This window comes from Sediminibacillus terrae (assembly GCF_009602435.1).
Lineage (GTDB): Bacteria > Bacillota > Bacilli > Bacillales > Amphibacillaceae > Sediminibacillus > Sediminibacillus terrae.
The window spans coordinates 401029-631714 of record NZ_VZDQ01000011.1; the positions used below are offsets into that span (position 1 = coordinate 401029).

The 230686-nt window shown below is 43.6% G+C and carries 227 protein-coding genes, 1 tRNA gene, 2 pseudogenes and 1 other annotated feature (2 of these 231 running past the window's edge); of the genes and pseudogenes, 86 read left to right on the plus strand and 144 right to left on the minus strand.

All coding sequences use genetic code 11. The features are described 5' to 3' along the window. Together F6X55_RS04605 and F6X55_RS04610 are read left to right on the plus strand one after the other, a co-directional pair. Positions 1-133, plus strand: partial view of a TetR/AcrR family transcriptional regulator gene (locus F6X55_RS04605; RefSeq protein WP_153462148.1) — the 3' end only. The gene continues 473 nt to the left of window position 1, outside the view; only the last 133 of its 606 coding nucleotides appear in the window; its start codon lies off the left edge, out of view; its stop codon occupies positions 131-133. A gap of 56 nt (positions 134-189) precedes the next feature. Next, complete coding sequence (locus F6X55_RS04610; RefSeq protein ID WP_153462150.1) at positions 190-1470, plus strand: MFS transporter; 1281 nt, start codon at positions 190-192, stop codon at positions 1468-1470. Between the two features lie 129 nt (positions 1471-1599). On the opposite strand, the gene F6X55_RS04615 is transcribed toward F6X55_RS04610, so the two are convergent. Next, entirely contained in the window at positions 1600-1983 is a 384-nt protein-coding gene (locus F6X55_RS04615) for a hypothetical protein (protein ID WP_035427398.1), read from the minus strand. Positions 1984-2154: 171 nt separating this feature from the next. Here F6X55_RS04615 and F6X55_RS04620 point away from each other — a divergent pair, with 171 nt between their 5' ends. Next, positions 2155-2307 (plus strand): aspartyl-phosphate phosphatase Spo0E family protein, encoded by a 153-nt coding sequence (locus tag F6X55_RS04620; protein WP_074597971.1) that lies wholly within the window; start codon positions 2155-2157, stop codon positions 2305-2307. Between the two features lie 398 nt (positions 2308-2705). Continuing rightward, the gene (locus F6X55_RS04625) at positions 2706-2930 is read left to right on the plus strand and encodes a hypothetical protein (protein WP_026771658.1); all 225 of its coding nucleotides are present in this window, start codon (positions 2706-2708) and stop codon (positions 2928-2930) included. A gap of 244 nt (positions 2931-3174) precedes the next feature. Here F6X55_RS04625 and F6X55_RS04630 read toward each other — a convergent pair whose 3' ends face one another. The 10 genes from F6X55_RS04630 to F6X55_RS04675 all read right to left on the minus strand — a co-directional run bounded on the left by F6X55_RS04630 (position 3175) and on the right by F6X55_RS04675 (position 13583). Beyond that, positions 3175-4650 (minus strand): MDR family MFS transporter, encoded by a 1476-nt coding sequence (locus tag F6X55_RS04630; protein ID WP_037329090.1) that lies wholly within the window; start codon positions 4648-4650, stop codon positions 3175-3177. Further along, the gene (locus F6X55_RS04635) at positions 4647-5558 is read right to left on the minus strand and encodes a TetR/AcrR family transcriptional regulator (RefSeq protein WP_337189821.1); all 912 of its coding nucleotides are present in this window, start codon (positions 5556-5558) and stop codon (positions 4647-4649) included. Before F6X55_RS04635 ends, F6X55_RS04630 begins: the two co-directional genes overlap by 4 nt. Before the next feature lie 119 nt (positions 5559-5677). Then, positions 5678-6367: an HAD family hydrolase gene (locus F6X55_RS04640; protein WP_153462154.1), complete on the minus strand. Its 690-nt coding sequence runs from the start codon at positions 6365-6367 to the stop codon at positions 5678-5680. Between the two features lie 13 nt (positions 6368-6380). Next, positions 6381-6548, minus strand: a complete 168-nt coding sequence (locus F6X55_RS04645) for a hypothetical protein (protein ID WP_153462156.1) — start codon at positions 6546-6548, stop codon at positions 6381-6383. A gap of 129 nt (positions 6549-6677) precedes the next feature. Then, the gene (gene opp4A / locus F6X55_RS04650; RefSeq protein ID WP_153462158.1) at positions 6678-8504 is read right to left on the minus strand and encodes an oligopeptide ABC transporter substrate-binding protein; all 1827 of its coding nucleotides are present in this window, start codon (positions 8502-8504) and stop codon (positions 6678-6680) included. 106 nt (positions 8505-8610) lie between these two features. Next, the gene (locus tag F6X55_RS04655; RefSeq protein ID WP_051382083.1) at positions 8611-9510 is read right to left on the minus strand and encodes an ABC transporter permease; all 900 of its coding nucleotides are present in this window, start codon (positions 9508-9510) and stop codon (positions 8611-8613) included. Positions 9511-9530: 20 nt separating this feature from the next. Next, positions 9531-10493, minus strand: a complete 963-nt coding sequence (gene opp4B / locus F6X55_RS04660; RefSeq protein ID WP_153462160.1) for an oligopeptide ABC transporter permease — start codon at positions 10491-10493, stop codon at positions 9531-9533. 7 nt (positions 10494-10500) lie between these two features. Continuing rightward, on the minus strand, positions 10501-11424 hold the full coding sequence (locus F6X55_RS04665; RefSeq protein WP_026771664.1) for an ABC transporter ATP-binding protein: 924 nt from the start codon (positions 11422-11424) through the stop codon (positions 10501-10503). After that, entirely contained in the window at positions 11411-12418 is a 1008-nt protein-coding gene (locus tag F6X55_RS04670) for an ABC transporter ATP-binding protein (protein WP_153462162.1), read from the minus strand. Before F6X55_RS04670 ends, F6X55_RS04665 begins: the two co-directional genes overlap by 14 nt. 376 nt (positions 12419-12794) lie before the next feature. After that, a complete protein-coding gene (locus F6X55_RS04675; RefSeq protein WP_153462164.1) occupies positions 12795-13583 on the minus strand; it encodes an alpha/beta hydrolase in 789 nt (262 codons plus the stop codon). Between the two features lie 263 nt (positions 13584-13846). Here F6X55_RS04675 and dacB point away from each other — a divergent pair, with 263 nt between their 5' ends. After that, entirely contained in the window at positions 13847-15343 is a 1497-nt protein-coding gene (gene dacB, locus F6X55_RS04680) for a D-alanyl-D-alanine carboxypeptidase/D-alanyl-D-alanine endopeptidase (RefSeq protein WP_153462402.1), read from the plus strand. A 295-nt stretch (positions 15344-15638) separates the two neighbouring features. Here the strand turns inward: dacB and F6X55_RS04685 are convergent, their stop codons facing one another. Both F6X55_RS04685 and F6X55_RS04690 read right to left on the minus strand, forming a co-directional pair. After that, positions 15639-16010, minus strand: coding sequence for a hypothetical protein (locus F6X55_RS04685; RefSeq protein WP_026571645.1), 372 nt, complete (start codon positions 16008-16010; stop codon positions 15639-15641). Continuing rightward, on the minus strand, positions 15991-16542 hold the full coding sequence (locus F6X55_RS04690; RefSeq protein WP_026571644.1) for an acyl-CoA thioesterase: 552 nt from the start codon (positions 16540-16542) through the stop codon (positions 15991-15993). The genes F6X55_RS04685 and F6X55_RS04690 overlap by 20 nt, the downstream gene beginning before the upstream one ends. Before the next feature lie 283 nt (positions 16543-16825). Here F6X55_RS04690 and F6X55_RS20170 point away from each other — a divergent pair. Next, a pseudogene (locus tag F6X55_RS20170) lies at positions 16826-17153 on the plus strand (transposase); the annotation flags it as partial. A gap of 96 nt (positions 17154-17249) precedes the next feature. Here the strand turns inward: F6X55_RS20170 and cidR are convergent. From cidR to F6X55_RS04750, 11 genes are all read right to left on the minus strand, one after another. Then, the gene (cidR, locus tag F6X55_RS04695; protein WP_153462404.1) at positions 17250-18146 is read right to left on the minus strand and encodes a cidABC operon transcriptional activator CidR; all 897 of its coding nucleotides are present in this window, start codon (positions 18144-18146) and stop codon (positions 17250-17252) included. 23 nt (positions 18147-18169) lie between these two features. Beyond that, on the minus strand, positions 18170-18715 hold the full coding sequence (locus F6X55_RS04700; RefSeq protein ID WP_153462166.1) for a Rossmann-fold NAD(P)-binding domain-containing protein: 546 nt from the start codon (positions 18713-18715) through the stop codon (positions 18170-18172). A gap of 19 nt (positions 18716-18734) precedes the next feature. After that, the gene (locus tag F6X55_RS04705; RefSeq protein WP_153462168.1) at positions 18735-19970 is read right to left on the minus strand and encodes an MFS transporter; all 1236 of its coding nucleotides are present in this window, start codon (positions 19968-19970) and stop codon (positions 18735-18737) included. Between the two features lie 30 nt (positions 19971-20000). After that, positions 20001-20813 carry an alpha/beta fold hydrolase gene (locus tag F6X55_RS04710; protein WP_153462170.1) on the minus strand — a complete coding sequence of 271 codons (813 nt, stop codon included), beginning with the start codon at positions 20811-20813 and terminating at the stop codon, positions 20001-20003. 27 nt (positions 20814-20840) lie between these two features. Continuing rightward, a complete protein-coding gene (locus F6X55_RS04715) occupies positions 20841-21392 on the minus strand; it encodes a GNAT family N-acetyltransferase (protein WP_153462172.1) in 552 nt (183 codons plus the stop codon). Between the two features lie 189 nt (positions 21393-21581). After that, positions 21582-21821 carry a hypothetical protein gene (locus tag F6X55_RS04720; RefSeq protein WP_026771674.1) on the minus strand — a complete coding sequence of 80 codons (240 nt, stop codon included), beginning with the start codon at positions 21819-21821 and terminating at the stop codon, positions 21582-21584. A gap of 2 nt (positions 21822-21823) precedes the next feature. After that, positions 21824-22003: a hypothetical protein gene (locus F6X55_RS04725; protein ID WP_026571637.1), complete on the minus strand. Its 180-nt coding sequence runs from the start codon at positions 22001-22003 to the stop codon at positions 21824-21826. Then, complete coding sequence (locus F6X55_RS04730; RefSeq protein WP_153462174.1) at positions 21990-22802, minus strand: hypothetical protein; 813 nt, start codon at positions 22800-22802, stop codon at positions 21990-21992. The genes F6X55_RS04725 and F6X55_RS04730 overlap by 14 nt, the downstream gene beginning before the upstream one ends. A 156-nt stretch (positions 22803-22958) precedes the next feature. After that, positions 22959-23093 carry an ROK family protein gene (locus tag F6X55_RS20395; protein ID WP_153462406.1) on the minus strand — a complete coding sequence of 45 codons (135 nt, stop codon included), beginning with the start codon at positions 23091-23093 and terminating at the stop codon, positions 22959-22961. A 472-nt stretch (positions 23094-23565) separates the two neighbouring features. Continuing rightward, the gene (locus F6X55_RS04745) at positions 23566-23964 is read right to left on the minus strand and encodes a VOC family protein (RefSeq protein WP_026571636.1); all 399 of its coding nucleotides are present in this window, start codon (positions 23962-23964) and stop codon (positions 23566-23568) included. Positions 23965-24674: 710 nt separating this feature from the next. Beyond that, positions 24675-25436 carry a phosphosulfolactate synthase gene (locus tag F6X55_RS04750; protein WP_026571557.1) on the minus strand — a complete coding sequence of 254 codons (762 nt, stop codon included), beginning with the start codon at positions 25434-25436 and terminating at the stop codon, positions 24675-24677. 290 nt (positions 25437-25726) lie between these two features. On the opposite strand from F6X55_RS04750, the gene F6X55_RS04755 reads away from it, so the two are divergent. Genes F6X55_RS04755 through cysC form a run of 4 tightly spaced genes read left to right on the plus strand, consistent with a single transcriptional unit; the run spans position 25727 to position 29307 of the window. Continuing rightward, the gene (locus F6X55_RS04755) at positions 25727-26440 is read left to right on the plus strand and encodes a phosphoadenylyl-sulfate reductase (RefSeq protein ID WP_026571558.1); all 714 of its coding nucleotides are present in this window, start codon (positions 25727-25729) and stop codon (positions 26438-26440) included. Positions 26441-26456: 16 nt separating this feature from the next. Next, positions 26457-27554 (plus strand): inorganic phosphate transporter, encoded by a 1098-nt coding sequence (locus tag F6X55_RS04760; protein WP_153462178.1) that lies wholly within the window; start codon positions 26457-26459, stop codon positions 27552-27554. Further along, positions 27551-28708, plus strand: coding sequence for a sulfate adenylyltransferase (gene sat / locus F6X55_RS04765; RefSeq protein WP_026571559.1), 1158 nt, complete (start codon positions 27551-27553; stop codon positions 28706-28708). Before F6X55_RS04760 ends, sat begins: the two co-directional genes overlap by 4 nt. After that, the gene (gene cysC / locus F6X55_RS04770; RefSeq protein WP_026771679.1) at positions 28705-29307 is read left to right on the plus strand and encodes an adenylyl-sulfate kinase; all 603 of its coding nucleotides are present in this window, start codon (positions 28705-28707) and stop codon (positions 29305-29307) included. The genes sat and cysC overlap by 4 nt, the downstream gene beginning before the upstream one ends. Positions 29308-29374: 67 nt before the next feature. On the opposite strand, the gene F6X55_RS04775 is transcribed toward cysC, so the two are convergent. From F6X55_RS04775 to F6X55_RS04790, 4 genes and pseudogenes are all read right to left on the minus strand, one after another. Further along, on the minus strand, positions 29375-30349 hold the full coding sequence (locus F6X55_RS04775) for a TIGR03943 family putative permease subunit (RefSeq protein ID WP_153462180.1): 975 nt from the start codon (positions 30347-30349) through the stop codon (positions 29375-29377). A gap of 15 nt (positions 30350-30364) precedes the next feature. After that, positions 30365-31361, minus strand: a pseudogene (locus F6X55_RS04780) (permease). A 195-nt stretch (positions 31362-31556) separates the two neighbouring features. Continuing rightward, positions 31557-33092 carry a PAS domain S-box protein gene (locus F6X55_RS04785; protein ID WP_153462182.1) on the minus strand — a complete coding sequence of 512 codons (1536 nt, stop codon included), beginning with the start codon at positions 33090-33092 and terminating at the stop codon, positions 31557-31559. 735 nt (positions 33093-33827) lie between these two features. After that, the gene (locus F6X55_RS04790) at positions 33828-35897 is read right to left on the minus strand and encodes a methyl-accepting chemotaxis protein (protein WP_153462184.1); all 2070 of its coding nucleotides are present in this window, start codon (positions 35895-35897) and stop codon (positions 33828-33830) included. A gap of 335 nt (positions 35898-36232) precedes the next feature. Between F6X55_RS04790 and F6X55_RS04795 the strand changes: the two genes are divergently transcribed. The 3 genes from F6X55_RS04795 to F6X55_RS04805 are packed head-to-tail and all read left to right on the plus strand — an operon-like array spanning position 36233 to position 39988. Beyond that, the gene (locus F6X55_RS04795; protein ID WP_153462186.1) at positions 36233-37765 is read left to right on the plus strand and encodes a spore germination protein; all 1533 of its coding nucleotides are present in this window, start codon (positions 36233-36235) and stop codon (positions 37763-37765) included. Beyond that, entirely contained in the window at positions 37762-38856 is a 1095-nt protein-coding gene (locus F6X55_RS04800; protein WP_153462188.1) for a GerAB/ArcD/ProY family transporter, read from the plus strand. The genes F6X55_RS04795 and F6X55_RS04800 overlap by 4 nt, the downstream gene beginning before the upstream one ends. Then, a complete protein-coding gene (locus tag F6X55_RS04805) occupies positions 38843-39988 on the plus strand; it encodes a Ger(x)C family spore germination protein (RefSeq protein WP_153462190.1) in 1146 nt (381 codons plus the stop codon). The genes F6X55_RS04800 and F6X55_RS04805 overlap by 14 nt, the downstream gene beginning before the upstream one ends. A gap of 13 nt (positions 39989-40001) precedes the next feature. Here the strand turns inward: F6X55_RS04805 and F6X55_RS04810 are convergent, their stop codons facing one another. Then, positions 40002-41249, minus strand: a complete 1248-nt coding sequence (locus F6X55_RS04810) for a sugar efflux transporter (RefSeq protein WP_153462192.1) — start codon at positions 41247-41249, stop codon at positions 40002-40004. 258 nt (positions 41250-41507) lie between these two features. On the opposite strand from F6X55_RS04810, the gene F6X55_RS04815 reads away from it, so the two are divergent. After that, complete coding sequence (locus tag F6X55_RS04815) at positions 41508-42125, plus strand: HD domain-containing protein (RefSeq protein ID WP_026571567.1); 618 nt, start codon at positions 41508-41510, stop codon at positions 42123-42125. Positions 42126-42353: 228 nt separating this feature from the next. Here F6X55_RS04815 and F6X55_RS04820 read toward each other — a convergent pair whose 3' ends face one another. Continuing rightward, positions 42354-43040 carry a methyltransferase family protein gene (locus F6X55_RS04820; protein WP_237648597.1) on the minus strand — a complete coding sequence of 229 codons (687 nt, stop codon included), beginning with the start codon at positions 43038-43040 and terminating at the stop codon, positions 42354-42356. A 323-nt stretch (positions 43041-43363) separates the two neighbouring features. Here F6X55_RS04820 and qoxA point away from each other — a divergent pair, with 323 nt between their 5' ends. The 4 genes from qoxA to qoxD all read left to right on the plus strand — a co-directional run bounded on the left by qoxA (position 43364) and on the right by qoxD (position 47190). Beyond that, positions 43364-44290 carry a cytochrome aa3 quinol oxidase subunit II gene (gene qoxA / locus F6X55_RS04825; protein WP_026571568.1) on the plus strand — a complete coding sequence of 309 codons (927 nt, stop codon included), beginning with the start codon at positions 43364-43366 and terminating at the stop codon, positions 44288-44290. Positions 44291-44361: 71 nt separating this feature from the next. Further along, positions 44362-46311, plus strand: a complete 1950-nt coding sequence (gene qoxB, locus F6X55_RS04830; protein WP_153462196.1) for a cytochrome aa3 quinol oxidase subunit I — start codon at positions 44362-44364, stop codon at positions 46309-46311. Beyond that, a complete protein-coding gene (qoxC, locus tag F6X55_RS04835) occupies positions 46308-46904 on the plus strand; it encodes a cytochrome aa3 quinol oxidase subunit III (RefSeq protein ID WP_153462198.1) in 597 nt (198 codons plus the stop codon). Before qoxB ends, qoxC begins: the two co-directional genes overlap by 4 nt. Before the next feature lies 1 nt (position 46905). Next, positions 46906-47190 carry a cytochrome aa3 quinol oxidase subunit IV gene (gene qoxD / locus F6X55_RS04840; RefSeq protein ID WP_026571571.1) on the plus strand — a complete coding sequence of 95 codons (285 nt, stop codon included), beginning with the start codon at positions 46906-46908 and terminating at the stop codon, positions 47188-47190. Positions 47191-47235: 45 nt separating this feature from the next. Here the strand turns inward: qoxD and F6X55_RS04845 are convergent, their stop codons facing one another. Beyond that, positions 47236-47478, minus strand: a complete 243-nt coding sequence (locus F6X55_RS04845) for a hypothetical protein (protein WP_026771686.1) — start codon at positions 47476-47478, stop codon at positions 47236-47238. 203 nt (positions 47479-47681) lie between these two features. On the opposite strand from F6X55_RS04845, the gene F6X55_RS04850 reads away from it, so the two are divergent. The 3 genes from F6X55_RS04850 to F6X55_RS04860 all read left to right on the plus strand — a co-directional run bounded on the left by F6X55_RS04850 (position 47682) and on the right by F6X55_RS04860 (position 49127). Continuing rightward, on the plus strand, positions 47682-48410 hold the full coding sequence (locus F6X55_RS04850) for a DUF421 domain-containing protein (RefSeq protein ID WP_026571573.1): 729 nt from the start codon (positions 47682-47684) through the stop codon (positions 48408-48410). An 18-nt stretch (positions 48411-48428) separates the two neighbouring features. Further along, positions 48429-48794, plus strand: coding sequence for a DUF4363 family protein (locus F6X55_RS04855; RefSeq protein WP_026571574.1), 366 nt, complete (start codon positions 48429-48431; stop codon positions 48792-48794). A gap of 147 nt (positions 48795-48941) precedes the next feature. After that, complete coding sequence (locus F6X55_RS04860) at positions 48942-49127, plus strand: type Z 30S ribosomal protein S14 (RefSeq protein WP_026571575.1); 186 nt, start codon at positions 48942-48944, stop codon at positions 49125-49127. 52 nt (positions 49128-49179) lie between these two features. On the opposite strand, the gene F6X55_RS04865 is transcribed toward F6X55_RS04860, so the two are convergent. The 6 genes from F6X55_RS04865 to F6X55_RS04890 all read right to left on the minus strand — a co-directional run bounded on the left by F6X55_RS04865 (position 49180) and on the right by F6X55_RS04890 (position 60173). Further along, the gene (locus tag F6X55_RS04865; protein ID WP_153462200.1) at positions 49180-50676 is read right to left on the minus strand and encodes an esterase/lipase family protein; all 1497 of its coding nucleotides are present in this window, start codon (positions 50674-50676) and stop codon (positions 49180-49182) included. Positions 50677-51000: 324 nt separating this feature from the next. After that, the gene (locus F6X55_RS04870) at positions 51001-52302 is read right to left on the minus strand and encodes a globin-coupled sensor protein (protein ID WP_081718208.1); all 1302 of its coding nucleotides are present in this window, start codon (positions 52300-52302) and stop codon (positions 51001-51003) included. 106 nt (positions 52303-52408) lie between these two features. Further along, the gene (locus F6X55_RS04875) at positions 52409-54031 is read right to left on the minus strand and encodes a BCCT family transporter (RefSeq protein ID WP_153462202.1); all 1623 of its coding nucleotides are present in this window, start codon (positions 54029-54031) and stop codon (positions 52409-52411) included. Positions 54032-54837: 806 nt separating this feature from the next. Beyond that, the gene (locus F6X55_RS04880) at positions 54838-55980 is read right to left on the minus strand and encodes a mannitol-1-phosphate 5-dehydrogenase (RefSeq protein WP_153462204.1); all 1143 of its coding nucleotides are present in this window, start codon (positions 55978-55980) and stop codon (positions 54838-54840) included. Between the two features lie 5 nt (positions 55981-55985). After that, entirely contained in the window at positions 55986-58073 is a 2088-nt protein-coding gene (locus F6X55_RS04885; protein ID WP_026571579.1) for a BglG family transcription antiterminator, read from the minus strand. A gap of 165 nt (positions 58074-58238) precedes the next feature. Continuing rightward, positions 58239-60173, minus strand: a complete 1935-nt coding sequence (locus F6X55_RS04890) for a PTS mannitol transporter subunit IICBA (RefSeq protein ID WP_153462205.1) — start codon at positions 60171-60173, stop codon at positions 58239-58241. A gap of 303 nt (positions 60174-60476) precedes the next feature. Here F6X55_RS04890 and F6X55_RS04895 point away from each other — a divergent pair, with 303 nt between their 5' ends. Then, positions 60477-60803, plus strand: coding sequence for a four-helix bundle copper-binding protein (locus tag F6X55_RS04895; protein WP_026771693.1), 327 nt, complete (start codon positions 60477-60479; stop codon positions 60801-60803). A gap of 882 nt (positions 60804-61685) precedes the next feature. Here F6X55_RS04895 and F6X55_RS04900 read toward each other — a convergent pair. Then, positions 61686-63917: an MMPL family transporter gene (locus F6X55_RS04900; protein ID WP_153462206.1), complete on the minus strand. Its 2232-nt coding sequence runs from the start codon at positions 63915-63917 to the stop codon at positions 61686-61688. Between the two features lie 143 nt (positions 63918-64060). Here F6X55_RS04900 and F6X55_RS04905 point away from each other — a divergent pair, with 143 nt between their 5' ends. Further along, complete coding sequence (locus F6X55_RS04905; protein WP_237648598.1) at positions 64061-64690, plus strand: TetR/AcrR family transcriptional regulator; 630 nt, start codon at positions 64061-64063, stop codon at positions 64688-64690. 196 nt (positions 64691-64886) lie between these two features. Here the strand turns inward: F6X55_RS04905 and F6X55_RS04910 are convergent, their stop codons facing one another. After that, a complete protein-coding gene (locus F6X55_RS04910; RefSeq protein ID WP_153462208.1) occupies positions 64887-66311 on the minus strand; it encodes a DHA2 family efflux MFS transporter permease subunit in 1425 nt (474 codons plus the stop codon). Between the two features lie 250 nt (positions 66312-66561). Here F6X55_RS04910 and F6X55_RS04915 point away from each other — a divergent pair, with 250 nt between their 5' ends. After that, complete coding sequence (locus F6X55_RS04915) at positions 66562-67461, plus strand: TetR/AcrR family transcriptional regulator (protein ID WP_026571590.1); 900 nt, start codon at positions 66562-66564, stop codon at positions 67459-67461. 120 nt (positions 67462-67581) lie between these two features. Here the strand turns inward: F6X55_RS04915 and F6X55_RS04920 are convergent, their stop codons facing one another. The 8 genes from F6X55_RS04920 to F6X55_RS04955 form a co-directional block, all read right to left on the minus strand. Continuing rightward, positions 67582-68814 (minus strand): FtsW/RodA/SpoVE family cell cycle protein, encoded by a 1233-nt coding sequence (locus tag F6X55_RS04920; protein ID WP_153462209.1) that lies wholly within the window; start codon positions 68812-68814, stop codon positions 67582-67584. Further along, positions 68807-69223 (minus strand): PadR family transcriptional regulator, encoded by a 417-nt coding sequence (locus F6X55_RS04925; RefSeq protein WP_026771700.1) that lies wholly within the window; start codon positions 69221-69223, stop codon positions 68807-68809. Before F6X55_RS04925 ends, F6X55_RS04920 begins: the two co-directional genes overlap by 8 nt. 5 nt (positions 69224-69228) lie before the next feature. Next, positions 69229-69759, minus strand: a complete 531-nt coding sequence (locus F6X55_RS04930; RefSeq protein ID WP_026771701.1) for a sigma-70 family RNA polymerase sigma factor — start codon at positions 69757-69759, stop codon at positions 69229-69231. A 126-nt stretch (positions 69760-69885) separates the two neighbouring features. Next, on the minus strand, positions 69886-70380 hold the full coding sequence (locus tag F6X55_RS04935; RefSeq protein ID WP_153462211.1) for a GNAT family N-acetyltransferase: 495 nt from the start codon (positions 70378-70380) through the stop codon (positions 69886-69888). A 442-nt stretch (positions 70381-70822) separates the two neighbouring features. After that, a complete protein-coding gene (locus F6X55_RS04940) occupies positions 70823-71197 on the minus strand; it encodes a hypothetical protein (protein ID WP_153462213.1) in 375 nt (124 codons plus the stop codon). A 150-nt stretch (positions 71198-71347) separates the two neighbouring features. Next, entirely contained in the window at positions 71348-72412 is a 1065-nt protein-coding gene (locus tag F6X55_RS04945) for a DUF4030 domain-containing protein (protein ID WP_153462215.1), read from the minus strand. 6 nt (positions 72413-72418) lie between these two features. Continuing rightward, the gene (locus tag F6X55_RS04950) at positions 72419-72988 is read right to left on the minus strand and encodes a sigma-70 family RNA polymerase sigma factor (RefSeq protein ID WP_161993056.1); all 570 of its coding nucleotides are present in this window, start codon (positions 72986-72988) and stop codon (positions 72419-72421) included. Between the two features lie 203 nt (positions 72989-73191). Further along, on the minus strand, positions 73192-74028 hold the full coding sequence (locus F6X55_RS04955; protein ID WP_153462219.1) for an SDR family NAD(P)-dependent oxidoreductase: 837 nt from the start codon (positions 74026-74028) through the stop codon (positions 73192-73194). Positions 74029-74137: 109 nt separating this feature from the next. Between F6X55_RS04955 and F6X55_RS04960 the strand changes: the two genes are divergently transcribed. Continuing rightward, positions 74138-75106, plus strand: a complete 969-nt coding sequence (locus tag F6X55_RS04960; protein ID WP_153462408.1) for a helix-turn-helix transcriptional regulator — start codon at positions 74138-74140, stop codon at positions 75104-75106. A 146-nt stretch (positions 75107-75252) separates the two neighbouring features. On the opposite strand, the gene F6X55_RS04965 is transcribed toward F6X55_RS04960, so the two are convergent. Together F6X55_RS04965 and F6X55_RS04970 are read right to left on the minus strand one after the other, a co-directional pair. Further along, entirely contained in the window at positions 75253-75486 is a 234-nt protein-coding gene (locus F6X55_RS04965; RefSeq protein ID WP_153462221.1) for a hypothetical protein, read from the minus strand. Between the two features lie 36 nt (positions 75487-75522). Further along, complete coding sequence (locus F6X55_RS04970; RefSeq protein ID WP_153462223.1) at positions 75523-76056, minus strand: NADPH-dependent FMN reductase; 534 nt, start codon at positions 76054-76056, stop codon at positions 75523-75525. A 315-nt stretch (positions 76057-76371) separates the two neighbouring features. Between F6X55_RS04970 and ymzB the strand changes: the two genes are divergently transcribed. Further along, a complete protein-coding gene (ymzB, locus tag F6X55_RS04975) occupies positions 76372-76725 on the plus strand; it encodes a protein YmzB (RefSeq protein ID WP_153462225.1) in 354 nt (117 codons plus the stop codon). Positions 76726-76780: 55 nt separating this feature from the next. Here ymzB and F6X55_RS04980 read toward each other — a convergent pair whose 3' ends face one another. After that, a complete protein-coding gene (locus tag F6X55_RS04980; RefSeq protein ID WP_161993057.1) occupies positions 76781-77611 on the minus strand; it encodes an alpha/beta hydrolase in 831 nt (276 codons plus the stop codon). An 84-nt stretch (positions 77612-77695) separates the two neighbouring features. Then, on the minus strand, positions 77696-78109 hold the full coding sequence (locus F6X55_RS04985) for a carboxymuconolactone decarboxylase family protein (protein ID WP_153462229.1): 414 nt from the start codon (positions 78107-78109) through the stop codon (positions 77696-77698). Between the two features lie 120 nt (positions 78110-78229). On the opposite strand from F6X55_RS04985, the gene F6X55_RS04990 reads away from it, so the two are divergent. Next, on the plus strand, positions 78230-78664 hold the full coding sequence (locus tag F6X55_RS04990; RefSeq protein ID WP_026571601.1) for an Lrp/AsnC family transcriptional regulator: 435 nt from the start codon (positions 78230-78232) through the stop codon (positions 78662-78664). A 54-nt stretch (positions 78665-78718) separates the two neighbouring features. Here the strand turns inward: F6X55_RS04990 and F6X55_RS04995 are convergent, their stop codons facing one another. Beyond that, positions 78719-80074: an alkaline phosphatase gene (locus tag F6X55_RS04995; RefSeq protein ID WP_153462231.1), complete on the minus strand. Its 1356-nt coding sequence runs from the start codon at positions 80072-80074 to the stop codon at positions 78719-78721. A 329-nt stretch (positions 80075-80403) separates the two neighbouring features. Here F6X55_RS04995 and F6X55_RS05000 point away from each other — a divergent pair, with 329 nt between their 5' ends. Beyond that, on the plus strand, positions 80404-81555 hold the full coding sequence (locus F6X55_RS05000) for an MFS transporter (protein WP_026771709.1): 1152 nt from the start codon (positions 80404-80406) through the stop codon (positions 81553-81555). A 372-nt stretch (positions 81556-81927) separates the two neighbouring features. Here the strand turns inward: F6X55_RS05000 and F6X55_RS05005 are convergent, their stop codons facing one another. The 3 genes from F6X55_RS05005 to F6X55_RS05015 all read right to left on the minus strand — a co-directional run bounded on the left by F6X55_RS05005 (position 81928) and on the right by F6X55_RS05015 (position 85022). Then, positions 81928-82704, minus strand: coding sequence for a MerR family transcriptional regulator (locus F6X55_RS05005; RefSeq protein WP_153462233.1), 777 nt, complete (start codon positions 82702-82704; stop codon positions 81928-81930). 119 nt (positions 82705-82823) lie between these two features. Beyond that, on the minus strand, positions 82824-84323 hold the full coding sequence (locus F6X55_RS05010) for a right-handed parallel beta-helix repeat-containing protein (RefSeq protein WP_161993058.1): 1500 nt from the start codon (positions 84321-84323) through the stop codon (positions 82824-82826). Positions 84324-84575: 252 nt separating this feature from the next. Further along, a complete protein-coding gene (locus F6X55_RS05015; protein ID WP_026571605.1) occupies positions 84576-85022 on the minus strand; it encodes a DUF305 domain-containing protein in 447 nt (148 codons plus the stop codon). A 188-nt stretch (positions 85023-85210) separates the two neighbouring features. Between F6X55_RS05015 and F6X55_RS05020 the strand changes: the two genes are divergently transcribed. Continuing rightward, positions 85211-86035 (plus strand): hypothetical protein, encoded by an 825-nt coding sequence (locus F6X55_RS05020; protein ID WP_153462237.1) that lies wholly within the window; start codon positions 85211-85213, stop codon positions 86033-86035. Between the two features lie 121 nt (positions 86036-86156). On the opposite strand, the gene F6X55_RS05025 is transcribed toward F6X55_RS05020, so the two are convergent. The 4 genes from F6X55_RS05025 to F6X55_RS05040 form a co-directional block, all read right to left on the minus strand. Next, positions 86157-87077: an ROK family protein gene (locus tag F6X55_RS05025; RefSeq protein ID WP_153462239.1), complete on the minus strand. Its 921-nt coding sequence runs from the start codon at positions 87075-87077 to the stop codon at positions 86157-86159. Between the two features lie 123 nt (positions 87078-87200). Next, the gene (locus F6X55_RS05030; RefSeq protein WP_153462241.1) at positions 87201-87743 is read right to left on the minus strand and encodes a nucleotide exchange factor GrpE; all 543 of its coding nucleotides are present in this window, start codon (positions 87741-87743) and stop codon (positions 87201-87203) included. 165 nt (positions 87744-87908) lie between these two features. Further along, positions 87909-88106, minus strand: a complete 198-nt coding sequence (locus tag F6X55_RS05035; RefSeq protein WP_026571608.1) for a hypothetical protein — start codon at positions 88104-88106, stop codon at positions 87909-87911. Between the two features lie 4 nt (positions 88107-88110). Continuing rightward, positions 88111-88725: a sigma-70 family RNA polymerase sigma factor gene (locus F6X55_RS05040; protein ID WP_026571609.1), complete on the minus strand. Its 615-nt coding sequence runs from the start codon at positions 88723-88725 to the stop codon at positions 88111-88113. Positions 88726-88935: 210 nt separating this feature from the next. Here F6X55_RS05040 and F6X55_RS05045 point away from each other — a divergent pair, with 210 nt between their 5' ends. The 5 genes from F6X55_RS05045 (at position 88936) to map (ending at position 91558) form a co-directional block, all read left to right on the plus strand. Then, the gene (locus F6X55_RS05045) at positions 88936-89094 is read left to right on the plus strand and encodes a YvrJ family protein (protein ID WP_081704568.1); all 159 of its coding nucleotides are present in this window, start codon (positions 88936-88938) and stop codon (positions 89092-89094) included. Positions 89095-89200: 106 nt separating this feature from the next. Then, a complete protein-coding gene (locus tag F6X55_RS05050) occupies positions 89201-89464 on the plus strand; it encodes a hypothetical protein (protein WP_237648600.1) in 264 nt (87 codons plus the stop codon). Positions 89465-89676: 212 nt separating this feature from the next. Further along, positions 89677-90135 (plus strand): LytTR family DNA-binding domain-containing protein, encoded by a 459-nt coding sequence (locus tag F6X55_RS05055; protein ID WP_153462243.1) that lies wholly within the window; start codon positions 89677-89679, stop codon positions 90133-90135. Continuing rightward, on the plus strand, positions 90132-90545 hold the full coding sequence (locus F6X55_RS05060; protein WP_026771713.1) for a DUF3021 domain-containing protein: 414 nt from the start codon (positions 90132-90134) through the stop codon (positions 90543-90545). The genes F6X55_RS05055 and F6X55_RS05060 overlap by 4 nt, the downstream gene beginning before the upstream one ends. A 272-nt stretch (positions 90546-90817) precedes the next feature. After that, complete coding sequence (map, locus tag F6X55_RS05065; protein WP_153462245.1) at positions 90818-91558, plus strand: type I methionyl aminopeptidase; 741 nt, start codon at positions 90818-90820, stop codon at positions 91556-91558. Positions 91559-91666: 108 nt separating this feature from the next. On the opposite strand, the gene F6X55_RS05070 is transcribed toward map, so the two are convergent. Beyond that, positions 91667-93007, minus strand: a complete 1341-nt coding sequence (locus F6X55_RS05070) for a C1 family peptidase (RefSeq protein WP_153462246.1) — start codon at positions 93005-93007, stop codon at positions 91667-91669. Between the two features lie 281 nt (positions 93008-93288). Between F6X55_RS05070 and F6X55_RS05075 the strand changes: the two genes are divergently transcribed. Then, on the plus strand, positions 93289-94686 hold the full coding sequence (locus F6X55_RS05075; protein WP_026571615.1) for an L-cystine transporter: 1398 nt from the start codon (positions 93289-93291) through the stop codon (positions 94684-94686). 60 nt (positions 94687-94746) lie between these two features. On the opposite strand, the gene F6X55_RS05080 is transcribed toward F6X55_RS05075, so the two are convergent. Beyond that, positions 94747-95523 (minus strand): N-acetylmuramoyl-L-alanine amidase, encoded by a 777-nt coding sequence (locus tag F6X55_RS05080; protein ID WP_026571616.1) that lies wholly within the window; start codon positions 95521-95523, stop codon positions 94747-94749. A gap of 80 nt (positions 95524-95603) precedes the next feature. After that, the gene (locus F6X55_RS05085; RefSeq protein ID WP_153462248.1) at positions 95604-95960 is read right to left on the minus strand and encodes a CotD family spore coat protein; all 357 of its coding nucleotides are present in this window, start codon (positions 95958-95960) and stop codon (positions 95604-95606) included. 482 nt (positions 95961-96442) lie between these two features. Between F6X55_RS05085 and F6X55_RS05090 the strand changes: the two genes are divergently transcribed. Then, the gene (locus F6X55_RS05090) at positions 96443-97084 is read left to right on the plus strand and encodes an O-methyltransferase (RefSeq protein ID WP_153462412.1); all 642 of its coding nucleotides are present in this window, start codon (positions 96443-96445) and stop codon (positions 97082-97084) included. Between the two features lie 171 nt (positions 97085-97255). Continuing rightward, positions 97256-97636, plus strand: a complete 381-nt coding sequence (locus tag F6X55_RS05095) for a hypothetical protein (protein WP_153462250.1) — start codon at positions 97256-97258, stop codon at positions 97634-97636. Positions 97637-97776: 140 nt separating this feature from the next. Here F6X55_RS05095 and F6X55_RS05100 read toward each other — a convergent pair whose 3' ends face one another. The 10 genes from F6X55_RS05100 to F6X55_RS05145 all read right to left on the minus strand — a co-directional run bounded on the left by F6X55_RS05100 (position 97777) and on the right by F6X55_RS05145 (position 111842). Further along, positions 97777-98034 (minus strand): hypothetical protein, encoded by a 258-nt coding sequence (locus F6X55_RS05100; protein WP_153462251.1) that lies wholly within the window; start codon positions 98032-98034, stop codon positions 97777-97779. A gap of 544 nt (positions 98035-98578) precedes the next feature. After that, positions 98579-100009 (minus strand): glycoside hydrolase family 1 protein, encoded by a 1431-nt coding sequence (locus F6X55_RS05105; RefSeq protein ID WP_153462253.1) that lies wholly within the window; start codon positions 100007-100009, stop codon positions 98579-98581. Between the two features lie 120 nt (positions 100010-100129). Then, the gene (locus tag F6X55_RS05110; protein WP_026771720.1) at positions 100130-102076 is read right to left on the minus strand and encodes a beta-glucoside-specific PTS transporter subunit IIABC; all 1947 of its coding nucleotides are present in this window, start codon (positions 102074-102076) and stop codon (positions 100130-100132) included. 340 nt (positions 102077-102416) lie between these two features. Further along, positions 102417-105011 carry a phosphoenolpyruvate synthase gene (gene ppsA / locus F6X55_RS05115; RefSeq protein WP_153462255.1) on the minus strand — a complete coding sequence of 865 codons (2595 nt, stop codon included), beginning with the start codon at positions 105009-105011 and terminating at the stop codon, positions 102417-102419. 54 nt (positions 105012-105065) lie between these two features. Beyond that, complete coding sequence (gene helD / locus F6X55_RS05120) at positions 105066-107438, minus strand: RNA polymerase recycling motor HelD (protein ID WP_153462256.1); 2373 nt, start codon at positions 107436-107438, stop codon at positions 105066-105068. 347 nt (positions 107439-107785) lie between these two features. Then, positions 107786-108541, minus strand: a complete 756-nt coding sequence (locus F6X55_RS05125; protein ID WP_153462259.1) for a hypothetical protein — start codon at positions 108539-108541, stop codon at positions 107786-107788. Positions 108542-108615: 74 nt separating this feature from the next. Then, entirely contained in the window at positions 108616-109245 is a 630-nt protein-coding gene (locus F6X55_RS05130) for a hypothetical protein (protein ID WP_153462261.1), read from the minus strand. A gap of 462 nt (positions 109246-109707) precedes the next feature. After that, positions 109708-110130 (minus strand): hypothetical protein, encoded by a 423-nt coding sequence (locus tag F6X55_RS05135; protein WP_026571625.1) that lies wholly within the window; start codon positions 110128-110130, stop codon positions 109708-109710. Between the two features lie 733 nt (positions 110131-110863). After that, a tRNA-Val gene (locus F6X55_RS05140) sits at positions 110864-110936 on the minus strand. Between the two features lie 138 nt (positions 110937-111074). After that, positions 111075-111842, minus strand: coding sequence for an HAD-IIB family hydrolase (locus F6X55_RS05145; protein ID WP_153462263.1), 768 nt, complete (start codon positions 111840-111842; stop codon positions 111075-111077). A gap of 135 nt (positions 111843-111977) precedes the next feature. Here F6X55_RS05145 and F6X55_RS05150 point away from each other — a divergent pair, with 135 nt between their 5' ends. Further along, the gene (locus F6X55_RS05150; RefSeq protein ID WP_026571076.1) at positions 111978-112298 is read left to right on the plus strand and encodes a hypothetical protein; all 321 of its coding nucleotides are present in this window, start codon (positions 111978-111980) and stop codon (positions 112296-112298) included. Positions 112299-112304: 6 nt separating this feature from the next. On the opposite strand, the gene F6X55_RS05155 is transcribed toward F6X55_RS05150, so the two are convergent. Then, positions 112305-113261, minus strand: a complete 957-nt coding sequence (locus F6X55_RS05155) for a VanW family protein (RefSeq protein WP_153462265.1) — start codon at positions 113259-113261, stop codon at positions 112305-112307. 187 nt (positions 113262-113448) lie between these two features. Here F6X55_RS05155 and F6X55_RS05160 point away from each other — a divergent pair, with 187 nt between their 5' ends. Next, a complete protein-coding gene (locus F6X55_RS05160) occupies positions 113449-114543 on the plus strand; it encodes an NAD(P)-dependent alcohol dehydrogenase (RefSeq protein ID WP_153462267.1) in 1095 nt (364 codons plus the stop codon). 73 nt (positions 114544-114616) lie between these two features. Here the strand turns inward: F6X55_RS05160 and F6X55_RS05165 are convergent, their stop codons facing one another. Continuing rightward, a complete protein-coding gene (locus F6X55_RS05165; protein ID WP_153462269.1) occupies positions 114617-115192 on the minus strand; it encodes a general stress protein in 576 nt (191 codons plus the stop codon). Between the two features lie 272 nt (positions 115193-115464). On the opposite strand from F6X55_RS05165, the gene F6X55_RS05170 reads away from it, so the two are divergent. The 4 genes from F6X55_RS05170 (at position 115465) to F6X55_RS05185 (ending at position 118192) form a co-directional block, all read left to right on the plus strand. Beyond that, entirely contained in the window at positions 115465-116190 is a 726-nt protein-coding gene (locus tag F6X55_RS05170; RefSeq protein WP_026571080.1) for an alpha/beta hydrolase, read from the plus strand. 225 nt (positions 116191-116415) lie between these two features. After that, positions 116416-116934 (plus strand): YjcG family protein, encoded by a 519-nt coding sequence (locus F6X55_RS05175; protein ID WP_026571081.1) that lies wholly within the window; start codon positions 116416-116418, stop codon positions 116932-116934. 3 nt (positions 116935-116937) lie between these two features. Continuing rightward, positions 116938-117360: a GNAT family N-acetyltransferase gene (locus tag F6X55_RS05180; RefSeq protein WP_026571082.1), complete on the plus strand. Its 423-nt coding sequence runs from the start codon at positions 116938-116940 to the stop codon at positions 117358-117360. 154 nt (positions 117361-117514) lie between these two features. After that, positions 117515-118192, plus strand: coding sequence for a DUF421 domain-containing protein (locus F6X55_RS05185; protein WP_026571083.1), 678 nt, complete (start codon positions 117515-117517; stop codon positions 118190-118192). 241 nt (positions 118193-118433) lie between these two features. Here F6X55_RS05185 and F6X55_RS05190 read toward each other — a convergent pair whose 3' ends face one another. From F6X55_RS05190 to F6X55_RS20035, 4 genes are all read right to left on the minus strand, one after another. After that, positions 118434-119336: an MBL fold metallo-hydrolase gene (locus tag F6X55_RS05190; RefSeq protein ID WP_026771728.1), complete on the minus strand. Its 903-nt coding sequence runs from the start codon at positions 119334-119336 to the stop codon at positions 118434-118436. A 79-nt stretch (positions 119337-119415) separates the two neighbouring features. Beyond that, a complete protein-coding gene (locus F6X55_RS05195) occupies positions 119416-119703 on the minus strand; it encodes a hypothetical protein (protein ID WP_026771729.1) in 288 nt (95 codons plus the stop codon). Between the two features lie 70 nt (positions 119704-119773). Beyond that, positions 119774-120094 carry a hypothetical protein gene (locus tag F6X55_RS05200; RefSeq protein ID WP_235162459.1) on the minus strand — a complete coding sequence of 107 codons (321 nt, stop codon included), beginning with the start codon at positions 120092-120094 and terminating at the stop codon, positions 119774-119776. Next, complete coding sequence (locus F6X55_RS20035; protein WP_026571087.1) at positions 120057-120293, minus strand: hypothetical protein; 237 nt, start codon at positions 120291-120293, stop codon at positions 120057-120059. The genes F6X55_RS05200 and F6X55_RS20035 overlap by 38 nt, the downstream gene beginning before the upstream one ends. A gap of 336 nt (positions 120294-120629) precedes the next feature. Here F6X55_RS20035 and F6X55_RS05210 point away from each other — a divergent pair, with 336 nt between their 5' ends. After that, entirely contained in the window at positions 120630-121085 is a 456-nt protein-coding gene (locus F6X55_RS05210) for a CotY/CotZ family spore coat protein (RefSeq protein WP_026571088.1), read from the plus strand. Between the two features lie 64 nt (positions 121086-121149). On the opposite strand, the gene F6X55_RS05215 is transcribed toward F6X55_RS05210, so the two are convergent. The 5 genes from F6X55_RS05215 to mgtE form a co-directional block, all read right to left on the minus strand. Continuing rightward, the gene (locus F6X55_RS05215) at positions 121150-121719 is read right to left on the minus strand and encodes a CotO family spore coat protein (RefSeq protein WP_026771730.1); all 570 of its coding nucleotides are present in this window, start codon (positions 121717-121719) and stop codon (positions 121150-121152) included. An 882-nt stretch (positions 121720-122601) separates the two neighbouring features. Then, positions 122602-123378 (minus strand): enoyl-ACP reductase FabI, encoded by a 777-nt coding sequence (gene fabI, locus F6X55_RS05220; protein WP_026571090.1) that lies wholly within the window; start codon positions 123376-123378, stop codon positions 122602-122604. A 117-nt stretch (positions 123379-123495) separates the two neighbouring features. Continuing rightward, complete coding sequence (locus F6X55_RS05225) at positions 123496-123894, minus strand: VOC family protein (protein ID WP_026771731.1); 399 nt, start codon at positions 123892-123894, stop codon at positions 123496-123498. A gap of 95 nt (positions 123895-123989) precedes the next feature. Further along, the gene (locus F6X55_RS05230) at positions 123990-125846 is read right to left on the minus strand and encodes a monovalent cation:proton antiporter family protein (RefSeq protein ID WP_026771732.1); all 1857 of its coding nucleotides are present in this window, start codon (positions 125844-125846) and stop codon (positions 123990-123992) included. A gap of 13 nt (positions 125847-125859) precedes the next feature. Further along, on the minus strand, positions 125860-127230 hold the full coding sequence (gene mgtE, locus F6X55_RS05235; protein ID WP_026571093.1) for a magnesium transporter: 1371 nt from the start codon (positions 127228-127230) through the stop codon (positions 125860-125862). Between the two features lie 399 nt (positions 127231-127629). Between mgtE and F6X55_RS05240 the strand changes: the two genes are divergently transcribed. Both F6X55_RS05240 and prpE read left to right on the plus strand, forming a co-directional pair. Then, entirely contained in the window at positions 127630-128799 is a 1170-nt protein-coding gene (locus F6X55_RS05240) for an FtsW/RodA/SpoVE family cell cycle protein (protein WP_026571094.1), read from the plus strand. A 78-nt stretch (positions 128800-128877) separates the two neighbouring features. Next, entirely contained in the window at positions 128878-129618 is a 741-nt protein-coding gene (gene prpE, locus F6X55_RS05245) for a bis(5'-nucleosyl)-tetraphosphatase PrpE (RefSeq protein WP_153462271.1), read from the plus strand. A 709-nt stretch (positions 129619-130327) separates the two neighbouring features. On the opposite strand, the gene F6X55_RS05250 is transcribed toward prpE, so the two are convergent. Genes F6X55_RS05250 through yjbM form a run of 3 tightly spaced genes read right to left on the minus strand, consistent with a single transcriptional unit; the run spans position 130328 to position 132672 of the window. Beyond that, complete coding sequence (locus F6X55_RS05250) at positions 130328-131260, minus strand: RluA family pseudouridine synthase (RefSeq protein ID WP_237648601.1); 933 nt, start codon at positions 131258-131260, stop codon at positions 130328-130330. Next, positions 131232-132032 carry an NAD kinase gene (locus F6X55_RS05255; RefSeq protein WP_026571097.1) on the minus strand — a complete coding sequence of 267 codons (801 nt, stop codon included), beginning with the start codon at positions 132030-132032 and terminating at the stop codon, positions 131232-131234. Before F6X55_RS05255 ends, F6X55_RS05250 begins: the two co-directional genes overlap by 29 nt. A gap of 19 nt (positions 132033-132051) precedes the next feature. After that, positions 132052-132672, minus strand: a complete 621-nt coding sequence (yjbM, locus tag F6X55_RS05260) for a GTP diphosphokinase (protein ID WP_026571098.1) — start codon at positions 132670-132672, stop codon at positions 132052-132054. Positions 132673-132868: 196 nt separating this feature from the next. Here yjbM and F6X55_RS05265 point away from each other — a divergent pair, with 196 nt between their 5' ends. From F6X55_RS05265 to F6X55_RS05275, 3 genes are all read left to right on the plus strand, one after another. After that, positions 132869-133447: a CYTH domain-containing protein gene (locus F6X55_RS05265; RefSeq protein ID WP_153462273.1), complete on the plus strand. Its 579-nt coding sequence runs from the start codon at positions 132869-132871 to the stop codon at positions 133445-133447. Positions 133448-133585: 138 nt separating this feature from the next. Next, positions 133586-133987 (plus strand): globin domain-containing protein, encoded by a 402-nt coding sequence (locus F6X55_RS05270; RefSeq protein WP_026571100.1) that lies wholly within the window; start codon positions 133586-133588, stop codon positions 133985-133987. Continuing rightward, positions 133984-134880: a ClpXP adapter SpxH family protein gene (locus tag F6X55_RS05275; protein WP_026571101.1), complete on the plus strand. Its 897-nt coding sequence runs from the start codon at positions 133984-133986 to the stop codon at positions 134878-134880. Before F6X55_RS05270 ends, F6X55_RS05275 begins: the two co-directional genes overlap by 4 nt. Before the next feature lie 1179 nt (positions 134881-136059). Here the strand turns inward: F6X55_RS05275 and pepF are convergent. From pepF to F6X55_RS05330, 11 genes are all read right to left on the minus strand, one after another. Continuing rightward, complete coding sequence (pepF, locus tag F6X55_RS05280; protein ID WP_153462275.1) at positions 136060-137877, minus strand: oligoendopeptidase F; 1818 nt, start codon at positions 137875-137877, stop codon at positions 136060-136062. 111 nt (positions 137878-137988) lie between these two features. Beyond that, positions 137989-139212, minus strand: coding sequence for a competence protein CoiA (locus tag F6X55_RS05285; RefSeq protein WP_161993059.1), 1224 nt, complete (start codon positions 139210-139212; stop codon positions 137989-137991). A 180-nt stretch (positions 139213-139392) separates the two neighbouring features. Next, complete coding sequence (gene mecA, locus F6X55_RS05290; protein WP_153462279.1) at positions 139393-140091, minus strand: adaptor protein MecA; 699 nt, start codon at positions 140089-140091, stop codon at positions 139393-139395. 496 nt (positions 140092-140587) lie between these two features. Beyond that, the gene (gene spxA, locus F6X55_RS05295; RefSeq protein ID WP_026571105.1) at positions 140588-140983 is read right to left on the minus strand and encodes a transcriptional regulator SpxA; all 396 of its coding nucleotides are present in this window, start codon (positions 140981-140983) and stop codon (positions 140588-140590) included. Positions 140984-141329: 346 nt separating this feature from the next. Next, positions 141330-141923, minus strand: a complete 594-nt coding sequence (locus F6X55_RS05300; protein WP_026771739.1) for a GNAT family N-acetyltransferase — start codon at positions 141921-141923, stop codon at positions 141330-141332. A 174-nt stretch (positions 141924-142097) separates the two neighbouring features. After that, entirely contained in the window at positions 142098-143312 is a 1215-nt protein-coding gene (locus F6X55_RS05305; protein WP_153462281.1) for a putative glycoside hydrolase, read from the minus strand. A 363-nt stretch (positions 143313-143675) separates the two neighbouring features. After that, positions 143676-144611: an ABC transporter ATP-binding protein gene (locus F6X55_RS05310; RefSeq protein WP_026571107.1), complete on the minus strand. Its 936-nt coding sequence runs from the start codon at positions 144609-144611 to the stop codon at positions 143676-143678. Between the two features lie 2 nt (positions 144612-144613). After that, on the minus strand, positions 144614-145678 hold the full coding sequence (locus F6X55_RS05315) for an ABC transporter ATP-binding protein (RefSeq protein ID WP_026571108.1): 1065 nt from the start codon (positions 145676-145678) through the stop codon (positions 144614-144616). A 15-nt stretch (positions 145679-145693) separates the two neighbouring features. Then, positions 145694-146842, minus strand: coding sequence for an oligopeptide ABC transporter permease (opp3C, locus tag F6X55_RS05320; RefSeq protein WP_026771741.1), 1149 nt, complete (start codon positions 146840-146842; stop codon positions 145694-145696). Continuing rightward, complete coding sequence (gene opp3b, locus F6X55_RS05325) at positions 146842-147771, minus strand: oligopeptide ABC transporter permease (protein WP_026571110.1); 930 nt, start codon at positions 147769-147771, stop codon at positions 146842-146844. Before opp3b ends, opp3C begins: the two co-directional genes overlap by 1 nt. Positions 147772-147927: 156 nt before the next feature. Continuing rightward, the gene (locus F6X55_RS05330; RefSeq protein WP_153462283.1) at positions 147928-149637 is read right to left on the minus strand and encodes a peptide ABC transporter substrate-binding protein; all 1710 of its coding nucleotides are present in this window, start codon (positions 149635-149637) and stop codon (positions 147928-147930) included. Positions 149638-149966: 329 nt separating this feature from the next. Here F6X55_RS05330 and F6X55_RS05335 point away from each other — a divergent pair, with 329 nt between their 5' ends. Both F6X55_RS05335 and trpS read left to right on the plus strand, forming a co-directional pair. Continuing rightward, complete coding sequence (locus tag F6X55_RS05335; RefSeq protein WP_153462284.1) at positions 149967-150332, plus strand: DUF3899 domain-containing protein; 366 nt, start codon at positions 149967-149969, stop codon at positions 150330-150332. A gap of 429 nt (positions 150333-150761) precedes the next feature. Then, positions 150762-150941 (plus strand) — a binding site (T-box leader). Between the two features lie 88 nt (positions 150942-151029). Continuing rightward, positions 151030-152031 carry a tryptophan--tRNA ligase gene (trpS, locus tag F6X55_RS05340; protein ID WP_026771744.1) on the plus strand — a complete coding sequence of 334 codons (1002 nt, stop codon included), beginning with the start codon at positions 151030-151032 and terminating at the stop codon, positions 152029-152031. 122 nt (positions 152032-152153) lie between these two features. Here trpS and F6X55_RS05345 read toward each other — a convergent pair whose 3' ends face one another. The 4 genes from F6X55_RS05345 to F6X55_RS05360 form a co-directional block, all read right to left on the minus strand. Continuing rightward, entirely contained in the window at positions 152154-152921 is a 768-nt protein-coding gene (locus F6X55_RS05345; RefSeq protein ID WP_026571113.1) for a YjbA family protein, read from the minus strand. Between the two features lie 215 nt (positions 152922-153136). After that, entirely contained in the window at positions 153137-153337 is a 201-nt protein-coding gene (locus F6X55_RS05350) for a YuzI family membrane protein (RefSeq protein ID WP_026571114.1), read from the minus strand. A gap of 301 nt (positions 153338-153638) precedes the next feature. Continuing rightward, positions 153639-154883, minus strand: coding sequence for a beta-ketoacyl-ACP synthase II (fabF, locus tag F6X55_RS05355; protein WP_153462286.1), 1245 nt, complete (start codon positions 154881-154883; stop codon positions 153639-153641). Positions 154884-154914: 31 nt separating this feature from the next. Further along, the gene (locus tag F6X55_RS05360; RefSeq protein ID WP_026771746.1) at positions 154915-155850 is read right to left on the minus strand and encodes a beta-ketoacyl-ACP synthase III; all 936 of its coding nucleotides are present in this window, start codon (positions 155848-155850) and stop codon (positions 154915-154917) included. Between the two features lie 173 nt (positions 155851-156023). Here F6X55_RS05360 and F6X55_RS05365 point away from each other — a divergent pair, with 173 nt between their 5' ends. Further along, positions 156024-156266, plus strand: a complete 243-nt coding sequence (locus F6X55_RS05365) for a hypothetical protein (protein ID WP_153462288.1) — start codon at positions 156024-156026, stop codon at positions 156264-156266. A 310-nt stretch (positions 156267-156576) separates the two neighbouring features. On the opposite strand, the gene F6X55_RS05370 is transcribed toward F6X55_RS05365, so the two are convergent. Together F6X55_RS05370 and F6X55_RS05375 are read right to left on the minus strand one after the other, a co-directional pair. Further along, the gene (locus tag F6X55_RS05370) at positions 156577-157545 is read right to left on the minus strand and encodes a BMP family ABC transporter substrate-binding protein (RefSeq protein ID WP_035427099.1); all 969 of its coding nucleotides are present in this window, start codon (positions 157543-157545) and stop codon (positions 156577-156579) included. Positions 157546-157639: 94 nt separating this feature from the next. Next, complete coding sequence (locus tag F6X55_RS05375; protein WP_153462290.1) at positions 157640-158287, minus strand: hypothetical protein; 648 nt, start codon at positions 158285-158287, stop codon at positions 157640-157642. A 130-nt stretch (positions 158288-158417) separates the two neighbouring features. Here F6X55_RS05375 and F6X55_RS05380 point away from each other — a divergent pair, with 130 nt between their 5' ends. Further along, on the plus strand, positions 158418-158591 hold the full coding sequence (locus F6X55_RS05380) for a YjzD family protein (protein WP_081704571.1): 174 nt from the start codon (positions 158418-158420) through the stop codon (positions 158589-158591). 75 nt (positions 158592-158666) lie between these two features. Here F6X55_RS05380 and F6X55_RS05385 read toward each other — a convergent pair whose 3' ends face one another. After that, positions 158667-159002, minus strand: coding sequence for a hypothetical protein (locus F6X55_RS05385; protein ID WP_026571119.1), 336 nt, complete (start codon positions 159000-159002; stop codon positions 158667-158669). Between the two features lie 129 nt (positions 159003-159131). On the opposite strand from F6X55_RS05385, the gene F6X55_RS05390 reads away from it, so the two are divergent. Further along, complete coding sequence (locus F6X55_RS05390) at positions 159132-159953, plus strand: undecaprenyl-diphosphate phosphatase (RefSeq protein WP_026571120.1); 822 nt, start codon at positions 159132-159134, stop codon at positions 159951-159953. A 270-nt stretch (positions 159954-160223) separates the two neighbouring features. Here the strand turns inward: F6X55_RS05390 and F6X55_RS05395 are convergent, their stop codons facing one another. Further along, positions 160224-160535 (minus strand): metal-sulfur cluster assembly factor, encoded by a 312-nt coding sequence (locus F6X55_RS05395; protein WP_026571121.1) that lies wholly within the window; start codon positions 160533-160535, stop codon positions 160224-160226. A 78-nt stretch (positions 160536-160613) separates the two neighbouring features. After that, entirely contained in the window at positions 160614-161378 is a 765-nt protein-coding gene (locus tag F6X55_RS05400) for an alpha/beta fold hydrolase (RefSeq protein ID WP_026571122.1), read from the minus strand. Between the two features lie 150 nt (positions 161379-161528). Here F6X55_RS05400 and F6X55_RS05405 point away from each other — a divergent pair, with 150 nt between their 5' ends. The 4 genes from F6X55_RS05405 to F6X55_RS05415 all read left to right on the plus strand — a co-directional run bounded on the left by F6X55_RS05405 (position 161529) and on the right by F6X55_RS05415 (position 163450). Further along, entirely contained in the window at positions 161529-162368 is an 840-nt protein-coding gene (locus F6X55_RS05405) for a Cof-type HAD-IIB family hydrolase (RefSeq protein WP_026571123.1), read from the plus strand. Positions 162369-162554: 186 nt separating this feature from the next. Next, a complete protein-coding gene (locus tag F6X55_RS20040) occupies positions 162555-162704 on the plus strand; it encodes a hypothetical protein (RefSeq protein ID WP_162832887.1) in 150 nt (49 codons plus the stop codon). Positions 162705-162706: 2 nt separating this feature from the next. Next, complete coding sequence (locus F6X55_RS05410) at positions 162707-162910, plus strand: DUF3813 family protein (RefSeq protein ID WP_026571124.1); 204 nt, start codon at positions 162707-162709, stop codon at positions 162908-162910. 276 nt (positions 162911-163186) lie between these two features. Continuing rightward, positions 163187-163450: a NifU N-terminal domain-containing protein gene (locus tag F6X55_RS05415; protein WP_026571125.1), complete on the plus strand. Its 264-nt coding sequence runs from the start codon at positions 163187-163189 to the stop codon at positions 163448-163450. Positions 163451-163623: 173 nt separating this feature from the next. Here F6X55_RS05415 and F6X55_RS05420 read toward each other — a convergent pair whose 3' ends face one another. Continuing rightward, positions 163624-164472 (minus strand): YitT family protein, encoded by an 849-nt coding sequence (locus F6X55_RS05420; protein WP_026571126.1) that lies wholly within the window; start codon positions 164470-164472, stop codon positions 163624-163626. 393 nt (positions 164473-164865) lie between these two features. On the opposite strand from F6X55_RS05420, the gene F6X55_RS05425 reads away from it, so the two are divergent. Further along, the gene (locus tag F6X55_RS05425; protein WP_153462292.1) at positions 164866-165726 is read left to right on the plus strand and encodes a DegV family protein; all 861 of its coding nucleotides are present in this window, start codon (positions 164866-164868) and stop codon (positions 165724-165726) included. Positions 165727-165999: 273 nt separating this feature from the next. Here the strand turns inward: F6X55_RS05425 and F6X55_RS05430 are convergent, their stop codons facing one another. Further along, positions 166000-167502 (minus strand): alpha-amylase family glycosyl hydrolase, encoded by a 1503-nt coding sequence (locus F6X55_RS05430; protein ID WP_026771751.1) that lies wholly within the window; start codon positions 167500-167502, stop codon positions 166000-166002. Between the two features lie 235 nt (positions 167503-167737). On the opposite strand from F6X55_RS05430, the gene F6X55_RS05435 reads away from it, so the two are divergent. Further along, positions 167738-169096 (plus strand): MATE family efflux transporter, encoded by a 1359-nt coding sequence (locus tag F6X55_RS05435; protein WP_153462294.1) that lies wholly within the window; start codon positions 167738-167740, stop codon positions 169094-169096. A 180-nt stretch (positions 169097-169276) separates the two neighbouring features. On the opposite strand, the gene asnB is transcribed toward F6X55_RS05435, so the two are convergent. Both asnB and F6X55_RS05445 read right to left on the minus strand, forming a co-directional pair. After that, the gene (gene asnB / locus F6X55_RS05440) at positions 169277-171124 is read right to left on the minus strand and encodes an asparagine synthase (glutamine-hydrolyzing) (protein WP_153462296.1); all 1848 of its coding nucleotides are present in this window, start codon (positions 171122-171124) and stop codon (positions 169277-169279) included. Between the two features lie 223 nt (positions 171125-171347). Beyond that, on the minus strand, positions 171348-171722 hold the full coding sequence (locus F6X55_RS05445) for a YisL family protein (protein ID WP_026771754.1): 375 nt from the start codon (positions 171720-171722) through the stop codon (positions 171348-171350). 540 nt (positions 171723-172262) lie between these two features. On the opposite strand from F6X55_RS05445, the gene F6X55_RS05450 reads away from it, so the two are divergent. Beyond that, positions 172263-173459, plus strand: coding sequence for an ornithine--oxo-acid transaminase (locus tag F6X55_RS05450; protein WP_026571132.1), 1197 nt, complete (start codon positions 172263-172265; stop codon positions 173457-173459). 271 nt (positions 173460-173730) lie between these two features. On the opposite strand, the gene F6X55_RS05455 is transcribed toward F6X55_RS05450, so the two are convergent. Then, positions 173731-174927 carry a DUF418 domain-containing protein gene (locus tag F6X55_RS05455; RefSeq protein ID WP_153462298.1) on the minus strand — a complete coding sequence of 399 codons (1197 nt, stop codon included), beginning with the start codon at positions 174925-174927 and terminating at the stop codon, positions 173731-173733. Positions 174928-175065: 138 nt separating this feature from the next. On the opposite strand from F6X55_RS05455, the gene F6X55_RS05460 reads away from it, so the two are divergent. The 6 genes from F6X55_RS05460 to F6X55_RS05485 all read left to right on the plus strand — a co-directional run bounded on the left by F6X55_RS05460 (position 175066) and on the right by F6X55_RS05485 (position 176969). After that, on the plus strand, positions 175066-175284 hold the full coding sequence (locus F6X55_RS05460; protein WP_026571134.1) for a spore germination protein: 219 nt from the start codon (positions 175066-175068) through the stop codon (positions 175282-175284). A gap of 12 nt (positions 175285-175296) precedes the next feature. Further along, positions 175297-175503 carry a spore germination protein GerPB gene (locus F6X55_RS05465; RefSeq protein WP_026771757.1) on the plus strand — a complete coding sequence of 69 codons (207 nt, stop codon included), beginning with the start codon at positions 175297-175299 and terminating at the stop codon, positions 175501-175503. Between the two features lie 66 nt (positions 175504-175569). After that, positions 175570-176133 carry a spore germination protein GerPC gene (gene gerPC / locus F6X55_RS05470; RefSeq protein ID WP_051382094.1) on the plus strand — a complete coding sequence of 188 codons (564 nt, stop codon included), beginning with the start codon at positions 175570-175572 and terminating at the stop codon, positions 176131-176133. Then, positions 176130-176318, plus strand: coding sequence for a spore gernimation protein GerPD (locus F6X55_RS05475; RefSeq protein WP_153462300.1), 189 nt, complete (start codon positions 176130-176132; stop codon positions 176316-176318). The genes gerPC and F6X55_RS05475 overlap by 4 nt, the downstream gene beginning before the upstream one ends. 2 nt (positions 176319-176320) lie before the next feature. Further along, positions 176321-176719: a spore germination protein GerPE gene (locus F6X55_RS05480; protein WP_153462302.1), complete on the plus strand. Its 399-nt coding sequence runs from the start codon at positions 176321-176323 to the stop codon at positions 176717-176719. 31 nt (positions 176720-176750) lie between these two features. After that, entirely contained in the window at positions 176751-176969 is a 219-nt protein-coding gene (locus F6X55_RS05485) for a spore germination protein (protein ID WP_026571138.1), read from the plus strand. Positions 176970-177124: 155 nt separating this feature from the next. Here F6X55_RS05485 and addA read toward each other — a convergent pair whose 3' ends face one another. Then, positions 177125-180850, minus strand: a complete 3726-nt coding sequence (addA, locus tag F6X55_RS05490; RefSeq protein ID WP_153462304.1) for a helicase-exonuclease AddAB subunit AddA — start codon at positions 180848-180850, stop codon at positions 177125-177127. Beyond that, complete coding sequence (gene addB / locus F6X55_RS05495) at positions 180850-184341, minus strand: helicase-exonuclease AddAB subunit AddB (RefSeq protein ID WP_153462306.1); 3492 nt, start codon at positions 184339-184341, stop codon at positions 180850-180852. Before addB ends, addA begins: the two co-directional genes overlap by 1 nt. A 76-nt stretch (positions 184342-184417) precedes the next feature. On the opposite strand from addB, the gene F6X55_RS05500 reads away from it, so the two are divergent. Next, on the plus strand, positions 184418-185548 hold the full coding sequence (locus tag F6X55_RS05500; RefSeq protein ID WP_153462307.1) for an MFS transporter: 1131 nt from the start codon (positions 184418-184420) through the stop codon (positions 185546-185548). 169 nt (positions 185549-185717) lie between these two features. Continuing rightward, entirely contained in the window at positions 185718-186449 is a 732-nt protein-coding gene (locus tag F6X55_RS05505) for a hypothetical protein (protein WP_153462309.1), read from the plus strand. A gap of 180 nt (positions 186450-186629) precedes the next feature. Here the strand turns inward: F6X55_RS05505 and lepB are convergent, their stop codons facing one another. Next, a complete protein-coding gene (lepB, locus tag F6X55_RS05510) occupies positions 186630-187172 on the minus strand; it encodes a signal peptidase I (RefSeq protein WP_026571142.1) in 543 nt (180 codons plus the stop codon). A gap of 73 nt (positions 187173-187245) precedes the next feature. Further along, positions 187246-187860: a TVP38/TMEM64 family protein gene (locus F6X55_RS05515; RefSeq protein ID WP_371069636.1), complete on the minus strand. Its 615-nt coding sequence runs from the start codon at positions 187858-187860 to the stop codon at positions 187246-187248. 219 nt (positions 187861-188079) lie between these two features. Here F6X55_RS05515 and F6X55_RS05520 point away from each other — a divergent pair, with 219 nt between their 5' ends. The 3 genes from F6X55_RS05520 (at position 188080) to F6X55_RS05530 (ending at position 189756) form a co-directional block, all read left to right on the plus strand. Beyond that, a complete protein-coding gene (locus F6X55_RS05520) occupies positions 188080-188340 on the plus strand; it encodes a hypothetical protein (protein WP_026571144.1) in 261 nt (86 codons plus the stop codon). A gap of 858 nt (positions 188341-189198) precedes the next feature. Then, positions 189199-189420 carry a WYL domain-containing protein gene (locus F6X55_RS05525; RefSeq protein WP_026771765.1) on the plus strand — a complete coding sequence of 74 codons (222 nt, stop codon included), beginning with the start codon at positions 189199-189201 and terminating at the stop codon, positions 189418-189420. A gap of 3 nt (positions 189421-189423) precedes the next feature. Beyond that, positions 189424-189756, plus strand: a complete 333-nt coding sequence (locus tag F6X55_RS05530) for a YolD-like family protein (protein ID WP_026571546.1) — start codon at positions 189424-189426, stop codon at positions 189754-189756. Positions 189757-189810: 54 nt separating this feature from the next. Here the strand turns inward: F6X55_RS05530 and F6X55_RS05535 are convergent, their stop codons facing one another. Continuing rightward, entirely contained in the window at positions 189811-190083 is a 273-nt protein-coding gene (locus tag F6X55_RS05535; RefSeq protein WP_026571547.1) for a hypothetical protein, read from the minus strand. 191 nt (positions 190084-190274) lie between these two features. Here F6X55_RS05535 and F6X55_RS05540 point away from each other — a divergent pair, with 191 nt between their 5' ends. Next, the gene (locus F6X55_RS05540; RefSeq protein WP_026571548.1) at positions 190275-190664 is read left to right on the plus strand and encodes a YhjD family protein; all 390 of its coding nucleotides are present in this window, start codon (positions 190275-190277) and stop codon (positions 190662-190664) included. Here F6X55_RS05540 and F6X55_RS05545 read toward each other — a convergent pair. Next, the gene (locus F6X55_RS05545) at positions 190612-191121 is read right to left on the minus strand and encodes a competence protein ComK (RefSeq protein WP_026571549.1); all 510 of its coding nucleotides are present in this window, start codon (positions 191119-191121) and stop codon (positions 190612-190614) included. The genes F6X55_RS05540 and F6X55_RS05545 overlap by 53 nt on opposite strands. 206 nt (positions 191122-191327) lie before the next feature. On the opposite strand from F6X55_RS05545, the gene F6X55_RS05550 reads away from it, so the two are divergent. After that, positions 191328-191789 carry a DUF3939 domain-containing protein gene (locus F6X55_RS05550; RefSeq protein ID WP_026771767.1) on the plus strand — a complete coding sequence of 154 codons (462 nt, stop codon included), beginning with the start codon at positions 191328-191330 and terminating at the stop codon, positions 191787-191789. On the opposite strand, the gene F6X55_RS05555 is transcribed toward F6X55_RS05550, so the two are convergent. From F6X55_RS05555 to F6X55_RS05575, 5 genes are all read right to left on the minus strand, one after another. Beyond that, complete coding sequence (locus F6X55_RS05555; RefSeq protein ID WP_237648603.1) at positions 191786-192724, minus strand: hypothetical protein; 939 nt, start codon at positions 192722-192724, stop codon at positions 191786-191788. The two genes, F6X55_RS05550 and F6X55_RS05555, sit on opposite strands and share 4 nt — an antisense overlap. Positions 192725-192752: 28 nt before the next feature. Beyond that, positions 192753-193967 (minus strand): M48 family metalloprotease, encoded by a 1215-nt coding sequence (locus F6X55_RS05560; protein WP_153462313.1) that lies wholly within the window; start codon positions 193965-193967, stop codon positions 192753-192755. Between the two features lie 104 nt (positions 193968-194071). Beyond that, positions 194072-195613, minus strand: a complete 1542-nt coding sequence (locus tag F6X55_RS05565; protein WP_026571553.1) for a fatty acid--CoA ligase family protein — start codon at positions 195611-195613, stop codon at positions 194072-194074. 288 nt (positions 195614-195901) lie between these two features. Further along, positions 195902-196897, minus strand: a complete 996-nt coding sequence (locus F6X55_RS05570) for a lipoate--protein ligase (RefSeq protein WP_153462315.1) — start codon at positions 196895-196897, stop codon at positions 195902-195904. Between the two features lie 75 nt (positions 196898-196972). Next, positions 196973-197704, minus strand: a complete 732-nt coding sequence (locus F6X55_RS05575) for an MBL fold metallo-hydrolase (protein ID WP_153462317.1) — start codon at positions 197702-197704, stop codon at positions 196973-196975. A gap of 99 nt (positions 197705-197803) precedes the next feature. Between F6X55_RS05575 and yhfH the strand changes: the two genes are divergently transcribed. Then, complete coding sequence (yhfH, locus tag F6X55_RS05580) at positions 197804-197932, plus strand: protein YhfH (RefSeq protein ID WP_175486759.1); 129 nt, start codon at positions 197804-197806, stop codon at positions 197930-197932. A gap of 723 nt (positions 197933-198655) precedes the next feature. On the opposite strand, the gene hemY is transcribed toward yhfH, so the two are convergent. From hemY to F6X55_RS05605, 4 genes are all read right to left on the minus strand, one after another. Then, the gene (gene hemY / locus F6X55_RS05590; protein ID WP_153462321.1) at positions 198656-200065 is read right to left on the minus strand and encodes a protoporphyrinogen oxidase; all 1410 of its coding nucleotides are present in this window, start codon (positions 200063-200065) and stop codon (positions 198656-198658) included. Next, positions 200058-201008: a ferrochelatase gene (gene hemH, locus F6X55_RS05595; protein WP_026569143.1), complete on the minus strand. Its 951-nt coding sequence runs from the start codon at positions 201006-201008 to the stop codon at positions 200058-200060. The genes hemY and hemH overlap by 8 nt, the downstream gene beginning before the upstream one ends. Positions 201009-201060: 52 nt before the next feature. Continuing rightward, positions 201061-202098: a uroporphyrinogen decarboxylase gene (gene hemE / locus F6X55_RS05600; RefSeq protein ID WP_026569142.1), complete on the minus strand. Its 1038-nt coding sequence runs from the start codon at positions 202096-202098 to the stop codon at positions 201061-201063. A gap of 338 nt (positions 202099-202436) precedes the next feature. Continuing rightward, positions 202437-204599, minus strand: a complete 2163-nt coding sequence (locus F6X55_RS05605) for a transglycosylase domain-containing protein (protein WP_237648604.1) — start codon at positions 204597-204599, stop codon at positions 202437-202439. 265 nt (positions 204600-204864) lie between these two features. Here F6X55_RS05605 and F6X55_RS05610 point away from each other — a divergent pair, with 265 nt between their 5' ends. Next, entirely contained in the window at positions 204865-205362 is a 498-nt protein-coding gene (locus F6X55_RS05610) for an antibiotic biosynthesis monooxygenase family protein (protein WP_026771773.1), read from the plus strand. A 155-nt stretch (positions 205363-205517) separates the two neighbouring features. Here F6X55_RS05610 and F6X55_RS05615 read toward each other — a convergent pair whose 3' ends face one another. The 6 genes from F6X55_RS05615 to F6X55_RS05640 form a co-directional block, all read right to left on the minus strand. Further along, positions 205518-206003 carry a thioredoxin family protein gene (locus tag F6X55_RS05615; RefSeq protein WP_026569139.1) on the minus strand — a complete coding sequence of 162 codons (486 nt, stop codon included), beginning with the start codon at positions 206001-206003 and terminating at the stop codon, positions 205518-205520. Beyond that, positions 206000-206437 carry a disulfide oxidoreductase gene (locus tag F6X55_RS05620; protein WP_026569138.1) on the minus strand — a complete coding sequence of 146 codons (438 nt, stop codon included), beginning with the start codon at positions 206435-206437 and terminating at the stop codon, positions 206000-206002. The genes F6X55_RS05615 and F6X55_RS05620 overlap by 4 nt, the downstream gene beginning before the upstream one ends. Positions 206438-206610: 173 nt before the next feature. After that, a complete protein-coding gene (locus tag F6X55_RS05625) occupies positions 206611-207243 on the minus strand; it encodes a response regulator transcription factor (RefSeq protein ID WP_026569137.1) in 633 nt (210 codons plus the stop codon). Positions 207244-207272: 29 nt separating this feature from the next. Further along, positions 207273-208310: a sensor histidine kinase gene (locus tag F6X55_RS05630; RefSeq protein ID WP_026569136.1), complete on the minus strand. Its 1038-nt coding sequence runs from the start codon at positions 208308-208310 to the stop codon at positions 207273-207275. A 12-nt stretch (positions 208311-208322) separates the two neighbouring features. After that, on the minus strand, positions 208323-209096 hold the full coding sequence (gene liaF, locus F6X55_RS05635; protein WP_026569135.1) for a cell wall-active antibiotics response protein LiaF: 774 nt from the start codon (positions 209094-209096) through the stop codon (positions 208323-208325). A 191-nt stretch (positions 209097-209287) separates the two neighbouring features. Further along, positions 209288-209944 carry a phosphatase PAP2 family protein gene (locus tag F6X55_RS05640; RefSeq protein ID WP_051382096.1) on the minus strand — a complete coding sequence of 219 codons (657 nt, stop codon included), beginning with the start codon at positions 209942-209944 and terminating at the stop codon, positions 209288-209290. A gap of 134 nt (positions 209945-210078) precedes the next feature. On the opposite strand from F6X55_RS05640, the gene F6X55_RS05645 reads away from it, so the two are divergent. Both F6X55_RS05645 and F6X55_RS05650 read left to right on the plus strand, forming a co-directional pair. Then, positions 210079-210519, plus strand: a complete 441-nt coding sequence (locus F6X55_RS05645; RefSeq protein ID WP_035426474.1) for a ferritin-like domain-containing protein — start codon at positions 210079-210081, stop codon at positions 210517-210519. Between the two features lie 273 nt (positions 210520-210792). Then, positions 210793-211962, plus strand: a complete 1170-nt coding sequence (locus F6X55_RS05650; RefSeq protein ID WP_026569133.1) for a M20 family metallopeptidase — start codon at positions 210793-210795, stop codon at positions 211960-211962. A 1-nt stretch (position 211963) separates the two neighbouring features. On the opposite strand, the gene F6X55_RS05655 is transcribed toward F6X55_RS05650, so the two are convergent. Genes F6X55_RS05655 through F6X55_RS05665 form a run of 3 tightly spaced genes read right to left on the minus strand, consistent with a single transcriptional unit; the run spans position 211964 to position 214644 of the window. Then, complete coding sequence (locus F6X55_RS05655) at positions 211964-212680, minus strand: EcsC family protein (RefSeq protein ID WP_153462323.1); 717 nt, start codon at positions 212678-212680, stop codon at positions 211964-211966. Positions 212681-212693: 13 nt separating this feature from the next. Beyond that, the gene (locus F6X55_RS05660) at positions 212694-213908 is read right to left on the minus strand and encodes an ABC transporter permease (RefSeq protein WP_153462325.1); all 1215 of its coding nucleotides are present in this window, start codon (positions 213906-213908) and stop codon (positions 212694-212696) included. Beyond that, the gene (locus F6X55_RS05665) at positions 213901-214644 is read right to left on the minus strand and encodes an ABC transporter ATP-binding protein (RefSeq protein WP_026569130.1); all 744 of its coding nucleotides are present in this window, start codon (positions 214642-214644) and stop codon (positions 213901-213903) included. Before F6X55_RS05665 ends, F6X55_RS05660 begins: the two co-directional genes overlap by 8 nt. A gap of 1064 nt (positions 214645-215708) precedes the next feature. On the opposite strand from F6X55_RS05665, the gene F6X55_RS05670 reads away from it, so the two are divergent. Further along, complete coding sequence (locus F6X55_RS05670) at positions 215709-216137, plus strand: HIT family protein (protein ID WP_026569128.1); 429 nt, start codon at positions 215709-215711, stop codon at positions 216135-216137. An 86-nt stretch (positions 216138-216223) separates the two neighbouring features. Then, on the plus strand, positions 216224-216598 hold the full coding sequence (locus tag F6X55_RS05675; protein WP_026569127.1) for a YtxH domain-containing protein: 375 nt from the start codon (positions 216224-216226) through the stop codon (positions 216596-216598). Between the two features lie 418 nt (positions 216599-217016). On the opposite strand, the gene F6X55_RS05680 is transcribed toward F6X55_RS05675, so the two are convergent. The 3 genes from F6X55_RS05680 to F6X55_RS05690 form a co-directional block, all read right to left on the minus strand. Next, on the minus strand, positions 217017-217952 hold the full coding sequence (locus F6X55_RS05680) for a glycine betaine ABC transporter substrate-binding protein (protein WP_026771777.1): 936 nt from the start codon (positions 217950-217952) through the stop codon (positions 217017-217019). A 75-nt stretch (positions 217953-218027) separates the two neighbouring features. Further along, positions 218028-218885: an ABC transporter permease gene (locus F6X55_RS05685; protein ID WP_026569124.1), complete on the minus strand. Its 858-nt coding sequence runs from the start codon at positions 218883-218885 to the stop codon at positions 218028-218030. After that, positions 218878-220077, minus strand: coding sequence for a quaternary amine ABC transporter ATP-binding protein (locus F6X55_RS05690; RefSeq protein WP_026569123.1), 1200 nt, complete (start codon positions 220075-220077; stop codon positions 218878-218880). The genes F6X55_RS05685 and F6X55_RS05690 overlap by 8 nt, the downstream gene beginning before the upstream one ends. A 429-nt stretch (positions 220078-220506) precedes the next feature. Between F6X55_RS05690 and F6X55_RS05695 the strand changes: the two genes are divergently transcribed. Beyond that, the gene (locus F6X55_RS05695) at positions 220507-221037 is read left to right on the plus strand and encodes a GbsR/MarR family transcriptional regulator (RefSeq protein ID WP_051382097.1); all 531 of its coding nucleotides are present in this window, start codon (positions 220507-220509) and stop codon (positions 221035-221037) included. Here F6X55_RS05695 and F6X55_RS05700 read toward each other — a convergent pair. After that, positions 221034-221372: a DUF1878 family protein gene (locus tag F6X55_RS05700; RefSeq protein WP_153462327.1), complete on the minus strand. Its 339-nt coding sequence runs from the start codon at positions 221370-221372 to the stop codon at positions 221034-221036. The genes F6X55_RS05695 and F6X55_RS05700 overlap by 4 nt on opposite strands. 282 nt (positions 221373-221654) lie before the next feature. On the opposite strand from F6X55_RS05700, the gene F6X55_RS05705 reads away from it, so the two are divergent. From F6X55_RS05705 to F6X55_RS05715, 3 genes are all read left to right on the plus strand, one after another. Beyond that, positions 221655-222188, plus strand: a complete 534-nt coding sequence (locus tag F6X55_RS05705; RefSeq protein WP_026771778.1) for a DUF3267 domain-containing protein — start codon at positions 221655-221657, stop codon at positions 222186-222188. 236 nt (positions 222189-222424) lie between these two features. Next, complete coding sequence (locus F6X55_RS20045; protein ID WP_153462329.1) at positions 222425-222580, plus strand: hypothetical protein; 156 nt, start codon at positions 222425-222427, stop codon at positions 222578-222580. A gap of 527 nt (positions 222581-223107) precedes the next feature. Further along, a complete protein-coding gene (locus tag F6X55_RS05715; protein ID WP_026569119.1) occupies positions 223108-223287 on the plus strand; it encodes a hypothetical protein in 180 nt (59 codons plus the stop codon). Positions 223288-223492: 205 nt separating this feature from the next. On the opposite strand, the gene F6X55_RS05720 is transcribed toward F6X55_RS05715, so the two are convergent. Next, entirely contained in the window at positions 223493-223576 is an 84-nt protein-coding gene (locus F6X55_RS05720; RefSeq protein WP_074598165.1) for a YjcZ family sporulation protein, read from the minus strand. Between the two features lie 198 nt (positions 223577-223774). Between F6X55_RS05720 and F6X55_RS05725 the strand changes: the two genes are divergently transcribed. Further along, positions 223775-224737: a peptidylprolyl isomerase gene (locus tag F6X55_RS05725; RefSeq protein WP_153462331.1), complete on the plus strand. Its 963-nt coding sequence runs from the start codon at positions 223775-223777 to the stop codon at positions 224735-224737. Between the two features lie 549 nt (positions 224738-225286). Here the strand turns inward: F6X55_RS05725 and F6X55_RS05730 are convergent. Next, a complete protein-coding gene (locus F6X55_RS05730; protein ID WP_026569117.1) occupies positions 225287-225502 on the minus strand; it encodes a sporulation YhaL family protein in 216 nt (71 codons plus the stop codon). 73 nt (positions 225503-225575) lie between these two features. Then, the gene (locus tag F6X55_RS05735) at positions 225576-226844 is read right to left on the minus strand and encodes an MDR family MFS transporter (RefSeq protein WP_026771781.1); all 1269 of its coding nucleotides are present in this window, start codon (positions 226842-226844) and stop codon (positions 225576-225578) included. 247 nt (positions 226845-227091) lie between these two features. Here F6X55_RS05735 and F6X55_RS05740 point away from each other — a divergent pair, with 247 nt between their 5' ends. After that, a complete protein-coding gene (locus F6X55_RS05740) occupies positions 227092-228321 on the plus strand; it encodes an HD domain-containing protein (RefSeq protein WP_153462333.1) in 1230 nt (409 codons plus the stop codon). Between the two features lie 177 nt (positions 228322-228498). On the opposite strand, the gene F6X55_RS05745 is transcribed toward F6X55_RS05740, so the two are convergent. Both F6X55_RS05745 and F6X55_RS05750 read right to left on the minus strand, forming a co-directional pair. Next, positions 228499-229044, minus strand: coding sequence for a GbsR/MarR family transcriptional regulator (locus F6X55_RS05745; RefSeq protein WP_026569114.1), 546 nt, complete (start codon positions 229042-229044; stop codon positions 228499-228501). A gap of 53 nt (positions 229045-229097) precedes the next feature. Next, positions 229098-230686 carry the 3' portion of an ATP-binding protein gene (locus tag F6X55_RS05750; RefSeq protein WP_153462336.1) on the minus strand. Its footprint extends 1363 nt past the window's final position, so only the last 1589 of its 2952 coding nucleotides appear in the window; its start codon lies off the right edge, out of view; its stop codon occupies positions 229098-229100.

Here is a 230686-nt window from a genome sequence, read left to right on the forward strand (position 1 = left end):
GATCACTTCTTCTATTGCCTACACTTCCTTTCTGATGGGAATCCGGCTGAATTTGGCCGATCAACCTGAACACGATATCTGGGCTGATTTTGCGCCTGTTGCCATGCAGTTATTCAGTCCGAACATTTCATAAGAACAGGTCGGTTCAAAAAACGATTGATTAATCAATCGTAATAAGGAGATGAAAGGATGAATCTTTTTACATTTTCCCGAACCATTCAAATTCGATTAGTACTTCAATTTATAACCACAACAGCTAATGCTGCGGTTACTCCTTATCTAGTCGTTTTTTTCTCGAGTATGCTGGGAACGGTAGTTACGGGCTTTATGTTTTTGAGCGTGATGGCAGCTAATATCGCCGGTTCTTTTACAGGGGGGTACGTTTCAGATAAGAAAGGAAGAAAACCGGTAATAGTCTGTTCTGAAGCAATCGCGCTAGGCGGCTTTCTATTTGTCGCAGCAGTCAATTCCCCATGGCTGAGTCTTCCCTATTTCACCTTTGCTCTATTTGTCGTTATCCATTTTTTTCTCGGGTCCGCAACTCCGGCCTACCAAGCGATGATCATCGATGAAAGCAATAAGGAAAACCGTAAAGCGGTTTATACATTTTCATATTGGCTCCAAAATCTTGGCATATCCATAGGAGGAATCACTGGTGCTTTTCTCTTCATGGATCATCATTTCCTTCTGTTTTTAGGCGTTGCAACTGCAACCATGATTTCCCTCGTTATGACCGTAATTTTTATCAAGGAATCGTTTCTAACCGAGACCACCAGCGAGGAAAAGAAGACAGCTCCTCTAAAAGACTTGGACAGTGGAGTCAAGATTTATTTAAAAGTCTTAAGACATAAAACTTTTGCGTTATTCACTTTAGCAAATTTACTTATTGTCGCGACAGAGGAACAATTGACTAATTACATCGGACTTCGTCTGGCAGCAGACATCCCGGTAGCAAGACAGCTGGTGCCGTTCTTGCCGTTTCAAGCAGATGGTATTAACTTACTAGGGATATTGAAAGCGGAGAATACTGTTTTGGTAGTCTGTTTGACCGTTTTTGTTTCCTACTTATTAAGAAAACTCGATGATCGTTTTGTGTTGCTTGGAGGGCTCGTGCTTTACTTCCTTGGTTACACCATCCTCAGTTTTCACCATTCAGCCATTGTGCTGATCATCGCCATGTTCTTTGCTACTTTGGGCGAATTACTGCATATCCCAGTAAAACAGACAATGCTGGCCAACATGGTACCAGACCATGCAAGAAGTACATACATGGCCGTATTTGGATTGATGACAATTCTAGGTGCTGTGATTGCTGGTTTGTTTATTTTTCTCAGCAGTTTCCTGCCAACCACTGTCTTAACGTTTGCATTTATTTTAATGGGAACAATCACAATTGCCATATTCAGTCGATTGACTGGAAGGAAAACATTAGAGAAAACCCGAACGACGGCATCACAAATCGGTTCCTGATTTGTAGGAAAAGATCCCCAGAATATATCCCACCCTCTTAAACGGGAAGCGTTAATCGAATTTTTTAAAATCAGATAAAAGCCGGTGAAGGATGACCCTTCGTACCGGCTCTTATTGGTTCCCTGTCCATCAATAGCATTGAAACGATTCGATCCGATTCAAATCGATTCCGAAGTAAACCCAGCGGAATCCTGTCCAGCGGTAACCTGCTATGCTGCGGCGACCGACAAAGGTTGGATAATACCAAAAGGATTCAAAACCTTCCAGCCAAACATAGGTGAAACGGAATAAACAACCTCGGATTCCACCCGGGTCGACAGCATAGGTTTGAAATTGCGGTTGCTGCGGTACTACAGATGGCGGCGGACTTGTCGGGGGCCCTGCTTGAGGAGTACCGCCCGGTGGCTGTGTCGGTGGCGGGAATGATGGAAAACCAGGAGTGCCTGGCTGCGTATCTATTCTTTCCCAAGCCTCGAATGGATAATTTGAAGGTACCTGCCAAGGATGATACATATTCTGAACCTCCTTCCTTATGGTTACATCACATTGTATGTCATCCGTCTACATTTCGTTTCTGTATCCAGATAAAGGAATATTTGTGAAAAAGGTACTAATATTGATTGAATTAATTCAAAAAAAAAGATACTATTTCAATAGAATCATAGATAAGGTAGGGTATAATTTATGAAAAAAGATCTAGAAAGAGAGATAGAGCAATTAAGATTGAAAATGTATAAAGCTTATAGCAATGAGCCGGATGGGAAGGAAGTCCTTAAAATCTCCCAGGCGCTGGATAAGCTTCTCAATGAATTCCAAAAAACAAAATCAATTCACTGAACCGGTTTTCATCCGGAACTTCCAAGATCCTGTTCTTTCCTCAAGAGTCGCATCGTCCCATATCACGTTTACTTTCTTCATGCTTCCATTTAAAATAACTCTGTCGTTCGCTTGCCTATTCGTTATTGTTCTTATACAATAAGAACACACGTTCCCTTGAATAGGAGTGAACTTTCCTTGATAATACAATGTCAGGTAACAACTTTTTTCTTGCCAGCTTCCCATGGGCGCTGTTGCTTTTCCGAATGGGAAATAAAATTGATTTTCAAACAAAAGTCTATCAAAATTTCCATCTCCAGACGCAGGGTTCTAAAAAGGGTTACTGTAGAACGTTGAAACGCTTGGCTGAAAAGCTTGGTAGAGATGAATCAATCTACATAAGAAAGTAGAGAAGTATTATGTTGGAACAGCTGGAACAAAAAATGGAGCAGTTAAGAAACGAAATGTATGTTGTTTATGAAAAAACGAACAGTTTGTCAAATGAGGAATTGCTTCGTCTAACGGATGAACTGCACGATGTAGTGGTACGCTGGCGAAAAGAAAAGTATGGATATAGATATGGCTGCAGTCCATTCCGGCAGTCTTCAGAAAAAAGGGGCGATGAAGGAAACTCGTTACCTTGACATCTTTAGCCGGAAAAGATGGGTATGTTTTATTCATTAAAGGTATCTAGTTTTCCCGCTGTCGCAAGCGCCTGTTTAAAGGAGTAAAGGCTAAATCGCTACATTATGCAGCAACCCCTGCCCCCCATCATGTGGGCCTCTGGCCAATTCATGCATGCCCACGTGTGTTTTTCTTTGCCATTAAATATTATCCTGAACATATAAAACGGCATGTTTCCGGTCTCCCGGAAGCATGCCGCAACTTCTATCCTTCTACTGTTTTAGTTTGCTCATCTGACTTTTTCGTATTTAAAAACAGAGCGAGCAGCATCCCTGCCAAAGCAAGAATGGAAGCAAACAAAAAGGCGCTGTTATAACCATGCAACAGTGCGTTGTTGGCTACCTGCTGCTTTGCATCTGCCTGTGATAGTCCTGCCAGGGCGGTCATATCCGGCTGATAGTTTTTAGCAGCCGTCGTCATCACCGTGATGAGGATAGCTGTACCGATCGAAGCGGAGACCTGTTGCATCGTGTTCGCCATCGCTGAACCATGTGCATTCCATTCATCTGGAATTTGGTTTAAACCAGCGGTCATAACCGGCATCATTGCCAAAGCCAAACCAAACATACGGACAGCATACACAATGGCGAGCATCGTAAACGAGGTGTCCATCGATAAGTTCGTAAATATATAGGTTGTAATCGCAACAATAGCCAAACCAGGTACAGCGAGCCAACGCGCTCCGAATTTATCGAACATCATTCCTGTAATCGGCGACATGATTCCCATTACTATCGCCCCTGGAAGCAACATAAGGCCGGACTCAAGCGGTGTGAAGCCGCGTAAATTCTGCATGTATAGCGGCAGCAATGTTTCTGCACCGATCATCGACATTAAAACAATCATGGTTATGATCAGCGAAAGGCTGAAAATGTTGAATTTAAACACTTTGAATTGTAAGAGCGGAGTGGCCAATTTTAGCTGACGCCATATGAACAATGCCAGGATAATGGCTCCGCCGATCAAGCAAACAAGAACTTTGGTACTGCTCCAGCCATCTTCCCCGGCACTGCTGAATCCATATAACAATCCTCCGAACCCGAAAGATGACAGGACAATCGACAAAATATCAATTTTAGGTTTGGTAAGCCTGGTGACATTCCTCATCGAAAAATATGCGATGATAATGGTCAAAATCACGATCGGCAGAACGATATAGAATAGTGCCCGCCAAGAAAAATATTCAAGCATCCATCCGGACAACGTTGGCCCGATTGCCGGAGCAAACGAGATAACGATACCTGCCATTCCCATAACAGCGCCACGGCGATCCCTAGGGATAACGGTTAAAATGACGGTCATCATCAACGGCAGCATGATTCCAGAACCGGCTGCCTGGATGACCCTCCCCGTTAGCAGTAATGGAAATACATGAGACAAGGAACTGATCAATGTGCCCAGTCCAAAAATACTGAAAGCAGTCATGAACAGTTTCCTTGTCGTGAATCGTTCAATTAAAAAAGCGGAAATCGGGATCATTACCCCGTTCGTCAGTAGAAAAGCTGTCGTCAGCCATTGTACTTTATTTTCTGTAATGCCGAAATCAGCCATAATGGACGGCAATGCTGTTGCCAGCAATGTTTCATTTAACAAACCGACGAATGCGCCGATCAACATGACTGTCAGCATCGGACCGATTTTTATATCAGGCTGACTGGTTTCTTGGTTTTGTTCTGTCATTTTCTATCTTCTCCTTCTTCCCTGAATAATCTGTTTAGTGTTTGCTCGATTTGCAGAAGACTGCATACTAAGCTATCCTGCTGTTTCAAATAATGCAGCATGGCTTCCAGCAAGTATGCCTCCGGCTTGTCTTTTTGAACTTCTTCAGCAAGACGGTTCAAAGCCGCTAATGTATGAGTTTTTGATTTTTCCGGAACGGCAAGCATTTCAGCCTCTTGTCTGACAGACTCTAATTGATTTTGCAGCAGTTGTTTCAAGCGGACAGAATCATCGGCCTGTTTATCTGGTAATACCGCCTCTTCACTAAGGATAGGTTCCAAACTTCCCGCCCTTTTAATCATAGCTTCTAAGACATCCGTCAGTAAAAGAGCCAATCTATCCACCGGTACTTGTATTTGCTTGAATACCAGTAAATATATATACTCCTTCATCATCCCCTCGAACATGACGACGATATCCCAAATACCATGGCTGGGCCCAAATGCTTCGATGAGACTTTGTTTATGCCACTCGATTAATTCTATGTGGAATTCCTTCATCATTTGGGAAATTTCATTTGATTCTTCCGGAGGGAACTCTTTGAATAGAGTAAAAAATATTGAACTGTTCTGAAGGGTTTGCTCGAGCTCAATTGCAATTCGTTTTTGCAGTACCTCCTTGCCGGTCAATATCCCGTTAAATTGAACAGAATGGGCTTTTAAGAACATTTTATCGTGACTGTCCTTGACCAATTCAATAAGTAATGCTTCTTTACTGGCAAAATGTTTGTAAAAAGCTCCCTTGGAAACACCCGTCTCCAAAGCTATTTCCTGTACAGAGGTCATATGGTAGCCTTTTTCCGCAAATAGCCGGATTGCCGCTTCTTTTAAAGCCTGTTTTTTACTGATTTGTCTCCCCCCTGAACCAATCGGTTACCTTTTAGAACCAACCGGTCATTAAATCATGAGGATTATCATATGATACTAAACGCTGTTTGTCAACCACAATCATTGGTATTCAACTAGCAAAAATAGGAACAAGGAGGTATCTATTTTCTCCTGTTCCTAGTCTCTTTGCTATATTTCAACACGTCTATCTTCAATAAATCCTCTAATTGATGAATGGTGTAATCGGCTGGTTCCGGATTACTCCCCTTTGTCTTTTTCCATACAGTAATCATCCCTGCGTTTCCTGCTGCTGCAATATCCTTTTGCGGATGGTCTCCGACAAACAAGCATTTGTCCAGGGGAGCGTCCAGCTGCCTTGAAGCTCTATGGAAGATAGTTGGATCAGGTTTTTTGATCCCCTCTTTTTCAGAAACCAACACTACGTCAAAAAAACTTTCAATACCAAGCGCTTTGATGGAATCCAGTTGAAAGGGATACCGGCCATTCGTGATGACTCCTAACTTTAACCCCTGAAACCTCAAGGTTTCCAGGACACTTTTAAGGTTGGGATACGGGATACAACTATTCTTGAAGTGACTTATGTAATCATCAAGTAATTCCTGCCATGAAACAGAAGTAATGGAAAACATACTGACCAGCTGCTGATATACCCTGTCTTTCCAAACATATCCGCCGGCGTCTAATTTCAAGAAAGCTTCGATAAATTCCTTTTTCTCCACATCTTCCAAATAGCCCTCCAGCCGGTCATATTGACGATGTATGAAAAAGCGAATGCTTCTTTCACGGTCCAGCATGGTCCCATCCAGATCAAACAGAACAGCCTGTGTCATAATGCCAACCTCTTCATGTCTGGTAACCGATCAAAAAATCCTTTGTTCCTTTTTTGCCAGCGCAAGACTTGAGCAGCATCTCCCTTAACAATTGGACATATGTGCATCGTCCCTCTCCTTCTATTTCGCCTGGATTTTTTCCATCATCTTCAACATTTATACTATATCCTAATCCGTTCATCTTCGTCGACAACTCCTCAATATTTCCTGCCATAAGAAAAACCGAACGATGATTCAAAACAACCTTCGAAAATCGTTCGGTTTTTTTATATTCACCTTGTCTTGCATCCACTACTTCTAGTCTATTCGGTTATTCAGCAGTCACTGCTTCTTCCTGAGTCAAAGCTAACTGATAACGATAGATTCCGACTCCATCCTTGAAGTCGACAGCATAGTTTTGCACCCGGTTGTTCACCGGAATGATCACTGCCCGGTAGACCGTCGGGAATACAGGGATTTCGTCCACCATCAGCTCCTGCCATTTACTATAGACATCCTGACGGTAAGCCTCGTCGAATGCTTTTTCCGACACCCCTTCCTGCAGCAAGGCATCGTTTTCTTCACTTGCATAACGGGTATAATTAAAAGCAGCATCTCTGCCATATAAACCAGCCGGATTGACATCATACCCTACAGACCAGGCACCTTGATAAATGTCGATTTCCGGATCATCTGCTTCCACACGGTCATAGAAAGTATTGAATTCCTGCAAACGGCCATCAAGCAATTCGACTTTCAAGCCTACTGCTTCCCACGCCTGGATATAATATTGAGCCAACGGTTCTGCAGTGTCACCTCCTGACATCGAAGCAAAGTTGATCACAAGCTCATTGCCATCTTTGTCCTCACGGATACCATCGCCATTGACATCTTCATAGCCAGCATCGTCCAAAAGCTGGTTCGCCTTGTCAGGATCGTAGGTCGGCGCTTCGATACTGTCATCATGATAGTCAGGGTGGGATGGAGGAATGAGTGTATTGGCATTCCAGCGAAGCCCGTTGTAAAACTTTTTGCCGACCGTATCATTGTCTACGGCATGCCACATGGCTCTTCTTAGATCAACGTCTGCCATTTTTGCTTCAGGATCCGGGATGACCTCACCAGCCTCTGCATCCCATTTTCCCAATTTGAAACCAATGTACGTATAAGCAAGGTCTACGTCGCCGACAAACTCTACATTGGACATATCCGCATTCTCTGGATATTGATCGGTAGGAAAACTATCAACCAAGTCCACTTCTCCATTTTCCAATGCCTGCACGACTACATTCGGATTGATCACTTTTAGCGTAACCCCATCGAGGTTTGGTTCCCCCCGCCAGTAATTTTCGTTTTTCACGAAGGTCACGGATTCACCAGGCACAATCGAGTCTACTTTAAAAGGACCCATCCCGATGGGTTTTTCCCGTACTTCCGGAGAGGAAGACATATCAGCAACCGGAATGTCTTTGAAGATATGTTTTGGCATAGCATAAGACCAAATGCCGCTTGACAAAAGCGATGGGGTAAAGGTGTCATAGGATATTTTCATGGTTTTTTCATCGATGACTTCAATTCCGGATATTGCGTCTGCCTCTCCACTATGGTAGGCCTCCATGCCTTTGATAATAGTAAAATCCGATCCATATCGGATTCCGTCATAGTCCGGGTGACCTATCACCTCGTAGGCAAACTGCCAGTCTTCAGCTGTCACAGGCTCACCATCATGCCAGTTGACGTTATCGCGGATTTTGAATGTGATTGTCTTTGCTTCCCTGTCTACATCGAGCGTTGCAGCTCCGTCATTCGTATAAGCGTAGTTTTCATCCACATCCAACAACGATTCATCGAACCAGCTAATCACCTGTGCATCTGGATTTCCGGAGTAAAAGTTAAAGTTCAATGTCCCTTCAAAAGCAGTATCGGAAACTAAGCCGAAGTTAAGCGTCCCGCCCTCGATGGCCTCTCCTTGATTGGTCTTGATTTGTTCAAAATCATCAATCGAAAAAACATCGTCCTGTGCAGCTTCACCCTTATCCGCATTGTCGTTTCCTTCGACTTCCGCTTCTGCATCCTCGTCATTGCACGCTGTCAAAATGAAAAACATAAGGACCAGCGTCAACAAGGAAAACAGCTTGCCGAGATATCTCTTACTCATCTAATTTCCTCCCCTTAAAATGGTATGCCAGCGCTAGTGACTGACTATCTATACACAGCATCAATAACACCGTCATTGATGTGAGTATCCACTCTAACTGCCTTCTTCACCCTCGCCTCTGTCTTGAATCGGAAGCCCGCTTCAGTGCTTCACCCACATTGCGGACGCTTAACATCAGCACAAAAATCAGTACCGCTGCTGGCACCCATATCCACCATCTGTATTCCAAGGTTTGCGGGTTCCTAGCATAACCAAGCAAAGTACCAAGACTTGGCGTGCTTTCCGGAAATCCGAATCCCAGAAAAGACAGCCCGGACTCCAAACCGATATTCGCAGCTAAATTCAACGTCATCGTAACGATAATCAAGGAACTCAAATTCGGCAAGACTTGTGAAAACATGATTTTCCGTTCCGGAGTTCCCAGCGATTTGGACGCCTGAGCATAATCCAGTTCCCTTTCCTGTAAGGCTTTGGAACGAACCAAACGGGCAATCCCCATCCATAAAAAGGAAGTCATAATCAAAGAAAACGAAAAAATATCATATTTGGGAACAATAGCTACGAAAACAATGACAATCATCAAAAACGGGAGAATAAGAAAGAAGTCGACGACCCGCATCATGATATTATCGACCGTCCCGCCAAAGTAACCGGAAATCAAACCATACAGCACCCCTATGATTCCGGTCATCAAGGTGACCAGAATACCGATAGACAGAGAATTGCGTGTACCAATGATCAATTGGCCGAACACATCCCTGCCACCATAATCTGTCCCAAGCCAAAATTCTTCCGATGGGGGTTGATGGATCTCAAACAAATCCACCGAAACAATTTCATCTTGATCTAAAAACAAGGAAATGCCATACACAAAAATCGTGACCAACAACAAGAAAATGAAGGATATAAGTGCAATCCGGTCCCTGGCCAGTTCCCGCCACAAAATCATGACTCCGGAAGGGCTTTTTTCCTGTTTGCCAGGAGTGCCAGCCTGCAGTTCAGCCATGTTTTTCACCTCTTGATCATTTATTTAATACGGATTCTGGGATCTACAATGCTTAAAATGATATCCGACAGCAGCACACCTAAGATGGAAACCACACCCAGCAGCAACACGACCGAAGTGACCACGCTATAATCCCGTAGCGCGATAGAATCCATGAATAACAATCCCATTCCCGGGTAACTGTAAATGGTTTCGACGAATATCGTTCCTCCAATCAAACCAGTGATTTCAAAACCGAGGAATGCCGCAAGCGGAAGCAGAGAATTACGCAAGATATGACGATTATAGACCCGGGACTCCGGAGCCCCTTTCGCTCTTGCTGTGATAATGAAATCTTTTTGTTTGGTATCGATTATTTCACTGCGTAAATATTGGACAGTATTCACTGTGGTGATCAAAGCCATGGACAGAGCCGGCAATAATAGGTGCTGCAGTTTACTCACAATATAAGGGAAGGTTCCTGGCTCAAGTCCCGGTGCCACGCTGCCTCCCGTCGGAAACCATTCCAGCTTGAACCCGAAAACCCAAAGAGATACCAAAGCAAATATGAATAACGGAGTAGCAAAGCCAATGTAGGTATAGCCTGTGATCAACTGGTCGCGAAGTGTGTCATTGTATCTCCCGCTTGTAATGCCAAGAGGGATTGCAATTAGATAGGTAAGAATCAGGGTTGCAACAGCAAGCCAAAAAGTATTGGCAAGCCGCTGTCCAATCAAATCCGTCACTGGCATTTTATGACGGAAAGACTGACCGAGATCTCCATGAAGCGCGGAACCCACCCAATCCACATACTGCACATACCAAGGATTGTTCAAGCCAAGTTTTTCACGTTGCGCCTCGATGGCTGCTGGATCGATATTCGGATCAATTTGTCCAGAGAGAGCGTCACCGGGCATCATCTGAGCCATAAGGAATACCAGGACACTCAGCAATAAAACTTGTGGCATCGTAATGAGCAACCTTCTAACAATGAATTTCCACATAAGATCCTCAACCTTTCTCCGGCAATGCTGCTAGGTGGGAATCAGAGATGTTGCGCAAATCATAGACAAGCCCTTGTTCATCAAAATAATCATGGTAAGAACGTGTGTATTCGGCCTGTACTTCCTGGCGCAGACGCTTTTGAAGAGACCTTTTTTTCGGATCGATATCCGGTATCGCCGCCACCAGCCGTTTTGTGTATATGTGCTGTGGACTATTGAATATCTCTCCCGTTGTCCCCTCTTCGACAAAACGGCCCTTGTACATAATTCCGATCCGGTCACTCATATGCTTGACAATCCCCAAGTCATGGCTGATAAACAAATATGTAAGGTTCAATTCCTCCTGGATCTCCTGCATAAAGTTCAGTACTTGAGCCTGGACCGATACATCAAGAGCGGAAACGGGTTCATCGGCTATGATAAGTTTCGGTTTCAATGCTATCGCCCGGGCAATTCCGATTCTCTGCCGCTGACCACCTGAAAATTCATGAGGGTATTTCCAGATGCTGTCCTCGCTTAGTCCCACCCTTTTTAAAAGTTGAATCACTTGTTCCAGCTCGTCCTGTTTGGTCAGGTTCTCATAGTTCCGAAGCGGTTCGGCGATAATATCCAGCACACGCTTCCTCGGGTTCAAAGAGGAGTAAGGGTCTTGGAAGATCATTTGAACATCTTTTTTTCGCCTGGGATTTTTCCCCGTTAAACCTTCTCCCTCGAAAATCACCTGTCCCTCCGTTATTTTGTTCAAACCGATGATCGCCCGTCCGGTAGTTGTTTTTCCTGATCCTGATTCCCCCACCAATCCGTAGGTTTTCCCTTGTTCAATTGTAAAAGATACACCGTCCACTGCTTTCACAGCGCCGATTTTTCGATTGAACAACCCACCCCGGACCGGGAAATGGACTTTCAAATTTTTCACTTCAAGAAATGCCATGCGTCCATCCCTCCCTTTCCGCCGGGAAATGGAAATGGCGATAACACGTGCATCGCACGAAATGTTCTGGCTCCACTTCATGAAGTTCCGGTTGCTCTTCATGTGCCGAACCATCCAGCCACGGGATACGTTCTGCAAACCTGCAACCCCGTCTTGGCAGATGCTGGAGCGATGGAACAATACCTTGAATGACATGCAGCTTATCCTGTCCTTCATTCGGAACCGAATGCAAAAGCGATCGGGTATAAGGATGGAGCGGCTTTTCAAATAACGTATGGACGTCTGCCAGCTCCACTATCTGGCCTGCATACATCACAGCGACCCTGTCCGCCATTTCAGCCACCACCCCAAGATCATGGGTAATCAGAATGATTCCGGCATGCATGTTTTCTTTTAATTCTCTGATCAAATCTAAAATTTGCGCCTGGATGGTTACATCCAACGCTGTTGTCGGCTCATCGGCTATCAGCAATTCCGGTCTGTTGGCTATGGCGATGGCAATGATCACCCGCTGTCTCATCCCCCCTGACAATTGATGGGGGAATTGTTCACAGATTTGTTCCGGGCGGGGAATGCCCACTTGATTCAGTAAATCGATCACTCTTTCTTTCCGCTTTTTTTTGGTAAGTTTTTTCTGGTGGAGCAGAATGGCTTCCCCTATTTGATCTCCAATATTCATGAGGGGGTTCAAAGCCGTCAACGGGTCCTGAAAAATCATGGAAAGTTGGTCACCACGGAGCTGATTAAGCTTGCTATACGGCAACCCAACCAGTTCTTGCTCTTTAAATAATATACTGCCTTCTATTTTTGCCCGATTGTGCAACCCCATGATGGAAAAAGCCAGAGCACTTTTACCTGAGCCTGATTCACCGACAATTGCCAACACTTCATTTTTGTTAACCGTCAACGTCACATCGTCTACTGCAGCATAATAATCATCATGGATTCGAAAAGACGTGTTTAAATGCTGAATCTCGAGTAACGTATCAGCCAATATTCTCCCTCCCCGTATCTCATGGATAAAAATGAAAAACAATAAATTACTTTTTTTATCATAAATAGAAAATAAAGGATATAAAGAGTGACAAGATTAATTATATGGGATGGACTTCAAGAAAACAAGCTATTTTTTGATTTTTCGGAAAATTAACAATATTATTGTTTGATATAATCACTGTGGATAGGGAATTTTTAAGAAAAGCTCAAATGAGGTAATGCATACGCATATGTTGGTCTATGTGAAGAAGTATGTTCATTTTATAAAAAAAAGAGGACACGAGAAAGGGACCAAAAGAAGGAAAATTCTTGTTTCCACCCCCTTTCCCGGGGCTTTTGTAACGGTCCAATGGTTCTATTACAACCCCTAGCCTTCAGGAGGAAACAAACCTGAGAACCTTGCTCATGACATTATGGACCACCGATATGTGATTTTCCCCTTCCGCCTCATGATAGACGGAAAACAAGGAAGGGGATAACCTAGCAAAGGTATCTGCCAGCCGCCTGACGTCTTCCCGCATGAAATCCCTTTCCAACGAACCCGCTGCCAGAAAAACCCCCGTACCTGCTCTTGTTTGTTTTTTGCCTTTATCCCACTCTTCCAAATAGCGGAAAATCCCCCGATCATCCCACCATACCGACGGGCTGCATGCGACATAGCGCTGAAATGAACCAGGATAGTTTAAAAGCGAATAAAGGACGAACAACCCTCCGAGAGAGTGGCCGAACAGTGCCTGCTTCCGTGTATTAATAGATACATGCTCTGAAATCATTGGTTTTACTTCTGACTCAATAAAATTCGCAAAAGCTTCTGCCTGTCCATTTTCATAGTCGGAAAACTGAGGAGGAACTTTTCCGTTTTTAATCGGGAAAGTATAATCTCGGATTCGGTATGCTGGATCAAAGTCCTTTTCTGTCGGATGCCCGAGGCCGACTATGACCAGTGGTGAAACACCAGTTTTATCCGGCTTATGCGATTGGACACGAGCCATTTCACGAATCGTTTGGAAGAAAGCATTTCCGTCCAACACATAAAGCACAGGAAATCCCTCCTCCGGTACTTCTTGATTGGGTACGCTCACCATCAGCCGGAAATGTTCATTGTTTCCGGATACGATTTCGACCTGTTCTGTATGGGAAAAATAATCCTTTTTCTTTTCCAACGCCTTCTCTCCTTTTTGTATTTATATTTCCTGTCTGCTCTTGTATAGAAAATACTTCTTTTTCCTACACTTTTTAAATAGGCTGGATAAAGGCACCGACTAAGATCCTGCTCTAAAAGCCATATAAGCTTCCATCCAAGTGGGTAATGGGGCTTGATTTCCGAAAAAAACACCAAATCAGGATGTAATTCCATTATTATTTAACTATTCAAACATTTAAGAGAGGATGTGCAAGTTTGTCTATCATTAAAAAGCGTACCTTAATGCTGCTCGTTTTCGCAATGCTTCTCTTCCTTCCGTTAGCCGGACAAACGATGAACTTTCAGCTTACTGCTTCGGAAGATCCGCCCTCAAGCCAAACAACAGAGACAAAGACATTAAAACAAAAATTGGACGAAATTCTGGCAGATAATAAACTCGCCGGTACTGTGACAGGAGTCAGCGTCCGGAAAGCCAAAACCGGCGAACAGATATATTCACACAATGGGAATACACGTTTACGTCCTGCTTCCAACATGAAATTATTGACGAGTGCCGCCGCTTTGGACACACTGGGACCGGACTATCGATTCACGACCGAAGTATGGACGGACGGATCAGTAAAAGGCAAAGTGCTACACGGCAACCTCTATCTCAAGGGAAAAGGGGACCCGACATTGATGGAGGAAGACTTAAGGCAATTCGCAGCAGCGTTGCAGAATCAAGGCATTCACAAAATTAAAGGCAAGCTCGTCGGGGATGATACGTGGTATGATGACGTACGTTTATCTGAAGATTTGAATTGGTCGGATGAACCCTACTACACCGGAGCCCAGGTATCCGCACTTACGTTGTCACCTGATTCCGATTTTGATGCCGGAACGGTCATTGTCGAAGTAACCCCTTCTGATCAGGTCGGAGAGCCAGCCAACATCCGATTGACACCTGAGAATGATTACATAACGATCAACAATCAGACAAAGATGGTCGCTGAAAAGGAAACAAAGGATATTTCCATCATCCGTCAGCATGGCACGAACGAAATCGTTATTGAGGGCAGCATGCCATTAAACGGATCGCCATCTAAATCGTGGTCCTCTGTATGGGAACCCACAGGTTATGCTTTGAATGTTTTCAAACGAATCCTGGCGGAAGAGGGCATTTCTTTTATCGGAAAAACCGATATTGGTTTCCATCAAACCCCTAAACAGGCAAAGAGGCTTGCTGAAAAGAAATCAATGCCACTGAAAGAGCTGTTAATCCCCTTTATGAAATTAAGCAACAATGGACATGGAGAGATGTTGACGAAAGAAATGGGCAAAGTAGAGCATGGTGAAGGAAGCTGGGATAAAGGCTTGCAAGTGACCAAGTCGGTTGCGAAAGAATTGGGGGTAGACACCGGCACCATCCAATTGCGTGACGGCTCCGGTATGTCTCATAAAACCTATATCCCTGCCAATAGTCTGTCCCAGTTATTATACCACGCACAGGAGAAACCTTGGTTTCCGGTCTGGGAACAATCTCTTCCTATTGCCGGCATTTCCGACCGCCTGGTCGGGGGAACCCTCCGTAATCGGATGAAAGAAGATCCTGCAAAGGGAAACGTTAAAGCAAAGACCGGTTCACTGAACAGCGTTTCAACACTGTCTGGCTATGTCACTGCCAAAGACGGAGAAAAATTGATCTTTGCCGTCCTGATCAATAATTATCTAGGTTCCAGTTCTGGAATCACCGCAATCGAAGACGAGATTGCCATAACGTTGGCAAAGCATGAATTCTGATTATGGCTTGCAAGAGTACTTTTCTCATCCTGGTCAGAAAGCGGCCGGTTGGCGGCGGAGGCATAGCCGCCCTTCAATTCCTCTCTGCACTTTCGCTGCATAGACTTTTTGCCTGTTAACATTCCAGAAATTCTCTAGTGTAAGCTTAAGGCAATCCTCAGTATGGCATTTTGCCACACAGAGGATTGTCTTAAAACCTCCATGGGGAAGCACTGCAGATAGCAACACTCCAAAATTTATATTCTGCTTTTTCGCATTTTCCAATTAAAATCGCCCTTTGTGATCCGCCCCATCCTTACTTCATAATAGTCGAACCTTGGAGCAGTTCTGGTTTCGCTCCAAGTAGAAGCAGACATATTTTTGACTCGCTGACCTGCCGATGCCTTTCGATAATATCTTTTACCAAATTAATATCCGCCCGGTTTTTAAGTTTTTCTACTTCTTCCAGATACAAGCTGAGAACGGATTCCCTCACAAATTCCGGTTGATATTTTGGTGTCTCCTCCATCAACAAGGAACCCAAATACCCGTATTTGATCTGCAGCTGTCTTGTCAGGCTCACTACGTGAAGAAGGTGTTCATAAAGCTCCGGCTTTTGCTGTTTTAAGTGTTCTATATCCTCTTTAGCCTGATAAATTTCTGATAGACTAGCTAATTTCTTGGTCATGTATCTTCTCTCCTCTTTCCCAAGGCTTAAGTATGCCGATTTTTTCCGTTAGTTCCTTGCTATGCTTTCTACGTTGTCTCCGGATTTCTGCACGCTCTTTACCTGACTCGTAAAGGAAAATTTCTTCCTCGGTTTCGGGAATGATTTCAGGTACTTTAATCGGTTTTTTATTTTCATCTAAAGCTACAAACGTTAAAAATGCCGTTGCTGCAATGCGACGTTCACCTGTAAGCATATCCTCTGCAATCACCTTGCAAAAAATTTCCATGGATTTATTCCCTGTGTAAGAAACAAAGGATTCTACACAAACCGAATCAGTCTGATGAATCGGATGCAAGAAATCAATAGAATCTGTCGAAGCTGTCACACATTCTTTAACCCTGGCATGGCGTCTTGCCGATAATGTAGCATTGTTATCCAGTTTTTTCATTAGCACTCCACCGAACAACGTATTGTAATTGTTCAAATCATTAATCATTACTTGATCCGTATTGACTATCAAACTTTCCTTTGGATTCTTTGCATCAACCATTTGATCGATCCTTCCTTCGTTTTTTGTGTACATACTGAGTGTAAAACTGCCGGAAAGGATTCGTAAAATGGATATTTTTTATTGAAAGGATAGATTTTATCTATGTAATCGCTTCAACCTATGGAGGAAAAGTATGGTTTTGGCAAAACGCATTAGAAAAATAAATGCGCCTTTCTTCCAACTTCAGGGAAAATCGGACAATTCACAGCTTTTGACAGACGATCAGCTGTACTTAGTTCTGCGCTTATTAGCTATGCCGCCTCCATCCTAGGCTCAACCTCAAAATCAGCTAGAAACCCACTATTTTGATGTCGAAAAGCGTAAACGTTGTCCTCTTCAGAAAGGGTGTTATAAACCTGATGCCAAAACCAAAAGTTATTCGGTCAGCTTAAAATCCGAAGAACATATCGATCAACTCACCTTTCAAAACAGTGATACCTTTAAAAAAAGTGCGAAGGAACGATATAGGATTGAAGCTAAAAATAGCGAATTGAAGCATAGAACACGGATATGAGGCCGCCTCATCACCGGGTCTCGCAGGCATGCGCCTTCAAGGTGCTATGGCGATTTTCACGGCAAACGTAAAACGAATCGTTAAACTAATGCTCTAAAAATCAGACGAAAAGCGGTCAGTGGGGAAATTTAATTCCGCACTGACCGCTTTTTTAAAATGCTACCTATCATAAAACTTCTATATTTTAGTGGCCTCATGTCGAGGTGTTTCCTAAAGTCAAGCGTTCTTGGGTGTACTCAAGCCACTCCCTGGTCGCATACGATAAGTAATGATTTTTCCTCCATATTACCGCCAAATCCCACTCAATCGTCGGTTTTACTATTTTTATTGTCCACACCTTTTCTTTTAAGAGTTGGGAAACACTATAAGGCAGGATACAGATCCCCAAATCGGTCGCGATCATTTTTCCGATAAAATCCCATTGGGAGCTTTCAGCAACGACCCGGGGGATAAATCCTGCATTTCTACAAGCCTCTGAAATTTGATCATTCAACGCAAAATCTTTATTGAACAATATAAATTGCTGTTCCTTCAATTCTTCCAATTTCACTTGTTTTCTGGAAGCAAGCGAATGGGATTCAGGGACTACTACCCGCAACTCTTCTTTCATGAAAGAAAAGTAATGGAATTCATCTTCCATTGTAGGCAACACGGTTATTCCCACATCCAATTCATCATGATAAATATCTTCTTCGATTTTTTTTGTCCCGTTTTCGATAAGCTGAAATGTTATCTGTGGATAAAGCTGATGAAAGTCTCCTAAAATACGAATAAATTTATCGGCATCCATAATCGGGGGCAAACCGATACGAATATGCCCTTTTTGCAATCCCAGTAAATCGTCAAGTTCTGTTTGTAAATTGTCAAATGCCTTATCGATTGTATGGGCTTGTTCGAGTATGATTCTTCCAGCATCCGTCAATTCCAACTGCTTTTTTGACCGATCAAAAAGCTCTACACCCAGCTCCGCTTCAAGATTTTTTATCATCTTACTGATGGTAGGCTGCGTCACATACAAATGATCCGCGGCCCGAGTAAAACTGTTGTACTGACAAACTTCTATAAAGTATTTTAAATGCCTGATATCCATCATATGCACCTCTCTTCCACCATTCAACAAGGACGTTTCTCATATGGATGGACCGTCCCGACGACAGCTCCATCTTCATCATTCTTCACGCTTTCTATAATACCAGCAGCTATTTCAGCGTGTGTCAGCCATCTTGATCCATTTCCAGTCATGACAAATCCCAAGTAAATACTTCGATATTGACAGGATGCAGACACGCTTAATGGTTCATCTTCAAAGTAACGTCTACTTCCTTTCACATGGTAAAGCCGCCATCTGTCTGACCGTTCGGTGATTACCCGGCTGATTCGTTCCACGGCAGGGTAAAAAGGCGACCAGCAGACTGCCAAATTGATCGGCCCATGCTTGTCCATAGCTCGCTTCAGTTCTGTCTCCAAAGCGTCCAAATTATAATAATCTACTGCGATATTGTTAAGTCGTGCCGGATCACCAGCCATCTTCATCAAGTCGCTATGTTTCTCCTGCGTCCTGCCAATCACGGAAACTTGTGCATGATGATCCGCCAGCCATATTGACACTTTTGACAACATACCTGTACCACCGATGACCAGAACATGGTTTTCATTCATCCAATCAGCCTCCTGTTACTTAATGGGCTTGCTCTAGTGTTTCTGATTCTTCCGCAAAATGCCGACTCCTGGAAGGCTGATAAACCAATACCGTAAGTATGACACTCAAAGCTGCAATCAACAAGGAACCCGCAATAATACTATAACGTAACGGTACCAAGTCCCCGGTAAAACCGATCAACAAGATAAACAAGATTTGCAGCAGGCTTTGCAAGCTACCGTACACACTGCTGATTCTCCCCATGATGGATAATGGCACATTATTTTGGTAAAACGTCAGGAGACCCGTAGACGAAAAAGCATTAAAGAATCCGAGAATAATAAATCCAGTAGCTACCGACCAGAAGGAGAAGGAAAAAGCATAAATTAAATAACCCGCTGCAACTAGTAAATAGCCGCTGGCAACCAATAGCCGGATTGACAGTTTCTTTGCAAGAATCGTTATAGTGGCTGCCCCGGCAATAGAACCAGCTCCGGTTATACTGATAAGCAATCCGAAATCTGCCTCTGTCAAACCGAGCACCCGCTGAGTAAAAACAACTTCCTGCGCATCCATTCCTAACGCTGCCACCATGAACAACTGGGCAACTAAATAAACCAGCATGACGTACTGATGATTTTTACTAAAATCGATGACTTGATGCCAATCCTCTCTTAGAAGTTTCCAAGAAAACGTTCTTGAAGTATCATCCTCCACATCCAAATTGGGCAGCCAGCTAAGAAGAATGGCGGAAAACAAGAAAGATACAGCATTGATCCAGATAGCGATACTGGCAGATGTCACCATAAGCAGCACACCAGCAATGGCAGGTCCGACTAAAAAAGCGCCGGAGGTGACGAGACTGCGGAATGAATTGAATCGTTTCCGCTGCTGTTTTGGTATCACTCCGGTTATATAAGAAACGGAAGTCGGTTCAAAAAATGCTTTGGCTACAGACAGGAAAAACAAACAGAAGTATATAAGCCATACAGTGGCAATAAACGGAATGACAGCTACCAACAAAGCGCGAAAAACATCCGTAAGAATCATCAACCTCCGTTTGTTCATCCGGTCTATCAAGCTTCCAGACCAGAATTTCGTCAAAATAGAAGCGACGGGGCCCATTATCCATAGTCCTGCTACGGCTGCCGCCGACCCAGTCAACTGGAGAACGAGTACATTGATAGCAACCAAGTAAACAAAGTCCCCAAATGAAGAAATTCCCACCCCTGCCAGCAAAAGCGTTGCGTTTAATTTTGCCTTCTGTTTTCGCATCCCTCTTCTCCCTCCGTTCCGGCTGCTATCTTATATCTTCTCGAACCTGTCGAGCCATTCATTCATATGTACTTCAAACAATTGAGCTTGTTCGATTTGCAGATAGTGTCCTGCCCGATCCAATACGACAAAAGTACTTCGCGGAAAAATTTCATCCAGCTTGAACGCATCCTTATAACCGACAACTGCGTCCTGCTTGCCCAATAAAAACAGACATGGCTCAGAAAAAGCCATCGTGTCAATCGGAAAAGTAAACCGATAGTTGTCCCGGACTTCGATAAGGAAATCCTCTTCGGCCATCCGCAGTCCCGCCAATACTTCTTCACGAAAACGAACCCATGTTTGACGATCAAGCACCGTGTTTTCTCTTACAAAAGCTTTCCTATCTTCATAATCGAGTGATTGAAGGAACACTTCATCTCGTGAAACGTGCATCTTTTCCGGCAAGGTCCGCTTTTGCTTGTCAGGAAATATGACAGGACAAATGAACACAGCACCTTTTATTTGGTTCTGTCTACATTCCAGCAGTCCGCGGGCCAGGTACCCACCGTAAGACTCCCCGGCTACTAAAAATGGCTTTTCCGTTATAACTTCATCGATGAATTTAAGAATCAGTTTTAAAAAGCCGTCCGCACTCCCAATTCCTGATCTTCCTCTGGTCCTTCCCATCCCAGGGAGATCGACATAAATCCGCTGGTATCCATCCCTCCGTTCAAAAATCGGTTCCATGCAACCGCTCATCAATCTTGAGTCTGGCCCGAATCCATGAAGCATCAACACTGGAATGCCATGCCCCCTTATTTGATAATGAACAGCAGTATTTTCTATGTAACAATATGGCATTGGCCGTTCCTCCAAAAAGAAAATGTCCTAACCTATAGCATTCTTATAATAAATAAGATTGTCTGTCCATTGATCAAATTCATAGATAAATCCTTTTCTTGTACATTCGTATTCCATTCCACAGCTGACAGCGAGATTAATCGACGGGTTGTTATCTAAGTTAATATGCGCTTCAATCCGATGGTAACCCAAATCTGTCAATGCCATCTGCAAGGCAGCCTTTACCGCTTCTTTTCCATAACCATTACGCCAAAATTGATTATGAATCGTGTAGCCGATTCTTCCCCATTGAAAAGCACCCCGTTCATAGGTGGAAAAGTCAATCATTCCGAGATGCGTTCCGTCTGCTTTTCGAAAAATGCCGAAAATATAGGCATCATCCACGGCTGCAAGTGCCCGGTGTTTTTCCACTAATGCTGTAAACCAATTTTCTGTGCATTCGGTCATATCGATTTTCCCGCGGTCGTACTTATACCTGGACGGTTGTCTTGCTTTGAATTGTGTCAGCCAGTTATCGTAATCCGGATTTTCCAGCGGCCGGATGATTAGTCGTTTTGTAGTGGTAATTGTGTTTTTCAATCAAGTCTCTCCTTTTGTTAAGTACGAAATAAAATGCAAAATCTTTGCAAGATGCGTGCTGTTTTTACGCATTCGGAAAATACTGCTCTATGAGCGGCTCCATTCAAACAGCAACAAAGCAAGCTAGTCATGCGTCCTGTCTAATCCCATGCCAAATCGGAAGACTGAAAAGCAACAGATGCAAAGAATCTAATTTAAAAATCCTTCCATCGATACGATTAACAAAAACAAAGACGCTGTTAAGCTCATGTATCCCCAATTAGTCGGATTGTGTCTGGTAAGTTCACTAATTCCATTCAATAAAAGCAAAACTGCTCCCGCAAGCATCGTGACCGGAAATGAGTCAACGCTGCCAGACAGTAGGTTAATGGTGGAAGAGCCGATGACAAATAGGATGAGGACAATCCTTACAGTCTGAAATAATTTCATATTTAATCTCCCCTGATATTTTTATTTGCTAGTTTGTTTTCAAATAAAGAAAGTACAAAGCGGATCAAAAACCCCGTACCCAAACCGATAAATATCCCGGCTGCCGGATTGTGAAACAATATGCCGAAGCCTAACCCGATAAACAATCCCGCTGGTATAATCAAGATATTATTTGAATTCAATCGATTCCCCCCTTTTGGTGATCATCTGATATTCAGTGCAGATTTCTCTTTTCAAGTAAATAGTACGTTTATAAATCTGTTTTTTGCTGGTCCATTCACAATCGTTCCGCTCGAAAACCTTTCTCATCGGAAGATTGTTCACACTTGTACTCCCAACATATACCGCAGCTTGAAAATCATGCTTCAATCTTGCTAAAGCATGCAAGTGCAGCAACCTGCTTTTTCGTTTGTTTCTTTCTTCCGGAACCAGCCCAAAATAAAACAGTCGTCCCTCCGCTTCTGTACCGGGCTCGATATGGGGAATCACTACCCCGATTGGTTTCTTTTCTTCAAAAACTGTGAGACAGGAATCCTTATATCGATTTCCAAGTTCAGCCTTGACGCTGTCCATCTGTTTTTCCATTGAAAGCGTGGAGGCCGCATTCAAAGAACCAGAGATGACCTTCTCCCACACCTTCAAGAAGTCTTGTTGGTCCAACTCATTCAAAGAGCGTATGTCCCATACTTGCTGAACAGCGGGAAATTCTTCAAGCCCTCTTTGATAAAAGACAACTTCGTCATGCAAATAAAAGCGTCCATTCCTTAATTCGCTTTCCAGGTTCTCTGAGACATTGCCTTCAACAAGAATCGTAATGGTCGGGATTTTTCTCAACTCCCGATGATTCTTCAGCAATTGAATGAGACATATCAGCTTTCGCTCCGTGAGCCCTTCCGTTCCTTCTATCGTCAAATAGTCTTTTCCTTGCAGGCATTTAACCTGTTCCAACAACGACTCATCCCCCTTTAGAGGAATGCTCACCTTCCTCCCTCCTTTCCATACCTGCTATGCTCCGTCAGCTATTTTTCCACTTCTACAGTAGACGCAACAGCAAACAACCAGTTATGCCTGCCCGATTTCCCAGATCAGAGGACATTATATATTGCTCTAAAGCCGGTACGGGAACATACTCATTATTCAATTCTGCACACGCCCTACGGCTAGCGGAAATAAGTGGGTTTGATTCATCACTCCGCCGCCAAGTATTATTTTGTACGGTCTTAAAATCAATGCATAATTATTCAATGCTTGAGCTAGGTAATATGCTTCGATTTCCCTTGTGGGATTTTCTCTTTTTTAGCGATTGTGCCTTTCTCCCTGCCCTTCTTTCAATCGCCGGACAAGAAGCCTTGCCTTCCAGGCAGTGTTCATGATAGAGACAGGAGTCCTGGCGAGTGTGGTTCACATGCGTATAGACAAGTATATGGCCCATTTCCGGGTGCCCGCGGAAAGCGTACCTACCACTGACATTCGACCACCTATTCTTGTAGAATATCTTCTTTTTCCATCATACCATTTTTCTCATTTGAATTGGCAGAATAGTCAATCATAAAATCAGGCCATCGCTATGCAGATTCCCTGCAAACATTATCTTTTCTGACCCGAAGAGTTTTTTGAACCACCATTCCATTTCAAGCCTCATTAGGAGATAAACTTTTTTCTAGCTTGCAACACCCAAAATACGAGCTTCATAACCGAATTCCATGCAAAAGCCCGGCTTGGGTAAGCCGGGTAGTTCTGCGGACTAATAAACCATGGAAGAATCGTGGTAGTATTTGAACTCCAGTAAATTGTTGGCCGGGTCGATTAGAAAGAATGTCATGTGTTCTTCCTGTTTCCCTTTAAATCTGACCATCGGCTCCGTGTAAAACGGTAACTTTTCCTTCATGGCATAATCCAGCGCCTGTTCATACTCTTCTCGATTCAAAAAAGTTATTCCATAATGCCTTGGATACATTTTAGGATTTTCATCAATGCTATTCGGACTTAAATGGCAGACAACCTGATCACCGAAAAAATCGAAAGTGACCCGGTCATCGTATCTTCTGGCCAGTTTACAACCCAGTTTCTCGTAAAATTCAACCGTTTCGTCCAACTCCTTGCACGGAATCGCTAAGTGAAAAACTTTGTTCGTTTCTCTCATTTCCTCCACCTCGTTTTTATAATGTAAACCATTTTCTAAAAGAATGTTTTTTCTCCCCAAAAGCTATAAACTACCACATTGTTTATTGCCCCTTCCTAACTACATTCGTTGAGTGGGAGTTCGGCGCTGCGGAAATACCCTGCGCTTTCCGCGGGCGGCTGATGAGCTTCCTCGAGCTGACGCTCTGCGGGATCTCACCGAGGCCTTTCCTCCCGCTGGAGTCTCCGGGTATTTTCTTCGCTAGGAACAGATTTCTGTTTAGAAACGCGTGTACTCGAAATTTTTTATTCCTAATACTCCACTCCATGCACCGCATCATCAAAGGACATAGCTGGGAAAACAAGGCAGAAAGTTCAAGAGAAGGGGCAAATACAGAATTCCAACTTTCTTTTTATGAAGAGAAGTACATGTTTTCTGACAACCGTTTATAAGATGGCTTGTTGGGCTCAAAGAAAATTCTCTATACTTACGACAAGCAGCATGCTCCTTAGCGCAGGTAGTATACGCAGACTCCTGCGGGAACAGCACGAGCTGAAGATCCACTTGGTAAAGCGGTTTTCTTTACCAAGTTAACTGAAGCCGTGCCCGCGGAAAGCGAAGTATGCTACCGAAGCGGTAGTTGACACGCTTTTTGCATAGGAAATGGTATTTCCACCTGTAGTTAGTGCGCAGTTTGTATCAAATGGTAATCAACAATCTGCGGAAAGCCCCTAGTATAAATGAAATGTATCCGAACGCAGACCCAGACGCAGTGTTTCTAAACTTATCACGTCGCTTAAAGCAACATTGGCCAAATTGACGTTGGGTCCTATTTGTTTGATGAAAAAGGTTTGCAACGACTTGTTCGGTGCTTCGAATATGAGCCGTTCCATCGGGATTCCGGCAGCGACAATCTCATCAAAAATATCACCACGGATGCTGCCGTCCTCCCCGCAAATACCACCGCTTCCGGATTCCCTTGCTTCGGTGATGACTTTAGCGGCTCCCGCTTCGATGTCTTCGTGTATGTTGGTCAGCCATTCTTTGGAATCTTCCTTTAAAGCCTCTGAAGAATCCTTAGTGCCAACCTCGCTGAAAACGGAAAAATCTCGGGAAAATTCCCGTATATACTCCGCTTTTTGATGATTGGGGATAGCAAGTGTTCCATTGGAAATCTCTACATAATTGCAATTAAAATTCCGACAACGGTCGTAAAAAGCTTCTACTTTTCTCTGACTCAAAAACTTTTCAAATAAGGTTCCACCGAAGAAATAATCAATTTCATTCCTGATTAAATAGTTGATTTTTTCTGGCAATTTTTTCGATAGCAAAGAAGTTCCCCAGCCGAATTTGATAAAATCGATATATTCACCGGCATTATCTACTGTAGCCTTAAGTGATTCGAAGGGTGCTCCATTGTCGATCAACACAGTGATCCCGCTTTCTCTCGGCTTACTCTCCCTCATCGGTAACAACAAGTTTGTTTCTGTCAATTTCCCATTCACCGCCCAATCGTGAATTTCTACACAGTCTCCGGCACACGAACTTCGCTTGCCCGTTATCGTCCGCTGTTGCCTCTCTCTATTTAACTCCTGCAGCCTATCACATGTATATTCGCCCAGATGAATTTCGTTACACCGGCAGAAGGGGACAGCCTCTTTTTAACAATCAGCCAGCTATCTGAATACAATTACCTTGAGGCAAACACCCAAATGCCTGAAAAGAGGGGAATCGATCTTTCCTTTTTATTAAAAACAACTCAGGACTAAGCGGAGGGAGCATAATGGAAACAGAGAAATTAACGTTTGAAACTTGGGAGGAAAGAAAAAAACAACAGCTTGATTTACAATTGAAAGACTTTATGGATGTCATCAAGTGGGCATACCGCACGTACGAAGACCGGATTGCTTATGCTTGCAGTTTCGGTGCCGAGGGGATGGTCCTGATTGATTTAATTTCGAAAGTGAAACCGGAAGCAAAAGTGATATTTCTTGATACAGGGTTACATTTTTCAGAAACCTATTCACTAATCGAAAAAGTAAAGCAAAAATATCCGATGCTGGACCTCATCTTGGCGAAGCCTGCCCTAACACTAGAACAGCAAGCGGCCGAGCACGGTGAAAACTTGTGGGAAAAAAATCCTGATCTATGCTGCCACATTAGAAAAATCGAACCACTGCAACAGCAGCTGCAAGATGTCGATGCATGGATATCCGGACTGCGACGCGAGCAATCCCCTTCCAGAAGTATGGTTGACTATGTAAATAAAGACGAGAAATTCGGTAAGATAAAAATTTGCCCATTGATCCACTGGACATGGGAGGATGTTTGGAATTATATCAAGCTCAACCAATTACCTTACAACGAGCTGCATGACCAGCATTATCCCAGCATCGGCTGTTCGAAGTGCACCGTGCAGGTCCTATCCGACCATGATTCCCGGTCAGGGCGGTGGAAGAATTTTTCCAAAAAAGAGTGTGGGCTTCATCAAGCCTGATTAGGGGCTGTTGCCAATGGTTATGATTATACTTGCATTCTTGATTGCCGGTTTCTTTGCTATGAATATCGGTGCCAGCGGTGCTGCAGCTTCCATGGGAATCGCTTATGGATCAGGCGCCGTCAAAACCCGTAAGTCGGCATTGTTTTTATGTGCAGCCGGGGTTTGTCTTGGAGCCGCGCTTGGAGGTGGAGAAGTCGTCAAGACGCTCGGTTCCGGGATCGTGCCGGAAAACATTATTTCCGCTCCCATTGTACTCGTCATCCTCAGTTCAGCTGGTTTGGCATTATTCATCGCCAATCTGGGCGGAATCCCCTTATCCACCAGCGAGGTAACCGTAGGTGCCATTGTAGGTGTCGGCATAGCCTTTCAGATATTGTATCTCAAAACATTGCTGATCATTGTCCTTTGCTGGCTCTTCATTCCCTGTTTGGCATTTTTGCTCGCCTTTACAGCCAATAAATTGATCCGGAGAATCGAGATTCTTTTTCCCATACTACAAAGTGACCGCTGGAAAAAAACGCTCACTTTTTTGGTCATTTTCACAGGATTCTTAGAAGCATTCTCGGCGGGAATGAACAACGTCGCCAATGCTGTCGGCCCATTGGTTGCATCAGGCATGATATCCACCGGCCCTGGAACGCTGACCGGAGGTTTGTTTGTCGCTGCCGGAGCTTTTTTTCTAGGAGGCAAAGTAATCGAAACGAACGGGAAGAAGATTACCAATCTAAGCCTGCTTCAAGGAAGCGCCATTTCCGGGATTGGCGCTATTCTGGTGATAACCTCCTCGCTTTTCGGCATCCCAGTTCCACATACACAGGTGACCACCTGCAGTATTTTAGGAGCCGGTGCAGCAGAGCAGGGTAACAAGCTATGGAAACGTGCGATTTTCGCCAAACTGGTCAAAACCTGGCTGCTCTCTCCGCTGTTCTCACTGGTCATTTCTTATAATCTAGTGAAAATAATGGTTGATTTTGATTTATCAGGTGTCCTGATGATTGTGGCCTTTGTCGGACTCGTCGGGCTTCTGTCTTTATGGAAACCCGACGAACAGCCTAGCCCGTTATATGAAAAACCTGTAGTTTTAACCAATCAGGAGGTAATGAAAAAATGATAAAGCCCCACGGTGATAAACTCATAGACCGGGTAGATACCTCTTATCACCCGGACGAGAACGATGAACGAATACAATTGGACGATATGGCGCTCAGTGACTTGGAGCTGATAGCGACTGGTGCCTACAGTCCATTGACCGGCTTTCTGAAAGAACCCGATTACCAGGCAGTAGTCGATGGGATGCGGCTGGACTCCGGTCTTCCCTGGAGTATTCCCATTACCTTGCCGGTCGAAGCCGAGGTGGCCAGCCGCCTCCGGATTCATGATACAGTCAACCTCGTTTACGATGAGACAATATACGGGGTAATGTCTATCGAGGATATCTTCACACCAGACAAAGAGGTGGAAGCGGCTAAAGTATTCCAAACAACAGACCAAGGGCATCCTGGCGTAAAAAAACTTTATGAGCGTCCGAACGTTTACCTCGGTGGTCCGGTTACGCTGGTTAAGTTCCCGCCAAAAGCAGCTTTCTCCGACGGTTATCACTTGGAGCCAATCCAGACGAGAGAAAAAATCACCGAGTTCGGCTGGAAAAGTGTTGTTGGCTTTCAGACTCGCAATCCGGTACACCGGGCCCACGAATATATTCAAAAAACCGCTTTGGAAAATGTCGATGGTCTGCTGCTCCATCCCTTGGTCGGCGAAACAAAAGCTGGGGATATTCCTAGTGACCTGCGCATGGAATGTTATCAAATTTTACTTGAAAACTATTATCCCGCAGATCGAGTCTTTCTGTCCGTTTTTCCGGCAGCCATGCGCTATGCCGGCCCACGAGAAGCCGTCTTCCATGCGCTTGTCCGTAAGAACTACGGGTGCACCCATTTTATTGTCGGCCGTGATCATGCAGGTGTCGGCGATTACTATGGTACCTATGATGCACAAAAAATATTTGATCAATTTTCTGAAGAGGAAATCGGCATAACGATTTTACGCTTTGAAAATAGCTTCTTCTGTCGGAAATGCGAAGGAATGGGGACCAGCAAGACGTGTCCTCATGGAAAGGAACATCATATTGCATTGTCGGGAACCAAAGTACGAAAAATGCTCCGTGAAGGCAATATGCCTCCAAAGCAATTCAGCAGGCCGGAAGTTGCCAGCAAGTTGATTGAAGGAATGGCGGAAACTGTAAGCGAAATGAGGAGTAACACATGAGACAAAACCATATTATTTGGCATCCTGCCACAGTAACAAAAACAGATCGTCAGAAGCTGAATAATCATAAAAGCTGCGCTTTATGGTTTACCGGTTATTCTGGATCGGGAAAGTCGACGCTGGCCAACGAACTGGATTGCCAGCTCCATAAACTAGGGATAAGGAGTTTCGTCCTGGACGGCGATAACATCCGCCATGGTCTGAACAAAGAACTCGGCTTCAGTCCGAAAGACAGAGTGGAAAATATCCGTAGAGTCGGCGAGGTAGCAAAATTATTTGTCGACAGCGGCCAGATTGTTATGACTGCCTTCATTTCCCCCTACCGAAAAGACCGGGACCAGGTTAGAAAGATTTTTGAGGAAGGGGAATTCCATGAAATCTTCATTGATTGTCCTTTCGATGTTTGTGAGCGCAGGGATCCGAAAGGACTTTACCAAAAAGCGCGACAAGGGATCATCCGCGACTTTACAGGCATCGATTCACCCTATGAACCCCCCCTCGATCCAGAGTTGACCATAGATACACAGCACCATTCAGTGAAACAGGCTGCCGAAACGATCATCAAATACCTGAAAGAACAAAACCTCCTCCCAAACTAAACATTCGGGGGGACTGTCCCTCCCCCTCGTTTTACGATGGGAGGGACAGTCCCCAATCATTCAAGGGTCAGGAATATTTGATATTCAAAGGGTACAGGTATGGTTGTTCCGGTTCTTTTATTTTTTGCCACTTTGTTATTTTCAGGACAGGTAGTTCATGGCCATTGTATGTTTCCAGTTGAATTATCCCCGTTGCTTCCAGCCACGTATCTTCAGCAATCGACTCTGCGTCGTCAAACTCTGCAAGAAAACCGATGATACTGGAATCAGCTACACAATGAGTGATCAGAAATCTTCCAACCACCAATTGATTCGCCGAAAATCCTTCTTCTTTATAAACAAAACCATTCACCGTGATTTCTTTTCCGATATACTGCTCTACATTATTACTGATTTCGTCGTAATAAGCGGCATATACTTGATCAGGCATCTGGATGGATTCTCGAACTTCCAATTCGTCCATCAGTTGCTGGTACGTTTCTTCTGAGACGGAATTAGAATAAAGGTTTGGATCAGGTGTGCCATCCGAACCGGATGTATCAGGTATCGTTCCCTCTTCTTCTATGTTTTCTTCCTTCGGCACTGCTTGTTCCGTTTCAGAAATCGCAACCCCTGCATCATTCTCCCTTTCTGTCTTTCCTTCTTGATTCTCCGCGTTGCTGGTCAATGCAAGCATGGTACCTTTTTTGGCTGCAATAGAAGCATCCAAAGTAGATAACGGAATCAGAATACTTGTTACCAATGGAAGGACAACGATAGAGTAAGATAATAACTTCTTAGCATCGACAGGTGAATAGCCGTGGTCGTGTCGGTGACTTCCGTGATCATGAGGATGATCCTGGTCAGCCCCTTTTGGAGCCAGCACCCTTCTTAATTGGACGGTGAACAAAAGGAGAAAAAGGATCGCTCCGATTTTGCTTAATGTTTCGTATTTCGGATTTATCAGCTTGACGATGTCTCCACTGTAGTGTAAGTAAACAATCAGCCCTGCAAAACCTAAAAGGATTACCGCTCTTACAGCTTGCTGTACATGAAACCGCATGTGCTTACCTCCCTGCTATAACATATTCTGAAAAATCAATATCGTAGTGAAAACGACAGATGTGATAACTCCAAATAAAATCAGAACAAATCTAACCTTGAAGACACTCAGGAGCATCATCGTATTTTTCAAGTCGATCATCGGCCCATATATCAGAAAACCGAGTATGGCCGCATTCGGGAAAACATTGCTGAAGGATGCAGCAATAAATGCATCTGCCTCGGAGCATAGAGATAATAAGTATGCCAATCCCATCATCACCGCTGTCGAAGATGCTTGTCCATCCCCCAGGTTGACCAAAGTCTCTGACGATATATACGTTTGAACAAAAGCGGCTAACAAGCAGCCGACAATCAAGTACTTTCCTACATCAAAAAATTCATCTACAGCATGCTTCAAAGTATGACTGATTTTCTTCTGGAGCGGCTGATGATCATGAGAATGGGAAACTTCCGCTGCAATCGGGAGCTTTAACTGATTCTTCCTAAAAAAGAGACTGATAACCCACGACACGAGGATTGCGATAAGAAAACCGAGTATCAACCGCTCTGCAGCTATCTTTATGTCATTTCCAAAGGCCATAAAAGTCGATAATATTACCATTGGATTAATAAGGGGACCTGTTAATAGAAACCCAACACCAGCATAAATCGGGACACCCTTCCCTACCAAACGCCGCACAATCGGTACAATCCCGCATTCACAAGCCGGAAAACAAGCCCCTACCACACAACTCATGGCAATTGCCATTCCTTTATTTTTTCGGAATCCAGCGTTTGATATGATCTTCTGTGATAAAAACTTGAATCAATCCGGCAATCAGGACACCGATAAGAACAAATGGCAATGCTTCTATTAAAATACTCAAGAAAATCGTATTCATGTGCTGCAAGGAAGATGGCAGCTGAAACATTTTTCCAAATGAACCTGTTCCAGCAACAAGGTACAGAGTTGCTAGAAACAACACTAATAACAAACCATCAAACAGCAACGATCGCGGTTTTACATTCATGGCTTCCCTCCAAAAATTCAAACTTGGTTTCTACTTCCTTATATATAGCAAACAAGCGATAATAGTAATCATTATGATTTATATATCTGCTTTATTCTCTTATATTTCATTCCTTTTGTCCAGACGAAATTTCATCTCTGTCCGTTTTCTCTTAAAAATTGCGAAAAAAATCCTGCTGACCATTACAGCAGGATTTTAGTCATCTTCTCTTTTAAACAAACGCTTCAGCCAACTTCTTTTATCAGCTTGTTTTGTGTCACCTTGCAATTGATAGGTGGTGTATTTATTCTTTCCCTGATTCTTGGATTGATATAGGGCCAAATCTGCTTCCTTCACAAACTCCTCTTTTGTCTTTTGTTCATTTGCTGTATAGAAGGAGATACCGATGCTCGTTGTCAGATGAAGTGAAACCCCCTGGAAAACAAATGGCTCCTCCATCGAGGCGATGATTTTTTCACTGATTATTTTTGCTTTATCCCTATCCATCAAGGCCGGCAATAATAACTGAAATTCATCTCCTCCCATTCGCGATGCAATCTGTTCTCCATTGATAACGTCGGCAATCCGTCTGGCGAACTCGCGGATGACATCATCGCCGGTATCGTGCCCATGGACATCATTGACACATTTAAAATTGTCACAGTCCAGAATCAGCAATCCGATTACACCACCAGTCCGATCTGCGTCATTCATCGCAGAGTCCAGGTACCTGCTAAACAAGGTACGGTTCGGCAGTCCAGTCAGTTCATCATGTAAAGCCTGTGTTTCCAAATCAATCTCCTTTTGTTTACGTTCGGAAACATCCCTGGAAACAAAAACGATTTTCTCCACCTCTCCCTTGGCATTCCTTATCGGCCCCCCTTTGGAATGGACCCATATGATTCTTCCGTGCTTATCGAGACGACGATATTCCATCTCATCTGAAGTTCCGGTTTCCAAAATCCTTGCAAAAAAGTCACTCACCTTGTGCATATCTTCCTGGTGGACAAAAGAAAGGAATGGCTTCCCTTCGAAAAATTCCGGACTCAATCCCAGAATTCGTTCATGAGAAGGAGAAGCATATACAATCTCTCCTTTTCTATCGGTTACCCGAATCAAATCATTGGAATTCTCCACGATAATCCGGTATCTGTCCTCGCTCTCCTGCAGTTGTTCCTGCAATTCCTCCACATTGGAAATATTTTTATAAACCGCAATCCCGCCGCTCATTTTTCCGTCTTCAAGAATAGGTGTATAAGAAGCAATAACCCGGATGGTCCCACCGTTTCTGGTTTGTCGTTCAGCAAAATCGTTTTCGATGATTTCTCCTTTTTTCAGCCTGGTGAGAATCTCGGAAAATTTATCTCTCTCTTTTTTCTCATCGGGAAGAATGCTGATAGACGGATTATTGGCCAGTTCTTCCTTCGACCAACCAAACAGCTTGCTGAAACCCGGATTCACATGTTGGTAATTGCCTTCTTCATCGAAGGTGAAGACTGGATCCGCTACATTTTGAAAAATCAATTCGAATTGTTCTTTTATTCGATTCAATTCCTTCTCCCGGTTTTTGCGATCGGTGATTTCCCTGGTAACAGAAATAATATATTCACAGTTGCCCTGCTCATTCAATACTGGCGTCACTTTCGATTCCACCCAACCTAACCGGGTTTTTGAACGGTCGTCAGAAGAGGGGAATTCGATGGTTTCCTCATAAACGACTACTTTCCCCGTATTCGATGCCTCTTCATACATCTTCGTAATAACCTGTGCTGAATAGGCCGCATTAATTCTTCAATTTTCTTTCCGGCAAAATCAGTCGGAAAATTAAGATTGTCAATGGCAGATTGATTGGCCATCACATAGGAGAACCCGCCATTTCTGTCACAGGAAATCATGAATACCATATCTGAAATGCTATTAAAAATCAGATTGAAATATTTTAGGTCTTTAAATTTAGCAAGCATATCTATCGTTCTCCTTATCGTCGAGTCGGTCCCTTTGGGGGGATTCCCTTTTCTGCCACCATCAACGCCTCTAAATAAAACAGCCGGTCACCTGGCCGAATAAAACCAAGTAACCGGTGCCATATCAACTGTTCTTTCCGTACATTATACCATTCTTTCTGGCATTACCCAGTTATTTTTCAACATTTATCGACAACAAGATTTACCAATCCTCCCCTTACCCGAAGATCAGAAATCAGCTGGTACAAAACGTAAAAACAGGCTTCATCTTTCTACGGTAAACACAAAACCCATTCTTGCGGTATTTTGCGGTGGTTTCCCTAGGTCTCTCTCGTGTCTTCACCAAGTTTTAGTATCTCCGGAGTAATGAACACAGTATCATCTGTCCCCTTACAACTTAAATGCAGGGAAATTTGCATTTTCCAGTTTTTTCTCCGGTCGTTTAAAAGAGAAAACCGGACGAATTCATTCCAATTCGTCCGGTTTCGTTTTGGGCATCTCTATCCTCTTTTTCCAAGTTTCTTCAGGTTTTATTGTTCTGTTTGGTATCCTTATCGACTTTGAAGGTCCGGATTGTATCGAATAATTGGTCACTGGATTGGGTCAATTCCTCAGCCGACTTTGCAAGAGACTGCAAAGCATTTGTTTGTTCATCGATTGTGACATTTATTTCTTCATTGCCTGCGGCTGTTTCCTGCACATTGGCAGCAATCGATTCCACAGATGAAACGACATGTTGCTTGCTTTGGTTCATTTCCTCTATATGACTAGCATTTTCCACAATACTGTCCATGATAGCCCGGAATGAGGAGCCTATTTCTTTAAAAATCGCCACTGTCTCATTCACCGTTTCGCTTTGCTCTTTTGTTATTTGTTTAGCATCAGCCATTTTATCAATTGCACCATCCGCACTGCCTTGCACCTGCTCGATTATTTGCTGAATTTCCCCGGTGGACCGGGCAGTCTGTTCGGCCAATTTCCGGACCTCTTCCGCAACAACAGCAAATCCTTTGCCATGCTCACCAGCCCTCGCTGCTTCAATGCTTGCATTCAAGGCAAGGAGGTTGGTTTGTTCAGAAATATCATTGATTGTGTAAACGAAGGAGCTGATATCTTTGACTTGTCCAGCTAACTCCGACACCACTTTTTCCACCTCTTCTATTGTTTCTGAAGAAGAATCTGCCCGGCCGCTCAACGTTTGCATCTGCTCTATCCCTTTCTTGTTGACAGTTTCAGCTTGTCGAGACCGTTCACTCATCTGTGCACTGTTTTCGGTTACTTTTTCTATTTCTCCGGACAACAAGTCTAGTTGTTTCCGCATTTCTTCAATATCATCTGCTGACTTGTTTGCTCCGTCGGCAATGCCGTGCATCGTATGTTGGATTTCTTCATTGGATGCCGTTGTTTCCTCGGACACCGCACTGAAGTTTTCGGCTGTTTTTCGGATAATTGCAGCAGACTCCGTCGTACGCTGTATTAGCCCCCGCATATTTTCCAACATTTTATTGAAATGACCGTATAGCAGTCCGACTTCATCTGAGGAATCATGTTCCACTTGCACGGTTAAATCTCCACCGGCAACTTGATCCGTTTTCTGCTGAAGGTCTGTAATCGGCTTGGTCAACCGATATCCAAACAGAAATATGATAGTCAAAAGAATTAAAATCACCGAAATTCCAAGGAGCAACTGCCGAATAAGCAGCTTGTCCAAAGAAGCATACAATTCACTTTCCGGAACCATCAATCCCAACTTCCACCCCGTTCTCGGAATCGTGTCAAAGTAGACTTGGTAAGATTCGCCTTCTATGTCCATCGGGAAATGACCAGTCTGGTTACTCGCTATTTCTTCTCTATACGGTTGAAATGCCGGGATGTCTTCCATTGTTGCCTGCATCACCTGGTCTTCATCACGATGGGCTATAAACCTACCGGAATTATCCAGGCCAAAAGCCCAGCCTGTATCGTAAATCTCAATGTCGGAAATGATTTGCTGAATTTGGCTCAAATCGATATCAGCTGTAACCACTCCGGCAAAATCACCGTTCCCATCTTGGAATGGCAAACTGGTCGTGACCATCGTTATTCCTGTTGTTTCATCATAATAAGGGTTTCCCCACACTGCTTCCTCGGCTCCCTTTGCCTGCTGATACCAATCCCAACTTGGAAAATCATATTCTGCCGTTTCATATTCTTCCGTGTAGGCAACATCGTCTCCATCTTTATAGACGTACGGCCCGAAATATTCTATGTCGCTGTCATATCCATATTTTTCATACCATACGCCTGCCCCAAGGGTGTCCTTGTTCGTCAAAATGTTGTTACCCAGTATCTCCTGGTAATCCTCCCGGGAAAATGTTTTACCAGCAGTTTGTACGACAGAGCCAAGTGACTCCGCCACCTGTTGATGGCTGGCAAACTGTTTTTCTATTTTATTGATGGCATTATCCTGCAATATAGAGATTCTTGACTTGATTTCCGCATCGATCTGGTTTTTAGAGAACATATAAGAAAAAACCATGAATAACCCCAATCCTATCACTACAAGGGGTAAAAATACTGCAAACATTTTTCCTCTCAAACTTTTAAACTTCATTAATAAATGCCTCCTTATGTAATCGCTAAGCTGATTTACCTATATCGTTATCGATGCCTCCTAGATTTTTCTTGTTGTCTCTACTAAGTTTATAAGTGGGATTAAAATGGATGAGGTGATTTATAACCAGACAAAAAACACGAATAAATTCCTATGAATGGAGATAGGTAAAAATGCCCATACCCTTCAAATATTATCAGTTGTTGCTAGAAAAAGATACCTTTCCCTGTGATTTTCATGCCTGTGAATTTTCAGAAGAACAGCCATGCATGAATCTGATGGTTAACGTACACAATAGAGGACACAAACCTGTATAAAGGGAAGGCAGTATATTTATGTGGAGAAAAAGAAAAAGAAAGAGAATGAAGGCAGCAGAGCACCGCTTCGTCAGCCGTTTTACAACAGAGGACCTTTCCATTTCCCGTAAAGCCCATACAAACTTGGATCTTCTAACGTCCAACTATCTAGAAAACACGGATGACTATATTTCCTTTCTTTTAAACGAAAAGGTGGGCATTGTTTACATAGAAACCATTGTAGATGATAGAAAAGTCAGCAGAATCCTCGATACCCTTCGAAACAACGCCGATCAGGGCGTGGCTGGTCTATCATTTGATTATAAAACAGAGACGAATCTCAAAAACATTGTTCAGGAATTGACAAGCGGCAGGCTCGCAATCTTTGTCGATCAAAGCAGCGAAGCCTTTATCATCGATATACAAAAAAGAAAGGAACGTGCTCTGGAAGAACCTACAGCAGAAGCATCCATCAAAGGACCAAGACTCGGATTCAACGAGAGCTTGAAAACAAACATATCCCTGATCCGGAGCAGGATTTTCCATCATCAGTTAAAGGTAGAAAAAAGACAGTTGGGGAATATATCAAAAACTGAAACGGCCCTCCTATACTTGGAAGGAGTGGCAAACAACCAGATAGTAAAAGAGGTCAGAAAACGCCTTTCCCGTATAGAAGTAGATGCAGTCCATTCCAGTCACCAACTGCAGGCTTTTATAAAAGATCATTCTTATTCGATTGTTCCTTTGATAGGCTCTACAGAACGTCCGGACAAAATCGCTGCAAATATCATGGAAGGAAAAGTGGCCATCCTTGTAGACGGGACCCCCTTCGTTTTATATGGACCGATCAATATATTCTCCTTATTACAGGCACCCGATGATTATTATGATTCCATGTACCTGGCCACACTTTTACGGATCATTCGAATAGCCGCCTTGTTTGTCTCTTTATTGCTGCCTGCGACATATATCGCCTTGACTACCTTTCATCATGAAATGATTCCTACAGATCTAGCGTTAAGTATAGCTGCGGGGCGGGAGACCATTCCGTTCCCTGCGTTGATTGAAACGTTGTTTATCGAAATAACTTTTGAATTTTTAAGAGAAGCCGGTCTTCGGCTTCCCAAAGCAATTGGAAACACCATCAGTATAGTCGGCGCCCTTGTAATCGGTGATGCCGCTGTAAGGGCAGGCTTTGTCAGTCCACTGGTTATCATTATCGTATCTGTAACAGCGATTTCTTCCTTTATCATTCCTAATTACAGTTTGGGTGTTTCTTTTCGGGTGCTCCGCTTTTTGTTCATTTTTTTAGCGGCCACTTTCGGCTTTTTCGGTATCGTATGGGGACTTTTGACGCTGTATTTATATCTGGTGAGCCTGCGATCCTTCGGCTATCCCTACATGGCCCCGCATGCTCCGTTCATTCCAGCAGAGTTACGCGACACCGTTTTCCGGTTCCCCTTGTTCAAGCAAAATGACCTTCCTGCCTTCATTGCAGACAGGCCTGCGTTGAAAAAATTTCGCGGCAAAAAAAATCCGGGACAAAAAACGGAAGAGGAAGATCGAACTTGAAAATCACCTATGGACAAATGACTGCATTGATTATGCTGACTTTATCTGTACAAATATATGTCTTCGCTCCATCCTTCATGGCCGATCATATGGGACAGCATTTGTGGATCTCCCTGATCATTTCCATTACGATTTCCATGCTGGTCGGATGGGGGATGTTAAACCTATCCCTTCAATTTCCTGACAAAAGCTTCACGGAGGTTTTAAAAAAAGTGACTGGTAAATATCCCGGCACTTTGCTGAGCTTTCTGTACAGTTGTTACTATTTCATCCTGTTCCTGATCCATACGCAAATCATCGTGACCATGTTCCGGACGTTATTTTTACCAAGAACACCCTCTTTGGCTACATTGCTGCTTGTTCTGATACTTGCGCTGTATTGTTCTTTTTTGGGAATCGAAGTATTGGCCAGGGCAAGTTCCATGTTGCTGATTCTTTTGACGAGCATCCTGCTTTTTTTAATCGTGGCGGTCATCCCCGAAGTTAATTTAAATCACTTTCAGCCCTTGCTTCCATACTCTATGGAAGGCTTCTGGTCCGGGACACTCATCCCATTCGCCCATTACGGACAGGTGGTCGTGATCTCTTCCCTCCTTCCGTTCGCCAACAAAAATGAAATAACGAAGCAACCAAGGATAATGGCGGGGATTTTCTTCAGCCTTTTGATCACTGCTTTGATAGTCATCCAAAATATCGGGGTTTTCGATCCCTATGAATTAAGAAGACTGCGTTATCCCACCGTGGAATTAAATACCTTGATCCGGGTCGGAGAATTTCTGGAACGGACGGAAATTTTTCTGGTGACCCTTTGGGCAGGAGCTGTGATGCTAGTCGTTGGAACATTTTTCACCATTTCCTGGACCTTGTTGAAAAATACGTTTCACATTAAAAAAAGCAAGCGGATCCGGGTAGCAATGATGGTCATTGCCTGCACGGTCATTTTGTTGTTTATCCCGAACAGTAATGCGTTGGTTTCTTTCATTTTTGATCAATGGGTCTATTTATCCCTTTTGTTTCACCTCGGTATTCCCTTGACGCTCGGACTTTGCTATACCTTCCGCAGAAAGGTGAGGGGCCATGCAGCACGTTAGAAAACCAGCAGTGATCATGCTTTGTCTGTTGTTGCTTACTGCATGTTGGGACAGGAAAGAAATTTCCGATGTCAATTTCATCATGGGAATGGGAATAGATTTGATCGAGGATGATACATATCGCGTCACGTTTCAATGGGCTTACCCTCCTCAGTTTTCCACAGAGGGGGCGGCAAGCAGCCAGGAAGAAAACACCGTCTTTTCTATAGAAGCAGATACCATCCCATTGGCTATGGCAAAGTTGACTGAAATCTCTCCCCGGGTACCGATTTTTTCTCACATGGAATTGATTGCATTGGGAGAAGAGCTTTTATCAAAAAACGCTGAGGATGTGATCAATGTCATCGATCGGGAATTCGAAATTCGACGGACTGTTAACCTGGTGATGGTTAAGGGGACAGCGGAGTCGATGCTCCGTGCTGAAACCCCATTTGAAAAAGTAGAAGCAACGGGAATAAAAGAAATTATTCAGTTAAGCAACCGCTCTTCCACATTCGAGAAAGTGAATTTAAATGTTTTTTTCAATCATGAAACAGATCCACACTCCTTATCCTATATACCGATTGCCGAATTGGTTTCCGACACTGCTTTGCATACGACAGACAGTAGTGAAAGCAGTTGGATCAAAGTAGAAAGGATTGCATTTCTTGAAAATTATCGTCTAAAACGGGAGCTTTCGGCACGGGAAGCCCGTGCATGGTTATTTGTTCGCGGGGAAGTCAGAGACGGGACAATTACACAAATCAACACCGGGAACGGAAAATTAGTCGGCCGCAGTATTGCCCAAAGCACCAGCAAAAAGCTTGATAAACAAAAAGATCAACCATCATTGACAATCTCGGTCGAGGAAAAAGTATCGATTATCGACAAACCTCTTGCGATGTCCATTGTAAAAATGGAAGAAGTCCTTGCAAATTCCGTTAAAGAGCAAATTGAAGAAACCATTGCAAAAATGCAAGAGGAAAACCTCGACATATTTTTCATAAGGTCATTCATCCGTCATAAAGACCGGAAACTTTGGAGCGAGATAAAGGACGAATGGGAAGAGGTTTATCCACGGTTGGATTTCAAAGTCCAAGTGGATATAGACATCCAGCATGAAAATGCACTGAGGAACCAGATTCCAGAATGAATAACGATATCCGCTACCTTCCCCCGTCACTTAAAACGGGAGAAGGACTGTTTTTTCCTTTCCCGGCAACAAGCAGAATGAGAAATCCACCTCCAGTAAAAAGGATACAAATGACAAACACATTTTCATAGCTCAACAGGGAGGAAAAATAACCGAACAATAAAAAACCGATAGTCTGGCCGATTTTTTGTGCATTCATATATAAGGTAGTAGCTGTACCGGGCTCTTTTGGCAGGAAGTTTTGAAAATAGGTCACGGCCAAACCTGCTGTTATGGCCACGTTGGCAGCGCTCAGTATTTGCAGCGGGTATATTTGCCATGGAGCAGTAACCTTCCATAACAATAAAAAGTAAACAAAGGAAAACAAAAAGCCAAGTCTGATGAGCCATCCTAAATCCAGCTTTGTCGCCAAAATTCCGAAGGCGATCATCAAAGGTACTTCAAAGACAGGCGGGACACTGAAAATCACCCCGACGTGTGCTTCTGTGCCTCCGAGAACCTTTGTGACGAACTGGGGAATATTCTGCATGTTGATCGTCGTAGCTGCATGCAGCAAAAACATGGCCACTATGTTGGCAAGGATATAAGGACGAAAAATGAACTTCCCCAACACCACTTGTTTTCCGGCCATATCCTGCCTTTTCGGCTCGTCTTTAATAAATGCCACTACTGCGATGATACATATAAAAAAGCCTAGAGCCACCAGTAAGAATAGCCCTTCAAAATCCACCAGGACCAGTATCCATCCTGCAAAAGCCGGTCCTACTGTCCAGGCAAGCGCCGTAAACATGCGAAATATGTTCATCACAAAAGGAATCTCCCTTTTGGGAACTTCAGACGATTCCAGTATCTCCCTAGCATGTGCCCACAATTGCGGCATTGTTGCAGAAGCCATGCCCAGCAGAAAAAACGCTACAATCGATAATAAATAATAATCACGGATGTAAGCAAAACCGATATAACCAACTATCGCAGCGAACGACGTAATGACCAAAAGCATCTTCCTGCTTATGTTCCGATCCGACAATTTACCGATGTAAGTACTGATGACCACCCCGCCTACAGCCATCACCATCATAAACACACCGTATGCCATGTTGCTCATCCCCACTACATCCAGACCGAATATAGAGGAAAAAGGGACAAACAAAGACATCGAAAGCCCTACCATAAAATTCAACAGCAATAAGATAGGGAAAGATGGAATATTCCACACCATTGCTGTTCGACGCTTTACCGATCGTAAAAAATTCCCTGTCACAAGTATCCTTCCTTCTATTAATCTGCCATTTCCAATCTATCTTCTGCACTATTATCCCACCATCGACTGTACGAAACAACCATTTAGCGGCCGCTACTATGTTACATCAGTACTTTAACGAAAGTGTCCCTGGATCCGTGTTTGAGTGCCAATATATTTTGCCCCATCCTCTCTTAATGGAAAAAAAAGAAAAAAATCATGGAACGGACAGATGACAAATGAGATAGTAGGTTAAGAACATATAGGAGGAGATCAACCTTGGAGGAAACATTGAAGCGAATATTGGAAGTGCTAAAATTAGCTGAAAAATTAAAGTATGAGCTGCGGCACAGCTGGCTATCCAATGGACGGCAAGAAAGTGTCGCAGAACACACATGGCGGGTGGCGCTGATGGCTGTTTTCCTGGAACCTTATCTGGACCAAAAAACAGACATGGCAAAGCTGCTGAAAATGATTACCATTCATGATCTGGTGGAGGCCGAGGCTACGGATATCCCGGCATTTGACACGATGGACAACGAGCTGGCGCGTAAAGAAAAACAAGAAAGGGAACAACAGGCCATTGCAAATATCCGCAAGTCACTAGGAGGTGATTTGGGGAAAGACATCCAGCAACTGTGGCTGGAGTTTGAGAATCGGTCCACTTATGAAGCGAAAGTGGCCAATGCTCTTGATAAACTGGAAGCACAGCTGCAGCATAATGAGGCAGATATTGCTACCTGGCTGGAAGTGGAATATAAAATGAGTTTCTTGCTGGACCAGCACACCGACTTCGACCAGACACTGACCACGTTTCGGCATTTAGTCGAACAAGAAGCAGAAACAAAAATGACAAAAGCCGGTGTTTCCGTAACCAGCCATAAACCCGTTCTGTAGGAATTTTCACTTTGCCCTGTTTTGTTATATGGAAAGCGGGGCTACTTATTCCTTTATTCTTTCGAAAAGCGTTTATTCCTATGATGGTAGATAAGATGAACGAAAGTCTGTCAGTTGAACGTCCCTACCAATCTTATAAACTGTTGCCGTACTCTTTCTTTATTAAAACATCCGTGTACTTTGCCCTCCCCTTGTGAAAAGAAAAATACAACGTTCGGTGACGTAAATTCAGTAAATAAAGGGGATGAATTTAGTGGTAGTTTTCTTATAATGAGCAAACTGCTCACCGTATTTCCATGCTAAGTGACGGTCTAACAGGGGGATATTATAAAAGACAAACAGAAAAAATAATAACAAGGGAATAACCAAGGCAAAAACAGAACGTGTAAGAAGGGCCAGAGCTGTCACCCAAACAAGATCACCGAAATAATTGATATGCATGGAAAATCGGAATAATCCTCTGGTGAATAATTTGCCTTGATTTAACGGATTTTTTTTCCACCAATGGCGCTGCAACTCTGAAAAACTATTCAGAAAAGATCCAAACAGAAAAAGCAGAACGAACAGGAAGTCCCACCAGGTAAGCGATTTTTCCGTGTTTAAGGCGAACAGGGTAAAACCAAGATAATAGAATGAAAAAGCAATTGGAATTGTAAATGCTTCTTTCCATGGCATTTCTCTTTTTAATAGATAAAAAATAGTGAGTAACATGCGGATATAGACAATGAAGTAAAGAAACAATAGCATACTATTCCTTCCTGTATCACCTTTTAAAAAGCCTGTCCCAGCTAAATCGTGTACAAATCTGCCGCCATTTCCCAGAAGCAGCCAAGCTGCAGTTAACAAAATTGCCGTTTCCAATAAGACTAGCGTTACTTTTTGCGGAATACTACTTGCATGATTTTGATACAACACTTCGCTTACCTCCTTTTTCTTCATTTTACCAAAAAGGCAAGATAAAATGAGGGACAACTTCTGTTTGCCTAACATTTCAGCAGCTTTATTGCTCTTTTGGAAAATAAATAAAAAACATATTGAAACAATTTTCGTAAACTTCTTCCTATTTATAATCATGAACATTCAGTGACAAAAATCACAATAAATTCATGAATCTTTTGTGACAAGCTTCACATATAATTGTATTTTTCCATACACCGTACTATGATAATTACTTGAAAAGACCATGTACCGCTTCAGCTTCTTGATAAGCTACTAAATAAACAGAAAGGGGTACCTTCATGAAAATAAAAGGCACTTTACTATTACTTATGTTTGCAGTCATGGCTGTATTGACCGGCTGTGAACCATTGATGGTTTTAAACCCTAAAGGGCCGCAAGCCCAGACGCAGGCAGATGTCATCCTATTATCGATTGGTATTATGTCCTTTATCGTTATAGCTGTTTTTGCCATTTTAATTTATATGTTGGTGAAATACCGCGCTTCGAAGCAAAGCGACGATTATGAGCCTCCCCATATCGAGGGGAATCACATTGTCGAAGGAATTATTGTCGGGATACCGATTCTTATCGTTATCGTTCTTTCGATCGTTTCTGTCCGAAGCAACTATCTTGTCGAGGCGACACCGGAAGGTTATGAAGACCAGGATCCATTGGTGGTTTATGCTCAGTCTTCCAACTGGAAGTGGCATTTCAGTTATCCGGAAGAAGGGATAGAAACAGTCAATTACCTTTACATTCCGACAGACAGAGCGTTAGAGTTCAAACTCTACTCAGACGGACCGATCACCAGCTTTTGGGTACCGCAGCTCGGCGGACAAAAGTACGCGATGTCCGATATGGTTACCACCCTTCACCTTGCGGCTGATGCTCCTGGTGAATATATGGGGAGAAACGCCAACTTCAGCGGGGAAGGTTTCGCTGAAAACACCTTTAGCGTCAACGCTGTGACACCGGATGAATTCGACGAATGGGTCGACGAGGTCCAAGAAACGGCAAAGCCGCTTACGGAAGACAAGTACAACGAGCTGCTGGAGCCAGGACATCTTGGACAGCTGACATTTTCCAGCACCCACTTGGAATTTTCTCCTGCTCCCGAGGGCGAGCATGGCGGTCATCATCATGGCGGCAGCTCAGATGACTCGGAAGAGGAAAACATGGAGATGGACCATGAAAACATGGATGAAACCCATGATCATTCCGAGTAAGACTAATAGACTGACAGAATATAAGTTGCGTTAGACAATCCGAGTTATTTCCTGAAAGGAGTCACAAAAGGATGGACTTTTTTGATAGATTTGCCATACCTCATCCAAGTCCTGTGATTTATGCTTCCATGGTGGCCATTGCGCTCACCTTGGTAGCGATTGTTGCAGGAGTCACTTATACAAAAAAATGGGGCTATCTATGGCGCGAGTGGCTGACCACCGTAGACCATAAGCGGATCGGTATGATGTATTTAATCTCCGCTTTACTGATGCTTTTCCGCGGAGGAGCCGACGCCATCATGATGCGGGCGCAAACAGCCCTCCCTGAAAATACGTTGCTCGATTCACAGCACTACAACGAAATATTCACCACCCATGGTGTGGTGATGATTATCTTTATGGCCATGGCATTTATCATGGCATTGATGAACTTTGTCGTACCGCTCCAAATCGGAGCTCGCGATGTGGCCTTCCCTCGATTGAACGCCTTAAGCTTTTGGCTTTATTTCTGGGGAGCCATGCTGTTCAATATTTCCTTTGTCATCGGCGGCTCTCCCGATGCCGGCTGGACATCGTACTTCCCGCTGGCGGGTAATGAATTCAGTCAATCCGTCGGGACCAACTATTATATGATCGCGATTCAAATCGCTGGTCTGGGTACACTTATTACCGGTATCAACTTTATCGTAACCATATTAAAAATGCGTGCACCGGGCATGAAACTGATGAAAATGCCGATGTTTACTTGGTCGGCACTGATCACCAACTTGATCATCGTGTTTGCCTTCCCGGTATTGACTGTGGCCTTGGCCATGGGAACCATCGACCGTTTATTCGGTGGTAACTTCTTTACCACGACCGATGGCGGAATGGATATGCTGTGGGCCAACCTGTTCTGGGTATGGGGGCATCCGGAGGTTTATATTCTCATATTACCTGCCTTCGGTATTTACAGTGAAATCATCCCGACTTTCGCCCGGAGGAATCTTTACGGATACAAATCGATGGTCGCATCGATTGTGTTGATTTCCGTGCTTTCCTTTGTCGTATGGGTGCATCACTTCTTTACCATGGGACAAGGAGCAATGGTCAACAGTATCTTCTCCATCACGACGATGGCGATTGCGATACCGACCGGAATCAAGATCTTTAACTGGTTGTTTACCCTTTGGAAAGGGAAAATTACAATCACTGTTCCAATGCTATATTCTTTAGGCTTCATTCCGATTTTCACTATCGGGGGTGTCACCGGGGTTATGCTTGGTATGTCGGCAGCCGACTATCAATACCATAACACGATGTTCCTGGTTGCCCACTTCCACTTAGTTATTATTCCTGGGGTTGTCTTCGCCATGTTGGCAGGACTGACCTACTGGTGGCCGAAAATGTTCGGCTTCATGCTGAACGAGCGGATCGGAAAATTATCCTTCTGGCTGATTTCTATCGGTACATGTGTCGCTTTCTTCCCGATGTTCATATCCGGACTGGACGGACAGGCGCGCCGGATGTACACGTACTCGGAAGCCACGGGATTCGGTATTTGGAATATGATTTCCTTCGTCGGTGCCATCATGCTGGCTGCCGGGTTTGTGACAATCGTTTATAACATTTATTACAGCACGCGCTATGCGTCGAGAGATATCAGTTCGGATCCATGGGACGCCCGATCGCTCGAGTGGGCCACCCACACGCCAGTACCTGATTACAACTTTGCGATTACACCGCAGGTCAATTCCAGTGAAGCATTCTGGGATTCTAAAAAGAACGGGCATAAGCTGTTTCCAGGCAATTATAAAGAAATACACATGCCGAATAACAGCGGTGTTCCATTTATCATGAGTGCCATCTTCTTTGTGCTCGGTTTTGCCCTGGTATTCAGCATCTGGATTTTGGCAGTCATTGCGCTGCTCGGTATCTTTGCCTGCCTGGCACACCGTTCTTTTGAACAGGATCACGGCTACCACATACCGGTAGAAGAAGTGAAAGAAACGGAAGAAAAATTGGGAGGTGCCCGACAATGAAGGTAGACCAAACAAAGCCTCTCGAATACAGTACGGAACAAAATAACTTGAATATATTGGGCTTTTGGATGTTCCTTGGGGCTGAAATCATGCTATTCGCCACCTTGTTCGCCTCTTATTTCACATTAGAAGGCCGGACAGGAAGCGGTCCTTCCGGCAGCGAGATTTTTGAAATCACGCCGGTCATCTTTGAAACCTTTATCCTGCTGACCAGTAGTTTTACCATTGGTCTCGGCGTCCATGCAATGCGACTGATGAATAAAAAAGCGACAATCGCTTTCTTCAGCATTACCTTGCTGTTAGGACTTGCCTTTGTCGGATTCGAGGTAGTGGAATTCTTCACATATATTGAAGAAGGAGCTGCATTGCAGACAAGTGCGTTCACATCGATTTTGCTGTCCACTTTAGGGACACACGGAGCACACGTCACCTTCGGTTTGTTCTGGGGATTGTTCATCCTCATCCAAATCAAAAAACGGGGCATCACTCCGGAAACGGCGAATAAATCATTCATTTTCTCGCTTTACTGGCACTTTCTGGACGTCGTCTGGATTTTCATATTCAGTTTCGTCTACTTGAAAGGAATGATGTAATATGAAAGAACTGTTCCCACGCAAGCAAGTCATGGGCTTTGTCTTTTCATTGGTCCTGACGATCGTTGCCCTGTTGGTTTACTTTCTGGATATGTCGTTCGCCGTCGGCATGACTGTATTGCTTTTGACAGCCTTCACGCAAGCCGGCTTACAGCTGATTGTATTCATGCATGCCGGCGAATCAGAGGATAGAGGGTCCATCTACCTCAATATTTACTATGGAGTCATCATTGCCCTTCTTACTGTATTCGGTACACTGTTGGCGATGATTTGGGGATATGTATAAGAAATAGTAATAGGAAAGAGCACCTGCAGCCAGGTGCTCTTTTTTTTAGGCATGTTTGGAACCCATCTGTTTGCGATGTTCGATTTTCTCCAGGATTTCCTCTGTCACTACAAAGAAAACGCCCATAAGAAAGATAAACACGGCCCCCATCACGGTCCCGATTCCAATCGGAGTCAAAATGCTGGAACCGCTTGCAAAGAAACCTGCCAGAAAAATGATAATCCCTGCCGTGAGTACGACAGCTCCTGTTATTTTGGTTGCATTGAGAATTTGAGCTTTTGTTGCCATTCAACTCATCCTCCTTTATTCTTATCTCCATTATCCACCTTGTTCACACTTTTGTCAAAAGTTTGTTACGGAATTGTGAATTTTATATTCCTCTCTTTTTTATTATTTCCGATAACGCATATTGCAAAACATGCCTCGTTTAGCCTAATAAATTTGCCGATTTTGCGGAAAATATTTTTATAGTAGAAAGGAGATTTGCCGTTATGAACGAAACCATTGTCATCATCGTCCGAGTCATCATTTCATTTTTCACCTTGCTGATTTTCACCAGGCTGCTCGGCAAACAAGAAGTCGGCCAACTCACTTTTTTCGACTATATCAACGGCATAACGATCGGATCCATCGCAGCCACTTTGGCTACAGATCTCTCCTCCAAAGCTTGGGCCCATTGGCTGGGGCTTGTCGGTTATGCTTTGCTGACTGGATTGTTGCAATTCATCACGATTAAAAACCGATATCTGGGCAAAGTACTAGACGGTGAGCCTACAGTCGTCATAGAAAACGGGAAAATTCTGGAGACCAACTTGGGAAAAATGCGAATCAAGTTGAGCGAACTGATGACTTTGTTGCGCAGTCAGCAAATATTTGATATCACCCAGGTGGAATATGCCGTTTTCGAAATTAATGGGGAGCTGTCTGTCAAACAAAAACCGGAGTTTCTCCCAGTCACCCGCAAGGATCTGCAGATCCCCGTTAGACCCGGACGCCTGGCCACAGAAGTGATCCAGGATGGCATTGTATTGGATCAGAACCTTGAGCAGCGGAAAAAAGACAGAAATTGGCTTCATCAGCAACTTCGCGCCCACAATATAGAAGATGTCAAAGATGTTTCCTTTGCCTTGATCCTTCCCAACGACAGCCTGTATGTCGATAAATTTGAAGATAATATCGGGAAAGAAACAGAAATGGGTGATTACGATGGCCCTTATTAAGAATGGAGGCGACAATAGATGAAAAAGTTTCTTTTATACTTTATTCCATTCATAACCCTGGCTGTTTTCATTACTGTAATGAACAGCGGTGCCTTTCTAAAACAGCCACTTGGAAAGGATGATCGTCTCTATGAATCCATTCAACAGATTGAAGCAGGGGTGAAGAACAAGAACTGGGACGAGGTGAAAACCGAAGCTGCGAAGATGGAAAAAGCCTGGGACAAAATCGTACGGCGCGTCCAATTCAGTGTAGAAAAAGAACAACTTTTGGAAATAGACGGGACAATCGCCAGAATCCGTGGAGGTGTGGAAGCCGAAGATGATCAAAGCGTCCTGGAAGAAATCTATTACTACTACGGCCAGTGGGAACAATTAGCCAGATAAGTGACGCGGCATTTTATATCCAGACCAAAGTTATATAGGGCAATCTTTCCATTATCTTATTTATCCGTGCTATGATATAATGTTCATTTCAACCTATTACATTCTGTCTATTTTTATAAACAATCTTCTAAAAGGAGGTACAACCATATGGCTAAGAAGTCGATGATTGCGAAACAGAAACGACCACAAAAATTCAGCGTCCAAGAATATACGAGATGTGAGCGGTGTGGCCGACCACACTCTGTGATTCGCAAATTCAAGCTATGCAGGATATGTTTTCGAGAATTAGCTTATAAAGGACAAATTCCTGGCGTGAAAAAAGCAAGCTGGTGATCATGGGTCAGCTGGAAGGCTGACTCCTTCATCCCTGCTCCTCGACAAAAATTCATGGATACATCTTGCCTGTATCGTCTACATAGATTGACTTCACGATGGTACGCTGGTATTTCGCCCCTCCGCTTTCACCGAAAACATCAAATGTTAGGTTGTACACGCCCTCTCCTAAATCAGGCACGCTGTAAGTGGAATGCCGGCCTAAATTTTGCTCGGCTTGAGTCTGCTGGTGATTATGTTGATACTTCACCGTTTTCACCGTTACAGTCGTTTTTTTTCCCTTGTCGATTGTTCCCACACTAAATTTCCCCTTCGACAATCCCACATTCAGTTTATCATCAAGGGGACTATCAATTGCTGCTTGAAGCAAGTAATGTTGTGTCTTTTCAGTGGCAGCTGAAATCGTCCATTTTCCGGCAGCTGGTTTCTCGATTAGCAGTCGATGGTGGTACGCTCCGTTTAAGTAATCCGTTTCATCTTCTTCCACGGAAAACGCTGTATACTTGTTCTTATCGGGATCTAAGAGGTGCAATTGTGTAATTTTTTTATCGCTTATCCAATCTACTAACAATTCTTCAGCACTCTCTTCTACATAAAAAGTTTCTGTCTGTTCCCCATGTGATTGACCGCCCTTCAGTATATAACCATATTTGGGACTTTGTTGAACGGCCAACTCCTTTTCCCTTGCGGGGACAGACTTGATGGAAGCTTGCATTCCGTCCGTGGATTCGGTTAGTAAATGGGAAAACATCGAAAAGGTTGAACTTCCCTGTTTAATGGAATAGTGATTCCACGCCCCTGCGCTTATCTCAGTTCCGTATGGCAGCCGGGAGCTTACGACAGTCACTGCACCGTCATTCGCTCCATAACTGCTTAAATACAACCCTCCCCAGAATAGGGAGCTGCCGAAGCCTCCTCGTTTCGTCCCTCCTAATGTGAAAAAAGGAATATCACCTGCAATCGGATCTGTATCGTTTCGAAAATACGCCATGTAACCAGTTTGCAGTGAGTAGGTCGCATCATTTTTGCTCCCCAATATTCCCGCCAGCCAACCAGCCCAACTACTATAAGCAAGGTCTGCAAGCTGGCTGCCGTGATGCGGCGTCGATAACGTAATGACTTTCTCGACATATGGCGCGGCTCCATAGTGAACTAAAGCTGATTGCACATCAATCCCGCCTTTACTATGGGCTACCACCACCACCTTCTCGCCGAAATAAGTATAGACTTCCTGCAGCTTCTCGGCCAGCAACGCTCCATTTTCCCACATATCCCTAGTCGGATATAAATCGATAAAAGCAGTTTCAAATCCGTTTACAAGGGCTGTATCATACATATCATTCTCGTCCCACCAAGTGTAGGAAGAACTGTTGAGACCGTGAACGAACAAAATCGGATGATTGGCATCCGAACCATTGGAAGGGGCTGTTCCGATATACCATTCACCCGGATTCCCTGGAGGATCCCCTTTTCCAAATGATCCAGCCGACACTGCTGCAGGAAACAGACTAAACAACAGAACCCCGACAATCAGCACCTTTTTCAGCATCTCCTCACTCCTTTTCTATTCTCATTCAGAGTATACAAAGAGATGCAAAAGGTAGAACTTTAATGCGGAATAAATTGTAATATTCCACTAAAACCTGTCTCCATTCAAAAGCTGAAGGTATCCAGAGAATGAACGGGATTGGAGGACGCCTGTTGGTTGAAAAGAAATCCGGAAGTCTGAATCCTCTTCAATCGACCATTTAATGAATACTTTCCTTAATTCCACATCAAGCAACCGCAAAAAAATATCATCAGCATCTTAGAAAACGCTGATGATACCAGGAAGAACTGCTAAGAAAAAATAAACCGGTCTACTATTGGCACATTACTTTTTCGTCAATTCCACCAGTCCGTCAATGGAGCCGGCTACGTGGGTCACGGCATTATTCACTTCGTCAAGACTGCTTTTAAAGGTTTCGATTTCCCCTTCGATCGAGTCACTTTGATTTTTGCTTTGTTTCATTTTTAATACAATCGTATCAAACACTTGATTGATTTGTTTCATGTCATCCGTTCCGTTATGAATCAACTCCCTTACTTCCGAAATGTAGGAGGAAACACCATTTATTTGAGCGTCCGTTTTACCGACAAGCTCGGATACACTTGCTACCGATTTTTTCGTTTCTTCGGCAAGCTTCCGTACTTCATCAGCAACCACCGTAAACCCTTTCCCGTGTTCACCTGCTCTAGCAGCTTCAATCGAGGCATTCAAGGCCAGCAAATTCGTTTGCTCTGCGATTCCGGTTACAATGGTGACGACTTCACCTATTTGGTTGGATATTTCCAGGAGACCCTCTGTTTCTTTTTTGATTTTTTCCATACGGTCATTGATATCAGTCATTTTATCCTGCTGGCCTTCCAAATCTTGCTTTCCAGTGATGGATGTCTGCTCAACATCCAAGGATGTTTCGGTCCCCTCTTTGGAAATACGTAAAATACCCTCCAGGTTAGCCACCAACTCCCCGATCGATCCTGTGGTTTCTTCAAACACTGCTGCCAACTCAGAAGAAGTATCCTTGATTTCATTGTGCAATATATTTTTCTCTTCCTCTTGTTGTCGATAGGTCGTTTCATTCTCTTGCTGAAATGCATCCAGTACAAGTTGTTGCTCCAAACTCATTATTTTTGTCACGGCTTCGATTGCCTTACGTGATTCTTCTTTTGCTTGAATCTTCTCGTCGATGATGGAAATCAAAGACAGCAGTAAATCTTGGAATGCGCACATATACCACTTTGGCTGCAGACCGATTTTAAAATGGATATGAGCAATTTTCAGCCGTTTATCAATAAATTCATCGTCGATTTTCCCGTCAAACATCTCTTGAATGTGGACGAGCAGCGTTTTTTTCAACCTGTCGACCGAACTATTGCTCTCAATGATGCCCATCAAAGAGCTTTCATGTTCCAAATTGCGATAAAACTGGGCCACGATAGTATGGATTTTCTCCTGCACAAAAGGCTTCAAGGAAGCGAGCACCACTAAATCCTGTTTTTGCAGGTTGATCATTTTTATTTGTTTCTTCAGATCCTGATGGTGATCGATATTCAGCCTTGTGTTCCCGGCTAGTGTTTCGTCGATGAAAGTCCCCTTGCTTGAATCATTTCTCTTTTTAAACCCTAACTGCATGTCTTCTCCCCCATATATCCCTTTTATTTCCTTCTCATTTTATATCGGACGGATCGAAGGGAATATGAAGAAGGGGACAAGCCCGACATATCGGGAAAATCATTATTCAGTTTTCTGTTTCATCGGCATCTTCCCGCCTCTTCTTTTTTCGTTTCAACCGCTGCAATATCTTTTTGGAGTCTAGATTGATTGTTTTCGGCTTATAATGTTCGGAGGCTTTCAAGTCGTCAGTAGAGGCTTTCATAAAAGACCATGCCAGCATGAGCATGATAAATAGCAAAGGAAAGCCGCCGACTATGCTGGCCGTCTGTAACGTCGATAACCCTCCGATAAACATCAGCACCAATGGCATCAAACATAAGGTGAATGCCCAAAACAAGCGATTCCATCGTAAAGGTTCATCTTCTACTTCCGACTGGACAACTGAAGCAAGGATATAGGAGCTAGAATCAAACGTTGTTGCCAAAAAAATAATAGCCAATACGGTAAAAACCAGAATGATCAAAGGAGCCCACGGCAGTTGATTGATTATGCTGATAATCGCATATGGTGCCCCTTGGTTATTCAAAACACTGACAACATCGAATTGGCCTGTCAACTGCATATACAGCCCGAAATTCCCCATGATACCGAAAAACAATAAACTACCTAGCGAGCCATAGATAATCGTTCCCAGAACCATTTGACGAATCGTCCGGCCGCGGGAAATTTTTGCAACAAACAAGCCGACAAATGGAGCGTACACAAGCCACCACGCCCAATAGAAAACCGTCCATCCTTCCGGAAAACCAGTACGTTCGAACGGTCCTAAATTATTGAATGGTTCCGTCCATGTGCTCATATGAAAGAAATTATCCAATATCAAGCCGATACTATTGGTCGTCGTCTCCGCAATGAAGGTGGTCGGTCCAAACACAAAAATGAATGCCAGCAAAAAGATGGCCAACCACAGGTTCAAATCACTGAGCACTTTGATTCCCTTTCGCAGGCCCGAATAAGCGCTGATAGCGAAAATCATCGTACACAAAATCAAGATTACTGTCTGCATGGTCATATTTGCAGGCAGACCCGTCAACCGGGAAACACCCTCTGCAATCATCGGAGCACCTAGTGCAAGAGTGGTACCTGCCCCGCCCATCAGCCCGAACATAAATAAAATATCGATCAGTTTACCGACAGGGCCATCTGTGAGCCGCCCGATCAATGGGCGGCACGCTTCACTTATTTTTAACACCGGTTTCTTCCGGACGTAATAAAAGTAAGCCATCGGCAACGCTGGCAGAGTGTAAATCGCCCAGGCAATCGGTCCCCAGTGAAAAATACCGTAAGAGCTGGCCCATTGGATCGCTTCTCGTGATCCTGTGTCAATACCAAACGGCGGGTCCTGGTAGTAGTAAGCCCATTCAATTGTTCCCCAGTATAAAATACTTGAGCCGATTCCCGCGCAGAACAGCATTGCTGCCCAAGAAAAAGTATTAAACTCTGGCTTTTCGTCTTTTTCGCCGAGTTTGATATGTCCGTTCACGCTAAACGCCACGTATATCAGAAAGAAGAACAAAACAAAGCCGACGAGCAAATAAACAACGCCGAAGTTCTGGGTGACAAAATCATTAGCTGCCAGGACAAATGCTTCACCCTGTTCAGGAAACAAGACTAGCGGGATGGTAACTGCCAGCAATATTATTAATGCTCCCACGAAAGTCGGCCAATCAATTAAGCGATTTTTCATGTTATCTTCCTTTCCTGAAAATCACGGTAATTTCCATTAGGAATCTGACACCTTCTGTCTGTTAGTTTTGTTTAAAAACGTATTTTTATCCGGTCCTTGCGTCATTAACCGTTCCATAACAAATAATTACCCTTCCACTGTTAATTGGCTAGAAACTGCGCACACCCAACGCTTCGGCAGCATACTTCGCTTTCCGCGGGCACGGCTTCAGCTAACTTGGTAAAGAAAGAACGCTTTACCAAGTGGATCTTCAGCTCGTGCTGTTCCCGCAGGAGTCTTCGTATGCTCCCTGCGCTAAGGAGCATGCTGATTAGCGGAAGCGTAGACTTTTTCCTGAGAACCAACAAAGCCATTTTAAAAACGTTTGTCAGGAAGTAGGTATTCCTTTTCATAAAAGACAGTTGGAGTTCCCGTCTTATCTCCTGTTCTTGGACTTTCCGCTTGTTTTTCTAGCAATGTCATTTGATGATACGGTCCATGGAGTACGATGAATAAAAAAATGTCTAGTTATACCCGTTTATAAACAGAAAGCTGTTCTTAGCGAAGAAAATACCCGGAGACTCCTGCGGGAGGAAAGGCCTCGGTGAGATCCCGCAGAGCGTCAGCTCGAGGAAGCTCACCAGCCGCCCGCGGAAAGCGCAGGGTATTTCCGCAGCGTCGAACTCCAACTCATCAAAAGTAGGACGTCAGGAAGACGCATTCAAGCTATGTCGTAGTTTATATTTATTACGACCCTACATAAAAAAATTAACAAAAAACGCCTGAAGGTAATTACCTTCAGGCGTTTTCACGCTATCATCTTTCCGTTATTGCTTTAGAGAATGGTATTGCTCGATTACTTCTTTGCTGATTTCACTATCTTCATCCAGGCCGCTCACTTCTTTCAGCACATATGCTGGTCCGTGTTCCTTGAGTATTCCCTGGATTTTTACAGCTTCCTCATCTTCAGCGTAGTCAAACAGCAGGGCTGCTGCAATCGCCTTCGCTAAATTCGTGAACGGCAATCCTGCTTTCTGGGCCTCTGTTGCTGGACGAATCAGTCTGTCCTCTGGTCCCAGCTTACGCATCGGAGCACGTCCGACTCTGGTGACTGCGTCATTCAAATAAGGATTTTTAAAGCGCTCGATAATTTTCTGGATATAAGCAAGATGCTCTTCTTCGTCTAAGCCATATTGCTTCACAAGGTAAGCACCGGTTTCTTTCAACGTTTCCTTTACTTGCTTAGCAACCGTCTCATCCGCCAACGTTTTATCGATTGTACTCTTTCCGGCTAGATAGCCAAAATACGCAATCACCGCATGGCCTGTATTTACTGTGAATAACTTCCGCTCAATAAAAGGGGCAAGCTCTTCGACCACTGTCATGCCTTCAATTGGCGGGATGGTTTGCGTGGTTTCGACAACCCATTCAAAATAAGGCTCTACCAGGACGTCAAGCGATTCCGGATCTTCCTGGATAGGAACGATTCTGTCCACTGCCGAGTTGAAGAAATACACCCGGTCTTCCAGTCTTTCCTTGGTGTCCTCATCCAGGTTGTTCAGAATATGTCTTTTCAAAATATCTGTTGCAGAAATTTGGTTTTCACAAGCAATCACATATAGTGCTTCATCTGTTTCATAGACACGCTCCGATAACCCACGGGCAATCAATGGGGCGATCCGCGGCAGAATGTTCGGCCCGATTGCCGTGGTCAAGTAAACAGCGCTCTTGATTGCATCTATCACTTCATCTTCCTGCTTCATATTATTCAAGCCGGATACATTTTCAATCGTAGTCGTTTGTTCCTGCTCTGTAGCCAATTTTACCTGATAGCTTTTTTGTTCATTCAGTTTATCAATAATTTGATCTGCGATATCGACGAAGGTTACATGGTAACCTGATTCGGCAAATAAACCGCCGATAAAACCACGGCCGATATTTCCTGCACCAAAGTGCACCGTTTGTTTCAACGTCATCATTCCTTTATCAAGTTATTTTGAAGGTAATCTAAAAACAAATCCTCCAATTTTTTGCGAATCATTGCTTCGTTAGAGGATGAAAAAATCATCATTGCGACGTCGTTTTCAATGATACTCGTGCTGATCAGGCTAAGTACTTCCTGCTCGCGCGGGCTCATACTATCGGGTGCCAGCATTAACAATAGATTTTTCATTTGCACTTCCTGTCCATCCATTCCTTTAATGGTACAAGGCTGTTCTAAATGGGATACTTGAAAAATCAATTCATGGATATGGTCATCCCGGCAATGATACAAGCCCATGTTCGTCCCAGGGATTCCTAAGCCGCCTCTATTTTCACGTTCTTCCAGCTCTTCCACGATCTTTTGCGAATCATCCAGCAGGTTGTCGGCCTCAGCTTGTTCGACCATTCTCCCCAGTACTGCCCGATGATCAGCCGTTTGCTGTTGGCGGTAAACCCGAAGATTAGCCAAGATTCCTTCAATGCTGGAATGGACCTCCTTGATTTCCTTCAGCAAATCCTGAATTGCCGGTTGTTCTGTTTGATTTACAGAGCCACTTTCATCCGCTGGTCGTAGGTAGTGTTTTTTGCTTGTCATTTTTTCCAGGTTTCGTTGCAAAAAATCGTGTATCGCTTCCGTGTCTTCTTCGCTGAGCAGGGGACTGACCAGAATGTAATCAAACTCTGTGAAAGGCAGCCGGACGGTTGAAATGACGATATCGAACGATTCCACATCCGCATGTTGAAAGTCATTGATCGACAAAATCTCTACTTTTTGGATTTCCGGAATTTCCTGTTGAATGCGGCTGGCCAGCATTTTCGACGCCCCGATCCCTGTCGGACAGACAACCACCGCCTCGATAGATGCTTTCTCCTCATTCATCAGCAAAGCCGAACCGAAATGCAGCACGATGAAAGCAACCTCTTCATCAGGAAACCGGACATCTTGAAATTGTTCTTCCAGACTGTTTTTCACCGCCATGAACAATACTGGATATTTCCGTTTTATATCTTCAGTCAAAGGATTGAATAACTCCATTCCCTGTTGCAAGCGGAACAAAGAAGGCTCCATATGCGCGAGCAGCCCTTGAAATAACGAGAAGTCATCAGACAAATGGACGTGGAGTTGTTTGGAAACATCCGCGATGACATTTTTGATCAGCCTGCCCAGCATGATGCTGTCATATTCAATGGCATCGGCAGCCTGCAGTTTGGATCCCTTTAAAATAACCGAGAGAAATCGCACATCTCTTTCCGTGAGAGGCAACACATACTTTTGTGTCAACTCTTCACAAATTTGCTTCATTCCCCGGTATTCCATAGAGGATTTGTCCACATATTGATCCCTTTCCTCGATTGGATACTGATTTTCCGCTCTCTGCATGGTGATGCATATATGGATAACCAAACCGATGTAATCACTGTCGGCCAGTCTGGTTTGTCCCTTATTGATCGTCCTGCTGACCAAAGTGTCTACTTCCAATAAATATTGCGGTGAAAAGTAACCCAACACGGGCCCCTCAACTTGGTTCCCTTTTTGCAGCAAGTACAACTGCTCGATCAGTTCTTCATGGAAGTGGACGGAAAAATAGCCTGCCAAAGCTTTCCTTTTGTCAGACTCCTGCGCATACAATTCTACCCCTACGCCACGTTTCCTCGAAAGCCTCACCCGGAATTTCTCCAACCAGGCTGCCAAGTCATCCAGATAAGCACTCAAAGTAGCCGTGCTTACTCCAAGCTGTTTTGCCAGCACCTGCGTCTTAAAAGACGGCCCATCCTGCAGCAAGGTGATCAGCAGATAAAGTTTTCGCTCCTCCGGCGTTTCGTCTGTCGGATTCAGACTGGAAAGGTGCTGCATCAGACGGTAAATATGCTCATTTTTCCCATCGATGACGAGCCCATCACTCGACGTTCTGGTCAATTCCAACTGAAATTGCTGCAATAGTTTATCTATTGATTTCAAATCCCGCTGAATCGTCCTGACGCTTACATTGAGAAATGCAGCCAGAGATTGTGCGGTATGCTTTCCTGATGTTCTGACAATCAAATCGATGATGGATTTTTCTCGTGATGTAATAAACATATTACCCACTCATTTCTACTTTAAAATGTTCTTCTAAGTACTTTGTCCATCTGTTCAGAAAAACAAGAAAATACTTACGAATCTCTTTTAGTCCATCATTCCAACTTTTCACTGAAATGAGAACAGAAAGGCAGGAATACCCCGCCTTTCTTCTCTAAGCTGCGTTTATTTACTGTTGATGATATCTTTCAGTTCTTTTGCTGTTTTCGCCTGGACCATCTGTTCAATGTTTTCCATTTCAGAACAAATGACGGCAATTCCTGAAAGGATTTCTAAGTGGGTACCGTCTTTTCCTGCGATACCGAAAATCAGTTTGGTTTCTTCTCCATCAAAGTCAACGCCATTCGGTACTTGTACGACCGTGAAACCAGACTTGAGCACCGCTTTTTTTGCATCTTCCGTGCCATGTGGAATCGCTACATTGTTCCCCATATATGTGGATGTTATGTTGTCGCGTTCGATCATGGCATCGACATAGCTTTCTTCCACATAGCCTGCTTTCACCAGAGCCTCACCAGCGAAGCGGATTGCGTCTTCCTTGGAATCAAACTCCTGCCCGATAAAAATATTCTCTTCGAGAAGCAGATCATCGTCTTCTGCTTGCCCAGAATCTTGCTCTGTCGCTTCTTCCTGTGCCTCGTCCGTCAGTTCCGCCAATTCTTCTGATACCCCACTCTCGAGACTATCAATCAGCTTGTCGTACTCGGGACTGGATAGGAAGTTATCGACCGAAATATGGTAAGCGTTCGGAAGCTTGCTTTTCGCCCGCGGTGTCAATTCTTCCTGTGTAATGACTATTTGCGCGTCACTCGGCAGGTTGCTGATGGACGTATTCGTCACGGTAACGTCAAGATCAGCTTCCTTCACCTTTTTGCGGAGCAAAGAAGCTCCCATAGCACTTGAGCCCATGCCGGCATCACAAGCAAAGACGATTTTGTCTACTTCTTCCGGCATTACACCCTGCTCTGCAGTGTTTTCTCCACCACGAGAAGATACAGAGCCGGCTACAGAACTTTTCTTTCCTTTCATTTCTTCCATTTTCTTAGTTGCTTCATCAATATCTTCTTCTGATTGTTTACCGGATTTAAGAACAATTGCCGAAATGACAAATGAAACGACCGCTGCAACAATCACTCCTGCATAGTTGGCGACATAAGCCATTGTCTGTGGAGGAGTAACAGCTGTAATTGCAATTATACTTCCCGGCGAAGAAGGAGCTACAAGGCCTCCGCCCAACAGTACCAATGTAAAGACACCACTCATACCGCCTAGAATGACAGCAATGAACAACATCGGTTTCATCAATACATACGGGAAATAAATCTCATGGATACCGCCCAAGAAGTGGATGATTCCTGCACCTGGAGCGGATTGTTTTGCAGAACCTTTACCGAATAGAGAGAAGGCAAGCAAAACACCAAGACCCGGTCCGGGATTCGCTTCCAATAGGAACAATACAGACTTCCCGGCATTCTGTACCTGCTCCAGCCCAATCGGAGAAAGCACTCCGTGGTTGATTGCATTATTCAGGAACAGGATTTTTGCCGGTTCGATCAGGATACTGGTCAATGGCAATAAACCTGCGCCCACTAACCAATCGACGCCCACGACCAACACTTGCGTGAAGCCATCTACAGCCGGACCAATGGCAAGGAAAGACAGGATTGCAAGCAGTCCACCAAGAATACCTGCAGAAAAGTTATTGACCAACATTTCGAATCCTGTTCTAATTTTCCCTTCGATTAATTGGTCGAACTTTTTGATCACATATCCACCAAGCGGTCCCATGATCATTGCGCCGAGGAACATTGGTGTATCGGGAGCTCCGACAATCACACCGATGGTCGCAATCGCACCGACCACCCCTCCACGTTGATCATGAACCAGTTTACCGCCGGTATAACCGATTAACAGCGGCAATAAGTACTTAACCATCGGATCGACCAACTTGGCAAGTTCTTCATTCGGAATGATTCCATCCGGAATAAACAAAGCCGTGATCAATCCCCAGGCAATAAAAGCGCCAATGTTTGGCAATACCATGGAACTAAGGAAATTACCAAACTTCTGTATTGCAACCTTTACAGATGATTGAGCCATACTATACTTCCTTTCAATAAAATTAGATAATATCAGACGTTATCATCATAAGCCACATGTAAGCGCCATTCAAGAAACACTAACATTACCTTTGTCGCAGTCCATAAGACAAAGGTAATGTTTCTCCTATGCATAATGACCTATGGCATTATTGTGCACTTGTCCACCAAGTTCATTCGCTTATTAATCGGCGACTCTTTAGGCCGTTCAGTCTCCTTCTCTCTTTATCTAAGGCTTATTCGTTTAATTCATTCTGAATTGGGAAGATATATATATATAATTACTTAATGGAGGGATATTATAATGGCACACGAAAAATACCAAGAGCTCCTCGACACCTTGCACGACTGTATGGTACAGTGCAACCATTGTTACGATGCTTGCCTGAAAGAAGACGACGTAAAAATGATGGCCCCATGCATTCGCCTTGATCGGGAATGTGCAGATATTTGCGGTTACCTCGCTCAAGCAATTACGAGAGGCACGCCATATGTAGAAGAATTGGCTTCCGTATGCGCAAAAATTTGTGAGGACTGTGGAAATGAATGCAAAAAACATGAACAAGAACATTGCCAGAAATGTGCGGATATCTGTATGAAGTGTGCAGATGCTTGCCGTAAGGTTGTTTAATTTACTGGGATACTCTCAAAAATGGCCGGACAAAAGCATGGCCACCAAAGCGACAACCGAACGAATTTTAACTATCGATCAAATTCGTTCGGTTGTTAATTTTTGTGTCCCTTATTTAGACTTCTTACTATCCTGTTGTTTGATGCTTGCTTCGTATGCTACGACAAGCTACTACGCTATGTTTTCGGGGTCTAATTTTTACATGATCAAAACAAAATAAATAGAACTCTACTCTTCTATTGCGTGTGAGTATTTCCAAACAATGACGAAGACGAACATCAGCACGGAAGGTTTTTTATTTAGAAATTGGAACGTGCGAACCTGCACCAAAAAAATTAAAAAGAAGTACTCGTCTTCCCATTCTTTCCATTCAGTTTAGCTTTCTTTCTACAACGATATGAGAAAAAACGCATCGCTCGTTTGCGAATAATTCCACAGGCACGGAGGCAAGGTACGCAGACTCCTGCGGGATGAGCGCGAGCTGAAGATCAACTTGGTAAAGTGCTTTTCTTTACCAAGTTAGCTGAAGAGGTGCCCGCTGAAAGCGAGGTACCCTGCCGAAGTGTAATCTTGCTCTTTTTAAAGGGCAGGTTAGATCGGTTTCCTTTTTCTAACCCACGAAAACATGGGCACTGCTTGTTTTTCTCTGGCGTAGAACCGGCAAGGCATTCCGAAGCTGATTACAAAACCAGCAATCCAAATACACTCCTATGTCCACCCGCTTTCATCAGGGAGTGAACTACCAACCTATAAGCTTTTTCCGCACAATTAATTATAACTTATCTGCAACCGCTTCTATTACAGCCCCCCCAAAATCAAAAGAAACATTCCAACATATACAAAGAGCACCGTCAGTTTTAATCGACGATGCTCTTCCTATATTTAGCTTCTATTTTCCTGACTTTGAGCATCTGTTTTTTTCCATAAAGCCCCTGGCCAGAACGCATAGTTGCCGAGCACTGTCGTAATAGCAGGCACGAGAAGCGGCCTGACGATAAAGGTATCCAGCAACACGCCGATGGCGGTTACGACTCCAAACTGAACCAGCACCTGCATCGGCATCACAGCTAATACCGAAAATGTCCCTGCCAAAATAAGACCTGCGGATGTGATGACACTGCTGGTCTCGCCTACCCCTTCAGCAATTGCCTGTTTTAAAGGCATCCGTTTCCGGTTTCTCCAAATACTCGATATCATAAAAATGTTGTAATCCCCGCCGAGTGCTACAAGGAAGACAAAGGCATACAACGGGATAAGACCTTGCATCGCCGGTTCATCCATGCCGTAATGGATAATCAGCCAACCCAACCCCAAGGCGGAGAAGAAGGACAAAACAACCGTCAACAATAAATAAGTCATTGCAACAATCGAACGCAAATATACCAGCAGTAAAATAGCGATGATTATCAGGATGACCGGAATAATGATATTTTGATCACGGCTGGTTATTTGTTCGGTGTCAAATAGATTTGCTGTTTCTCCGCCAAGCCAGACACGATCACCGGCATTTTCCACACCCGCCTGTTCCAAAACGTCCACAACGCCCTCCTTCAAATCCGGAATCATGGCCACGGCTTCAGAAGAGTATGGATCGATGGATAACGTGATGGAGTAATGAACGAAATTCCCATTGTTCTCACTAAATGTCGGATCACTTACCTCCGCGACATTCTCCATTCCAGCCAATACCGATTGCATTTCATCCATCCCTCCATCGGCCTCGACGATCATGTCGACTGGGGCAATTTCTCCTGGTGGATAGTGTTCAGCAATTAGAGCAAAACCTTCCCGTGAGGGCATATCATCCGGAAAAGAATCCAGCACGCCATACGTGTAGTCGATTTTTGGAACGAATGTTGCCAATCCGCCCAAGATGAGAAGACAGACAGTAATGAGTGCCCAGGGCTTCTCCGTAACCAGTCGTCCTGCCGCTTTACTGAATTTGCTTCTCGTTTTTGGCTGCCGCACTGGTTTTCCTTTTTTCTCTGTTAATTCCTTCACCATCTTATCTGTTCTTGGTATGAATGGGAAGAAGGCTGTTCTGCCGAAGATGGCCAAAATTGCCGGAAGCAAGGTTAGCACTGCAAGGCACATAATCACGATAGCAAGACTGAATGGAACAGCAAAACGGTCGTAAGAGGCATACTGTGCCAGTGACAGAGTCAATAATCCGATTGCCGTAGTAAGTGCACTCATCATGATGGCGCCACCAGAATTGGCAATCGCCAGCTGCAGTGCCTTATATTTATTGGCCTCCAATTGCAGTTCGTCCCGGTAACGGGAAACAAGGAACAAACAGTAATCTGTTCCGGCTCCGAATAACAGGACAGTCATGATGGATACTGCCTGTGCATCGACGACAATCCAGCCTCGACTAGCAAAGAAACCTAGCAATGGACTGATCAATCCATATGCAAAACCAACTCCTATCAGCGGAACAACCGCCAATATTGGGGAACGGTATAACACAATCAGCAACACCAACACCAATAAGACAGTCGCAATCAACAAAGTCACATCCGCCTGGCTGAACAACGCGGTGGTATCCGTCTGAATGCCTGCCGGGCCGGTAAATCTTACGTGAAGCCCTTCAGAGTCGATGTCTTTTTCAAAGACCTGCTTCTCCGAGCGGTCACTTATACGTTTCTGCAAACTGTCCATCGCCGATTGAAGCTCATCTGTAGAAGCTTCCTCCTTGAAAAATATCGGAGTCGTCAGTGCCATTTCATCTTCAGAGGCCGCACCTTGCAATGCAGGTACCGGCATTTCTCCGAACGGCGGAATCATCTTTTGATTTTCGAGCGGGTTATCTTCCAAATCGCCAAACAAAGATATTACAGATGAAAAATCTTTGTCTGTCAATCCGCCATCTCTGTACCATACAACAAGTAACGGAACACCAGAATCATCAGGAAACTGTTCGTCAGAAAGCGTGGCGGCTTTTTCCGACATCGCGTCTTCCGGTAACAGATTATTCGATCCTGTTTCTTCTTCATTCACTTGCGGCCACACCATCGATACTACTGCCACAAGCGCAATCCATATCACCACGGTCAACCATCTGGTTTTTATGCCAGCTGCCGCTTTGCCTAACCATTCCAGAAATTTATTCATGCAATCCCCTTCTCCGGTTGAAAGATAACTACTGCATACAATTATATATACTGGTAAGTTAATTTTCAATCAAGAGTAAATTTCTTATTGAAAAACTTATGGTATACTTGCAAAAAGTAAAAAGAAACAAGGAGAGAACGAAATTGACCGCGAATAACCAACGGCCGCTGGGAAGACCGCGTGCAAGTGACCGAAAACAACCGACAACCGACATCATCCTCCAGGCAGCCATCGAGCTTTTTTTGACCAATGGTTATCAGGAGGTATCCGTGGACGACGTAGCCAGGGCCGCCAACGTCACCAAAGCTACCGTTTATTATTACTATCCAAGCAAGGCAGCCTTGTTTACAGAAACCATCGTACAACTAATGAACCGGATTCATGGGCAAATCCAAGGGATTTTACAGAAAAATATTCCTTTGCGCGAACGCCTGTTGGAAATTGCCGAAGCACACTTGACTGCCACGTTCGATATTGACTTAGACAGTTTCATGCGGGAGACAAAAAATACTTTATCAGAAGAACAAACCGTCAGAATGCAAAAGGCCGAGGAACACTTATATAAATCGATTGAACAAGCATTGACAGAGGCAGTAGACAAAGGAGAAATATCCACCATCCATCCTACTTTTGCCGCCCATGCCTATGTAGCATTGCTCCGGGTCGGCAACTATCGCGATCGGAATGGCAACGGCATATTTCTGACGACAACGGAAGCTGCAGAACAGATTATTGATTTCTTCTGGAATGGTTTAAATCCAGAGAAAGACTAACGTACATGGTTACAGATTAATTTTTTTATAGATGAGTGTGGAGACGGAATTCTCGTTTTAAAAAGAGATAGCACCGACTTGTAGTCTTTTACGATTAAAATTTGAAAGCTTCCAGAAGCACTCCTCCTTCTCTGCGAGTAGATAGCAAAAAACCAGTCAACTTTAACAGTTGACTGGTTTTTTCATTTTTTAGCATTTAAGCTTGCTCTGTCCCCTCTTCCACAGAAGGACGGGAATTTTTGATAAAGAATGACAGGATAAGCCCGAGTATGGCAGTGACACCCGCCACGATAAAGGAAACGTTCACTCCATGGACAGCGCCATCGATGCCATTTTCAGGCTGGATATTATTGGTCATAACCGTTACCAGGAGCGCTGTACCGACAGCTCCTGCCACCTGACGCATCGTATTGTTCATGGCGGTTCCATGTGGAATCAAATGCGGCGGCAGTTGATTCAAGCCAGCCGTCGTCACCGGCATCATGACCATCGCTACACCAAGCATTCTGACTGCATTGACCGTTGCCAGGTAGGTAAAGGTCGTTTCAGCTGTTAAATTCGTAAACATGAAAGTAGTGACAACCAAATCGGTTAGACCGATAATGGCCAGCCACTTGGCACCGAATTTATCGAACAGCCTTCCCATAACCGGGTTCATTACCCCCATCAATAAAGCACCCGGCAGAAGCATAAGCCCTGATTCAAAGGCAGTATAGCCAAGCATATTCTGCATGAGTAGCGGCAAGATAACCGCTCCGCCAATCATGGCGATAAAGACGATCATACCAAGAGCTGTAGTAATCGTAAACATCTTGTGTTTAAACACTTTGAACTGGAGAATCGGTTGTTTAAGCTTCGATTGACGATTGATGAAGAAGTATAAGCTTATCGCACCGACAATCATCGATATTACTACTTGATAGCTTGTCCAGCCGCTGTTACCGGCAGTACTGAATCCATATAACAGACCGCCGAATCCTAACGAGGAAAGTATAATCGACAAGACATCGACCTTTGGATTCTTTTGTTCGGTTACATTTTTCAGAATAAAGTAAGAAACAATCAAATCAATCACGATAATCGGGAAGATAACATAAAACAAGCTTCTCCACGGATAATTTTCCACTAGCCATCCGGATAGCGTCGGACCGATTGCCGGCGCAAAAGCAATAACCAATCCAAACATTCCCATCGCGGTTCCGCGCCGCTCCACAGGGAATATCAAAAACAAGATGGTCTGCATCAACGGCATGATGATACCTGCTCCGGATGCTTGCAGGACTCTGCCGACCATCAGAGTCGTAAAGCCAGGGGCGAATGCGCAAATTATTGTACCTAGTCCAAAAAGCCCCATGGCAGTAAAGAATAATTTACGCGTGGTAAATCGTTCAATTAAAAAAGCGGTAACTGGAATCATAATTCCGTTTACCAGCATGAAAATGGACTGCAGCCACTGGGCAGTATTTGCATTCAAATCCAAATCCCTCATGATGTGCGGCAAAGCAGTCGCTAACAAGGTTTGGTTCAATATAGCAGCAAACGCTCCGGATATCAGCACGATCATCAACGGGATTTTATTGATACTTTGCGGAGAGGATGCTGCGTTTTGACTTTCAACCATAGTATTCCTTCTTTCTTATTAAGATAAAATTAGTTCATAGGAAGTTGCTTTATGTCTGATTGTCGCTGAATAAAAAATCAGGACAGTGAAAATCATTAAGAAGCTTTTACTTCACCATAAAATTCGGTCACTTGAGACATTCTATACCAGTGGTATAATTAAATCAAGGGTTTTGAAATAATAAATAGACAGCCTTAATATATAAGCTTTTATAAAATATACCAATGGTATAATTTTCTGGAGGAATTATATGAGTGATCGAAAAAAACAAGTAATCGACAGCGCCTTGCAGCTGTTTATCGAAAAAGGAATAGAGCAAACTTCGCTTCAAGACATCATAACGAGGGCCGGTATATCCAAAGGCACTTTCTATAATTATTTTGCCTCAAAAAATGAGTGCGTACTCGTCATTTTAGAAAGGGCCCGTTATGAAGCAAGTCTACAGCGACAGGAAATGCTGGCCGGTAAAGACCCGGCTGATATCGAATTGTTGATCCAGCAAATATCGGTTCTTTTAAATATCAACCACCAGCAAAACCTTATCGCTGTGTACAATTCGATCCTTCATTCCGGGGATAAAGAATTGAAAAAAATGATTTCCCTGCATCGCCTTCATGAGCATGAATGGCTGGCTGAGCGGTTTACAGATGTTTTCGGGGAAGCAGTCCGGCCCTATTCATATGAAGCAGCTGTGCTTTTTTACGGAATGATGCAGCACATTTCCATTACATGGCGAATGACCCATGATGCCGCGCTCGATCCGATAAAAGCAGCCAGGACGATCATTCTCTATATTAAAGAAATCATTCCTGTAATGGTAAGAGAAAACACTGCACTTCTGGATTTGGAAGCGATGGAAATGTTGAAGAATAAAATTGAAATTCATAGGGTACCGAAAGGGGACATTCTCCACTTATTAGGAAGGTTGAGACAGGATATCTCGACAAAGCAAACACCGAAAAACATGCTCGATTTAGCTGATGTCTTGTTTGAAGAACTTTCTGCCGATGATATCCGAATTGCGGTTGTGGAATCACTGCTGCGGCCGTTTTATAAGGCTTTCGAGGATACCCCTTTTGCCAATGAAGCAAGAGAAATCGCAGCTAAAACTAGCCAATATTTAAAATCTAAAACGAAGCAGACAAATTGAATGCTGCACATGCTTTTCAGTTTAAATCGTGGATAAAAGATGGAATTCAGCAATAGTTACAAATACAAACAGCAGAAAAACCCGTTTGGCATCTTTTGCTCAAACGGGTTTTAGTATTCACTATTCTTTGATTGCATGGAAAGTCGATGTTCTTCGATAAACACTGAGCACGAGTCCAAGCATGATAGCATTAAATACTATCGGATAAGACCCATAGCTGATGAATGGCAGCGGTACCCCCACAAGAGGGAAAATCCCCAAAATCATACCCAAGTTGTAGAATGTTTGAAAGGCAAGCAAAGTGATTGCACCGCCAATCAGTACTTTTCCTAATGGATCATTGACACGCGGGAAAATGAAAAGCATTCTTACCAGAAGTCCAAAAAGCACGATTACAGTGAATAATCCGGTCAGCCAACCAAACTGTTGAATGATGGTAACAAGGGCTAAATCCGTATGAGCTTCCGGCACACCTGCAGCTTGATCCCCTCCCATCCCCAGCCAATTTGCATGGGTAAATACTTCTTGAATATTGGAATAAACAAACGTTTTTTCTTGCGTGTATTCCCCTGGGAGATATGTTTTTAAGCGTGTTGCTAAACCGATAACCAGTCCAACTGCACCCATCAGGAGCAAATATATTTTGTTAGGTCGAGCCGTATCAGCCCACACAACCATACCTATAAGAATAAGTGTATAGAGAAGCATCGCCAAAATATTTCCGATAAACGCAAACATCAAAAATGGAATCAGATAGAGAATGCAAAGGACAAGTCCATTCATTCTTTTATCCCTTAAAAACCCTGTCCAGCTAATGAAAAAGAACGGAATCGTGTCCAGAATGTTAAAAGCGAGCGGCCCCAGTTCGACATAAGGGAAGCCGTTTACGTAAGCAGTTGAAAAAAGGAATAAAAGGAATGACAAAAACAGTCCGCCAAGATAACTTGCCCATCGGAATTTGACTATTTTGGAATAGTTAAACAGCATCAGTCCACCTGTGATCACTAATCCAAATATTGCATAGATAATTTTATGTGGCACGAACCCCAAATTTCCGCCTATCGCCATCAAAGGTAAAAAGCCTAAACAGAGAGCCATGATAAATAGAACTGCGATCCACCAATCAACTTTGGGGCGGTGAAGTTTTTTCAATTCTTTCCCTAGCGGAACAGGATTCCCCATTTGTGCAACCGCTTTTTCTTCTGCATCCTTTTCGTCCATTCCTGATGTTATAAAACGTTGTTTCTCTTTATCGATATGGTATTCCAGCTCAGTCACAATCATTTTTCGGACAGACGGTGATTTTATCTCTTTTCCAACGGTTTCAAGAAAAATTTTCTTGCTGTTATTCATTAACTGTCACTTCCAGCCATACCTTCAAATCACCCTGTTTATAACTGTTTTTTTCCATTCTTTCCAAAAGGCGCTTTCCTCTCTGGTTTAATCGATACCGTTTTTCTCTCCGCTCACTCCAATTGGCTGCCAAATGACCTTTTAGCTCCAGTCGATGGAGCGTGGTGTAAAGAAATCCTTCGTTACTATCGAATTTTTTTATTCCCCTTGCCCTGAGTAGTTTTGCTAGTTCAACACCTGTCTTCTCTTGAACAAGCAGCTGTAATACAGCCCGGAAAACATCCTCCTCTTTCTCCCCTTCTTTTTCTATTACCTGGAAGACGGCACTTCTGTGACGTTCCGAAAAGTCCAAATCCTTGAAAATCGTTTTGTCCATTGTGTTTTTCAATTTACTCAACCTTTTCTCCAATTTGCTCACCCCTCTAATTTTTTTCGCAGCAATTTTCTTGCTTTTCTTAATCGTGTCTTCACGGTATTTAGATTTTTCCCGGTTACCATCGATACTTCCTTTAACGATAAATCCTCATAATAAAACAAATAAATGACCTCTCTGTATTTCACTGGCAGTTCCATGACGACAACCATTAGCTCCCGATCCTCACTGTTCTGAATCACTGTATTCTCTACATCATCTTGGTTGGTGACCTTCTGAAAATATTCATACCCATCGGTGAAAACATTTCTGGTATACCAACTCTTTAAAAAATCTTTGCAATGATTGATGGCGATCCTCCATAGCCAAGTCTTCAGTTTTGATTTTCCATCGTATGTATCAAGCTTCTGGTAACACTTAATAAAGATTTCCTGTGTCAAATCCTCAGCAGCTGCTTTGTTCTTCACATAAGAAAAAACAAGCTGTAATATATCTTGTCCATGATTTTGCATAAGTTGATCGATGACTTTTTCTTTATCCTCTATGACATCTTCTGCTACGTACTCTTCCAATTTGATCACCTCCCTGTTAGTTAGACGAGAAACATAAAGGCAAGGTTTTTGTTTTTCTCAGTATAAACAAAAAAGAGGCTTCCTCAGTAAAGGAATGCCTCTTTTTCGCTAATACTTATATGCTGTTCAATACAACCAATAGATAGAGTCATCTGTTTGTACCGTCCGTTCAAAACCTATCTTCTCCAATACACGGATGGAAGGAGCATTGTCGGGATCACAACTGGCCATCACCTTTTTCACCCCGGGCTGTGTGAGTCCCCATGCCACCATTGCTTTTCCCATTTCTGTAGCAAACCCTTTCCCCCGGCTACTCGGAATGATACTGTAACCTAAATCAATCACCCCTTCTTCGTTTGGCCCTCCTTTAAATCCCATATCGCCTACAATCCTATTGTTCGTTTTATCGACTATCAATCCTTCCCATTCATTTTCGGAAGGAACCTTACGGAAGCGCTCAATTTTATATGGAAATAGGTTTTTATAGACTTCCAACGGCCACTCGGCTCCTGTTTCGAACGGAACTATTCGTTTAAGCTCTTGTCCTCCTTTTAACACGGCCTCCATCATATCTGCCGTCAACGTATGCATTTCCAACCGCTCCGTTTTAAATTCTGGCATATGTATATCTCCCTTTCTTTGAGTCTATCGACTATCTATTGTGTTTGCAAAGCAGGATAAACCACTTATTACACCACAAATTCCATTGTTGTACCAATCAGACAATTATACAATCCCATATTCTATATTATACTCACTAAAGGAGGATGCCTATGATTTGTTCTACCTGGCAGCCACGCTGGAGAGACATATGCCAGCCGTCTTGCCAGCCATGCTGCCCGACGCCGCCAGAGCCAGAACCCGAACCAGAACAACCTGATGGAGGTTGGGGTTTGATTACCATTATCATTCTGGCACTTTTCATTTTGTTGCTAGCCATCTTATTTGGCATAATCAGCTTTGGGACAGGGCTAATCTGCCGTAAGTGCTAAGAATAAGGAAAGGAAGCTTCTTAACTGCTTCCTTTCTAAGAAATTATCCTCTCAAGAAGATTATCACCGAGTCACTTGATAGCCATTTTAATAGTCAATCCCACTTGCTCCTTGAATACTCCGGCTGGATTCATGGAGAGCAACACTTCCCCAGCTTCTGTTTCAAATTCCTTCTCTCTATTACCGAGAAATCGTTTTGCTCCGTAAGAGGTTGAATACAGAGTTCCGATGATTGTTTCAACTGTCCAAGTCACTTGATAAGACGGAAGCCGGTGAACTTCTAAATCGAAATCTGAATCCTTAATGATTGTTTCATAACTCCGATCGGGATGTCGATAAGTAGTATTTCCAGCCCTCGTTCTTTTCCATTCTGTTTCCCATTCAAGAAAAAACGCTGCACTTAGTATCGAACGAGCGTGGAAGGATACATAGGTCTGTATTTGCATATAGGTCGCTGTTCCTTTGAAAAGTTTTCACCCATGTGTATTCACACTTTTCACGCTTATTGAAATTCCATTCTTTATTAAAGCTTCTCTGCTTGTCGGAGTAACACCTGCAAGAAAAGCGCTTCTGAAATAAATCAGCTTCTCCCATAATTAATGGTTCAATATTTCCTCGTCCTTACTATAAATATTAATGACATATTCATCATCCTTCACATTTTCTTTCACTTCATCCGATTCAATAAATTGCCGGGCTTCCTTTTCAATCTCGGCTGCCAGTTGTTTTGCATCTTTTTGATCAGCCTCAATCGAAGTCCTGATAGAGAACGTAAGTGGAGATGGATAAAAGGAATAAGCAAATCCTTCGACTTTAAGTTCTTCCATTCCGATTAATCCTTCTCCCATCGCACTAATGACAGGCATCCATCTTTGCTCCGCTTTTTGTTTTTCCGGATCTATTTTATATACTTTTATTTTGAAATCGCCTAATTCTGTCTCCTCAGCCAAATCCCTTGCGATTGCTTTCATTTCATCTATGCGGGTTTCCGTAATAGGAATTTCCAATGGAATAAATCGTTCTATGTCATTGATTCTAACGTTTGCCGAAAGAATCTCATATCCCTCTTTTTCCATCTTTTCGAGAATGGCTTTTTGAAGTTGCTGACTTTGCTCCTGATAAGCTTCCATCTGCTTTATTTGCTCCGTTGTCATCTCTGACTCGGGATCTACTGGTTCTTTGTGTAAGGTTATATCCACCTTATAGGCATCAACTCCCTTTGCTTCCAGAAGGTTGATGACCTTTCGTTTCACTTCTTCTTTGACTTCTTTGTAATAGCTTTCCGAACCATCTATTTCTATTCCGATTGTTTTGGTTCTTACATGCAGGCTGGCTCCACCAACCTTATAGCCCTCATCTTGCAATTCATCAACTATTGAGCCCACTAAAGAAGAGTCAGAACCTTTTTCGAACAGTCCATTCAAAACCGGAATTTGTGCAAGGACGTTAGCTATGGCAGGAGAAGTAAATGCAGAACCTATTAACAGACCTATAAGAATGACTGCTGCTGAACTGAAATAAAATACTTTCTTTCCGAATCCTTGTTTTTTTGGCTTGACTTGCAACTTTTCAAAAACCCTGTCTTCAATACTTTTAGCTGTATCATTTGAGAAATAATGATCGTAATAGTAACTTTTCGTCTCTTTTAACTTCTTATCCATTAAGGATCACTCTCCTATTTTAGAAGTTAACACTTGTTTTAATCTTTCTCTCCCTCGGACTAGTCTGGTTCGAACAGTATTGGAATTAATAGCAAGGGAAACTGCTATTTCCTCCACCTTTTGTTCGTGAAAATAATACAGGATGAGGATTTCCCGATATTTAATCGGGAGCGAGAAGATACTTTGCAAAACCTCTTCCCGTTGGTCTTGTTTTAGATAAGATACTTCAGGACTTTCGCTGCGCTTAAATGCTTCAAAAAATTGCCACGGCTGCATAAGGATGGCTAGTTTATTTTTTCTTAAGACGTCTTTTGATGTATTTGCTGTAATCCGATACAGCCAGGTGGATAGCGAGGCCTCTCCCCGATATTGATTTAAGTTCTGATAACACTTTATAAAAACTTCCTGCGATATGTCTTCTGCCATACCATGGTCTTGTACAAAGGAATAGGCAAGCAAGAAAACTTTTTGTGAATAGGAAGCCATTAGTTCCTTCAGTAAAAGCTCTTTCTCTTGTTCATTTAAATGAACTTTCTCTTGGTTAAACGGTATTGGAATATCGCGATTATCCCTCATGTGAATCCCCCTTCCACCTTTTAGACTGGCAAATAGATTTTTTTGTTTCATTTTTTTCCAAACAATCACTAAAAATTCCCTTCATTTGCATGCTTTCAAGCTTATTAATTATCTCTGTTGATAGGAACTGGGACTTGGTTATCTTTTTAGAAAATCTTTTAGATAAAAGAAAAAGCACCCTGTTAAGGATGCTTTCTGCTTATTTATTTCATTGTAAAGGGTGGAATATAACGGCCGTCCACATCAACAAACTGGTATTCCTTTGCAAGGTCACCGACTTTACATATTCTACCTGTTTTCTTAAAAATATCAGGATCTTCAGCCAAAGCTGTGATGCCCCGACCAATATAAAACGGGGTTTCTGTACCTTGTAAATCTTTTGACTGCTGCCAGTTCTCCTCATCTGATTGATGATATTTCAGTACTAATTCCGTTCTCATAAATCCCGGGGAAACAGCGATTACTGCGATATTATCTTGCTTTAGCTCTAACGAAAGGCCATAGGCCATGCGCACAATCGTGTTTTTGGCTAAATCATAATAAAAGTGTCCAGTATAATTACCATCATCCCAAAAAGTCGTATGGAAAATAACCGCCTCTTGATTTTCCCTCATAAAAGGAACCGCATAATGATTCGTCGCCAATTGGGCACGGACGCCAGCCGTGAACATCGTATCCCAATGCTTTAAAGGAAGGTCCCAGAAGGTCCCTCCTTCCACCCCCAGATCATGTGCTCCCCAGACATTATTTACTAAAATATCCAGTTTGCCTTGTTCCCTTCTTATTTGTTCTATTACTGCTGCTGTCTCTTCGTCTTTCGTATGATCGCATCGAATGGCAACCGCCATCCCTCCTGCCTCTATAATTTCCTCTGCAGTCTCATCGATAGATCCAGGAAAATTTTGGTTAGAACTGCCTCTTAAGCTACGCCCTGTAACGTAAACTGTCGCTCCTGCTTTCCCTAATTCTATTGCAATCCCCCGCCCTGCACCTCTGCTTGCTCCAGTCACCAATGCAATCTTCCCTGTTAACTTTTTCAAATTACTACACCCTTTCTATAAAAGATGTATTCATTGTAAACAAGCTATCTTGACAACCTCTGTCATATTTCATTAAATAATCAGTATATATGGAAAGTTGGTGAACATGATGAGAGGAGACCGGCTAATATCGATTTTATTGTTATTGCAATCGTATGATCAGTTGACGGCAAAACAGCTATCCGAAAAACTGGAAGTTTCAGAACGAACGATTTATCGAGACATGGATGCACTCAGCAGGATAGGTATCCCAGTTGTTGCAGAACGCGGTAAGCAAGGCGGATGGTCATTGCTTGATAACTATAAAACAACCCTTACCGGTTTTAAAGAAGCTGAAGTCCATGCTTTGTTTATTTCTTACTCGATACAGTTGCTAGAGGATCTTGGCCTTAAACGTGAAGCTGATGACGCTAAGAACAAATTGTTCGCATCCCTTCCAGCAGTACAACAAAACAGTGCCAAAGCAGTGTGGAATCGGATTTATATCGATACTAGTAGTTGGAGACAAAAACAAGAAAATGCCACTTCATTTTCTGTACTTCAGCAAGCAATCTGGGATACAAAAAAATTAAGGATAGAATACCAGCGTGCAGATGGCAGTGAGGATGAGAGGATAGTAAAACCACTAGGATTAGTTGCTAAAGGAAACAAGTGGTATTTTATTGCTGGTAAAGAGAATAACGAAATCCGCAGTTACCGAATTTCCAGAATACAAGCCGCTAAACCAATTGATGAAACCTTTATCAGACCTAATAATTTTGACCTTGCTAGTTATTGGGATTCCACGACCAATGCGTTTATCGAGCATTTGCCTGAATACCCAGTATCGGTAGAGGTAACGAAAACAATCATGCCCCGGCTGACTTTCACTGGACGTTTTGTCCGGATTCTCGAAGTAAAGGATCCATCACAAGAAGGTTGGATTCCAGTTGATTTGGTTTTTAATACAGAAGAGGAAGCAGCAGCATATATCTTAGGTTTCGCCAATCAAATCAGGATCCTCAAACCAAAACGGCTACATAGCAAAGTCAGCGATATGGCAAAAGCTACAGCCGCTTTTTATCAACAAAATGACTAGGAAGCAAATGACCAGTATCGCAAAAAGTTGCTCTTAGTGAAAAAGGACCGTCCTCCGATTTTAGATAAAGCCCTTTTTTACAGAAATGAAAACCAGCACTGTCCCTTCAGCTGCTGGTTTAAAGTATTGTTGTGAATTATCTATGCTTATTCTATCTCCCATTTCTCCACATCGGTGGCAGGGATCAGAGGAGCGCCAAACATTACGTAAGAATTGTCCTTTTCCTGTCCTGTACTATATTGTTCTATCCGTTCATCTCTTTTAATTGTTTCCAATATCGTGGGGTGGATGAGAATTTTTTTCGGAATAGTCGGCTCTCCAATTTCCGTTTGCTCAGCCCGCCATATGGAGATGTCTTGTAGCAGAGCGTCCAGTTCCATCATGTTTCCTCCTTATCTTGCTGTCTTATAATCCAGTCAACTGATATTCTGCTGCAACCTTATAAGTTCTTCCGCAAATTTATCAATGCGTTCGGTAACCTCTTCGTCAATGATTTCATTTTCATCGTCAAATGAGTCGTTATGGATAAAAACATTATATGCCGGTACCAATCCTTTTAAATAAGAAAGAATTGGTTTTAGCTGATATTCGGAGACAAGAAAGTGCTTTTCGACTGCTCCGGTAGACACAATCCCTGTTACTTTATTCTTAAAAGCATCGACCGGGAAGTGGTCCAGTAAGTTTTTCAATGCTCCGGAAATTGATGCCTGGTAAATCGGTGTGCCTATGACCAGAAAATCAGCCGCCAATATTTTATTTATTACATTAAAAGTATCTTCATTATAATAGGCAAGCGGCGTACCGCGGACAAATTCCACATCGTAATCCTTCAAGTCGATCATTTCCGTTTTCACATCTGAATCAACTGCTTTAGCAGCTGCCAATACTTTATTGATGGCTACATGGGTCTTCCAGCCAACCAACGATCCTGATATTCCCACAAGCTTCATAGCCGTACCCTCCTGTAAAGATAAGTTCGATCAGCTCTTGTCAATTCCCCAAAACAAACTGTATCTCTTTCCTAATAAATGAGAAGCTTCTCGATATCTTATTCATTCTTTCTCTATTTGCCTTTAACCAGCTGTCTGTTCTTTTTCGTTGAACAGAAGATAATAATACACTGAGTACAGTTTACCATTTTCAGGTTGCTGGAAGCCATTAACAACTTCTTCACAAAAAAGTAACAACCCACTCCCTGCTGAATCAAAAGCAAAAACTGTATGATTCCCTGCTTTTCGGACAGGCTAAAACAAGGAGGGATGATTTTGGCACAACAATTTTTATCCATAGAAGAATTCAATCAACTAATCCAGCAATGGAATGACAAGACCATTAAAGTAACGAAGCAGGAAATCGGCGATTATGATGAGACGGTACTACGGTTAAATGCCGTTTCCTATGACACAGATACACGAAGAGTGGATGACTATCAAGCGAAGCATAAGCTGCTATTAAGAGGAGATGGCACCATGCTTACAGATGCAGCAAATACACAGCCGCTACCAAACCAGGTCTACGAAATTCCAATTGAGGATTCTACATTATTTCAATACGACGATGAACGTTTTTCCTTAACGACTGACCGTGGCAGCTATACCATTGAATTAATAACTGAATAGGGAGAAGTATACATAGTAAAAACATGGCACCATTAAAAATAAGCGCCATGTTTTTTCATTGCTTGATCCCTTTTTTTAACCAATTTAAAACAAGGTCAAACCATGGTTCACAATATTGATTGATTTGCTCTTTGCGTGCAGCCGAAACGGCAGTGCCCAACGAGAGGCCATGTACCCCACTTTCAAAAAAGTGAGCCTCATTTGGGATTCGCTTTTCCTGAAGGGCGAGCATCAGTTTCATCGAATTTTCTACCGGCACCGTCGCATCATCCCTTGTATGCCAAATGAATACTCTTGGCAAATGTTCCGGGATATGTTTGTCAGGTTGGATAAGCCTTTTCTTTGTCGGTTGATGAAAGTCATGCCCGAATAAATCTTTGATTTTTTTCTCTCTTTCTACTTGTTTTGGCCATCCATAAGTGAAATTAACGACCGGATAACATAATACCAAATGATTTACATGCAATTTTTCCGAAGAAACACCCAGTAGTCCAGCTACCCAGTCCTTTTCTGCCGTAAATGTGAGAGCAAGGTGCCCTCCTGCCGAAAAACCAGTCAGGACGATTTGCTCCAAATCGACATGCCAGTTCTCCGCGTTTGAACGCAGCCACAAAAAAGTTGAACCCAGCTGTACATAAGGATCGGGAAATAAAGAAGTATCAGATGAAATACAAGAATATCTTACAATGATGACATGGTATCCTTCTGAGAAATACTTCATCGCCACAGGATCTGCTTCCCTGTCGGAAGTGTGGGTATAGCCTCCTCCTGGGCATATCACCACGACCGGACGTTTCTCCCCAGTCTTGAATTGAGAAGAATCCTCCCATAAATATGCTATTGCGTATGCACCTTCTGTACCGAATTTCTGCTTTTCGATTCTCAATCCTCTCACCCCTCAGCCTTGAAAATGTATGATCTATTACTAAGATAAAGGATGGAGAACTTTTTTTCACGGCATATTATCCGATCAAGCCTCTGCTTCTAATTGTAAAACAGCTCCAACATTTTGCTGAGCAGTGGTAAAGCAAATAAAAGCGATCAATTCACTGATTTCTTTTTCTGAAAACACATCCCGTAATACATCGAACACGGAGTCTGGTATTTCTCCATGTGACCTGGCAAAAACTTCAGCAAATCCTGTTGCGGTAAGTACTCTTTCATCCACAATATGCGGGTTCGGTTTTCCTTTTGCTTTGCAGTATTGACAGCCATTTCGCTGAGCCAGCGTCCTTCTAACCTGCTCTTTAAGTTCTACCGCCAGTTGTCCTTCCTTTTCCAACACTTTCCCGAGCAATGTCCAACTTTCCATTATCCTCGGGTTATGTCCCAATAGTTGTTGGAAAGGCGTTTCTCCAATTTTTGACTGATTAATTCTGACCATCCCTATCCCTCCTTGTTTTATAATGATAAGATAATAACTAAATCTTTCACATACACTTTTTAAAGAAAATATACAAAATCCTTTAGAAATCAAACGTAATCAGGAGGCATCATTTAAAATATGAAAATAGATGATATCGATGTAAAAATAATAGATGAATTACAGAAAAACAGCCGATTGTCAATGAGTGAGCTTGGCAGGAGAGTCAATCTTTCTTCGCCCTCTGTGACGGAAAGGGTGAGACAAATGGAATCTTTCGGAATCATCCAGCAATATACCCTCGAAGTCGACTATGAAAAGTTGGGCTGTCCGATACAATGTTTGATAGAAGCTACAGTGAAAGACGGAAATTACGAAGCCTTTAAAAATAAAATCCAAACGTTCTCTAATGTAGAGTTTTGTTATCGAATTGCCGGCAAAGCATGTTATATGCTGAAGTTGCATTTTAAAGATTTTACACAAGCAGAAGAATTCATTAATACGTTAAGTTCCTACGCTGCAACGGTTACCCATTTTATCTTTTCTAAAGTGGAAACCAATCTATCATTTCAATAATAAAATATAATAAAAACCCCTTCGTCCTCTTGGGCAAAGGGGTCAGCTTGTTGTTCAATTACGCAAAAAGTCGAATAGCTTCTCAGCTGTTTCTGTATTTTCCAGTGAACCTGCAAATTGATCGGAACCTGGACCATATGCGTAGATATTCACATCGACACCAGTATGTCCGCCTGTCGTCCAGCCAGTTCCAGATCGCTCGTTAAATATCGCTTCAATGGCATTGTCGATATCCGTTGCCTCTCCACTTTGGCTTGCTGTTTCCACGGATTGAATCTCATCTTCCGTCAAAGCTAAATCAATGTTTTCATCCAACACAGACCTTACTGGCTCACCATTCGTTATTTCCTGTGCCATATAATCCGGAGTTCGTTTTGCCGCCTTTATTGGCGCCGGATTCCAAACATACGGACCATTAGCTCCGATAGACAATCCTCCCGTAGAATGATCAGCTGTGGCAACTACCAGGGTATGCTTGTCTTTCTTTGCGTATTCAATCGCTGCCTTGAATGCTTTTTCGAAGTCTTCCATCTCACTCATAGCCCCTACAACATCATTATCGTGTCCTGCCCAATCAATTTGACTCCCTTCTATCATAAGGAAAAAACCATCTTTATCCTTACTCAGACGATCAAGAGCGGAATTGGTCATTTCGGCCAAAGAGGGAGTAGATGCGTTACGATCAATCATTTTATCCATTCCTACCGGAGCAAACAACCCTAAAACTTGACCATGATCATCCTTCAGCAGTTGTTTGCGGGTTGTTACATAACTGTACCCATCCTTCTGAAATGCTTCCACCAAATTTCGGTCTTCCCGTTCAAAGTAGCTTGTCCCGCCGCCTAAGAGTACGTCCACTTTATGCTGGCCATTTATTGAATCATCATAGTAGTCATCGGCTATCTGATTATAGTTTTGCCTGGATTCATCATGCGCACCAAAAGCAGCTGGTGTCGCGTGATTGACCTGGGAGGTCACGACCAAACCGGTCGACTTCCCTTGTTCTTTTGCTTGCTCAAGCACTGTTTTAACATCCTGCTTCTTTGTATCGACTGCAATCGCACCATTATATGTCTTTACTCCGCCAGCCATGGAAGTTGCAGCCGCTGCCGAATCAGTGATGTTTTCTTCATGATCGTCGGGATAGGTTCTTTGCATGCCCACCAAGTAAGAATCAAAGACAGTAGATTCCATCATTGGTGTACTTGGATCATCTTTCAAGTAACGGTACATCGTGTTATAGGCAGGTCCCATGCCATCACCAATCAAAAAAATAACATTTTTTACTTTTGCATGGTTTTGTTCTTGATTCGCTTCCGTTGAAGTATAGAGGGTGAATATGCTTCCCAGTGCCACCCCTGTTATCACAAGCGGAGCTGCCAATCTTTTCAACATGCCGTTTCTATTCATTGATTTCCCTCCAAATAATAAATATGATTTCATCTAATATAGTAATCTTGTTTTATTAATGAAGGATTAATAGAAAGTAAAGATGGCTGATCTGCCGTTATTTTGATTTCTTAGGCCTAAACCTGCCAATTCTGCAGGCCGTTTACGGGTTATAAAGAACTAGAAAACTAATCTGCTTAGACTGGATGAATGATTTGATCGTAGGGATTAGATACATTTTCCTAATCAGCAGACTTAACAAAATTTACATTATATTTATAAAAACAAGCCGGCACCAATTGCTCGTCTAATTCTCACCTCTCCTTCATAAAGTTTTACGAGGTGAGAAAATGAAAAAAACTACAGCTAATAAATGGCACCTTTTTATCGTTTTGTTTTTTATCAGTTTAGCAATGAGAGTTCAGGTTCCCGTATTCACACCATATGCGGCAGCATTCGGAGCAACCAGCGTTTTTATCGGCATCATCCTGAGTGTTACCTCACTCACTAATTTATCCGGCAATGTTCTCGCCGGCCCGTTAATCGACCGGCTTGGTAAAAAACTATTCATCACACTCCCGATTTTTGCTTCTGGGTTGTTGTTTATTGCCCATGCCTTCGCCAATGATCCTGGCGACTTGTTGGTTTTGCATGGCCTGAATGGATTTGCTTTAGCATTCTTGATTCCTGCTGCTTTTGCAATGCTATCAGGATTCGCTGAGAATAGCAGGCAGCAGGGGAAAAACATGGCGATCAACGGACTTTTTTCTACCATTGCTGGTATAGCCGCCCCATTGATCGGCGGTAAGCTGGTTGTCATCATTGGTTATCAAAATACTTATTGGATTATCGGAAGTACCATGCTGGCAGTCGGGCTTTATGCTGTCCGTTCCTTAAATGAAACGAAACCTGTAGTTTCCCTTTCCCCATCGAATGCTACCATTAAGTTTGAAACGAATCCCAAATTAATCGCTGTCTATCTGATCGGGTTTGCGGCCATGTATGTACACGGGGTCGTCATTTACGAAGTACCATATTTAGCCGTGGAAAATGGGTTATCTACTTTCGATACTGGCAGACTGTTCAGTTATATGGGCATTGGCACTCTAATGATGTTATCCATGTTTTTTGTCAATCGCTTCTCCCCCTTTAAACGTCTGGTCACTGGTTTATTTGGAATGGCGATGGCCTTGGCAGGTATTTTCACATCGGTTCTTCCTCTGGCAGTATTATTGTTTTTCCTTGGTATTTTCTCCGGCTTGGTCATGCCTGCAATGGCAACAGCAGTCACAGACAATACAAGCAAACAAAGCCATGGCAGAGCCTTTGGTTTTATGTCGGCTATCTACTCGCTGGGTATCATCAGCAGCTCTTTTTTTACAGGGGTGATCCGTGATTCCATATCTCCGTACTTTATCGCATTTCTTGTCAGCATGACGGTGCTGACAATTGCCGGCTATACAAGATTGCGTTCCTCTAATGGGAATTTGCAGCATATCTAATCTTTCTCATGCAGCAAAACATGGCGGAGGCAAGATATGGAGACACTGACGGGAACAGCACGAGCTGAAACCCCCGCAAATGAGCGGTTGGTGTATTCTGAGGAAGTAGTAGCCGTCGGAAAGCGTAATATCTTGCCGTAGCCAATTCAGAATAAAAAGAAGTCTATCTCAAGTCACAAATAAAAGACATTAGGCCGATGAAGTGTGTTTCTGACGAAACGAAAACTGCGATTTTTTACTCATCAAAATCTTCCCTCGCCTTCTTCACAACTTACGGAATGAAACCGCACTGTTGCAAAAAAAGATTGGGAAGACCGCCTCTTCGGTTAAGATGGTTACCTGAAGGTTACTTACCATGGGGAGTATGGACACCTATCCTTCTGTCAGCATTTCCGTTTGTTTCATATAATACTCGATGGCAAGATTCAGCCATTCCTCTTCTTCTTTTGAAAATGGAGAAGGATTCATCTGTTCAAATTTTTCGATTTCCGTTTCCGGCACATCCACTTCCCCTAATGTTTGAACAAGATCTTCACCCAAGAATTGAAAAGTTTCTTGCAAATACACTTCCACGAATTGCTGGACTTTCGGATCGTCGACTGGCAGATGGTAAAGTTCCTTTAGTTGCTTTGCCAAGCGGATATAGGTTTTATCCAATGCTAATCTTTCCTCTTCTGACTTATTATCCAACTCATCGATTACATTTTGCGGCAAATGATTTTCCATCCACTCCATCTGTTCTTTTTCTGTTTGGATATTCCCTATCAGGCTCATTAAGACGGTGCTGTCTACTTCTCCTTCTTCTTCAAGCAATGTCGTCACCCGGCGGATTGCCAGCAATGATTTCTCCATCTTTTCCTTTTCTGTTTCCAAAGCTTTCATATGGAGGTTCAGCGTATCTGCCAAGTCTATCGAAAAACTAGGTTCTTTTACCATCTTCTTGATTTTATCAAGGTTGTAGCCCAAAAATTTAAGGCTAATGATTTTTTGCAGGATATGCACGTCTTCCTCGCAATAGATGCGATGACCCGAAGTCGGGTGTTTTTCCGGCTGTAACAGACCAATTTCATCATAATAATGCAAGGTTCGGACGGATACCCCCGACCTGGACGAAAACTCACCAATCGAAAATTTTTTCTTCCCCATCATTTTCCCTCCTGCTATGACTTTTATATACTGATTATAAATCCTCACGCAGCTGGAGGTTCAACATAATTTTCATGAAGATGTACAAATCGCAGAAACATACAACCATTCAAAACGGCAACCTACTCAGAAGCATTTTCGGCTATACTTGGAAAATGGTTTCCATATTGCATGACATGACTGCAGGAGGAAGAAATATATAATGGATAGGAAGCTTGAGCCTCTCCCGTTGCATTTACATAGGTGTTAACACTGATTGTTACATGATCTGCCTGGTTGATAGAGATGGGATACACTTTATCCTTCTTCCCTCCGCTTACTCCATGAATCGTATTAGCGAGAATGACAGCTATTTTTGTCTTTCCTGTTATCAAAACCCCATTTCCTTGGACATATTGGATGGAATTATTTTTGATATCGACCATTTCCATCGAGTCATTAACTGCTATGCCCTCTCCGCCCGTATATGAAATCGTATTTCCATTGATACTATGGTTTTTTCCTTTTCCCACCATAACGGCGTTACCCTTCACATTTCTCACCAGATTATTACTTATTTTCACGGTGTTCCCGTATCGTACATTAATACCTGCGAAACCACTTTGCTCTGCTGCATCCGCTATGATATTCCCGGTAACCAAGACATTTTGCTGGACTCCGGTCTTTTCACCAATGATGTGGATGCCATGATGATAAGTAAGTCCCCCGGTAATGATGTTGTTGACAATCTCCACGTATTCGCAAGGTTGACTTTTTCCTGTTTGTTTTCCGAAAATATTTTTTGTATCCTTTACATCTGTTACAGGAGGAGATGCCATTTCGATACCTGCTCCACAATCTATTAGCTGGTTATCCTGAACCTGAACGTTTCTCCAACTATAGCCACGCACAGCCTGCTTCGGAAGAGCCTCGAACAAGTTACCGCTTATCATGATATTTTCATGCCATACTCCGATCGTGGACGAGTGACTTCCAATCCCACGCGGCCAAGCCTGACTCCCTTTAGTTCCAGATGAACCGAAATAACAATCCATAATCCATATATTTTTACACGGAGTTTGATCGTAGGTTCCGAATGCGCTGAATACCCAAACAGCTTTCATCAAATCAATTTGGACAGCCTCCGAGAACGCGCGTCCACCCGTGTCGATGAAACCTAGAAATCTACAACCTTTAATCCAGACGTTTCGGCAGCCGCAAATTTCTACTGCATGCGCTCCGGCTACATCCCTGATTTCCATCCGTTCCAATGTTATGTTTTCTCCATGACCGATTGCAAAACAGTTATGCATTTTTCGGCGTTCCACTCCATTAAAATCCCAAATACCACCTTCAATAGTGATGTTCGAGTGGCCATCATATCCCTTAAATGACTCTTTTGGACGGCCATTGGTAACCAGGTAACCGTCATGATCCCTCACCAGTCTGGCATTGGGAGCGGCAATGATATGCGTATTGGAAGACACGTACAAGGTTTTTTCCAAGCGGTATGTCCCCGCCGGGATGATTACCGTCACTCCCTTTTCTCTCCATTTTGCTTCATCCAATGCAGCTTGAATCACGACCGCATCCTTTGTCTGTCCGTCACCTACCGCTCCGTAATTTTCTATGTTTATCCTCACCTCAATCCTCCTATCATGGAACAATTTATACCGCCAAGGGAATCATTACCTTTTTAACAACCCTTCTTTAAATAGATATTTTCTTTTTTCGCTTAATATACAGAGAATGAGAAACTAGAGGAGAGGGGTGATAAGCACAAGCAAGGATCGTTTTGATCCCTTTGAAACAATTGTAAATCAGGAAGACTTCTCTCGTTCTATCTAAAAAGACCAGTCACAATAGACTGGCCTTTCGTTCATCATCCTACATAATTAATCCTTAAGATCTTCAATCAGTTTTTTCATCTCGCTTATTTCTCTACGTTGTGCCTTGATGATTTCATCGGCAAGCTTCCGGACTCTCGGATCCGTTATTTGAGCACGTTCACTGGTCAATATGGCGATTGAATGGTGTGGGATCATTGCTTCCATATAATCTGTATCATCGACCAAAGTCTGACTGCGGAGCAGGAATAATGATAAGAAAAACACTACAATACTTCCCGCTGCGATACCGATATTGACCTTTCTGTTTTTGAGCATGCGAAACATAAAAAGCAGCATAATCATCGTCATGGCTGCCCCCATCATAATTGCCATATAGACCCTTGTCTCGCTGAAAAACACATGATCCAACCGATAAGTACTAAAATATTTAAAGATAAACATGACAACAGTGGAAGTTAACACCATGCCGAAAAATCGTATATATGCTTTCAAACTTTGTCCCTCCTTTAACCGCTTTACCAGAAAGGATACCCTGCCTGTTAACGGATAAAACTATCCTTTAAGTTTTTCAATCTAATCTCCCGTTTTTCAGGGAGTTTCCTTTATTCATCGGTAGATGGTCGTGGTTTATTGATCATCTATCTGGGAACACTAGTAAAAAAGCAAAGAAGGTATTAAAAATGACAATGAAAAAATCCATTATCCTGCCATGTGTGTTAGGGAGTTTTCTAGTTGCAGCTGGTTGTACATCTGATAATAATGCGGATAACGATCAGCCGGCTGACTCTGAGACATCACAAGTATCCGATAACCAGGATGCAGAGGCAGACAGCGGGACAACAGCTGAAAACAATGGCAGCCAGGAAGATAACAGCTCAGAGGCCGAAACGGAAGAGAATGAGGAAACAAGCAACGGAGAAACTTCTTCTGTTAGGAAACAATTAAAAATGCAACAGTCAGCGGTCAAACTGCCGACAAGTTTTCCGAATGTGGAAAATGTTGAGGCAAATATAGAGAAAAACTCGGATTCAGCTTATACAGTAAGCTACCAAAGTTCCTCTGGAGAAGAGATAGCCACTTTTTCCGGGACTTTATATGATTCAGCAGAAGATGCCAGCAGTGCGATGAATGAATTCCAAAGTGGCAAAGAAGTCCCCTCCTATAGTGAAGGGGCTACGGACATTGGGCATGGGATTACCGGATATGGTGAAGGTGCTGCGGGACATCAATACTTCAGCTGGCAAGAAGGAAATTGGCTTTTCAGTATTAGTTCCCTTACCCAGGATGAAATGGATCAGCCCAGTATTGCAAAGAAAATGGTGGAGTACCTGGAAAATCATATGCTGCCGGCACCAGACAAAACAGGCGCAGTGTTGGTAGATTATCCTCAAGGAGGCAAACAGGTGCATGTCGATATCCGCTGGCAGGAACAGGATAAGATTTATCGACTGAAAACTGATCGGGTTCCATTGGATGCCTTGGCAATGACTGTTTCAGTGAAGTAAGAGAAAAGTGCTGTTCGTTTAGAGCAGCACTTTTTCCTACTTCAGAAGGGACATTGTTTCTACCAATCCTTCTCGCCATTCGAAAGGATCGGTAGTTCTCAGGTACCATGAAAATATTTTTTCAAAGATCACTTGAATATTTGGAAAGACCTTGTCTGTTCAAAAAATGTTGTACAGCCCCGATCATGCCAGCATCGTTTTTATGTTTACAAACAGCAATCGGGACATGGAAATCCTTCCAAAACTCCAACTGTCCCAGCTTCGTTTCTATCTTTTGCAACAGGTCGGTTTGTGCGCTAACGCCGCCCCCGACCAGGATAATTTCCGGATTCAACGTAACAGCCAAGTTGTACAGTCCACAACTGATACTGGTCAGCCAATCGTCCAACAAAGCAGCCAATTGACCATCCTGCTCTGCCTGTTGAAAAATCGCTTCACCTTCCACTTTTTCATTCGGATTAAGCCCCATGAACTGTCTGTAATCCTGAATCAGACTTCCGGTCGCACCATTGCGATGCCAAATCGCTTTGTCAGGAAGTGACCTATTCGTTATCATGAAACCGAATTCACCACCCCTGAATGATTTTCCGCGCAAAACTTTCCCGTCAACCACGATTCCCCCGCCAATCCCGGTCCCGATTGTCACACAAACAAAATCTCTGACACCTTGAGCATTTCCGTTTAGCTGTTCGGCCAAAGCAGCACAATTCCCGTCATTTTCCACCTCTACCGGCAAATCGATCCTCTCTGCCAACAACGATTTAATGCTTCTTCTTCTTATGCAAACCACATTGCCCGCAGTGTCAGAATCTAAATACCCGGTTACAGGATCAATCGGACCCGGCATACTGATGGCTATCCCATCAACCGTATGACGAGAACGATACTGCTGGATGACAAGTTCCATTTCCCTCAAAAAATCCCCTAAATCAGAAACCGGTGTATCGTATCGCCCCTTTTCAACTAAGGTGCCGTCTCCATGCATAACCGAATGCTTCACTTTTGTCCCGCCCACATCAAAAGCAATAAACTTATCCGTCAATCGGTTTCTCTCCCCTTTGCCCTGCTATATTTTCTTCTATTCTATTTTATTTCTAATTACCATCTGCTTATTCCTTACCGGAAAATTTTAAAGTCATCACACCTACCTCTCGTCAATAGTTTTCTAGCCTTTCATCTCGTACTCACCATTCTTATAGACTTTATAGACACCCACAGTTCCCGAACCGCCATTCTGTTCAATGGCCTTCGAGGTCAGCGTAATGGTGTAGTAAGATCCTGCTTCGTCTTCTTTCAGTTCTCCGCCCAAGTCATCAAAGACAATATCTTCATTGTTTTTCATTTCCAATTGCTGCTTTAAATAAGAAATTGCAGCTTCTCCATCGGCAATGGCAGGATCACTCTCTTCATCGGTGGTCCCGGAAGTCTCTTTATTGTCAGCCGTTGTATCGGATGGATCATCTCCAGAATCATTCGACTCTTGCCCCACTTGGCTTTCACTTTCTTTTACAGAGGTTTGGGCTTCCTTCTCATCAGTCTTCTTTTGCTTTTCCGGAGCGTCTGAAACTCCTTCTCCATCTTCTGAGGTTGATTCCTCACTTGCTGCTGGCTGCTGTTCTGCCGCTGAATCACCGGAAGTATCACTGCATGCAGCCAAAAAGAATAAGAAAAAAGCAAGCAACCCTAGTATTCCCGTTCTGTTTGACATGTCTTCGTACAACTCCTTTTGAAAAATAGAACTTCTCATACATGCTCAGGTGTGTACACCTCATTGTCAAAATTATCATAAGTAAAAGTCTAAATCTACTCTGTCTACAAATCCCTGAATTAAACAAACCCTCCAAATTTCCAAAACTGATCTGCACCCCATCCCCTAATCGAATGATTGTTTGAACTCCCAGAAACCGGGTGTTTCTTTGATGACTCCTCTGGATACCGTCTCGACCATTTTTAATTTGATTTCCTGCTCCAAATCGTCTCTTTCCTGAAAAGAAGTATATTTGATAGATTTTTTTATTTTTGGTTCCATGTGGGTAATGAACTCGGTAATTAAATCGTGTTCTTGTTTCATCTTGTCACCTTTCCTTATAATATTTTTTCAACTTCGCGATTGCCTGCCTGTGAATTTTCGATATATTTTGGGAGGAGGTTTTCCTTATAGCAGCAACTTCTTTGATTTTTAATTGGTCCACATATATAAGTGCGAGCACCTCTTTTTGAAGCTTGCTTAATTGCTGAATGGCATCATACAACTTTTCATCCTGTATATGATCTTCCAATCTTTCACTATCTTTTACGATCTCTTCTACAGGATCAGTTGTTTCCTTGGAAATGATGTCGATCCATTCATCTTCCGAATCCGTTTCCTTGTCGGACAACGGCTGATTGAGTATCGTTAAATACTTTTCATAATACGTACGTGTTCGCTTATCAAAGTTGATCGAATTAAAATAGATCAAATTAGAAAAATACTTGGTCCATTTTGCCCGACGATAAAAATCACGGAATTTTTCGTCCAATCTTCTGCGGCTTTCTTCTGTTTTCTCCACCAGTGCTTTTTCCAATAGCTGTTTGTTTTCCTCGTTCAAAAAAAACGACTTGACCACCGGCTGCCTTGCAAAGGCATGATATCTTTCAAAAAACTCTTCTACGCTATCATGCTGATTGTTCGAGAAGCGCTCATATTCCATAGATGCATCCCTCCTACTATGTAAAGAGCATGAAACAGGATAAAAATAAACTAATTCACACAAAAATAAGAACATTTGTTCGCTTTTTTGTCATTATATCGCAATATTTGTTCCAGTTTCTAGTGTAAATATAACTATCTTGTTCTGGTTTACTTTTGCTATAAATCCTTCTCTTTTTAAATTTAAAGAGAAAAGAGAGGAGGAGGAAGGATGGATTCGACGCTTGTCCCTTCATTAGTGACACTTGTAAGCGATCTTGGATTTCCGGTGGTCATGGTATTATATCTTTTGTTCCGGTTCGAGAAACGGATAACTGCATTGGCCCAATCTATCGACAGGTTGAAAGAAGCGGTCAGTCAGGAAAAATGAATGTATGGATAAATGCCCATCTTATGCTCTTTGTTGGATAAACAGGCTACAAACTCCCCTCTCCTCAATAGAATGAATTAGAACTGATAAGGAGGGGAGAAATAGGATGAACAACGAAATTCAGGAATACCCTGCCCTAACCCCACAGGAATATTTTACAGAGGAACGCGGCAGGCCCTTTTACGGTCCGCGTCCGTTCTTTGGCCCGCGCCCATTCTTTGGTCCAAGACCTTTCTTCGGACCTAGACCGTTTTATGGAGGCTTCGGCTATCCGTTCCTTGGTGGTGTGGTGGGCGGACTTCTGGGAAGCTCACTGCTTTATCCGCCATATTACGGATATCCTCCGTATGGAGGCGGCTACTATTACTAAAAACAAGTTAGGGGAGACTGTTTCAGCCGAACAGTCTCTTTTATTTGGTTTGTGGATACATAGGAATTTTTTCGCTGGATGCCGCGATGCAGGTTGTAGATGAAGAATTGCATCTTATCTTTTCGAGTTGACGTTTTGTCTCCATCATGATGACAAGAAAGGAAAGCCACTCTATACTGGATTTAACAAATCGAACAAAAGGAGGGGAAATGGTGAAGGTGTTATTGGATGTGGATCGTCACCATGAAAGTACAACTGTCACGATCCAATGCAAGGAAATCGACGATTCGATTAAACAAATCCTCGATTTCCTGGAGAATAAAAAAACAAATTTTATTATCGGTAAAAATGGGGATGAACAACACATCTTGAAACCTGAAGATGTTTATTATTTTCAATCAGAACGGGATACAGTCCTGGCTGCAACCCCAGCAGGAATGTTCAAAGTTAAAGAAAAATTATATGAACTGGAGCAAACTCTTCCTAAGGACCGGTTTATTCGGATTTCCAAGTCGGTTATCGCAAATCTTTTTGAAATCAGCCACTTCGAACCATCCTTCAACGGCACACTCTGTGTCCACTTCAAATCCGGAGCGAAGGAATATGCTTCACGGCATTATGTCAGTAATATCCGATCTATTTTAAAAATGAACAGGAGGAATAAAAAGTGAAAACCTTTTTATTCAGAAGCTTGATTGGCATCTTTTTTGGTGCATTTATTGCTGTATTGGCTACTAATTCTCTAGTATATTTCGGAGATGAAAAGGTGCTCGACGGGGGCCTTTTCCTGAAAAATTCACTCGGTTCCATATTTTGTGGATGGTTGTTTTCTGTTACCCCGCTTTACTTTGAAATCAGGTCTTTATCGCTTTTTCAGCAGACCGGACTTCACTTCGTTACGGCCATGGTTGCTTACTTTGTACTTGCCTATCAAATTGGCTGGATTCCGGCCGGAACATCGAGTATCCTGTTATTCCTGGTAATAACGCTGGCTTTATATGCGGTGATATGGATTTGTTTTTACCTTTATTTCAAAAATCAATCCAGAAAGCTGAACGAGGAGCTACAGCATATTGAATAAGAATAACGCAGGGTGTCATGCTCACACCCTGATTTACTAAAAGACTATATTGGTTTTTATAAAAGCTATTGCCTTCTTTTCGGTATTGTCCATATATTTCACTGGTATACTGAAATTTAGCCTTTTCCCTTTCATCAAGGTGAAAGGGAAAAGCTTTAACGAATGGCATTCTCCTGGGTGCCTGGCTTTTCGATGAAGCTTTTGTTGTAGAAAAAGACACTCCGTTTATGCGAGAATCTGAATGGAATACTAATATAAAGTGAGGAGATCCAATGATCGCGAAGACTGAAGAAGATTTTAAGGGCTTAAGAGAAATCGGCAAAATTTGTGGATCGATACGAGATGAGTTAGTCCAATGCACCAAACCAGGAATCACTACAAAAGAACTCGATGAAATCGCGGGGGAACTTTTTGAAAAAGCAGGAGCTCATTCTGCCCCGAAAGGAGAATACGATTTCCCTGGATATACGTGTATTAGTATAAATGAAGAAGTAGCACACGGGATTCCGACGAATCGGGTTATTCAAGAAGGGGATCTCGTCAATGTCGATGTTTCAGGTTCGAAAAATGGCTATTTCGCTGATACCGGAATATCTTTTGTTGTTGGGAATGGAGAGGCGGTTTTACAGAAAATATGTGACGTGGCTAAAGAAGCATTCGATGCTGGGCTTAAGCATGCAAAACCAGGTTCGAAAAAAAGCGTGCTTGGAAAAACTGTACACAATGTAGCAAAACAGCATGGCTTAACAGTCATAAAAAACCTTACCGGACATGGTATCGGAACCTCCATTCACGAGGAACCGGAACATATTTTCAATTTCCACTCTCCTTGGGACGACGAAATGTTAAAAGATGGGATGGTAATTGCCTTCGAACCTTTCATCTCTACATTGGAAGAGGAGGTTTTCCAATCTGACGATGGATGGACCTTCCTGACCGACGAAAGCTTTGTTGCTCAATACGAACATACGATCATCCTCACAAAGGAAGGGCCGGTTATTACCACATTGTAAGGGAACGAAACCCAACCTACAAACAAAAAAACCGGGCGAATTCGAATAGCATTTAGACTTCGCCCGGTATGGCTTGGAAGACCAGGCTTTTTCCCGGGCAATTTTCTTTTACTTCATAATAGCGAGCGACCCCATGGGATCCCATGGCTTCAATACTACTGGCTCCTGTTCCCAGGCCTGCTTCAGCTCTTCTGATAAGTATTTTTTGTGTACGACTACCTGATAAGTGTATTCGTTCATCCATTCATCACTCATCACGAAGTAACCCTTGTCGCCTACTTTTTCTCCCCAACTATTCTCGACCTTCCATCGATTTGGTTTATTATCGACAAGATTGACCCCGGTCAACACCATGGCATGTGTCAAAAGGCCGTCTTTAAAGTCAAGCCGATCCGCTTTCGACATCCCTGGGGAGAAGCCGAATGCCTGCTCATAATCAAACAGAGCGGTGTCCATGATTCCGTCTTTTCGATTGGAGTCCTGACCGACATCACAGCCGAACCAGACACTTTCATTATCCTTTATTTGCTTGACGGCGAGATCTTTCAATGTTTCCATTTCAACATTCAAATAACGGATCGGTGTGCCATCGACCACGTTGCCCAGCCGGTCGACGGTATAGGTTTGCTCATATGGCTTATCTCCTGTCGGTGCATTGATGACACTTACATAATCATGAAGGTTTATCCCGATATATTTTTCGAAGAATGCGTGAGGTGTGATGCTTTCTTCCCTATGGAAGGCATGATCTTCATCCCTGAATTCAAAGTCAAATGTCTGAGGAGGCTCACCAAGGGTATAAACAAGCAAGGTATAAATGTCCGATAGCATACCCTCTTTTACTTGCTGCAGCTCCGCTTCCGGTTTGCCTTCTCCATGAAGTCTGCGCAACTCGGCCGCGTCCTTCCGCAAAGTGGCGTCCAACAACTGATTCAATTGAGCTGAATTGCTGCTGTGAAAGGTTTCCGGCATTACCTGTTTCGGGACCACCCCATATTTATCAATCAAGGATACGAACATATCCCATTGCCCGCCATCCTGCTGCGGTGTTTCCAACAGCCAGGAAACCAACCTTCCATCAAGTGGCTCCTCCACTGTATCGAGAATGTTTTCCAAAAAATAATTCGCCTTCTCAAACTTATCCCAGAAATTCGTATAATTTTGCGAAAGCTCAAAGTCCTTCAGATTAAACAAATCGTTCAATTTGTGTGTAAATGTGTTCAAAGCCGCAAACATCCAGCAGCGTCCGCTTTGCTTCTGGTTGGTCACTTTCCCCGTTTTGATTTCTTCCGAAAACACGTGATTCATCGATACAACGGAATCATTGTTTTGAACGGAAGCCTGGATACCGTTTTTCATAATCGCGTCTTTAATCACCTGGTTTTGCGGATAGTCATGGAGCTTTTTTGAAAAAGCTTCCACCAACACTTTATCGATTTTCTTGGTCATCTGTTTTTCCTCCCCCTTTTGTTATTCCTTCCATTATACGCCTTTTTTCTGGAAAAACGAAAGATTCAGAAAAAATACGATGCTTTCACCTGTTCCATGGTGTCTTCCCGAAGGTAGTTGATGCGCTTTTCCAATGTTAACCAAATAACTTGACACGGATATTGATGATAATATAAATTTTGAAAGCATACTATTTTTATAGGATTTATTTGTGTTAGAAAGAGAGCAGGATGATCGGTAGCTACATATGCTAACAAGAACACAAGACAGGGGGATTATGGATGGATATTTTATTTATTTTAACGAATATCATTGTATTACTGGCCATTATCGGTATTTTAATTACCATGCAACGCAAACACGTTTCCTTTACAAAACGGGTGTTTACGGGATTAGGGATGGGGATCGTCCTGGGTGCCATCCTACAATGGGTCTATGGAAGTGGCTCTGAAGTGCTTGCCACGACTGCGGATTGGTACAGTATCGTCGGCCGCGGCTATGTCAACTTTTTAATGATGATTGTAATTCCGCTCGTGCTGGTATCGATCATTCAATCGATTATTAATCTGGATAAATCAGCAGAACTGGGAAAAATGTCTGCTTGGATTATCGGTATTCTGATTACGACAACCATGGTAGCGGCTTTAGTCGGAATTGCTTCTGCCACTATTTTCGATCTTAATGCCGAACAAATCGAAGCAGGTCAAGCCGAACAGGATCGAGGTTCTTCTCTGGAGGCTACCTTGGACGACGTAGTGGAAACCCAATCTACACCCCAAAAGATATTGAATTTCATTCCGTCCAATATCTTCTTGGATATGACCGGACAGCGTTCGACCTCCGTCATCGCGGTCGTCATTTTTTCGGTCATCGTCGGAATCGCTGTCCTTGGCTTAAGACGGAAAAACCCTGAACAAGCCGAAATGTTTACCAAAATGGTAAATGCCGTCTATGCTGTAGTCATGAGGATCGTCACGTTGATTTTGCGTTTAACACCGTACGGAATTTTAGCTTTGATGGCAAATACAGTTGCTACTACCGATTTCGACGGCATTGTCGAACTGGGTAAATTCGTATTGGCATCCTATGCCGCACTGCTGACCATGTTTGTGATCCATTTGGTGTTGGTAGGGGTATTTGGATTGAATCCGATGACGTTTTTACGGAAAGTGATTCCGGTATTAGGCTTTGCCTTTACTTCCCGTTCCAGTGCCGGAACAATCCCATTAAATATTTCGGCACAGAAAAACTCTCTTGGTGTTGACCAGGGAATAGCGAATATTTCTGCTTCATTCGGAGCGACCATGGGACAAAACGGATGTGCGGGAATTTATCCAGCCATGCTGGCGGTTATGATCGCTCCGACTGTCGGAATCGATCCACTTGACCCATTATTCATTTTACAATTGGTCATCATCATCGGAATCAGTTCTTTCGGCATTGCTGGGGTAGGAGGCGGCGCAACCTTCGCAGCATTGATCGTGTTATCTTCCTTGAATATGCCAGTAGCATTAGCTGGGCTGTTGATCTCGATCGAAGCGTTCATCGATATGGGCCGAACCGCCTTGAACGTGAACGGCGCGATGGTATCCGGCACATTGACTTCACGCATTTTAGGCAAGCTCAATGTAAAGACCTATGATGACAAAACTGCGATCGATGACAGTCAATCCGTATAGTATGCATGGTAACGAGGGAGGCATCCTCCAACTGCCTCCCTCGTTTTTGTATTTATTTTTTTACCTCGTATAATAACGAACGTAGGAAGGATTGGCTGTAATATACAACCCGCTTTTGATCTGGTACATATAACCACCGCCAACGGGGAACCTGTCCCGGATAACGGTAAAAACTTCGCCTCTATTTACGACAACAGCCTTATCATCCCAATCTGCCGTATTGTAAGTCCATAAGGAATCTACAATAATCTCCACATATTTCTTCGTCCCGCTATCTCCTCCACTACTTTTAGGGATCAACCCGAATGCATTCGCGAGTCCTGCTACGTGTCCGCGGGCAATCCGGGTAAGAAATGCATTGGATTTAAGATTTGCTGCATCGGACGAATTGTCAATAAAACCATTTTCCGTCAATACTGCCGGCATGGCTGACTCCCGCAGCATGTGGAAGTTTGCTTCTTTTTTACCGCGGTCTCTATACCCCGTTTGGTCGACAACTGCATCATGAACAATTCCCCTCAGCCGGTTTGTTTCCGCTTTACCGGAATAACTTCCATTATACGTGTATGATTCAAATCCCGTCCCCCCACCGGCATTGATATGAACCGATACAAGGTAGTCGGCTCCCCAATTATTCGCCATGTTGGTCCTCTGGGTTAAAGAAACATCTTGATCAGTCGTGCGCGACAACATGACCGTGTGTCCTTCATACTCACTGTTCAAAATATCACGTATTTTCAGGGCAATCGCTAAAGTGAGATGTTTCTCTTGCAACCCGTTACCGGTAGCGCCAGGGTCACTGCCGCCATGACCCGGATCGATGAATATTTTTGTCATGCTCATCCTCCTCATATGATAAAACTATCCTTAATCCTTAACTAGAATTAGGAAAAAGCACCCATAAAGGGTGCTTCGGTTTAAATCCAACTTCGCCTATGGTGGCGGCAGCCACATCTGCCGCGTCCATGATCATTATTATCCGAAGCAGGACTGACCCGTCTGCATTGAGGATTGTTCAGGTCACTGCCACAATCATAATCCTCTACCACGGTTTCGTTTCTTTGATAATTTCTGACCGGGTAATAATTTTCGTTTCTGACAACGGTTCTGTTGACGTTTTCTACTTCGGTTGGATGGACATTCTTTACAACACGCTGTCTTGTTCTTGTATTGACTACTCTTTCTGTCGGATGAACAACCATCTCATCCCCTGCAGGAGAGGTTTCGCTCGGTGAAACGGCATTTTTCCGTTCATCATGGTGATAACGTCCCATTCTATTCCCTCCTTCCTTCTCGTGATAGTACATTGTATGAAAGAAATAACAGTTTGTCCTAGACAAGTATCTTGTCGAAAGAAAATGTGCACTTCTACTAAAGGGATGGGCCAAATAGATTTTGTCAGAAGTCCCTCAAACTTAAGATACTGTCTATGCGGAGGGATGGACTTAAGACTTCGATGGCCAGGAATCGAGACTGGACGAGTCTATTCCTCTTACTTGAAGGATCCAGGACTAAAGAAACGCGGATAGGGATTCAAAGAGCAAGGCCTGTCATTCACGTCGTTGACTGAATAAATAAGATGTACAGAAGCGATAATCAAGACCAGTTTAACAATGTTTTTTTCGATTGCTGCCTTCATTCATAAATGGGTACTACAAAGTAGCCGAGGGGCAAACATCCAAGTGGAAACACGGGTTAGGAAAAGGCAACTGTAGTATAATGGTTAAAACGAAGAGGATAGGAGTGTAGATTGATTGTGAAACAGATGAATGAATATATTGATCGCGTTTTCGTCCATAAAGACGAACTTCTCGAGGAGGTAACAGCGTCCATTAAGGCTAACGGCATGCCATCGATATCTGTTTCCCCGTCTTCTGGAAAACTGCTGACCATGCTCGTTTCCATTACCGGTGCGCAAAGTGTCTTGGAAATAGGCGCACTTGGTGGTTACAGTGGCATATGTCTGGCAAGAGGTTTCGGAAGTAGCGGAAAATTGACTTCCCTGGAGCTCGAGGAAAAGTACGCAAAATTGGCAGAAAACAATTTGGCTAAAGCTGGATTTGGCAACCAGGTCACTTATCTCACGGGACCAGCCCGGAAAAGCCTGGAGAAATTGGAAGAAAATCAACGACAATTCGATTTTTTCTTTATTGATGCGGATAAGGAAAACTACAAGCATTACTTGGACCATTGTATCAAGCTGGCTGAACCAGGCGCATTGATTGTGTCTGACAATGTTTTGGCTGGAGGTAGTGTAGTAGATGACACCTCGAAGAAAAAGCGTTATACAGAGGATATGAGACATTTCAACGAACTTGCGGCCAATCATCCACAACTGGAGTCCTTGCTCATTCCGATAGGAGATGGATTGACGGTTTCCAGAGTAAAAGAAAAATAGAGTGTGATCTCAATGTCCAGGAAGGTCCACAGCGGAATCGGGTGTTTCACTGCGGACTTTTCTTTTAACCGTTTTATTTGGTAATCTTGGCCAAGTTCCCATGTGTTAAAATGAAAGAAAAATCCACTTTTTCATTCTTCAAAAGCTCACACCTGATTAGGAGTGTTTCTATTGAATAAACGCTTGCTTTTATCTTTTTTAATCGTGTTTACCTTTACAGCTTGCGATAATGAGAATCAAACTTATAAGTTGTACACAGGAGAAAGCGAAAACTGGCAGGTCAGATATGAAACCTATCAAACTGAAGAAAACAAGCAGGAAACCTCATTTAGTATCTCCTATAAAGGAGAGGAACCGTTACCGGAAGAAAGGATTTCATATACTTTTGATTATGATGCCGGCAGGACAAAAGGTGAAGACACATTAAACGAAAACGGATTAATTGAAGGAAGCGGCAGTATGTGTGAAGGTTGTGCGCAATCAGAGGCAGAAGCAGTTGCATTTGAGATTGACTGGGGAGAAAAATCGGAAAAAATCACATTGACTCCTTGATATAAAGGAGGCCACGCTTGAAGTCTCTTCAAAACGCAGCTTCTTTATTGCATCACTCCCGGTAAATTCAAAGTACGGAGGAAGACAGATTCCCCCTGTAAGTTTTCCCGATGTAGCCCTAGATTGAGTATCCTTTTCACCTATAAATACAGAGTTTGCACCCAGGAAATTGCCGCAATAATAATCGCACCTGCAATTAACCAGATTCCCCAGCTTCTTTTTTTATTGAAGACATGTATTCCATTCACCAAAAACAAAGCAACAATAATCCAATTGGTGATGGCGAAAGGATTTTGATTATGCGAACCCCATAAAGATAAGTAAAAAATAAAAATCACAGTGGCTATCAAGATGGTTGTAATTATTTTAAGTGGCGTACTCAATAACTTAAATAGCATTTCATTGTTCCTTCCCGATGAGATTATTGTCCATACATCTACATTGGTGTGTGACTGCGAAAGATACAGATACCTTATCCTCTGTTAACCTAAGACAAATAAGCTGTACCTAGTCCCATTAACACTCCTGCAATGACAGCAGGAACTCCAGGTTATTAAATTATTAAGTAATCACAGGCTCTTTGTGGTGTGTAAATAGAAAATTATAGTGGATAATTATAATTAAGCGGGGTGTAGAACTTCCGGATAAATTCATTATAACATCGATGTGATGGCCATTGTTACCTTTGTTGTTATCTTATTGGCTGCATATTAGTTTGTTTATTTTCTCTATATCTTTTTTACTCGTTGCACAACTTGTTTGTCTGCTCCTGCATTTAGAGCAAAGATCGTTTTTTCACCCTTTTATTGATTCAGAGAGTACTAAACTCCTTGATATAAAGGAAGCCACGCTTGATACGTTATCAAACGTGGCTTGCCAATGAATTACTCCTCCCAAACATCCTAATCGAACAGGAGTCGATTTTTAATCTATAGACTCTTTTTACAACTTTTCCCCATCCGAGTTGATGACATCTTTGTACCAATAAAAGGACTTCTTCCGCTTCCTTTCTAACGTACCGCTGCCATCATCATGCTTGTCTACATAGATAAATCCATAACGCTTCGAATATTCGCCAGACGATGCACTAACCAGATCAATACAGCCCCAGCTTGTGTATCCCATCAGGTCCACACCGTCTTCGATTGCTTCGCCCATTTGTTCAATATGTTCGCGGAGGTACTCAATCCGATAATCATCGTTAATTGAACCATCCTCTTCTACTTTGTCATAAGCGCCTAAGCCATTTTCCACAATAAACAAAGGAACTTCATACCTTCCGTAAAGTTTGTTCAAGGAAATACGCAAACCTATCGGGTCAATTTCCCAGCCCCAGTCACTGGCTTTCAAGAATGGGTTCTTCACCCCTTGCATAATGTTGCCCTGGATTCCATCCAAGTCGGATTTGTCTTTCTTTTCAGTACGGGACATATAGTAACTGAATCCAATATAGTCTACAGTACCTTCTTTGATGATGTCGAGATCGCCTTCTTCCATTTCTAATTCAATCCCATGTTCTTTGAAATAGCGGTTGATAAAGGCCGGATATTCTCCTCTTACTTGTACATCTGCACAGAAATAGTTAAACAGTTCTTCTTCCTGGAGCGCATGCATGGCGTTCTCGGGATTACTGTCGTAAGCATATACGGGAGCGAAAATAATCATGCAGCCTATTTCCGCATCCGGCATCATTTCATGACACAATTTGACCGCTTTGGCACTGGCAACGAATTGATGATGAAACGCCTGGAAGGTCGGCTGATACTTGTCCTCTTCCTTTTGAATCGAGAAACCGAGCCCCATGATCGGCATCATCAAACCGCTGTTGATTTCGTTAAAAGTCATCCAATACTTCACTTTGCCTTGATAGCGGTTGAAGATTGCTTTTACGTATCTTTCAAAAAAGGTGACCACTTCCCTGCTTCTCCATCCGCCATATTCTTTCACCAAATGGACCGGCATTTCATAATGTGAAATCGTCACCACCGGCTCAATGCCATGCTTGTGTAATTCATCGAATACTCGATCGTAAAAGGCAAGGCCCTCTTCATTCGGCTCGAGCTCGTCGCCGTTAGGAAAAATGCGTGTCCATGCTATCGACATACGGAACACTTTGAAGCCCATTTCCGCAAACAAGGCGATATCCTCTTTGTAGCGGTGATAAAAGTCGATGGCTTCATGATTCGGGTAAAACTTTTCTGGATCAATCTCAAAATCGAAACCCGGATTGCTTATTAGCGATAATCTTTCTTTACCACCTGGTAGTACATCGGCAATATTCATTCCTTTATTACCTTCATGAAAACCGCCTTCAATTTGATTGGCAGCTGTTGCGCCGCCCCATAGAAATCCTTCTGGAAAACGTTTTGCCATTGTTTATTCCTCCAATTTTTCATTTATCAAAAATAATGACTGTAGTGTTCAATCCCCATATCACCTTATCAGTAAGAGGGGAGACCGGCCATTTTTACCAGCCTCCGCTACAGTATTACTTTATCTCGCTTTTGCTTCAAATAATACATCTTGAGCCTTTACTTCTTGTTCACTCGTCATTTTGATTTCGTAATGATCACAATTCGGAACCACTACAGGGGTGGTCAAGGAAAAGCCGTCTTCCCTTATGGCATCCAAATCGAATTCGATCAAGAGTTGACCTAATTCCACACGGCTTCCCTGTTCAATATGAGCTTCAAAGTGTTTTCCATTCAACTGTACCGTATCCATTCCGATGTGAATCAACACCTCTGCACCCTGGTCAGACAGGATGCCAATGGCATGATTGCTTGGAAATAAAGCGGAAATGGTACCGGAAACTGGCGCATAAACTTTTCCTTCTGACGGTTCAATCGCAATCCCTTCTCCTAACGAGCCAGATGCGAAAGCTGTATCCTCAATATCAGCCAGGTTTCTTACCTCTCCATTTAGAGGGCTGAAAATCGTTTCGTCGTTCACTTTTTCTTCCCCTGCGGCTATCTCTCCCCGGGAAGAATCACCGGAAGACGCCGTGTTCTCCAATCCTGCTGTGCTTTCTTCTATTTTGTTGACGCTGCCGAAGAAGTAAGTTAAAACGAAAGCCAAAACCGCGCCGACTCCTACTGCACCCAATGCACCTATGGCCGCTGTGTTGAGTCCTTCTTCCGGATGAATAAAGGAAGGATACTGGAACACTCCCAGTCCGCCCATGACATAAGCTTGGGTACCAAACATCCCCAGGATTCCTCCGCCTATTGCCGAGGAAATAATCGTAAAAATAAACGGTTTCTTAAGCGGAAGTGCGATACCATACATCCCCGGCTCTGTTACTCCGAAGATAGCAGAAATAATGGCCGGTACACTTAATGTCTTCGTATTTTGGTTTTTTGTTCGTAGCCAAACAGCGAATATCGCTGCTGCAAGTGCGAAGGAATGGACAAAAATCAATGCCAAAATCGGGTCGATGCCGCCTACCGCAATATTGTTCATCGCGATTGGAACGAGTCCCCAATGCAGACCGAACATGACAAACACCAGCCAGAAACCCCCAAGGAAAATTCCCGCAATAACTGGACTAAGATCATAAGCCCAAATGGTTGCCTGACCGATCAACTGACTTGCCCAGGTCGCAATCGGACCGATTATAATAAAAGTCAAAGGGATAATAATCAATAAAGTAAACATTGGAACCAAAAACATTTTTACAACGGACGGTACAATTTTCTTAAGGAAACGTTCCACCTTAACCGCAAAGAATGCCGAGACAATGATCGGGATAACCGACATCGAGTAGGTCATCAAAATGACCGGAATACCAAAAAATTCAATATACACCGGTGATTCAAACATGGTTCCCGAAAACAATGTGTATAAAGGGTCACCCGAAGCCGGAATTCCTTCCAAATCGGGATAAACCAGTGCCATCGCGATAACCATTCCCAAGAACGGTGTACCGCCGAATTTTTTCATCGCTGTATAGCCTAGTAGGATCGGTAAGAAATAAAACAAACCGTCTCCGATGGCATTCAAAATTTGGTAGGTTCCGCCTTCCTCGTTCAGCCAGCCAAGTGCCACAAACAGAGCATTGAACCCTTTGATCATACCAGAAGCCGCCAATACTCCCAGTATCGGGGTGAAAATGCCGGAAATCATATCGATAAACCGGTTGAACAGACTTCCTTTCTCTTCCTCTTCCTCACCGGTTACTTCTTTTTGTGCCTGGAAACCGCCTTCTTCGACTACAGCTTGATAAACATCCGCTACGTGATTTCCGATGACGACCTGATACTGCCCGCCGCTTTTTCGAACTGTCACAACGCCATCCATGTTTTTCAACGTTTCTGTATTCGCTTTTCCTTCATCTTTCAATTTGAAGCGAAGGCGTGTGATACAATGAACGACACTGTTAACGTTTTCTTTTCCGCCGACATTTTCGATTATGTCTTTCGCCAATTGATTGTATTTCATCGTGATTCCCCCTGTCTTTCCCTCATAATTTTGCAAATAAAAAACCTGAACCGTTTTGAACAGACACATAGCGATGCGTCGCTCAAATCGATTCAGGTTATGCCCAAGATAGGTAACATTCCTAAATTGTTTATGATATTGTTTGCGTTTACACGTTTAATTTACCACTCTTTTTTGAGGGTGTCAATAATAAAGTTAAGCGATTTCACAACTTTACCTCTTATGACTTTCAAAAGAAGCAACTTCTGAAAGCTCTTTGGGATTATGCTGGACAACATAACTTTCCATTAACGGATAGAAAGGTACCGGGTAATATCCCCGGTACCTTCTCAAACCGATATCAGAGGATTTCTATATATCCTTCCGTACCGTTCACCCTGATTCTTTGTCCATCTTGAACCAGCTTCGTAGCGTCTTCCACTCCGACGACTGCCGGCAAGCCATATTCCCTTGCAATCACCGCTCCGTGGGTCATCAGTCCGCCAACTTCGGTGACGAGAGCTTTTATCGTTACAAATAAAGGTGTCCAGCTCGGATCTGTATAAGCAGTGATCAAAATATCACCATCTTCCAACTCCGCCTCTTCCATATCCATGAAGACCCGCGCTCTCCCTTCTACTACTCCGGAAGAAACCGGTAAGCCCGGCAAGGCTTGATCAGGAAGATTTTCTCTTTCATATTCACCTGCGATGACTTCTCCCTCGGAAGTGAGCACGCGTGGCGGGGTTAGTTTTTTATACCGTTGGTAGTCTTTTTTGCGTTGGATGATGAGTCGGTAATCCAAATGACGTGTGGTCGCTGCTTCGAGCAGTTCTTCAAAATAAAGATAGAAAATGTCTTCTTTTTCATGAATGATATTGGCTGCGACAAGCTGTCCGGCTTCTTTCCATAAAGCCCGCTTATACACATAGTAGCGACTTATCATCCCATATTTGGGATATTCCCGGTAGCCGATGGAACCTCGGAGCAATCTGATCATCCGCTTTGTCTTTTCGGCCTTTTTTTCACCATCAGGTAATTGTTTTAATCGATCTAGCAGCTCTTGTTCTTTTTTCAAAGCCAATTGTCGTCCTTGCTCGAATTTCCTTGTGCCAGCGCCATGTTCAAAGTTACGAACATTACTGAGAATCATCGGAATGAGGATGGATGGTTTTTCACGCCAACGCGTTTTCGTTATATCGATTTCACCGGGACATCGCATTCCATACTTGTCGAGGTAAGCATTGATAGCATCTTTGGCTTCCTGCCCCCCATTAAACGTAGCCAGTTCATCTAAAAAGCTATCGTCTTTTACATCCTCCAGATACCGGATGATTGCCGGATAAGGACGGATAACGTCTGCGACCTCCATCAGCTCCAAGCCCATTTCTGAAGTGACATTGTTTGGTACAGATAAAGAAAGCGTATCTGCTACGCTCTTTTCGCCCAACCACTCGTTCATTTTTTCGTTAAGCCACGCGGAAGCATTCATCGCCCCATTGATCACACGCAATCCTTCAGGGTCAAACAGGTTCTTCTTTAGTTGCTGGATATCCTCTAAAACAAAACGGAATAAGTCCGCTCCTGTTTTCGTTTGGATTGTTTGCTTTAACATTTCTATTGACTTTTGCTGCCGCTCCATCAATTGAGGAACGATAGACGGTTCGTCTTCGAAGTTCACCGGCATATTGCTGCCTTCCGACTTTTTTTCTTGTTGATCGTTTGGTCTGGGTTGGATGAAACCTTCCCGTTCCACCACCTTTGTGAGAGCGTCTTTTGTGAGCGGCTCTGATTGTCCTATGGTGTTCAGCAATGTTTCTCTTTGGGAAGGGGTAGCCAAAGCCTGTGTACAATCAACAAACAGTCTTCCGCCCGCCTCGAACATGGGGGCATTCGTCGTCAGCAGAAACAAAGAGATCCCTAACGGTTTCATCGCATCGGTCATCATTTGTTGATGGCCGACAGATAGAAAGACATGATTTTCTTGATCACCTGTTTCGGGGATCGGGTATAAAGTCGTTATCGGTCTACTTTGAAGTATATAGAGGGCACCCTCCACATAACACCATTCAATATCCTGGGGACAGCCAAAGTATGCCTCAATTTTTCTGCCGATTTTTTCAAGTTCTAAAACCTGCTCATCTGTCAGAGTGGAAAGATTTTGTCGCGGAGGTTCCACTTTCCTTCGCTGCGTTCCGCCTTCTTTCCGTCCGTATATAGCCAACTTTTTGTTAGAAATCTTCTTCTCCACAATCTCCCCTTCCCGCACTTTATAATTGTCCGCCGACACGAAACCAGAGACAAGCCCCTCCCCCAGTCCAAAACCGGCATCGATCGATACCAGTTTTCGATTAGAGGTGACAGGATCAGCAGTAAATAATATCCCTGAAGACTGTGGAAAAACCATTTGCTGAATGATAACGGATAAATACACTTGGCCGTGCCCGAAACCATTCTGCATACGATAAATGACAGCACGCTCCGTGAACAGGGAAGCCCAACATTTTCTGATATAATGCAATATTGATTCTTGTCCTTTTATATTTAGATACGTTTCTTGTTGACCTGCAAAAGAAGCGTCTGGCAAATCTTCAGCAGTGGCACTGGACCGCACTGCATATGCTTGTTCAACACCCAAAGATACGAGACATTCAACAATATCCTTTTCGATCCTCTTCTCGATTTCGATTTCTTCAATCAGCTCGCGGATTTCCTGGCTGATTTTCCTGATTTCTTCTCGTTCCTCCATGTTCCGATCTGCTAATTGATTCAGCAATTGATGAAACGTCTGATTTTCCCTAAAAACTTTTTTAAAAGCTTCGGTGGTTACGCAAAATCCTTCCGGTACGTGTATCCCTTCCAGTTTCGAGCATTTGGCCACGTTCATCGCTTTGCCACCGACCATCTTTCGTTTGGTGTTGTCGATGTCTTGAAATCTCAAAACATAAGCATCCATCACATTACCTCCTCTGTTTCTCGTCCAAGCGTTTTTCTTTTTCCGTGTCAATCCCTATTCCTCATCTATGGTTTCAAACGTCGTTTCGTTATCCGGCGAGACAACGTGAATGTAACCATCCCGCAATACACTTCGTAAAAAAGGGCTCGGTTGCCCGACACTATAAAACTGCAAATAATGCATAGCTCTTGTACAAGCCGTGTAAAATATTCTCCGCAAGCTCTCATCTCCATAGACATCCTCCGAAGCATCATAAATAATGACAGCATCGAATTCGACTCCCTTGGACAAATATGCCGGAAGCACAACGACTCCTTGCTCATATGTCGCCGAATTACTCTTCAACAGATTGATCCCTTCGATGGTTGACAAGGATTCATATGCTTTTGCGCTTTCCTCAGCCGATTTGCATATGATGGAAATACTTTTATATCCCTTCCTTTGCAACGCAGTTATTTGGGAGGCAATACAGGTATGCAGTTCTACTCGATTTTCTACTCGTTTGAAACAAGGTCGTTCCCCAGCACGTTCAAAAGGAATTATCTCTCCACCGTTCGGAACAATTTTCCGTGTACATTCAATAATCGGCTTGGTAGATCGGTAACTCCTCGCTATATTCACCAATTCTGTTTTGTCCGGACCGAAAAGGCGGGTAAGCATGTCGAAATCAACCCTTCCATCGGCATGAGCGAATATGGCCTGATTAAAGTCGCCAAGCACTGTCATCCTTGCTGCGGGGAATAAACGCTTCAGAAACTCAAATTGAAAAGGGGTATAATCCTGAGCCTCATCAACGACGAGATGTTTGATCGAGCTGTTCGTCTGAAAGCCCTGAATCAACTCTTTTAGAAATAGAAATGGCGTGGCATCTTCATAAAATAGTTTGTCTTCATCCAGCATTTCCCGTGTAACCTTGCAAATAGTCGACCACTCCGCTAAATTTGCTCCTTCAAAGAATTGATCGGAATCTGCAAAAAGCTGCCTGTAAATTCCTTTAAAGTCAATGAAATGGTACGAGCTGACTTTTTTTCGCAGCGGTTTCCACTTTTGGTGAACCATCAACCTTGCAAGTGCTTCTGGATCGACCTCATAGTGGTCGACCGCTTCTCGTTTTAACCCTTGTTTTTCCGCTAAGAAAGTTCGTGCCTCCTGGTACTCTTCGTCGCTTAGTAGTTCGATTTCTTCCTGCACCCACGGCTTTTTCCTTTCGGCCTTTTGAGTTTCTTTTATTTTTTTCATCAGCCAATCCTTCAATTTTTCAAGTCTGTTAGGAATACGAAGAGAAGTGTCCTCATTATAAAATCTTTCTTCTATTTGTCGTGCAGTAATGATTGTTTCCCCTCTGAAGGCAATATCCAGAAAGAGCAGCCCAGTCCGTTCCAGAGAATGGCTGTACGTTTGGACCGCCTCGACAAAGCTTGCAGATCCTTTCAAACGAATACCCGCGAGCCTTGTCTGGTAAGAAGAAGTATGATCAGCCGTCAAAACATATTCTAATTGGTCATAGGGATTTTCTACTTGAAACTGTTCACTCAAACGGTGATTCAGATATTCCTGGAAGGTAACTTGTTGCATATTTTCTTCCCCAAGTTCCGGCAACACACTGGACACATAACTGCTGAACATCGCATTAGGTGAAAAAAGAATGATTTGATCAGCATGTAAACGATCTCGATATTTATAGAGCAAATAAGCAATCCGTTGCATGGCGGCAGATGTCTTGCCGCTTCCAGCCGGCCCATGAACAACGAGCAGTCTTCCTTGGTCATGGCGGATTATATAGTTCTGCTCCTGTTGAATGGTCGCTACTATATTGTGCATTTGTTTATCAGTACCTTGGCCCAGAACCTCCTGTAAAATCTCATCCCCTATGGTAAGACCCGTATCGAATAGTGATTCAAGAACACCCCGACGAATAAGGTATTGCCATTTTTTCTTCAATTCCCCCCGGACATCTCCTTCGGGGGCTCGATATTTCGCCGGGCCAGGCTGATAATCGTAGTAAACACTTGCAACCGGCGCCCTCCAGTCGTAAATCAAAAAGTTTTCGCCGCTATCGTCTCTAAGCGAGGAAATACCGATATAAATCTCTTCCACCTCAGAAGACCCTTCTTCTTTAAAATCAATACGGCCAAAGTAGGGAATGTCCTGCATACGGCGCAGCGTCGACAACCGCTTGGAAGCATGCCGATGGATACTCTGGGTTACCGACAAGGCCTGTGCCTCTTGCCTCAAGCCAATGATGGTTTCCAGGTAATCATCAAAGGTCTCGGTGTTCACTTTTACTTCGTCCCAGAAGTGTTTCCTGATATGAACAACCTCTTGTTTTCGCCTGGATGTTTCTGTTTCGAGTCTGTCAGCTTCCTCTGAAAGCGTCTTTTGGACTTTGGCTAAACGTATCTGCTCCTGCTGAAAATCCAATCCCATAGCAACACTCCTTAATTTTTTATAAAAGGGTTGACTAATGCATTGTGTGAGTTGTATAATTAAAATAGAGATAGTGTGTTTTATTAATATAAACAACAATACATACTTATTTAAGTTACCATAAAAGCTAAGAGGATTCAATGGTTTTTGTGATATCATTGGATTTTTTTCGTTCAATAAAAGAGAGCGGGATTTCATGTGCACGTGAAATCCCGCTCTCTTTTGAGTTTACTTTTCTGCTAATAAGAATGACAAACAAATTGTTTACAACAATGATTTGATTCCAAATAACTTCGTAATACACTTTAAAATAAAAAAATCCCCGGTTTAAATCGGGGATTTTCTTTTTATAGTTCATATTCCACTTGTTGTTTTTCCGTTAACGTTTCATACGATTCTGCATCCATGGATTCACCGAAGATTATTTTCACCGACTCGACTTCTTCTGGATTTCCTTTATACAGCAGTCCTACTGTTCCATCTTTTTTCACATTGCCATAGTAGATAGTATCCATATCATGATCATCGGAAATAAAGTCATTCATCATCGCATCCAATTGCTCCCCATTGGATATAACGACATTTTGAATGCCATACCAATCGATATCCTTGTCTTCTGTGTTCTCACTTTTATAAGCAATTTGAATATAATTCAACTTTTCTGGAGCAGTGTTTTCTAAACCGTACATCGATAAGTAATCTATCATCGTTTCCTGAACATCTGTTATTTGAAACAATTTGATATCTTTCACCGTGACTTTGATTGGACTGATATCCACCGTTTCATTAACATCCTTGATCTTCATCAATTCGATTGTACCAGTATCTGGTTCGTCAATCGTTTGTCCGACCGTTGTCAAAATGTAATTTCCATTCTCATCTTTCTCTACTTTGGGAATGTCCTCTCCTTCTGGGGATTTTTCACTTGTTTCCTCATCAGCGTCTTCATCTTCAGCTGCATCCTGATTCGATACTTCTTCTTGATCGCTCGCTGCGGCTTCGCCTTTTGGATCTTCTGTTCCAGACGTACTATCTGCATTTCCACATGCCGATATGATCAATAACATTATTGCGGTGATTGCAATCCAAACCAACTTTTTCACTAATATGCCTCCATTTTCCCCTAATCATGAATCACCAATTTACTAATTCAGCAAATTGATTCTTGAATGTTGTATTACTCTGTCTCCATATCTTCCAGTGCATCAGGATAAACCACTTCGTCGAACTTATCCCCGGATTCTTCATCTTGGACAGCAATGGTAACGGAATATTCATCTGGATCGGCTCCATCAAACAACTGATACATCATCCCTGCCATTCCAAGGGACATGGTTGCAAATCCATCCATACTGTTTTCATAATCAGATTTATTAACAATCATGGTGAAGGCAGAAAAATCATTATTATGCTTAATATCTTTAATAGAAACATAATCTTCGCTGTTTTTCGTTTCTTCGATACTATCCTTGAGGCTCTCTTCCATTTCGCCCATCAATTCTTTATGCGTCGACTTAGACATTTTATAAGTAACTGATCCATCGTCGTTTTTTGTAACTTTTTTAATTCCATCTTCTTTTGCTTCTGTTTCCAAATCCTCGATGCTTTCTCCCTCTACCATCGAAGCGGGAAGGGTGATTTCCACATTCAGCAAACCTTTGTCGACATTAACTGACTCACTGTTATCTTTATCCGTTTCTTCTGTGTTGGCTGACGCCTCTTCGCTCTTTCCTTCGTCTCCGCTCTCTGAAGAACAAGCAGCGAGTAGTACAAGTGCAAAAAACATCATGATAATAAACTTTTTCATTTTTATTGACCCCTTACTTTTTAAAATATAACTCCCTTTTTCTTATGCAAGGAACATGCGCGCGCTGTATCTTCCTTGCAAGTTTATTCCTAATCAAGGAACATCTTTTCCGTGACAGGCTTTCCAGCATCGCTAACTTTATGAATATATGTTGTCTCTATGTATCCACCCTCATCATTTCATTTTTATTACAAACGCTTTACGATTGTAACACAAAGTCCATCAATGGAGGAATGCTAAAAATAGGAATTTTAAAAGAATGATAAAAAAAGTCTAAATCCTCGATCGAAAGACAATTTTCCTAACTGTATGTCCTCAATTATCAACGCTGAAAGATAATCTAAGTAATTTTTGCCGCATGGGTAACAACTATACTTCACATAAATTAACATAAGAGTGCCTTTGTTTTTCGTTTCGTCACCATCGACAAAAAAAGACACCTGTTAAGGTGCCTAATTTTAATTAGTAGACCGTTCTTAGTTGAAAATCATAGCCATATGATGAAGTTGTTCCTGCGCGAACAACTAAGTAATACCAGGAATTTCCGTCAACGTACATTATCTTGTCGTCGTCTTCTAAAAATCCGATTTGGTTATAGTTTTCATCATAGATTTCCATGTTGTAATATGCGTCTAAAGAAAAGATGCTAAACCCTGCTTCTGTTGAATATGGAAACATAACTTTATATACCGTAGGATCTGCATATCTGTTTATTATAGTTCTTGTATAGGTCTCCCCAGCCTCAATCTCATAAGCCCTATCAAAGTTAATATCATCCACAGACTGCACAGTTACATTCTTTTCATTCTCCTGTGCAGATGCGGTTGTCGTGAATCCAACCACCGCCAAGACCATTACGCCTACTAGTGTGAAAAACTTCTTCAAAAAATCTCCTCCTTTAAATTGGAAAATAAATACTTTCACTCCTATCATCGGGTGATTTTAGATAAAGTTTAGAAAAAAATTGAATTTTTTCATAAATAATCCTAAAGAGTTTTAATCAATCAATTCAAAAAGGAGAAGCTGGTCTTCGCCGTCCCTCCTTCCAATTTAAACACAAGGACGATGTTGAGGCATCCTGAACTTTTCGGACATTTGAAACATATTTATTGCGCTTTCAAACGGCTTCTGTTGTGACTTACCTTATCCCTGCAGGAGTTGTGGATCCACTATTGGAAGTTATACATAACACTGCCTTGAGTATTAAAAATGGACACTGACTAAGCAGTTGCGTTCGCAACTTAGTCAGTGTCCTCAGGGTTTCCTTATCTCGGACAACTACTCTAATTTGATGACTACAATAACCAAATACTCTTTTTTAACAAAATTCTTCTTTGTGTACATATGTTCATCTTGTTCCAAAGGAGTACCTTAATTTTTCGATAAGGTTAAAAATATACCATTTCCAATCTTATTCCTCAATAGCTTCAATAATATAGACCATCTCATACTGATTAGTACTTAGACTACAGGAAATGCAGTTTAAGATAGACATATATGGCCATGCTTTAGAAATTGCAAATAAGGAAGCAGCGCAAAAAATTGGTCATGTTTTGAAAATCAGCAAAAAACAGCCTCTATAAAGAAAAGAACCCTTATCTATCAAGGGTTCTGGGTATGATTCCGATTGGGCTCGAACCAACGACCTCCACCCTGTCAAGGTGGCGCTCTCCCAGCTGAGCTACGGAATCACAATATAATATTTTATCGACAACTATTACTTTAATAGGAAATTCTCTTTTTGTCAACACTATTCTTTTTTGCCTTGTCTCTTATGAAAGTATAGGCGGTAACGAAGGGGTCAGCCATGCTTTATCATGGAATTTTTCTTACATCTTGCTTCCTTCGCGGACAGTTCCTAGTTGAGCAATACGTTCGGCAATCACCGCTTCAAAGTCTCCCTCTAACGTGATTTCTTCCGAAGCGAAAGGAGCAAGCCCGGTATGATGACCGATCATCACGCTGTGTCGTGCATTCTTGAACATCTGGATATCATTCGCATCGTTTCCGAATGCGATATATTCATCTATCCCTAGCATCTTTAACGCTGTATGTTTATCAACATTTTCCGGACTGATATCCAACACATTTTCTTCTGAATGGCGGTGGATCACAACATCTATTTCTTCCAGCTCCCTGGGAAACAGATCCATATCATCGGCAAATAGAATAAGTGCTTTTACAATGGAAGGATGCTGTTCTATCGGTATATTTTTTGCTAAATTGCCTGGGTCCACTTTGCTTAAAATGGGATGGTCTGCAGGCCCTGTATAGGAATAGTCCCACTCTCCATCAACTAAATATGCTGCATTTTGACTTTTGAGTAAATGGTTTATGATTTCTCTTTGGTGAAGCGAAAAGGCTGTCTTGTTCGTAAGAATTCCCCGTTCGGAAGTCAGTGATCCATTTCCTCCTATCATGGGATATGCATGAAATCGAGAATCAAGAACTGGCAACATGTCCCGGATCGGGCGGGCCGACGCAAAAATAATCTTGTTGCCCTGTTCCTGGGCCTGTTCCAACACTTGCAGAATGGTTTCTGATACGGGGTTTCCTTTGAAACAAATTGTTCCATCCAAATCAAACACAATGTTCATCTTTTCTAATCTCCCTGCCGTCTTTTACGCTTATTATAACATGGTATATCTACAAAAAAGGGCTTTATCTTTTTAAAGCGCTTTCTCTTCTGGTAAGATGGTATAAATGAAACCGGAAAAGAAGGGACTGTTTGTGTGTTCAGTCAACAAATCGCGATCAAGCTTGAAATTGCTGCAAAGCGGGCATTGAATATCAAAAAGAAAAATTCGATGGCCGGGATTATTACGGTCGATTATATAGAAAACAGCCAGGGCGCGTTCACCGTTTTATGTGCCGCCCTGGCTCCCTATTACTTGAATGCAGCCGATGAAGAACGAGTGGCGCTCGATGATATTATTGATCGCTACCAATACTTACAAAACTGCAGCATCGAGGATTATTACAAAGGTACGGACCGGGCAGCGGAAGAGTTGAAAATTTTGCTTGATGATCTCGGGGTGCATGGAACCGATTGAGCCCCTCTAATCAGCAGGCACCTCTTTTGGTGGTTCCGCATCCGCTTCCGGTACTTCACGTTTCTGATTTTTAATGGTTTCCGATGAAAAGATATTGATCAATACTCTCCCATTTACTGCTTTTGCGCGAATTAATATAGGTTGGTTATAATCATTTTCGAAGGTGAAATCCGGCCCATACCAACTGACTGTAGCGTCTCTTCCGGGCGGTACATAAGGAACGCGGCGACTGTGGGAATATCTTTCAATTATTTTCACGCCTGCCTGGTCGACTGCGTTATACAGAGTGGAGGAAATTTGGCAGATTCCCCCGCCGATATCTTCCGCCAATTCCCCTTTTACAATCACCGGGGCCGGCAGGTAGCCCTTTTCCTTCGTACGTTTTCCTACTACACCATTAAAAGAGAAGGTTTCGTTTGGAAACACGACATGGTTGTCAATTGCCTCGGCAGCTAATGCTACGTTTTTTGATCGTTCTTTATTGCTTTCATTATAATAAGTGACATACTGGCCGATTTTTCGCTCACGGATAGAAGCAAGCAATTCTTCATCGACACGTGGGTGGACGACCCGGAGCGGTGTCTCCACCTTGGAAGCTTCACCCCCATAAAAGTAGCTCGCAAATTGGTGGTTGAACTGTTCCCGATCAAGTTCACGGCCAGGTTTTGCCGGCTTTATTTGTCCATTTTCATCAATTTTGGCATTGACTGGTTCACGATATACCTGTGAAGCGACTTCTTCCTGGAATTGATTGTATTTTGCCATATCAAGCCACACTCCATCTATATAAGGAAGACTCGCATCTTTACCTGTTATCTGATGGATGGTTTTACCTTCATGGGTGACCGTGAACGCCGGCGGTTGTTGTACTTCTGGCAGGACCGGGTGCTTTGGCGGATCGGACGGATGCTCCTGAATCGGTATAATCGACGTTAATAAAATAGATACAAGAAACGTTTTCATATGGATACCTCCGGTGTTAGTATGGATGAAAACAGACAAATCATGTGAGTTGATTGGTATTGCTTTTCGAGACATTTTGGGGTCAGTCCCTATGTGAATTATTCACAGAGGGACTGACCCCGCTCGTGGTTTATCTTCATTTTTTTTGGGAAAGCTACGAGGAAATGACGATAAAAGGAGAATGGGCATGAAAGTGAAAGCTGCTGTAATTCATGGTAAAGGGGAAGATTTTCAAATAGAAGAAGTGGAATTGGCGGAACCAACCGACAATGAAGTCTTGGTTAAAGTGGTTGCTTCCGGGGTTTGTCATACGGATGCGGTCGCCAGGGATCAGGAGGTCCCTGTCCCGCTACCGGCAGTTCTCGGTCATGAAGGCTCCGGTATTATTGAGAAAGTCGGTTCCAATGTCCATACGGTCGAAAAAGGAGATCACGTTGTACTGTCCTTTTCATCTTGTGGGCATTGTGAGAACTGTTTATCCGGCCATCCGGCTTATTGCCTGTACTTTAACGATTTGAATTTTGGTGGGAAAATGAATGACAACACCACTCGGATTAAGCAGGACGGAGAGTCTGTTTCCAGCTTTTTCGGCCAATCCTCTTTTGGAACTTTTGCCATCGCCAACGAACGAAATGTGGTGAAGGTAGATAAAGATGTCGACCTTGCTTTGCTCGGACCGCTCGGCTGCGGCATACAAACCGGGAGCGGTACTGTATTGAACAAGTTACAGCCGAAATTTGGTGAAACCATTGCTATTTTCGGCTGCGGAGCTGTCGGTCTTAGTGCTGTGATGGCAGCTAAAATTGTCGGCTGTTCCCAAATCATCGCAATCGATGTGCATGACAGCCGCCTGGAATTGGCGAGAGAATTGGGGGCCAGCCACGTCCTTAATGGCAAAGAAGTCGATACAGTAGAGGAAATCCGCAAGCTGACCGGCGGGGGCACGAACTATGCGATTGAAACGACCAGCGTACCTGCTTTGGCACGCCAATCCTTACAAGCATTGAAGCCATTGGGGATTTCTGCAGTTGTAGGAGTCACTCAGGAAACGGAGTTCAACGTTTTTGAAGATATCATGGCATTGGGTAAAGGGCTTGTGGGAGCCATTGAAGGAAATGCTATCCCCCAACTGTTCATTCCTAAGTTGATAGAGTTTTACAAAAATGGACAGTTCCCATTCGATAAGCTTATCGATTTCTATGAACTAAAAGACATCAATCAAGCTTTTGCTGATTCAAAACAAGGCACCACTGTAAAACCCATTGTCAAAATGGCACATTAAATGTTAGGGGGGGACAGTCCCTCTGGGTATATTTCCCCAGAGGGACTGTCCCCCTTTTCCCCCTTTTTCCTCATTATGGTTGCTGATGGCTTCTTGGTTCGTTAACCACTACTTCGTCTGGATAAATGGTATGGTTTTCCGTTTTATTGGCCAGGAAGGTTTTATAAACTTCTCGATCATTTTCCCCTGTCTCGACTAAAACAACGATATTTCCGTTTTTCAGATGGCGTTCATATTCCTTGGCATGTTCTTCCGGGATACCTGCGCCCACGAGCGCACCGACGATACCGCCACCGCCCGCTCCGATGCCTGCACCCGTCAATGCTGCAGCAATCGGCCCTGCGGCAGCGATTGCCCCGACACCAGGGATTGCCAAAAGACCGACTTCGGCTATCAAACCGGTAATCCCTCCGAGAACGCCACCGGTACCTATCCCGATACCGAGTCCTTTTCCGGCATTTTTGCCACGTCCACTCTTGTCTTTGCTTATACTGGTATCCGTTTCATCGCCAATCGCTTCTGCATCATCGCTATCCTTGGCAAATACAGATATATCTTCTTTTTTATAACCTTTTTCCTGTAGCTCTTTAATCGCTTTGACGGCATCTTCCTGTGTTTTAAAAACCCCGCCGATCACTTTGCTTTCCATATAAGTCCGCCTCCTTTTTAAGGTTTTACAAGTCTATACCCGGCAAATTCAAAGATAAATCGTGACTGGGGACTGTCCCCCGAACCTTTTCGTTATCGCTGTTTATTGTGAATTAATTCACGGAGGGACTGTCCCCGTGTCCTCTTCCCTGCACTCATATGTTCTTTTTTGGTGGTTTTATGTTAAACTGGGCTTAGATTTGTTTAGTTGGGGGCGACAGGGGGAATCTTATAGGATACTTCTTCGCTGCATGTTTAGAGGAGTGAGTCACAATGGGTAGAAAAGGAAAGATGCTTGATCGACAAATCGACAGCAAGTACTTAGATGAAACCATGACGATCAAATGGTATCTGCCGGAGTCTTTCTCTCCTTTGTACAAGTACCATGTCTGTATCATGCAGGATGGAAATGATTACTTTCAACTCGGGCGGATAGCGACATTGAGCGATCGGCTGCATAGCGACGGAGAGATTGAAAATACTGTTTTTGTAGGGATTCATTATAATGATAAATACGACCGCCAGGATAAATATCATCCAGACGGAACTAAGCAGACCGCTTATATGCAGTTCCTTCTTCACGAGGTGGTTCCGCTGTTAGATGAAGAACTGCCGACATATCACGTGGGTGGCAGCCGTGCACTGATAGGTGACTCACTGGCTGGGACATTGGCTTTGATGACTGCTTTGAAATATCCGAACACTTTCGGAAAGGTAATCATGCAGTCGCCTTATGTAGATGAAAAAGTCTTCCATGCTGTTCAATCTGCCAAGTCGGTCGACACCCTTGCCATTTATCACACAATCGGGGACGAAGAGACAGATGTTCCGACAACAGCAGGGGATCGCAAAAATTTTTTGGAACCGAATCGAAAACTTCGTGATCTTATCGAACGACAGAATACCAACTATGTATATCACGAGCTGGAAGGAAATCATACGTGGAAGTACTGGCAAAAGGATTTGAAACGGGCGCTTGTCACGATGTTTAATGGCTGACGAAAAAAACAACCTTACTGTTGATATTTAAAACGTTCATCCGTAGACATTCCTTCAAGCAGAGTTTTTTAAAATTTGTGCATTTTCATCAATTTTGGCTACGCCCGTTTTACCAATTTTTGATATAATGGTTGGTAACCGAATTGGAATTAGCTACATGATCAATCAAAATACCAAGCTATTCAATATTGCCTAACGTAAACCAATCATACAGGAGGAATATTCATGAGATATGGTATTGCTATTTTCCCAGAGAAGAAAATTCAAGATACGGCTAATTCATACAGAAAGCGGTATGATCCGCATTATGCACTCATTCCGCCGCATCTTACATTAAAAGAGCCGTTCGAGGCCAATGAAGATGATTTAAAACAGATAGTGGGAGAACTACGTAAAGTGGCTGCGGAAACCAAGCCCTTTCCGTTGCAGATTCACAAAGTAAGCTCCTTTTCTCCCGTGACTAACACGATATACTTAAAAGTCGAACCTGTCGACGAATTGCTTAAATTGAATGAAAGATTGCATACCGGTAACTTGCCGCAAGAAAAAACGTACACTTTCGTCCCGCATATAACCATCGCCCAAAAGCTTTCGCATGATGAATACTCGGATGTATTCGGCAGTTTAAAAATGCAAAACTTCGACCTGGAACAGACAGTCGATCGTTTTCAATTGATGTACCAGCTGGAAAATGGCGCCTGGACTGTTTTTGAAACCTTTACGTTCGACGAGGAGCAGAATTAAACAATGCAAGTCAAACAAGTAGCAACAGAAGCAGAACAAAAACAAGCATACCAAGTAAGGAATACTGTTTTTGTCGAGGAGCAAAACGTCCCTGCGGAACTGGAAATCGATGATTTGGAAGAGAAAGCTGTCCATTTTGTCGGCTATGAAAATGAAAAGCCAGTGGCAGCAAGCCGGCTCCGATTCGTCGATTCGTATGGAAAGCTGGAAAGAATTTGTGTTCTCAAGGAGTATCGAGGCCGTTCTTTCGGTTCCCAGATAATCAAAGAAATGGAAGCTGCAATTCGGGAGAACGGATTTCAAAAGTCCAAACTGAATGCCCAAACGCACGCGGAGGAGTTTTATAAATCACTCGGTTATCAAACCGTTTCCGGGGAATTTATGGACGCCGGGATCCCTCATGTTACCATGATAAAAGAATTATAAAGAAGAAAATCGAAACCTTGTCTTTCCGGCAAGGTTTTTTTATTGCCTACACCCTCCTCAGCCCTCGAAATTCCGATACGTCATTCATACGTTTTTTGTATGAAGCCAGAAGTAATGGGCAAGGATAAAAAAGAATGGCAAGGGGGTTGTGAAAATGGATAACGCCGTTTCTATATTAGTGGAGACGATTTTTGGATTCTTCGCATTGTTTTTGATTACGAAATTTTTGGGCAAAACCCAAATTACCCAGTTAACTGCTTTCGATTTTATCGCTGCACTCATTCTCGGTGAACTGGTCGGAAATGCTTTGTTCGATGATCAAGCAGGATTGTTTGAAATCGGCTACGCGGTGTTGTTATGGGGCGTTTTACTCTATGTGACAGAGATTATGACCCAAAAGTTCAAAAAATCACGCAGGCTGCTGGAAGGAATGCCGGCAATCATTATCAACAAGGGGCATCTGCAACGTGAACAAATGAAAAAAAGCAAACTTGATATCAACCAGTTGCAGCATCTGCTGCGTGCTAAGGGGGCTTTTTCTGTTAACGAGGTAGCCTTTGCCATCCTGGAAACAGATGGATCCATTTCAGTCATGAAAAAGTCCCAGGCCCAGCCCCCGACACGCCAGGATATGAATCTTCAGCCGGAGGAACCACTGTTGGCCTTCACCCTCATATCAGACGGTGAAATACTTTATGACAATCTAGCAGAAGCCGACCTAGATGAAAAGTGGCTGCATACGGAACTTTCCAAGCAAGAGGTCCAGTCACCGAAAGAGGTATTTTTTGCAGAATGGAAAGAGGGCCATCCGCTGCATGTCCAACCGTATTGATCAAGTTAGTCCTTAAAGCTTTCCAGTTATTTGGACCGCCGTTCCAGTTTTCTATTCCGTGGGAACTGCTCGGATAAAAATCCATTACTTTAGACGGAGTAAGTAAGGAAGGAAAAAGAGAGGCGGTTCATGGATACAATCACTTTTGACGGAGCCGTTGTCTTGGAACAGGAGACAAGATTGATGACCTGTATAAACTTAGACTGGACTGACACGTACCGAATAGAGTATGTTTTCCATTTTAGTTGATTATCTTGAAGACCCAACGGTAATCCTTTATCTCGCTCGTTACCCGATTTTGCTTTAGAAGTGCGATCAAATAAGCAGTAACAGCAGTACGGAACAATAGCCATTGTGATAACTGAGGAGTCCGGACTTGATAATGGGCGCACATCGATGCAATCACATCTTCATGCGTCATACCATCCTTTTTTTTGCCGATTTCCTCCTCAAGCCAATCAAGCAGCTGCTTGTGATAGTCGAGATTCGCCTGAACAGTGGATTGGAAATTCTCTTCAAAAGTACCGTGGCCGGGAACCGAGCCCCGACATGTGACTGTCAGCAATTTATGTAAGCTATCCATAGCAGTCTGTGCATCGGTAAGATAAGGTATTCCATGCTTTTCCAATTGTTTTTCACCAAAGTAGCTATCCCCAGCATAGAAAATCTCCTGGTAAAGGAGCCCGAGTTGATGATAACTGTGACCGGGTAAAAGAATCGCTTCGATAGAAAAACTGCCGATTTGGCAAAACCCTTCCTCGATCGTTTGGTCTATTTTAATCGGAGTACCTTCCAAAAACTTGTTTCGCAGCTCGGACAGCGGGTCGTTTCCACCAAACAAATACAGCGGTTCGAGGATTGGATATTGCAAAATCGCTTCTTCCAAAATGGGTGCCGCTGTATGCACAGTGCGTTGATTCTGCAGATAGTGGGCACCTCCGTAGTGGTCTGAATGAGCATGGGTGATAAACAAATGCGTCAGGGGCAATTCCTCCTGCATCAACCGTTTCAACACCTTTTTCATGGTGGATGCGTCAATCCCCGCGTCAATCAGCATACCTTCCTCCCCGTTCCGTAAATAACCAATATTGACAGGACCGTGAAAATAAAAGCATGTATCTTCTTTCAATGTTTGAAATTCCATCATACCTGCTCCTTTTCTACTAATTGAACAGCCCGCCTTGCCGGCAGTTACGTCTGCCGATTCAGCGGGCCTGCTTTCGTTATATGGTTTCGCTAAAATGGCGTCCTTTTCCTGTCACATCAGCGTAAACTTTTTCTGCTAAATAGGATTTATGGACGGTCCTTGGAGTATAAAGAGATTTTTTCATTTCGTTAGGTTTACGATCAGCTTCCGAATTACTGTCCTCTTCTTTTTCGATTTGTTTGTGCTTGGTGTCCAGGTTAGCCTTATAAACACCTTCGATATAAAACGGACTAGGTGCACTTCTGGTGACACGCTCTTGGTAATCCTGATATTGATAAAGCGGGACTGGCAGCATATACCCCATCTAATTCACCCCTTTTTCCTACCTTTGATTATTCATCTATACCCGCTTTTCCCACAAATTATTCTAGTGCTTACTCCTTATTTATAAATCCTTCCAATTCCTTCATGACGGCTTCCAGCTGAGCTATTTCTTTCTGGAATTGCGTATTCCAGGCACTGGCTTTGCTTTCCAATTCAGCAATGTGCTTTTCCGGCAGGCGCAGCCACTTTTCGTTTTTGTGTAAATGCTTTTCGATTATTTGCAAATTCTTTTTTAGGGGAAAGACGTCGGACTTGTCAGCCATATCTTCACCTCTTTTATGAAAAAATCGTTTGGATGCAAAAAGAGACAGCAAGTCAGCTGTCCCTCTGATACTAAATCCAGGAGAACCCTTTTCTCCCATCCTCTTCATGATGAGCCTCTTCTTGTTCATCGTCTTTCGTTTCCACTGCTTCTACTTGTTCCTTTTCTTCCACTTCCTCCGCTTCTACCCTTCTTGGTCCGAAAAATGGATCCACATGTCGCCGTGGTTGTCGTGGCGGTTCAAAAGTGACATTATCCGCTTTGATTACCAAATCTTTCACGTAAATGACCTTTTTCTTTTCTGACATTTCCTTTCACTCCCTTATTAATGCTGCTCAGTTGGCAAGGAAAGGCTGATCCCAGCTTTCGTCTTACCCGATCACCACCACAAGGCTACAGGCGGTGAGGACGAAAAGCTGAGCGTTCTCCAATGAGCGCTCCTTTTTAGTAAAGTATTGATCGCTACTATCCTATGTGAATGTCTCATTTCGGGTATAGACATCCGCCCTGTTCCCAGGGATGTACAGAAAAAAAATTCCTGAAAGGCAAAACGATATATATGGTATTTGCCCACACACTAACCCCTTGCGAACATATTCTATTAAGGACAAAAGTCAATCATCATTGGAAAGGGGTTAGATAGAATGAGTTGTGGAAGTGATTATAAAACTGGCAGCTGCGTATGCGATATCCTGAGGGAAATCTCCGATGCGCAGTCAGATGTACTTTCTGATTGTACCACCAGCTGTGAGCAATCCATCAGCGACCTGTTAGGCGGTAACGATCCTAGCAACAATGGTTTGGACACAGTACCAGTTATTCTATACTGCAAAGGAAGCTGCAAGCCTTTCAAAGGATTTGGTGTGCCATCCGACGACTTGGGCGACGCAACCAGCAGTTTCTATTTCCGGGTGAAAACTGTGGACGACGACTGTTGTGCAGTATTGGAATTGCTGCGTGAGCCAAACGATCATGACGACGATCCAAAATCTCCAGTTGACCAGGACACCAGTCATCTAGAAGTGACTGGCATTTGCATCACAGTAGATTTGAACTGCTTCTGCCATGTTACTTGTCTGCCAGCCATCAGTGCTCTGTAATTTTCACAGCAATAAACATTTCATCGAAAGAAGTCCGGCCATGGACGGCCGGACTTTTTCTTGCTTAAAATCCCAGTAGTTTAATACTTTTGATTGTTTCCTGATCGATTTTTGCTTTGAACGGACGCTTGATCGTCTTCATGTACACAGTTCCTTCTTGATAGTCGTAGATGATTCCCCGATGTGTATCTTTATCTGTGACAACTTCGCATTTCATGCGGGGTACCGTCCTCGGCAGTCCGACAAAGTAGTCGATTTTCTCTTCGTTTGTCATGTCCCGAAACCGTTTGCGGCTCGTTCTTTGGGTTATAGCTGTTTCTTTCGCTTCTTGTTCATTCCCTGAAACTTCCGCCGGCTCTGTATTTTCTTCTGTCTTTTCTTTTGCTGTGCCCTCCGTTTCAGCAGGGGAATGCTCTGATTGTTGCAAGGCATTTTCTTTCTCTTCCTCTTCCGATTCTTTCCCGTTACTTCGCTTCCTAATTTCTTTCTCCTTTATGGAGCTTCCACGATCTGGTTTCCGTTTCTTTTTTCTCGGTGTACGGTAGTCGGTTTGCATGGAGGCAGTTGGCTTTTCCATTTTGGGCTGTGTGATATACAGCATCGGTTCACGGGCGGTGTTTTTGTTTCCCTTCATAAAAACGGCTTCCTCCCATTCTTCAAAACTCTTCCCCACATTATATGAGTATTTCCTAGGGATGTGCCTATTTTTATAAACACTATCATTGGAAAAGGAGTTGCTTGTGTTGCAATAAGTATAAACTACGACATAGTTTGAATGCGTCTTCCTGACTTCCTACTTTTGTTAAGTTGGAGTTCGACGCTGGGAAAATACCCTGCGCTTTCCGCGGGCGGCTGGTGAGCTTCCTCGAGCTGACGCTCTGCGGGATCTCACCGAGGCCTTTCCTCCCGCAGGACAAGGAAGGCTGCGGCAGCGATGCATCGCACGAAGAAAATTGTTTTGTATTTTCGAGGAGTCTCCGGGTATTTTCTTCGCTAGGAACAGCTTTCTGTTTAGAAACGCGTGTACTAGACTTTTTTTATTCATCGTACTCCATGCACCGTATCATCAAATAACATTGCTAGAAAAACAAGCGGAAAGTCCAAGGTAAAAAGACGGAACTCCAACTGTCTTTTATGAAAAGAAATACCTATTTCCTGACAAACGTTTGTAAGATGGCTTGTTGGTTCTCAAGGTAAAAGTCTACGATTCCGTTAATCAGCCTGCTCCTTAGCGTAGGTAGCATACGAAGACTCCTGCGGGAACAGCACGAGCTGAAGATCCACTTGGTAAATCGCTTTTCTTTACCAAGTTAGCTGAAGCCTTGCCCGCGGAAAGCGAAGTATGCTACCGAAGCGGTGGGTAACACGCTTTTTGAATAGGCAATGGAACTCCCCGCTACAGTTAGTCCGCAGTTTAGGTCCACTCCAACCTTCAAGGCCACACAAATATAAAAAAGGAGCTATTGCAAAAACCGCACACCAATGGGCGTGCGGTTTTCACTCTGTATTTTTTTGTTTAAATACCGAGAATGCTAAAGCCGGAATCGACATGGATAGTTTCCCCAGTCACTCCCCGGGAAAGATCGCTCATCAGATAATAGGCCGTATCGCCAACTTCTTCCTGGGTTACTGTCCGGCGCAACGGAGCTTTTTCCTCGATTTGCTTCAGTACACTGTTGAACTCGCCGATACCTTTTGCTGACAGGGTGCGGATCGGACCTGCAGAAATGGCATTGACTCGTATGTTGCGCTTTCCTAAGTCATTGGCCAAATACTTCACACTCGCATCAAGACTGGCCTTTGCGACTCCCATGACATTGTAATTTTGCACGACACGTTCTCCACCTAGATACGTCATGGTCACGATGCTTCCGCCCTCTGTCATCAGTTTTTCTGCAGCTCTTGTAACAGCGACCAGTGAAAAAGCACTTATGTTTTGTGATAACAAGAAGCCGTCCCTGCTCGTTTCGACAAACTCGCCCTTCAAATCTTCTTTATCAGCGAATGCAATACAGTGGGCTAGTCCGTGAATCGTGCCGACATCTTCACCAATTTGCTGGAACGTGGCGTTGACCGCTTCATCATTGGTGACATCACATTCATAAAACAGTGCATCCTGTCCTTCCAATGTGGATACTAACTCTTTTACCGGCTTTTCAAACCGTTCATTGGCATAAGTGAAAATCAGTCTTGCCCCGGCTTCATGCAGGGACCTTGCAATTCCCCAGGCAATACTCCTTTTATTGGCCACACCCATCACTACATATGTACGGCCTTCCAGTGAAAACTTCATTCTTTTTTCCTCCTTGAGGTTGCTTGCTTTTTAATACTAGTTATTAGTACCTGATACTATTATTATCTTATCGAAACTTTCCGCTAAACACAACTGATTTACCGAAATCAGCCCTGCCTATGCTTTTGGCACGTTCAATTCCCAAGGTACACCATACTTGTCTATCACTTTCGCATATCGAGCGTTCCAGAATGTATCCTGCAGTTCCATGGTAACTTGACCTTCGTCGGCTAAAGTCTGATAAACATGCTGGATTTCATCCTCACTTTCAAGCGCTAAGCTTATATCGATCTGATTTCCTTTGACCGGTGCTTCCCCGAACACATCGACAAAGTAAAAAACATTCCGATCATCGACGTGCAGCTCGGCGTGTATGTACTTTCCTTCGTGCCCGTTAAACATTTCTATCCCATCAGCCAGTTGTGTATTTTTGATTTCTCCACCGAAAACCTGCTTATAAAACATTAACGCCTCTTTGCAATTTTCCACGGTGATATGCGGAATGATCCTTTGCATGAACATCCACTCCTTTTCTTCATTTCCATCCATTCTTTTCATTCTCTCTATAAATACAATAATCCTGCCCGACATAAATGCCGGACAGGATTTTTTTAAAAGCCGTATTCCAATAATGACTGCAATTCTTCCACATATTCAGAAGAACCTGTCACGATAAGATGATCCCCCAACCGCAGCTCCGTATCCCCATGAGGGACGATGGAGTCTTTTCCTCGGAATATCCGCACCATGATGACATCGCCAGTGAACGGAAACTCTCTGATTAGCGTTTCATCATACACAGGGTTATTCATATTAATTTCGTACAGTGCGCTCTCCTGTTCAGTCAAAATATCCACGACGCTCGGCGCTACGATCAACGCTTTGAGCAACGCCTTGCTGGAAAGCAATACAGAGAAAACATCGATTCCCATTTCTTTCAATTCTTTATCGAGTCCAGGTTTTTCCACACGGGCGATGACACGCTCGACGCCCTTTTCTTTCGCATAGGAAGCAATTTCGGCATTCTTCTCTTCATTCCCGGTGGATACGACCAGAATGTCCACATCGAAAACGTTCTTTTTTTCCATTAACCCAATATCATAACTGTCCAACTGGGTGATATCGAAAATCGATCTGGTGATTTTCTCATCGAGCTTTTCCATTTTCGTATGGTACATATAGATTTCAAACATATTGTTATCCAACTCACGGACAACCGGCAATGTTGCCTGGTTCGTGCCGATGAATGAAACGACTTGCTTATGTTCCGGTTCCACATTATTCACATATAATTTTTTGAAAACCGGCGGAGTTACCAGACAAGTCAGAACTGCCACCAAAATCAATGCACCTTCCATCTGGTTGTCGATGATGCCCATTCTTTCTCCAATCGTGGCAGCAGCGATTACCAAAGATAAGGTTGTCGTCAGAATCATTCCGGAACTAATAACCGTCCGCCAATCATACCACTTCCTCATAATCAGCACTGGCACCAATTTAGATACCAGCAGTGCGATAAATAGCAGCGGAATCAATGCCAGCACTTTCGGATTGCTGAACAAAGACCATAAGTCGATATCGACACCGACCATGACAAAAAATATCGGAATTAAAAAGCCATAACCGAAGCTGTCCAGTTTTTGGACTAAATCCTGATTGGGAGATAACAAGGAAACCAAAGCACCGGCCAAAAACGCTCCGAGGATGTTTTCAGCACCTACTGTTTCCGACAAGGCAACCAGGAAAATGATCAGTGTAAATACGGCGCGTGTACCGATTTGGATGGTTCCTTTCGACATCGTCTCCAAAAATGTCTGGTTCCGGAAACGTTTGCCGACAAAATACAACAAAACCCCGGCACCGAATAGTATGAGCAGAAGCCACATATTGCCTGCCTCTTCACCATAAAACGAAACAAACACCGCCAATAAAATCATTGTCACAAGGTCGGCGATCACGGCAATCAACAGGATTGTCTGACCGACAGTCGTCTTCATTGCCTGTGCTTCTTTCAAAGTAGGAACGACAACACCGAGTGAAATAGTGGAAATGATCAATGTCATCAAGAACATATTGTCGATAAAGCCGCCCAGCACGAACAAGTAGGACAACAGAAGGGAAAACGCCAATATGGCCAGGAACACGATGATGGCAATCCATACAGCGCTAGGCTGTTTATTTGCTTGGCTGTTGTTGCGTTTGTTTCTGCCCTTCTTAGCAAATATCGTAAAGTCTATTTCCAAACCGCTTAAAAACATGAGAAAAATGAATCCCAACGTGGAAAGTGTCTCCAGCCAGGTGCTGTCATCTACAATGTTAAAGCCGCTATGTCCAATGATCAGCCCGACGATGATTTCAGCTACGACTACAGGAATGGCTTTCAAACGTAGGCGATGCATTAATATCGGGGTGAAAAATGCCGCTAAAATGACAATCACCAGGGAGGTTACTGATTCTCCATGCTCCATGTGTTACAACCTCCTAACCATGTATTAGTAAATTCATAAATGCTGTAGCCATTCCAAAATATATCAAGACCGAGATGATATCGTTGATTGTCGTGATAAATGGCCCGGAAGCTACTGCTGGGTCAATATTGAGCCGGTGCATCATGATAGGAATCAAAGAACCGGCGATGGTGGCCACAATCAGCGTGGCCATGATAGAAATTCCGACTAACAAGCCGAGGAAGATGTCTCCCTGCCAGATATAAACAACCAGGGTGATCACTGTCCCGCAACATAAACCGGTAATCAGTCCTGTACCGGCCTCACGGGCAATCATTTTCCACTTTCCCTGTTTTTCAAATTCTCCAGTGGCAATGCCTCGGACGGCAACTGCCAGAGCCTGTGTACCAGTATTCCCCGCCATACCGCCAATCAAGGGAATAAAAATCGCCAAGATGGCTACCTTGTCGAGGGTCTCTTCAAATCTGCCAATCAAACTTGCCGTCAGCAATCCGAGAAACAGCAGGATAATTAACCAGGGGAGACGTTTTTTCGCAGATGCAAGTGCACTGTCGTCCGGACTGTCTACGTCGGAAATACCTGCAAGCTTGGAGTAGTCGTCACTTGCCTCTTCTTCCATGACATCCATAATATCATCCACCGTGATGATTCCAAGTAAATGGTTCTGAAAATCGACTACCGGCAGCGCCAGGAAATCATAGTCCCGCATCATTTGTGCAATATCCTCCTGGTCTTCTCCGACAGGAACAGAAACCACCCTTTCGCTCATGACATCGGAAATGAGCCAATCTCCCTCTGCGATTATCAAGTCACGAAGCGACAATACACCGACAAGCCGTTTTTGATCGTCGATCACATAGGTATAGTAAATCGTTTCGGCATCTGGCGCTTCCTTGCGCAAATGCTTCATTGCCTCTTTGATGGTCTGATTGGCATTAAGGACAACGAATTCCGTCGTCATGATGCTCCCTGCCGTCTTTTCTTCGTAATGCAGCAGCTGCTTGATTTCTTCAGCAGCTTCTTTGTCCATTATCGTCAAATAGCTTGCTACCTTGTTTTTTTCAAGCTGGTTCAATATATCCACCGCATCATCCGTGGACATTTCGGCGAGGACATTCGCTGCAAAAGCAGTTGTCATTTCGGTGAAAAACGGCTCGATTTCTTCTATATCAATGTTTTCCATTACCTCGGCAATTTCTTCCGATGCCAGATAGGAATAAATCTGTTGGCGCACCTGCTCCGATTGTGTTTCGAAGATTTTTGCCTGATCGTAAGGATGCAGCTCGAGAAACTCTGCACGAAACTGGTCGATTTGCTTGTTGAATAAAGCAGTCTGGATTTTTTCCCAATATTGTTCTCTTTCTTGTTCATCTAAATGCTCCATCCATACAACCCCCTTACCTTTAGAAAGTATTATCGTAAGTGCCGGCCGACTTTTTGTCAACGACAGAAACGTGAACATATGATGTTGTTTTCGTATTTTTTGTTTGGAATGCCAAAACAACGCTTAAAATTATAACCAATTTGATGTAAACTGAACTATGTATGACTTCGGCTTCTTTTTACTTTCCATAAACAAGAAAGTAATTTATTCTATATTTTATCGAAAAAAAACCATTACAGATACTTTTTTGCATTAAGGCATGTCTCATTGGACAGAAAACCTCATCTAAATGTACAAGAAAGACTTGATTGTTTCAATATATTGAATGAAATCTTTGAACCGGATGTAAAATGGCTGACTGTTTAACTCCGTAAGCAGTCAGGAAAGAAAGGGAACCTTATGAATTCAAACAACAATTCTACAATCGATTATACATTGATATTTATCGTGCTTTTGCTTGGAATCGTCAGCTGTTTTACGCTGTATTCTGTGCAACCGTACTTGGGCAGTGAAGCGCAAGATAACTACTTTATAAAACAGATAGCCTGGTACATCGCAGGTGGCATAGTAGTGGGCGGGATCATGTGGATCGATTACGATCGCTTCCGCCATATTTCGTGGTATTTATATGGAGCAGGGATGGTCACGCTGCTGATGCTGTTCTTCCGTTTCCCGCCGCAAATTATCCATACTGCCAATAACGCGACTAGCTGGTTCATATTTCCAGGGATAGGGACCATCCAGCCTGCGGAGTTTTTCAAAGTGTTTTTAATCATCGCGTTAGCGCAAGTCATGGTCAGCCATAATGAAAAATTCAAAACACGCACCAATAAAAGTGACCTATGGCTAATAGCAAAAATAGCAGCAGTCAGTCTGCCTCCAATGGGGCTTATTGCCGTACAACCTGATTTAGGCGGTTTTCTTGTACTGGCCGCGATTGTTGCCTGTATGGTGCTTGTATCCGGCATCCGCTGGCGCGTGTTGCTGGCAGTATCACTGCTTGGGCTCATGTTGATAGCGGCAGTTATTGGTTTGTCGGTCATGTTTCCGGACACCGTAGGAACAACTTTGGAAGAAAGTGTCTTCAAGCACGTAGAGAGCCGTTTCTATGGATGGCTTGACCCTGAAAAATACGCAGAATCTGGATACCAGTTAAAAAAAGCGATGCTCGCTATAGGTTCTGGCCAACTGACTGGTAAAGGGCTGCAGGATTTCGAAGTGGACGTCCCAGAACGGCAAACGGACATGATTTTCACTGCCATCGCAGAACAATTCGGCTTTGTAGGTGCCAGCATCGTCATTACTTTATTGTTCTTATTGATTTACCGGCTGATTTACATCGCTTTGCAAAGCAATGATGAATATGGCAGCTTTATAATCACCGGCTTGATCGGAATGTTTGCTTTTCAAATCTTCCAAAACATCGGGATGTCGGTCCAGCTCCTTCCGATTACCGGCCTGCCGCTTCCGTTCTTAAGCTACGGGGGAAGCTCGACGCTTACCTATATGATCGCGATCGGGCTTGCCTTGAATATCCGATCGCGGACAAAACAATATATGTTTGATTAACCATCGGGGTGGAATGCTAGAAGGTAGCATCCGCCCTTTTCGTTATGGATAAATAAACTCGGAACAGGAGAGATAATGGTGAAATTGGACATCATCGGCGATATCCATGGCTGCTATCAAGAACTGCAGCACTTATTCAAAGAGCTTGGCTACAAGATGATAGAAGGCGTTCCTGTGCATCCTGAGGGAAGAGTGCCAGTGTTTATCGGGGATTTGACCGATCGCGGGCCAGACTCGGTTTCGGTTATCAAGCTGGTTTATGAAATGGTGCGCGTTAAGAAATCAGCAAAATATGTACCAGGAAACCATTGCAACAAGCTTTACCGTTATTTTTTAGGAAACAACGTGAAACAACAACACGGACTGGAAACAACTGTGGCAGAATATAAAGCGCTGGACAGCAAGCAGCAAAAAGTGGTGCGACACCATTTTATCGATTTGTATGAAGCTGCTCCGTTATACTTGCAATTGCCGGAAGCCAATACAGTCGTTGCCCATGCAGGCATCCGGCAGGACTTGATCGGTAAGTCAGGCAAAAAAGTAAAGACCTTCGTCCTTTATGGGGATATTACGGGCGAAACGCATGAAGACGGCCGTCCTGTCAGACGTGACTGGGCTCAGCAGTACCAGGGAGAGGATTGGATTGTTTACGGACATACGCCCGTCCGGGAACCGAGAATCGTCAACCGTACGATCAACATTGACACCGGATGCGTATTCGGCAACAAGCTGACTGCATTCAGACTCCCTGAGGAAAAAACCGTGTCCGTACCATCACAACAACCCTTCGTGGAAGAAAAATTCCGTTCCTTCGATTAATTGCGACATAGTTTGATTTTGTCTTCCTAACTTCTTACATTTGTTGAGTGGGAGTTCGACGCTGCGAAAATACCCTGCGCTTTCCGCGGGCGGCTGGTGAGCTTCCTCGAGCTGACGCTCTGCGGGATCTCACCGAGGCCTTTCCTCCCGCGGGAGTCTCCGGGTATTTTCTTCGCTAGGAACAGCTTTCTGTTTAGAAACGCGTGTACTAGACTTTTTTTATTCATCGTACTCCATGCACCGTATCATCAAATGACATTGCTAGAAAAACAAGCGGAAAGTCCAAGGTGAAAAGACGGAACCCCAACTGTCTTTTATGAAAAGAAATATCTATTTCCTGACAAACGTTTGTAAGATGGCTTGTTGGTTCTCAAGGTAAAAGTCTACGATTCCGTTAATCAGCCTGCTCCATAGCGTAGGTAGCATACGCAGACTCCTGCGGGAACAGCACGAGCTGAAGATCCACTTGGTAAAGCGTTCTTTCTTTACCAAGTTAGCTGAAGCCGTGCCCGCGGAAAGCGAAGTATGCTACCGAAGCGGTGGGTAACACGCTTTTTGAATAGGCAATGGAACTTCCCCCGCAGTTTCTAGCAAATACGCTAGTAAACGAAACAGCATATAAAGAAAACCAAACGAGTTCGGATGCAGAGCATTTCGAATCACCGTCTGGTTTTTGTTTTAGCCACTGTGCTTTATTCCAGGGCTTATATTACTCTTCTAAAAGTTTTTTCATATCCTCCGGCATGGGAGCATAAAACTCAAGATATTCTCCCGTAGCCGGGTGCTGAAAGGCAAGCGTCTTGCAATGAAGGGCCTGCCTCCCGATTTTATCTTTATGACCGCCGTACAAATCATCCCCCATCAAAGGATGGCCGATATGGGAAAAGTGCACGCGGATTTGATGCGTCCTTCCCGTTTCCAGTCGGACATCGACCAGGCTGCCACCGTCTGTTTGCCGGATCACCTGATAATGGGTCACGGCACGCTTTCCGCCAGCGACTACCTCCCGTTCAATCATCGAGGTCTCTTTTTTGGCAATCGGAGCCTCGATTGTCGCAACATCTGTTTTGAGTTTCCCCTCTACCAGCGCATAATAGCTTCGATTCACGTTACCTTCCTTTTGTTTTTCAAACAGTAGGGAGTGGCTGAATCGATGCTTCGCCACTAGCAACAACCCAGATGTATCCCGGTCCAGCCGTGTGACAACATGAACCGTATAGGTAAGGCCCTGACGTTCATAATAACCGATCAACGCATTGGCCATGGTTCCGGTTGGATGCAGCATGGATGGGATCGTAACCATCCCTGCAGGCTTGTTCAAGACCATGATATCTTCATCCTCGTGAACAATATCAAGCGGGATCTCTTCGCCTGTCAAATGACTGCCGCGTTTTTCCGGCGGGAACACCACTGTAAGCTCATCCCCTGCAGCCAGAACCTGCCGGACAGTTACAGGCTGTCCATTTTTCAAAATCGCACCTCCGCTAAACTTTACGGATCGCAATATCCGCCGTGAAAAGCCTTGAATTTGTTGCAGGTATTCTTTAATGAGCATGCCCTCATGCTCGGCTGTTATTTTCCAATTCAAGTTTCTCACCTTTTCATCATTAAAATTATCGTTCATCCGCAACAAAGGAATCATGTACTCTTTTCCAAAACGGGAAAGAACGGAATCGGGCGAAACGGATTTTCTCTTCCGCTACTTTACAAATAATCCTTTCGACATTTGCATACGTTTTGGTAATATGGTCGATTGTAATCAAAAAACTTTTGTCATAAATCGGCCGAAAATCACAGGCATGGTGTTTTGGCAGGATCAGCGGAGAGCCAATCGTACGAAACACCCGGTTATTGATCGATGCCATTTCAGTTATTTGAATGGATTCCAATGAGGGATGGATAATACCGCCGCCCAATGCTTTATTGTATGCCGTACTCCCGGATGGAGTAGAAATACACAGGCCGTCCCCGCGGAATGTTTCGAAGTGTTCCCCTTTGATTTCCACATCCAACACAACCGATCCTTCCGCTGTTTTAATAGAGCATTCATTCAACGCCAAGAAGCGGTCGGTTTCTCCACCTTCTTTGGGGCAAATCGTGACTTCCAACAGTGGATATTCCACTACTTGGAACGGATTTTTAGCTATTTCGATGATCAGTTTTTCCACTTCATCGGGAACCCAGTCAGCATAAAAGCCTAGATGGCCGGTATGTATCCCGATAAATGCCGTTTTATCCAAGCGATTGATGTATGTATGAAATGCTTCCAGAAACGTTCCATCGCCCCCGACAGAAACGACCAGATCTGGTTCCTCTTCATCGTAGACCAGTTCAAAATCAACCAGGTATTGCTTAATTACAGCTTTTAATTCTTCAGATTTTGTATCCCCTTTTGAAGTGATTGCAAATTTCATGACGGCTCTCGCCCTCCTTTTAGCGATTGCTTTTGTTTTTATGGAAAATTCGCTGTGCTTCCTGGACTTCGTCTTTTATTTTAGCCATTTCCTCATCCAGTTTGAATGCTGCTTCAGCAGCTCCCTGAAGTCGCGCTTTAATGTCAGACGGGATTTGCCCGTCATATTTATAATTTAATGAATGCTCATTTGTCGCCCAGAAATTCATGGCCAGTGTCCGTATTTGGATCTCGGCCATTACCATTTTTTCTCCATGAATGGTCTCCACCGGATACCGAATGATCATGTGATACGAACGGTAACCACTATCTTTTTTCTCCGATATATAATCCTTCTCCTCGATTATCGAAAAATCATTCCTGCTTCGAAGCATATCGATAATGGTATAGATATCATCAACGAACTGGCATACCACCCTGACACCGGCTATGTCCTGTATTTCATCTTCCAAACGAGGCAAATCCGTTTTTTTACGGTGAACTTTTTCCAGGATGCTTGGTACAGGTTTTACCCTTCCAGTAATGAATTCAATCGGCGAATGCCGGGATTCGAATTCAAATTGGGCCCGCATCCCTTTTAGTTTTACCTTTAATTCCTCAACAACTTGCACATACGGAGCAAGAAAAGCTTCCCAATTCACTTGTCACGCACCACCTTCGATCATCTTGCTTGCTGATACCCCTCATTTCGTCATCATTAATTGTATCATAAATCTCCAGGCGGACTACCACGAGACAATTGGCCTAACGGATTTTACCAAAGTGGCTTCTTTTGCAATCAGCCGTTTATTTCCACCATAATGAGATACAAGTAATAATGAAACAGGAGGAATGAGAATGACACAGGAAATAGAAATTGAATTTAAAAATCTGCTGACGAAGGTAGAATATGATCGTCTTTGTGAATTTTTAGAGGTAGAAGAATCAGGTGCGCTAAGTCATACGAATCATTATTTTGAAACTCCGGGATTTGAATTGAAGCAGCACGGATCTGCACTGCGCATACGCGAAAAAAACGGGCAATGGCAGTTGACTTTGAAGGAACCACATCCAGAAGGACTGCTGGAAACCCACGATACACTGACAGAACAAGAAGCAGATTCATGGATCAACGGAGACATCATTCCGAAACCACAGGTTGCAGTACAGCTCAACCAGTTGGGAATTGACTTTGCCGCACTGAATTATGGCGGTGCTCTGACGACACGAAGGATCGAAACAGAATTCAAAGGAACCATTGTCGTATTGGACCAGAGCACCTATAACGGCTATACCGATTATGAATTGGAAGTAGAAGCGCAAGAACGACGGCATGGCCAGAGAGTTTTCGACGAGCTTCTTGAACGGCTGGAAATTAGAAAAAAACAGACACCGAACAAAATCCAAAGGTTTTACGACTCCATGGAAAACAGATAAGTTGCCCAACACAACCGCCAATTGTTACAATAAGGAAAAATCTCGTTAAGCTTGTTTTTCGTACAGCCGAATTTATAAATTCATGGCTGGGGAAAGCTTAAAATTGATTTTCTTGCAAAGTTGGAGAGGAAATGAAACATGACTGATTCCGTTACCCTGTATGAAGCCATGGGCGGCAGGGAAAAAATAGAAAAACTAGTTCAAGCCTTTTATAAACGGGTGGCGAAACATCCGGCATTAATACCGATATTTCCAAATGATTTAACGGAAACCGCAAGAAAACAACAACAGTTCCTTACGCAGCTGTTCGGCGGTCCAGCTTTATATACGGAAGAACACGGGCATCCAATGCTGCGGAGACGGCATTTGCCGTTTCCGATCACCCCGTCCAGACGTGACGCCTGGCTCGAATGCATGGAACAAGCCTTAGCAGAAGCCGAAGTGGAAGAGCCCTATCGTAGTGCCATTTTTGAACGATTGACTATGACAGCATCGCATATGATGAATACACCTGAGGATGAGAAAGGAGAATCGTTGTGAGCTGGAAACCGACTGGGCCAACTAGTAATTCAGGCACAAGAAACTCGGCGCAGTATGGCTTTTTCGATTTGTTGAAAAAACCGGTTGAAATTTATGTCTTCGTAGATCCTTTGTGTCCGGAATGCTGGTCTTTGGAACCAAGCTTGAAAAAGCTTTCCATTGAGTATGGCAGGTTTTTTACCATTCGTCCGATTCTGAGCGGGCATCTTACCGTGTTGAATAAAGATAAATTCGATAAACCTAAAAAATTGAAGGATATTTGGGAACGGACAGCCTCCCGAACTGGTATGAGTTGTGACGGTGACTTATGGCTGGAGAATCCCATCAATCTTCCGTGGCTTGCATCCATTGCAATCAAGGCGGCAGAACTGCAAGGAAAAAAAGCCGGAAGAAACTTCTTGCGTAAAGTGCAAGAAAAGCTATTCTTGAATAAACGTGATATATCTGATGAAGCAACCTTGGTTGAGTGTGCCAGAGAAGTGAACCTTGATGTACAAGAATTCACACAGGATCTGTATTCTAATTCTGCCAAAAAAGCTTTACAATGTGATTTGAAGCTGACGCAAGAGATGGAGGTCGAGTACATTCCTACCATGGTATTCTTCAATGAATCGGAAGAAGAAGGCGGCTTGAAAGTCTCGGGTCTGTATCCTTATGATATTTATGTAAAAGTATTAAAGCAAATGCTGCAGATGGATCCGCCTCCGGCAAAGAAACCGGAGTTGGAAGAGTTCATTTCCTATTACGGTTTTGTCGGCAACAAGGAAATATCCGTTGTCTATGACTGGTCTAAGGAAAAAACAGAAAAAGAAATGAAAAAACTGCAGTTGAAACAAATGGTGGAAAAAGTTCCGGTGAAGTATGGAACCTTTTACCGGCACGTTAAAGGCTGATTCCACCTCTTGTTCTCACAAGGACGTTTATGACACCCCGGTAATTTGCCGGGGTGTTTTTTATAACACAGCGCAATGGATAGATAATGTGCTGTAACTGTAAGGGAAGTTCTACTGCCTATCCAAAAAGAGTGTCAACCACCGCTTCGGTAGCATACTTCGCTTTCCGCGGACACGGCTTCAGCTAACTTGGTAAAGAAAAGCGCTTTACCAAGTGGATTTTCAGCTCGCGCTGTTCCCGCTGGAATCTGCGCATGCTACCTGCGCTAAGGAGCATGGGGACAATCGCAAGCGTAGAAATTGTTTCCTTGAGACTCGACAAGCCATCTTAAAAACGTTGGTCAAGGAAATAGGCTATTTCTTTTCATCAAAAACAGCCGGAATCCGTCTTTTCTCCTTCTCTCGACTTTTCGTTTGTTTCCCTAGCTATGTCTTTTGATAAGATACTTCTTTCAGTCCCAAGTGAATCAAAAATATCTAATACACTCATTTATAAACAGGAAACTGGTCCTAGCGGAAGAAATACCCGGAGACTCCAGCGGGAGGAAAGGCCTCGGCGAGATCCCGCAGAGCGTTAGCTCGAGGAAGCTCACCAGCCGCCCGCGGAAAGCGCAGGGTTTTTCTGCAGCGCCGAGAGTCCCACTCAACGAATGTAGGAAGGTAAAAAGGTTAGGAAGACGAATTTTTATGAAACATAAAAAAAGGAAGGATATACAGTGTATATCCTTCCTTTTGTCTATGTTCTATAGACAAAGGGGGATGGGAGAAAGTTAAGTCAAACAAAGGGGTATTGTTTGTTAATTATCTCACAAGTAAAATATATCAAGAATAAAAATAGGAAGCAATAGTTTTGCTCATGTATTCACAAAACTGTCATACTTCTATCAAGTTAACAGAATGCATACAATTTTCTTAACAACACCAAAAGGAGGCCGGAACATGCATGGCCTACTGCCTTTTCTCTTCTTCCTGGCAGCTGTAGCGGCATTTTTCTTTAACTTGTTGGGTTTTATGCGGCTCTTCCCTTTGTACATCACGGCACCTCTTTTATTTATCACTATATATCTGACAATCTTCTCTTTCGTTTACAGGAATGCCTTCAAGGGGTTTTCCAGGATGAGAAGCCGCAGGTGGTGAACAGAGCAGACACCTTCAACACAGGGTGTCTGCTCTGTTTTTTCATTCTACTTTATCTAACAAAGATTCCATTTCCGAAAGCTTATCTTCAAACACACGTAGTGCGTCTAAGATCGGTTTCTTCGATGTCATATCGACTCCCGCTTTTTTCAATACTTCGATTGGATAATCACTGCTCCCTGCCTTCAAGAATTCTAAATACCGTTCGACAGCAGGCTGTTCTTCTTTCAATATTTGCGAGGCTAATGAAGTCGCTGCAGAATACCCGGTCGCATATTGATACACATAGTAATTGTAGTAGAAATGTGGAATCCGTGCCCACTCAAGTCCGATTTCTTCATCGATCACCAATTCATCACCAAAATATTTTTTGTTCAACTCATAATACATCTCTGTCAATTTATCCGCAGTCAAAGCCTCCCCATTTTGCATATGAGTATGGATGTCATGCTCGAACTCAGCAAACATCGTCTGACGGAATACAGTACCGCGAAAGCCTTCAAGGAAGTGGTTCAGCAAGAATAGTTTTTCTTTTTCATCCTCGGTGTTCTGGATAAGGTACTCATTCAAAAGAGCTTCATTACAAGTCGATGCCACTTCAGCTACGAAGATGGAATAATTTCCGTAACGGAACGGTTGATTGTTCCTGGAATAATAACTATGCATGGAATGCCCCAACTCATGGGCAAGCGTGAACAGATTGTTCAAGTTATCCTGCCAATTCAATAGGATATATGGGTTGGTTCCGTAAGCACCTGAGGAGTAAGCCCCGCTGCGTTTACCTTTGTTTTCATCCACATCAATCCAACGGTCTTTATATCCTTCCCGGATGGTGTTTACATACTCTTCTCCCAGGGGTGCCAATCCCTTCAGCACCGTTTCTTGTGCTTCTTCATACGGTATCTTCATCGAGATATCCTTCACAAGCGGTGTATAAAGATCGTACATGTGCAGCTCATCAAGCTTGAGTACGCGCTTGCGAAGCTCTACATAGCGATGCAGAAGCGGCAGTCGTTCATTGACGGCACTGACAAGGTTATCGTAGACCTCTTCCGGGATATTGTTGTTATCCAACGCTGCCTGGCGGGCCGAATCGTATTTACGTATTTTCGCATAAAAATTATTCTTTTTGACAGCTCCACTCAAGGTAGAAGCAAAGGTGTTTTTAAAGCTGCCGAATGTTTCATACATCGCCTTGAAAGCCTCTTTCCGCACACGTGGGTCATCGGATTCCAAAAAGTTGATATATCGTCCATGCGTCAGATCGACTTCATTTCCGTCCTCGTCCTTGATCGATGGAAAGGTTAAATCGGCGTTGTTTAACATCCCAAAAGTCTGAGACGGATTATCGGTAACTTCGGAGACCTCCGCGAGCAGTTCCTCTTCCTTTTCTGATAAAACATGCGGACGTTGCCTGTTTATTTCATTCAAGGTATGTTCATACTGCTTCAATTCTGGATTTTCTTCGACAAATGTCTTCAGCTTATCCTCATCCAACGACAAAATCTCTGGTACAATGAAGCTCATTGCACTCGACGCCTGTGTAAGAATATTTTCCGCTTTTGCGTTCAACGCCTGATATAGTGAATTGGTTGTATCCTGGTCGTATCTCATATGAGCGTATGTATAAAGTTTGCCCAAACGCTCGGACACATTATCTTGTAGTTTCAAAAGGTTATAAAGCGTATCTGACGATTCATTTACCTTTCCCTGATATTGTTTGAATTCCGGCAGTTTGCTTTTCAACGATTCAAATTCTTTTTCCCATTCTTCATCTATGACAAAGATATCTTCCAGTCTCCAAGTTCGTTCTAATGGTACTTGTTCACGGCTTTGCAATTCTTTGTTCGCTTGTGTCAACACCTATTCCTCCTTGAAAATTATTCAGCTATCCATTTCCCAATTCTCGGATATCCCGCATACTCCTTCCTGCAAAAGGAGAGCTCTTTTCTATTATATCGTTTTTACTGTTCAATCATGCGAGTTGATGCTTGAGAAATCTCTTTGTTTTTTCAGGACGTGGATAACCTTTCTGTCATCACTTAAAGCTTGTTCCACATTTTCATGAAAAGTAATCGGAGTTTGTTTTTTCAATTGGCGTTCATTCACAAGGGATATTATGCGAAGGGATTCTAACAGTTTTAAATATTCTCGGATGGGATCTGTTTGATTTCTTATAAGAGGAAAGTCGGATGTGGGAGTGATTGCCGTTCTTAAAAGATGATAGCAGGGATCGAGGGAGACGATATGATGGAGTGGCAGCAACTTCAGGTATTCGAGGCACAACCTGCTTTGCCAATCCCACGGCGGAGTTTTCATTCTATACTGGCCGATAACTGGAAGATGTACGTAGCTTGGCAAAAGGGACTGGTGACAACCTCTTTGATAAAGCCATTGCCGCCAAGACTGATGAAGAGATCCTGTCCATTTTGATGGGGGTTTTGTCCGGAACTTTTGTTTGTCTTGCAGCCAACTTTCCAGTAAAAAAGATGAAAAATGTCTCTTATCTTGAAATAAAGAGAGAAAGCGGGAGTGTTGCAATGAAAGAAAATGCAAGTCTCCATAAAAAGTGCTGTTTCCTGCTGGCTGTATCTGCCGAAACAGACAAAGTTGGCCAGTATTGGGACAATAAAAGTTCATCAGCAGAGAATCACTTTGATCAAATCTTGTTAAAAACGACTGATCTATTGATGACATCCGGATTTTCCTTGCGCCTGTTCGTTTCAAACGATTTCCACCCAATATCCACAATGGTTCGATACCAAGTTTGCGGTAATCTTCCGTCCGCTTGTACATTTCTTCCCTCGTCAATGCTGCACATTGAAATTCCAGAGCTATCACTTTTTTCCCGAGACGAATCAATATATCCGGTCTTCTGCCGATTTCCGGCAAATATTTTTCCATCGTTGCTTCCAGACCTTGATATACAAGCCATCGGAATAAATGCAACTTCCCTCTTTCATGGTACTCTCCTTCTCCTCCGGAAACAGCACAAGAACTGTTGGGAGAATGTGAAAAGTGTGCGATCATCTTCCTGCCTGCTTTGACGATAACCCTCTCGCCGCAAACGGGACAGTAAAACCGCTGTTGAGTACGTAACCGCTCCACAGTCGAACGATTAGAATAAGCCAGGATGACCGGCACTCCATCCTGGTTGCAAGCTTGCAGCATATTGCCATCACCTTCTTTTTCCAATAATAAAAGTTGCTCCCCGCAAATGGATTTCATTGATTATACTAAGCAAGCAGAAGGGAAACACCTTTTACATAAAAAAATTCGTTGTTCGAGGAACAATTCCTGCCTTGACGGCTTAAGAAAAAAGAAAAAGAATATGTTGCAAAAAAATAAGGCATTCGACTTCGTCGAATGCCTTGCTTACTTAGCGGGAAAATATTGCTTAATTTGCGAAAGAGCACGCTCGGCAAATATTGGATTGCCGTACTCTTCCAGCCGATGGATGGTAATCGTGGACTCGTGCCCGAATTCGAGCAACTGACTCAAAATATCTTCTTGCTCATCATCTGTCATGAAGTTTTCCTCAAACTCCAGATATAATAAATACTGGTCCTCGAAATGGTAAAGACGATCTGTCAATCCTTCTGTTTCGCTAAAATAATGGCTTAGTTGAATGACATCTTCAAAATCTTTAAAGCTTACCACGAACGACAAATTACCCTCCTCATCCTCATCGGAATGATGATTGGTATCATGACCAGCCTCGTCGGAACTGCCAAACTTCTCATCCAGCATCGATTCGATTTTCTCGTCGACCGGCATATCGATTGTCTTGCCATTTTCTGTTGGCAGCTCAAGGTTTTGGCCGTCCTTGGATAATTGGGCTTTTGTAACGACGATTTCCAATCCTTTATCAAGTGCCTGTACTTGAATCCATAAAGGACCATCTACATTGAAATCATCTTCTTTATAATTCACTTCATCCATTACTTGCCAAAAAAGCTGCTCGCTCCGCTCGCGATTATACCAAATTTCTTCACGATCGAATCCTCTATCTTCTATATCCATATAAGAAATGTAAAATTTGACTGTATTTTCATTTATCCGTTCTATTTCCACTTTCTTCTCTCTCCCTTCTACTTATTATTAGGTGGAAGAGAAAAACTTCACCTATTTGTAATCCTATAAATCCATACCCGATACGAGTATCCATCAACCCTCAAATATAAGCAACAGCTTCTTATCTTTATTTTATGATAAATAAATTGTTTTTGAAAATATAAAAGCCTATATTTTCTAAAAAACAAAGATTATACTCATTAAATAATACACAAACCGGATCCTTGGGATGCCAGCCTGTAAATATTTATTTTAGCTTATTTATGACAAAATGTCATCCCTTTATGCCCGTTGAGTTTACTGAAAAATTTGGCAAGTGAACCTTCAGTCTCAACGACACGGATGATTGACTTATAAGGCAAAAAACCACTTGATGCTGAAGCCAAATGGTACGAGAGATGGCCCAATAAGCATGACCAAGTCATGTCCGTTATCCATCTTCAAGAATAGAAAAAGCGCAGGTCCTGTAAAAAAGACCCGCGCCTCTTATGTTATATTAGTTAACCATTCTTTGTGCTTCCCGCAATTGGAAAGTACGGACAGTTCTAGGTAAGAATCTGCGAATTTCATCTTCATTATAACCTACCTGCAATCGTTTCTCATCGAGAATGATCGGGCGGCGAAGAAGACCAGGATTTTCTTGAATTAAGTTAAAGAGGTCTTTCATTGGAAGTTGATCAAGATTCATATCTAGTTTTTGAAAAACTTTAGACCTTGTAGAAATTATTTCATCGGTACCATCTTCTGTCATTCTCAAAATTTCCTTGATTTCATCAAGTGTCAAGGTTTCCGAGAAGATATTTCGCTCACTGAATGGTATATCATGCTCTTCTAACCATGCTTTTGCTTTACGGCAAGATGTACAACTTGGTGAGGTATAAAGTGTTACCATGGAAACTTCACTCCTCATAGCGCAGATTATTTATCGTCATTTCATGATTTTGAAGAAGATATTAAATTAAAATTACTTTAAATAACTCTTCTATGTATAGTATACTACACTTGTCAATATGAAGGTAGGTTTTTATGCAAATTCCTGAATTAATTTGCCATCTTCTTAAAAGTTGTCACAAAATGAAATAAAGTTATATTTAAAGTACCCCGCCTTCCTTTTCATTAAACCATTTTTTTAAAATTTTTTTCAGTTTTGCTTTTTGCTCTTAAAAATAAGGAAGAACTGGTCAATATATATGTAATAGAATAAAGCCGCCCCTGACAGCGGGCAGCTTTGGTAATTATCACACGCCTTCGGACTGTTTCAAGGCATCAAAAATATCGTCCGTATCGCGATCATTGTCATACGTCAGTACTTCGTCAACCGGTTGATAGGACTTTCCGTAAATTTCTTCATCCTTATAGGTATGAATGTCTTCGTACATCTTTTTCATTTGTTTGTAGATTTCTTCTTCGTCCTGATTATCCGGACTCCAATATAATATCTCCATAGGAGTCTCTTCGTTCGTCGCAAGGCTTCGGCGGTTGTAGCCGATTGACTGTGCGTGGACAAAGCCCTCTCGCTGGTAAAACTTCAACCGTTTTTCCGTGTCGCTGTCTTCATAATCAACAGGTTCCACTTCCAGGATAATCGGTTTGTTCTTCGCTTTCAGCTTTTCAATCAATTTATGTCCCAAGCCCTGCCCCCTGGAGGCTGCGGATACATAAACATAATCGATAAAGATGAATGATTTGAACTCTGCGTACATAAGCACATGATATGGTCCTTCGTCTTTATAATAGACGTCGCCTTTTTCCTTTAACAGCATTTCCATATGCTTTTGAGACTTCATCTCTTCTACGGGAAAATACTTGTTTAGCTTTTCGTACCAGTTCATTGATCTACTCCTTGTATTTGTAGTCCTTTTTATTATAACGGAATATTCTTCAATTGTTAAATCTTCTCACAGACTCCCATTAGCTTTTCCCGGATATTTAGTTTCTAATCATGCACTTTAAAGCGGAATTTTCTATAACGTAAAAACACTGCCGGTAATACCGGCAGTGTTTGTTTATTCATTTAAGGGTGTATAGTCGACATTTTCTGTATAACTGTTTCCAGAATTCCAAATGAGAAATTCCTCGATCCCATTCTCATTTAGAGCTTTTATTTGCGCCTCGACTTCCTCTTTGCCGTACTGTTTTGTTTTACCACTATACAACCACGGCGCTTCAAAATCCTGAATCCACGGCCGTGATACCGGGGGGTCTTCCAAGCTATCCAGTACCTCGTTTTCCACCTTGGCATATTCGGAAACCAATTTGTATGGCTCCTCATCAGGATTATCAATGCCGAAATAAGATGTCCAGTGACTCGGGTAAATCATGGATGAAATCACGTCCACATTGTCAGCGATTTTAGAAAAGTTTTGTCCAATTCCAGGGGCCTCTTCAATAGTCGCTGAATAGCCAAAGATATCGACTGACACATCGACGTCATAATCGGACAGTTCCTCCCTGGCATGTGCAACGAAGTCCGTGACAGCTTTCACTCGTTTTTTCACCCCGTTCACTTCCAAATCGGCATAATCCCCCTGGTCGTACTCCAAATCCTTAGCCCGTCTCTCAAAACCTTCTGGAAAGCGGACATAATCAAACTGGATTTCTTGAAAACCCATTTCGGCCACCTGTTTTGCCAATTCAATATTATAGTCCCATACTTCTTTTTTAAAAGGGCTGACAAAGGCTTCTCCCTTGCCATTTGTCCATACTTCCCCGTTTTGAGTGAAAGACAAATCGGGACGTTCTTTAGCCAGTACAGAATCCTTAAATACAACAACCCTGGCAATCGGATAGATTCCTTCTTCCTCCAGCCGTTTTAGCATCTTCTCCGGGTCTCCGATATAATTGGTGCCCACATCTGCATAAGGGGAAGCTTCAGCAAATTCAAAGGTTATATTGCCATGATCCTCTTTCACATCAATCACCATACTATTCAACTCTGTGTCATTAATCAGCTTGATCAATCGGTCAAATCGTTCCCCGCCTGCTGAATTTCCTGTTACATAGATTCCCCTGACGTGGTCGGGATACTCAAAATTCAATCCTGAGTTATAAGAAAATCGTGAAATTCGTTCGGGGATTTTGTATGCTTCTACACTACTCGTGCTCTGTTGGTGGTTCTTCATGGTTTTCGCTTCCTCTTCGGCGGCCTCCACTCTTTGGGCCGATACGGTCATCAATAATAGCAGGACAGTAATCATTGTCTTCAGTTGTCGTTTCCCCATCGCTATCAAACTCCTATTTTATGTATTGAGGTTTATTTCTATTATAAAAGAAACAGGTGGAAGCTTGGAACCCGAAATTGCTGTTTTTGTCGTATTTTTACTATTTTTGACTAATATCTTCTAATGCTAGTACTTTTGCGGTATGAATCAGAAAAGCGTCCTAAAAACGATACATTCGTAAAACCTGGTCAAGCTTACAAAAGTCAAATACAGAAGCGACACCCCAACAGCTGGATGGCACACTTATGAATGAATAAAAAGACAAAAAAATCATCAGCATAGCTTTAAATGCTGATGATTTTCCGAAGAAAGACTTATTTTAAATCGAGCCCTTCTTTTTATTTTATCATGAATCTGCTATTTTCAATTTTTATTTAACTCTTGCTTGTATGCTTCAAACTCTTTGCTTGTACATGACACCCAGTGCCCTGGCGTGATTTCCCGAAATTCCGGCTCTTCGCTTGTATCATGTTGGCTTGGATCATATTCCACACGCTGGCGGTTTCGTTCGTAATCAGGATCTGGCAATGGTATGGCCGAAAGAAGGGATTTCGTATATGGATGTAACGGATTTTTGTACAGCTCATCACTATCTGCCAGTTCTACCAGTTTTCCGAAATACATAACCCCGATGCGGTCACTGATATATTTTACCATGGACAAGTCGTGCGCGATAAATAGATAAGTCAATCCATGATCCTCTTGCAATTCTTTCAACAAGTTTACTACTTGCGCTTGAATGGACACATCAAGCGCGGAGATTGGTTCGTCGGCAATGATAAATTCTGGATCAACTGCCAAAGCCCTTGCGATACCAATCCGCTGCCGCTGTCCACCACTGAATTCATGCGGATAACGGTTGGCGTGTTCCTTATTCAGTCCGACTCTTTCCAGCAACTCTTCCACCCGTTGTTTACGTTCCTGTGGAGTCTTGGACAATCCATGAACATCCAGTCCTTCTGCAATGATATCCATTACCGTCATACGCGGATTCAAAGAGGCATATGGATCTTGGAAAATCATTTGCATCTTCTGATTGAACTTTTTCAAATCCTGGCTGTTTTTCTTACCATGAACATCTTCACCCTTGAATTTCACATTACCATCCGTTGCATCATACAAACGGATGATAGTACGGCCTGTTGTCGATTTACCACAGCCAGATTCACCGACCAGACCAAAGGTTTCTCCTTTATAAATATCAAAAGAAATACCATCTATTGCTTTTACGACACTGTGCCTTCCCGTTTTAAAGTATTGCTTTAAATTGCTTACTTCCAATAATTTTTCTTGAGTCACGGTCACGGCCGTTCACCTTCCTTCGATTCGCCGGCTCCTGTCTGGGCAAATCCCTTCATACGACGCTTAACTGCCTCTGGAGGTTCTATGTCCGGTGCATATTCGTGCAAGAGCCAAGTCGCCGCATAGTGGGTATCTGACACTTTGAACATCGGAGGTTCCATTTCCTTATCTATTTCCAATGCATATTCGTTCCGTGGAGCGAAAGCATCCCCTTTAGGCGGCTTCAGCATATCCGGAGGCGAACCTGGAATAGCGATAAGGCTGTCCTCTGTACTATCAAGCGTCGGCATCGATCCCAACAATCCCCATGTATATGGGTGTTTCGGATTATAGAAAATTTCATCGACAGTGCCGATTTCCACGATCTTGCCGGCATACATTACGGCAACACGATCAGCGACGTTTGCCACTACACCTAAATCATGGGTGATAAAGATAATCGAGCTTTCTGTTTTCTTTTGAATATCCTTCATCAATTCCAGAATTTGTGCCTGGATGGTTACATCCAATGCTGTTGTCGGTTCGTCGGCAATCAATATCTTCGGGTTACATGCCAACGCAATGGCAATCACGACACGCTGCCGCTGCCCGCCTGAGAATTGGTGTGGATACTGATTGATTCTCTCCGTCGGATTCGGAAGTCCTACAAGCTCCAACAATTCGATAGCACGGCTTTTCGCCTGTGCCCGGCTCATTTTTTGATGCTTGATGAGCCCCTCCATGATCTGATTGCCGATTTTCATCGTAGGGTTCAAAGATGTCATCGGATCCTGGAAAATGGTTGAGATATCTTTTCCACGGATTTGCTGCATCTCTTTTTCCTTCAATTTTGCTAAATCCTTGCCATCAAACAATATTTCTCCTTGTTTAATCCGGCCCGGCGGTGAGGGAATCAATCTTGCGAGTGCTCTCGTAGTTACGGATTTACCAGAACCCGATTCCCCGACAATCGCTAATGTTTCTCCTTTTTTCAGGTCAAAGGTAACACCGCGTACCGCTTTTACTTCTCCGCCGTACGTATCAAAGGAGATGTGTAAGTCATTTACTTCTAAAATCTTCTCCATGTCAGCACATGCCTCCTATTCACGCATCTTCGGATCTAACGCATCACGCAGTCCGTCTGCCAAAATATTAAATCCGATCATAATCAATGAAATGACAATCGCAGGGAAAATCATGATATGCGGGTTGATTTGCAACGCTTTGAAACCGTCATTGATCAATGTACCAAGTGAGGCATCCGGCGGCTGCAGTCCCAAACCGATAAAGCTTAAGAATGCTTCAAAGAAAATGGCGTTAGGGATGGTAAACATTGTATTGACAATGATCATACCCAGAGTATTTGGAATTAGATGTTTCGACAATATCCTAGGGTGGGAAGATCCCAATGTCCGTGATGCCAATACAAACTCCTGGCCTTTCAGCTTGAGGACTTGTCCCCTGACAATCCTGGCCATTCCGGTCCATCCCGTTATGGTGAGCGCGATAATTATCGCGATAATCCCAGGGTCTAATATCATGATCATCAGGATTACCACAACAAGGTTTGGAATTCCGACAAGTATTTCGATGATACGCTGCATGACATTATCTGTCCTGCCGCCAAAGTAGCCGGAAATACCGCCATAGGCTACACCGATGAGCATATCGATTGCAGCAGCTACAAACGCAATTAACAAGGAAATCCTGGTTCCGTACCAGGTACGTGTAAACAAGTCACGGCCCAATGTGTCGGTACCGAACCAAAAATACTCATCTTGAAGTCCTTTCGCTTCATAAATGTGATAGTAACCAGTTACTTTAGCAGAATCTTTGCTTCCATCGCCTTCACGCTTTACATCATAAGTGATGAATTCATCATCCCTCTGGGTAAAACGCTGACGGATGCGGTCTTTTGCTGCATCGACACTGGCAGCTTCATAGGTTTCCGTTTTTGTTCCATCAAGCCGCAGCCATTGGATTGATTCCAATCCTTGCACACGAGGCGGCAATTTGGACAACCCTAAATCCTGATCATCCACCCCGTCGTCGTTAAAATGCGGACCGATTATGGACATGACGGCAATCAACACGATTACGATCAGTCCGAATATGGCACCTTTGTTCGTTTTCAAACGTCTCCAGGCATCCTGCCAGTAAGTCAAGTTAGGACGCTGGATTTGTTCACTTTCATTTTCATCTGGCTTAGCAGGTACAAACAGGTCTTTATTCAGCTTTTCTTTGTCCATCAATCTTTACCTCCAGCTAATCGAATACGCGGATCTATGATTCCGTATAGTATATCGATTACAAGTATTATCAAGATGAAGAAGAAGGCGAAGAAAAGGGTTGTTCCCATGATTACCGGAAAATCATTTGTTGTTACCGAAGTGACAAATTGTTCTCCGATGCCAGGGATAGAAAAAATTTGTTCGATAACCAATGTACCTGTCATAAGGCTGACTGCCATTGGCCCCATTACAGTGACCAAAGGAATCAATGCATTACGCAAGCCGTGCTTAAACATAATGCCACCCTTTGTAACGCCTTTTGCCCGTGCGGTTACGATGTAATCCGAACCAAGTACTTCGATCATCTCTGTACGTAGAAAACGTGCTGCAATCGCAAGTGGGAAAATCGCCAAAGCGATTGTCGGCATAATCGTATGCTTGAAGCCTTCCCAAAATGCAATCGGCAAAAGACCAAGTTTTACGCCGACAAAGTATTGAAGCAAGCCGGCAAAAATGAATGACGGAATCGAAATACCAATCACTGAAATGACGTTGGACGTGTAATCGATCCAGGAATTATTTCGAACTGCGGCAACTAAACCGAGCAGCATACCGAGGATGGTACCGAGAATCATCGCCTGGAACCCTAAATGAGCTGAAACAGGAATCCTGCTAGCCAACAAATCGGTTACTGGCTGGTTATTCAATTGGAATGACACCCCTAAATCCCCTTGGACAAGGTTGCCTAAATAATTGATATATTGTACTGGTACAGGGTCATCTAAATTATATTTTTCATAAAGGATTTCCAATTGTGCTTCGGAAAGTTTTTCCTCTGCTTTCATTGGTGAGCCTGGCAGCATCTTCATGAGAAAGAATGAAAACGTCGCAATCAAGAACAACGTGAGCAGCATATAGCCAAGCCGCTGAAGTATATATCTCGCCATCCCTATCCCTCCTAATCTATCAAGATTATATTTAATCTTCTAATAATTCTAAAAATCTAGTCAAATTGAAAAAGAGAGTATACGCCCGCAAGCAGCTGGCAGTACACTCTCCTCTCCTCTACCAAAGAGGTAATTCATCATCTCATAGTATCAAGTTTATTCTTCGATATAAGCCCACTTATATGAGAAGTCTGCCCCCATTGGATTGAAAATAACGCCTTTAACAGATGGTCTCCACAGATATGCACGGGAACGCTGGTACAATGGGGCGATCGCCGCATCATCCATCAGCACTTTTTCTGCTTCAAGATAGTTGTCATAACGTGCAGACAGGTCTGTCAACAATTCGTTATTCGCTTCTTTGATCAAGGAATCATATTCTTCGTTGTTATAGTTCATAGTCATATACGGGCTGTCAGAAGTCCACATGTTCAACCATGTACTCGGGTCAAGATAGTCTGGACCCCAGCCTGAATTTTGGATGTCATAGTCAGAAGCTTCATCTCTTGCAATACGTTCTTCAAACGGCACAGAAGAAATTTCGACAGTCAAACCTTCAAGTGTTTCTTCAAGCTGGTTCTTGATGTAAGCATCCATTTCCGTAGCAGTTTCAGTGTCACCGCCAAGGTAGCGAAGCTCGATAGAATCTACACCCAACTCATCAAGACCTTTTTGCCACAATTCTTTCGCTTGTTCTTTATCCGTAGTCAGCAAGTCACCATTGATGTCACGGAAGTCTTCACCAGATTCTGGATGAGTGGTGAAATCTACTGGTACAGCTGCATTAGATACAATCGAACCGTTAGCAAGGATTACATCAACCATGTCTTGCTTGTTGATTGCCATGGCAATCGCCTTACGGATGTTTTTGTTTGCAAGGTATTCGTTTGCCTGGTTCATTTTCAAGTAGAACAAGGTTGGTTCTGGAAGTGTACGGTAATCTTCCGTTCCAGCATATTGTTCCACGAATTCAGCAGTCAAGCTAGCACGGTCTGTTTCTCCAGTGTCATACAGGTTAACAGCTGTACTTGTTTCTTTAACAACGTCAACGTTGATTTCTTCTAGCTGGACAGTTTCAGCATCCCAGTAATCCGGGTTCTTTTTCATTGTCCAAGATTCATTTGCTTTCGGATCCCAGTCTTCGAGTACGAATGGGCCATTGTAAATCAAGTTGTCAGAAGTTAGTGCATAGTCATCGCCTTGTTCTGTTACAAAATCTTCATTTAACGGCAAGTAGGTGCCGAATGTTAGCAAGCTGTGGAAATATGGTACAGCTTTTTCCAAAGTGATTTTCAATTCATAGTCGCTGACTGCTTCGACGCCAAGTTCTTCAACGTCTTTTTCACCATTGTTGATGGCAGTAGCATTTTTAAGTACATCGTTCATCATGAAGGGGCCGTATTCAGATCCTGTATCCGGATCGATAGCACGTCTCCAAGCGAACACGAAATCGTGGGCAGTTACAGGGTCGCCGTTGGACCAAACTGCATCTTCACGTAGTTTAATATTCCAAGTCAAACCATCTTCACTTACTTCAGGTTCTCCTTCAGCAATACCTGGTACCGGCTCAGCATTTTCACCTAGACGGTAAAGACCTTCCATAGTGGAGCCCAAGTATTGGAATGCAACAGCGTCAGTTGCGTGAGAAGAATCCATGGTCGGGATTTGCGAAGTATCAAGCAGGTTAAGCACCTGTTCGCCACTAGCCTCTCCGCCTTCTTCTGAAGTACCTTCATCGGTACCTTCTTCAGTTCCTGTGTCTTCACCGCTGCTGTCGCCTTCGGAACTGGATCCGCCGGAACAAGCTGCAAGGAAAACACTCAATAGTAGTGCCATTGCAAGCAATAGCCAATTTGCCTTTCTCATGAAGTAAATGACCTCCCCTTAGATTAAATTTTCTAAATATTTGCGCGGATGTTTGATCCACAATTTGAATTATACAAGTTTTCATACAATTTTGCATCATTTTTTTTACAAAAATTTTATCAAACCGCATAAACATTGCATTCTAATTACATAAAATAGTTCTTTTGTACTAGCTAATTGTCATTCATTGCTTGTTTTTACGAAACTATATCAAGACGTTTTTCATTCATCCCGTATATACGTTTATTGATTTCCTTTCCTATGAATTATTTTACCGTTTGTCCAATCATGCTATAATACTTCATATCTATGGAAAAGTTGGTGTATGTATGAAAGTTCTTCAGAATAAGTGGGTGTTGCTCGTGTTAAACATTGCAGCCAACCTGCTTGTTTTCCTGTTTGTCACTCCTGTTCTGCAGCTGGAACAGCTGATCAATATCCTCTTTTACTTCGGCAGCTGTTGGTTGTTTGTCGGTATATTTGTATGGATTGTCCATAGCGGCTTTTTTGATGGAGTTGTATATGGTTTCAGGAAATCGTTCGAACGAAGCTTTAAACGGAAAGATTATTTTGCGGAAACTGATACGCTGCCTTCCGAAAAAGTGAGCATTTCCTTTGTCAAAGCCGTCTCTTTCCAGGGGATCAGTTTGCTTCTGTTAATGCTTATCCTGTTGGCATGGTTTTATGCAGCCTAGGACAATGCTCTGTTGAAATTTCAATTAAATAATAGTTAATTTATAATTCTTTACTTCAGAGTTTTAGAAATGGAGCGGCGGTTCGCCGCTTTTTTATTTTTCTCTGCTTTTATTCATTTTTGGACAAAACATAACCTCTTGATAGGCGGAACGGCTATTTTACAAGGATATTGTCACTGTTTAATGTATAGGAGGACACGTTCGATCGTTAAATCCGTACTAAGTCAAAGGAATTGAACCGATGGATGGACTTTATACGTTGATCATAGATAAGATGAAGTTCGTTTTCGGCGGTTCTCGGCTTGTTTTAAAGTGCGTTTTCAACGGCTCTCTGCCTCTTTTTGAGCTTCCCTTCATTGGCGGAGCTGCTTTTAGGAGGTTGCCCTTGCATTTCCTGACAAGACTTTATATAATGTAAAAAAATCAATATCAAAAGCAATGAAAAAGGCGTAGTACAATCGCCCGCTGATTTATAGAGAGCTTGTGGCTGGTGGAAACAAGCATCAAGGTGGATTGGAATTGGACTTTCGAGCTAAATTGAATTCTCAAGTGATCAACTGGTCGACAGTTTGATAACAAGGGTGGCACCGCGGTTCATTCGTCCCTTCGAAAGAGGGAAAGAATGAGCTTTTTTTGTGTTCGATTTTTGCTCGCAAATTCCTTAATCAATGCTTTACATTATGAAGAGGTGATTATCATGAAGACTATATTTTCGGGAATCCAACCGAGCGGAACGTTGACACTCGGAAACTATCTAGGAGCAATGAAACAGTTCGTCGAGTTACAGGAAGAAAACCACTGCTATTTTTGTATCGTTGACGAACATGCCATTACCGTTCCACAGGACCGTTTGAAGCTGCGGGATAACATTCGCTCGCTTGCAGCCCTCTATCTGGCATCAGGTATCGATCCAGAAAAATCCACATTGTTTATTCAGTCCGAAGTGGCCGCCCATACACAGTTAGGCTGGATGTTACAATCCATCAGTTATATCGGTGAATTGGAGCGGATGACGCAATTCAAAGACAAATCAGCAGGAAAAGAAGCAGTTTCTTCTTCACTGCTTACTTACCCTCCGCTAATGGCTGCAGACATTTTGCTTTATAAGACAGACGTGGTCCCGGTGGGGGATGATCAAAAGCAGCATCTGGAACTCACCCGTAATTTAGCCCAAAGGTTCAATAATAAATTCAATGACATCTTTACCGTTCCGGAAATTAGTATTCCGAAAACCGGCGCAAGGATTATGTCCTTACAAGACCCAACCAAAAAAATGAGTAAATCTGATTCGAATCAAAAGGCCTCCATTTTCATGCTGGATGATGAGAAGAAAATTGAAAAGAAAATCAAAAGTGCAGTCACTGATTCAGAAGGGATTGTTAAATTTGATAAAGAAAACAAACCTGGTGTATCCAACCTGCTTGCCATCCACGCAAGCTGTACCGGTATCTCCATTGCTGAATTGGAGAGCAAGTACCAGGACAAAGGTTATGGGCAGTTTAAACAAGATACCGCCGATGCGGTTATTTCCCTGCTCAAGCCTCTTCAAGAGCGCTACTATGAGTTGATCGACTCGCAGGAACTTGATGATATTCTCGATAGCGGTGCTGATAAAGCCGAGCAAGCTGCAAACAAAATGCTTGCCAAAGCAAAAAAGGCAATGGGATTGGGAAGAGTCAAAAAGAAGCCGAAAAAGTGATTGTTGCACAAATAATCCTTAAATACTTTTTCAATGGAAAAACCCGCAAAAACAGTTCTCTTTGCGGGTTTTCTTTTTCCTATTCCATAAGAAAGACAGGCAACTATCCGGTCTTTCTTTTGTTAAAGCATTCGTTTGTATGTGTTTTGCTGCTCCTGATTCTGTTCCAGTTCATACATTTTCTCGAAGAACGGCTGACCTTTTACCAACTTGGCACAAAGTTCTTCATGCGCTCTGCTCCAGCCCGGACTTACTCCTTCGTACAAAGCTTGCCAGGCAGCGTTGAAGTCCATCTGCCGGATTTGCGAATATTGGTCCGGATTCCACTCTGTCAGCCAGTAACGGACTTCCTGTAAGTTTTGCGTACCCTCCAGCTGATCTAAAGCCATCATCAATAATTGCTTTAGCTGCCGTTCTTTCCTTGTTAATCCCAGCATCGAATCAGGTGAGAGTGACAAAATATGATATTCTTTCTCCCTCTGTTCCGGAGAAAAAGAAAACTCCAATCTGCTCGTACCGTCAATTAAATCGTACACAAGCCGTTCCTGTCTCGGTATTAACCTGCTTTTTCTAACCGGCAGGTGGTAGCCCATCGTATCGATTGCCAATATTGACTGGCCATCCGTGATCACACAGGCATATTCCAACGGTATCCGTTCTTGGTTTTTCCGCAAGTATGCCCGCTGATGAATTGCCTCCAGCAAGCTTTTGGGCAAATCCTGCAAGTCATTTTCTATATAGTGGTACAACATCTCATCAATGTAAAGAACCGGTACCTGGTCCAGCAGTTCAATGCCGTCTTCTTTTCTCCATTCATGAAATGCGCAAACATTGTAGCCGTTTTCTTCGCCTTCAAACCAATTCACCCATACGTCGTGTAAATACAACATGTCGAACCCCCGCTTTATTAATTGGATCGTTAGAAAATTGCGGCCTATTGAGACTTGCCGGCATTCCTTCATGCTGTTCCTATCATCTTGACCTGCCTGCTGCCAGTCGGCCTGGCCGGAAATTGTGGATCGTACAATATATAACCGCTTTATTTACGATACATTATGGCCAAAAAAGGAATAATTATTCTAACCAACCTAATAATTAACAGGTATTACCCTGGATACTTATATATTGCGATGATGATCAAAAGAAGACCAAGCGGAAGAAAATAACATTCCAATCTCCCCTGGATAAATAAGAAGTAATCGATCCAGGAAAGGCCCGCAGGAATGAAATTCAAGTAGAGAATGAACGTGACGCCGCCAGATACAGCTAAACCGAATCCTACAAGAAACAATAAAATATAGCCCACGATTTCTTCCCCCTGCCTGTCCGACTTGATCGTTTACTTATATGTATGTAGGACAGGCAGTTCTGATGCCCTGTAAGTTCTTTTCACTAAAAAAAGCATACGAAAAGTTGCCGGGACAAAATCATGACTGCCAAGACCAAAACCGGTCGACTTGATTGTTTCAATTTGGTATAGTGCCCACGGAGTGCGAGTACCTTGCTTCAGTGGAGAGTTGCACGATTCATATAATACAAAAAAAGCCGAACGAAATCGTTCGGCTTTTTTTTACTCTATGCTTTTGTCCTTGTTCCCCGGGAAAAAATCAAGCATCCTGATATTTCTTGAAAATAAGGGTCGCATTGTGACCACCGAATCCAAGCGAGTTACTCAATGCATATTCGTATTCCTGGTGTCTTGCTTTATTCGGTACATAATCGAGGTCACATTCTGGATCCGGTGTTTCCAAATTGATCGTTGGCGGTAAAATGCTCTCATTGATGGATTTAACCGAAATAATTGCCTCAATTGCCCCTGCTGCGCCCAGCAAGTGGCCGGTCATCGACTTGGTAGAAGATATCGCCAAGTTATCAACATGCCCACCGAAAACTTGCTTGATCGCTTTTGTTTCAAATGGATCGTTCAATTCGGTACTCGTGCCATGCGCATTGATATAAGCAACCTCAGATACATCGACACCCGCATCGCTTATTGCCTGGTTCATGGAACGGACAGCTCCTTCCCCTTCTGGAGCCGGGGAAGTAATATGGTAGGCATCTCCGGCAGATCCGTAGCCGACGATCTCTGCATAAATTTTCGCTCCACGCTGTTTGGCGGATTCTAATGTTTCGATAACAAGTATTCCTGCTCCTTCACCCATGACAAATCCGTCACGATTTTTATCGAATGGACGGCTTGCTGTTTTCGGATCATCATTGAAGGTCAATGCTTTTGCAGTAGAAAACCCGGCGAAAGCCATTTTTGTAAGAGGGGCTTCTGCGCCGCCGGTAATCATGACATCTGCATCTCCCCGCTGGATGACTTTAAAGGCGTCGCCAATGGAATTGGTCCCGGATGCACAAGCTGTCACCGTACAGGAATTGATTCCTTTCGCTCCCAATTGGATGGAAATTTGACCGGCTGCCATATCAGGGATAAGCATTGGTACAAAGAACGGGCTTACACGACGGTAGCCTTTTTCCTGGAATTTTTCAAACTGCTCTTCGTACGTCTTCATGCCGCCAATGCCGGAACCTACCCAGACACCCACACGCGGGGCCAGTTCTTCTGTTATATCCAGGTCGGCGTCTTTTACCGCCATTTTTGCGGCACCGACAGCATATTGCGTAAACAGATCCATCCGTTTGGCTTCTTTTTTCTCCATGTAATTCACTGGATCCCAGTCTTTCACTTCACCCGCAACTTTTGCCGGAAAATCGTCTTTGTCGACTTTGGTCACAAAATCGATTCCCGATTTTCCTTCTATAATATTCCCCCACATCGTGTCTACATCATTACCGACAGGGCTGACAGCTCCTAGTCCAGTGATAACTACACGTCTATTTTCCATTATATGCTCCTCCTTCACTATCCCATGTCTATTATCTACCATATTTGAATGCAACCGCACCCCATGTAAGTCCTCCGCCAAAACCGACGAGAACCACTAAATCATCTTCCTTTATTTTACCGTTTTTTACTCCTTCAGACAAAGCAATCGGAATAGAAGCCGCTGAAGTGTTTCCGTATCTTTTTACGGATGTCGCCATTTTTTCTTCTGGAATACCAAGTTTTTCGCGCGCGGCTTCCATGATTCTGATATTCGCTTGATGAGGAATCAAATAGTCGACGTCTTCCCGTTTGAACCCGGCTTTTTCCACTACATTAACCGAAGATTCCGGCATCTGCCGTACGGCGAACTTGAATACCTCCCGGCCGTTCATGCTCAAGTAGTCTTTATCTTGATAAAGATATTTACCGCCTGAACCATCAGCGCCCAATTCAAATGATAATATACCGCGTTCGTCGCTGACTTCGCCAATAACAGCTGCTCCGGCACCATCGCCGAACAGGACGCATGTGTTACGATCTGTCCAGTCCGTAATCTTGGACAACTTTTCGACACCTACGACGAGGATGTTTTTGTAAACACCTGTGTCGATGAATTGTTTGGCTGTCACCATTCCATACATAAAACCGGAACACGCTGCACTTAAATCCATTGCCGCAACCTTATCGGCTCCCAATCGATCCTGAAGCATGCATGATACGGATGGGAAAGGCGTGTCAGGCGTCACGGTCGCCACCATGATCATATCTAGGTCCTTTCCCGTGATACCTGCGTCCTCCATCGCGTTCACTGCTGCTCTGTATGCCATTTCCGATGTGTCCATATCATCTTCTGCGATTCTTCTCTCTTCAATACCGGTTCTGGTCCGGATCCATTCGTCAGTCGTATCAACTATTTTTTCCAAATCAAAATTGGTCAACACTTTTTCCGGTACGTAGTGACCGGTCCCTGTTATACCTGCCCTCATCTATTACCTCTCCTCATCATACAGAGTTTACTATCAATTATTAAGACTTGGTACTAATTTTAATCGATTCATTCATTTTATTCAAGTTTTTCACAGACTATTCCGCCTTGACCGTGATGAATGCCTGCGCTCAAAGCCTTGCCCTTCAATAAACTGGTATGGGAGGTGATATAATGGCCGACAGAAACCGAGACAGCGGCAGCCCGGGACACAACCGTTTCGATGAAATGATGTTCGGGCCGCGGAGAGGAATTTCCCAGGATGATGAAGGACCGACAGCCGCCGCACCGGGAAAGGGGGAAGAAACGGAGTCATTCGATTTGTTTGGCACTGCCCAGACTGTGATGGAAACCTATCAGCAACTATCGCCCTACGTTAAAGAAATTTCCGGTTTAATCAAGCAATTCCGGAAATAAAATTTCCTGTCAAGCTGCGTCCGTGCTTTACGGGCGCTTAGTTTAAAAGCATATGCTGCGCAATAAAAGAAAAGCGCAAAAGGAGTACAGGTCTACATTCCACTCGTCCTGTGACAAGGCTTCAAGCCCCACACAATCCGTGCTTCCGAAAAGCTTGAAAAAGCTCCCAAGTGGCAGTCTTTTCCAAGCAGAGGATTGACCTAAGACCTCGAGGGGAAGGCGCTGAGCCAGACCTGTGGAATTTAAACTTTCTCATCTTTAAAAAAAGACTGCCCTGCTTGTCCAAGCAATAAGGCAGCCTTGTTCTTTTTTATTGTTCATTGGGCAACAAGCCCGTATCCTTATACTCATCAATTGCTTCCTGAATCTCTTTTACAAAGCTTTCGGGTACTTCAGGACTGAATTTCCCCATGGTGATTCCTCCATCCTGAAAATCGTACGTCATCACATCTCCTGTCAATTCCCCCTCATTGAAAGCTTCCGCTGTTTGCAGGTAAATATCATCGACATGCTGAACAGTACTGGTCAACACCGTGTTCTTACCTAAGCTGGCCTGATCGGTAACATAGCCGATTGCATATAATCCTTTTTCTTTTACTTTATTGATCACCTGGACACTGAACTGGTCTCCTGTCGGATAGAAAACATCGACGTCATCGGCGCTCATTTGGTCCAACAAGTCCAAGGCCCTATCACTGTCATCCCAGCTATTCACAAAGTTCATATGTACAGATGCGTCAGGGTTTTGGTAATTTACTCCCTCATAAAATCCCTCGATTTCTGGCTGCCATTCAAAAGCGCCAATCAAACCGACATTGTTGGTGGATGTCATTTTTCCGGCTACCATTCCACTGAAAAATCCCATGGCATGAGAATTGAAATTGACAGAAGTCAAGTTGTCCCCGGTATATCCCCCATTGAAGTAAACAAAATGAATATCTGGATATGCCTCATTGATTTCATCGAACATTTTCCCGTAGTTGCTACTGTGACCAAAGATTAAATTAATCCCTTGATTCGAGAATTCCTCGACAGCACGATTGACATCCTGCTGTGTTTGTATGCCTTCTTTAAAATAAACGTCTACATCATATTCTTCTTTGATTTTCAAAAGTCCCTGATAGCCTTTATTTCCCCAGGTTTGATCATGGATGGAGTTTTCCACCAGCATGCCGACCCTGTCTATTTCACCTCCACCCAAGGTAGAGCAGCCGGCTGCCATAAGTAAACAGAAACCGGCAAGGAAGACAAGCGGAACAAATCGATATCTATTTTTCACCGTGTGCACTCCCAATCGGTCAGTATTCTCTAGTACTATTCTACCGTCTTACTTCTAGTCCGTAAATGTATCGAATTATTACATTCTGATTACATTAGTAAAAAGAAATAAACTTTTCATAGTGCCGCTGCAGTTTCTTTTGACGTTGTCCGGTCGATTCTGAAGGAAAAACTGGAATCACTTCGGCATCTGTCTCTCTTTGACCCTCCTGGTCTCCTGAAGGACTGATGATAACATGCTTTTTCGATTGCTTTGTTTTCAACAAAGGAAAGAATTCTTGTAAAAAGTCTTTTATATATACAGCATCGTCATGGAAAGTTTGCGAATCAAAGGGGACTTCGCCTCCATCCGGACTGAACATGCTGTCCTTCGACCGCGGCATCCATTCTCCATATAACATCGGTAATTCCACATGACACCAATCTTCTTTATTGGTTGGGCGTTCCTGCATTTTCCCATTCAGTAAAAATTTCCGGGACGCTTTGAGCGCATCCGGCACCGGTGCTTTTTGTTCCGTTTCTATTTGTATGATTGCTTCTAAATTTGCTTCTGTTTTGCTTGTTTGATACTCCTCCACTGTGGGGAATAATTGAAATGAACTGTTCCGTGCCAAAAAAGCCCAAAAATTATCTTGCCTGACAGTCGTAGCTTCCCCTATTCCGATAACTTGTTCGCCATGATACAGCAACTTTTCGCAGAGATGGAAACCTATCCAGTCAAAACAAGGTAAAATTAAATACATTGGAAACCCCTCCCTTTCCACTATTCTCGACAAACAAAGGAATTTGGATATATAACTGTTTTTTATATTTATTTTTCAACAGGCTTCTGCTAAACTTAAAACAGAATGTGTAAAAAATGAGGTGAAATGATTGCGTTATCTTTGGACAGTTATCTGGTCATTTTTACTTAGCTTTTTGATTTCGTATGTATTATCAAGCATGGGCGGAGCTTCTCTTCCGTTCGATCAGGTGCTTGTGCTGACAGTAATTTTTTCTGTGGCAATTTTTCTTTTAGGCGGTGCCTTGAAGGAAGAAACAGAATAGGCTGCATTCGCTGCCACTTTGGTTGAAAACCCTTGCCCACAAGGAGTCGGCAAGGGTTTATTAGTACGGAAAAAATTAATACCAGGGAAGCGCGCTCAGTGCAACCAGTGCTGTCAATGGCAGCACAAGACGGCGGAACCTTCCCGGCCCGTATCCATATCCGTATCCTGGATAACCATATCCCGGATAGCCGTAACCCGGATAAAATCCAAACTGCCGATCGTCTCCATAACCTGTATGGTATTCAGGTACAGTTGTTTGGATCGGAACGGCCATATACACAAAATCTTCATCCAAATCGACAACGATACCGTCCACTTTGCTCCCGTCATTCAATTCAGCAAGTACATAGGAATTCATATGGGATTTGCAAAGCTCATATATATGGTGGTGGCTGTGTGGTCTGTTCATGTCGACTACCTCCTTCACACTTTAGCCTATTCATGGCTGACTGGGTATGTGACAGGGGACGATGAATGTTCTCAAAGAACAAGAAACCATTTTAGATAAAAGCATTGCTTTAACATTGGGAGGAAAAACATGGATTTTGCCAACGATTTTTGGATTTTAGTCAAATATGTATTTTTAGGGTTGTTTCAAGGTTTCACAGAACCGATACCGATTTCTTCCAGCGGCCACCTCGTCCTGCTGAGAAATTTATTTCAGTTGGACATTCATGGATTGTCCTTTGAAATTTTAGTGAATGCTGGTTCATTGATTGCGGTACTGCTTATATACAGAAAGGATATACTCCGTTTAATCCAAAACGGCTTCCGTTACCTGTTCACCAAACAGCCGGAAGCGCGAGATGATTTTCGATTTATTTTATACTTGATCGTCGGGACCATTCCTGCCGGCATAATCGGAATTTTGTTCGAAGAACAGATTGGAGAAGTATTCGGTTTTTCGAAAATGGTCGGCATCACGTTGATTATCACCGGAATTGCCTTATGGATTATCCGCAATATTAAAGGCTACAAAAATGACGGGGAAATCACATTCAAGGATGCACTCATCGTCGGCCTGGCGCAGGCTGTGGCGCTGATACCGGGAATCAGCCGTTCTGGGGCCACGATCGTCGGTGCCATGCTGCTTGGCATGCACAAGGAAACAGCACTGCGTTACTCGTTTTTGCTTTATATTCCCGTAAGTCTGGGCACACTTGTCCTCAGTATCGGGGAGATTGTGAACGACGATCAGTTCAGCGCCCTGTTCATCCCTTACTTGCTTGCGTTTATGGCTGCCATCATTGCCACCTATTATTCACTCCGGTGGTTTATGAATATCATGGCTAAAGGGAACTTAAAATACTTTTCCTTCTATTGTTTCATTGTCGGTATTCTTGCCATATTGTTCTTGTAAACGAAAAGCTGTCCAGCATGAGTCCATGCGGGCAGCTTTTTTAAATGTCACAGTTGTGATTTTATCCTGTAGATAATAACAACCAGTCTTCCTCTATCCCAGTTGGTGCTTCATCAGGTGGATGAAGTGCTCTTTCCGCTTTCTTCTATTCCAGATCGAATTTCAGCAGTGTTCGTTGCCAATCCTCACTTAAAGTGTCGATCCGCGAACCAAACATCCACCAAAAAACATAAAAAAACCCCCTGCACAGTGCAAGGGGTCTAGCGTACATTAATCCGGGATACCCAGGGCGATTTTGGCATATCTGGACATCCGATCTTTCGACCACGGCGGATTCCAAACAATATTGACTTTGGTTTCTTTTACTTCCGGAATGTCGCTCAGGACAAATTTAACATCTTGTTCAATATGGCCAGCCAGCGGGCAGCCCATTGCCGTCAATGTCATAGTGACGGTGGCCACACCGTTTTCATCTAAATCCACTCCATAGACAAGGCCTAAGTTTACAATATCTATCCCGAGTTCCGGGTCAATTACGTTCTCAAGAGCACCCATCAAGTTTTCCTGCAATGCTTCCTCCATCATACAACCTCCTTGATATTGGTTCTTCTTATTATAAACACATATCGGTCATTTTTTAAATGATAATCCTCGCAGCATTTACAATTGCATGTCGAACCATTTGACTGTTTCCAGTATAGCGAATCTGCTGACTTTGTGTCCGCGGCCGACCTCCCGTAAAAAGCGGATGCTTTCCGGATTTTTATAATAAGGTACGACTTCATTGTAAAAACTGTAAGCATGGTCAAAAGGTACAACCGGATCGGCTTCTCCATGCCAGAAAAACAACGGCCGTTCATACAGCTTGTCTACCTGCTTCGACAAATCAATGGTTTCCAGCTGTTGATAGATAGTTTCAATCTCATCGTCCGACATTTCAAACTCGGAACTGTTCTGTTTCATCTGGTCGACCAACGCCTTGGCGTAATCGGTGATTTTCGGAGAGCCCATCAACACTGCCGACGCTTTAATCCATGGATATTGCGTCAAAGCGGCAGCCGTGGTGATCCCTCCCATGCTGGTGCCGGCAAGACCGAACCTTTCGTCAAGAAGCAGCATTTTTTCGTCCAGTGTACTCTTTATCACTTGTAAATCTTTTATGTTTTGGCTGACGATTTCAAAAAATCGCATATTCATTTCATCCGTTGATAAGTCTTCTGCCCTGTCCCCATGAAGCATGCTGTCCGGCAGAATGACCCGGAAGCCTTTTTCCGCGAGCAAGTAAGCAAGTGGAAGATTATGTTCTTTAGCACTCGTATATCCATGAAAATATGTAAGGACTGGCAGTGGCTCTCTGCTTTTTTCTGCATCGACGACAATAAGGAGGGGAATACCCTTCCATTTTTCTCTGCTTACGGTGATCATATCTTCTTATCCTCTCATCTATAGTGGTGGTCTTAATTCCATGATAATCGTTACACTTTAAACATGCAAAACAAACAGTAAATTTAACCCTTTCTTTACAGATAACCTGTTCACCGATAAACTATACTTACATAAGAGGTGATTATATAAATGAAAACGAACCAGCATTTGATAGCCTTGGATCTTGACGGAACCCTGCTTACAGACAACAAGGTAATAAGCGAAAAAACAAAAAAAGTGATCATGCAGGCAAAACAAGCCGGTCATGTCGTAGTGATAGCCACCGGAAGACCCCACCGTGCCAGCATTGATTATTACAAAGAGTTAGAGCTGGACACCCCGATGGTGAATTTTAACGGGGCATTGATTCATCATCCATTAGATAAAAAATGGGATGCCGTCCACTCACCGCTGCCCAACCGGACAGCAAAAGCGATAGTACAGACATGTTATGATCTGGAGGTCAACAATATCATGGCCGAGGTAGGAGACGACGTCTACCTTGATCAGTATGATGAAGAATTAATGGAAATCTTCCATACCGACCAGGCTAATCCTGTTACAGTCGGAAGCCTGAAAAATAATTTGCAGGATGATCCAACTTCTTTGTTGATACACCCACAGGAAGAACACATACAAGAACTCCGCTCCCATCTCAATGACAAACACGCTTCAGTCATTGAGCACCGTAAATGGGGAGCTCCCTGGCATGTAATCGAAATCGTACGTAAAGGATTGAATAAAGCAGTCGGATTGGAAAAAATCGCCCGCTACTTTGACATTCCGCAGTCACACATAATTGCTTTCGGAGACGAAGACAACGATTTGGAAATGATTGAATATGCAGGAGTAGGCGTGGCGATGGGAAATGGAATCGAGGAACTGAAGAAACTGGCTAACCATGTCGCCGGTACAAATGAAGCAGACGGGATCGGAGCCTTCTTGGAAGAATATTTGCATCTCGGAGCCAAAAGCACCAGCACTAATTAACGCGATGAAGTCTGGCATCTTTTTCAAGTCATTCTTTTTCCTCGCAAGGTCCATACTAAGCTTGAACGCAATAGCGTTCAAGCTTTTTTTGGCAACGCTGGTTTATACGGCAGCCGATGTTGCGTCATAGAGTCTGTTGCCTGCTTCAGCAGGTTTTCGTGGACATTTCTATTAGGGGGAATGGAAATGAGCAGAAAAAGCAAGTCAAAACGATTTACGCAGCAAGGGGCCGATTCGGTAAAAAGACATGATGAGCGTTTTCCTTACCGGGAGCGCTTTACCGATGTCGAGCGTAAAGAGGAACAAGCAGACCAACATACTCTGGGAGGTTTTTAACAATGGCAAACAATTTCATGCAGCAAGCAAGAAATGCAATGAACCGTTTAACCAACATGACAAACGGCGGCCAGAATGTCAGCGAGCAGGATAAGCAAGCAGCACGCAATGCAATCCAATCTGCTTATACTAGTGCTTCCCCTGAAGAACAAGAACAGCTTCAGCAGTTGGAAGAGCAGCTGAACCGTCATAACCAAATGCAGTAAACTGATAGGGCGGCATCCATCCCGGTGCCGCTCTGTTCAATTTAACCATAGGCGCTCCCCGCCTTCGTCCCAACTTCCCAAAGAACACTTTAATGACATGGACACAGAACGACAGTTCCGGACAATTATTGCCCAGGAAATAAGGGGCACATTTGTCCAGGATACTTACGAACCCAAAGAAACAACCCTCTTCTTTCCTTTTACTTCAATCCCTTTTGTAAATGACAAAATTCTGCTATGATGGACATAAATCTGTGTTACATAGGAGGATTAAGCATGAGTGTACGAGTGGAAGCGACACCGAACCCGAATGCAATGAAATTCACAACTGATTCCATGATATTCGAAGGAAATAACAGCGTGTCCGTGATGGCTGGACAAACAAGTGAACATCAAGTTCTGAATGACCTGATGGAACTGGAAGGAGTCGACAACGTTTTCGGTTTCCAAAACTTCATCACAGTTAACAAGAAATTCGACGTGGAATGGGAACCGCTTACCCCACAAGTGGAAGCAGTCTTAAACGAATACGGATACTAAGAACATTTCCGGACAAGACTAAAAAACGAGAATATTCCTCTGAATGCATCAAAATTTTGATCATAAAAAAAAGCTGTTCAAGAAGTCTTGCTACTTCCTTGAACAGCTCTTTTTCTATCCATCCAAATCGGCTAGTCACCCCACGCATCTGGCGAACTTTCTTTATGTTTCCATTAATCGTTGCGTCGAAAGAAACCAAATATTCCAGTTGTCTGCACAACATTCGTGAACGCCTGTGGATCCACTTCCGAAATAATCCGTTCCAAGTCATACAATTCATACCTGGTGATAACAAGGACCATCATATCCTTGTCTTCACGACTGTATGCGCCTCGAGCAGGTAAAATCGTGATTCCTCGGATCATTTTGTCGTGAATCGCTTTTTGCAGTTCCTCCGCTTTGCGTGTGACAATCATAGCTGTCACTTTTTCATGACGGGTATGGAGCGCATCGATCACCCTTGTTGTCACATATAAAGTAAGTAACGTGTACAAAGCATTTTCTGCTTCATACAACAAACCAGCAACGATGATGATTCCGCTGTTGATGATCAAAAAGAAATTGCCGATCGGTTTATCCTTCATGCGGGACAACACCATCGCCACGATATCCAGACCGCCGGTTGATGCCCCCCATTTCAATGTCATACCGACCCCTATACCGCCGATGACACCTCCGAAAACAGCATTTAAAATAATATCCTCTGATAACGGCTGTACCGGCAACACTTCAAGGAAAACCGTCGTGAATATGACCGAGATCACACTGTAAATCGTAAAACCCTTACCGACTTTGTACCAGCCCAATATGGCTACCGGTATATTCAAAATAAATAGGATGATACCTGTACTGACTCCATTGATATTGAAAAAGTCTCGGAAAATACTTGACATAAGCTGGGCGATACCTGTAAAACCGCTGGCATAGACATTCGCGGCAATAAGGAAAAAATTTAATGCAATCGCGTTGAACAATGCCCCCAGCATTACTATGAAAATTCGTCTCGCTTCAATAAAAAACATAACTGCCTCCTTCGTTTATCCCGGTCAAAAGCCACAACGATTGTCGCAAGTGCGGCCGCTCCCTGTATCGATGTTCTTATGTTGTTTTCCAATTATCGGGCTATTTCTTCTACATGTCCTTATCGTTTCCATATGTAGCAAAAATAAGCTTCTCTTTTCCATACCCAGCTATTCGCACAAATAATCGCAGTATCGCTTTTCCCATTCCAATACAACGAAATGGGAAAAAGCTTTGACTATCGATAACAGTACGCTTACACTGTAGATAAACTGCACTTGTTTTATTTATCATCCTTGCGGGCTTGTATTTCGAGCTCGATGGCGGTTTCTTTTTTGAAACTCCCATTTTACTTTTTACCGTAAGAAAAATGATCCGAATTGAGGGTGGAAAACATGAATGTGAAAATTATCACCGATTCTGCGTGTGACCTTTCGCAAAGCCATTATGAAAAATACAACATTGATATGGTATCACTGACTGTCGAACTCGACAATGAAAATTTTGAAGACGCAAAAACTATTTCTGCGAAAGCAATCTATGATGCAATGCGTGCTGGAAAGGCACCAAAAACTTCTCAAGTCAGTCCGCAAAAATTCCGTGAAGCATTTGAAAGCTATGCTAGGCGAAACCAGCCGTGCCTTTATGTCGCTTTCTCGTCCGAACTCTCAGGAACTTACAATGCTGGAAGAATGGCCATGCAGGAAGTCAAGGAGGATTATCCTGACTGGGAAGCTCAAGTGCTCGACACTCATTGCGCTTCCCTGGGACACGGATTGGTCGTCCTGCGTGCCGCACAGCTTGCAAATGAAGGAGAGAGTCTCAGCCAAGTTGAAGAAATTGCCCGATACCATGCCAATCACATGGAGCATATCTTCACAGTAGATGATCTGGAATATTTGTATCGCGGTGGACGAGTAAGCAAAACAGCCGCTTTTGTCGGTTCATTGTTAAAAATCAAGCCTTTGTTGCATGTTGAAACTGGTAAGCTGATGCCATTGGAAAAAATCCGCGGCTCAAAACGCGTGTTGAAGCGGATGGTAGACGTAATGGAGGAACGCGGGAAAGATTTTCAAAAACAGACCATCGGCATCAGCCATGGAGACGATTTGGAAAAAGCCAGGCAGCTTGCCGAAATGATCAAAGAACGTTTTGAAGTCGAAGACGTGCACATTGAGATGGTCGGCTCAGCAATCGGCGCCCACTCCGGCCCCGGAACACTTGCTTTGTTTTTCCTGAACGATGATTATCAATAAGTTGCACATGGTCGAAATCAATGCCTAGTCAAAGAAAAACCGAACGATTATTCGAAATTCAACGCTTTCGAACTCGATCGGTTTTTCTTTTTGAACTTTCCCCATCAGTTAACTTGATTATAAACCATCCCATCCTACCTTGTCCTAAGCACAATCCACGAATCCACTCCGGCAAGGTACTTCGTATTCCCGCTGGCAAGGCTTACTTGAACTCAATACAGAAAAGCATAATGGAGAGGGGAAATAAGTGTTTCTCTTCTTATATGGTAGTGTTTACCGGCTGTTTTTTTGTTTCTTCTTCAGAAAAACAACGGCAAAAACAAATGCACCGAGTACTGCTAAAATAAAAGAAACAAACAACCAATTGATGCCTTTGTCATCCTCAATGACATATACTTCCGCCGTTTCACGGTCAAGCCCGATTTTGTAATGCCCTGCTTCATCGGCCCGCACCGTCTCATCGTTGAGCAATCCACGAAGCTGTTTGCCTGCTTGGATATCGTCAATGGTCACAGCTTTAGTGGATGTGTCATTGTTGATGGCAAAATAAACGGTTTCCCCTTCGTGACTGCGTTTGAATAAACTCATCGCTTCGTTGCTTTTCACCAGCTCCATATCCCCTTTCGTAAAAGGAGAGAACTGCTGGCGAATGGCAGATAATCTTTCCAGATACTTGCTCAGTTCGTCATTGCCACTGTTCAATTGTGCTGTACGATGATCTGGCGCCTCGTCTCCATTACCCATTGCAACCTCTGACCCTTGATAAATGACAGGTGTGCCCGGTCCCAAGTACAAATAAGTCAATCCCAGCTTCCATCTCGTCACCGGATTTTGTCCGAGCTCAATCGCTTTTTTTGTGAAGCGGGTTGTCATTTGGCTGTCCAATGCCACACCGTTATCTTCTGACTCTTTGTCACCGGTTAAATTTGATAATTCATTCCCCGGTGCGTGGAAGACCTGATCAAGGGACTTGGTCTGCTCATAGTCAATGATTAAATCAATTCCCGCTTCCTGGAAGGACTCCATCCCTTCCTCATCAGCATGTTTCCAGTCTGCCAAGAGGGAAAATCCTTGCTGTTCAGCATGCAATGCTTCAGCAAATTCGGCAACAAATGAAACGGGGGTATCTGGTTCGATTCCTATCCTGTATCCATCCAATCCCGTTTCTTCCATCCAAAACTTCCCTGCGTCACTCAATGCTGCTGCAACTTCTTTGTTTTGCAAATCCAACTGCGGCAAGTCTGCGAGCCAGGGGGTCTGCAGAAGCTCTGCTTGTCCTTGTTGCTCATCATGTTCACTCGCGTACCAGTCTTGCTTGTCCTGATCTGTAAGCCATGGATGCGAGGCAGATGTATGATTGACCGGAAAATCCATGAACACTTTCATGTCACGTTTGTGTGCTTCATCCACCAATTCAGCAGCTGTTTCCATCGTCCCAGCGTGAGGTTCTATCGCAGTATAGTCCGTTACCCAGAAACCGTGATAACCATCTTTTTCATTTTCCATGATCGGGCTGATGTTAACAGCAGTGAATCCCATCTCTTTCAAATCGTCAAGCTTGGTAATGACCCCCTGCAAATCTCCGCCATGCAAGGCTTTGGGGTCTTCAATATCAATTTCCTCGTCATTGTCAAAGTTTCCGTTTACAAATCGGTCTACAAGTATATAGTAAATAGATTCTTCTGCCAATGTATCTTCTTGTTCTACAGCACTTACAGGTTGTGAGTAAAAAAGAAGAAACGGCAATACAGCCGTGGCTGCCAATAACTTCTTCACATTCCGTTCCTCCTACAGGCATAATTAGAAGCATAAAAGCTTTCTTAATAAAGGGTAGCCTTATCAGCCCTGTCCGTCAATCATGTTTGTGCCAATTTCCCCTGATTCCATAAAAGTGTCACACATGCGTCATAATTACCATTTAGTCGTTTTAGAGCAATATGTACTGACAAATACAGACAGGCAGTATATACTTAATTGGATTTTCTAATTATTTGGATCGTGAGGATATCAAATGAATCAAACAGATATAAAAAAGCAAAGCCTCTTCGCCCTGACTTGGCCCATATTTATTGAAATACTTCTGCATATGCTGATGGGAAATGCAGACACCTTGATGCTCAGCCAATATTCCGACAGTTCCGTGGCAGCCGTCGGAGTCTCCAATCAGGTGATTTCAGTCATTATCGTCATGTTTGGCTTCGTTGCCGCCGGAGCAGGTGTGCTCGTTGCCCAAAATCTTGGAGCCGGGAAACAGGATACCGCTGGTGCCATCGCTGTTACCTCGCTCAGCCTCAATTTATGGTTTTCCCTGCTGTTGAGCATTGCTCTGTTCTTGTTTAGCAAGCAAATTTTAAAGATAATGGATTTGCCTGCTGATTTGATGGGGGAAGCAGGCGTCTACTTGAACATTGTCGGTGGATTGATTTTTGTTCAGGCATTGATCATGACAGTGTCTGCTGTGTTAAGAAGCTATGGATTCACGAAAGATACAATGTACGTAACGATTGGCATGAACGTGCTTAATATAATCGGAAACTATGCCGTTATTTTCGGACCGTTCGGTTTCCCTGTGTTAGGAGTGGAAGGAGTGGCGTACTCTACCATCATCAGCCGCTTTTTAGGATTTACCGTCCTTTTGCTTCTATTGTTAAGACGCAGTGAAAAAACATTGCCGTTCACTTCTTTCTTTGCTTATAAAAAACAACATATCCGCGATCTATTGAATATCGGCATCCCTTCAGCCGGAGAGCAGCTTTCCTATAATGCCAGCCAGATGGTGATCACTTATTTTATCGCCCAGCTCGGAACCATGGCATTGACCACCAAGGTTTATGTCCAGAATATCATGATGTTCATTTTCCTGTTTGCTCTGGCAATCGGCCAAGGGACACAAATATTGATCGGCCACCTGATCGGTGCAGGGGAAGTAGATACAGCCTATAAACATGGCATCAAGAGCCTGCAAATCTCGATTGTCATTTCCACCTTTGCCGCCGTTGTCATTTATTTCGCCAGTGATTTTTTATTGGGCATCTTCACCGATAATGCAACCATTATGGAAAAAGGGGCAGCCTTGCTGTTGGTGACGATCATCCTGGAACCCGGCCGGGCATTCAACCTTGTGGTCATCAGTTCCCTGCGGGCAGCCGGCGATGTAAGATTTCCGGTTTTTATCGGCATTTTGTCCATGTGGGGGGTCAGTGTCACTTTCGCCTGGTTCTTCGGTTTGTACCTTGGATTGGGATTGATCGGTGTCTGGATTGCTTTTATAGCCGATGAATGGCTGCGTGGGTTGTTGATGCTGCGGAGATGGCGTTCCAAAATTTGGATCAAAGAAACCTTCATTAAAACTTATCCAGCGGATCAATAGTTAAGAAAAGCTCCAGCATCCGTTTAAAAGGAGAACAGGCTAAATCCGTCTCATCGTGCAGGCCTCCGACAAAAGCAGGCTCACGAAAAGCACTGGGTATATATATCTTTAATTTCAGATTTTCTTATCTTTTTTAAAAAAAGCGTGCCCAGACAGCACGCTTTTTACACTACTTCTGATTTACTTTTCTATTTTGATTTGATAGGTGCGCAGCCAGTGGTCAATTTGGCCAAGATGGGCCAGCAGCTGCGGTCCTGTCATTAGCTGTCCAAACCACGGTGCCTCTATTTGCTTTCCTTCAGTTTGGATCAATTTTTCGATTTCTTTCCGATCAAACAATTCAAACAGCCTGGCATCCGGATCCTTGGTTATTTCTTCAAGCCATGACACGACAGTATTCGTATATACCGGATTATGTGTTTTCGGATATGGACTCTTTTTCCGATAAAGGATTTCTTGCGGGAGCAGCCCCTCCAATGCTTTCCTTAATATCCCCTTTTCCCTGCCATTATACGTCTTCATTTCCCATGGTATATTCCAAACATATTCAACCAGTCGATGGTCGCTGAACGGGACCCTTGCTTCAAAACTGGCCCCCATACTCATCCGGTCTTTTCTGTCCAACAGTGTCGGCATGAACCAGTGCATATTCAGATAAAACATTTGCCGGCGTTGTTTCTCAAGGGGACTGTCCCCTTCGTATTCCGGAGTTCCATCAATCGTTTCCTGGTATCGTTTCAGCATGTAACCGTGTAAATCGAGTTTTTGTTTCCATTCTTCGGTAAGCAAGGAGCGTCTTACTTCAGAGGAACGAATCCAAGGGAAACCTTCCCTGGTCAAGTCGTCTTCACGATAAAACCACGGATATCCACCAAAGATTTCATCCGCACATTCTCCGGACAGGGCAACGGTCACTTCCTGTTTCGTCTGGCGGCAAAACCAGAGAAGTGATGAATCCACATCTGCCATTCCAGGCAAATCACGCATCTCAACAGCTTCTTTCAACATATCCGCCAATGTCTTATTATCCATCACAAAGGTATGATGATTCGTGCTGCTGAATGCGCTCATCTTGCCAATAAAGTCTTTGTCGCTATTCGGTTGAAAAGAGCTTTGTTTAAAATATTTATCATTGTCCTGATAATCAATCGAAAATGTCGACAATCTCCCTTTGCCCTTTGCCTGCAAGTAATTGGCGGCAATCGCGGTTATGGCACTGGAATCCACACCTCCAGATAAAAAAGTACCAAGAGAAACATCCGAAACCAGTTGTCGTTCTACTGCATCTGTAAGCAATTCCCTGATTGTCTGTGCAGTGGTATCCAAGTCGTCTTCATGTTGTTTGCTGACAACATTCCAATAGCGCTTTGTTTGAAATCCATCTTGATTAAAAACTCCGATATGGGCAGCAGGAAGTTCATTGATGCCTTTGAAAACTCCATGACCGGGAGTCCGTGATGGACCAAGTGCAAGCACTTCGCTTAATCCTTCCCGGTCCAATACGGGTTCTACTTCAGGATGTGCCAGCAGTGCTTTTATTTCAGATGAAAACAAGATTCCTTCCCCATGCTTTTTGAAAAACAACGGTTTGACACCAAGCCGGTCTCTCGCCATAAACAATTCCTGCTTTTCCGCATCCCAGACGGCGAACGCAAAAATTCCATTTAACTTTTCGACACACGCAGCCCTCCATTGGATAAAACTCTTCAATAACACTTCTGTATCAGAATGGGACGCAAAACTCCATCCTTTTTCCAAAAGTTCTTGACGCAGATCCTCTGTATTGTAAAGTTCACCATTGTAAATCATCACATATTTTGCTTCTCCGCGCAGGCATTCCATTGGCTGCTTTCCACCTGAAGGGTCGACAACTATCAATCGTTGATGACCGAATCCAGCGTGATCGCAAATCCACTCGTTATACTCATCAGGTCCCCGGTGCTGAATGGTCCCTGCCATTTTACGTACAGTGGCTATTTCCCCGGATAAGTCGCGTTTCAAATCTACCCAGCCTGTGATCCCACACATATACGAAAACACACCCTTTCTTTTAACCCTTCTTCATGCTTATGATAAAAACGCCCAGAGTGTGTATAAGTGAAGCCTGTTTTGTTACACGAAAAAAATGGCAGCATCCAACCAGAACAAAGGTGAGCCATTTTCCCATTCCATAGTTTTTTTCTCCATCCCTTAAACTTTCCTATAAAAAAACACCGCCCCGCAGAACATCCCGCGGAGACGGTGTACAATATCAAGACATAAAATGCAGGCCGAATGGCAGTCTGCCAAAGCCTAGAACCAGAACGATGAGCACCGCAATAGCAAACTGTACCCAGATACCCATAACTGGCTTGCCTTTGTTGTATTTCACAGCAATCATTTCCATAGCTGCGATAACCCAAATTCCTGCCAATCCCTTAACGATGACTTCTCCAAGCATATAACTTTGCTGGAAGTAGTACGCAATCAAGTCACCACCCGAATACAAGATCAACAGGTAATCGAGTCGCAAAATCATCTGTAAAATTTTTGCTGGTTTGTCTTTACCCTGCTTTTTAAACATCAAAGCAAGTCCAAATAAAATAAACGCTAGTACCCATGAAGTGATATGTAGATGCGTCGTCATGACGTACCTCCTTTTTATTCAATCAACGCTATCATATCATTTTTCCGTAAACATTTCATTGGATAACACGTCCCCTTTCGTACATTTCTATGAACATTCACATTCCATGTTTGTTAATAAAAGACCACAAGAGGTAGTGGCTTCTACGTTCTCACACGATGTGGGCGGTCTTAGTAGAAGGTTTCCGATTTCCGTGAGAAACGACCAGCAAGCTAACGACGAAATTCGCCGCGTCTTTTTTCCCGCATTTTTGAACTTCCTCCCTTTATACAATGTTCAAAAAGAGGACAAAAAGGACCAAGAAGTTCTAGGCAGCGCAGTTGGGAGTACCGGAGCGGACTTCCACAGGATGTGGTGGCTTCTACGTTCCCACACGATGTGGGCGGTCTTAGTAGAAGGTTTCCGATTTCCGTGAGGAACGGACCAGCAAGCTAACGACGAAATTCGCCGCGTCTTTTTTCCCGCATTTTTGAACTTCCTATATATGAAAAAACTGTTATAATTGAAAGCGTATGCTTAACATCGAAACGGAGGGATACCATGGTACGATCGAGTCAGGAAATCATTGACCAAACACAGGAATATGGAGCTAAAAATTACCACCCGCTGCCGATTGTGGTTGCCAAGGCTGAAGGAGTCTGGGTAGAGGATCCCGAAGGAAACCGCTACATGGATATGCTCAGTGCTTATTCAGCAGTCAATCAAGGACACCGGCACCCACGCATCATCGATGCCTTGAAGCAGCAAGCAGATCGCGTGACCCTGACATCAAGAGCGTTTCATAACGACCAATTAGGTCCATGGTACGAAAAAGTATGCAAGCTGACGAACAAAGAAATGGCATTGCCGATGAACACTGGAGCCGAAGCCGTAGAAACTGCCATTAAGGCTGTACGCCGCTGGGGGTATGAGGTGAAAGGAATCCAGGAGGACCAGGCAGAAATCATCGCCTGTACCGGTAACTTCCATGGCAGAACAATGACTGCGGTTTCTTTATCTTCGGAGGAGGAATACAAGCGTGGATTCGGACCTATGCTCCCAGGAATCAAGCTGATTCCTTACGGCGATATCGATGCGCTTAAAGAAGCCATCAACGAAAACACGGCTGGATTCCTGATGGAACCAATTCAAGGAGAAGCGGGTATTGTCATTCCGCCTGAAGGTTATTTAAAACAGGCTTATGATATTTGCAAACAAAACAATGTCCTTTTCATTGCTGATGAAATCCAGGCAGGTCTGGGCAGAAGCGGTAAAATGTTTGCTTGTGACTGGGAACAAGTTTCCCCTGATGTACTGATACTGGGCAAGGCACTTGGCGGAGGAGTATTCCCCATCTCATGTGTGGTGGCTAATAAAGACATCCTCGGCGTGTTCAATCCTGGATCGCACGGATCTACCTTTGGAGGAAATCCGCTTGCATGTGCTGTTTCGATAGCTGCCCTAGATGTATTGGAAGAGGAAAAGTTGGCAGATCGTTCATTGGAACTGGGGAATTACATGATGGGGGAACTAGTAAAAATTAAAAATCCGGTGATCAAAGAAGTGCGCGGAAGAGGATTGTTTATCGGTGTAGAACTGACAGAATCTGCAAGGCCTTATTGTGAACAATTGAAAGGAAAAGGATTGCTCTGTAAAGAAACACACGAAAACGTCATCCGTTTTGCCCCGCCGTTGACAGTCGAGAAACCAGACTTGGTATGGGCGGTCGAGCAAATTAAACAAGTGCTAGAATCATAATTTAATAAAGATACAAAAGGTTAGCGGCCAAAGCAAAAACCGAGCGATGTTCGAAATGCCAAGCATTCAGATTCGCTCGGTTTTTTCCGGTTCGTGCGATTCTCGTAAGAATCCCCTTTTATTATTGCCAAATTAATGCACAAGTCCTTTGCTTTTCCTTCGAGTCAATTGTCAAAAACATCAAGAAGTACTTTTAACTCCTCTCATCCTTCAAGAACAACGGGAGGGTGGTTTACATCATATTCCAACCTTTCCCTTTTTCCGCTAATCACTAATCCATAGATCGAACTCGTTTCCTTAGTTGTTGCTTTTCTCCATAGGTTAAGCTCCTCCATAGCCACTCAGCAGGTCCAAAACGGAAATAGTTTAACCACCATCTGCTTGAGCAAATTTGCAGACTGAATATTATCAGGACGAGCACGACCGAGTAGCTTGGACGCACGGAGCCATATAATCCGAGACCAGCACTATAAAACAGGAAAAAGCATATAAGTGACTGTGCTAAGTAATTAGTAAGCGACATCCGTCCCACATAGGCGAGCGGGGTTAATAGCTTTCTCCCGTGCTTTGTGCGGAATGCCAGAGTGACCGAAAGCACATAGAATAACGCAGAAGCACTGCCCCCGATGGCCCGTTTTGCCTCATTTAGCCAAAACGGATTTCCCATTGCATAAGGACCAACTTTCATCAGAACAAATAGGATACCTGTAATAAACCAAACCCTCATCAGGACAGGCCGAAACCGATCAATGTCATGCAGCCATTTCTTACGGGAAGTGTACATCCCCAACAAAAACATCGGCAGCAGACTGAATGTCAAAAACAAGTAGGCAATCCCTCCATTGGCGTATAACCAGTCTACGAGATTCTGGCGCCAAATGTCCAAGAGGGTCCCATCCCCATAGTTGGCCATTGCCTCTGAGATTCTCTGGCTGTCACCTGCCGTTATATCCGGTATAAAGTTCCTGACAGCATAGGATAACATCGTCAGGAGCCCGGCCGGTATCAAAAGCAGGCCAAAACTCCATCCAAGTAATGTCCCATTCTGCCTGCGGTAAAAGCAAAATAGACAAAACCCTATAATGCCGTAGGTCAACAGGATATCTCCATGCCAAATCATAAAAGCATGGATGATACCAAAGCAAATCAAAACCAAAAGTCTGCGGATCAATACATGAACGGTATTCCTTTTTTTCTCCTGCAGCCTGTCATACATCACCTGCATGCCGAAACCGAACAAAAAGGAAAAAAGCGTATAAAAACTGGCCTGAAAGAAAATATCGATTCCGGCCTGTACAGCGTGATCCAGTTTATTGTTCCAGAAATCGCCTGCACCCCCATAAGGAAAAAACGGGGCATTGAAGGCTGGCGCATTGACCATGAATATGCCGAGAATGGCCAGCCCCCTCGCGGCATCTATCCAAATGAGCCGCTGGTTTTCGTTTAATGGTGAACCTGCCTTCGCCATCGTTATCCCCCTTCGCCTGATTGCTTTCTAGCTATTGTCATTGTATCTGAATCGTTCGGAATGTACCATGCAAACTTCCCGTACAGTCGAACAGTTTTTTTCCGTTTTCATAAATTATTAGAAAGGAGGAATCGTGCTATGCCTGCGGTAGTTGGAGCGGTAAAAGTCAACACGGTATCTTCATCGAGCATATTCAATATCGGGGACGTCTACGCCATCAATCCGTATTCGACCTCTAAAACATTTGCAGGCGGAGGCTCATTCAACACCGGAAACGGCATCCAAATTCAACTGCAAAATTCCGTCACAAACTTTCAGGATGATGACGTAATTGATCAGCCGAATGTCGGCCCATAAGGGGGAATCACTGTGCATTTGACCGTTCATCAGTCTATTTGTATCCATACTTTGAGAGTGAACAGCGTCTCCAACTCATCGATTTTGCAAATCGGCAGTGCAGGCATCATAAGAGCAAGTTCAGAACTATACAATACCGGTGGGTACACCGAGCTTGCCGAAGAAGCGGAAGCAATCTCAGGACAGGAACCACTCGTTCCGCTCGCACCTCCAAGTTAATGAACTATTTTCACTTTTTTGCATACTTTAATTTTAGGTCTTCACCCAGAAAGGAGTTTTCCAGCGATGCATCCACACTACTGGCAAACATACGTCAATCAGCTGCAGCAATATATCCAAAACCAGGAACAACGACTGCAAGAACTGGAAGCAAGGGTGGCCGAATTGGAGAAAAACCAAAAAAACAACCAGCCAAATGTCGAAAGAATCGACTACCACTTTGATCAATTGAAAATTGAACGCCTTGATGGAACGTTGAATATTGGTATAAGTCCTGAAGGTTTGGAGTCCATTGAAGATTTTGCAGTCAATCAGCAACAGCCAACCGGTCTTCAACCTTATTCAAGTCCTCCGCGACAACAAATTGTTGCAGGACTTGATCGTCTTGTCACTTCCGAGGCGCCGAAACTATTAGAAGAACTATCCACCCAATATCAACGCCCGCTTTCACCTAAACAACGTGACATACTGATTCAAGATATAAAACAACAACTGCCGAATCGTGCAGCTTACTATTTAGAAAATAGGGAAGGAGATTCTCCTGACGCTACGTCCATTTCAGACAATGTTTGGCAGGAAATCAAGCACTCCCTTCATCAATTTTTTCAAAAAGGAGATTTTCCCGAATGAATTTCACTGTACACAATTGGGATTTACACGTTGGTAATATCGAAGTTACCGCTGTCTCTTCTTCTTCGACACTCCTGGTCGGGGACAATGAGAATATAAATTTAAGTTCCTTTTTTGACACACCGCCAGAATCTTATATTGTTGGTTCACTTGTTCCGTTGAGCCGCTCTACCGAGGAAGGATAGCAATGTTGCAACGAACTTCCTACGTGGACACGATTTACGTCGATTCTATGTCACGGAGCTCCATGTTTGAGATTGGAGATGTGAATAGTCTACGCCCGAGGATGCTGGCCATTGCTGTTCAGGAGGAAGGTATCGCCGAAAAAGGAGAAGTGCCAGTTGAGTTTGCTGATTTTCCCGTATTCAGCAAACAACCTTCGCCACTGCCTTCTGCTCCCCTCGTCAGAAAGACATCCATTCACCATCACCCGAAAATTTGCGTGGGAAACATCAGTGTGCTCGGGATAGCTGCATCTTCCACTTTACAAATAGGAAATTTGAATCTATTGGATGCCGAAGCACGGATAAAACATATCCGTATTCTAAATGAGGAACAGAACAGCCCCCCTAACAATACAATGTAATAAATGCCAAATAAAAAGAAGGTGTCATGTAATGCCGTCGATAGTCGGACCAATCAAGATCAACGGTATAGATGGTGGGGTCATCAACTTTGGCGATAGTTTTTATCTTTCCCCTAAAAGCACTTCCAAAGTAAGTTCCGGCTCCGGTTCTTTCAATACCGGTGACTTCATCAATACCAACAGCGGTTTGAGTGCCACAAATACGGCTGACCCCGACGTTGCAGACCAAAACGTTTCCGCAAACGCTTAAAGCGGTCGCTGCCTTTTCAAGCCATCGTCCATTTCTGGGTAAATTCGGATGCGGACATGTTACCCACTTAGTAATTCTTGAACGAAGTTGAAAAACCGGTTCGCCAAGATAGCGAACCGGTTCATCCATTTTCCGGCTGAACGACAAGCAACCGGTTATACCTCTATTAGCAGCGGCCCATCAAAGAAATACAAGTACTTTTTCGAGACTGGCTGCTTCCAAATTTGTTCAAGCGCCCGTGCATATAAATCAAGCTGGACCTGATAGCGCGATAACAGTTTTTGCTGTAGTTCGGGAGTAATGTCTCCATCGATACTATCTGTTTTATAGTCGATGATAATCCATCCATCACCGTCCGGAATGATACAATCTATCACTCCTTGGACGAGTACCTGCTCATCGGTCTCTTCTTCCCAATCTGCATATACTTCTTTCGCATTGATGGATAGGCTGAACGGCACCTCCCGTGTTACTTTTTCAGCTTCAATAGCCATGCTACCTATTCCTGTCGAGAAGAACCGCTCAATAGCTGTACTATCAATGACTTCAGCTTCCTCCTGCGTAAGTATTTCTTTGGTCACCAATCCTTGGACAAATTCAACAATCGCTTCTTTCCCCCATCTCCTGTCAAATGGCAGATGCTGCATGACAGCGTGCATGGCGCTTCCTTTTTCAGCAGCTGTCAACCGCTTTTCCTGCTGCATAAAACGCGGCCGCCTGATGATAGGGGCCTGATGACGCTGGACCAGCTGATCACTGCTATACTCATCTTTTATTTCCCGCTGCCGCTTCAACTCTGTTACAGTTTGCTTGGCACGGTAAAAAGAAGCATTCCTGTTTGGATAGACAAATGATAACCGTGCGGCCACCTTATTGTCCAGTTCAGGTCTTGTACCCTGCAACGGCTGCCAGTCCTGGACCGACGATTTGATCTTTTCCTGTTCCTCCACATCTAGTGTGTCCAGATTGGCGAATTCACTGCCATGTAGTAACTGAACCCGCCAATTGGAACGGTCGCAGCGAATCGGCTCCGGAACTTGGACGCTTACTTCCACATTTCTAAGCGGTTGATTGGCGTCATGCCTGATCAGAGCCGGCCCGACCCAGTCAAGATAGCTTTGGGTTTCCAGGCGGAAATGGGATGGCAGAACCCATTCGGGATGGTCGATGATTTGCTGCCACTTTTCCTGTTTCTTTTCAAACGACGCCACGTTGCCGACCATTACCAACTTTTCTTTCGCCCTGGTCAGGGCTACATACAGCACGCGCATTTCCTCAGCAAGCAACTCCCGCTGTTTTTCTTTTTTCAATGCATGATAAGCCAATGTCGGATACATGATCCGTTTTTCAGGGTCGATATACTTACTGCCGAAACCAAGATCCTTGTGAAGCAAATACTTTTGTTTCAAGTCCTGCTGGTTGAATTGTTTGTCCATTGCCCCGAGGATAACGACCGGAAATTCCAATCCCTTGCTTTTGTGGATGGTCATTAACCGTACTACATCCTCTTGCTCACCGAGTGCCCTGGCTGCGCCTAAATCATCGCCGCGTTCTTCCATTCTCTCAATAAACCGCAAAAAGCGGAACAATCCGCGGAAGGAAGTATTTTCATAGGTACGCGCCCGATCGTATAATGCACGCAAGTTCGCCTGACGCTGTCTACCGCCTGGAATCCCACCGACAAAGTCATAATAGCCGGATTCCCGGTAAATTTGCCAGATTAGTTCAGAGAGTGCGCCTTGACGTGCCCGCAGTCTCCAATCCTTTAACTGGTCTATGAACAATCGGACTTTCTTTGCTTTTCGCTTATCGGACGAAGAGGCGATGAATGACTGCAAAGCATCATAATAGACTGCCTGTTTTTTCGCCAAACGGATTTCCGCGAGGTCTTCCTCATCGAGACCGACAATCGGAGAACGGAGTACCGAAGCAAGCGGGATATCCTGTCTCGGATTATCGATCACTTTCAGCAAACTGATCATGATTTTTATTTCGATCGCTTCGAGATATCCGGTAGAAAGTTCTGCATAGACCGGAATTCCCTGTTGTTTTAATTCTTCGGTAATCGTCGGTGCCCAGGTCATCGAACGCATCAGAATCACAATGTCGCGATATTGGATGTCACGTTGGGTTCCACTGGCTTTGTCGACTACCTTCATCGGATGGGTTTGTTCGTCCCCTATCCACTTTTTTATCATGCCGGCATATGCGCGTGCCTCCAGCTGGGCTTTCTCTAAATCCTGGAAATTTTCTTCCCCTGGATCATCCTGCTGGCGTTCTTCTTGGTTTTCCCGATCAATAATGTGGAGTTCTGCGTCTGTGTCACCAAGCTGCAGTTCATCATAAATACGGTTCGCATAGATTAATTCCGCCTCCGGTTCATACTCCATTTCGCCGACGTCTTCGCTTAGAAGCTGGCGGAAAATATAGTTGGCTGCAGACAATACCTGATCCCGGCTTCGGAAGTTCCTGGCCAGATCGATTCGTCGGCCGGGACTTGCTTCATTTGCATATCGCTTATACTTATTCAAAAACAGGGAAGGTTCTGCATGCCGGAACCGGTAAATGCTTTGCTTGACGTCTCCGACCATGAACATGTTCCCTGCCCCTTCCTGATCGGTAATCAGGGAGAGCAGTGTTTCCTGTACCAGGTTTGTATCCTGGTACTCATCGACCATTACTTCCGTAAAATTAGTGCGTAAATTTCCGGCGACGCTGGAAGGGACAGGTTTTTCCGGTGTCGATGTTTCATCCAGTAATACCTGCAGGCAATAATGCTCTAGATCCGAAAAGTCGACGATCGCTTTTTCCTTCTTCAGCTGCGTATAGCGCTGCTTGAATTCCTTGACGAGCGAAGTAAGCTGGACAACAGTTGGATACAGTCCTTTCATGTCCGCCAAATAGGAAGCCATGCTCCGCGAAAACCAATCTTCAGCCAAATCGTTCCAACGCTTTTTATAGCTGCTGCGCAACTCTTTCACTCTGTCTTTTTTCTCCTCTGCACAGTCCGCTTTCTTTCTGGAAAGTGTTTGGAACTTGCTTTCTTTGAAATATTGTTGAAGTTTTTCCCACGACAGCTGCAGCAATGCCTTTGCCTGCTGAATCATTTCCAAGTCAGCATCAATCGTTTCCGCATAGTGGTAAGGGCCATCGCTATCTCTGGTCAGATCAAGAGCAGACTGTGCTTCGTGCTGCATGGCATCCAGCTGGCTATTCACTTCCCGCTTCAGGATGGGCAGCCAGGGCAACGATTCTTCTCCTGCATCTTCGTTCACATCGTACATCGCAGCCATCTGATCCAGCCATGCATCCGGCCATGGATTCTGCGTGGCAAAATCATATAGTTTAAGAATCAGTTCTTCTACTTCCAGATCACTGCGGTCATTGGAAAAGCGGTCTACTACTGAGAAAAATGCTTTTTGTTCCTCTCCTTCTTTTCCGTACCATTCTTCAAACATTTCTTCGAGGACTTCCTGCCTGATCATGTCCCCTTCGATATCATCGGCGATACGGAAGCCAGGGTCGATATCCAGCATATAGGCGTGCTGTCTGACTACATCCATACAAAAGGAGTGCAGTGTCGATATCGATGCCCGCTGTAACAACGACAGCTGCTTTTTCAAATGGAGAGAGCCGGGATTCTCCTGTAATGCTTCTTCCAAGGCAGCACCGACACGGTTTCGCATTTCCTGGGCGGCTGCGTTGGTGAAGGTTACGACGAGAAGGGAATCGATATCCACCGGTTTTTCCTTATTCAACAGTTTTTGAATGATTCTTTCTACAAGGACTGCCGTTTTACCAGATCCGGCAGCAGCAGCAACCAGAATATCGCTTCCTGCTGCGTAAATTGCTTCTTCCTGTTCTTTGGTCCACTGCGGCATCAGTCTTCCTCCTTCCTTGCAATCAAATCGAGAACTTCTTCATCCTTCATATCCTTCAGCCTGCGGTAATTGTTTTCGTGCAGCGTCGGGTCGAATTGGCACACCGATTGGAACGGACAGTAGGTACAGGCCACTTGCTGCTTCTGCTGATAAGGGTTGAGATGGACGCCGCCGTTGGTGATATCCGTGCCAGCCTGTACCATCAGATCCCGGATATAATGACGCAATTGATCGAAAGCTTCTTGTCCCGCTGTATAGGAACCTTTGCGGAAGCCGCCGTTTTTCTTCAAGCCGGCCGGGACGATTTGACTCATTCCACTATCCAGGCCTGTATCCATCATTTTGACAATTTGTTCATCTTCCAGCAGCAGCCCCTGCATTTTGAATTTCTTGAAAATCTCCTGCTCGATATCCAGATCATCAAGCCGTTTACTGCCGGAAATCATTGGGTTATGGACATGGAAATACAATACTCCGGCCGGGCTTGCCTTTGCGCCAAGCCATTGTTCCGAATGGGACAAAATCACATCAAGATAAGACAGCATTTGCAAGGCAAGACCGTAATAAACTTCTATTAGATTCAGTCCTCTGGAGCTCGATTTATAATCGATAATACGCAAAAGCAAATTTTCCTCTTCTAAAGCTTTGTCGACTCTGTCGATCCTTCCCCGCAACATCAGTTCGAAACCATTCGGCAGATCAATCGTAATCGGCGGCAGCTCCTGGTTTGGTCCAAAGCCGAGTTCCAATCCTATCGGTGAAAATTTACTTTGCCTTGCCTGCTCACTTAAAACGAAAGCCGCTCTGGCGATGATTTCCTGAAGCTTTTGCTGAATATATTGATACCGGTTCGAGCTATGCAGGATTTGATGCTGCAGAACGGGAGCAAGGTGTTTGACCGCCCGGCTTGCATAGGCGCTCGTTTCTTCCCGCTGCAAGTCGGAAAAATTCCGGCCTTCTTGTTGAATCCATTCCGTGATTTGCTTCAATGCCTCATGGAACAGCTGCCCGATATCCGGAGCATCCAGCTTATAAGTGCGGCGTTCCTCCAAGCCAAGACTGTACTTGGCAAAATGCTGATAGGAACAGCGGTAATACATTTCCAGACGGGACACACTCGCCTTCACTTCACGCGGATACAACTGTTTGGCCGTCTCCTCTTTTAAATTTGTCGGGGTATTTTTATAAAACAGACTTTGCAGAATGGTATAAGCAGTGCCATCCTTCGGCTCATGCTCGATATACCAGTTCAATACATTCCACCAGATATCATGGATCGGGTAACCGCGCAAATTCCGGGCCAGTTGAGCTGTCAGCGCCGACCGTGTCTTTATCGGGGTCGAAATGAATCGGTCGGCTTCCATCAATTCTTCCGGGTCCTGCAGTAGCAGTTGATCGCAGCAGGAAGGAAATAAATCCTCAATACGATTGATCAGCTGGGATGGTACTTTGGATTTGCCTTCTTCATCGCTAAGCGGATAGCTGATCCAAAGCTTGTCCCGGGCGCAGGTGAACGCAAGGTAGACATAAAACCAGTCATCCAGCAGCTGTCGTTTGCTGCCATCAGCCAAACGGATTCCTTGCTCGGCAAGCAATTCCCGTTCCTCTTCCGAAATCATTCCATCGGCTGCCGGCTTCATCGGCCATACTCCTTCATTGACTCCCAGCAAAAAGGCGCACTTGATGCCGCTGATCCGTGAACGGTCGATTGTACCGGTGACCACATGATCCATACTTGGTGGGACGTGAGCAAACTTGAGCGATTCGAAACCGGATTCGAGGGTAGTTCGGAACACCTGTAATGACAATCTTTCCTCTCCGATAATTTCCACCATTTCATCAAGAAGCTGTATGACCCCATCCCATACTTGCTCCTGTTCACGCCCTTGTTCGTTTCGTCCCTGCCCGTCCAATTCGGCGCGGACCTCTTCCAGTTGGCGAGGCACTTGGAGCGTTTCCAGCCATTCAAAAATGATACTTGCCCTCTCCATGACAGTAGCCGATTCTCTGATATGTTCATCTAACGGTTGGAGAGCCTGTACTACCTGGCTTCGATAGCGGTTGATCCTCGACTGGATTTCCCTTTCTTTGTCTGTTTGCGATGCCTGGTCGAATCCCCGAAAACGCTGAAACTTCCACTCTTGATTGCTGAACCAGCGCTCTCTCCCACGTATGCCATATTCCAACACATAATTTTCCAATTCATCGATGGCATCTTCCGTCAAGGGATATTCTCTGTCAGACACAGGGATGAAGCCCGTTTTCAGAAGGCGGAACACCGCGTCATATCGCCAGTTTCCTTCGACTACATCAAGGGCGGAACGAATAAGCTCAAGCAGCGGATGGTTCATCATCGTTCTTTTTTCATCAATAAACACCGGAATGCCGTAATCCTCGAAAACGGTATCGATCAAGTCATGATAAACGTCCGTCTGGCGGATCAAAACAGCGATATCTTTATAACGATAGCCTTCCTCCCGGACGATACGCAGAATTTCCTGTGCCACTCCTTCTACTTCTGCACGCGGATGGACAGCCTGGGCCAGTTGAATCGGCACGTAGCCTGGGTATTCAGGCGCCGGTCGTTTATCAAAGTACTTCTCTAAATGAGAAAAGTAGGGCCTGTTGGCGAACCGCCCGCCTTCCTGGTCAAGATGTCGGATTTCGTCGACCGGGATGCCGTTTTCCTTCGCAGCATTTTGGACAGCATGGTAGGTTTCGGTCGGTAGACAGAACAAATCCAATTCCGACGCTTCTTCATCAGCCGGTCCATCAATTGCCAAGGTGATGGTAACCTGCTTTGTTTTTTTCATCAATGCTTCGACCACCTGCATTTCCTGCGGGGTGAAATGATGAAATCCGTCAATATACACTTCTGCATCTTCAAGGGATGATGCCTCTTCTATTTTTTCTGCTAATAGCTGCAGCTGATCTTCACTATCAATATATTGATCCCGCAACGCCTCTACCAGCCGGTCATAGATATAACTCAAGTCTTCCAGCTTGTTCCGCAATGCGGTCTCCCCGGGGTACTTATGAGAGAAACGGTCCATGTCGACGATTTGCCCTGCAAGTGCTTCAGGTGAAATCCGATATCGCTTGAACTCGGTGATCATCTGTTCCAATTGTTCCATGAAGCCTTGCTTCTCAATCGCTTTTTGGAACACATTCCAATCGGACTTCCGTTCCTCGGTTATTTTTCGAAGCATCATTTGGATACCGGTAGAACTGATAAACTTCCTTGTGCCCCCTCCCGTCTCCTGAAACACCCGCCAGGATAAACGCGAAAAACTGAACACCTGTCCCCTGATACTCCCGTTGATCGAATCTCTTTTCAAGAGTGCATATTCCTGCTGAAAAGTCATTTGGTCTGGCACAATATACAAAAGCGGCGGCCCTTTGGGATCTGCGTTCAATTTTTCTTCTATTTCCTGCAGGCAGTGATTACTTTTTCCAGCCCCTGCTTTTCCTAGTAAAAACCGGACACCCATCGTCACTCTCTCCCTTTTTCACAAAATTATCTCTGAAACATATAGTACACTAGTCTATTGAAAAGGAGGCGGCAGAATGGCCAAGCAAAACATCAGCGCGGTCGCCCTGATTTATTGTGCTGTTTTTGTCGCAAGCAGCTTGTATGTAATGATCCCCTTGCATCCGCTGCTGTCTGAAACCTACAACGTATCTATCGGAAATGCTTCTCTGGCCAGTTCTTTTTTTATCCTGGCTTACGCATTCGGGCTTTTATTTTTCGGTTTTTTAGCTGATCAATTGCCTTTAAGCAGGATCATGCTGACTGGTATGGCTGTATTGACACTGATAACCGCACTCATCGCCCTGGCGGATTCCTTCGAATCTGTTTTACTATTGCGCGTGATCCAAGGACTGCTCGCTGCAAGTTTCGCACCACTGGCATTCGGCTATTGTTTCCGCTGCTTCAGCCCCGGTCTGCAAGGATTAGCCATCGCTCTCATCAATACCGGCTTCCTTTTCGCCGGTGTTTTCGGTCAAATTATATCCGCGGGTTTCGCCGACACATTTTCTGCTTCCGGCGTGTTCATCGCCTTCAGTGTTTTTTATCTTTCTTGCTTTATTTTTTTATTGTTCACCTTGCAACCGTCTGCCAAAGCAGACGGTCTTCAGTTAAAGAAACTGACTGCTTCTATTTTATCATGCTTGCGCAACCGCATTGTCCGCAGTCTTTACCTGATTGCCTTTTTCCTATTGTTTCCGATTATGCTATTCTATGGAGCTTTCGAAATTTACCTTTATACGAGCTGGTCCGAATTTCCGATTCCGCTGCAGTTGTTCCGAGCTCTCAGCTTAATCGGGATCCTTCCTTCTTTTTTTACGAGCATTGTTTTGAAAAAATTCGGCGCCAAACGTGTACTGCGGCTGCATTTGGCGATCATGGCAGCTGGTTTTCTTCCGGCAGCCATTCATTTGAATGTCGGAAACATTGCCATAGCTTCCTTTTTCATGATTGTGTCGACTTCACTGACCATCCCGATGGTCGTGCTGCTGGTAGGGCGACATGCAACCGCCGGAACAAGTGCCGTCGCCATTTACTCTTTCACCCTTCTGTCCGGTGCCACCTTGGGATCTGTCTTAGCTCCCACTCTCAGTTTTTCAGTGGTGTTGCTGCTGATTCCATTACTATTTATCGGCTTGACCGTTTTTGCAAGGGTGCTGCCTGATTAAACAGCCCCTTGCCATTTCCATACCCAATTATAGAACAAACGTTCGCAAAATTCAATTGACAGCACTGTTCTTCAAAGATCGGACAAGTTTACCTCTCTTAGAAAAAACCTGGATATTCCTTTTCCGATCAGGGAATAACGAAAGAGTCAGGAAAGGAGGATGTAGATACATGTTCTGGATGAGTTTTTTGTTTGCTCTGTGCTTTGTTTTGATTCACTTATTTTCCGAAAAATTGCTGTTCCTGAACAATGTACCGAGGAGCAGGTTCCTGTCTATTTCCGGCGGCGTTGCTGTCGCATATGTGTTCATTCATTTACTGCCTGATCTGAATGAACACCAGCAGGCTATCGAAGAGACATTGACCACAGAAGGGCTATCTTTTTTGGAATCACATATTTACCTGGTCGCCCTTGCAGGACTGACCCTCTTTTACGGATTGGAACGAATGGTGAAAGTATCTAAACAGAAAGATAATGCTGCGGGTCCGGGGAAGACGAATTCGGGAGTGTTTTGGATCCATATTGGCTCCTTCTTTTTTTATAATGCGATAATTGGCTATTTATTGATAACCGAAGAGTTTGCCGACGCGGCAGGAATGGTTTTTTATTTTCTCGCACTGGCTGTCCATTTTATCATCAACGATTTCAGTCTTCGGGAAAGACACGAAAGGATTTATGATAAATATGGCCGCTGGCTGCTGAGCGTGGCAGTACTTATCGGCTGGATTGTAGGGAGTTTGTATGAGGTCAAGCCGTTCATTGTCTCCTTTTTAACAGCTTTTCTTGCCGGCGGTGTCATTCTCAATATTTTAAAAGAAGAGCTTCCGGAAGAAAGACAAAGCAGCTTTGGCGCTTTTTTGACAGGTGTTGTCGGCTACACGCTTTTGTTGCTGATCATTTGATCAGCATAATAAAAGGCCGGCCCACAAGCATGTCCATCCCAGCAAAAAAACCGAACAAATCGTTCGGTTTTTTTTTGATCTTGATGCTTTTGTCCCGGTCTCTTGTTCTGACAATCGCTTTCACCACTCAAGTACAGCGTAGTTGCAAGATTGAAAAACACCAAGCGTGCGAAAAGTCTTTTAAAAGCTAACACCTAACTGCGAAATAGGCCAATATCTCACATCAACCTTTCCGACAACCTCGTCTTGGGAAACAAATCCGAAATACCTGCTGTCCAGGCTTTCACGTCTATTATCTCCCATGACAAACAGTTTACCCTCCGGCACTTCACTTTGGCCAGTGACTCCATTCAAGGAAAAATCGTCTGTCAGCGGTTTGCCATCATCCTTTTTAAATGGCTCTAAATACTCTTCCTCGACCGGTTCTCCGTTCAGATATAAACGGTCATTCTTATACTCGATTGTATCTCCCGGTGTGCCGATTACTCGTTTCACGTAATCTTCTTTTTCATTGGCGTGAAAAACAATCACATCGAACCGGTCGATATTATGCAGATCATAGGCCATCTTGTTCACCATGATCAAGTTTTCATCATACAGGGTAGGCTCCATCGATTTTCCGTCCACAACATAACTAGCAAATAAATACGAACGGAAAAGTACTGCCAGTATTCCTGCAATCACTACCGTCCGTAATACTTTCCAATAATTTATTTTTTTCATTGTCTTTTCCTCCAGGTGCTGTTTCTATCCATATTTTACCCTTCAGAAAAAAAATTAATCCTCTATTTAGAAGCTACCCGCGTTCCCTGGCCTTTCTTTGCAGCCGCTGCTCCAAGAATTTACCGAAGACCCAAAACAACAGGATACAGATCCCGACGACGATTGTCTTGACTGGATTTTGGGCAAAAGAAACAATGCTGTCCCCTACGTAGGCAATCGTAAAAATCATCACCGTCTTTCCCAATAGTACGGCAAGAATAAATTGTTGAAAACTCACTTTCGACAGCGCTGCGACGATATTGATGACAGAAGACGGCGAAAACGGAAAGCACATAAGCAAAAACAACGGACCGAACCCGTGCCGTTCCAGCCATCCCGTCACCCGCTCCACCTGCTTGTTTTTCCGCAGCCAAATGAAAAAACGCTTTTTACCCAGCTTTCGCACAAGCATAAAGACACATATCGCCCCAGCACTTGCGCCAAACCAGGACAACAAAAAGCCTTCGAGCAATCCGTATGCCGCTGCATTGGCAAGTACAAAAACGACCAGCGGTAAAAACGGCAGGAAAGCCTCGATGAAAGGCAGTAAAATGCCCGGCAGCGGTCCAAGTCCTTCATACGTTTTCAATAGCTGCATCAGCAAGTCATCGAATCTATTACTTTCAATTAATTCTCTAAGTTCATTGATATCTATGTCAAATATGTACAAGTTCTATTCTCCTCGCACCCGCACTTGAGTTATGTACTGCTTACTAACCAGTTTCCCTATTTTAATTGTAATGTAAACAAGGAAAATTGCCCAGCCAGCTGTCTTTTTCTGTTAAAAGCCCTTTTTTTATTTCCTTTATTGTTTTTCTTATAATAAAAACAGATAATAGGAACAGACAACCATTTCGGGAGGAATTATATGTATATTTTTTTAATGATTGCTGCCTTCGTCGTCTGTATTGCTGCCCTTATTATAACATTGCGGCTGGGAAAGTCGGAATCAGACAAGGCGAAGATCTACGAAAAAGCCGAGAATCGGCATGAGCAGGAGCTGCATCGTTCGATAGATTATGAAAAAAGTTCGATGAAAGAAAATGTGCCCTTGCTGATTGTCATTTACGGAGCGACTTTTTTGATAGCCGTCGCCTTGTTTCTGATTTTTTTCTATTTTCCCTTCTAATAAGGTGCCGGGACAAAACATGACCAACAAAGCAAAAACCGAGCGAATGCTAAATGCCAATCAAATTCGTTCGGTTTTATTTGTATATTTTCTTTTTATCCTGTTGTTTGATACGTGCTTCGAATCGCTACGTTTTTGTGCTCTGATTTCCACATGATCAAGACAAGATAAACCGTACTCTTCTATTGACTGATAGGTATCAAACAGTGACGAAGACGAAAATCAGCATGGGGGTTCCTTTATTCTTTACAATCTGATAATGGCATAAATAAGCGGTTTCCATGCAGCTCAGCTTTCTATCTGTAACAGAAATAGGGCAACACGGAAATCACTGAAGAGAAGGTATCTCCTTCAACGGAGGCAAGGTACGCAGACTCCAGCGGGATGAGCGCGAGCTGAAGATCCACTTGGCAAAGCGGTATTCTTTGCCAAGTTAGCTGAAGCCGTGCCCGCGGAAAGCGAAGTACCTTGCCGGAGTGGAACGTTGCACTTTTCATAGCATTTGCTTTTAGCTCATCAAAAAAACCGAACGAATGATCGTTCGGTTTTCATTTTGGTCACGGTGCTTTTGTCCCAGGCTCCTTTTATTTTTGCCTGTACCTCTCATGGCTTCGGGTGGAAGGGCTGAAGCTTCAACCTGTTTTGTTCCACTCCTCTTTATAAACTGGATTTTTATTTTCTTGACTCCTGTAGCACAGCCGTTTTGTTGCCCGTAAAAGCAGTGTTTATTGATTGGGCAGAATGGCATTCCTTCTTCCCTAACAGGTTAGGTATAAATTACCAGTGATTATCTAGTTGTAAAATGTTCGTCTTCTGCATATAATAAGAACAAACGTTCCCTTTAAGGAGTGAAAACAAATGAAAACAATGCTTCACCTGGCCATGGAAAACAAAAAAAAGCTGGAAATGATTTATCAGTCTAAAAGCGGGGGGCTGTCACAGCGTATAGTCCGAATTCTCCAAATCAAAGAAGAACAGGTGGTGGCTTACTGTTATTCCCGCAGACAAGTCAGGACTTTTCGCCTTGACAACATTTTGGCTGTTCACCCGGCAGAAAAACTGCGGCGTCAGGGGGCGTGACTCATGCAAGGCAAACATCAGGACCGGGGAACCATTAAATGGACTTCCCTCATGCTGCCCGAGCATGTGGAAATGCTCAATCAATGGTATGAATCAGAAAAGGACGTAGAAAAGCCGATTCTCAGTAGTGATAAATTGGAGGAAATGCAGCGAACGATCATGCAGGCGATCGAATACAAACAAAAGGTTTCCCTTTACTTCTATGAAGCACAGCGAATCGAAATGCTGGAAGGTTTCATAAAAGGAACGGGAATGGGAAAACTTGAAATCGAAAACCACGAGGGTATCGAATTTATCCCCGTCGAAGCAATCGTGGATGTGGAACTGATTGAATAAACTTGCAGACTTCCGTGAGAAGGAGACAGATACATGGGCACATTAAGTGCTTTTTCAGGATTCATCGTCATCCTGCTCGTTCTCCTCTTCTTCCGGAGCCAGTTCCACATCATCCAGTTCGAGCCAGGAAAGCATTTCCCTTACTACTGTATTTATTTTTTCGTTCACCATTTTATCCCCGTACTTCTTTTTGGCCCGTGCAATATTGTCGAGGACATCCTGACCAAAATCAATGATTGGTGCATCGTTTTCCAGGTTGTTGAATAAATCGAGAATTTCATCAAGCGCTTTGTCGAAACGTTTGCTTTCCAATTCGGTTGCTTTCATATTTATCACCCAACCATAGGGTATCCGAAATACCGAAAAATAACAGCTATACCGATGTCTTATAGACCCGCTTATTGTTTTGGCCTTTCACCGCTTCACTTTTTTTACCAGTCTTCTTTTTACTGGTTTTGGTTTCAGAATCGATTCGGCTAGGGTATAATGGAACATACGTTCGTTAAGGAGGAGTAATTGTGCGTTATCTCAGCGAAGAACAACTTTCTGTTGCTTCCCGTTTTCTATTTCTTTCCATGGCGATTGTGGTCATCCAGAAGGATCTGCAAAGCATTCAAACAGGAAGTTTCAAAATCAAAGAACCCTATACAGACCTGCTTGGCAAAATGGAACTGGAAGCTGTAGCAGAACGCCGACAGCTTCGGAGCCGCATGGCAAAAGAACAGCTGCAGGTCGTCTCTTTAAATAAAAACGATTCCTTCTCCTCCTTTTTATTTATCTGCCAGGGACGAGAGGAAAAAAGAAACTATTTTAATCCTGCGGTTCGAAAAAAAGTAGAAAACATTCTACGGGAACTTATACAAAAGGCTCAGCAACCACATCAGCATTATTCTTCCACAAATACTTAATCCGGTGATCGAGCAAGTAACGAAATTGCGCCGTCCTTTGAATTTGGTTCAAAATGATGCCGTGAGAAACAGGGAGTGTAATGGAAATTCCATTCTTGAAGAAAATTTCTGTGGATTGATTCGCAGCCTTGCTGATTCTATCAACATGCGAGTGGGCAATCCACGAGCATTGAGGGCTGTTAGGAGAAGCTGTGGGGAAAAAATACATACCGCTTGAAGGATCGATGGAGACAGGTACTTTATGCGTAATATTGCATATATCCTTGGTCCCTTCCTGCCTGCCCCGCAGACTGCTCCCAAAAAACTTGCAGGCAAGATCGATGATTTTACTTGCCGGCTGTTTCACTTGGATTGTTTCTTCTTCTTCCAGGACACGGGAGGAAAACCTGTTACCTTTTTCCCCTCCAATGACGGCAAGGGTAAGCGGAGTTACTTCGTAATGTGTTTCATACATCATAGACTACCATCCCTTCATTCAATAGTTAGGCAAGTGAAAGGCCTACTCCTAATTTACCAGAAAATTGCATAAAATGGTAGAATAAATTGAATTTTTTGTAAAATAACACAGCTATTTGTCATGTTTTTCTTCGCTAAATGAAAACGGTTTAATCAATGCATGCAGGTTTGCTATACTCTAGCTATATTAATAAAGGAGGAGACGCCATGTGGAAAAAGAACAAAAAACAGAAAAACGATTCGCAGCAGAAACAACTCCCCGTTAGACCGGTAAGCCTTTCAGAAGTAAAAGACGCCGTCCGGCGATACAGCGCCGAGCTGGCTTCTGAAATACCTTTACAAGTAATCATCAACTCGGACCGGACGATTGATTATCAGCTGCTGGCTCCCTATTTGGAAGCCAAACCGCAACAGACGTACTATATGTCCCGGGAAACATATGAAATCTTCGAGGAGAAAGATAAACAGCTCGCCGAAGACCTGGATAAAGTTCAGCAAGCTGTCGATCATTATCGTGAGCAAACCGGGAAACTTCCGATAACGGAAGGAGACCCTGACAAACAAGTCAACTACTTGAAACTGGAAAAACTCGGATTGTTGTCCAACCGTCCGGATCGTCCCTTTTTCATTACAGAGGATGAAGATATGGTCACCCACCGCCAGCCTTAAAGCGGTGTTTCAAGCAGTCGGCGTTTACTTTCCTCCAGTTCCGCTATTTTTCGTTTTACATCTCCGGACAGTTCCTTCAGCTTGGCCACTGTCCGATCTGTTTCTCTTTTGACCGTGCTGACTTGTTCAAGCGAATCCTGGATTTGACCCTGGATGAACCAATCTGTTATCAGGCCGTCGAAAAAGTAATCCGCCACTGTCCAGCCGCCGGATATGGACACATCGACCGCAAACGAGTTACCGATATCATTCAGTTCATGTGAAAATTTTCGCAATAGCCGTTGGGCCTCGTGTACCTCGTTACTGGCATCGTCAATCCGTCCGTGTTTAATTGCCGTCGTTATCATTCCGCCGCCGAACATATCGAGCGTTCCCCAGTTTTCGGCACTGTGCAAAGATTCTTCCGCATTGGCAAGAGCCCTTGAAGCATCCCAGCCGGCAGCCAGCGCTTCTTGAATTTCTTTGGCGTCCGCCCGCAACTCACCGATTGCTTCCGATAAATCAAGCAGCTCCTCTCCTGCCCGATGCCCATGGTCCAGCAAATACTTCTCTTTTTTCTCCAACAGACGGTCCACCTCTTTTTCCGGATAACCGAGGGTTTGAATTCTGTCAGAGAGCCGACTATGTTCCCGTTCCAATTCTTCCCTCGCAGTTCGCGCTTCCTTCCACTTTAATTGGGCTTCCAGGACCTCTTGCCGTTCTTTGTCAAGTACTTCTTCCTTCTTTCCGGCGATCGACATGAAAACACCTTTAAGGCTGACTCCCTCCAGTTTTTCCACATCGATCTTTTCGTCTTCCAGTCTTCGTTTCATTCGGGCTTCCGTTTCCCGCAAATCTTGCAGCTGGGCCGTCATGACGGAAAGCTGGTTATCCAATTTTTGCTTCTCCCTCATTTTTTCTTTTTCGTTCATTAGTTGTTCTTGAAAATCAATCATCAAGTTCATCCCATCCCTTCTCGTTTATTTACGAAGAACTCCCCGAATTGGTTTCACGATCAACCAGCTCTTCCTCAATCCGATCGATTCGCTCCTGAATCGGCGGATGACTGAACCGCAGCCACTCTATCCAGGAAGCTGGATCCACATCGCTCTTCGACTGCTCTGCCATCCGTCGAAAACTGGAAATACCCGCCCGCAGCTGGTCATTGTCGCTTTTCTCTACTGCATAACGATCTGCTGAAGCCTCGATTTGCCTGGAAACAGCTAATGAGAGCGGTTGTGCCGCACTAAGCAGCAATGAAAAAATCAACAGCAAAATCGGAACAGCTCGTAAATCATTCCCACTATGGAGTGAATGTTTATTTAGCATATTCCGGCAGGCGACCCGGTAAAGCACCGCCCCGGCATAAAGCAGAAGCAAACTCAATACAAGATAACCCGCCACTCCTATGTACACATGGTGCTTTACATAATGACCGATTTCATGGCTGAGAATAAACAGTACTTCCTCCTGCGGCATCCCTTTCAACGTCGTATCCCACAAGACAATCCGGGCATTCCCCATTATTCCGGTGACATAGGCATTAAAAGTTGTAGTTTTTTGACTCATGTCTACTTGAAGAAGGGTAGCATCTTCCAATCCCGCTTTTTCTGTCAAGTCCTCGATTGCTGTACGGAGCGGTCCAGGCTCCATCACAGCGAAGTCCTCATATAGTGGATCGATCCAAACCGGCTGAATATACACCACAAACACAGCTGCCGGAAGGGCAATCAGCCATAAACCGAACCACCAGTTTTTAAATCTGCCCATCAAAATCAACGCCACATAAATACCAACTGATAAAACGAGCCAAAAGAACAAACTGTCCAGTCCAAGCTCATAGAACCAGTTTCCGATTGTTTGATTACTGGTTCCTTCTCTCCTGCTGATGGCAAACCAAATGACAAGGAACGGAAGGCGAACGAACTGATAAGCGACAGTCAGCAGCAGTGTAAAAAGCAATGTCCTTGACCAAAGTCTTCCTGCGATCCGCTCGATCCTGTCCATCCAGACCATCGACCAGCCTTTTTTGATGATGACGTAAAGCAACAGCCACTCAAGTGGCAGCTTGGAAAAATACATAGCATGCGCCATAGCGGCGTAATCGGAATCCCCAAACGTCTCCAAGGGATAAAAAAACAGGAAATAACCCCATACAATCATAAGAAAAAACAAATAAGCGGCCAGCAATTTTTTCATGTGGACTTCCTCCTGCCGGAATTTTCATTCTTAGAAAAACGAATCCCCCACCATGCCGGCAGGAGATTCTTAAATTTTACCATATTCTTTTATTTGTCATCAGCTTATAACTCAGCCACTTTATCACGCAGCTGCTTTCGCAAAATTTTTCCCGTCGTGTTTTTCGGCAGTTCATCCAAGAACTCAACAACGGCAGGCACTTTATATTTAGCAAGCCGTTCTCCGCAAAAAGCGATGACATCCGCCTCTTTCAATGTATTGTTTTCTGTGACGACAAAGGTGACGACAGTCTCTCCCTGCTCAGGATCCGGCATACCGACGACAGCTACTTCCGCAATATCGGGGTGCTCGTATAATACCTCTTCCACCTCGCGCGGATAGACATTGTAACCGCCGACCAAAATCATATCCTTGCGCCTGTCAACGATATAAAAATAACCTTCATCATCCATTCTCGCCATATCTCCTGTATATAACCAACCGTCCCGCAGTACTGCTTCCGTTTCCTCCGGCAGCTTGTAGTATCCCGCCATTACATTTGGACCCCGGACGACTAATTCCCCAACTTCACCAGGCGGAAGCTCGTTCCCCAGCTCGTCTACCACCTTATTCTCGACATTTTTAATGTTGGTACCGATGGAACCAGGTTTCCGTTCACGATCCAGTGGATTGAAACAAGTAACGGGCGATGCTTCCGACAAACCATACCCTTCAGATACCATCACCCCGAATTTCTGTTCGAAATTCTTCAATAATGCCACTGGCATAGCAGCCCCGCCGGAAATACAAAGCCTGATGCTCTTGAAGTCATCCACATGCCCTCCAGGTGTTTGCAGCAAATAATTGTACATTGTCGGAACTCCGGCAAAGACGGTTGCCTTTTGCTCTTTTGCCAGTTTGAACACTGCTTCAGGGGAAAACTTCGGTACAATCAACACTGTTCCCCCATTCATCAATGGCGCATTCAACGCTACCGTCAAACAGAAAACGTGGAACATTGGAAGGGCAGCAATAACTTTATCTCCACCATCCATTTCCAGGTAATCTGCCGTATCCTTGGCATTGGAATAAAGATTGCGATGTGTGAGCATTGCGCCTTTTGGTTTTCCCGTCGTACCCGAAGTATAGAGTACCAGCGCTACATCCTCTTCTCTAAGCTCCGGCCGGTCAAAGTGCATATTCCCAACTTCCATCATTTTTGAAAACGATTTCATTTTTGCTGACAAGATGCCATCGGCTGTCTCGGTTCCAGCTCCTGTTTCCGCAATAATGACATGCTCTACCTCTTCGAGAACATCCGCCATCTGCACGAACTTTCCGGCAAGGATATCCATCGTGATGATTCCTTTGACGTCCCCGTTTTGCAAGATATACGACATTTCATCGGGCGTATAAATCGGATTGATGGGAATGGCAATAACCCCTGCCCGCAACGCCCCGTATAATCCGATTACAAAATGCGGACTATTCCCGACAATCAGTGCGAGATGGTCTCCTTTTTGATAACCAAGCTCTGACAGACTATCGGCAAATTTGTTGATCATGCCTTCCAATTCAAGATAACTCGTTTCGGTGCCTTCAAATATGTATGCCGTTTTCTCGGGATGTTGTTTGGCAGTGATAGAAATTTGATCACTAATGTTCATGATACTCCTCCCCCTGAATGAATGGTCATTCACTATGGCCTTAACTACTATTATAAGCCAAACCTTTTTTTCTAGCAAGAAGGCATTAGAAAAAACAGGGAACGCGGAAAGACAGATGAATGGCTCCACCCGGAGGGGATTGCATCCTCTACGAGAATCAGAGGACTTTAATTATTTTTCGACCGATTTGACTGGTATAGGAAAAGTTAAAAGAAAAAGCCGAACGGGTTCGAATTGAGCATTCGAATCATCGTTCGGCCTATGACTTGTGTGCTTTTCTACAATAACTCAATAAATTAAATCAACAAACTCTTCTCGAGTGATTTTGCCAAGATAATGGCTGATATCGATGCCGGTCAATGCTTCTTCGATTGCCTGGCGGTTATAGCGGACACCGGTAAGCTTTGCTTCAACATCCTCAATATCTCCTACACCGAAGAAATCGCCGTAAATTTTCACATTTTCAATCGTGCCTTTTTTGACATCAAGCCGAACATCGACAGAACCTGCCGGAAACTTATGGGACTGTTGAATATTAAATGCAGGAGAACGGCCGTAATTCCAATCCCAACGCTGGTAACGCTCTTCAGAAAGCTGATGGATATTCTTCCAGTCTTCCTCTGTCAGTTTATACTGCGGAACGTCTTTGACATCTTCTACATCGAAAATGTAACGCAGGATCAATGCTTTAAACTCATCCATCGTGATCTTTTCATCAAGAAATTCGGATATGTTGGCCACACGGCTGCGAATCGATTTTATTCCCTTGGATTTAATTTTTTCCATTTTGACATTCAAAGCCGAAACAACATTTTCAATTTCGGAATCAAGCATCAGTGTACCATGGCTGAACATCCGGCCTCTCGTAGAAAACTGGGCATTTCCGGAAATTTTTCTTCCATCCACCACAATATCGTTGCGTCCCTTAAGCTCGGCTTTAACGCCAAGCTTTTGCAACGCATCGGTCACCGGCTCGGTGAATTTCGCAAAGTCATGGAAGCTGTTGCCATCATCTTTGGTAATAAAACTGAAGTTCAAGTTACCTTCGTCATGGTAAACTGCTCCGCCTCCCGAAAGTCTGCGAACAACGTGAATCCCGTTGGAGTCTACATAATTGGTGTTGATTTCCTCAATGGTATTTTGGTTTTTTCCGATGATAATAGAAGGCTCATTAATATAGAACAGTAAATATGTATCATCTGCTCCGAAGTTTTTCAGAATATATTCTTCTATCGCTAAATTGATATGTGGATCGGTAATACCCTCGTTATCGATAAACAACATGATTATATCCTCCTTATTGCTTGTCTTTTCTTATTTTATCGAAAGTCGCAGACAAGAGCAATCCATGGGACTTTTTTACCCTTGCCATGTCCATCCCTCATAAGCCAACTGGATGGATCCCTCAAATTGCTGCCTGGCTTCTGTAACTAAATCCTGTCTATCTCCAAAGTGGGGGAGGTGTGTGAGAAGCAGTTGTTTTACATTTGCGGAAGCAGCAAGTCGACCGCATTGAGCGCTCGTCATATGTCCCGCTTTGGCGGCGTCCTGTCCATGGTAAAAACTGCACTCACTGATAAGCAAATCGGCATCGCTGCTGAACCGTACCAATTTCTGATCAAAGCTACTATCCGCTGTGTAGACGATTTCTTGCTTTCCGTTGCTAATCCGTATCGCAAAGCATGGAACCGGATGTGTTGTCCTTTGAAAGGTGAACTGGAAAGGGCCGATTTCCAACGTATCATCATACTGATAAGCAATTCCTTCGGTAAATTGGTGGGTCAGAGCGGAAAAACCTGTTTCATCTTCGCCATGTCCGTAAATCGTCAGTTTATCGTTCGTTCGATGCAGACTGTTCTGAACCAGCCAGCTGTACTGCAACACCCCGATATCTGCTATATGATCTTGGTGGTAATGGGACAAAACAACTGCATCAAGGCCCTTTACATCGACAAAACGTTGCAGCCTGGAAAGCGCACCACTGCCACAATCAATCAAACACCGAAAACCATCCTGCTCGAGAAGATAGGCAGAAGTGGCTTCTCCTTTCTCCGGATATGCTCCCCAATAGCCAATCACTGTCCATTTCATGGGCATTCACCTCTTTTAAATTGTTATGAAACAGATGGTTGATTTTTTAAACCTGTTATAATACAATAAAACCACAACAACATGTGGAGGGGATTTTCTTTGCTGAGCATTGTGGAATTTTTTAAAAACCTGCCGCGAAAAAAGTGTCACAATTGTGGAAAAGAAATACTCGAAAAAGCCGATTGTTACGGTAATTTATGTGACCATTGCGATCACCCCGCCAGATAAAGAGCCGGAAACTCACCACTCAAAGCCAACATATCCAGCTTGCAGAAAGTTTCTGCAAGCTTTCCTTTTTTGCTTCAGGCTGGATGCCTCAATGCTGCATACAATCACAATTTCTCTGTGGTACCAGGTTGGACGCTACGCTATAAAGTGACCGGGACAAAAGCATGGCCACCAAAGCAAAAACCAATCAAATTCGCTCTTTTTTTACTTGTGTGTTCCAGCTTTATTTTTCCTGTTGGTTGATTCGTGCTTCGCATCGCTACGTTTTCGTGGTCTGGTATCCACATATCAGGACAAAATGAAACTAAACAGTGACGAAGACGAAAAATCAACAGGGGGTACTTCAGAAATAAGAGATAAGATCAACAGCATAAGAAAGAAAATACTCTTCGCTTCCATGCCGTTTAGCTTCCTCTCCATAACAGCAATAGACAAAACGGAAATTACGCCAGAAAAGAAACCATCCTCATTCAACGGAGGCAAGGTGCGTAGACTCCTGCGGGATGAGCGGGAGCTGAAGATCCAATTGGCAAAACGGTTTGCTTTGCCAAGTTAGCTGAAGCCGTCCCCGCGGAAAGCGAAGTACCTTGCCGGAGTGGAGCGCGATTCAGACGAGAAGGATAAAAATGGTTTGCTTCTTCTAACAAAAACCGAACGAATTCATTCATCGTTCGGTTTTTGTATTGGTCGCTATGCTGTTGTCCCAGCTCTTTTTTCGTTTCTTTATCTTTGATGATGTAAGAATGACAACACCTGCTCAACCGCAGCTTCGCCCTGATCGATACAGTCAGGAATACCGATTCCTTCATAGGAACTACCCGCCAAAAATAAACCGGGAAGGTCTGCTTCCATCTTAGCACGGACATGATTCAAACGGTCTTTATGTCCAACTGCATATTGTGGCATAGCATTTTTCCAACGGCTCACCACGGCAAATTCCGGTTCCTTGGTAATTTTCATGATTTTCTTTAAATCATGAAGCACAATGTCGACAATTTCCTGATCTGATAGATCAACTACCTGCTCATCCCCTGGCCTGCCGATATAACAACGAAGTAGTGCTTTGCCCTCAGGCGCAGATTGCGGCCACTTTTTATGGGTCCATGTGCAAGCAGTGATCCTATAATCACTGTTTCGGGATACGACAAACCCTGTACCATCGACATCTTTTTTGAATGCAGACTGGTCAAAGGCTAAAGCGACGTTGGCAACAGATGTAGCCGGCATTTCTTTGAACGCATCCATGAACTCATATTGACTGAGCATCCGTCTAGCTGCAAAGTGCGGTGTCGCCATCACTACCGAATCAGCTTGGACAACGGTCCCATCACTGAGCAGCAGATGATAATGGTCATCCTTCTGTTCAATATGGTCCACCCCTGTCCCTTTCACGACCGTTCCCGGCTCAAGCTTGTGTTCTACAGCGTCCACCAAGGATTCGAGGCCATTTTTAAGCGAATAAAACATGCTTGGCTTTTTCCCTTTGTTATTTTTCTTCTTCGGCACAGTCTTACGCAAGCCTTTTACCAGGCTGCGGTGCTCCTGCTCCAACTCGTAAAAGTTAGGGAATGTCGCCATCAGGCTAAGTTCGTCGATATCTCCGGCATATATACCGGAAAGTAGCGGCTCCACCAGATTTTCGACCAGCTCATCGCCGAAACGACGACGGAAAAACAAACCTAACGATTGATCACCGGTCTGTTTTCCTTTTGGCCTGATAAAATCCAATCCGGCCCGCAGTTTCCCTTTGGCAGAAAAAATGCCAGAAAACAAAAATGGACTTACTTGAGTGGGAATGCCCATATAAGAACCGCCCGGCATTTTATGCAGCTTCTTGTCTACTAAAATATACGACTGACCGGTTCCATTCTTTATCAAATCATCCTCCAAGCCTGCTTCCTTTACCAAACGTGCCGCAGAAGGCTTACGAATCAAAAACGAGTCTGGGCCGCGTTCGAACGTATAGCCATCGCGTTTGACAGATTTGATTTTCCCGCCGAGACGATCGCTTGCTTCCACAAGCTTCACTTTATATGGAAGCTGTTCTTCTTTTATCTTTTTCTGTAAGTAATAGGCAGCAGTCAGGCCGGTGATACCCCCGCCGATGATAGCAATTTGCTTCGATTCACGCATGTTGATCATTACTTTGACGGTATTTCCGCAAAACTACATCTGCCAAGGTATGAAGGAATTCCGGCTTTGCGTTCGGCATTTCCGGACGGTAGTAGTTCGCGCCCAGTTCGTCACATACGACCTTGCATTCATAATCATTGTCATATAATACTTCCAAATGGTTGACGACAAATCCAACCGGGGCATAAACAAAAGAACGATAGCCTTTTTCATGATAAAGCTCCCTTGTCAAGTCCTGAACATCCGGGCCCAACCAAGGATCCGGAGTGTTCCCCTCGCTTTGCCAGCCCAATTCGTACTGTTCAATGCCAGTAGCTTCCGAAATCAGCTCGGCAGTCCGTTTCAATTGATCTGGATAAGGGTCGCCATGTTCCAGAATCTTTTCAGGAAGACTATGTGCCGAAACGACCAAAACAGCTTTCTCTTTTTCCTGCTCGTCCATTTGACCGTAAACTTTGGAAATAGCTTTTACCCAGTAATCGATAAAGCCTGGTTCATCATACCAGCTTTCGACCGAGGTGATTTGCGGTCTGCCGTGTTTTTCTGCTTCCTTCTGAGCGCGGCCGTTATATGACTTCACACTGAAAGTGGAATAGTGTGGAGCCAGCACCAATGATACAGCTTCTTCGATTCCATCAGCCGCCATCTGCCCGACTGCATCCTCGATAAACGGTTCGATGTGCTTCAAGCCAAGGTAATGGACGAATTCCACTTCATCTTGGATTTCATTGAGACGGTCTTCGATGCCTTGCGCCTGTTGTTTGGTGATTTCTGCCAGCGGTGAAATACCGCCGATAGCCCGATACCTTTCGGTCAAATCCTCCAGCATTTCCGGTGTCGGCTTTCTGCCGTGCCGGATGTCTGTATAATAGCGTTCAATGTCTTCTTCTTTATATGGCGTACCATAAGCCATTACCAGTAAACCAATTTTTTTCTTTGCCACTTTCCAACACCTCTTAGCTTTTTATCTCTTATTCCTAATTTCTCTATTACCGTTATTTGCGGCGGGAGTAATCATGGATGAAATCTGTCAGCCTTTTCAAGGTTGCCGGTTCGATTTCCGGCGTCACACCATGACCTAAGTTAAAGACAAAGCCCGGTTGGCCTTCCGCTTCATCCAAAATCGCCTGCGCTTTCATTTCCGTTGCCTTCCAGTCTGAAACGAGCAGAGCCGGATCAAGGTTACCTTGCAGTGTTTTGGCAATTCCCATTTCCCGTGCCTCCGTAACCGAAGTCCGCCAATCGAGACCGAGGACATCAACCGGAAGATCATTCCATTCCAAAATCAGATGGCGTGCCCCTACCCCAAACAAAATCAATGGAACACCCTCACTTTTTAGTTCTGAAAAAATCCGCTGCATCACCGGTTTGATGTATTCTCGGTAATCAGCTGCATGCAAGGTGCCTACCCATGAGTCAAAAATTTGGAAGGCTTTCGCGCCAGCCTGTATTTGCGCCTTTGCATACGTGATTGTCATGTCGGCCAGCTTATCCATCAATGCAAACCATGCTGCTGGGTCGCTATACATCATCGCTTTGGTTTTATGGTAATTCTTTGATGGTCCGCCTTCAATCATATAGCTTGCCAACGTGAACGGTGCGCCGCTGAACCCGATCAATGGTACATCCAGTTGCTCTTCTGCAAGAAGTCTGATTGTCTCCAGTACATAAGGCACATCGGAGACAGGATCAATCGCTCCGAGTTTTTCCACATCGCTCTTGGACCGAATCGGCTTGTCGATCACCGGTCCGATACCCGACTTGATTTCCACATCTACCCCAATGGCCGGAAGCGGCGACATGATGTCTTTGTATAAAATCGCGGCGTCGACCCCATAGTGTTCGACCGGAAGTCTTGTCACATATGCGCAAAGCTCTGGTTGATGGGTAATTTCAAACAGTGAGTATTTTTCTTTTAACTCCCGGTATTCTTTCTGTGACCGTCCCGCCTGTCGCATATACCATACAGGCGTATAGTCGGTCGGTTCCCCCCTGAATGCTTTCAGGATTGTATCATTGATTGTTCTTGCCATCCGTTTCACCCTTTATCTCTAATCCATTCCATAATCACTATACCGATTAATAAATTTGATGTATAGCAATTGGCCTTATTTGTCACTAATTTGTGCGTTATTGCACAATCAGTCGATTTTCCGCTATTTTCTTCCCGGTCATATCACGTTAGGACGTAACCTTAGACAGATATTGAAATGTTCTTCTTTTTAGTAAAGTCACGGACTGGGGGAGAAGGCTTTCCAGCCGTCTCCGTGTAACGGGCCGTGTATTTCCACTGTGTTAAATGCCTGCTCATATAAAACCTCATCGGCATTCGCTCGCGATTTTCAACTAGTTAACACCCTAATCCCCATTATCAGAAGTCAAGAGATATCACGGCTTGATTCGATGCTTTTCCTCTCTGGCCTGTCAGCGGGTCGACAGGTACTACATAATAAGAAGCTTGATCAAATAACCCGATATGGTTGATTTGATAGGTTCCCTTTCCTTCCACTTCACCGATTTTTTGTTCGTTCCCATTTTTGACGCGATAGACTTCGTATTGAACCCGATCATCCGTGGAAGCTGTCCATGTCAATTTCCCGCGCACCAACGACAAGCCGCCAAAACTATAACCGGCGGACAAATCTGTGATTTCGGGCAACTCGACTGGTTCTTCTACATCTTTGACATTTTCCGGCTGTTCAAACACATCGGCCAAGTTCTCTTGCTTTCCTAGATCGTTTAAAATCGCTTTTGTCAATTTGGTGGGTACATCGCTCCCCGCCGTCAGGTAACGCGAATCATCCACTTGGTCATAGCCAATCCAAAGGGCGCTGGTATATTCCGGTGTGAAGCCGGCGAACCAGGCGTCCTTGATTTTCCCTTCTGCGTATGGATGTTGGGTGGAGCCGGTTTTTCCAGCCAAAGCCCCAGAATAGTTGCCGGCTTTTCCTGTTCCTTTATCGACCACTGCTTCCAGCATGCGAACCATATTCCACGCAGTCTGAGCCGAAAACACCTGCTCAGGCTTTTTGGTCTGACTTTCCAGCAGTTCTCCATCCCGATCATAAATGCTGTTGATGGCCATAGCGTCCTCCATTTTTCCGCCATTCGGAAAGGTTCCGTAAGCCTGGGCAAGCTGTAACGGGGACATCCCTTTCTCAAGACCTCCGAGTGCAATGGCCAATCCATCATCAGGAAGCGAAATGTCCATCTTCTCTAAATATTCTTTTGCATAGGAAATTCCTATTTCATTCAATAACCACACTGCCGGCGCGTTTTTCGATTCCTGCAGTGCTTCATACATCGTCACCTTTCCTCCGTAGCTGCCGTCGTAATTTCGGGCAGTATAATCCCCATAACTCCGCTCTTCATCGGTGAGCAGAGAATAAGGCGTATATTCTTCCAACATCATTGCAGGGCCATACACAGCAAGTGGTTTCATGGTAGAACCGGGCTGTCTGGGGGTTGTAACGCGGTTTACGTTGCCGATTTGATAATCACGACCACCGACTGCAGCAGCTATTTCGCCCGTCTCGTGATTGATCAACACAAAGGACCCTTCCACCCCTGATGCCGATCCTTGAAAATACTCATCTTGCTGAAAATGTTCATAGGCAGTCCGTTGGGCTGTCTCGTCGACATTGACGACAAGCCGGTAACCGCCCCGCTTCAGTTCCGGAAGTGTAAGCTGATATTTTTCCGCTGCTTCTTTTATTGCCAAATCCATATAGGAAGCATCCCATGGGTTATCTTCCTCTTCCTGCTGATCGACTCCCAGCGTTTTCCCTTGTAGCTGCAGCGTTTCTTGCGTCTTCAGCATATCAAGCCGGTTCATTTGCTGTAATACCAGATCACGCCGCTCTTTTGCTTTGTCTTCATCTATCAGCGGTGAATAGGTATTAGGTGCTTTCGACATTGCCGCAAGCAACGCCCCTTCTGTGATGGTCAGTTCGTCAACCGGTTTACTGAAGTAAAATTCAGCTGCCGCTCCGACACCGTATATTCCATGGGCAAAATATATTTCATTCAAATAATATTCCAGAATTTTATTTTTGCTGAAGTTCCTCTCCAGATAAATCGCAGCCATAACTTCTTTCGTTTTTCGCATCCATGTCTTATCATTATGCAAAAATAAGTTTTTCGCCAGCTGCTGGGTTATAGTACTGCCGCCCTCCGCTTTTTCCATAGAGACAATATCCCGGAAAACAGCCCTTGTCACCGATTTGAAATCGACTCCGGCATGCTCGTAAAAACGATTGTCTTCGATCGCCACAAAAGCGTCTTCCACATGGTCGGGGATCTGTTTAATCGTCACCGGACGACGGTATTCATCATAGATCTCTCCGATTCTCTCCCCATCTTTTGTTTCCACTACTGTAGCTGCAGGCAATATCAAATCCTGCTCATCCACTACAAATCTGCCACCGAACAGAATAGTCAGGTACCCGGCCAAACCGAGTAAAAAAATAGCACCACCAATCATCAGCGGCCATTTCAAGCGGATGATCCACTTCAAGTAAATATCTATGTTCATAATTTCCACCTTTACTCAATCTTTCTACTGCTAAGGTAAAGCCATTCTTTTCATTATACGATAGATCACACACCCGATAAACAGAAAGTTGCCCGTTAGACGCCTCGATCTGTGGCCAAACTTTTTAATCCATCTGTATCCGCAAAGATGCTTGCATGGACTTGATCTGCTTGCTAAGCTTGAATTAAACAGGAAGAATACCCTTCACTATGATAGGGTATATTCAATGCATACCAACCATTTACCAAAAGGCAGGCGAGCGAAAATGAAAGCGCATATAACGAACGGGACTTATAATTTTCTCGTGAAAATTCAATCAGACCATCCTGATATTCCGATTTATTTGATGCAGGCAGGTGATTCCACACTAGCTTACTATGAAGGAAAAAAATCTTCTGTTTTTGAACAGGCGCGGGATTATGAAAGCTTTGTGGCGGATGGCGAGCTTCAACAAAGCGGTTTTGTGGTTATGAACAATATTCCCGTCACCTACGAGGGAAAACCGATTTTCGAAGACCAGTTTAAAAGGCGGGCCGGTTCCATGAACGATATCCCCGGCTTTCAGGCACTTCGTGTCTTGCGGCCCCTGCAGGGAAACAAATATGTGGTGATGGTTCAATGGAATTCGAGAGAAAGCTATCAAAATTGGAAGGATTCCGACGCGTTTGCTGCAGCTCATTCATCCTCCAAGTCTAAAAAGCGGCCTCCTTACCATGCAGGCCCATCCTATACAACAGAAGCCAATATGATCGAACCGACTTAAATATTTGCTATAAAAATGGCAAAAGCAGTCTTTCTTTAAGGCAAAAATGCAGTACTGGACAAAAGCATGGTCGCCAAAGTAAAAACCGGACGAATGTTTAATCGTCCGGTTTTTAAATGGTCACGACACTTTTGTCCAAGTCTCGCTTGCCTTCCTTATTGTTCTTCTCCATCCAGCACATTTTCCTGGAAAAAGTTTTCCCACGTTGGCTTGGATTGTTCGCCGCTGATTCGCGCGACTTCCTCTCCGTTTTCAAAGTGAATCAGAGTGGGGGTTCCTTCTATATGATAGGTTTTCCACGGCTCTTGAAATTCCAGGATGTTCAATTTTTTCAAATCGATTCCGTATTCTTCGGTCATTGGTACAATCACAGGGGTCGTTTTTTGACAATGAATACACTCTGGACTGTAAAAATAGACGGTGACATCTTCTTTATTATCGAGTTTTTCTTCCAATTCATCCGGTAAAATCTGATTTTGATATAGTTCATCATCCAACTGATCGATGGTAGATTGGCGCAGATTTTCTTTTCCATAAGGATTGTCAGCCATTTTCTGGCTATTTTGATAACTGACGACGAATATCAAAGCGCCGATCAACACAACGATTACCCCAAGGATAATCCACATTTTTTTATTCACTCGTTCCCTCTCCTTTGTTGCAAAAGCAAAATAATATGGAAAACAAAAATGACAATGAAAGCTATCAAGGCTAAAAACGGTATGGTGATGAAGCCAAAGTAATTGACATACTGGCCGTTACAAGGAACCAATCCGCAAGATTCCCCCGCTTCGTGAAGAGCAGGAAGCTTTTGGATCAAATAATGATAGGTCGAAACACAAATGCCTATTCCGCTCATGATTAATCCAGGCAGCCCAAAACGGATGTCTTTTTTTATAGCTGCATATCCGTAAATGATGACGAGCGGATACATAAGGATTCGTTGATACCAACATAACTCACAGGGCTCGTATCCCATGAATTCTGAAAAAAACAAACTTCCGAGCATTGCTGCTACGGCTTGTCCCCATATGATCAACAGAATGTTTTCTTTTGTTTGTTGATTATCTGCCATGAAATACCCCTCTCTCCAAACGCATTCAAAAACATTATACTAGCGAAGGGAGCAAAAACAAAGGGAAAATATCCCGAACAAAATTCGAGGCACCTTTTTTGAGAGCTGATTTATTCTTTAAAAAAGGAATGGCATGTAAGATTTTCCCTCCTACAAGCCATCTCCTGCCTTCCTTACTTACGGAACAGTCCATTCTTATGTGCGTAGACAGCCGCCTGGGTCCGATCATGGACTTCAAGCTTGCTCAGAATATTGCTTACGTGCGTTTTTACGGTCTTAATCCCGATATACAGTTTTTCGCCGATTTCCTGATTGGTCAAGCCATCACCGATGCACATGAGGACTTCCAGTTCCCGTTCGGTCAATTGCTCATGCGGCTTGATTGCTGACGGTCGGAAGCTGGTCATCATCTTACTCGCCACTTTCGGTTCAATCACCGGTTCCCCTTCTGCCGCCTTTTTGATAGCAGCCGCAATCTCATCCGCGCTGGACGTTTTCAGCATGTAACTGTAAGCCCCCGCCTCCAGGGCAGGAAAAACTTGTTCATCATCATAATAACTAGTCAGGATGATTACTTTACAATTCGGGTTAAAACCCATGATGTCCCTGGTTGCTTCAATTCCGGTTCCATTTTCCATGATGAGATCCATAAGAACTACATCCGGCTTCGTCTCTTTTACGACCGCTGCCCCCTGTACGCCGCTGGAAGCTTCTCCGACTATTTCCAGGCCCGGCTCTGTTTTCAAATAGGCAATCACGCCTTTTCTGACTATTTCGTGGTCATCTACCACAACTACTTTGATCATCCTCCCGCTTCCTTTCCCCTCTGGTGTCATTATAATGGTATTCTGATATCAATATGTGTACCTGCCCCGACTTGAGAGCGGATAGAGAAAGTTCCTCCAATCTCCTCACAGCGTTCTTTCATTGTTTTTAAGCCATAAGAAGTTTTTTTGCGTTCATCGGTATTGACGTCAAATCCACTTCCATTATCAGCTATATGTAAAAATAACTCGTTGTGCCTTTCCACAATCTGAAGCGTGACTTCCGTCGCGTCCGCATGCCGTAATGTATTCGACAACGACTCTTGTACAATCCTGAACAAGTGTTCTTCAGCGGTCGCCGACAGTGCTTCGATTTCCTCTACTTTAAGTTGAAAGTTGATTTGGCATTTCTGCCGCAGTTCTGCCACGAGCTCCTGCACCCCTTTTTTCAATGGCTGACCTGACAAATCAACCGGACGTAAGTGAAGGAGCAATGCCCGCATCTCCGTTTGGGCTTTCAACGCAGTATCCGAAATTTCTTCCAATTGCTCTCTGGCCTGTGCAGGGTCTCGGTCGAACAGACGTAGAGATGCCTGAGACATCATCGTGAGGGCAAACAACTGCTGACTGACCGCATCATGCAAATCACGGGCGAGACGCTGGCGTTCTTCTATGGTAGCTGCCTTATGAGCAGACTTTGCATACTCTGCTCGTTCGTCGGCCATCCTTTGCAGTGATTTCACTTGATTCTGCAACTTTTCTCCCAGTTCGTTCAATTCATCGCCTATTCGCGCAATCTCATCTTCTTCACTGAAATAAACACGGGAAGTATAGTTGCCACGGGATAACTGTGTGATCAAAACCGACAAATAATCCATCCGATCTTTCATGTCACTGCTTGATTTAAAGCCAACATAAATAGAGATGAACACACCAAAACATATGTACAACAAAATCGTGATAAAAATGCTGGTCACATCGAGCCACTCCGGCTGAAACAGGACGAATACCGATAAGAGAATGGCAAGCAGAGTGATTGTTGTCAAAAACAACCCATATAACAGCGAACGGATATAGGTATAGCGGACCGTATTCAAGCGTTTCAACATATTCCGTCCCCCCTAAACCCTGTCCACCCGGATTGATCCGGCCTTTATACTTAAGAAAATATCAAGCTTTCGAGTAGCCTGATCGTAATTTGGTGTTTCATAAAAAATTTCCCGGTTCATGCCTTCTGCATTCATGCCAAAGACATTGATTTCCCCTGCCTTTACATGTGCCTGGATCGACATTTCGACATTTTCCGGCATCAGCACCCGGATATCCCCTGCCCATCCTTGAATGCTTATCGGAATTTCTTCATCGGGAATGAATGCTTTTGTAAAATCAATATGATAATCCCCGACGGCATTCCACAAATCCATCGGTTCCACCCGCCAATTTGGTTCGCTGAAATTATGCTCCCCTACAGCCAGACGCTGTTTTTTGGGTATTTTTTTATTCGCTCTTTGATCATCGGTGTCAAAAATGAATTGGAATTTTCGCTTGCGCTTCCTCTTTGTCGAGCTTCCAAAAATGCTGAAGCCCAAGTAAACAAGAAGCAGAGGCCATAATTTATATACATCCATGAAGGAAAACGGAATAAGCCCAAACCGGTCAAGCAGCAATAATCCTCCGAACACAATCAAAAATGAACCAAAGGTGATGCCGTTTTTATACCTGATGCCATCCCAGGTCCATTTTAATCCAAGTACCACAAAAAAAGCAGGATAAATATATAACCAAGCCTCCGCTAAATCCCAAGAGATGATGCCGATGTTTGCTAATACCAGCGCAGCTCCGAAACAAATAATGGCTATGGCTGCAATGCTGCGCACTATTTGGCTGTTTTTCATTTGTGATTCTCCCCTCATCCATTCAATATTCGGGTCCGGACGGCCAAATCCCTGCTTGTATAGAAACGAATATACCAATGTATGATCCTTTTTCTTGAAAACGGAAGGATGGCCGTTTCACTTCTTCTTAGGATTATTATAAAAAAAAGCCCACCAGGCTTGAACGACCGGTGGAAGGGGATTGTCTCCGTCTAGAGTCGGAGACGGCGATATTTCGGTTTGATTAGATGTCGCAAAAAGGAATAAAAACCGATCCATACGGAAACAAAAATGAATCCAAAAGCATAACCTCCGAGCACATCGGTTAAATAGTGGACACGGATCACATAACGGCTCAAACCGATCAACAAAATGAGGCAAATGCCGATAATATTGAGGAACAGCGCTGCCTTCTGTGACTTAACATATCTCAACAGAAAATAGATAAGCAGGCCGTATGCAATCAGGGAAACCATGGCATGCCCGGAAGGAAAACTGTACCCCACCCCTTCTGCCTCCGAAAATAACCGCGGTCTTTCTCTCTCGACAGCCAGCTTGATCCAATGGTTCACCCGATAACCGAGCAAAGTTCCCGAAGCCAGCATAAGTGCAGCTAGCCAATCACGTGTGTATAGAATCAGAAACAGTGCTGCAGCTATTGTAAAAGGGGTGAGAAACGTGCCAGAACCCAATTCTGTCAACCAGCGGAATACAAAGAACAAAAAGGTCTGGTCAAGCCCTTCGACGGCCGGTGCTGTCCACCGATCCAGTATTGGTTCTTCTCTAACTACCACTTCCAGGGTAATAAAAACACTGGACACTATTGCCAACAGTAAAAAAGATAGAAAAAAATAGGTTCGTTTTTTCATACTCTGCTCCTTTTAGACTTTCTACTACTATTGTTATTTTCAGTCTGTTTATAAATTCCCGTAATGTTTATAAAAAAACTACCAGGGAATTGTATTTATGCCAAAATGAATTACGTTGAGAAAGGATGATTTTAATGGCAGACAATGCCCAATTACAAGAATTGATCGATGGATTGAATGAAGATCTCGCAAACGAATATGCAGCCACGATTATGTACACGTACAACGCGGCTGTCGTTTCCGGACTCTATCGCTCCGCATTAAAACCTTTCTTCGAGGATGAAATCAACGACGAGATCGGCCATGCGTTGTATTTGTCGGATAAAATAGCGATACTGGGCGGTACCCCGACAACGAAACCTGCTGAAGTTAAACAGTTGACAGAAGTGAAAGCAATGTTGGAAGAAGCACGTAAGGCTGAACAGGAAACAATCGAGCGTTATGAACAACGCAAGAAGCAAGCCGAGGCCCTAGGCTATACAGAGTTAGTCGTGAAGTTAGAGGATATGATTGCAGACGAAACCGGCCACAAGGAAGAAATCGATCGTCTTCTTTCTGACTCTAGACTGGCTTGACCAACATACGTACATCTGAAGATGGATGAAAAGCCACCATTACCATACGGCAAAAAACGAATGAGAAAGTAATATAAAAAGCTGAACCGAACGATGATTCGAACTTGAACCATTTGAATCCCGTTCGGTTTTTTGCTAGTGGATCCATGTTGTACCGCCGTTTGCCAGACATTCCATCTCCAGCAGTTGTTTCAGGAATCGTCAGCTAGTGTTTTCACTTTTCATCCACCACTGCTGTGGTATACTGGTTGGAAAGGTAAAGGGGGAATAGTTTTGTGGAATGAAGTCATGACTCGGTTAGATGAAAACTATCAGGAAATGGTCGATATCCGCCGGTATCTGCACCAATATCCAGAGTTGTCTTTCCAGGAAGAAAAAACGTCCCAGTATATTGCCGATACATATGAAAAGCTGGGAATTCCTTATCAGACGAAAGTCGGCGGCAATGGCATCGTTGCCACCCTGGAAGGAGGAAAGCCGGGGAAGAAGGTCGCTCTGCGCGCAGATTTTGATGCCCTCCCGATCCAAGATGAGAAAGATGTTCCTTATAAATCGAAAGTGGATGGTGTCATGCATGCTTGCGGCCATGATGGCCATACAGCGACGTTGCTCGTCCTCGCCAAAGTTCTCCAAGAATTCAAGGAGGAGCTCCCAGGCACTGTCGTATTTGTCCATCAGCATGCAGAGGAACTGGCTCCCGGCGGTGCGAAATCAATAATGGAATCGGGAATCCTCGATGATGTAGAGGCAGTATTCGGTACCCATCTATGGTCCAATACTCCACTTGGTACAGTCGAAACATCCTTGAAAGAGTTTATGGCAGGGGCCGACCGTTTTGAAATCAATATAAAAGGAAAAGGCGGCCACGGTGCACAGCCCCACCAGACAAAGGATGCAATCGTGATTGGTTCACAGCTTGTCACTACATTGCAAAATATCGTCAGTCGCAGAATCGACCCACTCGGCACGGCGGTTTTGACAATAGGCACCTTTCAATCCGGGAGCACATTCAACATTATTGCCGATACAGCGAAAATCACTGGAACTGTGCGGACATTCGACCCGGAAATTCAGAACCTGATTATCGACGAGATGGAGAAAGTCATCAAAGGCGTTTGTGTCGGTTATGACGCCGGATATGAATTTAATTATGAAAAGGGCTATCCGCCTGTCATCAATCATCCGGAAGAAGCATCACTTGTTCTGAAAGCTGCTGAGCAGGTGCCAGGTGTGGAACGTTCTCGGGAAGTGGTGCCGGGGATGGTCGGCGAAGACTTTTCTTATTACATTTTAGATAAGCCTGGTGCTTTCTTTTTTACAGGGGCGCAGAAGGAAGGCCATTATTACCCACATCATCATCCTATGTTCGATATTGATGAACGGGCCCTGCCACTCGCAGCAAAAGCATTGGCACAAACCTTCAAAGCCTATCAGGAAAAATGAATCAGGTTAACAAACGGAGACGGTACATATTGATGGCCGTCTCCCCTAATTTATCCAGAAACCTCCCATTCGCAAAGGCTCCGACCAGAGCGCCGAAGCCGGGAACCAATTGCAGAAGCTTTGCCAAATCGATGGTATCCCGATACTCCTGCTGCAATGTACGCCAATCCACTTGGCGGCTCCATTCCTTTTCATTCTTCCAGTTCACAAGCATATGCAACACTTCCTCCCTTTTCCGATCACTCGAAAAAGCAAGTAAAAACACATGCAGCAAGAACACCCTTTCCTCATGTTTTTTAACCTCAAACCCATAAAGTTGGCCGACATCAAACAAAAACTTCATCTTGATACTGAGCAACATCGGAAAGTCAGCCAGGCCGAGCAATATTCCGCCAGCACCCGTGCCGGCTCCTTCCAGCATCGCTGTCCGCTTATACTGTTTGAGCCGGTGCTTGATGGCAATTTCCTTGTCTTCCAATGTAACAAGTCCGATAGTTTCGACCGGCAAAATAAATTTGGAGGAAGTGAGAGACAGTTCTATCATAGATCGAATACTTTCCGTCACAAGCTGATGGGCCTGATCAGGGATTTTTTGGTTGATTTTATTTTGAAGCTGCTTAGAACTCCGTTGGATCAGCGAGGATTTTTTACCTGCCAAATGAACGAACCGGCGCGCTTCTAACAATGCTTGTTTTTCATATTTTCCGATTTCAGTCATGGACATGCGCTCCTTATGCAAGTTGCTTTTTAACATAGCCGTTGACAAACCAATAACTGAAAGCCGTTCCGGCAGCCCATACAATCAACAATCCCGTGAACAACTGCATAAATACAAACAACACGCCAAACAGAAATGTCTGGGCAAGCATCAACTGCAACATCCATCGAAGCAACGCAGCGCTCCGCCATTCCTTTTTCACGGGATACAAATCAAGCCAAACCACCGTACGATGGTGCTGCCACAAACTCGTCAGCTGAAATCCGCTCAAATAAAGAAACAGCAGGCAAAAGATGACTTTCATCCACACATTCGGCACAAAAAATGCTGCAAGCGCGCCAATAACAAACAAGCGTAAATACATGCCAAGATAGTCAATGCTTCTTACAGTAGTGATACGATAAAGATAGGAAAATGTCCGGTCCTGCTGGAGAGGGATACGCCTTACCAGCAACGATACCAGCCAGTGCCGTTTTTTTACTTGGTTTTTCAGATGTGGTACATCAGTGAACATGTTGGCAAGACGGTAGAAAGATCGCATTCTGGCATTATCCTTCTCCACCAGGAGATCCCAAGCCAGACCGCTATTTTTCCGTGCCAAAAAGTAATCATATACAAAGACGCCGGCAAGCAACAATGTCACAATCCCCGCCAGCAGATTTTCTCCACTGACAAATAAATAAAAAACAGCTGCATTCAGCAGGATTCTGGCGAAGAAATCCAGCAGCCGGATGTTGGCATCGCGCACTCTCAATATCCACCACGAAGCAGTCAAATTCCAGATTTTAAATAGAACAAACAAAAGCAAAATCAGGGAGTAGGCCGGTCCCTCACTATCTGCATAGACCGCATGGTATAAGGGAGCCAATGCAGCAGCGGCGAGTGCCAGCAGATAAAGCTGTATGACAAAGCTGTAAATAAACGCATTCCGAAAGTACGGTCCCATTTTTGTCTCAGCCGGAAGCAAGAAAACAAGGTCCGCTTCCTTTAACAATGTCCGGACAGGACTGTAAGCAGCAATGATACCAAAAACAATGCCGATCACCAGGGCTGCCGGGAAATTATCAGGTATATCGGCAAGCCAGCGCTGATAATAGTAGGCCATAGCCGAAATGAAAAACAACATGGCAATCACCAGGTGGCCAGTGAATATGTACCTTAAATAACGACTGATCTCCTTCATATGAGAAGAAAACCTGTCTTTAAAAAACTGGTTGGCATCAAACATGGCCATCTTCCTTTGTCAGTTCAACATACAAATCATCAAGTGCTGCTTGTTCCATGCCGAATTGGTTCCGCAGCTCCTCCAAGGTACCTTGTGCACGTATTTTTCCATCATGCAGGATAACAAAGCGGTCACAGTAACGTTCCGCGGTGGCCAGGATATGGGTGGACATCAGCACACCGCCTCCTCTTGCCTTCACATCATTCATCAACTGCAGGTAGGATTGTATTCCCAAAGGATCAAGACCGACAAAAGGCTCGTCGACGACATACAGCGGAGGATCAACCAAAAAAGAGCACATGATCATGACCTTTTGCCGCATCCCTTTCGAAAAATGAACAGGGAACCACTTCATCTTCTTTTCAAGCCGGAACTCTTTTAAAAGTGGCGGCAAACGCTTTTGAAAGGTTTTCTCATCCACCCCGTAAGCCATTGCCGTTAAGCGCAGATGTTCCTCCAACGTCAATTCCTCATAAAGGACGGGCATTTCCGGTATATAGGTGAACTTGCTGCGATAAGCTTCAGGGGCTTCTTGAAAGGTTTTCCCTTCAATGGCGACTCTCCCCTGCTTCGGTTGCATCAATCCGATAACGTGCTTGATTGTCGTGCTCTTTCCAGCCCCGTTCAAACCGATCAAACCGATGATTTCCTGTGGGAAAACATCAAAGGAAACGTCGTGCAGAACATTTTTATGTGTATACCCACCAGATAACTTTTCAATATGCAATAAAGGTTCCAAGTACTTCCCCCGCTTTCTCTCAACATCATTTCTTTTCGTGCATTTTTAATCGAATCAATTTCATTGCTCTTTTTAAAATTACAGAGTTGTCCAGAATTTATAAACATGTTTTTAAAAATGCAGCCTTATAGCGTTTTGTCATTAGCCCGTAGCCCGAATACCCTCCGCTTTCCGAGGGGGGAGTGGCAAGCCTCCTCGGGCAGAGCCCTGTGGGGTCTTGCCGATCTTCCAATACCCGCAGGAGCCTACGGGTATTCAGGCTACTCAATGATTATCTTGTTGTTCCTATTTTTAATCAAAAGGTAGATCTATAAGAAAAACCACTTTTAAAAATAACTTATGCAAATTGACATTTTCTTAACTGCGCAATAATACGATCTGCAGCTAATTTTGATGCATGAAAAACAAGCGTCACCAGGTCAAAGTGAACCTTGGCACGTTTTCCAGTACGATAACGAACCTGCTTCCGTGTCGTATAATAGACATAGGGAGTTCTCCTCCAATCTGAAATGTTTTGTCGCTACTTAACTATTTCGAGATTTGGGGAGGTACTCCTTTTTTATGTTCTGGAAACCTTGGGCCGCAAGGGCTTAGATTTATGAAATTCATTCAATCAATAAAATTTTATCATTTAATGACGGGTTTTACCAAAAAAACAGTGAATACGATTGCTACAACTGACACAAACTGTAGAGGAAGAAGAAAGGATTACATCTCCACTACTCGGAATGAGGTGTTGGTGATCGACCATCTAAAGAAAACTTATTAAACCTTTTCCTTACAGGAAAGCGACTACTTCAGTCAAATGGGGTGTTGACGAAAGGTTTTCATGAGTAATTGACTGAATCACCTTTGATTCATCTTGATTACAAGTTATTCTACAGATGCTTAGAATATCCTTCTTCTTCGGCAGCGGGCCGTTCCAAAGCAGGTAAGTCCAACCGGATGACTTTTCCTGCTGCGGACGGTCCGTTTGCTTTTTTTACAGGTATAGTTGCTTTACACAGGCCATCTTTCCTTTATACAATGGTTGAAAGAGTTTATTACATAGAAGGAGCGATTGGATGAGCCATACGGAGGATTGTATTTTCTGCAAAATAGCGGCAGGAGAAATACCTTCTGCAAAAGTGTATGAAGATGAGCATGTTTATGCTTTTCTTGATTTAAGCCAGGTAACGAAAGGCCATACGCTGATCATTCCCAAGAAACATGCGAAAAACATTTATGAAACACCGCCGGAGGTCGCCCAGGAATTGTTCAAAAAAGTCCCGAAAGTAGCGACTGCCATTAAAGAAGCTTTCCAGCCGGTCGGTCTTAACTTGCTGAACAACAATGAAGAGCCTGCAGGACAATCGGTTTTCCATTTGCATATCCACCTGATTCCCCGATACGGAAAAGGTGACGGGTTTGATGCCATTTGGAAGACAAATGCCAATTCCTATTCACAGGATGATCTTCAGCAAATCGCCGGAACGATCGGAAATTATCTATAGGCAAGTCGAAGCTTGAAAATAGTAGTTTCAGCTCGGAATTTTTCGAGAAAATAAGTATAATAATAGGGAAAGGGGTGTAGTATGTCATGGCTGACAGCAAATCGATTTTATTAGGCTTTGTAATTGGCGGAGCGGTAAGCGCCGCAGCTGCCTTGCTTAGCACACCGTCTTCAGGAAAAGAAATCCGCGGCCAAGTAAATGCGCGGAGAGATGACTTAATGGACACATTTAAAAAACTGAAACAGGAAGGTTTCCAACTGAAGGAACAAATTACGCAGACTTCCAAAGAAGGAGCAACAATGATCAAGGACTTGTCGGCTGATATGAAATCGTCGATCGAATCCTGGAAGAATACGATTGAACCACATCAGAAAAACATCCAGACGTATTTAGCACAAATCGAAGACAGTTTAAAAGAACTGGAAGAGAAAACGCAAAAGCAAAAGTCGAATCAAGCATAAAAAAGACTGCCCCAATTGTCCTAGACGAGACTTTGGGGCAGTTTTTTTGATAGAAAAGTGAGTATCGAACATTTTAACCAGGCAACCGGGAAACACTGCAATTTTTCATGAGAACCGTCTCTGCACTTATTTCCATGCGGTTTGGCTTTCTACCCGAAACAGCAATAGAAAAACGGAAATCACGCCAGAAGAGAAACCACCTTCATCCAATGGAGGCAAGGTGCGCAGACTCCTGCAGGATGAGCGCGAGCTGAAAATCCACTTGGCAAAGTGGTATTCTTTGCCAAGTTAGCTGAAGCATGCCCGCGGAAAGCGAAGTACCTTGCCGGAGCGGAGCGCAATTCATTAGAAAAGGACAAAAACCGAACGAAGAATCGTTCGGTTTTTATTCTGAACACTATGCTTTTGTTTTAACTACTTATTCAGCAGGCTGTAGATCTTCAATAGAATCTACGCCTTCCATGTATTTTGGAACAACCAAGCCGATTTTTGCACCTTCAAGGTTTGCTCCAAGATCTTCTACTTGGTCACCATATTCTTCAAATTGAGCAGCATGTGTAGCCGGCATCCAAGCAGCTACCATTCCGTCTGCATCACCGTTTGCTACCGCTTGCCACATTACAGCATTGTCTAGCGGGGTAATAGTCACTTTGAATCCTTGGTCCTCAAGGACTTTCTTCATGACATTGGTAGAAGCTACTTCAGAATCCCACTCCACGTAAGCAAGTTCGATTTCTGTACCATCTACTTCTTCTGTGCCATCAGTCCATTCAGCAACTTTATCAGAGTTGTCTTCCACCCAAGCAGCAGCAGCATCTTCCGGAGAAGTACCATTGCTGATTTCCAGCATTACTTCTTCCATATCGGAAGATTCCCAATTGAATTGGTCAAGGATTTTGTATGCATTTGGCATGTCATCTTTCAAACCTTGGCGAACCATGGTTTTGATTTCTTCTGCTTCTCCAAAAGAACCTTCAGGATCTTCTAGATATTTAAGATCATACTTTGCGAACATCCAGTGTGGAGTCCAGCCTGTAACAACAATTGGCTCTTCATTGTCGATTGCTTCTCCCAATGCAGTTGCCATTGCGCCACTTGAAGAAGTTTCCACTTCCCAGCCGGCAAGGCTGTCGTAAGTTTCTGTAGCATCTTCAGCGGCTTGTACGACACCGGCACCTGGCTCGATGCCAGTGATGGTGTAATCCACTTCTTCACTATAGTTTGTCTCACCGCCGCCATTGTCGCTGCCTGCGTTATCTGAATCAGAACCGTCGTCAGATCCACAGCCGGCAGCTACTAGAGTGAAAGATAGTCCGGCTGCAAGGCCGAGACGTTTTAAGTTAAGTTTAAACATAACTAATCATACTCCCCTTTAACTTTATATTTATTATGGTTAACTTTTCCGTAGAAAAGTGGCCAACTATAGGTTTTACGCATCCCCTTTTTGGGAATTCAAGCTTTGAGTGAATCGGTCGATGATAATAGCCAGGATAACAATTCCCAGACCTGCAACGAATCCTGTTCCAACTTGAGCACGTTGCAAGGATGACAGCACTTCACGGCCAAGTCCCGGCGCTCCGATCATCGAAGCGATAACCACCATGGACAACGCCAGCATGACCGTTTGGTTGATGCCGGCCATGATTGTCTTCTTCGCCATCGGCAGTTCCACTTTGAATAATTTCTGGGAACCAGTGCTGCCGAACGCCTCTGATGCTTCCACCAATTCACTGGAAACCTGTCTGATTCCAAGGTTGGTGAATCGAACAGTTGGCGGTGTGGCGAATATCAAAGAAGCAAAGATACCTGGTACCATCCCGATACTGAAGAAGGCTACCGCCGGAATCAAATAAACAAATGCCGGCATCGTCTGCATAAAGTCAAGTATCGGCGTAATAATAGCTTCCGCTGTTTTACTCTTGGACATCAAAATGCCGAACGGGACGCCGATTATAATTGACAGTAGACTTGCCACCAACACAAGCGTAAAGGTGAACATTAATTCTTCCCAAAGTCCCTGGTTCCAAATCAGCAGCAAACCGATCAAAGAAAAGGCCGCCAAACCGAACCGCTTGCCACTGGCGAAAAACGCCAGGATCACTACTAATAAAATGACGATGACTGGTGGAATGGAAGCTAAAAGCTCGGCAAGCCACTCCATGAAAGCACCGAAATCATTTTTGATCGGATCGAACAAAAATGCAAAAGTGTCTGTCAGAATATCGGTAAACGTCGATACCCAATCAGCTATTGGTATTTGTGTAACATTTTCCATGAAATTAAGCATCTTCACTGATCACCTCTGTTTCCCCGGCCAGAGCGGATATGACTGCTCCTCTAACGATAATGCCCATCAGCTTGCCTTCTTCCACCACAGCGACAGGCACCGGTGAATCGTGAATGATCTCAAAGATATCGTGCATGGAAGTTTCCGGTCCCACTTGCGGTACATCCGTCCTCAATATTTCAGTAAGATCAGTGATTTCACGTTTTCTTGCATCGGAAGCGTCATCCGCTGTGACATATCCTTTGATATTTCGCTTTCTGTCCGTTACATAAATGCTGGAGAGTCCTTCTTCCCTCATTCGTTCTAGTGCAACACGCGGGCCGTGCTTCTCGATATTGATTGTTTCCGGACGCTTCATGATGTGCTGTGCGGTCAATACTTTCGAGCGGTCTACGTCCTCCACAAACTTTTCTACATAGTCATTGGCAGGATTGACCAGGATTTCTTCCGGTGTACCGATTTGAACAATCGATCCATCCTTCATCAAAGCGATCCTGTCTCCGATCCGCAGCGCCTCATCCAAGTCATGAGTGATGAATAAGATGGTCTTTTTCATCGTCTCCTGCAAATCTAACAACTCATCCTGCATCTCTTTTCTGATCAGTGGATCTAACGCGGAGAAAGCTTCATCCATAAGCAGGACTTCCGGATCGTTTGCCAATGCCCGTGCCAAGCCGACACGCTGCTGCATGCCTCCGGAAAGCTGAGCCGGAAGCTGGTTGATATAACCGCCCAATCCGACCATTTCCAATGATTCCTTCGCTCTTTTGCTTCTTTCCTCTTTATCCACACCTTGAATTTCCAAGCCGTATTCGGCATTTTCCAAAATCGTGCGGTGCGGGAACAATGCGAATTTCTGGAATACCATGCTCAATTTTTCCCTGCGGACTCGGCGAAGATTCTTTTTATCCATTTTCGCCAAATCTTCCCCATCAATATAGACGCTTCCTTCAGTCGGTTCAATCAGTCGATTGATAAGACGCACCAGCGTTGACTTACCACTACCAGACAAACCCATGATAACGAAAATTTCACCTGCTTCGACCTCAAAGGATGCCCGGTTTACACCAACTGTATTGCCAGTCTCTTTCAATATCTCATCTTTTGGTTTTCCTTGATCCAACAGCTTCAGCGCCTGTTTATTATTTTTGCCGAATACTTTGGATAAACCTTGAACTTCAATTACCGGCATGTCATTCACCTCTCTTAGCCTGTTGTTTTGTCGACGTGCGCTTTTTACCGCACTCTACGTTGAATTTGGTTTATCTGTTTCATCCATTACTTTCCTACTACTAGAAAAGGAAAAATCCGAACACCAAATCAATCACTCTTAATACTATATCCCTATTCGGGTATAAAATTCAAACGTAACAAACCACTAATTTTGTATATATTTTTCATACAGTTTAAACTGAACAAACTTTTGCCGGTTTTTCCTTTGAATTCCTTGGAATTGCTCCATATATCTGTCCGATGACATGATTTTAAAAAATACGCTAATAGTGTAACCTATGATGCATCATGCAATTTAATTTTTTGGCAGGCAGTGCTGAGAATATACAGGGACCCGGGATGTGGATGCTTGTCAGGACACCTGTAAAAAGCTTTGAGGGAGGATCCTATGTCGGATTACAATCTAGAAGATCTCAACGAATTAATCACCACGGAATTTGCCAAAACAGTAGAAATGTTCGGCCTTACCCCTTCAGAGGCACGGCTATTTGCCTTACTCTATTTAGAAGGAGTTCCTATGACCCTGGATGAAATGAGTGAAGCGTTGGGGAAAAGCAAAACCTCTATGAGCACCGGAATACGTACCCTTTTAGAATTGAATTTAGTAGAACGTGTGTGGAAAAAAGGGGAAAGAAAAGATTTTTACCGCGCAGATGAAAACTTATACAGGAAGTTCATGTCTGCCTTCATTCATAAATGGGTAGATGCCGCAAACAGGCAAAAACAATCACTGGAAGAAATCGAAACACTACTCGTTCAAAATACAGGAAGGTTGTCAATCAAGGCTGAATCGGAAGAAATCGACGTATTGAATGACCGCCTGAAAGATATGATAGCGTTTCACGAGCTGCTGGAAAAGGCTTTTTTAAGAATAAGGCCCACAGCTTCCACATCTATTGACCAAAAGCTTAACCATTAGGTACAACTAAAGACCGGAAGCTTCAAGAACGCATCCATCAAGGAAGGGTAATAACCTTCCTTTTTTAATGCCTCTATCGTTTGGCGAGGCTCCAGTTTATAATGGAGCATTCCCACGAACTTTATCAGCAGTGGAGTTACGTCCAGGAATCCTTCTTCGGTCTGCGCCAGGAATTCTTTATGTAGGTAATCCGTCCATAGGATAAGATCGCGATACTCTTCCTGGGTCAGTTCTTTTTCTATGACTAACTTTGTAAAAGGATACTGATCAATTTCTTTGATTTTCAACAGTAAGTGAAGATGAAAGTTGATTGTTTCATTTCTATCGATGCCCATACGTTTTCCCCTCCAGCCTCATATCGTAATTATATATTATCCAGCCTTAAACAGAAATCAAAAAACAGCTGCGCGGACAGGATGTTTTACCCGGCACGGATCCGTGTAAAACCCCGTCCTGTCGGGGCTTGAGATACCAACGAAAATTCTGACTATAAATTAATATTTTTTTTCATAAAAAGCTATTGATTTTTCCCCGGAAACATACTATCATTCGTTGAGGGCAAGGCCGTGATGCCGCCCCATACAACCATGTGACAGCCGAGTAAAGGGGGATAAAAAATGAATTGCTGGAAAACTATCAATTTATACAAAGAATTCGGTATCAATCGTATATATATACTATCCATGCTTACAGGTATGATGGCATTCATTTTCTTTTATTTAATTTTTTCCATGATCCATGAAGCAGGAACAGTAAAGGACCATGGGATAATCCCTTTGATTGTCGGGCTGATTTTTTTGCCGACCATTCATAAACTTACACATATTTTACCATTAATACTGACAAATAAACGAGTGAAAATTAACTGGAAGATGAAACTGGGACTGTTTCCGACTTTTTCTTTCCGGACAAGATCGAAAATGTCCAAAACGACATCATTGTTCATTTTATTGGCGCCTGCATTGTTGGTAACCGCCGCCGGACTGGTTTCAAGCTATGTATTCATTAGTTATTATGTTTATTTCCTGCTTTTCTTGTCTGTTAACATCGCCCTTTCTTTTACAGACTTTTTGTATGCCAGTCATGTAGTCAAAGCGCCACGCAAGTGCATCATCGAAAATGCCAAAGACGGTTATGATATTTTAATTTAATTACACGAGCCTGGAACAAAAGCATCGTGACCAACATAAAACCGAACGAGTCCACAATTCGTTCGGTTTTTTTGATTAGCAAAAAGCAAGCAAGAAAGCGATTGGTGCCTTCTGGCTCTATACTGAATGTGGTGGTGTCCCCTGTTGTGATGGGTGTTCCTGCAGTGTGCAACTCATTCCCTCTCTCTTTGTTACCCTAAAGTTGCTGACACCAAAGGAAAAAGAGAGGGATATGAGTGCAACGTCATATTATCGTAGAATTACTGGGGATTAAAGATAAACAAGTAGATGTATGGAATATAGAGGAAGAAGGAAGCGCCTTAAGAGTAGAGCTTTACACAAGACAAAGGCAACAAAAGTGCCCGTTCTGTAAAGAGAAAACAAAACTTTAAAACGAGATTCCTTTAGAATCAAAGACTTTGAACATTTAAGCATGAAACTTCATGGCAGCAAGCGGTTAAAAAGGCTCTGTAGAGCGCAATAGCGTAGCAGAGGAAATAAGCGAGACTCCTGCGGAAAAACGGGCGGCCGAGACCCCACAGCGGGCTTTGCGAGGAGGCTCGGGCGTTCGTCCGCGGAAAGCGAGTTTATTTCCTCTGCGGTCTGAGTAAAATAGCTGTTTTTAGATTGAGCCTTTCGATAAAGAGAGGGTGGAAGAAAAATCACACCGCCACATTTGACAAAGAACCTGCATTCTGAGGAAGTGGAAGCCCGTAGTATCTTGCCGTAGCAATTTGGAGCACGCCTCAAGACAACAGGAGAAAACCAGAATATACAAATAAAAACCGAACGAATCTGATTGCATTTAGAATCCGTTCGATCTTTACTTTGGTGGCCACGGATTTTCTGCAGGGTATAACTGTTCAAGCAGAATAAATTTTGATAAAGTAATGTATAGGTGTAAAGGAGGTCATAAGATATGCCAGTGTTTTTTGCTATTTTCGCTTTGTTCGTACTATTTCTATTTAATTCTTTAACCCATAAACTTGTAGTAAGAACAGAAATGTCTCAGGAACGACAGCCGAATGTATTCAGAACAATCAATATATTGATAACCATCTTGTTGATCTCTTCTTATGTAGAGGTGTTATTCACTTAAATCAACAGACAAGAAGATTCGCCCTCGCAAGCTTAAGGTAAACCCTGGAGTACCGTTTTCGCGCACAGAGGTTTTACTTAGAATTTGAGAGGGCAGGGGCAACATTGCACCAAAATTACTCACTTTCAAAAAGGGATGACCGGGAGCGAATACGCCCACTGGTCATCCCTTTTTACAACCGGAAAAATGGTAATTTCTCATTGTATTAAAGCCATGCTGCTCCGACAATGATCAGCAAAATGAATAAAACGACAATTAACGCAAAACCGCCTTGGTATCCTGCGCCCATCCATAACACCCCCTTGTTGTCTTTTGTTCCATCCTATGCAACGGAGAGTCATCTAGCATAGGCGTATGCCCGAAATTTAGTAAAAAGTGTGTAATTATAGGAATGGACTATTTTTTTCACTGCTAAATGTGTTATATTATTTCAAGAGCTTGTCAAAGCTTGTACGAAAAGTTTTTGGAGAGTAGGAGTGTTTATATAATGAAAAAAATCGCATTATCGGCATCCTTGGCATTCGGAATCCTGGCTCTGTCCGCTTGTTCTTCGGATGACCCGGAAACAGTGGTGGAAACAGATTCAGGCAATGTCAGTAAAGAAGAGTTCTACCAGGAATTGAAAGATCAGAATGGCGAAACTGTCCTGCAGCAACTGGTCATGAGAAAAATTCTCGAAGGCAACTATGACGTGAAAGATGACCAGGTACAAGAAGAACTCGATTCATTAAAAGAACAATACGGGGACCAATTTGAAATGGTGCTTCAGCAAAGCGGTTTCTCTGATGAAGAGGAATTCAAAGAGGTTCTGCGTTTGAATATGCTTCAAGAAAAAGCAGTTACCGAAGATGTAGAAGTCTCTGACGAAGAAATTAAGCAAAGATATGAAAACATGCAAACGGACCTTGTGGCGAGACATATTCTTGTCCAAGATGAAGAAACAGCTAAAGAAGTGAAGCAGAAGTTGGATGACGGCGGGGACTTTGCCGAATTGGCAAAAGAATACTCTACCGATACTGGTTCGGCTGAAAATGGCGGTGACCTGGGTACATTCGGTGTAGGCGATATGGTACCGGAATTTGAAAAAGCTGCCTACAATCTGGAAGTGGACGAAATCAGTGATCCTGTACAAACTTCCAATGGCTGGCACATCATTCAAGTAACCGAACGCAAAGACGCTGAAGAGGAAGTCGAACCACTTGAAGATATCCGCAATCAAATCCGCAGAGACATCGCTTCGACAAAAGTAGATGACGCGGCTGCACAAGAAAAAATGCAGAAATTGATGGAAGATGCAAATATCGATGTGAAAATCGAAGACTTTAAAGACCTCTTCGAAACTACCACACCAGAAGTAGAAGAGCCAGCGGAAGACTCCGGCAATTCAGATTCAGAAGAAGGTTCTTCTGATGAAGGCTCTAGTGAAGACCAGGAAAGCTCTGAAGAATAAATCTCCGAATAGCAAGGGTGGGACAACAAGCTTGGCCACCAAAACAAAAAACCGAGCGGATTTGAACTATCAATCAAATCCGCTCGGTTTTTACTATTTGTGTTCCTTAGATAGACTTCTTATTATCCTCTTGTTTGATGCGTTCTTCGTATGCTACGACAAATCCTTCACTACGTGTTCGGGGTCTAACTTTTATATGATCAAGACGAAAAACAGCACGAAAGCTTTTTTATTTAGAAATTGAAACTCTCCATGTAACGGCATGAAAAGAAAACAGAAATCAACCAGGAGTACGAGCATCACTTGTTTGCGAGTAATTCTACGTCAACGAAGGCAAGGTACGCAGACTCCTGCGGGATGAGCGCGAGCTGAAGATCCACTTGGTAAAGGGCTTTTCTTTACCAAGTTAGCTGAAGCCGTGCCCGCGGAAAGCGAAGTACCTTGCCGAAGTAGAGCGTTGCTCTTTAGGTTAGTGAATGTTAGAACGATTTACTTTTTATAACCCAAAAACCGAGCGATTGGAATCGTTCGGTTTTTGTTTTGACCATTTTACATGGATGTCATTTGTTTTTTTTCTGGCTCTTCCTCATTTTGCTGTCTCTGTCCCCGTTCATTTTGAATCCGGTCCATGTATATTTTTCCTTCCCGCTCAATAAACTGCATTTCCAGCTTTTTCTCTGCTCTAACGGCTCTAAAAGCCATATATCCACTGAAGAAAATAAAAAGGATGAACATATAAACCCACCAAGGAATCCCCAATATCATCGCATAGCCCTCCTTGTCCCTATTTGCTATTTAAAATATATGCAGGGACACGTCAAATATGCCAGGACGGTAGTCAGATTTCGGTTTGAATCTGTTTGGTTTCCAATTTTTTAAACATATACCAATATACTAAAGCACTCAGGACAGCAAACATTCCTAAAGTCGCAAACACAATTGGATAGGCAAGATAATTCGTCAAAACCAAGCTTAAAGGCGCCATTAATTTGCCGACTGTAAAACGAAGGCTTGCTGCTGAAAAATACTGTCCGCGCATATGCTTCGGAGCTAGCTTGGCGACGAAGCTTTCCTGGATGCCGACCACCATCAGCTCGGCCATAGTGAATAAGGCCATGGCAAAAATGAACATCCAAATATTTTCCGTAACCCCATATAAGAATATGCCGACAGCATAAAGAAGACTGGATGCCACGAACACTGGCTTTTCCTTGAACCGGTTCATTATACGGGTAATAAATACGGTAAATATAGCTACCAGCAGTCCATTTTCGGCCAGCACCAGGGCAAATGCTTTTTCTCCACTAATACTCAGCCTGAAATCTCCCAGATGGAACAAGGTCTGGTTATCGATGACTTCGCTTGTGTACACCGCTATGAGGATGTCGAGTTGCATAAAAGTCTGTGCCACGAGAACGCCAGCAATGATAAACAATAAAAAAGTGCGATCTTTAGCTATGATCCGATAATCACTTAGTTCATCCCATACAGCTTTGTACCAACGGACCTTCGCTTCTTTCTTCCGAAATTGCACTGTCACCGTTTCTCCCAGGAACCGCTGCAGGATAATCGACAACACCCCGGTCAAAAGTGCACCGGCCAGCAGCATTTCAAACCGGTAACTGTAAAATAAAAAGCTGCCGATGATCGGACCGACTACGACGGCGATATTGATCGATGTATAAAATACAGCAAATACGGAAGCACGATGTTTTTCCGACACAACGTCCGCCACCATAGCGTGCGATGCCGGCCAATATAACGCTCCCCATATTCCGAGAAGACTGAATGCTAAAAATGTCCCTATCGGCGATTGATACCAAGGAGAGTTTGCAAATGCAAATAAGAGAAAGGTCAAAAACTGTCCGAAGGAGGAAATGACCATCATCCGTTTCCTGCCGAATCGGTCTGCGCAGTAACCTCCTGTCAAACTGGCTATCACGGAAAACGCCTGCGATAACACTAACAGCCAGCCGGCCTTGTCCTTTCCAAAGGAATTTTCAAATAAAATTGTCATAAACGGAAAATAAGACCAAAAAAGAAAATTTGTTGTCCCTTCTCCAAATAAACGGATTTTTAAGTTGCGATCCCAATCCTTCCACTTCATCGTTCTTCGCCCCTGTTTCTGTCTAATTTTCCATGCCTTTTCTATTCGTCCTGAACAATTGCCGGTCTTTCGGCACTGATTTTTTCATTATACCAGAAATGAAATGTTAAAAAGCACGTAACATTCCAGAAAAAATTCCAGTGATAGAAATTGATATTCATCCGTACGGCATTGCGTTACAATAGGGGGAGAATCTATGCCCTTTGTGGTAGTTAAAGAAGTTTGAAGATAAATGGAGTGATAGAATATGGCTGAAAAAGCCACCTATTTTTATGAGTTTATCCCGATTGACTATACAGTAGATCAAGCAAAGCGGGAACAAATTCTTGCTGAGTTCTCCCCGCCTGCGCTCCCGGACAGCAGTGAATATTTTGTGCTGGACGACCAAGTACCTGGCAGCACTGTCAACCTCCGGCTTTTACTGAACGACTTTCAAGTCCAGCTCACTAAAACCAATAAACAGTTTTTGAAACTCCGATTCAGCAATAATGCCGGAGTCATCAATGCAAAGATGTGGGACAATCAAGGCTCTGTCGAACAAAACCAGCCACTTTTGGAAAAGTTCGCTGTGTTTGATGTGGAAGCGTTGGTCGATGAATTCAGAGGATTTAAATCGCTCACTATCCAACAACTTACACCTTGCGAAACAGAGATAAACCCTTTCTCTCTGTTGCCATATACTCATCAAAGCATCGAAGACTTAACGGTGGAGTTGTTCAGCTACTTGGATGAGTTACAACACCCTTACCGCCAAATCGCCCGTGCCGTCATGACCCGTTTTTGGGATCAATTCCGGATCAGGCCGGCTGCAAAAGGATATCATCACAATTATTTGGGGGGACTGTTAAAGCATACTGTAGGTCTGATGCGATTCGCCCGCTACATACTGAAACAAGAAGAAAACCATTTTCAGGCAGCAATGAAGCTGATCAATGTAGTGGAGAAAGCGTACAAAAATGAACTTTGGTCGCAATTCCAGTCGGACAATGGCCTTCAGCAGTTAGTCTGGAAGGACACGATTGATCATCTCTATCGACAACTGCAAGGGATGATGGATCATAAAGAAAAACAACCGGACCCTGATGTAATCATGACGAGTATATTGTTTCATGATATCGGCAAGCTGCTTGAATACGACCATGCAGGCAAGACGTTCGATACTTTTCACTTTTTATTCCCGACAGCGGCACACACGGGGCAGGAAAATCGGAAACAGGCCGGTATTACGATGGACGACCTGGGAGTGATGGTCGGGCATATTCCCTATGGAGTCCTTCTGTTGAATAAAATAATCGAAACAGAGGGGATTTCTTTATCTCTGGAAGCCATCCATCAAATGGCCCATTGTATTTTGTGTCATCATGGGCTTCCGGAATGGGGATCATGCATTCAAAAGCCGCAAACAATCGAAGGATACATCATCCATTTTGTCGATTACTTGGACAGCCGTTATGAAAACAGCGAAGCAGTCAAGTGAATGGCACCTTCTTATTTCCAAGCATTTCGTGAAGTCAATTTAAACATTAGACAAACCAAGTGAAAATTCATCGTACATATACCGAACGAATTCGAATGCTAGTTGCTTTGCCAACATGTATTGATATCAGCTATGTACTTAAAAACCCTTGCCAGGCAGGCAAGGGTTTTTGAATTCCTAGTTTTTGGGGACGTACTTGAAAATTTCGCCGGATTCGACAACCTGGATGAATTTCATCAGCCAGCGATAATAATTTTGAGCATATTTCAGTCTGTCGATATCACTGGCAATTTTCTGCTTCAAATGGTCATCATCAGTCTGAGCATGAATTTGTTCCAGCTCATGAATAGCTTCTTCCGCTTCCTCGATGTTCGTCTCTGTATGATGACGCCACCGGTTCCCGAACAAAGAGGTAAAGGATTTGTACCAATCCTCTTCAGATTTATACAAGTCCTTTCGCACCCCTTTTTTATAAGCCGGCTGAACCATTTTCATCTCAGACAAGGACCTGACCCCTGTCGACATACTTGTCTTGCTCATTTCCAGCGCGTCACGCATATCATCAAGGGTCATCGGCTCCTCCGCAAAATACAAAGCGCCGTACAGACGGCCGACTGAGGAAGTAATCCCGTAAAGGTTCATGTTTTTTGCAATCACTTGTATGAATTTTTCAATGGTTTCTTCATATTCAGACCATTCGCTTGATTTGTCACTATTTGGCAATGGAATACCCTCCAACCACTTTATCTTCAGTTATTTTATCATTCCTTTGCCGATTATGCTAATTCAATTACTTCTCTATTTTCTAAATCGATAACAGGTATCTCTCCCAAGGTTTTTTGGATTGATTTGCTGCTGGAAAATAGAATGATTTGTTGCTGTTGTTCTGAAATATTTTTAAGAATGCTGCCAAACTCCCGTTTTCGTTTTCGATCAAAATGGACAAAGGCATCGTCTATAAAAAAGGGCATATTTTCTGCTTGATATACACTGCTTAAGGCAAGCCGGAGAGAAACGTAAAGTTGATCGGCCGTTCCTTTGGACAATTCATCCACTGCATACCGGAATCCTTCCTGGTCTGTTACGGAAAACGGACGGCCGTCTTCTGGTGGAAAAATATCCACATACTTGCCGTCTGTCAGTTGATGAAAGTGAGCTCCAGCGGCTTTGAGTGTGTGCGGCAAGTAATCTTTTTGATAGCTTATCTTAGTCTCCATCAGCATTTCTTTGGCCGTTTGGTAAACCGCCCATTGTTTCACTTGTTTTTTCAACTGTTCGATTTCTCCAGAATACCGGTGCTTGAACTGAGAAAAATGTTCCGACCGCTCCATCCTGCTAATCTTGGAGCGAATGTCCGATAACTGTTGCCTTGCTGCATCCATTAGGGATTCCAGCTTTTCCAATTCTGTTTCGAATTGTTCCAATGCCTGTTTCGCTTCTGCCTGATCGGGTAGATTGTCAAGGTAATGGTTTATCTCTTCACCTGACAACAGTGGAGCAAGTTGATTGTAATAACTGTCCATTTTCTCCTTAATGGACAGGGCCTCTTGCTGTTGTCTTCCAAGACGCCGGAAATCCTCTTCGTTTTCAACACCTGCCGTCTTGAGCAGCGAGCCTGTGTCCTGTTCATAAGGCTGCATTTCCTCCAACAGCTGTTCTCTTTCCCTTACAGCTCTTTCCAACCATTCCTCATACTGTGACAGGGTTTGCCTGTTTTGTCTTTGTTTTTCCAGCTGCTCCTGAAGTTGACGGACAAACTCACTCGTTTCATCGGATTCATCCAGCCCTGTCTCTTTAAAAAACGCTGTTAAGGATTTTCTGTATTCGTCCAACTGTTGAAGGAGTTCCTCTTGCTCCATGTCTAAACGGATAAGGGAATGGTATTTTTCCATACAGGCATCCAATTTATGAAACAGTTTCGGCCAATAAGCCGGATCCACATCAATAAGAAAAGGATAGCGCCTTTTTTGTTCTCTGATCTGCCGTTCAACCTGCTGACGTTTTTCTTCGAGAAATTTTTTCCGCTCGGAAACCTTCAATAATTGTAACGAACGCTGTTTGATTTGTCCGCTGATGGAGTGCTGTTCATCCAATAGCTGATAATGACGGCGAAGCTGCTGCTCGGCCTCCTTGTAATCGGACGCCGTCCACTGTAATGCAATCGGTTCACCTTCGGATGAAGGGCTGGAAAGCCTCCCGGATGATTTTTTCACTTTCCATACTGGTACCATTCCGGCCAGGAACAAAATCAGGCCGACCGCATAAAAACTTTTAATATCGGATAAAAATGCTGCTGCTCCAAACAACACGGCTCCTATTACAGCTGAACCAGATAACGTCCAAGCCTGTCTTTTCTTCCACTTGT

Excerpts from the sequence above, each read along its gene's own strand:
- F6X55_RS05085 (WP_153462248.1), bottom strand. The coding sequence starts at position 95,960 with ATGGGACGTTATCACCATGATGAACGGAAAAATGCCGTTTCACCGAGC.
- F6X55_RS04610 (WP_153462150.1), top strand. The coding sequence starts at position 190 with ATGAATCTTTTTACATTTTCCCGAACCATTCAAATTCGATTAGTACTT.
- opp4B (WP_153462160.1), bottom strand. The coding sequence starts at position 10,493 with ATGTGGAAATTCATTGTTAGAAGGTTGCTCATTACGATGCCACAAGTT.
- F6X55_RS05570 (WP_153462315.1), bottom strand. The coding sequence starts at position 196,897 with ATGTTGTTTATCGATAACGAGGGTATTACCGATCCACATATCAATTTA.
- F6X55_RS04790 (WP_153462184.1), bottom strand. The coding sequence starts at position 35,897 with ATGAAGTTTAAAAGTTTGAGAGGAAAAATGTTTGCAGTATTTTTACCC.
- F6X55_RS04960 (WP_153462408.1), top strand. The coding sequence starts at position 74,138 with ATGAGAGGAGACCGGCTAATATCGATTTTATTGTTATTGCAATCGTAT.
- F6X55_RS05630 (WP_026569136.1), bottom strand. The coding sequence starts at position 208,310 with ATGTTGAAACGCTTGAATACGGTCCGCTATACCTATATCCGTTCGCTG.
- F6X55_RS04745 (WP_026571636.1), bottom strand. The coding sequence starts at position 23,964 with ATGAGAGAAACGAACAAAGTTTTTCACTTAGCGATTCCGTGCAAGGAG.
- F6X55_RS05500 (WP_153462307.1), top strand. The coding sequence starts at position 184,418 with ATGGCCAAGCAAAACATCAGCGCGGTCGCCCTGATTTATTGTGCTGTT.
- F6X55_RS05695 (WP_051382097.1), top strand. The coding sequence starts at position 220,507 with ATGTCGGATTACAATCTAGAAGATCTCAACGAATTAATCACCACGGAA.
- F6X55_RS05030 (WP_153462241.1), bottom strand. The coding sequence starts at position 87,743 with ATGTCAAACAGAACGGGAATACTAGGGTTGCTTGCTTTTTTCTTATTC.
- F6X55_RS20040 (WP_162832887.1), top strand. The coding sequence starts at position 162,555 with ATGAGCAGAAAAAGCAAGTCAAAACGATTTACGCAGCAAGGGGCCGAT.
- F6X55_RS05345 (WP_026571113.1), bottom strand. The coding sequence starts at position 152,921 with ATGTTGTATTTACACGACGTATGGGTGAATTGGTTTGAAGGCGAAGAA.
- F6X55_RS04620 (WP_074597971.1), top strand. The coding sequence starts at position 2,155 with ATGAAAAAAGATCTAGAAAGAGAGATAGAGCAATTAAGATTGAAAATG.
- F6X55_RS05655 (WP_153462323.1), bottom strand. The coding sequence starts at position 212,680 with ATGACTGAAATCGGAAAATATGAAAAACAAGCATTGTTAGAAGCGCGC.
- F6X55_RS04760 (WP_153462178.1), top strand. The coding sequence starts at position 26,457 with ATGGTTATGATTATACTTGCATTCTTGATTGCCGGTTTCTTTGCTATG.
- F6X55_RS05110 (WP_026771720.1), bottom strand. The coding sequence starts at position 102,076 with ATGAAATACAATCAATTGGCGAAAGACATAATCGAAAATGTCGGCGGA.
- qoxB (WP_153462196.1), top strand. The coding sequence starts at position 44,362 with ATGGACTTTTTTGATAGATTTGCCATACCTCATCCAAGTCCTGTGATT.
- F6X55_RS05705 (WP_026771778.1), top strand. The coding sequence starts at position 221,655 with ATGAATTGCTGGAAAACTATCAATTTATACAAAGAATTCGGTATCAAT.
- F6X55_RS04645 (WP_153462156.1), bottom strand. The coding sequence starts at position 6,548 with ATGAACGGATTAGGATATAGTATAAATGTTGAAGATGATGGAAAAAAT.
- F6X55_RS05680 (WP_026771777.1), bottom strand. The coding sequence starts at position 217,952 with ATGTTTAAACTTAACTTAAAACGTCTCGGCCTTGCAGCCGGACTATCT.
- F6X55_RS05390 (WP_026571120.1), top strand. The coding sequence starts at position 159,132 with ATGGATTTTGCCAACGATTTTTGGATTTTAGTCAAATATGTATTTTTA.
- F6X55_RS04845 (WP_026771686.1), bottom strand. The coding sequence starts at position 47,478 with ATGGCAACAAAAGCTCAAATTCTCAATGCAACCAAAATAACAGGAGCT.
- F6X55_RS05050 (WP_237648600.1), top strand. The coding sequence starts at position 89,201 with ATGAACAACGAAATTCAGGAATACCCTGCCCTAACCCCACAGGAATAT.
- F6X55_RS05130 (WP_153462261.1), bottom strand. The coding sequence starts at position 109,245 with ATGAAAAAGTTTATTATCATGATGTTTTTTGCACTTGTACTACTCGCT.
- F6X55_RS04995 (WP_153462231.1), bottom strand. The coding sequence starts at position 80,074 with ATGAATAGAAACGGCATGTTGAAAAGATTGGCAGCTCCGCTTGTGATA.
- F6X55_RS05605 (WP_237648604.1), bottom strand. The coding sequence starts at position 204,599 with ATGAACATAGATATTTACTTGAAGTGGATCATCCGCTTGAAATGGCCG.
- F6X55_RS04615 (WP_035427398.1), bottom strand. The coding sequence starts at position 1,983 with ATGTATCATCCTTGGCAGGTACCTTCAAATTATCCATTCGAGGCTTGG.
- helD (WP_153462256.1), bottom strand. The coding sequence starts at position 107,438 with ATGGGATTGGATTTTCAGCAGGAGCAGATACGTTTAGCCAAAGTCCAA.
- F6X55_RS05400 (WP_026571122.1), bottom strand. The coding sequence starts at position 161,378 with ATGATCACCGTAAGCAGAGAAAAATGGAAGGGTATTCCCCTCCTTATT.
- F6X55_RS05670 (WP_026569128.1), top strand. The coding sequence starts at position 215,709 with ATGAGCCATACGGAGGATTGTATTTTCTGCAAAATAGCGGCAGGAGAA.
- F6X55_RS05360 (WP_026771746.1), bottom strand. The coding sequence starts at position 155,850 with ATGAGGGCAGGTATAACAGGGACCGGTCACTACGTACCGGAAAAAGTG.
- qoxC (WP_153462198.1), top strand. The coding sequence starts at position 46,308 with ATGAAGGTAGACCAAACAAAGCCTCTCGAATACAGTACGGAACAAAAT.
- F6X55_RS05645 (WP_035426474.1), top strand. The coding sequence starts at position 210,079 with ATGGCAGACAATGCCCAATTACAAGAATTGATCGATGGATTGAATGAA.
- F6X55_RS04915 (WP_026571590.1), top strand. The coding sequence starts at position 66,562 with ATGAGTGATCGAAAAAAACAAGTAATCGACAGCGCCTTGCAGCTGTTT.
- F6X55_RS04860 (WP_026571575.1), top strand. The coding sequence starts at position 48,942 with ATGGCTAAGAAGTCGATGATTGCGAAACAGAAACGACCACAAAAATTC.
- F6X55_RS05195 (WP_026771729.1), bottom strand. The coding sequence starts at position 119,703 with ATGGGGTATATGCTGCCAGTCCCGCTTTATCAATATCAGGATTACCAA.
- F6X55_RS04690 (WP_026571644.1), bottom strand. The coding sequence starts at position 16,542 with ATGGTTGATGCAAAGAATCCAAAGGAAAGTTTGATAGTCAATACGGAT.
- qoxA (WP_026571568.1), top strand. The coding sequence starts at position 43,364 with ATGAAAATAAAAGGCACTTTACTATTACTTATGTTTGCAGTCATGGCT.
- trpS (WP_026771744.1), top strand. The coding sequence starts at position 151,030 with ATGAAGACTATATTTTCGGGAATCCAACCGAGCGGAACGTTGACACTC.
- gerPC (WP_051382094.1), top strand. The coding sequence starts at position 175,570 with ATGCATCCACACTACTGGCAAACATACGTCAATCAGCTGCAGCAATAT.
- dacB (WP_153462402.1), top strand. The coding sequence starts at position 13,847 with ATGCTGCTCGTTTTCGCAATGCTTCTCTTCCTTCCGTTAGCCGGACAA.
- F6X55_RS05690 (WP_026569123.1), bottom strand. The coding sequence starts at position 220,077 with ATGCCGGTAATTGAAGTTCAAGGTTTATCCAAAGTATTCGGCAAAAAT.
- F6X55_RS05405 (WP_026571123.1), top strand. The coding sequence starts at position 161,529 with ATGAAAACGAACCAGCATTTGATAGCCTTGGATCTTGACGGAACCCTG.
- F6X55_RS05000 (WP_026771709.1), top strand. The coding sequence starts at position 80,404 with ATGAAAAAAACTACAGCTAATAAATGGCACCTTTTTATCGTTTTGTTT.
- F6X55_RS04985 (WP_153462229.1), bottom strand. The coding sequence starts at position 78,109 with ATGGTCAGAATTAATCAGTCAAAAATTGGAGAAACGCCTTTCCAACAA.
- addB (WP_153462306.1), bottom strand. The coding sequence starts at position 184,341 with ATGGGTGTCCGGTTTTTACTAGGAAAAGCAGGGGCTGGAAAAAGTAAT.
- F6X55_RS05675 (WP_026569127.1), top strand. The coding sequence starts at position 216,224 with ATGGCTGACAGCAAATCGATTTTATTAGGCTTTGTAATTGGCGGAGCG.
- F6X55_RS04865 (WP_153462200.1), bottom strand. The coding sequence starts at position 50,676 with ATGCTGAAAAAGGTGCTGATTGTCGGGGTTCTGTTGTTTAGTCTGTTT.
- F6X55_RS05105 (WP_153462253.1), bottom strand. The coding sequence starts at position 100,009 with ATGGCAAAACGTTTTCCAGAAGGATTTCTATGGGGCGGCGCAACAGCT.
- F6X55_RS05575 (WP_153462317.1), bottom strand. The coding sequence starts at position 197,704 with ATGAAATGGACAGTGATTGGCTATTGGGGAGCATATCCGGAGAAAGGA.
- F6X55_RS05700 (WP_153462327.1), bottom strand. The coding sequence starts at position 221,372 with ATGGGCATCGATAGAAATGAAACAATCAACTTTCATCTTCACTTACTG.
- F6X55_RS05720 (WP_074598165.1), bottom strand. The coding sequence starts at position 223,576 with ATGGGCGCAGGATACCAAGGCGGTTTTGCGTTAATTGTCGTTTTATTC.
- opp3C (WP_026771741.1), bottom strand. The coding sequence starts at position 146,842 with ATGGACAAAGAAAAGCTGAATAAAGACCTGTTTGTACCTGCTAAGCCA.
- F6X55_RS05075 (WP_026571615.1), top strand. The coding sequence starts at position 93,289 with ATGGATATTTTATTTATTTTAACGAATATCATTGTATTACTGGCCATT.
- F6X55_RS05365 (WP_153462288.1), top strand. The coding sequence starts at position 156,024 with ATGGCCGACAGAAACCGAGACAGCGGCAGCCCGGGACACAACCGTTTC.
- F6X55_RS04640 (WP_153462154.1), bottom strand. The coding sequence starts at position 6,367 with ATGACACAGGCTGTTCTGTTTGATCTGGATGGGACCATGCTGGACCGT.
- F6X55_RS04895 (WP_026771693.1), top strand. The coding sequence starts at position 60,477 with ATGGCACACGAAAAATACCAAGAGCTCCTCGACACCTTGCACGACTGT.
- F6X55_RS05305 (WP_153462281.1), bottom strand. The coding sequence starts at position 143,312 with ATGGGGAAACGACAACTGAAGACAATGATTACTGTCCTGCTATTATTG.
- mgtE (WP_026571093.1), bottom strand. The coding sequence starts at position 127,230 with ATGGAGCATTTAGATGAACAAGAAAGAGAACAATATTGGGAAAAAATC.
- F6X55_RS05020 (WP_153462237.1), top strand. The coding sequence starts at position 85,211 with ATGACAATGAAAAAATCCATTATCCTGCCATGTGTGTTAGGGAGTTTT.
- liaF (WP_026569135.1), bottom strand. The coding sequence starts at position 209,096 with ATGAAAAACAGCCAAATAGTGCGCAGCATTGCAGCCATAGCCATTATT.
- F6X55_RS04665 (WP_026771664.1), bottom strand. The coding sequence starts at position 11,424 with ATGGCATTTCTTGAAGTGAAAAATTTGAAAGTCCATTTCCCGGTCCGG.
- F6X55_RS05565 (WP_026571553.1), bottom strand. The coding sequence starts at position 195,613 with ATGAACATTAGTGATCAAATTTCTATCACTGCCAAACAACATCCCGAG.
- F6X55_RS05740 (WP_153462333.1), top strand. The coding sequence starts at position 227,092 with ATGGCTGAAAAAGCCACCTATTTTTATGAGTTTATCCCGATTGACTAT.
- F6X55_RS04945 (WP_153462215.1), bottom strand. The coding sequence starts at position 72,412 with ATGGATAAGAAGTTAAAAGAGACGAAAAGTTACTATTACGATCATTAT.
- F6X55_RS04705 (WP_153462168.1), bottom strand. The coding sequence starts at position 19,970 with ATGCGAAAACAGAAGGCAAAATTAAACGCAACGCTTTTGCTGGCAGGG.
- F6X55_RS04935 (WP_153462211.1), bottom strand. The coding sequence starts at position 70,380 with ATGCCAGAATTTAAAACGGAGCGGTTGGAAATGCATACGTTGACGGCA.
- F6X55_RS05435 (WP_153462294.1), top strand. The coding sequence starts at position 167,738 with ATGAATCAAACAGATATAAAAAAGCAAAGCCTCTTCGCCCTGACTTGG.
- hemY (WP_153462321.1), bottom strand. The coding sequence starts at position 200,065 with ATGCGTGAATCGAAGCAAATTGCTATCATCGGCGGGGGTATCACCGGC.
- F6X55_RS05230 (WP_026771732.1), bottom strand. The coding sequence starts at position 125,846 with ATGGAGCATGGAGAATCAGTAACCTCCCTGGTGATTGTCATTTTAGCG.
- F6X55_RS04885 (WP_026571579.1), bottom strand. The coding sequence starts at position 58,073 with ATGTTTATTACATCACGAGAAAAATCCATCATCGATTTGATTGTCAGA.
- F6X55_RS05685 (WP_026569124.1), bottom strand. The coding sequence starts at position 218,885 with ATGCTTAATTTCATGGAAAATGTTACACAAATACCAATAGCTGATTGG.
- F6X55_RS05715 (WP_026569119.1), top strand. The coding sequence starts at position 223,108 with ATGCCAGTGTTTTTTGCTATTTTCGCTTTGTTCGTACTATTTCTATTT.
- F6X55_RS05035 (WP_026571608.1), bottom strand. The coding sequence starts at position 88,106 with ATGAAACAAGAACACGATTTAATTACCGAGTTCATTACCCACATGGAA.
- F6X55_RS05185 (WP_026571083.1), top strand. The coding sequence starts at position 117,515 with ATGGATAACGCCGTTTCTATATTAGTGGAGACGATTTTTGGATTCTTC.
- F6X55_RS04700 (WP_153462166.1), bottom strand. The coding sequence starts at position 18,715 with ATGAATGAAAACCATGTTCTGGTCATCGGTGGTACAGGTATGTTGTCA.
- F6X55_RS05070 (WP_153462246.1), bottom strand. The coding sequence starts at position 93,007 with ATGACCAAGAAAATCGATAAAGTGTTGGTGGAAGCTTTTTCAAAAAAG.
- F6X55_RS04625 (WP_026771658.1), top strand. The coding sequence starts at position 2,706 with ATGTTGGAACAGCTGGAACAAAAAATGGAGCAGTTAAGAAACGAAATG.
- F6X55_RS04795 (WP_153462186.1), top strand. The coding sequence starts at position 36,233 with ATGTGGAGAAAAAGAAAAAGAAAGAGAATGAAGGCAGCAGAGCACCGC.
- F6X55_RS05625 (WP_026569137.1), bottom strand. The coding sequence starts at position 207,243 with ATGATCAAAGTAGTTGTGGTAGATGACCACGAAATAGTCAGAAAAGGC.
- F6X55_RS04755 (WP_026571558.1), top strand. The coding sequence starts at position 25,727 with ATGGAAACAGAGAAATTAACGTTTGAAACTTGGGAGGAAAGAAAAAAA.
- lepB (WP_026571142.1), bottom strand. The coding sequence starts at position 187,172 with ATGAAAAAAATAAATTATTGGAAAGTATTACGGACGGTAGTGATTGCA.
- F6X55_RS05725 (WP_153462331.1), top strand. The coding sequence starts at position 223,775 with ATGAAAAAAATCGCATTATCGGCATCCTTGGCATTCGGAATCCTGGCT.
- F6X55_RS05160 (WP_153462267.1), top strand. The coding sequence starts at position 113,449 with ATGAAAGTGAAAGCTGCTGTAATTCATGGTAAAGGGGAAGATTTTCAA.
- sat (WP_026571559.1), top strand. The coding sequence starts at position 27,551 with ATGATAAAGCCCCACGGTGATAAACTCATAGACCGGGTAGATACCTCT.
- F6X55_RS05255 (WP_026571097.1), bottom strand. The coding sequence starts at position 132,032 with ATGAAATTTGCAATCACTTCAAAAGGGGATACAAAATCTGAAGAATTA.
- F6X55_RS05170 (WP_026571080.1), top strand. The coding sequence starts at position 115,465 with ATGGGTAGAAAAGGAAAGATGCTTGATCGACAAATCGACAGCAAGTAC.
- cidR (WP_153462404.1), bottom strand. The coding sequence starts at position 18,146 with ATGGATATCAGGCATTTAAAATACTTTATAGAAGTTTGTCAGTACAAC.
- F6X55_RS04655 (WP_051382083.1), bottom strand. The coding sequence starts at position 9,510 with ATGGCTGAACTGCAGGCTGGCACTCCTGGCAAACAGGAAAAAAGCCCT.
- F6X55_RS05415 (WP_026571125.1), top strand. The coding sequence starts at position 163,187 with ATGAGTGTACGAGTGGAAGCGACACCGAACCCGAATGCAATGAAATTC.
- F6X55_RS05475 (WP_153462300.1), top strand. The coding sequence starts at position 176,130 with ATGAATTTCACTGTACACAATTGGGATTTACACGTTGGTAATATCGAA.
- F6X55_RS05005 (WP_153462233.1), bottom strand. The coding sequence starts at position 82,704 with ATGATGGGGAAGAAAAAATTTTCGATTGGTGAGTTTTCGTCCAGGTCG.
- F6X55_RS05165 (WP_153462269.1), bottom strand. The coding sequence starts at position 115,192 with ATGGAAAGCAAAGTGATCGGCGGGGTTTTTAAAACACAGGAAGATGCC.
- F6X55_RS04890 (WP_153462205.1), bottom strand. The coding sequence starts at position 60,173 with ATGGCTCAATCATCTGTAAAGGTTGCAATACAGAAGTTTGGTAATTTC.
- spxA (WP_026571105.1), bottom strand. The coding sequence starts at position 140,983 with ATGGTAACACTTTATACCTCACCAAGTTGTACATCTTGCCGTAAAGCA.
- F6X55_RS04990 (WP_026571601.1), top strand. The coding sequence starts at position 78,230 with ATGAAAATAGATGATATCGATGTAAAAATAATAGATGAATTACAGAAA.
- F6X55_RS04900 (WP_153462206.1), bottom strand. The coding sequence starts at position 63,917 with ATGAATAAATTTCTGGAATGGTTAGGCAAAGCGGCAGCTGGCATAAAA.
- F6X55_RS04775 (WP_153462180.1), bottom strand. The coding sequence starts at position 30,349 with ATGCGGTTTCATGTACAGCAAGCTGTAAGAGCGGTAATCCTTTTAGGT.
- F6X55_RS05735 (WP_026771781.1), bottom strand. The coding sequence starts at position 226,844 with ATGAAGTGGAAGGATTGGGATCGCAACTTAAAAATCCGTTTATTTGGA.
- F6X55_RS05080 (WP_026571616.1), bottom strand. The coding sequence starts at position 95,523 with ATGACAAAAATATTCATCGATCCGGGTCATGGCGGCAGTGACCCTGGC.
- F6X55_RS04940 (WP_153462213.1), bottom strand. The coding sequence starts at position 71,197 with ATGCAAATACAGACCTATGTATCCTTCCACGCTCGTTCGATACTAAGT.
- fabI (WP_026571090.1), bottom strand. The coding sequence starts at position 123,378 with ATGAAGTTTTCACTGGAAGGCCGTACATATGTAGTGATGGGTGTGGCC.
- F6X55_RS05180 (WP_026571082.1), top strand. The coding sequence starts at position 116,938 with ATGCAAGTCAAACAAGTAGCAACAGAAGCAGAACAAAAACAAGCATAC.
- F6X55_RS05555 (WP_237648603.1), bottom strand. The coding sequence starts at position 192,724 with ATGATTGATTTTCAAGAACAACTAATGAACGAAAAAGAAAAAATGAGG.
- F6X55_RS05660 (WP_153462325.1), bottom strand. The coding sequence starts at position 213,908 with ATGTTTGATGCCAACCAGTTTTTTAAAGACAGGTTTTCTTCTCATATG.
- ppsA (WP_153462255.1), bottom strand. The coding sequence starts at position 105,011 with ATGGATGCTTATGTTTTGAGATTTCAAGACATCGACAACACCAAACGA.
- F6X55_RS05530 (WP_026571546.1), top strand. The coding sequence starts at position 189,424 with ATGCAAGGCAAACATCAGGACCGGGGAACCATTAAATGGACTTCCCTC.
- F6X55_RS05155 (WP_153462265.1), bottom strand. The coding sequence starts at position 113,261 with ATGAAAACGTTTCTTGTATCTATTTTATTAACGTCGATTATACCGATT.
- F6X55_RS05100 (WP_153462251.1), bottom strand. The coding sequence starts at position 98,034 with ATGCTATTTAAGTTATTGAGTACGCCACTTAAAATAATTACAACCATC.
- F6X55_RS05315 (WP_026571108.1), bottom strand. The coding sequence starts at position 145,678 with ATGGAGAAGATTTTAGAAGTAAATGACTTACACATCTCCTTTGATACG.
- F6X55_RS05225 (WP_026771731.1), bottom strand. The coding sequence starts at position 123,894 with ATGCAAAGGATCATTCCGCATATCACCGTGGAAAATTGCAAAGAGGCG.
- F6X55_RS05300 (WP_026771739.1), bottom strand. The coding sequence starts at position 141,923 with ATGAACTGGTACGAAAAGCTAAACAAGTATTTTCCCGTAGAAGAGATG.
- F6X55_RS05525 (WP_026771765.1), top strand. The coding sequence starts at position 189,199 with ATGAAAACAATGCTTCACCTGGCCATGGAAAACAAAAAAAAGCTGGAA.
- F6X55_RS05215 (WP_026771730.1), bottom strand. The coding sequence starts at position 121,719 with ATGAAGGGAAACAAAAACACCGCCCGTGAACCGATGCTGTATATCACA.
- F6X55_RS04805 (WP_153462190.1), top strand. The coding sequence starts at position 38,843 with ATGCAGCACGTTAGAAAACCAGCAGTGATCATGCTTTGTCTGTTGTTG.
- cysC (WP_026771679.1), top strand. The coding sequence starts at position 28,705 with ATGAGACAAAACCATATTATTTGGCATCCTGCCACAGTAACAAAAACA.
- fabF (WP_153462286.1), bottom strand. The coding sequence starts at position 154,883 with ATGGAAAATAGACGTGTAGTTATCACTGGACTAGGAGCTGTCAGCCCT.
- F6X55_RS05425 (WP_153462292.1), top strand. The coding sequence starts at position 164,866 with ATGAATGTGAAAATTATCACCGATTCTGCGTGTGACCTTTCGCAAAGC.
- F6X55_RS05550 (WP_026771767.1), top strand. The coding sequence starts at position 191,328 with ATGTGGAAAAAGAACAAAAAACAGAAAAACGATTCGCAGCAGAAACAA.
- F6X55_RS05395 (WP_026571121.1), bottom strand. The coding sequence starts at position 160,535 with ATGGAGGAAGCATTGCAGGAAAACTTGATGGGTGCTCTTGAGAACGTA.
- F6X55_RS05200 (WP_235162459.1), bottom strand. The coding sequence starts at position 120,094 with ATGAAGAGGATGGGAGAAAAGGGTTCTCCTGGATTTAGTATCAGAGGG.
- F6X55_RS05640 (WP_051382096.1), bottom strand. The coding sequence starts at position 209,944 with ATGAAAAAACGAACCTATTTTTTTCTATCTTTTTTACTGTTGGCAATA.
- F6X55_RS05520 (WP_026571144.1), top strand. The coding sequence starts at position 188,080 with ATGTATATTTTTTTAATGATTGCTGCCTTCGTCGTCTGTATTGCTGCC.
- F6X55_RS04970 (WP_153462223.1), bottom strand. The coding sequence starts at position 76,056 with ATGAAGCTTGTGGGAATATCAGGATCGTTGGTTGGCTGGAAGACCCAT.
- F6X55_RS04710 (WP_153462170.1), bottom strand. The coding sequence starts at position 20,813 with ATGCCATATTGTTACATAGAAAATACTGCTGTTCATTATCAAATAAGG.
- addA (WP_153462304.1), bottom strand. The coding sequence starts at position 180,850 with ATGCCGCAGTGGACCAAAGAACAGGAAGAAGCAATTTACGCAGCAGGA.
- F6X55_RS05145 (WP_153462263.1), bottom strand. The coding sequence starts at position 111,842 with ATGAACATTGTGTTTGATTTGGATGGAACAATTTGTTTCAAAGGAAAC.
- hemE (WP_026569142.1), bottom strand. The coding sequence starts at position 202,098 with ATGGCAAGAACAATCAATGATACAATCCTGAAAGCATTCAGGGGGGAA.
- F6X55_RS20035 (WP_026571087.1), bottom strand. The coding sequence starts at position 120,293 with ATGTCAGAAAAGAAAAAGGTCATTTACGTGAAAGATTTGGTAATCAAA.
- F6X55_RS05190 (WP_026771728.1), bottom strand. The coding sequence starts at position 119,336 with ATGGAATTTCAAACATTGAAAGAAGATACATGCTTTTATTTTCACGGT.
- F6X55_RS05410 (WP_026571124.1), top strand. The coding sequence starts at position 162,707 with ATGGCAAACAATTTCATGCAGCAAGCAAGAAATGCAATGAACCGTTTA.
- F6X55_RS05505 (WP_153462309.1), top strand. The coding sequence starts at position 185,718 with ATGTTCTGGATGAGTTTTTTGTTTGCTCTGTGCTTTGTTTTGATTCAC.
- F6X55_RS04910 (WP_153462208.1), bottom strand. The coding sequence starts at position 66,311 with ATGGTTGAAAGTCAAAACGCAGCATCCTCTCCGCAAAGTATCAATAAA.
- F6X55_RS04855 (WP_026571574.1), top strand. The coding sequence starts at position 48,429 with ATGAAAAAGTTTCTTTTATACTTTATTCCATTCATAACCCTGGCTGTT.
- F6X55_RS05460 (WP_026571134.1), top strand. The coding sequence starts at position 175,066 with ATGCCTGCGGTAGTTGGAGCGGTAAAAGTCAACACGGTATCTTCATCG.
- F6X55_RS05610 (WP_026771773.1), top strand. The coding sequence starts at position 204,865 with ATGAAAGCGCATATAACGAACGGGACTTATAATTTTCTCGTGAAAATT.
- F6X55_RS04875 (WP_153462202.1), bottom strand. The coding sequence starts at position 54,031 with ATGAAAAATCGCTTAATTGATTGGCCGACTTTCGTGGGAGCATTAATA.
- F6X55_RS04785 (WP_153462182.1), bottom strand. The coding sequence starts at position 33,092 with ATGTATGAAGAGGCATCGAATACGGGGAAAGTAGTCGTTTATGAGGAA.
- F6X55_RS05455 (WP_153462298.1), bottom strand. The coding sequence starts at position 174,927 with ATGGCGAAGGCAGGTTCACCATTAAACGAAAACCAGCGGCTCATTTGG.
- F6X55_RS05445 (WP_026771754.1), bottom strand. The coding sequence starts at position 171,722 with ATGACGACGCATCTACATATCACTTCATGGGTACTAGCGTTTATTTTA.
- qoxD (WP_026571571.1), top strand. The coding sequence starts at position 46,906 with ATGAAAGAACTGTTCCCACGCAAGCAAGTCATGGGCTTTGTCTTTTCA.
- F6X55_RS05420 (WP_026571126.1), bottom strand. The coding sequence starts at position 164,472 with ATGTTTTTTATTGAAGCGAGACGAATTTTCATAGTAATGCTGGGGGCA.
- F6X55_RS05265 (WP_153462273.1), top strand. The coding sequence starts at position 132,869 with ATGACACAGGAAATAGAAATTGAATTTAAAAATCTGCTGACGAAGGTA.
- F6X55_RS05375 (WP_153462290.1), bottom strand. The coding sequence starts at position 158,287 with ATGTATTTAATTTTACCTTGTTTTGACTGGATAGGTTTCCATCTCTGC.
- F6X55_RS04920 (WP_153462209.1), bottom strand. The coding sequence starts at position 68,814 with ATGAATAACAGCAAGAAAATTTTTCTTGAAACCGTTGGAAAAGAGATA.
- opp3b (WP_026571110.1), bottom strand. The coding sequence starts at position 147,771 with ATGGCGAGATATATACTTCAGCGGCTTGGCTATATGCTGCTCACGTTG.
- F6X55_RS04870 (WP_081718208.1), bottom strand. The coding sequence starts at position 52,302 with ATGCAGTTAGGGTTTAAAAAGAGAAATGATTCAAGCAAGGGGACTTTC.
- F6X55_RS05175 (WP_026571081.1), top strand. The coding sequence starts at position 116,416 with ATGAGATATGGTATTGCTATTTTCCCAGAGAAGAAAATTCAAGATACG.
- F6X55_RS05620 (WP_026569138.1), bottom strand. The coding sequence starts at position 206,437 with ATGGCAGATAATCAACAAACAAAAGAAAACATTCTGTTGATCATATGG.
- F6X55_RS05730 (WP_026569117.1), bottom strand. The coding sequence starts at position 225,502 with ATGATATTGGGGATTCCTTGGTGGGTTTATATGTTCATCCTTTTTATT.
- F6X55_RS04685 (WP_026571645.1), bottom strand. The coding sequence starts at position 16,010 with ATGACCAAGAAATTAGCTAGTCTATCAGAAATTTATCAGGCTAAAGAG.
- F6X55_RS05535 (WP_026571547.1), bottom strand. The coding sequence starts at position 190,083 with ATGAAAGCAACCGAATTGGAAAGCAAACGTTTCGACAAAGCGCTTGAT.
- F6X55_RS05240 (WP_026571094.1), top strand. The coding sequence starts at position 127,630 with ATGAATTCAAACAACAATTCTACAATCGATTATACATTGATATTTATC.
- map (WP_153462245.1), top strand. The coding sequence starts at position 90,818 with ATGATCGCGAAGACTGAAGAAGATTTTAAGGGCTTAAGAGAAATCGGC.
- F6X55_RS05480 (WP_153462302.1), top strand. The coding sequence starts at position 176,321 with ATGTTGCAACGAACTTCCTACGTGGACACGATTTACGTCGATTCTATG.
- F6X55_RS05450 (WP_026571132.1), top strand. The coding sequence starts at position 172,263 with ATGGTACGATCGAGTCAGGAAATCATTGACCAAACACAGGAATATGGA.
- F6X55_RS05385 (WP_026571119.1), bottom strand. The coding sequence starts at position 159,002 with ATGAACAGACCACACAGCCACCACCATATATATGAGCTTTGCAAATCC.
- F6X55_RS05210 (WP_026571088.1), top strand. The coding sequence starts at position 120,630 with ATGAGTTGTGGAAGTGATTATAAAACTGGCAGCTGCGTATGCGATATC.
- F6X55_RS04850 (WP_026571573.1), top strand. The coding sequence starts at position 47,682 with ATGAACGAAACCATTGTCATCATCGTCCGAGTCATCATTTCATTTTTC.
- F6X55_RS05045 (WP_081704568.1), top strand. The coding sequence starts at position 88,936 with ATGGATTCGACGCTTGTCCCTTCATTAGTGACACTTGTAAGCGATCTT.
- F6X55_RS05270 (WP_026571100.1), top strand. The coding sequence starts at position 133,586 with ATGACTGATTCCGTTACCCTGTATGAAGCCATGGGCGGCAGGGAAAAA.
- F6X55_RS05485 (WP_026571138.1), top strand. The coding sequence starts at position 176,751 with ATGCCGTCGATAGTCGGACCAATCAAGATCAACGGTATAGATGGTGGG.
- F6X55_RS05040 (WP_026571609.1), bottom strand. The coding sequence starts at position 88,725 with ATGGAATATGAGCGCTTCTCGAACAATCAGCATGATAGCGTAGAAGAG.
- F6X55_RS05250 (WP_237648601.1), bottom strand. The coding sequence starts at position 131,260 with ATGATTCCTTTGTTGCGGATGAACGATAATTTTAATGATGAAAAGGTG.
- F6X55_RS05335 (WP_153462284.1), top strand. The coding sequence starts at position 149,967 with ATGAAAGTTCTTCAGAATAAGTGGGTGTTGCTCGTGTTAAACATTGCA.
- F6X55_RS05560 (WP_153462313.1), bottom strand. The coding sequence starts at position 193,967 with ATGAAAAAATTGCTGGCCGCTTATTTGTTTTTTCTTATGATTGTATGG.
- F6X55_RS05545 (WP_026571549.1), bottom strand. The coding sequence starts at position 191,121 with ATGATGTATGAAACACATTACGAAGTAACTCCGCTTACCCTTGCCGTC.
- F6X55_RS04950 (WP_161993056.1), bottom strand. The coding sequence starts at position 72,988 with ATGAGGGATAATCGCGATATTCCAATACCGTTTAACCAAGAGAAAGTT.
- F6X55_RS05330 (WP_153462283.1), bottom strand. The coding sequence starts at position 149,637 with ATGAGAAAGGCAAATTGGCTATTGCTTGCAATGGCACTACTATTGAGT.
- F6X55_RS04965 (WP_153462221.1), bottom strand. The coding sequence starts at position 75,486 with ATGGAACTGGACGCTCTGCTACAAGACATCTCCATATGGCGGGCTGAG.
- opp4A (WP_153462158.1), bottom strand. The coding sequence starts at position 8,504 with ATGAGTAAGAGATATCTCGGCAAGCTGTTTTCCTTGTTGACGCTGGTC.
- F6X55_RS04720 (WP_026771674.1), bottom strand. The coding sequence starts at position 21,821 with ATGAAATTATTTCAGACTGTAAGGATTGTCCTCATCCTATTTGTCATC.
- F6X55_RS04630 (WP_037329090.1), bottom strand. The coding sequence starts at position 4,650 with ATGACAGAACAAAACCAAGAAACCAGTCAGCCTGATATAAAAATCGGT.
- asnB (WP_153462296.1), bottom strand. The coding sequence starts at position 171,124 with ATGTGTGGGATCACAGGCTGGGTAGATTTGAAACGCGACTTATCCGGG.